The following is a 204,829-nucleotide window of genomic DNA, read 5'->3' on the forward strand; positions in this document are numbered from 1 at the left end:
GCCGGAGGTCGCGACGGTGTCGGCCGAGTAGCCGTGGCTCTGGCCGTTGCCGAGCAGGTACGACGCGGCGTTGCCGGTCACCTGCACCGGGGTGGCGAGCTGGCCCGCGACCACGTTGCCGGAGAGCGAGGAGCCGTCGCCGTTGGTGTCGACGTTCCCGGTCTCGTTGGTGCTCTGGCTGGCCGACCCACCGGTCACGCGGCCGGTGCCGCCGGCGACGCCGCCGCCGTTCCCGGCGATCTGCACGGGGAGGGCCCAGTCGAGGGCGACCGCGTTGCCCGCGAGGCTGGAGTCCTGGCCCGTCGTCGCGATGTCCTGGTTGTGGTCCCAGGTCTGCGTGTGGTCGCCGCCCTGGACGTTCGCGTCGCCGATCACGCCGACCGCGTTGTCCACGATCTGGATCGGGACGACGACGTCGCCGGTGACCTTGTTGCCCTTGAGGTTGTTGTGCCCCGGGGTGAACGCGCCCGCGCCGTCGGCCTTGGTGGCACCGCCGAGGGTGCTCTGGCTGATCGGGCTGGCTTCGTCGAGCTGCTTAGCCGCTTCGTTCGCCGCGTTGGTGACCGGCTTGGTGCTCAGCTCCGTCTGCCCGGCGGGCAGGTCCAGCTGGCCGAAGGGGGTGCCGACCGCGTTGTTGGCTTCCTGGATGGGAGCCGTGACGTTCAGGTCGAGCGGGGACGCCGGGGCGTCCGGGTTGACGTTCTCGTCGGCCGAAGCGATGCCGGTACCCAGCATCAGCAACCCACCGGTGACAAGTGCGGTCTGGAGTCCGCGCTTTGCCCACGTCTGCATGGGGTTTTTCTCCTTTATTTCGGGTTCCCTTGCGGGCTTATGGGGGTGCGCTCGTCGAATTCGAAATGGGGTCCGAGCCGCACCAAGGGGGGAAGGAACTTCGTGCGGGCGCAACAAAGCGCACCGCCGTGTCACGGGAAATCCGCGGACGCAGGAGCCGTCAGAGGAAGACGGGACCGGGCGCGTCAGCGACCCGTGAAGGGAGGTGTTCAGTCAGGAGTGACGCCGGGCTGCTCGCCCGGGGTGCGCATCGCGGTGCGCAGGCCGGCGCGGCTCATGGCCGCGACGGCGGAGTCGACGGCTTCGGTCGTCCAGAAGGGGACGCCGAAGTTGAGGCCGTCGAGGTGACCACCGGGGGCAGTGCTGCCACCCGGGGCGGTGGGGACGGACGGCGCAACCGGAAGCTGCACCGGGGCCAGCGGCGACGGCAGGTCACGGTGCCCGGTGCGGGACTCGCCCGCGGCACTGGTGACGTCGTCGTGCTGGAAACCCGTCGGCATCGCGAGCACGGCTCGCAGCGCGGCGGGGAGCTGGACGGTCGAGACGGCGACCGTGTCCGTGGCCTGGCCGACACCCGTGGTCACCGGCTCCTGCTCGACCGGGGCGAGCCCCGGGAGCGGAACCAGGTCACCGTGGGCGGCCGGGTCGAGCAGCTGCAGCACGTCGTGCGCCGGCTCGGGGGTGAAGGTCTGCTCGAGGACCTGGCGGGTGTCCTGCGGCTGGCGGACGATGTGCTCGACCGCACCGAGGGTGCGCTTCGCCGGGCTCACGACGGCGTCACCGGCGAGGTCCGAAACCGAGTCGCCGACGCGGTCGGAGACCTCGTGGCCGAGGGTGCGGGCGCACGGCTCGCTCCACGCCGTGGCGTCCTGGTGGCAGCTCGAGTCGGCGACATCGGTCGCCGCGCTCGACGCGCCGTTGTCCACGTCGCCGAGGCTGCCGGTGGCGGCCTCGGTGATCGGGGCGGTCTCGACGGTGTCCGCGGAGGCGGTCGCACCGGAGACGAGCCACGCGGCGGCGGTGCCGGCGACGGCGCCGCCGAGGACGAGCAGCGCACGCGACACGAGACGGCGAGCGCGCTTGGCACCCTGCCCCTCGTTCGTCGCGGTGTTCGCCACTCGTCGTCTCCTCGTGCTGGGTTCGTGATCGATCGGCAACATTGCGTTGCGGAAGCGACCTAACCAAATCCGGGACGCGCCGCGCACCTTTGACGCGACTTGATGCCCCCATCGTGTGAACGACACACTGTGTAGCCCGGTCTGACGGCGGGTGATCACCCCTGGCAGAGATCGGTGCCGGACGCGGCCGCGGGAAAGCGGCCGAATCGGGCGGTCCAGCCAGTACGGTGTGGCGGTGAGCCACGCGCGACGCGAAGACCCGTTCCTGCCGGAGCACGAGGACATCACGGGACTGATCCCCCGCGGGCTGCGCATCAGCGCCGCGCTCGCGTGGCGGTTCATCGTGGTGGTCGCGGCGCTGTACGCGGTGGTGTGGGTGATCGGCTACCTCTCGGTCGTCGTCATCCCGCTGTCCATCGCCCTCCTGGTTTCGGCGCTCCTCGCGCCGGCGGTGCAGAAGCTGGTGGCGGTGAAGTTCCCGCGCGGGCTGGCGACCGCGATCGTCCTCATCGCCGGGCTGGCCGTGCTGGGCGGCCTGCTGACGTTCGTCGTCACCCAGTTCTCCTCCGGCCTGCCGCAGCTGCAGCAGCAGGTGAACGCGAGCCTCGACCAGATCAAGAACTGGCTGCTCAACGGCCCGCCGCACCTGCGCCAGGAGCAGATCCAGGACTTCATCAACCAGGCGATCGGCTTCATCCAGAACAACCAGGCGTCCATCACGACGACCGCGCTGACGACGGCGAGCACGGTCGGCGAGATCCTCACCGGCTTCCTGCTGACGCTGTTCATCACGATCTTCTTCCTCAGCGGCGGCGAAGGCATCTGGACGTTCCTCGTCCGCGCGGTGCCCCGCCCGGTCCGCAACCGGGTCGACGTCGCCGGGCGCCGCGGGTTCGCGTCGCTGGTCAGCTACGTGCGGGCGACGGCCGCGGTCGCGATCGTCGACGCGGTCGGCATCGGTGTCGGCCTGTGGATCATGGGCGTGCCCCTGGTGATCCCGCTGGCGACGCTGGTCTTCATCGGCGCGTTCATCCCCATCATCGGCGCCGTCATCACCGGCGGTGTCGCCGTGCTGATCGCCCTGGTGACGAACGGGTTCATCGGCGCCGTGATCGTGCTGGCCATCGTGATCGGCGTGATGCAGCTGGAGAGCCACATCCTGCAGCCGCTGCTGCTCGGGCGAGCCGTGAAGCTGCACCCGCTGGCCGTGGTCCTGGCCATCACCGCCGGCCTGGTCGCGGGCGGGATCGCCGGCGCGCTGCTGGCCGTGCCGCTGCTGGCCGTGCTGAACGCCGGCGTCCGGTCGCTGCTGCACGAGACCAACCCGGACCCGGCCGAGGTGAACGTCCTGAAGGACCAGGCCGCGCAGCCGAACGACGCCGAACCCGGGGGCCCGAAGGCCGAAATCGCGACGGTCGGCGAGGAGGAGTCCGCCGCGTCACCGGCCGAGCCGCCGAAGCGCGACAAGCCGTGACCACCCGGCGGTCACCGGACCCGATCACGCCCATGTGGCGTGGGGTGCTGGCGTTCCGCCTGCTCACCTGGGCGTTCGCCTGCGGCACCGTGATCGTCCAAAGCGGGCACTACCAGCGGGAATGGCTCGCCTGGACGATCCTCGGCGTGATGGCCCTGTGGTCGGTGGTCAGCAGCTTCTTCTACCTGCGCGAGCGCACGCGGCCGCCGGCACTGGTCGTCTTCGACCTCGTGTTCACGACCGCGTTGCTGCTGACCTCGCCGTGGGTGCTCAGCGACGCGCAGTTCGCGTTGAACGTCCCGCTCATCACGACGGTGTGGGCGGCCGTGCCGGCGGTCGCCGCGGGCGCGCGCTTCGGTGCGAGCGGCGGGGTGCTGGCCGGGCTGGTCCTCGGCGTGGCGACCGGGCTGGCGCGGGAGAAGTTCGACCTCGACGTCGCCCGCGACGGCGTCCTGCTCGCCGCCGCCGGGCTGCTGGTCGGCATGGCGGCGACGATGGGACGGCGGTCCGCGGCGCGGCTGGAGCAGGCGCTGCGGAAGGAAGCGGCGACGGCCGAGCGGGAACGGCTGGCCCGGTCGATCCACGACAGCGTGCTGCAGGTGCTGGCCCGGGTCCGCAAGCGCGGCAACGAGGTCGGCGGGGAAGCGGCCGAGCTGGCGAAGCTGGCCGGCGAGCAGGAGATCGCGCTGCGGTCGCTGGTGACGACCGAGCCGCTGAGGTCGAACGACGGCGAAACCGCGAGCCTGCGGACCGCGCTGCAACTGCTCGCGACGTCGTCGGTGCAGGTCTCGACCCCGGCGGACGACGTCGAGCTGCCCGCGCACGTCACCGACGAACTGGTCGCCGTGACGCGCGAAGCGCTCTCGAACGTGGAGAAGCACGCGGGCCCCGACGCGCGGGCCTGGGTGCTTCTGGAAGACCTCGGTGGCGAGGTCGTGGTCAGCGTCCGCGACGACGGACCGGGCATTCCGGACGGCGTTCTCGAGCGAGCGGCCGCGGCCGGGCACCTCGGCGTGGTGGAATCCATCCGGGGGAGGGTGCGCGACCTCGGTGGGAGCGCGACCCTCGACACCGGGCCCGGCCGGGGCACGGAGTGGGAGGTCAGGGTGCCGAGCACGAGGGGTGCGAGATGAGCGACGAGCCGCGGATCTCCGTGATGGTGGTCGACGACCACCCGATCTGGCGTGACGGGGTGGCCCGCGACCTGACCGAGCACGGCTTCGACGTGCGGGCGACCGCTCCGGACGCCGGGGCGGCGCTCCGGATCGCGAAGACCGTGCTGCCGGACGTCGTGCTGATGGACCTCAACCTCGGCACGACCTCCGGCGTCGACGCCACTCGCGAGATCACGGCGGCGCTGCCGTCGACGAAGGTGCTGGTGCTGTCCGCGAGCGGCGAGCACAAGGACGTCCTCGAGGCGGTGAAGGCCGGCGCGTCCGGCTACCTGGTCAAGTCGGCGTCCGCGGCGGAGCTGGTGGACGCGGTGCGCCGGACCGCGGCCGGCGACCCCGTGTTCACCGCGGGCCTGGCCGGGCTGGTGCTCGGCGAGTACCGGCGGATGGCCGACGCGCCGGCGGAAGGCGCCGAGCCGCCCCGCCTGACCGAGCGCGAAACCGACGTCCTGCGCCTGGTCGCGAAGGGGCTGACCGCGCGGCAGATCGCCGAGCGGCTCGTGCTTTCGCACCGCACGGTCGAGAACCACGTGCAGTCGACGCTGCGGAAGCTGCAGTTGCACAACCGCGTCGAGCTGGCCCGGTACGCGATCGAGCACGGCCTCGACGAGGAGTAGCCGCTACGGCAGCACGGCGAACCCCGACCAGACGCTCGTCGGCAACGCCGCTTTGCCCAGCCGCCACCGCGGCTCGCCCGGGTGCCAGGCGGCGAGGACGCCGTCGGCCAGCACGAGGTCGCCGGCGTCGGACCAGTCGAACCCGCCGCCGCGCTTGAGGTGCTCGGTGATGAACGGCATCGCGGCGACGTGTTCCCAGCTCAGCGCGTCCGGGCGCAGCAGCCAGAGGTCCCGGGTCTGCGTGCTGGTGCCGCGGTAGGCGGGGTTGGCGAAGTCGACGGCCCAGACGCTGCCGTCCCGCGAGGGCACGACGGTGGGCGTCCTCGCGATGACCGGACGGCTGAGCTGCTGGTGGCGGTTGTCCCGCAGGTCGACGAGGGTGAGCTCGGTCAGGCCGTCGAGGAGCATCCGGTCACCGGCGACGCCGAGGATGCGCGGCGCCTGCTGGACCGTGCGGCCGCTCTCCGGGTCGATCAGCGCGTCGGTCGACTCGGCGGCGCCGGAGTTGATGGTGATCAGCAGGCCGTGCGAGGTCCCGGCCCGTACCTGGGTGTGGCAGCTGGCGGACTGGCCGTGGCCGAGCTCGCCGCCGGAGAGGGAGACGTGCTGCAGCCGGCAGGCGTCGGGGGCGTCCGGCCGGATGACCCACACGCTCTCGCCGTCGACGGCCGGGGCCACCGACCAGGCACGGCCGAGGGAGCGCGGCGGGCTCGCGGGCCCGGTGTAGACGAAGACCTCGAAGGGGTCGTCGCTGCCGGTCCCGGCCGGATAGGCGGTCAGGAGGGCGGACTTTCCGACCCGGACGACGCTGATCCCCAGGTCGCCGCCGGGGTAGCCGGGCGGCGTGGCGACGGGTCCGCGGTCGGCGTCGAAGAGGGTCGGGCCGGTGGTCGGGAGGAGGGCGGTGATGCCGATGCCGCCGGTCGTCGGCACGCCGGTGAGGCCCTCCGGCGGGGCGGACGGCGTGGTCGGCGGAGCGCTCGTGGCGCTCGGGCCCGGGGGCGGCGGCGGTGTTTCGCCGGTGCACCCGGACAGCAGAACCAGCGCCGCGCACACGGCGGCGCCGCGGAATCCGGGTCCGTTCAGGGTTTTCCCCCGATCTCCCTGGTGAAATCCGGTTCTACCATCGTGGGCATGGGCGAGGAAGAGACCACGGCGGCGGAACCGGTGACCGAAACCAAGCCGTTGGGCGAGCGCGATCTTCGGGTGTCCGACGACGAGCGCGAGCACGTCGTCGGGGTCCTGCAGAAGGCGATCGGCCGCGGGATGATCGACCTCGACGAGTTCACCGAGCGCACCGACCGCGCGCTGGCGTCGCGGACCCGCGGCGAGCTGAACGCGGTGCTGGCGGACCTCGCCGGGCTCTACCACCCGGCGGCCGCGGCCGCCGCCGCGCCGTCGTACGCGGCGCCTCCGGTCGGCTACGGCGGCAGCTACACGTCCGGACGGCGCTTCGAACTCAACGCGAAGTACTCGTCGCTGGTCCGCAGCGGGCCGTGGGTGGTGCCACCCGAGATGGTCGTGCGCAACAAGTACGGGTCGACGAAGCTCGACTTCACCGAGGCCCAGGTGCAGTCGCCGGTGGTGCACATCGAGCTGGACGCCAAGTGGGGCTCGGTCGAGGTGATCATCCCGGAGCACGCGGCGGTCGACGTCAACTCGATCACCGACGTCAAGTTCGGCTCGCTGGAGGACAAGACGCGCAGCAACGGGCACATGGGGAACCCGCGCTTCGTGCTGAGCGGCCGGGTCCACGGCGGCTCGCTGGTCATCCGGCACCCGCGGCGCGGGTTGTTCGGCTAGCCGGGGTCCCTCTGCCCCCGGCGACAAAGAAGGCCTCCCCACCCAGGCATCGGGTGGGGAGGCCTTCGTCGTTCGTCAGGCGGCCCGGAGGTTCCTCGCGACGAAGCCGACGAGCACGGCGAACGCGACGGCGGCGAGCCCGGCGACGACGTGCAGCCCGCTGGGCAGGCCGTGCGCACCGGCGACGGCGTTGCCCAGGGTCCCGACGGTCGCGATCCCGAGGGCGTAGCCGAACTCGTTGACGGTCTGGGCCAGCGACGCGGCGGCCCCGGCCTTGCGCTGCGGAACGGAGCCGACGACCAGATCGGTGCCGAGCGCGACCATCGGCCCGACCCCCAGCGACGTCACGGCGAACCCGAGCGCGGGCCACCCCGGCCCGGCCGCGGGGTCGACGACGGCGAGGATCGCCATGCCGGCCGCGGCGAGGGCGACGCCGCCGGCGATCAGGACGTTCGTCTTCACCCGGCGCGCGAGGTGGGGCGCGGCGAGGAAGCTGACGGTGGAGGCGGCCATCCCGGGCAGCAGCCCCAGCGCGGCCCCGACCGGCGAGAGGTGCTGCGCGACCTGCAGGAACTGCGCCGTGAAGAGCATCGTGGTGCCGCCGAGCATGCTGAACAGGAGCATCCCGCCGAGCGTGGTCCGGAAGGCCTGCGCGGCGAAGAGGCTGAAGTCGACCAGCGGGTCCTTCAGGGCGCGTTGCCGCTTGTAGAAGACGTACCCGACGGCCAGGCCGGTGATGAGGGAGGCGGCCGGAAGCGGGTGGACGCCGTCGCGAGCCAGCTCCTTGACGCCGTAGACGGCGGGCAGGATGGCGGCGAGCGAGAGGCCGACGCTGGGCAGGTCGAGGCGGCCGGCCTGCTCGTCGCGGTATTCGGGCAGCAGCTTCGGGCCGATGACGAGCAACAGGACCATGGCGGGAACGCCGAGGAGGAAGACCGAGCCCCACCAGAAGTGCTCGAGCAGGAAGCCGCCGACCATCGGGCCGATGATGGCGCCGACGGTGAAGCAGCCGGCCCAGATCCCGATGGCCTGGGCGCGTTGCTGCGGGTTCTTGAAGAGCGTCCCGATGAGGGAGAGGGTCGACGGAGCGAGCGTCGCCCCGGCGATCCCGAGCACGGCCCGCGCGGCGATGAGCATGCCGGCGGTGGTCGAGAAGGCCGCGGCGACGGAGGCGATCCCGAAGGCGGCGGCCCCGATGAGCAGCAGCTTCCGCCGCCCGATCCGGTCGCCGAGGGTCCCCATGGTGACCATGAACCCGGCGACCATGAAGCCGTAGGTGTCCATGATCCACAGCTGCTGGGTGCCATCGGCGTGCAACCCGGCGGCGAGCTTCGGCAGCGCGAGGACGAGGACGAAGACATCGAGCGAGACGAGCAGGGTGGGCAGGGCCAGCACGGCCAGCCCGACCCACTCCCGGCGCCCGGCCCTCGCCGTCTCGGCCGGCGCTTCGACCGGCGCTTCAGCGGTGATGGTCATGGCTGCTTCCTCTCGGCTCAGTGGTGCTCTCACCACTTCGTCGAGCGGGGGCGGCCGGAATCGACAGGTCGCTTCGATTTTGTTCGGGAAGCCGTGAAGGCCGCCCTTGTGAGGCGGCCTTCACGGTGTTGCGTCAGGTTGTCCACACCCCTCGTGCGTCGGGGACAACTCCGCGGGTTCAGGTTCGCACAGATCACCACTGTCGGTGATGGCCGATAGACTGAAAGTGGGGGGGTGTCCCTGGAGGCGGCGGATCGAGCCGAAATCCGGCGCTCGCGCAGGGGAGACGGCCACCTCCGAGCAGCCACCGCCGCCGAACCACTGGCCACCGTCGGCAGCCACCGGCCGCCGGAACGGCCGGTGCTTCGAAGCGTCTCGCGGGTGCCCGCCGCGGTCAGGGGCGAGCCGCTGCTCGCGCGTCCGCCGGGCTCGATGTCGCCAGTGCCGCCTCCGCCAGGCGCTCGCAGTCCGCGAGGGTTGCCGTCGCCAGGCTTGCGCCCACCGTGCGGATCGCCGGGGCGTTCATCGACAGGCTCGTCAGGCCCAGGCCCGCCAGGACCAGCGCCAGCCTCGGGTCCGCCGCCGCTTCGCCGCACACGCCGGCCGGCTTGCCCGTGGCCTTCGCCGCGTCGCCGATCAGCTTCAGCAGGCGCAACAGGCCCGGCTGCCACGGGTCGTTGAGCTTCGCCACCGCACCCAGCTGGCGGTCCGCCGCGAACGTGTACTGCGCCAGGTCGTTCGTCCCCACCGACACGAAGTCGACCGCTTCGAGGATCTCGCGGGCGCTCAGCGCCGCCGCCGGGATCTCGATCATCACGCCCGCCCGGGCGATGCCCGCCGCGCGGACGCGCTCGGCGAACCAGGCGGCTTCCTCGACCGTCGCGACCATGGGGGCCATCACCGAGACCTCGGCGCCGGAGTCCTCCGCGGCGCCGGCGATCGCCTCGAGCTGGCGGTCCAGCACCTCGGGACGGTCGAACGCCACGCGCAGCCCGCGGACGCCGAGTGCCGGGTTCGGCTCGGCTTCCGGGGAGAGGAACGCCAGCGGTTTGTCGGCGCCCGCGTCCAGGGTCCGCACGATCACCGGCTTGCCGCGGAACGGCGAAAGCACCGCCGTGTACGCCGCGCGCTGCTCGGCCACCGACGGTTCGTCCGAGGCGTCCAGGTAGCAGAACTCGGTGCGGAACAGGCCGACGCCTTCCGCGCCCGCGTCGGCCGCGGCCTGCGCGTCGGTCGGGGAGCCGACGTTGCCGTAGACCTTCACGCGGTGGCCGTCGGACGTCGCGCCCGTGCCGTTCCACTCGGCCAGCTGCGCCTTCGTCGCCGTCACGACCGGTGCGGACGGGTCCGCGACCTCGACCGTGCCCGCGTCGCCGTCGACCGCAAGCGCTTGCGCGTCCAAGCTCAGCAGGCCGCGCACAGCGACGACGGCCGGGATGCCCAACGCCCGCGCGAGGATCGCCGTGTGACTGGTCGGGCCGCCTTCTTCGGTGACGAGGGCGAGCACCTTCGCCGGGTCCAGGCCCGCCGTGTCGGCCGGGGCGAGGTCGCGCGCGACCAGCACGCTCGGCGACGCCAGCTCCGGCACCCCCGGCGGCGCGATGCCGAGCAGCTCGGCGACCAGGCGGTCGCGCACGTCGCGGACGTCGCGGACGCGCTCGGCCATGTACCCGCCCGCGGCGGCCAGCGCTTCGGCGAAGCCTTCGGCAGCTTGGTGGACGGCCCGCGCGGCGGGCAGCCCCTGCGTCTTGACCAGCTGTTCGGCCTGGGCCGCGAGCGCCGGATCGGCCGCCATGGCGGCGGTGGTGATGAGGATCGTCGCGGCGTCGCCGGTGGCGGTCTCGGCCTGCTTCTCGAGCCGGCCGGCGACGATCGCGGCCGCCGGCGTGATCCGGGCGGCTTCGGCGGCGGGGTCGGCCGGGGCGGGGGTGGCGGCGGGCTCGCCGAGCGGCTCCGCGACCCGGACGACGGGACCACTCGCGCGGCCCGGGCTGACGGCGACCCCGGACAGAGACTCCGCCGACGGGCGCTTTTCCGCGGAGGCGGCACCAAGCTCAGACATGGTCTAGACCATAGCTCAAGTAGGTCTGGATATCTCGTGGTGGCGGGCACAAGCCTCGCTCACGGACCTGTTCGAGCACCGGCCGGACCTCCTCGTGCCACCAGGCTTCGGCCAGCTCGCCGCGGCTGCGCACCGGCCGTCCGGCCAGCATACGGCGGAAACCCCAGGCCTCGGCCGAGTCGGCGAGCCGGAACCAGTCGGCCGGGTCGTCGAGCCACAGCCCGAGGCGGACGTCGTCCGGCAGCGGGACGCGCTCGAGGAACATCCGCTCGGCGGTCTTCGACGGCAGGTCGGCGAGCGTCAGGCAGCGCAGCGCGCAGGCGACCGTGCTGATCCAGCGGACCCGCGCGCGGATGGTCGTGGCGCCGCGGGCGCGGGCGATGGCGACGCGGTGGTGACCGTCGTCGACGAAGAACATTTCGGACAGCCGCACGAGCCGTACCGGCGGGAGGTCGGCGGAAGTCCGCGTCAGGCGGTCCCAGCGGTCGCGCAGCGCCCGGTTGCGCGGCCGGAACTCGCGGTCGAAGTCGCCGGCGCGGGCGACCGTACCGACGATGGCCGCCAGCGGGACGTCGTAGACGCCCTCGTCGACTTCGGTCTGCTTGCCGAGCGCCTTCAGCGTTTCCCCGAGCGGCATGATCGCGAGGTGGTCGGGGCGGCGCGCTTCCGCGATCGCCTTCAGCTGAGCGGCGTAGCCGCGCCACCAGGCCGAGCCGAACGAATCGCCCATGTGCGCTACAACACGGTCGCCGGGATGATCATTCCCCCAGGTCAGCGTCAGTCGGGTAGGACGGCTGCGCGCCGTGCCGCGTCACGCTGAAGGCCGCGACGCGCACCGCGCGCTTCGCCGCGGCGACGAGGTCGGCACCATCGGCGAGCGACGCCGCGAGCGCGCCCGCGAAGGCGTCCCCGGCACCGGTGGTGTCAACGGCCTCGACTTCCGGCGACCCGACCTCGGTCGTGCGGTCGTTTTCCACGACGACCGCACCGGCGGCGCCGAGCGTGACGACGGCCGCCCGCGGCCCGAGCTCCAGGAGCTTCCGAAAGTCGGCGCCGGGCCCGGTCAGCCAGGCGGCTTCGTGTTCGTTGACGAGCAGGACGTCGAGCTTGGCCAGCGTCTCCGGCGACAGCTCCGCCGCGGGCGAAAGGTTCAGCAGCACCTTGACGCCCTTTTCGGCGGCCCGCGCGACGGCGTGCTCGACGGTCGGCAGCGGCACTTCCAGCGAGGCGACCATGATCTCGACCCCGTCGAAGACAGCTTCGACGTCGCCGGGTTCGAGGCTCGAGTTGGCGCCGGGCGACACGAGGATGGCGTTCTCGCCGTCCGGGGTGACCGTGATGTAGGCGATGCCGGTCGGCCGGTCGCTGGTCCGGACCAATCCGGTGTCGACGCCGGCGGCGCGCAACGAGTCGAGCAGCAGCCGGCCGTAGGGATCGTCACCGACGGCCCCGAGCAGCGCGACATCCGCCCCGAGCCGGCCCGCCGCGACGGCGGTGTTGGCGCCCTTGCCCCCCGGCGAAAGCACGGTGTCGCCGCCCAGTACCGTCTCGCCACCGGCCGGCCGCCGGTCCACCGCGACGACGAGGTCGGCGTTGGCGGATCCCACCACGAGGACGTCGGAGTTCATCCCCGCACTTTGCCACGAAAGCCGTCCGACCAGGTCGGGAAGGGCGCGGAAGAGGAAAGTGAAGGTTTTTGTAACTTATCCGGCGCCGGGTGCGACAATCATGCGAGCAGCGGATGACCGTCACTCGATCGGGGGATGTCATTCCCCCGGCCGTCACTACGCGGACCGGTCCCGCTCTCCAGGTGCGTCACCACGCGAGACGCGGTGACGTTGCCCCGACCGGCGAGAGCCGGACAGGGCATCAGGTCGCCGGCGCCGATCACGTAGCCCCCCGAGTGATCGGCGTCGGCGGCGCCCCGCCCCCGACGGTCAACACGACTTGGCGGGGCAGCAGGATGGGCACGCACCTGGTGAACTTCCGCATCGCCGCGGGACTCAACGGCCGCGGCAGGCGGTACCAGCCATCGCTCAGGGCGAGGTTCTCGACGTCGCCGTGGCGCAGCGGGAAGTCGAGGTCGACCGGCCGGAATTCCAGGTGACCGTCGGTCAGCAGGCGCAGTTCGGCGACTTCGTGCCAGCCGAGCTCGTATTTCCGGTGGTACGTCTTCCACCGGAAACCCAGGTTCGAAAGCCGCAGGTCGGCTCGGAGCTCTCGCTTGCGGGTGTTGAACTCGAAGGCGTGGACGACGCCGCCGAGCACGATGACCGCGCCCAGCAGAATCCGGCAGACGGTGTGCAGGAAGCCGGACGGCCCGAACTCGCCTGCCACGTACGCCCCGATACCGAGCATGGCCATGGCGAAGTCGAAGAACCACACTTTCCGGCGGTCCCAGCCGTTGACGTGGATGCTCACGTGGTCCAGCTCGGGCACGGTGGCCGGCCGGGGAACGAACCCGGCGGCCGGTGCCGACCGGGGGACCGGTGCCGACCGGGGCGCGGGTTCGGGCGCCGCCGGGGTGACCGGCCGTTCGGCGATTCCGGTGTGCTTCCCGACGATCTCGCGGACGCGGCCGGCTTCGATGACCGACAGCGTGATCCCGGCTACCAGGAACGCACCTCCCGCCACCGGGGTGAGTCCTCGATGGCGCTCCACGAACCGGTCGTCGACCGGCTCGAGAACGACCCGGAAGGAGTCGTCCCGGCCCGGCTCGGCCGGAAGGGCGACGGCCGCCAGTTCGTCCCAGCGCGCCGCCCAGACGACGCCGCGGACGATGCGCGAGATCCCCGAGGCGTCGAAAACCAGTTCGTTGACGACGGGTTCGGGCAGCGAGCGGAAGACCAGGATCAGCCCGAGCAGCGCGAAACCTCCGCCGAAGACGCAGCCGGCCAATCGCGGGCTCTCCTGGGTCGCCGACAAGCCCAGCCAGACGATGCCTCCGCCGATGGCGAGGAGGATCCCCGCCTGGATCCAGTGGCGTCCGTCCGTCCGCGACACGACAACGCGGCCGGTCTCCGGCGCGGTCATTCGATCGAACCCGAAATCCGCTGCGAACCTGGCTGTTCGAACACCGGCGGCTGGACGGTCGTCTGTTTCTCCGCCGGCTCGTCGTCGCCGTTCACCCAGTCGTCGACCCCTTCGGCCTTCTTCTTCCGGGATTCCTTGCCCCACTCCTTCTTGGCGTCGTCCCAGAGGTCCTTGCGGAAGTTCTCCCCGAACTTCTCGCCGAGCTCCGTCCGGGTGTCGTTCCGGATCTCCTTGCCGAGCTCCTTGAGGTTCTCGCCGAGCGACCGGTCCGACGACACGGTGTCCTTCACCTTCTTCCGAACCGGGCGCTCCTCCCGGACCTTGTCGAGGAACGTCCGGGTGTCGCGCGGCTCGTTCTTGATCAGCCCGCCGACCTTCTTCAGCGGGCCGGGCAGGTTTTCCGCGCCGCGCTTCAGTGCGCCCTTGACCCGCCGGAAGATGTCGCCGATGCGGTGGAACAGCTCCTGCGCCTTCTTGAAGGCCTTCAGCAGCTTCTTGATCCACTCCATGCACTTGCTGCCGGTCTTGACGGCTTCGGCGGTGCCCTCGGTGGCCATGCCCGCCGGCAGCGCCGGGCCCGGGTACCGGCAAGCGATGCTGATGAGCTTGCCGACGCACTCGGAGATCAGGTCACGCACGATCGAGCGCACCACGCTCAAGATCGTTTTACAGATGTCGACCAGCTTCGAAATCGCGTTGGCCCCGGTCGCCACGCCGGCGTACGTCGCCGCGCGGTCTTCGGCGAAGGCGCGGTAGGCGTCCGCCGAGGCGCCTTCCCAAGCCGCGCTGTCCTTCTTGACGGTGTCCTGGAGGTCGGTGCTGATCTTCTCCAGCTCCTTGCCGACGTTCTCCCAGGTCCCGACCATGTTCTCCAGGGCGACCTGGTCACCGGTCAGCCAGTCGAGGGGTTCTCGCAGCCACGGAAAGAACTCCATCGCCCACCCGACCGCGGCCGAGGCGACTGTGCCGATCGGGTCCGCGACGAGTTCCGCGATGCCGCCGGCGCCGAACGCCGCGTTCACCAAGCCCTCGGTCCAGTTGCCGTCCGCGACGGCGGTACCCGCGTCCCAGAAGTCCTGGAAGAGGCCGGCGCCTTCGAACGCGCTGCGGTCCTCCGCCGCGTCCGTCTTGATCAACGGGTTGTCGGCCACAGCTCAGTCCTCCACCTTGAACAGGTCCTTGAACTCCGACTCGTCGGCTTCTTTCATCTGCTGCCAGAGCTGGATGCGGGTCGAGTGGTCGTACGACGACGTCGACGCCGATTCGATCGCGATCTCCGCCACCTGCTGGGCGATGGCGCAGATCGCCGCGAGCGGAATGCCGAGCAGGCCGAACGCTTCGGGGTGCTCGGTCGCGTGGGCGGCTTCCTTGCACTTGTCGATCCGGTCGGTGATCGCCTCGATGTTCTCGCGGTGCTTCTGCAGCTCCTGCGGGTCGACCGCGAAGCCCGGGCCGCCTGGTCCGCTCATGGTTCCCCTCCCTCGCCCGCGCTTCAGCGCAGGTAGTCGCCGTCGCTGAAGTAGTCGTCATCGCGACCGTCGTCGGACGACGGGCGCGGCGCGCGCGGCGGCTCCGGTGGCTTCGGCGGTTTCGGCGCCGGGGGCAGCTGCCGCTCCTCTTCCGGCACGAACCGGTCGCCCTCATCGCGCGGCGAAGGCGGCGCGGTGAAGCCTTCCGGTTCGGGTGGCGGGAACGCCTGCTCGAGCCGGCTGACCAGCTGGTTCATCACTTCGGGACCGACCGGGTCGGTGACGCCGGCCTGCATCGCCGCGGCAAGCTTGCTCTGGGCGGTCTTGACGGTGCCGAGGATCTCTTCGGCGAGGTCGGGTTTGTCACGCACACCCAGGCCGATCTCCAGGCCGATGAGATTGCCGGCGTGGTCGACCTTCACCCCGATCTGGCCGTCCTTGCTGCGCGCGGAAACCGAGACCGCCTCGATCTCGCCGACCATCCGCTCGGCCTTGCGCTGGGATTCGGCCATCCTGGCTTCGAAGTCCGCGATCATCTGCTCAGGGTTCGTCACGCGAACCTCCCCGTTCACGTCAGTAGCCGTACGGCGACCGAGTGTGGCACAAGGCACCGACAGTCGTGGGCGGTTCAGCGCGTTGTGACGAAGGCCCCTGCCGATTTCTCACCCGACCGCGCGTGACCTGGGTCGATTCTTGGCACGGCGAGTAACCGGTGCGGTATCGTCCGTCACGCACGAGGGGTGATCGAACGCGTGGGGAGCGTGGTTCGGTGGGGTTGTTCGGCGACATGCTCGACGCTGCCAAGCACGTCGGGTCCGGAATCGCGCACGCCGTCCAGTCGGGTGGCGAGGGGCTCGGCAAGGTACTGAGCGGCGCGGGTGTCGGCCTGCTCGCGGGCGGGCCGATCGGCGCCGTCGCGGGGGCGTACGTCGGTTCGCAGACCGGCACCGGAGCCGAGAACCCGCAGGCCGCCGGGTTGTCGCCGGGGCAGCTGGTCCAGGCCGTGCTGCACGGGCCGGGCACCGAGTCGTTGCAGAAGGTGCACCAGGCGGGCGTCGACCAGTCGACCTACCAGCGTCAGCTCGAACAGGGCACGCGTGAACTGACCTCCGGCCTCGAGTCCGCGTGGACCGGCGGAGCCTCGGACGCGGCCCGGGAACGTCTCCAGCCGCTGACCGCGTCGGCGGTGTCGGCGTCCACGACCCTGGACCGCAACTCGACGCTGTCCCAGGCGCAGATCGACCAGTTCCACCAGATGAAGAACTCGCTGCACCCGGACGTCACCGACCAGCCGCCGACGCGCAGCGCCTGGGACGTCGCGACGCCGTGGGACACCGACACCGAAGACAAGATCAACCAGTACAACCGGAAGGCCGCGGAGAACGTCGAGCGGTACACGGCGTACTCGCAGCAGTCCAGCTCGAACACCGCGGCGCGGACGATCGACTACGGCCAGCTACGCGAGTACACCGGCGGCGACTTCACAGTGCAGGACCCGAAAAAGCCCGTCGAGCCGCCACCTCGGAAGCGGACGAGCGGGGGCGGTGACGACCGGTCGATCGGTGCGCAGGTGCAGCCGCCACCGGCGGTCCACCCGCCGGTCGTCCAGCCACCGCCGCCGGGGCCGGTCACGCCGCCGGGCGTACCCACGCCGGGAGTGGATGACAGCGTTCGCGCGCAGGGTTACGTGCCGCCGTCGACGTCGTTCCCGCCGGGCTTCCAGCCACCGGGGACGGGATCGGGCGGCGGGTTCGGCCCCGGCTCGGGTCCCGGCGGCGGGTTCGGACCGGGTGGCGGCCTCGGCCCCGGCGGCTTCGGCCCCGGCGGTGGCTTCGGCCCCGGTGGCGGCGGATTCGGACCGGGCTCGTCGTCCGGCGCGGGCGGCGGGACAGGTGCCCGCGGCCCCGGCGCGTCGACCGGAGCCGGCTTGACGGGCGAAGGACGCCCGGGCGCGGCCGGCGGGATCCGCGGCGGCGCGGCGGGCAAGCCGGGCTCGCCGGGAATGGGTGGCATGGGCCAGGGCGCCAAGGGTGGTAAGGGCGAGGAGGACGCGGAGCACCAGCGCGCGTCGTACCTGGTGGAAGCCGATCCGGAAAGCATCTTCGGGGGCTCCGACGAGCGGACCGTGCCCCCGGTGATCGGGCTGTGATCTTCCTGCCCAAGGCCGCCCTGCTCACCGCGTGGGAGTGGGAGCGGCACGGCCCACCGCCCGCGGTCCTCGGCGCGGACAACCTCTGGCTCGGCGACGAGACCCGCAAGCGGCTCGACGAGAAGATCCTGGACGTCCTCGCGTCGCTCCGGCTCGCGGCGGGCGGCACGTTGACACGCGAATTCCGTGACGTCCTGCGCGTCCTGGCGAAGGGCGCCCATCAGTTCACGGCGTGGCTGGGTGACATCGCGGCCGACGAGTCGGGCACGGTCCTGGTCGCGTCCGACGGCCCGGACGCGCTCCGCTTGATTCGGAAGGGCGAGACGGTCCGGATCGACCTCGTGGAGCCGTCGCGGATCGCGGAGTCGCTGGTGGACGTGCTGCCACCGGTCCCGCCGGCGCGGATTTCCCCGGTGTCGATCCCGGAGACGCGGTTTTCGCGCGAGGAGTCGTACGACCTCGACGACCCGACGGCAGATCGCGGCGGCGACCCCCTGGTTTGGGCGCGCCGGCTGATGGCGGCCGAGCGGACGGGCGTCCACCAGTGCTACGCGGTCAACCGCGGCTCGCGCAGCGCGCCGATCACGGCGGTGGACGTCGGCGGGGTCGGGCGGGTGCTGACGTACGTGTACCCGGGGCGTGAGCGGATGGTCAGCTTTCAGCCGGGGACCCGGGGTGCGCTGACGGAAGTGCTGTACGCGACGCTGAACGGGTTAGGGGGAGGACGATGACGGGCTCGATCTTCAGCGGGATCGGCTTTTGGGCGACGGATATGCCGAGTGGCGCGTCGCGGCCGGCCGGTGGGCAGGGGTTCGCGATGAGCAGCTCGGAGATGCGGGCGATGCTCAAGAAAGCCGAGGACCAAAAGGACACCATCGTCGAGCAGATGCGAGCCGCCGAAGGGTTGAGCCAAGCGAAACCGCCGGCGGACGAGCCGGTCAGCCGGCAGGCGGTGCTCGGCCCGAACGGGGTCAACGAAGCCGGGCGCTACTACCAGGGCCATCTGCAATACCAGCTCGACTACTACAAAGAACTGATCCGGCGATTGAGTCAAGCCCTCGGCATCACCGAAGCGGCTGACCGGCAAGCTGCGGATTCGACGAAAACGATCAAGGGGTCGCTCGAATGATTCGACGAGTTCTCGTCGGTGCCACCGCGGTGGTGGTCGGCACGGCGTTGCTCACTTCATGCACGGGTGAACGGCGCACACCCGGCACCGCTTCGGCGGCGCCGGCCAGTAGCGCGGAACTGCCGAACAGCGGTGCTCCCAAGGTGACGGACCCACTGCCCGCCAAAGTGCTGGAAGGCAGTCCCTGCGATTCGGCTTTCACCGCCGACCAGCTGACCGGCTATCTCGGACAACCAGGTTCGCCGAAACCGAAGGACTCGGAGCTGGGTCCCATGTGCGACTGGGGCAGTACCTCGGGAAGCAGTGCCGGCATCCTGGTCATCTACGAGACCAAGAACGACGAAGGCATCAGCCTCGCCTACAAAAACGAGAAGCCCAAGGCCAAGCGCTGGGTCGACGACCTCGCCCCGGTCCAGGGTTACCCCGCGGTCGGCTACGTGGATGTGGGGTCGACCGACAATCGAACGTGTGTGATCGTCGTCGGCATCTCCGATGAGCTGGCGTACTCCGTCTCGCTGAGCATCGGTGACTCGGCGGTGCAGGCGGGCAAGGACGCGTGCGAACTCGGGCGCGGAGTGGCCGACACCGTGCTGACCAACCTCAAAGCGCGGTCCTGAGCTGCACCTTTTCGTTACGACGGAGATCGCGTTAATGCAAGACTTGTCGTAGTAAGCACCTAGACTGTTCGGATGAGCCACCCCACCCGGAGGGGTCGCGCGCGTGCGGCTACCGAACAGGACATTCGGCGGACCGCTCGGAAGCTGCTCGTCGAGCAGGGACCCGAGGCGGTCACCCTGCGCGCCATCGCGCGGGAGCTGGGGATCACCGCGCCCGCGCTCTACCGGTACTACGAGTCGCGGGACGACCTCGTCGGGACCCTGCGGCTGGACGTCTGCGCCGATCTGGCGGACGAGCTCGCGGAGGACATCGCCGAGCTGCCGGACGACGGGATCATGCAGCTGTTCGCCATCTGCAAGGGCTTCCGGCGGTGGGCACTCACCCACACGAAGGAATTCACGCTCGTCTTCGCGTCGCCGACCGGAGGCGTGGGGTCGACGACCGGGAGTGCGCTGAGCCGCGTCGACGAGCCGTTCGGACGGATCTTCCTGGCCGCCGCCGGGCGGGTGCTCGCGCGGACCGACATCGTGCTGCCGTCCGCCAGCGGGGTGCCCGACGAGCTGCGCGACGACCTCCAGAAGTTCCAGGAGTCGCTGGTCACCGTGCTCGCCGAATCCGACCGGCAGGTGCCGGTGGAGAAGATCGACCTCGGCGTGACGTACCTGATGATCCAGTTCTGGGCCCGGCTCTACGGGCACGTCACGCTCGAGGTCTTCGGCAACTACCCGATCCCGATGTCCAAACCGGACGTCCTGTTCGAGGCGATGCTCATCGACCTCGCCCGGGAGATCGGGCTCTACTCCGGCTAAGCCGCGTGGCCGCCGTCGGCCGAGAGGGTCGACGCCGTCACGTAGGCGCTGGCCGGCGAAGCCAGGTAAGACACCGCGGCCGCCACCTCCGACGGCGAGCCGTAGCGGTCGAACGTCGTCAACGTCCGCTGGTCCGCCGCGTAGGGACCGTCGGCCGGGTTCATGTCCGTGTCCGTCGGGCCCGGGTGGACCAGGTTGACCGTGACGCCGCGCGGGCCGAGTTCGCGTGCCAGCGCCTTGGTCAGGCCGACCATCGCCGCCTTGCTCGTCGCGTACAGGGCCATGCCCGGGCCGGGTACGCGATCGGTGACGCAGCTGCCGATCGTGATCACGCGGCCGCCGTCGCCCAGGACTCCCGCGGCCGCCTGGGTTGCGGCGAACACGCCGCGGACGTTCACCGCCAGCACGCGGTCGACGTCTTCCAACGAGGTTTCGGTGAAAGCGCCGACGAACCCGACGCCCGCGTTGTTCACCAGCACGTCGAGCTGGCCGAATTCCGCCACCGCAGCCGAAACGGCGGCCGAAACCGCGGAAGCGTCCGCCGAGTCCGCCTGGATCGCCAGCGCGCGGCGGCCGAGGTTCTTGATCTGCTCGACCACCTCGGCCGCCCGCGCGGCGTTGTTCACGTACGTCAGCGCGACGTCGGCGCCGTCCTCGGCGAGCCGCAGTGCCGTGGCCGCGCCGATGCCGCGGCTGCCGCCCGTCACCAGTGCCACCTTGCCGTCGAGGGTCATCCCCGATTCTCCTTCGATCGAACGGTTTTCCTTGACCGTTCAATCAAATCGGGGATGACCGGCGAGCACCGGCGGCTTTCCGACGGAGCGCTACAGGACGATGTTGACCAGCTTGCCCGGCACCACGATCACCTTGCGCGGGGTGCCGCCGCCGACCAGTGCCGCCACCTTTTCGTCCGCCAGCGCCGCCGCCTGGACCGCGTCCGGAGCGGCGTCGGCCGGCACCGTCACGCGGGAGCGGACCTTGCCGTTGACCTGGATCGGGTACTCGACCGAGTCCTCCACCAGGTACTTCTCGTCCACCACCGGGAAGGGGCCCTGCACCAGCGAGTCCGCGTGGCCCAGCCGGTGCCACAGCTCCTCCGCCAGGTGCGGGGCCAGCGGCGCCAGCATCAGCACCAGCGGCTCGGCCAGCTCGCGCGGCGTCGACGCGGCACCGCCGTAGACCTTGGTGACGTGGTTGTTCAGCTCGATCAGCTTCGCGCCGGCCGTGTTGAACCGCATCTCCGCGTAGTCCTCGCGAACGCCCGCGATGGTCTTGTGCAGCACCTTGCGATCCGCCTCCGAAGCGTCCTCGGTGGACACTCGCAGGTCGCCGGTGGTCTCGTCGACGACCAGGCGCCACAGCCGCTGCAGGAACCGGTGCGCGCCCACGACGTCCTTGGTCGCCCACGGGCGCGACATGGCCAGCGGGCCCATCGCCATCTCGTAGAACCGGAACGTGTCGGCGCCATAGTTCTCGGCCATCTCGTCCGGCGTGACGACGTTCTTCAGGCTCTTGCCCATCTTGCCGTACTCCTGGGTGACCTCTTCGCCGTTGAAGAAGTACTTCCCGTCGCGCTCCTCGACCTGCTCGGCCGGGACGTAGACGCCGCGGGCGTCCGTGTACGCGTACGCCTCGATGTAGCCCTGGTTGAACAGCTTCCGGTACGGCTCCTTGGACGTCACGTGGCCCAGGTCGAACAGCACCTTGTGCCAGAACCGCGAGTACAGCAGGTGCAGCACCGCGTGCTCGACGCCGCCGACGTACAGGTCGACGCCGCCGGTGTCGTCCGCGCCGTGCTCGCCCGGCCGCGGGCCCATCCAGTACGCCTCGTTTTCCGGCGCGCAGAACGTCTCGCTGTTCGTCGGGTCCACGTAGCGCAGCTGGTACCAGCAGGAACCCGCCCAGTTCGGCATCGTGTTGATGTCGCGGCGGTACTTCTTCGGGCCGTCGCCCAGGTCCAGCTCGACCTCGACCCAGTCGGTCGCGCGGGCCAGCGGGGACGACGGCATCGAGTCGCGGTCCTCCGGGTCGAACGTCACCGGCGAGTAGTCGGCGACCTCCGGCAGCTCGATCGGCAGCATCGACTCGGGGACGGCGTGCACTTCGCCGGCCTCGTCGTAGACCACCGGGAACGGCTCGCCCCAGTAGCGCTGGCGCGAGAACAGCCAGTCGCGCAGCTTGAACTGCACGGTGCCGATGCCGGCGCCCTTTTCGGTCAGCCAGTCGATGATCGTCTTCTTGGCCTCGGCCACGTCCATGCCGTCCAGGAAGCCCGAGTTGATCGCCGGGCCGTCACCGGTGAACGCCTTGCCGTCGAAGCCTTCCGACGGCTGCACGGTCCGGACGATGTCCAGCCCGAACTTCTCGGCGAACTCCCAGTCGCGGACGTCCTGGCCGGGCACGGCCATGATCGCGCCGGTGCCGTAACCCATCAGCACGTAGTCGGCGACGAAGATCGGGATCTGCTTGTCGTTCACCGGATTCGTCGCGTACGCGCCGGTGAAGACGCCGGTCTTCTCCTTGTTCTCCTGCCGGTCCAGCTCGGACTTCCGCGACGCGGCGACGCGGTACTCCTTGATGGCCTCGGCGGGCGTCGCGGCGCCACCGGTCCAGCGAGGATCGACGTCCTCAGGCCAGGCCGAAGTGACCAGCTTGTCGACCAGCGGGTGCTCCGGTGCCAGCACCATGTAGGTGGCGCCGAACAGCGTGTCCGGCCGGGTCGTGAAGACCTCGATCGCGTCTTCGCCGGACTTGAACGTGACGCGGGCGCCGTGCGAGCGGCCGATCCAGTTCCGTTGCATGGACTTGACCTTCTCCGGCCAGTCCAGCAGGTCCAGGTCGTCGACCAGGCGATCGGCGTACGCGGTGATCCGCATCATCCACTGCCGCAGGTTGCGGCGGAAGACGGGGAAGTTGCCGCGCTCGCTGCGGCCGTCGGCGGTGACCTCTTCGTTCGACAGCACGGTGCCCAGGCCCGGGCACCAGTTGACCGGCGCTTCGGAGATGTACACCAGCCGGTGGTCGTCGATCACCTGCTTCCGTTCGACGGCGGACAGCGCCGCCCAGTCACGGCCGTCCGGCGTGGGACGCGAGCCGTCCGCGAACGCGGCTTCCAGCTCGGCGATCGGCCGGGCCTTGCCGGCTTCGGTGTCGTACCAGGAGTTGAAGATCCGCAGGAAGATCCACTGCGTCCAGCGGTAGTACTCGGGGTCGATCGTGGAGATGCGACGGCGTTCGTCGTGGCCCAGGCCCAGGCGCCGGATCTGGCGCAGGTAGGTCCGGATGTTCTCCTCGGTGGTCTTGCGCGGGTGCTGCCCGGTCTGGACCGCGTACTGCTCGGCCGGCAGGCCGAACGCGTCGAAGCCCATCGTGTGCAGCACGTTGCGCCCGATCATCCGGTGGTACCGGGCGAAGACGTCGGTGCTGATGAAGCCCAGCGGGTGCCCGACGTGCAGGCCGGAGCCCGACGGGTACGGGAACATGTCCTGGACGAACAGCTTGTCGCTGGGCACCGGCTGCCCCTCGACGGCGAGCGGCCCGACGGGGTTGGGCGCGTGGAAGGTGCCCTGGTCGGCCCAGTGGTCCTGCCAGCGCTGCTCGATCTGACCCGCCAGCGCGGCCGTGTAGCGGTGCGCGGGGACGTCGGTCCCGGTCGCCTCAGTCATCGCCGTCTTCCTTCGCGTTTCGACCTACTCCAGAAACAACTCGACCCCTCAGCCACCAGGGCATGAGGGGTCGCCGCGCCGGCCGGGCCGGACCCGGTCAGCGCGGCAGGCTAAGGAGCAGCCGAGCCGTGTTCATACGTTCATCGTAACTTGCTGGTCAAAGCCGTTCCGAGGGGACCGCCAGTGCGGCGAACTGGGTGACCTGAGTGGCGGAGAAGTTGTTGTCGCTGACGATGATCAAGCTGCGGTCGCCGTTCGGCAGCTTCGGGCCCCAGGTCATGCCCTCCAGATTGTCCACAGTGGACAGGCCGAGGTCGGCGGCGTCGAAGAGGAACCGCTTCTTGACCGGCTTGACGTGCTGAGCGTCGGCCAGGGACTTGACGTTCAGGACGTTCGTCGCGCCCTTCGTGTCGATCTCGTAGACGCGCACCTTGTTGCCGACGCCGGTGACGAACGAGCGCTCCATCATCAGGAACTTCGTGGGGTCGGCCTGGTCGACGGCCAGCATCGAGGAGACGCCGGTGGTCGCGAACGCGCCGTCTGGGACCGGTGACGCGAAAATCTGCTCCTGTGGGTACGCGTACTGCGCCAGGACCGGGCCGTAGCGGCCCTGCAGGGTGATCCGCGAGAGCGCACCGGTGGTCGTCGTCGGCGCGGGACCGTCCTGCAGGAGCGGGCCTTCGACTTCGCTGGCCAGCAGCGAGCCGAAGCCGGTGAACGTGATGCCCTCGAGCACGAGGTTCTGCCGCGGACCCGCCGTCGGCGTCATCTTCTCGTTGGCGGGGATCGGCAGGTCGCGGACGTATTTCCCGTCGCGGCGCGCCTCGCGGATCGACGGGTCGATCAACGTCGTCGCCGTCCGCTCGCCCTCCTGCGACCAGTAGTAGTCGCCGGTCCACGGGTCGACGCGCAGCTCTTCGGGGTCGATCGTCTGCTCGTTCTGCGGCTTCGACGGGTCGTTCTGCGTGAGCGGCGGGTACGGCGTGCCGTCCGGGCGCAGCAGCGGCTTCGTGCTGGTGAAGGTGACCGGGCCGACGCCGTCGGCCGACACCGGGAAGGTCGCGGTGTAGAAGCGAGCGGGGTTGATCGCGGACCGGTCGTCGCAGATCAGGGCGTATCCGCCGGTCCGGGGGTCGTAGTCGATGCTGGAGAGGCCGCCGACCACCGTGCCCTGGAACAGCAGGGAGTTGGGGACGATCTGTTCGCCGAGCAGGCGGATCGGCCGCTGGTGACTCTCGGCGGCGCTCGCCGGCGCCGCGGCGACGAGTCCCCCGATCAGGGCAGCGGTCAGCACTGTGGGCAGTACGCGTGGTGACATGGCCTGTAGCACAGTCGGTCAGGGTATCCGCCAGGTTGCCAGGACGTCACGCTTATCCTTGACCTCGTGTTCGCTATCGCGCTGGTTCCGGTCGTGCTGGGTCTGCTTGTCGGCTTTGGTGGGTTCCTCGGTTTCCGCGAGCGCTTGACGCGCGAAGGCGGGACCGGCGTGCGCACGCAGGCCGCGTTGCGCAGCGAAGAAGCGTTCAGGCTGGCCAACCGCATCGCGGGGCTGCCGACCATGGCCGGTGGCGCGATCTCCGTGCTCACCGGGCTGGCCGGGCTCGCGATGCCGACGACCGCCGGCCTGGTCTCCGCCGCGCTCGCCGGCGTGCTCGCCATGCTCGTGCTGGTCATGGGCGGCGGCGTGCTCGGCAACCGGGCCGCGCTGACCGTGCCCCCGCCGGCTCCGGCCGCGCCCGCGGGCTGCACCGGCTGCGCGTGCGGCTCCGGTGGCTGCGGGGTCTTCAAGAAGGACGAGGCCTAATTCCGCTGGAGGTCGCCCGGATGGGTGGCCAGCAGGGCCAGCGGAATGCCCTGGCGCCGCAGGACCTGGCTCCACAGGTCGCCGCTCGGTGAGGCCAGGATGTCGCTCGGGAGCGCGGGGACGATGACCCAGTCGTCGCGCTCGATCTCGCCGGCGAGCTGACCGGAGTCCCAGCCCGCGTACCCGGCGAAGACGCGCACACCGCGCACCTTCGGCACGAGCACTTCGGGGTCGGTGTCCAGGTCGACCAGCGCGACCGGCCCGCGAACCGCGATGACGCCCGGCACGCTCGCCGCCGTCTCACCGGTGCGCAGTGCGGCCAGGCACAACGCGGTCTTCTTCTCGACCGGCCCGCCGACGAACACCGCCTGCGGCTCGGCGACGTGCCCGCCCCAGTTGGGCAGCACGTCGTGCACGGCGACGTCGCTCGGCCGGTTCAAGACCACGCCGAGCGTGCCTTCGTCACGGTGATCGATGACGAACACAACGGTCCGCTTGAAGTTGGGGTCGACCATCGTGGGGGCGGCGACCAGGAGCGTTCCCGGCTCAACCTCGGCGTCCGCTGACACGCGACCCATGATCTCACCTCTGGCCCGGCGAATTACTTCGGCTCGGGAACAATCGCCTCAGCAGCCTCGTTTGAAACAGTGGTCGGCGCACTCCGTGTCCCCCGGGCTCACTGAAGAACCGCCTTTGTGGAATACCGTCCGGCAGGAGCCACACTGCGCATAGCCGCCGAGAGGCGAGGCTGAGTGCGCCGGCCACCCTTGCTTGATGGCTTCGCCATCTTCGCCCCTGGCGCCCTCAGCTTGTTTTCCAGGGGGCAAGCCCCCCGGACCCCCCGTGTGCGCCGGCCACCAGACTCTTGACCCGTGCCCCACTAACGGGCCTTAGTCTGGTTCCGTGACGATCAGCACCGGTGCGGCCACCGCACGAAGAGGCCCCCGTGAGCTGCTCAAGGATCCTGACTTCCGGCGTCTGCTCTTCACCCGCTTCGCCGCCAGCTGGGGTGATGGCGTTTTCCGCGCCGGTCTTGCCGGGGCCGTGCTGTTCAACCCCGAGCGTGGTGCCGATCCGCTGGCCATTGCCGGTGGGTTCGCCGTGCTGCTGCTGCCCTACTCGGTCGTCGGGCCGTTCGCCGGTGCCCTGCTGGACCGCTGGGACCGGCGCAAGGTCCTCATCTTCGCGAACCTCCTGCGTGGGTTGGCGATCGCCTGCGCGGCCATCGCCGTCGGGTTCGGGTTCGGTGGGATCGGCCTGTTTTCGCTGGCCCTGGCCGCGGAAGGCATCTCGCGCTTCATCGGCTCCGGGCTTTCGGCGTCGCTGCCGCACGTCGTGGAGGAAGAGAGCGTCGTGACGGCGAACGCCTTCGCCACGACGCTCGGCTCCGTCGTCGCCGTCATCGGCGGCGGGTGTGCGATCGGGTTGCGGGCGCTGTTCGGCAGCAACGACCTCGGCTCGGCCGAGACGACGGCGTTCGCGGTGCTCGGCACGCTGGTCTCGGCGTTCATCGCGCGCGGCTTCACGCGCGGCGTGCTCGGGCCGACGGTGGTCGACGAGCCGCCGAACCCCGTGCTGGCCGTCGCGCGCGGGCTGGCCGACGGCGCTAAGCACGCGTGGCGCGCCCCGAGTGTCACGGCCGGCTTCATCGCGCTGTTCGCGCACCGAGCGTCGTTCGGGGTGTCGCTGCTGGTCACCGTGCTGATGATGCGGAACTACTTCACCGACCACGGGATCTTCCGCGCCGGCCTGCCCGGGCTCGGGCAGATGGCCGCGCTCGCCGGAGCCGGCATCCTGATCGCCGGGCTGCTGACGGCGCGGCTGCTCCGGAAGTTCGGCCGCCTGCGCGCGGTGCTCGGTTCGCTGCTGCTCGCCGCGATCGCGCAGTCCGCGCTGGGCCTGCCGATGGTGCTGCCGCTGGCGCTGCTCGCGTCGTTCGTCATCACCGGGGCCGGACAGGTGCTGAAGCTCTGCGTCGATTCGTCGATCCAGCTCGACGTCGCCGACGAAGCCCGCGGCCGGGTGTTCGCCCTGTACGACACGCTCTTCAACATCACGCAGGTGGCGGCGGTTTCGCTGGGCGCGCTCGTCGTGCCGGACGACGGCCGCTCGCCGGGCCTGCTCATCGCGGCGACCGTCTGCTACCTCGTCGGCGGCGCGGGGTACGCCGTGGCGCGGCGCCGGACGGTTCGGTGAGGGAAAACCACGAACCGGTCACGGTCACTGCTCCATTGGCATTAGGGTGACGGCAAGTCATTAGTAGGTTCGAGGGACACCGGGGGGGACCTGTGACCACCGCGGGCGACGACCGTGCACGGCTCGAAGCACGCAATGCCGCGATGAAGGACCAGATGGACACCCTCCTGGAGAACTTCGAGCGGCAGACCGCGCAACTGCGCGACGCCCAGACCGCGGCGGCCGAGACCACCGCGCAGGTCAGTTCCTCCGACGGCCTGGTCCGCGCCACGATCGACGCCGGCGGCACCCTCGCGAAACTCGAGTTCGCACCGAACGCGTTCGAACGCACGACGCCCGCACAGCTCGCGAACACCGTCCAGACGGTGGTGCGGCAAGGATCGCTGCAGGTCAAGCAGAAGATCGCCGACCTCATGGCGCCGATCACCGAGGGACTCCCCGACCTCGCCGACCTCGTCGAGGGCGCGCCGTCGCTGGCCGGGCTGGTGCCGCGGATCCCCGAGTTCGTCGAAGAAGAGGCTCCGGCGCCGCGACCCGCGTCCTTCGAAGAAGGCGGCTCGATCCTGCGCAACGAGGCCGTGCCGCCGCCGATGCCCGCTCCCAAGCCGGCGCCGAAGCGCGTCCGCCCGCCGCGTGACGAGGACGAGGAGCCGCCGTCGTCCTGGATGACGAGGGGCGATTGATGCCCGGAGGGGGCTCCGGGTTCACCGCGGAACCCGACGCCGTCCTGGGCGCTTCGAGCGGCCTGACCACGGCGGCGGACGGGCTCGACAGCGCGCTGAAGGCGTTGCGGGGCGCGCTCGACGCGCAGGGCGCGTGCTGGGGCGACGACGACTCCGGCAAGGAGTTCGCCAAGGACTACGTGCCCGGTTCGCAGGGCGCCGTCGAAGGCTTCGCCAACCTCGTGCAGGGGTTGCGCGGGATGCAGCAGAACGTCGCCAAGTCGATGAAGGCGCTGTCGGGCGCCGACGAAGACGTGACTTCGCAGCTCGGCAAGGGGCAATGACCCGTGGGTATGGAGATGCCCGACGCGGTCAAGTGGCTGCTGCCGATCGTCGTCGGGGAGAGCTGGCCCGAGGGCGACGAGACCAAGCTGCGCGCCCTGCGCGACGCGTGGCACACGGCGTCTTCGGCGATCGGCCCGGCATCGGAAGCGGGTAACCAGGCGGCGTCCGGCATCCGCGACAACTGGACCGGCGACGGCGCCGACGCGTTCGTGGAGCAGTGGAAGAAGTTCGTCGAGGGCGACGAGGCGTACTTCAAGCAGCTGGCCGACGCGACGAAGGCTCTCGGGGACTCGTGCGACCAGACGGCGCTGGACGTCGAGTACACGAAGTACATGATCATCATCTCGCTGATCGTGCTGGCGGCCCAGATTGCGGCGATGATCGCGGCGGCAGCGGTGACGTTCGGCGGCTCGACGGCGGGCATCGCGCCGGCCCAGGTCGCGACGCGGATGACGGTGCAGATGCTGTTCCGGCAGCTGCTCGAGAAGCTGGCGCAGCAGGGGTTCAAGCAGGTCGCGAAGGAGCTGCTGGAGAAGCTGCTGAAGCAGGGTCTCAAGAAGATCGGCATGGAGGTCCTCAAGAACGAGGCCATCAACCTGGGGATGGATGCGGGTATTCAAGGCCTGCAGATGGCGAAGGGCGACCGCAAGGACTGGGACTGGTCGAAGACTTCGGACGCGGCGATCTCCGGCGCTGTCGGTGGCGTGGTCGGGGCGGCTTCGGGGTCGATCGGGCGGGGGGCCACCGAGGGGCTTTCGCACTCGGCCGGGGGTCAGGTTGCCGACGCGGCGGTGCGGGCCGGGGCTCGGGGGGCGGTCGAGGGGGTTGCGCAGACCGTCGGACAGGCGGCGGTTACCGGGGATCTGGGGTCTTTGACGCCCGAGCAGTTGCTGACCGGGGCTTCCAGTGGGGCTGTGGGTGGGGCGGTCGGGGGCGCCAAGGAGCAGATGCACTCGGTTCATGAGGCGAACATTCCTCGGGAGCCGGGTGGGGGGCCTGGGGAGTCGCGGTCCGGCGGTGGTTCGGATCGGGAGCCGGGGGCGTCTTCGGAGTCTGAGTCGCGGGGGGATTCTTCGCGAGAGGCTGGCGGTGAGCCGGAGTCGCGGGGTGAGGAGGCTCGGCGTTCGTCGGAGCCGGAGTCGCACGGAGAAGAACCGCCGTCCGGGCCCGAATCGCGAGGGGAGAACTCTTCGCGGGAGCCTGAGTCGCGGGGGGAAGAACCTTCGCGAGGGCCGTCGTCCGAACCGGAGTCGCGTGGCGACGAGCCGCGGCGCGAGACGTCATCCGAGCCGGAGGCCCGTCGCGAACCCGAGCAACGTGCGGACACTGCGTCTGCTCGAGAGCCGGAACGCCCGTCCGCCGAGCCGCGACACACGGCCGAATCCGAGGGGCCGCGGCCGAGTGCCGATCATGTCCAGGCAGAACGTCCGCACCCTGAAGTGAGGGCGGCTGCAGACAGTCCGGTGCCTCGGCAGGTGTCGGACGGTCCCGCACCTCAGCAACAGCCCTCGGCACCTGGCCAGCCGGCGCCATCATCGGGTAGTTCGGCACCGCCGGCGGTCTCGTCGCACGGCGCGATGCCGAGTCCGGCCAGTGCACCGTCGAACGGCGGCTACGGCATGGCCCCACCGGGAGCGGGCCCGGAACCGGGCCGCCAGACCGGCGGACACCCGCAGGACAACGTCGGAGCGGCCGGCTTCACCGGCGGTGCGAACCAGCCGTTCGCGGCAGCCGATGGGGGAACGGCACCGTTCCAGAGCGGGCCATCGCCGCAGCAGGGCCCGCCCCAGGGCGGATTCACACCACCCCCACCAGTGGGAATGCCGAACGGCGGCGGTGGTCCCGGACGTACGAATGGCCCGGCCCCGATGCCCCCGCGCGGCGGTCAGCCACCGCACGAGCAGCCGCGACGGATGCCACCGCAGGACCCGCGCCGGATGCCGCCGGGTGGTCAGCCGATGCGCGGGCAACCGCCGGTGTCGTCTGGTGGGCGGCCCCCGCAAGGCGGACAACCGCAGGGCGGTCAGGCACCGGGCGGTCAGGCGCTGGGCGGGCAACCGCACGGTGGACAGCCGCATGGCGGGCACGCGCATGACGGCCAGTCGCACGGTGGGCAGCCACACGGCGGTCAAGCACAAGGTGGACACCCGTTCGGTGGGCAGCCACACGGCAATCAACCGCACGGTGGGGCACAGGGCGGCCAGCCACAGAACGGCCAATCGCACGGCGGACAACCGGGGGTTGGGCAAGTACTGGGCGGTCAGCCGCACGGTGGGCAGCCGTCGCACGGTGCCAAGCCGTCGCAGGGAGGGCAGCCGTCGCAGGGTGGCCAACCGACGCAGGGTGGGCAGCCCCCGCACAGTGCGCAGCCGCCGCAGGGTGGGTCGCCGCCGCAGGGAGGGCAGCCGACGCAGGGCGGCCAACCGTCGCCTGGTGGGCAGCCCCCTCAGAGTGGCCAACCGTCGCACGCTGCGCAGCCCCCGCATGGTGGGCAGCCGCCGCAGGGCGGGTCGCCGCAGGGTGGGCAGGCGCAGGGTGGGCAGGCGCAGGGTGGGCAGGCGGTTCACGGTGGGCAACGGCCGCCGGGAGGGCAGGGGCCGTCGGCTGGGCAGGCGCCGCGCGGTGGGCAGCCGCCGGTGGGTGGGGCTTCCTCTCACCGGGGGCAGTCGCCGCAGGGTGGGTTGCCTTCTAACGATCCGCGGCGGATGCCGCCGTGGCCGCCGGGTGGGCCGCCGCACCAGGGGGTGCCTGGTGGGCAGCGTCCCGCGGGGTACCCGAACCAGCCGCGCGGGCCGCAGGGGCCGGGTCCGCATCCGGGTGGGCGGCCGCCGATGCCGCCACCGCCGGGTGGCCGGCCGCCGCACGACCCGCGGCTGGGTCCGCCGCGCCCGGTGGGGCCGCCGCAGGTTCCGCCGCCGCGGTTCGGGCCGCCGCAGGAGCGTCTGCCTCGGGGTCCGCAGGGGCCATTCGAGCAGCCTGTCGCGAGGCCGACGGAGCCGAACGTGCCCGTGGCCGAGCACGCCCCGGTTCAGGAGCGGCCGGTCGAGCAGCAGCCACCCGCGACTGGGCAGAACCCGGACCGGCATCGGCCGACGGATCCAGCCGGCGAGCAGCGGCGAACCCCGGACGAGCGGCCGGTCGGGAACGCTGCGGACCAGCCGATCGAGCGGCAAGCACCCGCCGCCCGGCGGCCCACCGAACAAGGCGCGGACGCAACTCAGCAGACACCCACTGCGGAACGGCTGAGTGAGCAAGCGACGACCGCAGCCGAGCGGTCCGTTGGGCAAGACGCACGCGCAACCCAACAGCCCGCGCCCACTACGGAACAGCCAAGTAGGCAAGCGCCGACCGCAGCCCAGCAGCCCGGCGAGCAAGACGCACGCGCAACCCAACAGCCTGCGCCCACTGCGGAACAGCCGAGTGGACAAGCGCCGACCGCAGCCCAGCAGCCCGGCGGCCAAGACGCACACACAACCCGGCAACCGGCGCCCACTGCGGAACGGGCGGGTGAGCCCACGGTTGGACAACCACCTGCGGCCGAGCAGTCGGGCGGGCGGGATGTTTCTGCTGCCGAGCACGCCCCTCCGCACCAGCGCGGTGGGTTCGAGCAAGCACCTGAGCACGATCGGCAGCCCGCTGCCGAAGCGGCGCACCAGCGCGCGGGTGAGCAGGAACTGCCGGCGGAGCAGGAACCCGGTACCGACCCCGGTCAAGAAACAGACGGCAGCACGCCGCACACCGAAGACGACCAGTTCGCCGACGAGCCCTACCTCGACGATCCCGGCTTCCGCGCCCAGGACCCCGCCGGGATCGCGCGGATCGAGGACACCTTCATGGACTCCGGGCGGCAAAGCCCGGAGACCGGCGAGTGGCGCCACGAGCAGGTCCGCCGCGAGGCGCTCGCCCGGCGGGACCAGTTCCACCCCGGTATGTCCGACGATGGCGCCTTCGCCGTGCACGCCTACACGCGGCACGAGCTGGTCGGGCCGCTCAACCGGGCCCTTCGGCTCGGCGGCCCCGAGCTCCTCGGCCTCGCCCCTCAGGCCGGGGCGCTCGTCTCCGGGCTCAACGAACTGCCTCCGCACGTCGGCACCGTCTCCCGGCGGGTCGACTTCCACGGCGATCCCTCGCGGCTCCAGGCCTTCCTCGGGCGCTTCCACGAGGGCGCGCACATCACCGAGCCCTCCTTCCTCAGCTCGTCGAAGGTCGACTCGGCGCATCCGCGCAGCACCTTCGCCGGTGAGGTCGAGATGCGGATCGAGTCCAGGACCGGCCGCGACGTCGAGTCCATGGCCAGCATCGGGCGCGAGCGCGAGGTGCTCTTCAAGGCCGGGTCGCAGTTCGAGATCACCGGGGTCGAGATGGGGCCGGGGCATCCCCAGCACCCCGATTTCGAGAACCGCCCCGGCGCCCGGGACCAGCCGCAGTGGATCGTGCACGCCGAAGAGATCGCGCCTGGGGATCCGCGGTATCGCGGCGATACCTGGGACGCTGTCGACGAACGCCGGGCCGCCGAACGCGCCGACGAAGAGCGCTTCGAGCGGGAAGCGGCCGAGAAGGACGCGCAGTTCTACGCCGAATATCCCCACCTCAAGCCGTCCGGGGACCTGTTCAAGCTGCTCGGTGGGGACGACGACGCGCCGCCGCCGCCCGAAAAGCGGGTGCCCGCCACCACCGAGCCCGAGGGGGGCTGGTCGCGGCTCGCCGAACCGCTGACGCCGGGTGGGCCGCCGGTGCTCCACGCCGGGTCCGTCGAGACTCCGCAGCAGCACGCGCGGCTCGTCCGCGACGCCGTTCCCGAACTCGCCGCCGTCAACACCCGCAACCACTACAGCCCGGGCGAACACGGCTTCCGGACCAACGCCGCCGAGTCGATGACCGCCTTCGACCGGCGCATGAACGGCGAGGACGTCGTCGCCGGGCCGGCCCGGGGCGAGAGCCTCGGCGGGAACTGGCGCGACCGCGGCAGCTTCGACGACGTCGCGCGCGACCTGGGAGAACGTCCTGTCGGCGCGCGGACGGCCGTCTCCTTCGAGCACGCCGGCACCGAGCACTTGGTCGCCGCCGTGCGGACCGAGCACGGGATCCTGTTCGCCGATCCCGTCACCGGGCGGCTCGCCGAGCTGCCGCACGATGCCACGTCGATCCGCGAACTGCCGCTCGGCCCGCACGAGACGCCGACGATCACCGACCGGCTCAACCCCACGACCGAACGGCCGCCGCACGACGAGGGTTACCTCTTCGACGACGACCACCGCGGTACCCCGGCCGACCACGAGAGCATCCGCCGCGCGGTCGGCGACGAGCGCATCTACCAGGACATCCACGACCGCGCGCTCGCCCGGCGGGACGCCGCCGGACTGCCCCTGACCGACGAGGGCGCCGTCGCGGTGCACGGCTACACCCGCGGCGAGTACGCCTACGACGTCAACGAGGCTCTGCGCTGCGGCCCGGGCCACCCCGGCTTCGACCTCGCGCAGGCGAACGCCCGCGCCATCACCGACGGCCTCAACCAGGTCCCGCGCACGTCCGGCGAGACCATCCGCGCCTTCGACGTCCACGGCGACCCGCGGCTGGCCGAGCTCGTCGCCGGGCCGTACCGCCCGGGTGAAGTGGTCGTCGAGCCGTCGTTCTCCAGCGCGTCCATCAAGACCGGCGAGTTCTCGACCAGCAAGTTCGGCGACGACGTCGAGCTGCACGTCCGGTCGGACAACCTCCGCGACATCTCGAAGCTCGCCGAGAACCCGTCCGAGCGCGAGTCGCTGTCGCCGCCCGGCACCCAGCTGCTGGTGCACGAGCGACGGCTGGAGCTCACGCCCGAGGGCCGCCGCAAGTGGGTCATCGAGGCCGAGGAGATCGGCCCCGGCCACCCGCGCTACCTCGACCCCGAGGCCGCGCAGCGGAAGATGGCCGAGCGCCGTGCCGAGAACGACCACAATGCGGCCGAGTTCGAACGGCGCAAGCAGGCCGCGCTGATGGAACGCCTCGGCGGCTTCGGCGAGGCGGAGCCCGAGCACGTCGCGACGCCGCCGGAGCACCCCAAGGTCAGCGACGTCCTCGACACGCACGAACTTCCGCCGACGCCAGAGCCCCAGCCCGACTACGGACACCTGGCTCGGGCGACGAACCCGCCGTCCGAGCCCGCCATCCACGCCGGCGCCGCGACGCCGGCGGAGCGCGCGGCCTACGTCCAGGACCGCCACCCGCACCTGCGCGAGGTCAACCCGGGCTTCCACCAGCCGGGCGCGCTGGAAAACGGGTACCTGTCGAACTGCACCCGCGCGCCCGAGGCCTACCTGGACCGGCTGCGCGGGGGGGACATGACGGCCGAGCCGGTCCTCTTCCACGAGATGGGCACGCGCGGCACGCTCGAGCACCTGGAGGGCCGGTTCGGCGAGACGTTCTCCGAGCGCGGCAGCTACGACGACGTCATCCGCGAGATGCGGGACATGCCGCTCGACCACCACGCCGTCGTCGCGGTGAAGTACGAGGGCCCGAACGGCGTCGAGTACGGGCACGTCGCGATGGTCGTGCACACCCGCGACGGCGTCGCGTTCATCGACCCGCAGTCCGGCGACCTCATGCACCTGCCGCAGCCGCCGAAGGGCATCAAGCTGATGCACGTCGGCAGGCCGGACGAGGTGCACCTCCACCCCGAGCACGCCGGGACGACGGACCACGGCGGCTACGGCAGCGCCCCGCAGTCCCGCCTCGACGAGCTGCTCGCCCAGCCGAGGGTCGCCGAAGCGCTTGCCGACGCGACCACCGACCTCGTCGTCAAGGACCACGAGGGGAACCCGCAGAACCTCGGGCCGGTCGGCGAGTTCGTCCGGACGCGGCTGGCCGAGCACCCGGAGCTGGTCGACCTGCTCCACGACCCGGCCAACGAGTTCCTGACGCGGTCGCTGCTGCGCAAGCCGGAGACGATCGCCAGCCTGCTGGTGCACGACGAGGCCCTCCCGATCCTGGCCGACGCCGTGCACGAGGTGCACCACCCGGCCCCGGACGCGGAACCGGTGGGTCCGGACGCGGAGCCGACCCCGCTCACCCCGGACCAGGCCGAGACGTCCCACGAGGTGATCGACCAGGCGGAGGGGCACCCTCAGCAACACCGCCGGCAGGCCGAATTCGACTTGAGCAAGGCCGGGGACGAGGCTTACACGCGGCAGTACCTCGCCGAGCGCTACGCGGAAGCGGCGCGGGCCGACGCGAAGCTGAAGGAGATCCTGCCGCCGCTGGCGGCGGAAACCGGTGGCCACGCCGGGTTCCGGCCCGGACCGAAGTCCGAAGGCCGGGCGATGGACAAGATCAACACCAACTACGACGGCGACGCGTCGCGGCTGGTCGACCTCGCGGGCGCGATGATCCAGTTCGAACGCGTGCAAGACGCCTACGCCGCGTTGGCGCGGATCGCGGACCACCCGGACCTGGAGATCGTCGACTTCGACGACCGCTTCGCGAACCCCGCTCCGGCCGGTTACCGCGACCTGCAGATGAGCGTGCGCATCGACGGCCACGTCGCCGAGCTGCGCCTGCACCTCAAGGCACTGGACGACGTTTCGGCGTACGAGCACTCGCTCTACGAGGTCCGGCGCGATCTCAAGGCGCTCGCCAAGGCCGAGGGCCGGACCTACACCGCCGACGAACGAGCCCTGATCGACGGGCTGATCAAGCGCGAACGAGAGCTGTTCTGGAACGCGCTGCAGGGGAGTCTCTGATGGTTCAGACGCCGTCCTACTTCGAGTACTACGACCACCCCTACGTGGTCGACGGCACGCCCGACGGCGGGCTCACCGGCCGCATCCTCAACTGGAAGACCGGCCGGTTCGACGAAGACAACGAGCACGTCACCGACGTGCTCTTCGACCACGGACCGGACATCCGGAGCCTCGACCGCGACCGGTTCGTGCGCCGCACCGAGGAAGCGCGGCACCACTACCTCCGCGGTGACGGGCCGATCTTCGCGCTGTACCAGACCATCGACGCGATCTGGGCCGCCGTGGAAGAGGAAAGCCGCAAGATCACCAAGGAGGAGCGCGCCTTGATCGACTCGCTGTACCGGCGCACCTTCACGATGTGGGAGGACGAGTTCGCCCGCCGCGACGCCGGCGAGGCCCCGACCTTCACCTTCACCTCGACGTTGGCGCGATGATTCACGTGGAACAACGACTTTCGCCCGAAGAGCAGCGCACTGTCCTGGTGCAGCTGGGAAAGCTCGTCCGCGAGCTCCGGACCGACGCCGCCGGGCCGGCCGCCGTCGACTTCCGGCAGGTCGGGGCGCACACCGAGCTGCAGGGCCACAACGCGACGACCTCCGACGCCGTCGCCGAGCTGTTCACCGAGCTGCGCAAGGGGATGTACGCCGAGGACCGCGGCACCTGGCTGCAGGCGCGGTTCACGCTCGCCCCGGACGGCACCTTCGACTTCGACTTCGCGCTCGACGACGATCCGGTGTGGACGGACGCGCCGCCGTCGGCCGCCTACCCGGAGGAGCTGGCCGCGTTCCCGCGCGCCGAGGAGCACATCCCCGACTGGTGGCGGCTTCGCGCGCAGCTGCCGCTCGGCGTGGTATTCCGGCACGCCAAGACCGACGAAGACGTCGAACGCCCACCGCTGACCGACACCGAGGTGCCGCTCGTGCTGCAGTACCTCGAGCGGGAGGCCGTCGTCCACGAAGACGGCGACGAGCGCTTCCACACCGACGGTGCCTGGATCTGGTCGTCGTCGGTGGCCGACCAGCTGGCCGACCAGGGCATCCCGCCCGAACCGGACCTGGTCGCGCACATCCGCCGTCACCACTTCCAGCCGCCGTACGTCGAGCCGCTGGTGCGCCGGACCGCGGAGGCCGACCTGCTGGGCCGGCCGAGGCCGAAGCCGAGCCGCGCGGACGTCAAGAAGACGAGCGGTGACGTCGCCGCGGAGCTGGAGACCACGCCGGACCCGAAGCTGGGCGACGAGGAACTGCTGATCGTCCTGGTCCAGCGGCTCGGCGAGCACGGCGTCTGGCCGGAGGCGTACCGCGTCGGCGAGCGAGCCGACGGCACGTGGTGCCTCAACTTCGCTCCCGAAGGCTGGGAGGTCGCCGCGTACGCCGGCGGGGAGCCCCGCGAGCCCCAGTACTTCGAACGGCTCGAAGACGCCGCCCAGCAGCTGCTCGGCGCGTTGCTGCTGCACCCCGCCCGGATGACCGCCGGCCACGAAACCCCCTTGGAAACCGCCAAGGAGCTCGACGACTGGCCGGTCCACCCGGCTCCGGGTGAGCCTCCCCTCACCCTGCTCCGCAACAAGCGCATCACCCGGCTGGTGGCGGGTACGGTCGTTCTGCGCTTCGGCGAGGAACCCGGCAATCTCGTTCACCACGGGGAGGTACGGTTCGCCACGACGTCGCTGCCGCTGGAACGTGAGCGGGAACGGCGGAGCTACCGGCTGAGACGCCCTCTGCACGTGATCACCGGCATCACGGTTCCGTGGGCGAACCTGCCGGGTGGCGCGGTGGCCTTCGTGCTGCCGAAGACGATCGCCGAGCACGAGTCCGACGGAAGCCTGGAGAGGATCGAGTAGGTGGAAGCGGCGGAAGCGATTGCCAAGGTCGGCCAGTGGCTGCGCGCGGTGCACGGCCCGGACGTCTCCGGTCCCGCCGGGCTCCGGGTGGACACCGAGAAGGTGCTGCGCATCCCCGAGGGCTGGTCGGTGCCCTACAACACCATCGCGTTCCTCGACGAGGGCCGGCCGGAGAAGGAGATCTTCCCGCCGCCGTCGGTCGTGGTCCGCGAGCCGGACGGCGAGCTGCGGCAGGCGCACCCGCACCCCGGCGGCCTGTCCGTGCCGGTGGCGTTCCCCGGCCAGGAGAACTGGCGCGAGGTCGTCGACCCCGAGTACGTGAAGGCCGGGCTCGGTGAGCTCGGCGTGCCGCTGCAGGCGGTCGCGGGCTGGGTGAAGGTCGACGCCGAGGGCAACCAGACCGGCGAAGAGCGCGAGAACCCCGAGTACAAGGCGGGCCCGATCCGCCGCGGCTACCCGAAGCCCGAGAACACGCTCGAGACGCTGCTGTCGTTCGCCAGCGTCGGCTGGCTGACGCGGGAACTGCTGCTCATCGGCCTGATCCGGTGCGAGGTGTTCATCCCGCTCGACCTGGAGACCGGCAAGACCGACCGGTTCTACTTCGCCGAGGAGCGCAACGAGCTCAAGGTGTTCAGTTCGACCCGGAACCTGCCGTCGCGCGAGCACGGCTGGTGGAAGGTCGACGTCGCGACGCTCGCCGAGTTCGAGCACCCGCCGAACCTGGTGATCAACGGCGGTCCGACGACCATCGAGGACGTCTCCAGCGGTGAGCTCGCCGGCATCGTCCAGCGCTTCCCGCGGCACGAGCCGCGCATCGACGTGCACGGCCGCTGCCCGGAGGCCGAGGAGGACCTGATCCGCGTCGCCGCCGACACGGCGTCGCGGATGGGGCTGCCGGACCCGGTCAAGCCGCCGCTCGCCGCGGCCGAGAAGGCCCGGCGGCGCGGGTACGAGCTGACCGCCGAGGAGTGCGCGAAGACCGTGCTCGGCGAGTCGTGGCTGAAGCGGCTGCAGATGCCGGAGCCGCCGCGCAGCAAGCCCAATGACCTGCGCGCGAACGGCCTGGCGCCGACGTACGACAACGCCGGCCGCGCGACGCCGCGGCTGGACACGTTCGGCAAGTACTTCGAACGCGACCTCGACGGCTTCCGCTACGGCTGGCAGCGCGTCACGGGCGCGTACGTCGGCTTCGCGCTGGGAGAGGCCCTCGGCGCGGCCGTCGACCGGATGCCGCTGCACGACATCCACGCGAAGTTCGGCATCGAGGGCGTCGCCGACCTCATCCCGGCCTTCGACCAGGCGGGCCGGATCGGCTCGCTGACGCAGCGGCTGCTCTTCTACACCGAGGCCGTGATCCGGAGCCCGCACCGCGAGCAGCCGGAGTCCCGCGAGGCCGAGCAGCTCTTCCCCGGCGTCGTCCGCGGGGCGCTGCAGCGCTGGCTGCGGACGCAGGGCGCCCCGATGGAGAACGCGGACGGCTGGCTCGTGCAGGTCGCGGACCTGCACGCCCGCCGTGACGCCGACGACGCCGAGCTGAACTCGTACCACCAGCTCGCGACCGAAGCCGGGGGCGCGCCGCCGATGACCGGCCCGGCCGCGCTGATCCCGGCGCTGCCCGCCGCGCTGACCATGGCCGGTCCCGGCAGCGGGTTGAGCGGCGGCGCGCGCCAGGCGGTGCGCGACCTGGCCGGCGTCACCCACCCGACCGAGCCGGACCTGTCGGCCGCGACCTACCTGACCTGGCTGTTCGAGCACGCGCTGACCAAGGAGGCGTTCAGCTTCCCGATCTGGAACCTCAGCCGCGAGGTGCTCAACCCGGACAACCAGTACCAGCAGGGTCCGGAGTGGGCGGAGATCAAGGACATGGTCGCCGAGTCGGTGCCGTTCTTCGGCGAGCACGGGCTGCCCGACCTGCGGATGCCCGAGCTGATCGGCGACGGCAAGTCGACGCTCTCGGTCCTCGGACGCGCCTTCGCCGCGTTGTCCGGCTTCGAGAACTACCCGGAGCAGGCGCTGCTGCGGGCCGTCAACCACTCCGGCCGGAGCGCGCTCACCGGCGCGATCGCCGGCGCCCTGCTCGGCGCGCGCACCGGTATCCCCGGGCTGCCGCAGAAGTGGGTCGACCAGCTGGAGCTGCGCTACCTGGTCGAGAACGTCGCTTCGGACGCCTACTGGCACTTCGACCGGCACTCGGCGTTGAGCGCGCTCGGCGACGAGTGGATCGAGCGGTACCCGCGGCGCTGACGCGAGGATGGGGAGCATGGCTGAAAGCGACGACGGCTTCGTCGAGTGGCGGCCGGACGTCGATCCGGAGTTCGACGAAAAGGCGTTTCCCGACCTCGGCATCCCGGTGCGCGCCATCCGCGGGTGGGCGCAGTACACGCTGTTCGGGGAGCCGACCGGCCCACGCCGCGCGAACGAGCAGTACCGGCCGGGCCCGGTCTGGCGCGGTTTCCCGGTGCCGACGACCGACGCCGAGAAGCTGCTGGGCTACCTCGGCGCGAACTGGATCAGCCGCGCCGAGTTCGTGACGGCGCTGCTGGACTGTGAGGTGCTGGCGCCGACGCCGGACGGAGAACCGGTGGTCCGCGCGGTGCCGGACGGCCACGAAGTCATCGCCTACAGCTCGTCGGCGAAGGTGCCGGGGCGCTACCCACGCCGGTGGCGCGTGACGGTCCGCGAACTGCTGGCCGGGCGGCCGTCGACCGGGCTGACGCTCGCCCCCGGCACCGGGCTCGTCCGCAGCCTGACCGCCGCCGAGCTGGGTGACGTCGAAGCCGGCGAGCGTCGGCACGGGCTCGACGAGCCCGCGCCGGAAGCCGGGCCCGAGGTGGCCGAGGCGCTGCCCGCGCTGGTCGCGGAGTTCGGCGTCGAGCCGCCCGACCTGCTGGAACGGCACCTGCGGTACGCCGTCGACCACGCCCGCGACCACCACTTCGAGCTCGCGCCCGACGACTGCGTCCGGTACCTGCGCGGGTTCGCCTGGCAGTACCGCAACGGCGTCCGGCGGCGGGCGGGCCAGGACCCGCAGTGGCCCGCCGACCTGGGCGCGAACGGCCTGATCGGGCACGTCGACGAGGAGGCGCGCCCGCGGCCGGTGCCGTGGACGTTCGGCAAGTTCTCCGCCTTCGGCACGCCGGCCGCGCGCTTCGCGTGGCACCGGATCGTCGGCGCGTACGTCGGCTTCGCGATCGGAGACGCGCTGGGCAGTGGTGCCCCCGGCACGCTGGGCGGGCTGACGCGCCACCTGCTCTTCCACACCGACATCGTCCTGCGCGGCCTGCCGCCGGTGCCGACCGGCGAGGTGCCGGCGAACCTGCCGTTCCCGGACCCGGTCGGCTGGCTCGCGGTCGCGACGCGGCGCGCGGGTCTCGCCCCGGACGACGTCTCGACGTTGCTGGCGACGGCGCTGGCCGCGACCCCGGCGGGAGCGGTGGCCATCGACAGCGTCGACGGCGAGCAGTACGCGAAGGACGTCGCCCACGCGCTGACCGGTGGCGACCAGGAGGTGGCCGAGGGCGTCGACCTGCTGGTCGCGCTGTTCCAGGCGTTGCTCACGCGGGACACCTTCGCGCTGCCCGTCCACCTGCGGCTGCGGGAGATCGGCGGCGAACTCGCCCAGGAGACGCTCGCGCTGCGCGAAGACCGCGACGCCGACGACGTCACCCAACTCGAGAGCATCGGCGACGGCCGGAGCGTCCGGTCGGTGCTCGGCCGGGCGCTGTTCGCCGCAGCCAAGCGCGGCCACGATCCCGAAGCGGCGATCACGCTCGCCGCGCGGTCCGGCCCGGTCGCGGGCGCGATCGCCGGCGCCCTCGTCGGCGCCCGGCTGGGCGTGCCCGGCCTGCCCGCCGCGTGGGTCGCGGCGCTGCCCGACCTCGGCCTGCTCGACGACGTCGCCAGCGACGTCTTCTGGTACTTCAACCGCAACGGCCTCCAGACGGAGACCGCGGAACACCCCCGCTGGGAGCGCCGCTATCCCAGTGGCCGCTTCACGCCGAAACCGGAGGGACCGGACTTGCGCTCACGACTGCGGGGGAGCCTGCTGGCCGGCGCGATCGGCGACGCGCTGGGCGCGAAGACCGAGTTCGACTCGATCGACCGGATCCGCGAGATCGCCGGGCCGGACGGCATCACCGACTTCATCCCGGCGTACGGCGGCGTCGGCCGGATCACCGACGACACCCAGATGACGCTCTTCACGCTCGAAGCGCTCATCCGGGCGCACGCCCAGCAGCGGCGGACCGGCTCCGCGGACGTCGTGCACTCGCTGCAGCTGGCCTACCAGCGCTGGCTGCACACGCAGGGCGTCGCGTGGGACCGGGCGCGTGGGCCGCAGTCCGGCGTCGAAGCGCCCGACGGCTGGCTGGTCACCCACCAGGAGCTGTTCAGCCGGCGCGCGCCGGGGTTGACCTGCTTCGGCGAGCTGGAGGCGTACGGCCGTTCAGGCGTCCGGGGCACCATCGAACGCCCGGTGAACAACTCGAAGGGCTGCGGAGGCGTGATGCGCGCCGCGCCCATCGCGGTGTGGTCCGACGACCTCGCCGAGGTGTTCCGGCTCGGCGCCGAAAGTGCGGCGCTGACCCACGGTCACCCGAGCGGGTATTTGTCCTCGGGCTGCTTCGCGGTGCTCGTCCACGGGCTGCTGCACGGGAAACCGCTGCTCGACGCCCTCGCGGCCGCGCGGGACGAGCTCGTGAAGCACCCGGGTCACGAAGAGCAGAGCGCGGCGCTCGACGCGGCCCTGGCACTGGCGGAGCAAGGACCGCCGACGCCGGAGAAGCTGGAGTCGCTCGGGCAGGGCAACGTCGGCGAGACCGCGTTGTCGATGTCCGTGTACGTCGCGCTGACCACGACCGACGCCGACACGGCGTTGCTCGCGGCGGTCAACCACAGCGGGGACAGCGACTCGACCGGTTCGGTCTGCGGCAATCTCGTCGGCGCGATGTACGGCGAACGGACGCTGCGGCAGAGCTGGCTGGAGCAGCTGGAGCTCCGCGACGTCATCGTCGGCCTGGTGGACGACGCGATCACCGAGTTCGGCCCGGATGCGCCGGGTGACGACCGGTGGTTCGCTCGGTACCCGGTCGACTAGGTTTTCGGTGTAACTGGGGTCAGGGGAGGACAAAACGTGCGTTACCGGGTTGAGGTGGCCGAACGCCCGGACGGCCTGTACGCGACGTGGGGCGAGGGGACGTTCCGCGCGCAACGTTCGACGACCGACGGCACCGTGCTGCTGTCCGTGCTGCCGGAGGAAGAGGCACCGGAGGGCTTCGACAAGGAGTTCGAGGACCGGCCGGCGCGGGTCGTGCCGGCGAGCGAGGTGCCGGCGACGTTCACGCTGCGCACCTTCGGCGAGTACGACGGCGAAGTCTTCGAGGTCGCGCCGGGCGCGCGGCCGGAGCTGACCCTGCGCTGGGTCCGGGACGACGCCGCCCGCGCGGCACAGCTGGGCCTGACCGACTTCTCGGTCACGGTGCCGGCGAAGCAGGTCACGGCGCTGTGGCAGACGCGGCTCGACTTCACCGAGACGCCGGAGGCGCGGCCACAGCCGGGCGCCGGCGACCAGAACGCGCTGCTGCGCGCCATCGGCCGGACGCTGCTGCACACGGTGCCCGGGGGCTGGGCCCGCGTCGGCGCGCAGTTCCGGCAGGTCGGCGACTACTCCGAGATCGAGGTCCGCGCGGTCGGCGACGAGGACGGCCCGGTGTCGGTCTCGCTGCCCGCGGCGCCGCGGCTCGGCGGGCTCTTCGCCCGGCTGCGGGCCGCGATGTTCCAGCCCGAGGTGGGCACCTGGTACCAGGGCACGTTCACGCTCGACGCGGAGTCGCAGTTCGACTTCGACTTCGACGCCGACCGCGAGCCGGACTGGCGGGTGCCGCCCAACGAGGGCGGCCGCCCGTCGACCGCCGCCTACGAGCTGGAGCTGGCGAACTTCCCGCGGGCCCCGAAGCACGTCCCGGCCTGGTTGACGGCGAAGGCCGGCCTGCCGCTGGACGTCACGTTCCGGCTCGCCCGGGCCGCCGACTCGCACGCCGAGGGCGAGCGGCCGGTGGTCAACCGGCCACCGGTGCCGCCGGACCAGGTCCGCGGCGTGCTCGACTACCTGTTCCGGGCGCCGGTCGCGCTGCACCGGCCCGCGCCGCTGCCGGACATCTTCGGCGCGCCGGGCGCGAAGCCGGACGTGCCGAACGCGTTCCACACCGACGGCACCTGGATCTGGCCCGCCGCCGTGCCGCACTACCTGCGCAAGTACGGGGTGCCGCCGGAGCCGGAGCTGGTCGAGCACATCCGGGCGGCCGGGTTCCGCCCGCCGTTCGTCGGCGACCTCGTCCGCGCGACGGCGGAGGCGGAGGTCCTCGGCCAGCCGCGGCCGCCGCAGACGAGCGCCGACCTGCCGGACGAGCGCGCGCTCGTCCGGGTCGCGCGCGGTGAAGAGGTGCGGGACCTGCGCGGCGCCGAGACGCTGGAGCTGCTCCAGCAGCGGCTGGCCGAGCACGGCGTGCCGTCGGCGGCCTACCGGATCGGCGCCAAGGAAATCCCCGCCGAGGGCGTCTGGACGCTGCGGCGGGCCGAGAACGGCTGGGAGGTCTCGCGGCCGCCGTCCGACGAGCCGGTGGCGTTCGGCTCGCTCGGCGACGCGGCCCGGTTCCTCCTCGGCGTGCTGCTGATGCTGCCGCCGCGGCCGGCGGAGGAGTCCGACCTGCCCGCCGACTGGCCGATCCTGCCGATGCGCGGCGAACCGCCGTTGAACTTCTACCGCGGCAAGCGCCTGATCGTCCTCCCGCCGGGCACGGCGGTCGTCCGGTTCGGTCCCGAGACCGGCAACCTGGTGCACGCGGACGGCTCACGGTTCGTCGAGACGTCCCTGGCGTTCGAACGCGAGCGGGAGAAGCGGCTCTACCGGGTGCAGCGTTCGGTGCGGGTGCTGACCGGGGTGACGGCGCCGTGGAGCGGGATGCCGGGCGGCGCGGTCGCCTACCTGCTGCCGCGGCCGCTCGCCCAGCACGTCGAAACGGGCTCGCTCAGCAGGCAGTGATCAGGACGGCGGGCGACCACCAGTAGTCGGCGAGCGGTTCGACGACGACCTCGGTGAAGCCCGCCGTCTTCAGCTGCTCGGCCCACGCGGCGGCCGGCTGCTCCCAGTTCGTCCGCTCCTGCCCGGCGACCAGACCGAGCAGGACCGGCAGCAGGAAGCCCTGCGCGACGAGCGAGGCGTCATCGCCGTACTCGGCGACTCCGCGCTCGTAGCGCTCGATCAGCGAGCGAAGGTGCTCCGGCGAGCCTTCGGCGTACTCCGGGACGTCGAACTCGGCGAGGACCAGCGTCCCGGTGCGCGGCTGTAGCGCGCGCAGCACCTCGGCCCGCTGCTCCGGCTCGATGGACTGCAGGGCGAACGTCGACTGGACGAAGTCCCAGCCGAGGTCGTCCCGGGCCAGGAACTCCTGCGCGGTCGACTGCCAGCAGGTCGCCGACGGCACCCGTTCGTGGACGCCCTCGAGCAGGGCGGCCGACGGTTCGACGAGGTCGATCCGCGGGGGCGTGTGCGAGGCCTGCTCCAGCGCGGGCACGACCGCCAGGCCGTCGCCGCAGCCCAGGTCGAGCAGCGACTCCGGCTTCGCGTCGTCGTAGCGGGTGGCGAGGGCGGTGCTCAGCGCCCGGTACAGCCCGACGTTGCCGCCGCCGCGGATGAACGCCGTGAACGCGCTCGGCTGGTCGTACACCGAGGCCGAGCCGTCGCCGGCGAGGTAGGTGCGCAGTTCTCCGGCCAGCGACGAGCCGGCGAGACCGGCCTGGGCAGCGAGTTCGGCGGCTTGGTCGCGGTCACCGGCGCGGTAGGCGGCGAGGGCGTCGGCGAGCAGCTCGGTCGAAGTCATGAGTTCAGGAGATATCAGAACGGGACCCACAACGTCACCCGGGTGCCGCCCCCGGCGAGTCCCGATTCGACCAGCGAAGTCCCGCCGACCTCGGCCAGCCGGGCGGTGATGGACTCGCTGATGCCGAACCCGGCCGGGTGATCGGCCGCGCTGAAGCCGGAGCCGTGGTCGCGGGTGATCACCGCGATCCCGCCTTCGCGCTCCTCGACGCGCACCACGACCCGGTCGGTGCCGGAGTGCTTCATCGTGTTCCGCAGGGCCTCGCGCACGGCGTCGCGGATGGCGATCTGCCGGACCTCCGACAGCGTGTCGTCGTCCAGCTCGGCCACCACGAGCTGGGCGCGCAGCCCGTCGCGGGCCATCTCGGCGGCGAGCGCGGCGAGCTTCTCGCCCAGCGGCCGCGCGCCGGCCTCGGCCCGTTCGGACTTCGCCGTCTCGATCGTGTGCCGGATCTCCATCGCCTGGGCGCGGGCGAGCCGCTGGATCTCGACCAGCCGCTCTTCGGCGTTCGACGTCCCGGACAGCGCCATCGCCTCGAGGGTCTGCAGCACGGTGTCGTGCAGCATCCGGTGCTGCTGGGCACGCTCGGCCAGCCGGCCGTTGCGGGTGCCGTAGGCCAGCGCCAGCCGGGTGCCGAGCCCGGTCAGCACCAGCGCGGCGGCGGCCAGGAAGAGCTCGGCGAGCAGCGCCGTCGAGGTCGAGAATGCGGCTCCGACGTGGAACTCGCCGGTGTTGATCCAGTTCGCGAGCATCCGCAGCGGGAAGCTCGCGAGGCCGAACACGAGCCCGCTGGGGACCCCGAGCGCGAGCGTCAGCAGGCCGGCCTCGCCGAGGAGGTGGACGCTGCTGACCGCCAGCGCGTCGAAGTACCCCTGCGCCGGCACGGTCAGCGCGAGGACCAGTGGCGAAAGCACGGTGAAGACCAGGTCGACGGCCAGCAGCTTGCCCGCGTCCCGGCCGCGGTACGGCGCCGAGCGGAACATCCAGCGGAAGCCGATCAGGTTCACCGCGACCGAGAGCAGGGTGAACACCCCGACCGGCAGCAGCCCGGTCGACCCGTGCTGGAACGCGTAGACGCCGAACTGGCCCGGCACGGCGAGCAGCCGGAAGGCCAGCGGGATGAGCACGACGTACCGGGTGGCGCGCAGCAGCAGGCCGTCGCGCCGGCTCGGGTCGATCGGCCCGGCCATCTTCGAGATCCGCTTCAGCGCGTGGATCGGGGTCGGGTCGCCGACTTCGTCCGAGAGTTCGCTGGTGGCCGTCGCGATCGCCGGCGCGCCCTGCCGCAGCAGCGCGACGAAGAAGCTGCCCCCACGCGCCGCTTTCGGCGAGTCGGGCGCTTCGGTGGACATCGCGCAGACAACTCCCTGGTCACATCGGTGAACCGAGGTTAGGGAGTATCACCGATCCGCGCGGGTCAGGTCCAGCTTTCCACGAAATTCGCCGTCAGTTGGTCAGGAGTTTCCGATTCCCTGCTCGGCAGCCCACTTCTTCAGCTCCGCCACGGCGTCGTCGTGCTCCAGCGGGCCGCGGTCCAGGCGCAGCTCCTTGAGGAACTTCCACGCCTTGCCGACGTCCGGCCCCGGCTTGATGCCGAGCAGCTCCATGATCTGCTCGCCGTTGAGGTCCGGCCGCACGCGGTCGAGGTCCTCCTTGGCCTTGAGCGTGGCGATGCGGGCCTCGAGGTCGTCGTAGGTCGCCTGCAGCGCCGCCGCCTTCCGGCGGTTGCGCGTGGTGCAGTCGGCGCGGACGAGCTTGTGCAGCCGGGTCAGCAGCGGGCCGGCGTCGGTGACGTACCGGCGGACCGCCGAGTCCGTCCACTCACCCTTGCCGTAGCCGTGGAACCGCAGGTGGAGGAACACGAGCTGGGAGACGTCGTCGATGATCTCCTTGGAGAACTTCAGCGCCCGCAAACGTTTGCGGGCCATCCGCGCCCCGACGACTTCGTGGTGGTGGAAGCTCACGCCGCCGCCCGGCTGGAACTCGCGCGTCGCCGGCTTGCCGACGTCGTGCAGCAGCGCCGCCAGCCGCAGGATCAGGTCCGGCTCCGACGTCGGCTCGTGCGACTTCTCCAGGTCGATCGCCTGGGCGAGCACGGTCAGCGAGTGCTCGTAGACGTCCTTGTGCTGGTGGTGCTCGTCGATCGCCAGCCGCATCCCGGGCACCTCGGGCAGCACGCGGTCGCCGAGGCCGGTCTCGACCAGCAGCTCCAGCCCGGGCCGGGGGTCGTCCGCGAGCAGCAGCTTCGACAGCTCGGCCTGGACGCGCTCGGCGGTGATCCGGTCGATCTCGCCCGCCATCGACGTCATCGCGTCGACCACGCGCGGCGCGGCGGTGAAGCCGAGCTGCGCGGCGAAGCGGGCGGCCCGCAGCATCCGCAGCGGGTCGTCGGCGAACGACTCCTGCGGCGTCGCCGGCGTGTCGAGCACCTTCTCCCGCAACGCGCCCAGGCCGTCGTGCGGGTCGATGAACGTCTTCGTCGCCAGCTCGACGGCCATCGCGTTGACCGTGAAGTCGCGGCGGAGCAGGTCGCCCTCGATGCTGTCACCGAAGGTGACCTCGGGGTTGCGGCCGACGCGGTCGTAGCTGTCCGCGCGGAACGTCGTGATCTCGAGCTGCATGCCCTTCTTCGTCACGCCGACCGTGCCGAACGCGATGCCGACGTCCCAGACCGCGTCGCCCCAGTCGCTGACGATCTTCAGCACCCGGTCGGGGCGCGCGTCGGTGGTGAAGTCGAGATCGCCGGACCGCCGGCCGAGCAGCGCGTCGCGCACGCTCCCGCCCACGAGGTACAGGCGGTGCCCGGCCCGGGCGAACCTCTCGGCCAGCTCGTCCGCCAGGGGGGAGAGCCGCATCAGCTCGACCACCGCGTTCTCCTTGGCGACCACGTCGTTCACGAAAATCCCACTGGGTTCGGGTGCGATTACTACAGGCACCACCGGACAGGACACGGAGAGCCAGCCTACCGGGGCAACCGTTTGCTCTAGCATCGCAGCATGTCTGGATCAGCCGGCCGCCCCGGCGCCTCGAAGCCGCGGAGGCGGCGCAGGCGTCAACGCGGCAGGCGCCTGACCACGGTCGACGAGACGTCGGCCGGTGGCCTCGTGGTGGACGCCGAGCGCGAACAGGCGGTGCTGATCGGCCGGCTCGACCGGCACGGCAGACTGCTGTGGTCGCTGCCCAAGGGCCACATCGAGGACGGTGAGACGGTGGAACAGACGGCCGTGCGCGAGGTCAAGGAGGAAACCGGCATCTCCGCGCGCGTGCTTCGGCCACTGGGCACCATCGACTACTGGTTCGTGGCCGAGCGGCGGCGCATCCACAAGACCGTCCACCACTTCCTGCTCGAAGCGCTCGGCGGCGAGCTCTCCGACGAAGACGTCGAGGTCACCGAGGTGGCCTGGGTCCCGCTGGCCGAGCTGGAGACCAAACTCGCCTACTCCGACGAGCGGAAGCTCGTCCGGAAGGCCAGCCAGATGCTGAAGGAACTTTTCGCGCGCCCGGACGTCCACGGACGAGACGAGCACGCCCCTGAGGGAGCCCCCGAGTGAAGCGGTTCGCCGCAGCCTTCCTTTCCGTCCTCTTCCTGGCCGTCCCCGCCCTCGCCGGAGCCACGGTGGCCCAGGCGGAGGAGGGCGCCCGCCTGCGCGTCGAGCTGAACGAGCTCAACCCGCGCGTGGTCACCAACTCGACGACGACGCTGACCGTGTCCGGCACGGTGACCAACACCGGCGACCGCAAGGTCAACCGGCCGCAGGTCCGCCTGCAGGTCGGCGACCGGGTCACGACCTCGCGCGGGGTCAACGACGTGCTGTCGGGTGCCGTCATCAAGGACTCCCCGCTGACCGACTTCGCCTCGGTCGCGGACGCGCTGGAGCCCGGGCAGAGCGCGCCGCTGAACATCACGGTGAACCTGACCGGGTCGAAGGCGCTGTTCAGCCGTCCCGGCGTCTACCCGCTGCTGGTGAACGTCAACGGCACGCCGGAGTTCGGCGGGCCCGCCCGGCTGGGCGCGGTCAGCATGCTGATGCCGGTGCTGGCCGGGCCGGGCAAGCCGGCCGGGCACTCGTCGGCGGGCGCGCCGAGCATGACCCTGCTCTGGCCGCTGACCGGCAGCGTCCCGCAGGTCTACGCGGCGCCGTACGGCCGGCCGCTGGTGCTGCGCGACGACAAGCTGGCCGACGAGATCGGCCCCGAAGGCCGGCTGAACGCGCTGGTCACCGCCGCGACCACGGCCGTGCGCGGCGACTCGAACCTCGCGAAGTCGATGTGCTTCGCGCTCGACCCGGACCTGCTGGCGACCGTCGCCGCGATGGGCCGCGGCTACCAGGTGCACACCGGCAACGGGAACGTCGACGGCAAGGGCGTCCAGACCGCGAACACGTGGCTGGCCTCGCTGCGCTCCCTGCTGACCGGCCGGTGCGCGGTGGCGCTGCCCTTCGCCGACGCCGACCTCAACACCGTCTCGCGGATCCGCCCCGGCGACCCGATCCTGGTGGCCCAGGCGGCCGCGGCCGCCGCCACGATCCAGCAGCTGGCCGGCATCGCGCCGCAGACCGGCGTGCTCTGGCCGGACGGCACCCTCAACGAGGCGGTGCTGACCGCGCTGACCCAGGCCGGCGTCAAGACCGTCCTGACGGACGCGGCGAAGATCGCGCCCGCCGGCGCGGGCGGCGGGGTCACCGTGCAGGGCGGCACGGTCCGGGCCCAGCCGACCGACTCGCTGATCTCCGCGGCCATGACCGGCGTGCCGAGCGTGCCCGACTCGGTCACCGTCGCCGCGAACACCGAACCGGCGATCTCCAGCCAGAACGGCCTCGGCGCGCTCGCCTTCCGGGCCGGCCTCGGCCTGCCGGCCGGGCAGGAGCGTCCGAACCACCTCCTGGTCGCCCCGCCGCGGCGGTGGGACGCCCCGGCCGCCGAGCTCACGGCGTACCTGCAGCAGGTCGGCGACTTCCTCAACGCCGGGCTGGTCACGGCGCAGTCGCTCCCGTCGCTGCTGAACGCCGACCCGCAGGCCTCCGGCGCGGTCGGCGACGGCGGCCAGAACCCGGACGCGGCCATCGACCCCACCGTCGTCTCGACGCTGGCGAAGCTCGACGACCAGGCCACCGGGATCGCGTCCGCGATGCAGCCGGACCCGACCAAGCGGGTGAAGCCGGAGGACGTCGTCGCGCCGGTCCGGCTGGCCGAGCTGCGGGGCGCGTCCACCGGCTGGCGGGGCCTGCCCGCCGACGCGGCGACCGAGAACGCGCAGGCCGAGATCGGGGCCATCAGCGACCAGGTGAGCGTCCGGCAGCCGCAGCAGACCATCGCGCTGGCGTCCGGCAACTCGCCGCTGCCGGTGTACGTGGTGAACGACCTGCCGGTCGGGATCACCGCGCGGTTCGCGCTCAGCAACAACACCGGACTGCGCTCGGACGACCGCAAGGAGGTCGCGTTCCCCGCGGGCGGCGGCCGGCAGTACTTCCTCCCCGTGGAGGCGCTGCGGGCCGGCCGGTTCAGCGTCGATGTGTCGTTGAGCACGCCCACCGGTACCCCGCTCGGGTCATCCGCGCGCTTCGAGCTGACGTCGACGGAGTACGGCGCGATCACCATCATCGCAACCGTCGCCGCAGGTGTGGCCCTACTTCTGCTGGCCTCCCGGCGCATCTACCGGCGGGTCAAGGACGCCCGCGCGGGTCGCGACTTGGTGGACTGATCCCTCGGCCTTCGAGTGTTCCGGACGGTTCCCGATTACTCTTGGTCCGCACGTACGCGGCACCGGGCCGCGGGCACCGGACCGAGCACCGAGGATTGGGCACGCGTTGGAGAGAGAGCCGGGTTTACCACCCGAGCGTGCGAGTCGTCCTCGGCGCGAAGGCGCTCCGCCCCCGCAACGGGGTGACGGGCCCCCGCGAGCGGGGCAGCCGGTCCGCCGCCAGCCGCCAGCCCAGCAGCCGCCTCCCCCGGAGCGCGGCCGCCGCCAGCCGCCCCGCAACGGCCACACGCGCCAGATGCCGCCGCCCGAAGACGCGACGGTCCGTGACCCGCGCCCGCCCCGCGAGGACGCCCCGCCCCGCCGCCCGGCGCGTGAGGACGGACCCCGGCCCGCCCGGGACGACGCCCCGCCCCGGCGGCCCGCTCGCGACGATGCCCCGCCGAGGAGGCCGGCCCGCGAAGACGGGCCGCCGCGCCGCCCGGCCCGTGACGACGCCCCCGTCCGCGATGGCAGGCCCGTGCGCGACGACGGGCTGATCCGCGACCCGCGTCCCGTCCGCGACGGCCAGCCGGTCCGCGACGACGTCCCCCCGCACGACGCATGGCCGGTCCACGACGAGGCCCCGCCCCGCGAGCCCCGTCCGCCGCGACGCGTCCCCCCGGGCCCCCCGGGCGCGCCTCCGCAGCAACCACCGCAGGGCCCGCCGCCGCGTGGCGGACAGCCGCCCCGCGCCGCCGGTGGTCCGGCGCCCACGCGCGTCCAGCCCGTGCCGCCGGTGCCGCCGCCCCCGGGTCCGCCGGGACCGCCGTCGGCCCAGGGACGGCTGCCGCAGCCGGTCCCGCCGTCGACCCCGGCCCAGGGCAGCCCGGCTCCCGGCACACCGCCGCCCGGCATCCCGGTGCCTCCGCGCGGCCGCGGGTCGCGGCGTCCCGCGCCGGTCCGGCCGTGGCAGGAGGAGGCCCAGCGCCCGCCCGACCCGGAGGCCACGCGGTTCATCCCGCGCACCGCCGGCGTGCCGATGAACTCGCGCTGGCCGGTCGCCGACCCGGACGTCATGCGCCCGTACGACGCGCTGGCCACCCAGGTCATGCCGGCGCTCAAGACGCCGCTCGTCAAGCCGGTCGAGCCGGGCGCGGAAGCCCCGGCCAAGGCGCCGTCGCTGGCGAAGGCGTCGGGCCGGATGGCGATCGCGTCGCTGATCAGCCGGATCACCGGCTTCCTGTGGAAGCTGCTGCTGGTCGCCGCGATCGGCCAGGGCATCGCGAACGACTCGTTCAACGTCGCCAACACGATGCCGAACATCATCTTCGAGCTGCTGATGGGTGGCGTCCTCGCCAGCGTGGTGGTGCCACTGCTGGTGCGCTCCCAGGACGAGCCCGACGGCGGCGCGGCCTACACCCAGCGGCTGATCACCGTGGCGTTCTCGCTGCTGCTGGTCGGCACGGTGGTCGCGGTGCTCGCGGCCCCGGCGTTCACCAGCCTCTACGTCGACGGCTCCGGCCAGGCCAGCTCGTCGCTGACCACGGCGTTCGCCTACCTGCTGCTGCCGGAGATCTTCTTCTACGGCGTGTTCGCGCTGCTTTCGGCGGTGCTCAACGCCAAGCAGATCTTCGGCCCGACGGCGTGGGCGCCGGTGATCAACAACCTGGTCGTCATCTTCACGATCATGGTCGTCTGGGTCATGCCGGGGGACATCGACACCGCCCACCCGTCGATCACCGACCCGAAGGTGCTGACGCTCGGCATCGGCGTCACGGGCGGCATCATCGCCCAGGCCTTCCTGCTGGTGCCGCCGCTGCTGCGCTCGGGCTTCCGGTTCAAGTGGCGCTGGGGCATCGACAAGCAGATGAAGGAGTTCGGCGGGCTCGCGCTGTGGATCCTCGGCTACGTCGCGGTCAGCCAGGTGGGGTACACGATCAACACGCGCGTGCTGACCAGCGGTTCACCCGGTGGTGTGACCGCGTACAGCAACGCCTGGCTGCTCTTCCAGCTGCCGTACGGCGTCATCGGCGTCTCGCTGCTGACGGCGATCATGCCGCGGATGAGCCGCGCGGCCGCCGACGGCGACCACAAGAAGCTGATCGGCGACCTGTCGTACGCGTCCCGGATGTCGACGGTGATGCTCGTCCCGATCTCCGCCGTGATGACCGTGGTCGGCGGCTCGATCGGCATCGCGCTGTTCACCTTCGGCAAGGGCACGATCGAGACCGCCGAGCGGCTCGGCGACGCGCTCGCGATCTCGGCGTTCGCGCTGCTGCCGTACGCACTGGTCATGCTCCAGATGCGCGTCTTCTACGCGATGAAGGACGCCCGCACGCCGACGCTGATCATGATCGTGATGACGCTGGTCAAGGTGCCGCTGCTGTACCTGTGCCCGGTGCTGCTGTCGCCGGACAACGTCGTGCTCGGCGTCATGATGGTCAACGCGCTTACGTTCGTCGTCGGGGCGATCCTCGGCCAGGTGTGGCTTTGGGTGACTTTGGGCAACCTGCGGAGCAAGCGGGTGATCGGCGTGATCCTGTTCACGGTCGTCGCCAGCGGGCTCGGCGTCGGCGCGGCCTGGGTGGCCGGGCAGATCGTGCCGGACTCGTTCGGGCCGACCCTCGGCGCATGGGTCAAGCTGTTGCTGCAGGGCATCGTGGGGATCGTCGTCTCGTTCGGCGTGCTCATGGCGCTGAAGGTCGAGGAGCTGAAACCGGCGACGTCGAGGTTCACCCGGTTGATCAAGCGGGGGTAACGATTCCGGTACGGATGGCGACGACTCCCGCGTCGTATTCTGGGTAACCTTGGTGCGGGGAGCTAACGGGAGAGTGCGGGTGGACACGAGGCGGAGCGAACAGGCGGGGGGTGCGAACCACGTGGGCAAGGCCCAGGTCGGATCGCTGGCCCCCGGGCGCGTGGTCGGCGACGGCCGCTACCGCCTCCTCGCGCAGTTCGGCGTGGACGAGCGGGGTGACGCGCACCTTTGGCGTGCCCGCGACGGGCAGCTGAAGCGGGACGTCGCGCTGACCCTGCTGGTCGGCGACCCGGCCGACCCGGAAGCCGCGCGGCTCGCGCGGCGCACCCTCGAACGCGCGACGCACGCGTCCAAGTTCGGCCATGGCGGCGTCGCCCGCGTGCTCGACGTGCTCGCGCTCGGCAGCGGCATCACCTCCAGCGAAGGCCTGCTCGGCGTCGTCGTCGCGGAGTGGACCAAGGGCAGCGACCTGGTCGACCTGGTCGCGCAGCGGCCGGTGGCGCCCGCCGCGGCCGCGCGGATGGTGCAGGCGCTGGCCGAGGCCGTCGAGCAGGCCCACCAGAACGGGCTCGTCCTCGGGCTCGACCACCCCCAGCGGCTGCGGCTGACGCCGAACGGCGCGCTGAAGCTCGCGTTCCCCGGCCCGCTGCCGGAGGCGACGCTGCGCGACGACGTCAAGGCGCTCGGCGCGGTCCTCTACCTGCTGCTGACCGGCCGCTGGGCGCTGCCCGGCGGCCCGCCCGCGATCCAGCCGGCCCCGACCACGCCGCAGGGGCGGATCGTCCCGCCGCGGCAGCTCATGCCGATGGTGCCCGCCGACCTGTCGTCGCTGGCCGTCCGCACGATCGAGGACGGCGGCAACGGCGGCATCCGCACCAGCGCGGCCATCCTCCGGATGCTCGACCAGGTGGCCGAGGAAGAGGAACGCACCCAGCTGATCAAGGCCGTCGGCGGCGAGGCCGCCGACGGCGAGGGCACGGTCTGGACGACGAAGAAGCCGGTCAAGGACGTCGCGCGGCGGCGCAAGCTCGCGCTCGGCGTGACCGTCCTGGTGGTCGCGACCGTCGTCATCCTCGCCTGGGGCGGGCTGATGCTGATCAACGTCTTCCAGGGCGACTCGAAGGCGAGCGGGCCGACGATCAACGTCGCCGCGCCGCCGGCGTCGAGCCAGCCGGCCGGGCAGCCGCCCGCGCCGAGCCAGCCCGCGCCGCCGCCGTCGCCGGCCGTGGGCGCCGCGGTGAAGCCGCAGGCCGTCGCGGTCTACAACCCCGAGGGCAAGGGCGACAACACCGCGCGGGCGAAGTACGCGATCGACGACAAGCCCGAGACGCAGTGGCGCACCGAGCAGTACAAGCAGCAGTTCCCGGCCATCAAGCCGGGCGTCGGGCTGGTCGTCACCTTCAAGGACCCGATCACCCTGAGCCAGGTGAAGGTCGTGGGCGGCACGCCGGGAACGAAGGTCGAGATCCGCTCGGCGACCGAGAAGAACCCGGACTTCGCCGACACGAAGGTGGTCGGCAACGGCGACCTGAAAGACGGCGACACGACGATCCCGCTGGCTCAGCCCACCCAGGGCGAGTACTTCATCGTCTGGATCACCTCCCTGGGTGGCGAGGACGGGAAGTTCCAGACGGAAATCGCCGACCTGGCCTTCCTGCCTGCGGGGTGACGCACCCGACAGGGTCAGTAGGCTCTTGCGGGTGACAGCTGCAGCTCCCACGGATGCGGATCTGATAGCGGCTCACGCCGCGGGGGACCCTCATGCGTTCAGCGAACTCGTCCAGCGCCATCGCGACCGCATGTGGGCGGTCGCGCTGCGCACGGTCCGCGACCCGGAAGAGGCCGCCGACGCGTTGCAGGACGCGTTCATCTCGGCTTTCCGCGCCGCCGGCAAGTTCCGCGCGGAGTCGCAGGTCACGACCTGGCTGCACCGGATCGTGGTGAACGCCTGCCTCGACCGGATCCGCCGCCGCCAGGCGCGCCCGACCGTGCCGCTGCCGGAAACCGGCTTCAACGAGCCCGCCACCCCGCGCGACTCGATGGCCGAGCGCGAGACCAGCCTGCTGGTCCGCGAGGCGCTGGACCAGCTGCCCGAAGACCAGCGGGCCCCGATCCTGCTCGTCGACGTCGAGGGTTACTCAGTGGCCGAGACGGCGAAGATGCTGGGTATCGCCGAAGGCACGGTGAAGAGCCGGTGCGCCCGGGGCCGCGGAAAACTCGCGAAGGTTCTCGGACACCTGCGGAACCCCGATGCGATTGCGAACGTCCCAACTCACGAAAGCAAACGGGCCGGGCGTCAGCCGGGTAGCGGGGAGGGACGATGACGGACGAAAGCCGGGGGATCGGGGGGACCGTCGGTCCGCCCTGGTCTGTCGACGTGCTCGCCGATCTCCACGCCGGCGTCCTGGACGACACCGAGACCACGCGGCTGTGGCCGCTGGTCAACGCCGATCCCGAAGCCCGGGCGATCCTCGACGCCCTCGACGCGACGCAGGCCGACCTGGCCACGCTCGCCGACGCACCCGCCCCGCCGATGCCCGCCGAGTTCGCGGCCCGGCTCGACGCGGCGCTGGCCGCCGAAGCAGCGGCCGCCTTTCCTTCCCGCGGAGCCACGCAGGCACCGCGGGCGGCCGGGTCCGGGGACGCCCAGGTGGTGGACCTCGCGGCGGCCCGGCAGCGCCGGAACAAGCGGCTCGGCTGGGCCGCCGGCATCCTGACCGCGGCCGCGGCGGCGGTCGTCGCCGTGACGATCGCGATCCCCGGCACGTCGCAGCAGACCGGCACCCCGAACGTCGCGGCCCCGCCGCCGTCCGGTCCGTCCGTCGGCAGCGACGGCAGCGGCGCGCAGGCCCTGATCGGCAAGGCCGTCGGCGTCCGCGACTTCGGCCCGCTGCAGACCGAAGACAAGCTGGACGCGTGCATCGCGGCCGCCGGGCTGGACCCGAAGGTGCGGCCGGAGGGCATCCGCCCGGTGAACGTCGGCGGCAAGTCCGGCGTCATGATCATCCTGACCACCGGCAAGCTCGCCCAGTTCCGGCTCGTGGCCTTCGGCGCGGACTGCGGACCGGGTAATCCGGCCGTCCTGTTCGACAAGGTCGTCGGGGAGAAGTAGCGGCTGTCACCCCGGGAACACCGCCACCTACGATCGTGTTGAGCCTGGTACACGGGTCACTACGAGCGGAGGTCACGGTGGCTGCCGAAGACATCAGGAACCTGATCATCGTCGGATCGGGTCCTGCCGGATACACCGCAGCCGTTTACGCGGCGCGGGCGCAGCTCGAACCGCTGGTGTTCGAGGGGACGCAGTTCGGTGGCGCGCTGATGACGACGACCGAGGTCGAGAACTTCCCCGGGTTCCGCGACGGCATCATGGGTCCGGACCTGATGGAGGAGATGCGCAAGCAGGCCGAGCGCTTCGGCGCCGAGCTGCGCGCGGAGGACGTCGAGTCGCTGGAGCTGGCCGGGGACGTCAAGTACGTCACCGCGAACGGCAAGCGCTACGCCGCCCGCGCGGTCATCCTCGCGATGGGTGCCGCGGCGCGGTACCTGAACGTGCCGGGTGAGCAGGAGCTGCTCGGGCGCGGTGTGTCGGCGTGTGCGACCTGTGACGGCTTCTTCTTCCGCGACCACGACATCGTGGTGGCCGGCGGTGGCGACTCGGCGATGGAGGAGGCGACCTTCCTGACGAAGTTCGCGAAGTCCGTCACGGTCGTCCACCGGCGCGACGAGTTCCGCGCGTCCAAGATCATGCTCGAGCGCGCTCGCGCGAACGAGAAGATCAAGTGGAAGCTGAACACGCAGATCACCGGCGTGGTCGGCGACGGCAAGGTCGAGGGCCTGCAGCTGAAGGACACCAAGGACGGTTCGGAGTCGACGCTGGACGTGTCGGGCTTCTTCGTGGCGATCGGGCACGACCCCCGCAGCGAGCTGGTGCGCGGGCAGGTCGACCTGGACGAGGACGGTTACGTCGTCACCCAGGGCCGGACGTCGTACACGAGCCTCGACGGCGTCTTCGCGGCCGGCGACCTGGTGGACCGCACCTATCGGCAGGCGATCACCGCCTCGGGTTCCGGGTGCAGCGCCGCGATCGACGCGGAACGCTGGCTGGCGGAGCACGGCGACCCGGACGCGCACGAAGCGCCCGAGCTGGTCGGCGGCGGCTACGGCGCGAGCACCAACTGACTTTCCGGCTTTCGACCAACCTGAAGGAGAAACCATGTCCAACACCGTGAAGGTGACCGACGCGACGTTCGTCGACGAGGTCCTGACCAGCGAAAAGCCGGTTCTGGTCGACTTCTGGGCCACCTGGTGCGGGCCGTGCAAGATGGTCGCCCCGGTGCTCGAGGAGATCGCGGCCGAGAACGGCGAGAAGCTGACCATCGCCAAGATCGACATCGACGAGAACCCGAACACGCCGCGTGACTACCAGGTGATGTCCATCCCGACGCTGATCCTGTTCCAGGGCGGCAAGCCGGTGAAGCAGATCGTCGGCGCCAAGCCGAAGGCCGCGCTGCTGTCGGATCTCGCCGACGTCCTCTGAACCGAACAAGCCCGGCGGACCCGGGGCCTGCGGGAACCCTCTCGCGGCCCCGGGTCCGTCGTCGTTCGGGGGAATGCCGCCCGTGTGGGTGAATCGAGCGTGACGAGAGCCACCGAGGGTGCGCCACGATCGGGGTCTTGACGTACCTACCGGGCCTGCGCTGTCACCGAGAGTTGGCAAGGCACAATAGAGGACCTGGGCCCGTCCCAGCGAAGGTTTTCTTGCCACGCACCGAGCCTCTGTCGGTGCCTTAGGAAGAGCGAGGAGTGCATGCGGGTACTCCGCCGCGGTGACGCCGGTCCGGACGTCGCCGAGATCAGGTCCATCCTGGCCGGGATGGACCTGCTCCCGCCGGTCACCGGTACCGACGACTACGACACGTTCGACGTCTCCGTCGAGCACGCCGTCCGTGCCTTCCAGCAGCGCCGTGGGCTGATGACCGACGGCATCGTGGGTCCGGCGACCTTCCAGGCGCTCAAGGGCGCCAGCTACCACCTGGGCAGCCGCCCGCTGTCGTACATGATCGCGTCCCCGGTGCACGGCGACGACGTCTTCACCCTGCAGGAGCGGCTCACGGAGCTGGGCTTCGACGCCGGCCGCCCGGACGGCTACTTCGGCGCGGCGACCGAGCGCGCGCTCAAGACGTTCCAGCGCGACATGCGCCTGACGCCGGACGGCATGTGCGGCCCCGCGACCATCCGTGAGCTGCACCGCCTCTCCTCGCCGCGGGCCCGGGGCGGGCGCCCCGTGTTCCTGCGCGAGCAGGAGCAGGTGCGCCAGGCCGGTCCCCGGCTGCGCGGCAAGCGCATCGTGATCGACCCCGGCCACGGCGGCGACGACCTCGGCGCGGTCGCCGGCGGTCTCCGCGAGGCCGACATCGCGTGGGACCTCGCGCGCCGCCTGGAAGGCCGGATGAAGGCCACCGGCATGGAGGCGCTGATCTCCCGCGGCCCGAACCACAGCCCCACGGAGCTGGAGCGCGCGAAGTTCGCCAACGACGCGGGCGCGGACCTGTTCCTCTCGCTGCACAGCGACAAGAACCCCTCGCCGCGCGCGCAGGGTGTCGCGAGCTTCCACTTCGGCAATGGCAACGGCACCACGTCGACCGTGGGCGAGCTGCTGGCCGGCTTCATCCAGCGCGAGGTCGCGGCCCGCACGGGCCTGCAGGACAACCGCACGCACTACAAGTCGTGGGACATCTTCACCCGCACCCGCTGCCCGGCGGTCCGGGTCGAGATCGGCTACCTGACGAACCCGGACGACGCCCGCAAGCTCGGCGACCCGGCGTTCCGCGACATCGTCGCCGAGGGCATCCTGATCGCCGTCAAGCGCCTGTACCTGCTCGGCGAAGGCGACCAGCCGACGGGAACGTTCACGTTCGCCGACGTCCTGGCGCACGAGCTGGCCAAGGCCGAATAGGGCTGACCACAACCCCTAGCGGCTCCTCTTCACCTGTCCCACCACACCTGGGGACGCAGCCTCTGCGTCCCCAGGTTTTCGGGCAGTTCTCCACAGCTTGTCCACCGCTCCTATCAGCGCTCTGTGGATAACTCGGCACTTCTTCCACAGATGTGCACACACGGCGGAATCCGTCGTTCCGGACCACGGAGAGCGACGGCGCAAACGTTTGCGGTCTCGTTCGAGGGAGCGGCTCAGGCGCGGCCGAGACTCGGCTCGGCGGTGGTGATCGTCACCTGGCCGAGGAGCCGTTCCAGCGCCGCCTCGACGTCTTCCTTCCAGGTGATCGCCGAGCGCAGTTCCAGGCGCAGGCGCGGCCACTTCTGGTGGGGGCGGACGGTCTTGAAGCCGACGCTCTGCAGGAACGCCGCCGGCAGCACGCAGCTGTGCCCGCCGTCCGGGTCCGACTCTTCAGGACGCGCGTCGCCGAACGCCTCGATCGCGCGCACGCCGCGCTTCGTCAGGTCCTTCGCGACCGCCTGGACGAGCATCCGGCCGAGGCCGCCGCCGCGGAACTCCGGGAGCACCTGGAACGCGGTCAGCAGGACGGCGTCCGCGCTCGGCGGGGACGTCGGGAAGGCCAGCGACCGCGGGACGGCGTTCGGCGGGGCGTACAGCACGAACCCGACCGGCAGCGTGTCGCTGTAGACGATGCGGCCGCAGGAACCCCACTCGAGCAGGACGCTCGAGACCCAGGCTTCCTTCTCGACCTCGGTGGCGCCGAACTCCTCGGCCTGGTTCTTCAGGTGCGGGGCCAGCTCCCAGTACACGCACCTGCGGCAGCTCTTCGGCAGGTGCTCCAGGTTGTCCAGTGTGACGCCCACGACGCGACGTGACACCCGCGACCTCCCCTGACCTGCTGCTCCCGACCGGCTGCCCGGTCGTCAAGCCGCGCGGTAGAACAGCACGATCACGGGAGCCATGGTCGAGGATAGGCCGATGTGACGAGCACCGAAAGGCCAGGGGTACCGGATGGGTGCCCGGTTACACTCGACAGGATCTGCCGTGCCTTTACAAGCTGCCTGTCAACCGAGCCCCGGGTGAATCGTCGATGACCGAGAACCGCCCCAGCAAGCCGCACAGCGGCCGCCAGAACCTCGACCCGCACCTCGAGCGGTATGCCGCGCGCACCGCCGGGATGACCGCCTCGGAGATCCGGGCGCTGTTCGCGGTCGCCAGCCGGCCCGAGGTGGTCTCGCTGGCCGGCGGCATGCCGAACCTGGCCGCGCTCCCGCTCGACACGCTGTCGACGCAGGTGGCGGAGATCATCGCCGAAGACGGGCTCGTCGCCCTGCAGTACGGCTCGGCGCACGGCATCCCGGTGCTGCGCGAGCAGATCTGCGAAATCATGGCCCTGGAGGGCATCAAGGCGCACCCGGACGACGTCGTGGTGACCGTCGGCTCCCAGATGGGCCTGGACATGGTCACGCGGCTGTTCTGCGACCCGGGTGACGTCGTGATCGCCGAAGGCCCCTCGTACGTCGGTGCGCTCGGCTCGTTCGCCGCGTACCAGGCGCAGGTCGTGCACGTGGCGATGGACGAGAACGGCCTGGTGCCCGAGCTGCTGCGCGAGGCGCTCGCGCAGACGGAGAAGGCCGGCCGCCGGGTCAAGTTCCTCTACACGATCCCGAACTTCCACAACCCCGCCGGCGTCACGCTGGCCGTCGAACGCCGCGCGGAGATCCTGGAGATCTGCCGCGACCACGGCGTGCTGGTCGTCGAAGACAACCCGTACGGGTTGCTCGGCTTCGACGGCCAGACCTACCCGGCGCTGCGCTCGACCGACCCCGACAACGTCGTGTACCTCGGCTCGTTCTCGAAGACGTTCGCCTCCGGTCTGCGCGTCGGCTGGGTGCTCGCGCCGCACGCCGTGCGCGAAAAGCTCGTCCTGGCCGCGGAGTCCGCGACGCTGTGCCCGCCGACGTTCAACCAGATGATCGTGTCGCGCTACCTGGCCACGCACGACTGGAAGGGCCAGATCAAGAAGTTCCGCGAGAACTACCGCGAGCGCCGCGACGCGATCCTGTCGGCGCTGGACCAGTACCTGCCCCCGGGCTGCTCGTGGACCAAGCCGGACGGCGGGTTCTACGTCTGGGTGACGGTGCCGGAAGGTGTCGACACCAAGGCGATGCTGCCGCGCGCGGTGACCGCGAGGGTGGCGTACGCGTCCGGAACCGGCTTCTACGCCGACGGGTTCGGCAGCCGCCAGATGCGGCTGTCCTACTGCTACCCGACGCCGGAGCGGATCCGTGAGGGCGTCCGGCGGCTGGCCGCCGTGCTGGAGTCTGAAATGGACCTGGCCCGCACCTTCGGTAACGTGGGCTCGCGCCAGATCCAGGGGCCGCAGAACCCGTCCCCGGACACGGTCTAGTTCTTCTTATTTAAGGAGTTTCCACGGTGGTCGACCGTACCGTTGCCGTGCTCGCCGGCGGGCTTTCGCACGAACGCGACGTCTCGCTGAGGTCCGGGCGACGGCTCTCCGCGGCGCTGAAGTCCGAGGGCCTCGGCATCGAGGAGTGGGACACCGACGCGGGGCTGCTGGAGCGCCTGCGCACCCAGCGGCCGGACGCGGTGGTCGTCGCCCTGCACGGCGGTGAGGGCGAGAACGGCTCGGTGCAGACGGTGCTGGAGATGCTGGAGGTGCCGTTCGTCGGCACCGGCTCCCAGGGCTGCCGCCGCGCGTGGGACAAGCCGACGGCCAAGGCACTCATCGAGAACGCCGGCTTCGTGACGCCGGGCTGGGTGGTGCTGCCGCACAGCACGTTCCGCGAGCTGGGCGCCCAGGCGGTGCTCGACGCGATGGTCGAGCAGCTCGGCCTGCCGCTGATCCTCAAGCCCGACCAGGGCGGCTCGGCGCTCGGCACCCAGGTGGTCCGCGAGGCGGCGGAACTGCCGGCCGCGATGGTCGGCTGCTTCGCGTACGGCGACACGGTGCTCGCCGAGCGGTTCGTCGACGGCGTCGAGGTGGCCGTGACGGTCATCGAGGGCGAGGACGGTCCCGAGGCTCTCCCGGCGGTCGAGATCGTCCCGGAGAGCGGCGTGTACGACTACACAGCCCGCTACACCGCCGGCCTGACCGACTTCTTCACCCCGGCCCGGCTCGACGACGCCGCGGCCAAGGCGGTGGCCGAGCTCGCGGTCGCCGCGCACCGCGTGCTCGGGCTGCGGGACATCTCGCGCACCGACGCGGTCGTCACGGCGGACGGCACGGTGCACTTCCTCGAAGTGAACCCGTCGCCGGGACTCACCGAGACGTCGACGGTCCCGATGGCGATCGAAGCGGCGGGCAAGTCACTCGGCACGGTGTTCGGCGAACTGATCGGTCGCGCGATTTCTCGCTGACTCGTCTCACGCGAAAGGCCGCCTCGGAACCTCCGTGGCGGCCTTTTTCGTGTCGCGACTGATCATCACTGGATGTGAACGTCGCGACCGCGTGGAGCAATCATCACCGTGACGAAACACCCTGGGGTGATCCCTAATCGGTTTTCGGTGTCTGATTCGCCCCATTCGCGTCGATGATCGAGACGATGCGTTCGAGGTCGTCGACCGAGCCGAACTCGAGCGTGATCCGGCCCTTGCGGCGGCCGAGGTCGACCTTCACCCGGGTGTCGAACCGGTCCGAGAGGCGGTTCGCGAGCTCCTGCAACCCCGGCGCCTGGATCGGCTTGCGCGCCACGGGCTTCGGCTTGGCCGGCTTCTCGCTCTTCTTGAGCGTGACGGCTTCCTCCGTTGCCCGGACCGACATGCCCTCCGCGATGATGCGCGCGGCGAGCTCTTCCTGACTGTCGGCGTCCTCCAGCGACAGCAAAGCGCGGGCGTGGCCGGCGGACAGGACGCCCGCGGCCACCCGGCGCTGCACCGGCAGGGGGAGCTTGAGGAGCCGGATCGTGTTGGTGATGACCGGCCGGCTGCGGCCGATGCGGCTCGCCAGCTCCTCGTGCGTGACGGCGAACTCGTCGAGCAGCTGCTGGTACGCCGCCGCCTCTTCGAGCGGGTTCAGTTGGACGCGGTGGATGTTCTCCAGGAGCGCGTCGCGCAGCATCGACTCGTCGGCGGTCTGCCGGACGATCGCCGGGATCGCTTCGAGCTCCGCCTGCTGCGACGCGCGCAGCCGCCGCTCGCCCATGACGAGCTCGTACTCGTTTTCCCCTAGCTCGCGGACGACGATGGGCTGCATGAGCCCGAACTCGCGGATCGAGTGCTCGAGTTCGGAGAGCGCGTCCTCGTCGAAGACCTGCCGCGGCTGCTTCGGGTTCGGCTTGATGGAGCTGACCGGGATCTCGCGGTAGACCGCACCGGCGACCTCGCCGCCGTGGGTCTTCGCCTGACCGTTCGCCGCGAACCAGCCCTTGTCCTCGGCCGCCTTCTTCTCGGCCGCCGAGGCCGTCTCACCGGGCGCGGGCAGGGGCCCACCACCGGCGGGCCCCGTCGGGATGAGGGCGGCGAGGCCGCGGCCCAATCCTCCTCTGCGTTCGGTCATGTGGAACTACCCTTCTCCAACTGTGCGCCGTGCTCGTCCATCTGTGCACCGCGCGCGGCGATCTCCTTCGCCGCGTCGACGTAGCTCAACGCACCGCGCGAACCAGGATCGTAAGCGAGGACGGTCTGGCCGTACCCGGGCGCCTCGGAGACCTTCACGCTGCGGGGGATGACCGTCTTGAGGACCGTGTCGCCGAAGTGGTTCCGCACCTCGTTCGTCACCTGGTCGGCCAGCTTGGTCCGGCCGTCGTACATGGTGAGGAGGATCGTCGAGACGCGGAGCTCACGGTTGAGGTGCTGCTGCACGAGCTCGATGTTGCTCAGCAGCTGCCCGAGTCCTTCCAGCGCGTAGTACTCGCACTGGATCGGGATGAGCACCTCCTGCGCGGCGACCATCGCGTTGACCGTCAGCAGGCCGAGCGACGGCGGGCAGTCGATGAAGACGTAGTCGACGCCGATCTCGTCGAGGATCTCCGAGGAGATGGCCTCCTTGAGCCGGGACTCGCGGGACGCCATCGAGACGAGCTCGATCTCGGCGCCGGCGAGGTCGATCGTCGCGGGGACGCAGAACAGGTTGGGGGACTGCTCGGTCGGCTGGGCGGCGTCCGCGAGCGTCACCTCGCCGATGAGCACCTCGTAGATGGACGGCGTCCCGGACCGGTGGTCGACGTCGAGCGCGGTGCTCGCGTTGCCCTGCGGGTCGAGGTCGACGACGAGCGTCTTGAGCCCGTGGACGGCGAGTGCGGCGGCGAGGTTGACCGTGCTCGTGGTCTTGCCGACGCCGCCCTTCTGGTTGGCGACGGTCATCACCCGGCGACGGCCGGGGCGGGGAAGCGTCCTCTCGGGGTTCAGCAGGCGAGCGGCGCGGGCGGCTTCTTCGGCGATCGGGGTCCAGCCCACGTCGGGCGTGGTCTCCGTGGAGTCGGACGGCGGGGGATTCACCGGTCTCGACACCTCCTCCATATAGACGTCTGGTCGGTGGTCGAGTCGCGTCGTTTCACGTGGAACACCGCGGCCCGTTAACGCTTCCTGCTCCGCGCCTTCGGCTTGCTTGCCGTCGGGAGGCGACGGATCTTCACGACCGTGCTGGGGACCTCTAGTACTGCGGCACCGCACTCGACAATCAGTGGGTCGGCCCCGCCGGCCTTGCGGATGGCGGCGCCGTCCCGCTCGATCTCCTCCGCCGCACTGGCGCCCTTGAGGGCGACAAGGAAGCCATCGGACCGGACGAGCGGCAGACACCAGTCCGCGAGCCGGGCGAGCGGGGCGACCGCGCGAGCGGTGACGATGTCAGCGCCACCGAGCTGCTCACGCACAGGCCGCTCCTCCGCGCGTCCACGGACGACGGTGATCGGGAGTTCCAGCTTCTCGGCCACCTCGGCCAGCCAGTCCACCCGGCGGGCCATCGGTTCGAGCAAGACAATATCGAGGTCCGGCCGCGCGATCGCGAGCGGCACTCCCGGAAGCCCCGCACCCGACCCGACATCGACGACGCGGGCGCCTTCCGGCATCTGCTCACCAATGACGGCCGAGTTGAGAACGTGTCGCTCCCACAGCCGCTCGACCTCCCGCGGCCCGATCAGCCCACGCTCGACCCCATGCAGTTCCAGGAGCTCGACGTACCCGGCGGCTTGGTCCACGCGTTCACCGAACACCCGCTCCGCCGCGGCCCGCACCGCCACGGCGGCCTGATCCAAGCTCACTCCGTCTACTCCTCGTCCGCGCGTTTCACGTGAAACCGCGCTCCTGTGATTGTCCCCGATGTCGGACCGAAAACGAGCCGACAGTCCGCAGATGTGGAGAACTCCACTCGCCCGGCCGCCCGCGGGGGACGGTTCCACGTGAAACACCACGCTTGTAGTTCGCTCGAGCTGGACCTCGACACCTGCCCAGCCGGGCGGAGCGGGATTCGCTCAGCCGACTCCGACCGGAGACGGTGATCGCGGACAAGCCGGATTCGCTTCGCCGGCCCGGAGCGAGATGACCAGCTCGCCCGCCGCGTCGCCAGAGATGCCCGCCGCGGGCGGGCACCGGCCTCCGATGCTGATGTCGACGGACAGCGCAACGTGGTCGAACGCTGCTTCAGCCGTCGGGTGCCGATGGGTGATGCGGAGCGGAGACAAGCGGTCCATCGCCGCATCGGGCTCGCCTGTCAACACGCGGCGCTCGAAGTCGAGGCGTGTTGTAGCTGAGCCGAACCCGCCGCCTGTCCGGACGGGCGGCGCACCCATCAGCAACCGCGACCGAGTTCCACGTGAAACATCACCGCTGTAATTCGCTCGGCCGCGGCCGAGCGTTCCGCAACCGGATCCCGCTGAAGCCGAGCGAGCTCGCCGACACCACATCGACGAACCCCCACAAGTTCGGCATCACGCGAAGCTCGATTCCCGCCGCCTCGTGGAGCGCCAGCAGATCGCCGACCGGCTCCGGCGGACCCAGTGGCGAGACCGGAGACGTCGCCACCATCGCATGCGCATGCGAGCCGAACGACCGGAACGACGAAGCCGCGAACCGGTACGCGAACAATCGCACCGACTGCATCGCCGGGAGTCAGCCGTACTCGATCGCGTGGACCCGGGGACCGCCGAGCGACGCCCGATCCGGAGTGGTTGTCGACGGCGTCACCCAAGCCAGCGCGCGGGGGCACTGCCGCGGGAACCAGTAGTCCGGTGCCCTCGCGTGGTCGACCGCCCAGACGTACGCCTCCGGTTGCCGGGCCGTCGCGGCGACGTGGGGGACGAAGCGCGTGATCGTCGGGTCCTCCGAGAAGTGGAGAACCTCATCCGGTGCCGGACGCATGCACACAAAGAAGCGGCCCCACCTGACCGAGTCAAGTGGGGCCGCTTCTCCGAACCGAGTACTCAGGACTCCGGGAAGATCACCACGCGGCGCTTCGGGTCCTCGCCCTCGCTCTCGCTCGTGACTCCGGCGACCGTCGCCACCGCGTCGTGCACGACCTTGCGCTCGAACGGGCTCATCGGCTGCAGCCGCACCCGCTCGCCGCTCTGCAGGACCGACTCCGCCGTAGAGCGGCCGAGCTCGCGCAGCTCCTCGCGACGGTCCGCGCGCCAGCCCGCGATGTCCAGCATCAGCCGGCTTCGCGATCCCGTCTCCTGCTGGACCGCCAGCCGGGTCAGCTCCTGCAGCGCCTCGAGCACCGTGCCGCGGGGACCGACGAGCTTCTCGAGGTCCTCGCCGCCGTCGATGCTCACGATCGCGCGGCCCGCCTCGACGTCCAAGTCGATGTCGCCGTCGTAGTCGAGCAGGTCGAGCAGGCGCTCGAGGTAGTCGCCGGCGATGTCACCCTCCTGCACGAGGACGTCGTCGCCACCTCCCGCCTTCTGCTCGCCGGCCTCGTCGGAGGCGGGCTCCGGGGTCACGTCGTCCTGATCGGCGTCGATCGTGTCGATCGTCTCCGACATCATTCGTCTCCTCTCCGAACCGGTCGCGCCTTAGCGGCGCTTCCGGCCCGACTTCCTGGTCGAGTCTTTGAGAAGGCCCGGCACCCCCGTGCCGTTGTCCTTCGAGCCGTTCGAGCCGTTCTGGCCGTTCGTGTCGGCCGGTGCCGGAGCAGCTGCCTCCGCGGCCTCCGCGGGCGAGGTCTGGGCGAAGCCGTGAGCCGAGCCCGCCTTCGTGACCTTCTTCTGCGAGCCGCCCTGGGCGGGCTGGTTCTTCTTCTGCTGGACCGGCTTCTGGCCGACCTTCGGCGCGGTCGGCTTCTGCCCCGGCTTCGGGCCGAGCGACGCGCGCTTCTCCGCGGCCTCCGCCTTGCGGGCGGCCTCTTCCTTGTCGATCTTCGTGTAGACGAGACGCTGCTGCATCAGGGTCCAGCCGTTGTTCGCCAGCCAGTAGAAGAGGAGGCCGAGCGGGAACAGCGCACCGAAGACGAGCACACCGAGCGGGAAGACGTACATCGTCAGCTTGTTCATGATCGCGGTCTGCGGGGTGGCCGACGCGGCGTTCTGGCGGGCCACCGAGTGCCGCGCGGTGAGGTGCGTGGCGATCGACGCGATGATCATCAGGGGCAGCGCGACCGGGAGGACGCCCCACTGGAAGCCGACGTTCGCGGCACCACCGCTGACGACGCCGACACCGTTGTAGACGGCCTCGCCGAGGTTGACGCCGAAGAGCTTCGCGCTGACGTACGAGTGGACGTCGGCCTGGGAGAAGAAGTAGTTCTCGGTCTTCGGGCCGCCACCGGGAGGCGGCATCGTGAAGGCGCGAAGAACGTGGTTCAGGCCGATGAACACCGGGATCTGCAGCAGCATCGGCAAGCAGCTGCCGAGCGGGTTCACGCCGTGCTCGCGCTGGAGCTTCTGCATCTCCTGCGCCTGGCGCTGCCGGTCGTTGGCGTACTTCTTCTGGACCTTCTTCATCTCCGGCGCGAAGTCCTGCATCTTCTTCATCGACCGGACCTGGTTCACGAACGGCTTGAACATGATGCCGCGGACCGTGAACGTCAGGAAGATGATGCCGAGGATCCAGGAGATCGCCGTGGCTTCCCCGAAGACGAACCCGAAGACCTTGTGCCAACACCAGAGGATGAAGGACACGGGGTAGTAGATGAAATCGAGCACTGCTGCTACTCCTCGATCGGTGTTTCAGGTCTGCGGTAGCGCCACGAGAACTTCTCGGGTACCGGGTCGCGGCCGGGAGGTGTCCACGGACCGCAGCGCAGGAGCCGGCGCAGCGCGAGGTAGGAGCCGCCGGCGGCACCGTGCCGGGTCAGGGCTTCGACTGCGTACGCGCTGCAGCTCGGGTAGAACCGGCAAGCCGGCGGGAGGAAGGGCGAGATCGCCTTGCGGTAGAGCTTGATGGGGAGCAACAGGACCCAGGCGACGGGACCGGGCCGCGGGGGCGCGGTCTCCACGTCGTGGTCGTGCTCGGGAGTGGCTTGCATGCCGGTCACACCGCTGATCCGTGGTCGGGGGCCGCGTCCTCAGGACGCGTCGGGCGCGGGGCATCCCCGGCCGGACGGTGAGACGGCGATAGTCCCAGCCGACCTGACACCAGTCCAAGACGACGCAATGCGGCGTCGAGATCGGCTCCGAGCTCCGCGCTGGACGCAGTCGCGGACGGCGGCAATGCCCGTACGACCAACGCACTGCCGGCGGGCAGGGTTCCGAGCCGGGCGGAAACGAGATGACGCAACCGGCGGGTGACGCGGTGGCGGACCACCGAGTTCCCGACGGCCTTGCTCACCACAAAACCCGCCCTGGCCGCCGACGCTGTGCCATCGAACTGCACAGCGTCGGCGGCCTCGGACGGGTCCGTGGTCAGTGCGTGGACGACGAGGCGACGCCTGCCTGCCCTGGACCCGCGACGCAGAACCACGCGGAAGTCCTCACTCCGCCGCAGACGTGCGGCAGCCGGCAGCACGGCGCGCCCCGACGAGCCGGATCAGGCCGACAGCGCGGCGCGGCCCTTGCGACGGCGGCCCGCGAGGATGGCCCGGCCGGCGCGGGTCCGCATGCGCAGGCGGAACCCGTGGGTCTTCGCGCGGCGGCGGTTGTTCGGCTGGAAGGTGCGCTTACCCTTGCTCACTGCTTCTCCTGTGTGTCGCGTCGGACGCCGGGGTTTCCGCCCCGTCGTCTGGCGTGTCGTGCGGGCGCACGGCAGTCTCTGGTGTCTCCTACCAACGTGTGGCCTCGTCACGACGAGCGACGACAACGTGGGCACGCGAATAGCACCCGTCGCATACGGGAGACCTTACGAGGGTACGCACCCCCGTCGGGCGGCCGGTAAGCACCCCCTCGGCCACGGTCCGCGACGAGGTCCGCGAAGCCGAGATCATCGACGCCGCGGCACCGAATGGCAACACGCCGTACACCGTGAAATGCTTGCGACCCAGGATGCCTTGTGGCAGCGGGCGGGGCTTGTTAGCGTGCCTCTCTCGGGTCACCGGTCGAGGTGCACGAGTAGCCGGGTGGTGGAGTGCCCACCTGCGTACGACGAGCCCGCAGGTGGCGTCGCCGCGGGTCGCCGTACATTAGTGCACAGCTGTGGACAACTATGTGGATATTCGCTGTGCCGATGCACACGCTGGTCCGCGAGGGGCGCCGGACCGTGTGACCAGGGGCGTCGGCCGTCCACGCCGACGAGGGGAGGGGAGCCGAACAGGTGTCGGAGCACCAGCACAATCTGGGCGTCATCTGGGAACAGGTGGTACGCGAACTGTCCGACGGGACCCTGTCCCCCCAGCAGCGCGCGTGGATGCGCGTCACCCGCCCGATCGGCCTGCTCGACGGCACCGCGCTCCTCGCCGCCCCCAGTGACTTCGCGAAGGAAGCGATCGAACGCGGTCTCCGCGGCGCGATCACCGACGCGCTTTCCCGGCGGCTCGGCCGCGCCATCTCGCTCGCGGTGAAGGTCGACAGCACCGAGACGGTCGCCCCGGTGCCCGCCCCCCACTACGTGCCGTCACCCGGCCGGGTGGAAAACGGTGCCGTCCCGGAGCCGGCGCCCGTGCCTCGGCCGGGTCCCGGTCCGATGCTGCCGCCGCCGCGTCCCGAACCGACGCCGCCGCTGCCCCCGCACCAGTCCCTCGCGCCGAAGCACGACGACGGCGACGACACCGATGAAGAGGTCGACGAAGAGGGCGAAGCGCTCGCCGCCGTCCACGAGATCTGGCCGACGTTCTCCGGCCAGCCGATCGCCGGCCAGCCCTACACCGCGCCGGCGCAGCCGCAGACGTCGAAGACGAAGCTGAACGAGAAGTACACGTTCGACACGTTCGTCATCGGTGCGTCCAACCGCTTCGCGCACGCGGCCGCGGTCGCCGTCGCCGAAGCACCGGCCCGCGCGTACAACCCGCTGTTCATCTGGGGTGAGTCCGGGCTCGGCAAGACGCACCTGCTGCACGCGGTCGGGCACTATGCCCAGCGGCTCTTCCCGGGCATGCGCGTCCGGTACGTCTCGACCGAAGAGTTCACGAACGACTTCATCAACTCGCTGCGAGACGACCGCAAGGTCGCGTTCCAGCGGCGCTACCGCGACATCGACATCCTGCTCGTCGACGACATCCAGTTCCTGGAAGGCAAAGAAGGTACGCAGGAAGAGTTCTTCCACACCTTCAACACCCTCCACAACGCGAACAAGCAGATCGTCGTCAGCTCCGACCGCCCGCCCAAGCGCCTCGAGACGCTGGAAGACCGGCTGCGGACGCGGTTCGAGTGGGGCCTGATCACCGACATCCAGCCGCCCGAGCTCGAGACGCGCATCGCGATCCTCCGCAAGAAGGCGGCGCAGGACAGGCTGGCGGTGCCGGGCGACGTCCTGGAGTTCATCGCCTCGCGCGTCGAAGCGAACATCCGGGAGCTCGAAGGCGCGCTCATCCGCGTCACCGCGTTCGCGTCGCTGAACCAGCAGCCGGTGGACGCCGGCCTGGCGGAGATCGTGCTGCGGGACCTCATCCCCGACTCGCACGCCCCGGAGATCACGGCGCCGACCATCATGGGCGTCATCTCCGAGTTCTTCGACGTCACGCTCGACGACCTGTGCGGCCCCGGCAAGACGAAGGCGCTCGCCACAGCCCGCCAGATCGCGATGTACCTCTGCCGCGAACTGACCGACATGTCGCTGCCGAAGATCGGGCAGACGTTCGGCGGCCGCGACCACACGACCGTCATGCACGCGGACAAGAAGATCCGCAAGGAGATGGCCGAGCGCCGGCGCATCTACGACCAGGTGCAGGAGCTGACCTCGCGCATCAAGCAGCGCGCTCGCCAGTAGCACATTCCTTGTCTCGCAACGACTTCGGGGCGTCCACGCACTGTGGACGCCCCTTTGTCGTCTTTGGACTGTCCGAAGCACACGTACGCGCGCGAAGCAGCGAAGCCACCTACGCGCGCTTCGCAAACTCGCGAAAATTGTTTGTACACAAGGAAGTTTCCCCATGGTGTGGGCGGATTGCCCACAGCGTCAACGGATCTCTGATCAGCGACGACGCGGAATCCGTCCACACCCCGCCCACAGGTGATCCACAGTGAATCCACACCCTTGTCCACGCTGATTCCACAGGTTGCCCACATTCTGTGCACAGCAGGGCCCGGTCACTCGGAAGGGCGATTCGGACCGTGCTGTCCACCCCCAGATACAGCCCCGAACCTGGGGACAACCATGGGGACAACCGGGCCGATCTGTGGACGGATCGGGGGTCGCCCGAAACCATCCACGGGTGGCCCGAGTTGCCCACAGATCCACCACCACGGTTCTCCACACGCCCGCGAGTGCTCCGACCTGCGTAAACGACCTCAATCCACACAATCCACAACGCTTACTACTGCTACTGCCTTTTAGATCTCTTCTAAGAGAGAAAAGATAAAAACAGGCGGAGGACGAAGTTGGGGACAGCCGCGAGAACGTGTCGTCATGTCGACAAACCGAAGACCGGCCCGAGGTGACGCGGGCCGCCGCGACGGCCTAACGTGGACGCCTGCACCTGGTCCGTGCTCCGGCGAGTTCAAGCGGAGGGCGGACCGGCCGGAGGGGGCAGCCGGTCACTGCCCTGCCAGAGCGAGGCCTGGCCCGAGCCGACAGGGGCTCGGTCGTCGAAAGGATGCGCGCATGAAGATCCGCGTCGAGCGTGACGGGCTCGCCGACGCCGTCGCGTGGGTGGCGAGAAGCCTCCCCTCCCGGCCTCCCGTGCCGGTGCTGGGCGGTGTGCTCCTCGACGCCGGTTCCGACGGCGACACCGACGCCCTGACGGTCTCGGGCTTCGACTACGAGGTTTCCGCCACGGTCGGCGTGCCGGCGACGATCGCCGACGGCGGCCGCCTGCTGGTCTCCGGGCGCCTCCTCGCCGACATCACCAAGGCGCTGCCCGCGCAGCCGGTCGAGATCTCCGTCGACGGCGCCCGCGCCACCATCACGTGCGGCACCGCGCGGTTCTCCCTGCCGACCATGCCGGTCGAGGACTACCCGCAGCTGCCGTCGCAGCCCGCCTTCGCCGGCGAGCTCGCCGGCGACGCGTTCGGCCAGGCCGTCACCCAGGTCGTCGTCGCGTCGGGCAAGGACGACACGCTGCCGATGCTGACCGGCATGCGGCTCGAGATCTCCGGCAGCTCGCTGACCCTGGTCGCGACCGACCGGTTCCGGCTCGCCATGCGCGAGTTCACGTGGCAGCCGGCCGAGGGCCTCGCCGACGCCGCGGTGCTCGTCCCGGCGCGCACCCTCGCCGAAGCCGCCAAGACGCTCGGCGCGAGCGGTGCCACGATCCGCCTCGCGCTCGCCAGCGGTGAGGGCCTGCTCGGCCTGTCCGGCTCCGGGCGCTACACGACGACCCGCCTGCTCGACGCGGAGTTCCCGCCGTACCGCCAGTTGCTGCCCGCGTCGCACACCTCACGCGCGGTCATCGACGTGTCCGCTCTCACCGAGAGCATCAAGCGCGTTTCACTGGTGGCGGAGCGGGGGACTCAGGTACGACTGGAGTTCGGGGACAACACGCTGCGGTTGTCCGCGGGCGGCGACGACGAGGGAAGCGCCGAAGAAGAGCTCCAGGTCGAGTACGAAGGTGAGCCGGTGACGATCGCGTTCAACCCGGGTTACCTCGTCGACGGCCTCGGCGCGCTCCACAGCGACCGCGCGGAGCTGACGTTCACGACGCCGAACCGGCCCGCGCTCATCAAGCCCGCCGACCCCGAGGGCAACGTCGTCCCCGGCTACCTCTACCTCCTGATGCCGGTCCGCCTTCCCGGCTGATCCGCACACTTTCCTGAGCACGTAAGGGGATCCGATGGTTCAGCTCGGTCTGATCGGCCTGGGCAAGATGGGCTTCAACATGCGTGAACGGCTGCGCGCGGCCGGTCACGAGGTGGTCGGCTACGACCGCAACCCGGACGTCAGCGACACCACGTCGCTCGAGGACCTGGTGTCCAAACTGGACGCTCCGCGGATCGTCTGGATCATGGTCCCGGCCGGCGACCCGACGCGCCAGACCGTCACCGAGCTGAGCAACCTGCTTTCCGCGGGTGACATGGTGATCGACGGCGGCAACTCGAAGTACACCGACGACAAGCTGAACGCCGACCTGCTGGCCGCGAAGAACATCGGCTACGCCGACTGCGGTGTGTCCGGTGGCGTGTGGGGCAAGGACAACGGCTACGGCCTGATGGTCGGTGGTACCGCGGCCGACGTCGAGAAGGCCATGCCGATCTTCGACGCGCTGCGTCCGGAAGGCCCGCGCGAAGAGGGCTTCTCGCACGCGGGCGACGTCGGCGCGGGTCACTACGCGAAGATGATCCACAACGGCATCGAGTACGGCATGATGCAGGCCTTCGCGGAAGGCTTCGAGCTGCTCGAGGCCGCGAAGGTCGTCAAGGACGTGCCCGCGGTGATCAAGGGCTGGCAGCGCGGCACGGTCGTCCGGTCCTGGCTGCTCGACCTGCTCGTGCGCGCGCTCGACGAAGACCCGGAGCTGGACGACCTCGAGGGCTACGTCGAGGATTCCGGCGAAGGCCGCTGGACGCTGGAAGAAGCGATCAACAACGCGGTGCCGGCGCCGGTCATCTCGGCCGCGCTCTTCGCGCGCTTCGCTTCGCGCCAGGAGCACTCGGCCGCGATGCGCGCGGTCGCCGCACTGCGCAACCAGTTCGGCGGGCACGCCGTGAAGAAGGTCGGCGGATAAGGGCGGCCCCCGAAAGTAGACACAGTGTATCTGCGTCACCTGCAGGTCACCGACTTCCGCTCCTGGCCCCAGGCCGATCTCGCGCTGGAACCGGGGCCGACCGTGCTGGTCGGCCAGAACGGTCGCGGCAAGACCAACCTGCTCGAAGCGATCGGGTACGTCGCGACGCTGGGCTCGCACCGCGTCGCGACGGACGCGCCGCTGATCCGGCACGGCTGTGAGCGCGCGTTGGTGCGGGTCGCGGTGGTCAACGACGACCGCGAGCTGACGGTCGAGCTCGAGATCACCGCCGGCCGCGCGAACCGCGCCCGGGTCAACCGCGGTGCGGTCGGGCGGCCGCGTGACGTGCTCGGGATCCTGCGCACGGTGCTGTTCTCGCCGGAGGACCTGGCGCTCGTCCGGGGTGACCCGGGTGAGCGACGCCGGTTCCTCGACGAGCTCCTGGTGCTGCGCGCGCCGCGGTACGCGGGGGTCCGGGCCGACTACGAGAAGGTGCTGAAGCAGCGAAACGCCCTGCTCAAGACGGCCGGGAAGCGGCGTACGGGTCGCGAAGACCCGTACGCGCTGTCGACGCTGGAAGTCTGGGACGACCACCTCGCGGTGGCCGGCGCGGAGCTGCTGGCCGCGCGCCTGAACCTCGTCGCGGACCTCGGGCCGTACGCGGCCTCGGCGTACATGGGCGTCGCTCCGGACTCGCGTCCGGCGAAGATCTCGTACAAGTCTTCGCTGGGCGAGGCGCTGCCGGAGACGTACGGCGCACCGGATGGCGAGCGGGCGCAACCCGAAGTCCTGAAGGACGTCTTACTCAAGGCGCTCGGCGAGGCTCGCAAGGCCGAGCTCGAGCGCGGGATCAGCCTGGTCGGCCCGCACCGGGACGAGCTGGACCTGATCCTGGGCCAGGCGCCGGCCAAGGGCTACGCGAGCCACGGCGAGTCGTGGTCGTTCGCGCTCGCCCTCCGCTTGGGCAGCTACGAGCTGCTGCGCGCGGAGGCGGGTGAGCCGGTGCTGCTGCTCGACGACGTGTTCGCCGAGCTGGACCGCAAGCGCCGGGCCCGGCTGGCCGAGGTGGCCGCGAGCGCCGAACAGGTGCTGGTGACCGCCGCGGTCGACGAAGACGTGCCCGGCGAGCTGGCCGGATCCCGGTTCGTGGTGGCGGATGGTGAGATTTCGCGTGGCTGAACAGGGCAAAGCAGGGTCGGCAAGATCGAATCGAGCACCCCGTGTGACTGCCGACACATCAGTTACCCACCGATCTGGGGACAAACCTGTGGACAGTGTGGATAAACCCGTGCCCGGGTTATCGCCGCGCGTGACCAAAACGCCGGATCGGCCGCTTGACACCCCCCGCGCGGGGGGTAACCCACGCGGGAACCCTGCTTCGAGCACGCAGAGTGAAGACAGCGCTGCTCCGAACGGGACCACCGGCCGGGACCTCGCCCACGCCGCGCTCGAAGCGGCCAAGGCGAAGGCCAAGGAGCGAGGCACCTCGCCGGGCTATCGGCGTCGCGCCGTCGGCGGCGGGGGCCAGAACCCGCGGCGTCGCCGCTGGTCGGGGCCGGGTGCGGACCCGCGGGACCCGCAGCCGCTCGGCCGGCTCGTCTCGCGGATGGTCGCCGAGCGCGGCTGGAACGAGAGCGTCACGACCGCCCGCGTCTTCGCCCAGTGGGGCCGCCTGGTCGGCGAAGACGTCGCCGAACACGCGCAGCCGGTCGCGCTCAAGGACGGCGAGCTCACCGTCCGCGCCAGCTCCACGGCGTGGGCCACCCAGCTCCGGTTGCTGCAGGGAAAGCTGCTGGCCAAGATCGCGGCCGGGGTCGGCAACGGCGTCGTCAAGCGCATGCGGATCCAGGGTCCGACCGCTCCGAGCTGGCGGAAAGGGCCCCGTCACGTGCCGGGTCGCGGCCCGCGTGACACGTACGGCTGACCCGGCTTGCGTGATGCTCGGTTGAATGCCCCGAGAACGCATCCAGACCTCCCGAGATACGTCAAGACTCGGCTCGAACCGATTTCGTCCGTCTGTGACGCGCTCAGGGGTGTCCTTGCCGCATGCCAGCGGACACGGCCAAGTACACTGGAAGGGAGCGAGTGTCCGCTCGGGCGAGACGAGGAGAAACAACGCCGGTGACCGAGAACAAGAGCGAGTACAACGCGTCGTCGATCACGGTGCTCGAAGGCCTCGAAGCGGTCCGCAAGCGCCCCGGCATGTACATCGGTTCCACCGGTGAACGCGGGCTGCACCACCTCGTCCAGGAAGTCGTGGACAACTCCGTCGACGAGGCGATGGCCGGGTACGCCACCAAGGTCGAGGTTACCCTCCTCGCCGACGGCGGGGTGCGCGTCGTCGACGACGGCCGCGGCATCCCCGTCGACATGCACCCCAAGGAGAACAAGCCGACCATCGAGGTCGTGCTCACCCAGCTGCACGCGGGCGGCAAGTTCGACAGCGACTCCTACGCGGTGTCCGGCGGTCTGCACGGCGTCGGCATCTCCGTGGTGAACGCGCTGTCGACGAAGCTGCTCGCCGAGGTCAAGTACGGCGGCCGCAGCTGGCGCCAGCTCTACACCGACCAGATCCCGGGGCCCCTCGAGGACCTCGGCCCGGCGACCGAGACCGGGACGACGATGACGTTCTGGGCGGACGGCAGCATCTTCGAGACCACGACGTACAACTTCGAGACGATCTCGCGCCGCCTCCAGGAGATGGCGTTCCTCAACAAGGGGCTGACGCTGTCCCTGCGCGACGAGCGCGTCGCCGACGAGGAGACCGAAGCGGACGCCGAAGGCAAGGTCGCCCGCGTCAAGGAGAAGGTCTACTGCTACCCGGGCGGGCTCGAGGACTTCGTCAAGCACATCAACGGCAGCAAGGACCCGATCCACCCCAGCGTGATCTCCTTCGACGCCAAGGGCACCGGCCTCGAGGTCGAGGTCGCGATGCAGTGGAACAACGGCTTCACGCCGTCGGTCTACACGTTCGCCAACACGATCAACACCCACGAGGGCGGCACCCACGAAGAGGGCTTCCGCGCCGCGCTGACCCGCGTCGTCAACACCTACGCGCGCGACAAGAAGCTGCTCAAGGAGAAGGACACCAACCTGACCGGTGACGACGTGCGCGAGGGACTCGCCGCCATCGTCTCGATCAAGCTGGGCGAGCCGCAGTTCGAGGGCCAGACCAAGACCAAGCTGGGCAACAGCGAGGCCAAGACGTTCGTGCAGCAGCAGTCGAACGAATGGCTGGCGGACTGGTTCGAGCGCAACCCCAACGAGGCCAAGACGATCATCAACAAGTCGATCTCGTCGGCCCAGGCGCGGATGGCCGCGCGCAAGGCGCGTGACCTGGTCCGCCGCAAGGGCGCGCTGGAGATCGGCGGCCTGCCCGGCAAGCTCAAGGACTGCCGCTCGACCAACCCGGCGGAATGCGAGCTCTACATCGTCGAGGGTGACTCGGCCGGCGGCTCGGCCAAGGAAGGCCGCGACTCGATGTACCAGGCGATCCTGCCGATCCGCGGCAAGATCATCAACGTCGAGAAGGCCCGCATCGACCGCGTCCTCAAGAACACCGAGGTCCAGTCGCTGATCACCGCGCTGGGCACCGGCATCCACGACGAGTTCGACCTGTCGAAGCTGCGCTACCACAAGATCGTGCTGATGGCCGACGCCGACGTCGACGGCCAGCACATCACCACGCTGCTGCTCACCCTGCTGTTCCGCTTCATGGCGCCGCTGATCGAGCACGGCCACGTCTTCCTGTCGCGGCCGCCGCTGTACAAGATCAAGTGGCCGCGGGCGGAGCCGGAGTACGCGTACTCCGACCGCGAGCGCGACGCCGTCATCCAGGCGGGCGTCGAGGCCGGCAAGCGGCTCCCGAAGGATGACGCGATCCAGCGCTACAAGGGTCTCGGCGAGATGAACGCCGAAGAGCTGTGGGAGACCACGATGGACCCGGCGAACCGGCTGCTGGGCCAGGTCACGATGGACGACGCCGCCCAGGCGGACGAGCTGTTCTCGGTCCTGATGGGCGAGGACGTCGAGGCCCGCCGGTCGTTCATCACGCGCAACGCCAAGGACGTGCGCTTCCTGGACGTGTAGGCGTTCCCCCGCTCTTTGTCCCGCTAGGACTCTCCACTCGAGAAGGACCCCATGACGGAAACTCTGCCGCCGGCTCCGGAACACGACCGGATCGAGCCGGTCGACATCCAGCAGGAGATGCAGCGCTCCTACATCGACTACGCGATGAGCGTCATCGTGTCGCGGGCACTGCCGGACGTGCGGGACGGCCTCAAGCCGGTCGCCCGCCGGATCCTGTACTCGATGTTCGACTCCGGGTTCCGGCCGGACCGCGGGTACAACAAGTGCTCCCGCGTCGTCGGCGACGTCATGGGCAACTACCACCCGCACGGCGACTCGGCGATCTACGACGCGCTCGTCCGGCTCGCCCAGCCGTGGTCGCTGCGGTACCCGCTGATCGACGGCCAGGGCAACTTCGGCTCGTCGGGCAACGACCCCGCGGCCGCCATGCGGTACACGGAGTCCCGGCTCGCGCCGCTGGCCATGCAGATGCTGGCCGACATCGAAGAAGACACCGTCGACTTCTCCGACAACTACGACGGCCGCACGCAGGAGCCCGACGTCCTGCCGTCGCGGTTCCCGAACCTGCTGGTCAACGGTGGTTCCGGGATCGCGGTCGGGATGGCGACCAACATCCCGCCGCACAACCTGCGCGAGGTTTCCGAAGGCGTCGTCTGGGCGCTGGAGAACCCGGAGGCGACCGACGACGAGCTGCTGGCCGCGCTGCTGGTGCGGGTCAAGGGCCCGGACTTCCCGACCAGGGCGATGATCCTCGGCACGTCCGGCATCGAGGACGCCTACCGCACCGGCCGCGGCTCGATCCGGATGCGCGCGGTCGTCGAGGTCGAAGAGGACGCGAAGGGCCGCACGATCCTGGTCGTGTCCGAGCTGCCGTACCAGGTCAACCCGGACAACCTGGTCGAGAACATCGCGAACCTGGTCCGCGACGGCAAGCTCACCGGCATCGCCGACATCGCCGACGAGTCCAACAGCCGTTCGGGCATGCGGATCGTCGTCACGATCAAGCGCGACGCCGTCGCGAAGGTCGTGCTGAACAACCTCTACAAGCACACCCAGCTGCAGCAGAACTTCGGCGTCAACATGCTGGCCCTGGTCGACGGCGTGCCGCGCACGCTGCGGCTCGACCAGATCATCCGGCACTACGTGAAGCACCAGGTCGAGGTCATCGTCCGGCGGACGAAGTTCCGCCTGAAGAAGGCCGAAGAGCGGGCCCACATCCTGCGTGGGTACGTCAAGGCGCTCGACGCGCTCGACGAGGTCATCGCGCTGATCCGGCGGTCGCCGTCCGCCGACGAAGCCCGGCCGGCCCTGATGGAGCTGCTGGACGTCGACGAGATCCAGGCCACCGCGATCCTCGACATGCAGCTGCGGCGCCTCGCCGCCCTGGAGCGCCAGCGGATCATCGACCAGCTGGCCGAGATCGAGCTGGAGATCGCCGACCTCAAGGACATCCTCGAGAAGCCCGAGCGGCAGCGCGCGATCATCCGCGACGAGCTGATGGCGATCGTCGAGAAGTACGGCGACGACCGGCGCACGAAGATCATCGGCTTCAGCGGCGACGTCACCGACGAAGAGCTCATCGCGGTCGAGGACGTCGTCGTCACGATCACCCGCACGGGGTACGCCAAGCGAACGAAAACCGACCTGTACCGCTCGCAGAAGCGCGGCGGCAAGGGCGTGCAGGGCGCGACGCTGAAGCAGGACGACATCGTCCAGCACTTCTTCGTCTGCTCGACGCACGACTGGATGCTGTTCTTCACGAACAAGGGCCGCGTCTACCGGACCAAGGCGTACGAGCTGCCCGAGGCCAACCGCAACGCGCGCGGCCAGCACGTGGCGAACCTCATGGCGTTCCAGCCGGACGAGCAGATCGCCCAGGTCATCCAGATCAAGAACTACGAGGCCGCGCCGTACCTGGTGCTCGCCACCAAGCGCGGCCTGGTGAAGAAGACCAAGCTCACCGACTTCGACTCGAACCGCTCCGGCGGCCTCATCGCCATCAACCTGCGCGACGGCGACGAGCTGGTCGGTGCGGTGCTGGCGTCGGCCGAGGACGACCTGCTGCTGGTGTCCGCCGCCGGCCAGTCGATCCGCTTCCACGCGACCGACGAGGCGCTGCGGCCGATGGGCCGCCCGACGTCCGGCGTGCTAGGCATGCGGTTCAACGACGGTGACGAGCTGCTCGGCATCAGCGTGGTCAAGGAGGACAAGTTCCTGCTGGTCGCGACGGACGGCGGGTACTCCAAGCGGACGCCGATCGAGGACTACCCGGTGCAGGGCCGCGGCGGCAAGGGTGTGCTCACCATCCAGCACGACAGCAAACGTGGCAGGCTGGTGGGTGCGCTCATCGTCGACGCCGAGGACGAGCTGTACGCGATCACCTCGAGCGGCGGCGTGATCCGCACGCCGGCGGGCGACGTGCGCAAGGCAGGGCGGCAGACGAAGGGGGTCCGGCTGATGAATCTCGGCGAAGGCACCACTCTTCTCGCGGTCGCACGCAACGCGGACGAGCCCTCGGACGTCGCCAACGGTGACACCCCCGAGGATGCGCCGGCTCCGGAAGCACCTGACGCGGGTGAAGAGACGACGGCCACGCCGGAGCAGTGAAATGTGCTCTCCGACGGCGGCCCCACGGCACGGGTAAGGACTGACTCTTCGTGACACCATCCGAGAATCCCGAGGCACCGGGTTCGAACGGGACTCCGGCCAGCCCGCCCTGGCAGCGGGTCGGCAAGGACGGCGACTCCGAGGCGACGGTCAAGCTGGCCACCGACGAAGCGTTGTACAAGCCCGAGGCACCGGCCGGGGAGACGCAGCCCGTCTCCCCGGAGCCGGCCTCGGTGGTGACCGGGAGCGCGGCCCCCAGGCTGTTCGGCGACACCCCGCCGAGCGGCGAGCCGTCCGCGGCCGCCGTCCCGTCGGCGTCGTCCCAGCGAGCCCGCCCGAGCGCCCTCCGGCGCCCGGGCCGCGGCCCGCGCCGGGCGTCGCTGCAGGTGAAGCGGTTCGACCCGTGGTCGGTGCTGAAGCTGTCCCTGGTCCTGGGCGTCGCGATGTTCTTCGTCTGGCTGGTGGCGGTCGGCGTCCTGTACACGGTCCTCGACGGCATGGGCGTCTGGGACAAGCTGAACGGAACGTACTCGTCCCTGGTGGGCGGCGAGGGAGCGAACGCGTCCTCGGAACCCCTGATCAGCGCAGGCCGCGTATTCGGCATCGCCGCCATCCTCGGCGCGATCAACATCGTGCTGGTGTCGGCCCTGGCCACGGTCAGCGCGTTCATCTACAACGTGTCAGCCGACCTCGCCGGCGGCCTCGAAGTCACGCTGTCGGAACGGGAGTAACCCGGTTGCAGGGCCCCCTCGGGGGTCCTGTAAAGTTCTCCTCGTTCAAGGGCCTATAGCTCAGGCGGTTAGAGCGCTTCGCTGATAACGAAGAGGTCCCAGGTTCAAGTCCTGGTAGGCCCACGCAGGTCAAAGCCCGGTTCACCACTCTGGTGGGCCGGGCTTTTTGCTGCCTGCCTGACTAGCTGCCTGACTGACGGGCCCCGAGGCATCGTCCTGCGTCGGCCGCTGCGAGGTTCGGCGTACCAGGGTGGACACGATGCGGGCGACCTCAACTCAGCTTGAGGCGGATGTCACTACGATCGATCGGTGCCCCGCGATCCGCATGTTCACTTCCCGGCTTTCCGACATCACGAAGAAGCCCGACAGGAAGCCAACAACGCCATGATGGCGCTCCTCGTGGGTGCGCAGGTCTCCGCGCAGTTCCTCGAACTAAGCCGCGGTTCTTCCAAGCTGTTGTCGGAGATCTTTCCGGGTATCTCGCACATCAAGAGGCTTGACCTGAGGCCCGAAGCCGCGCAATCCATCCTGCGGGGGGCCGAACAACATCTGGGTGCGATGGCGGTGCCACAAGCACTTGCGATCCACGAAGGCTTCATCCTGGACTGTCTTGACCTTCTGGGCGTGCAGGCTGTTAAGGCGTTCAAGATGCACGCTGAGCTAGCGACTCGCGCGAGTAGCGCGTTCGACGCCGACTTGTTGAGCCGTTTTCACGTTCTACGTGAGATGCGGAACGCAATCATCCACCGCAGCGGAACGGCAGATCACCGGCTTATCGCCGCGATCGGCGACTTGACTCCAGCAGGCGACAGCGAGTGGAAGAAGCACGCCGGCAGATCGCCGGTCGGCATTCGCGGCGGCGACCGAGTCACCTTCATGCTCGGCGAACTCGTGTTGACCTTGGCAACGACGAAAGCCCTCGCTCGGGAGGCCAACCGGATGTTGATCAAGGCGATCCCGTCGGCTAGTTGGGCCGAGGTAATCGTCGATGATCACCTGCAGCAGACCACGAAGAAGCTGGACCCCCGCCAGCGACGCCGGGCCATCCTGGGACTCCGCCGCTTCTCATACGCGGTGACCAGCGTGAGCGATGCGGAGCTCGAAGTGGCGGCGGCCGCTCGCGGCGTCCCAATGACGTAGCAAAAAGGGCCAGCCCGTTGGGCTGGCCCTTTTCAGCAGGAAAAGAGGGGCTTTACCAAGTTAAGCTACTCCGGCGTGGCCGTGCTGGGGCTCGAACCCAGGACTTCCTGCTCCGGTTCCCACTGTAGCAGGACAATGCGCAGATGGCTTCCGAATAAACGCCGTAGTGACTCGCCATCCACTGTGACGTACGTCATACTACTTGGCTGGCGGCACGTGGCCCGGATGCCTTTCTCACCTGTCGGCGAAGATGCGATCCATCGCCTCAGCACCGTGCTGGATCACCGGCCGTATCTGATGGCGGTAGACCTTCTCCGTCACCGTGGTCCCGTTGTGGCCCACCAGCCGAGAGATCTTCTCCAACTCCATGCCGCTGTCGGAGAGGAGCGACACGAAGCTGTGGCGTAGCTCCCGCGGGGTCCAATCTGCTGGGTTCATACCGGCTTTCTTGAGCACTCGGCGGAACGCACGGCGGACGTTGGCCGCGTCCAACTCGCGACCGACCGCCGATGCGAATACCAAGTCGTTCTCCTCCCAGTTCTCCTCAGCCAGCTTGCGCGCGAACGCCTGCTTGCCCCGATGTGCTCGCAGAGCATCCACACACCGCTGAGGCAGCGCCAGCGAACGCCGCGACTTCGCCGTTTTCGTGTCTCCGCCTTCCCGCACTGACCGCCAGACCATGACGTGCGGCGGGACCGGCTGGGCCAGGTCCGGCCTTCCCGCCAGATCGGTGTGGGACCAGGTGAGAGCCCGCATCTCCTCGGTCCGAGCCCCGGTCAGCAGCGACACCACGATGTAAGCGCGCATCGAGGTGAACTCAGCGGCAGCAAGAACGGCCTCGGCCTGCTCGAACGTCAGCGACTTCGACGGCCTGCCGGCCCGCCCCTCGGGGACCTCGCACAGGAGCGCGACGTTGCGCTTGATCTTCTCCCGCTTCTGCGCCCTGGCCAGCGACCGCCGGAGCAGCGACAGTATCTCTTGCAGCGTCCGCGTTGACACCACCTTCGCCCGGCCGGCGAGCCACGTGTCGACCTCGTCCGCGGTCAGCTCCCGCGCGTTGCGTCGCCCGATCAGCGGCACGATGTGCTTGTCGGCAAGGATCGTCAGCTTTTCCACGGTCGAGGCGGACCGCCGGGGCAGGCCGTGCGCGAGGAAGTCACGCACCGCCTGAGCCACCGTGAACGAGCGGTCTTCCGGCGGAAGCCCGTCGTCGTGCTCGCGGAGCATCTCCTTGAGCTTGTCCTTCGCCTCGGTCTTCGTCTTGCCGTACGCGGAGCGGACCTTCCGCTTCCCGGCCGGCGTGTAGCCGACCGTGATCTCTGCGATCCAGCGCTGACGGCTCTCCGACCAGCGGAGGCCGCCGTCTCCGCGGCTACGCCGTTTCGTCATAGCTGACCTCCGCTTCCCTCATCAACAGCTCGACGTATTCCTGGATGGCGACGGCCGGCACGAGCCGGGCGCGGCCCTGCTTGACCGAGCGCAGCCGCCCGGAGCGGAGCTGTTCGTAGATGACTGAGCGGCTCATCGAGAGCAGGCGCATGGCTTCGGTGATCCGGTAGAGGTGCCGTTCGGGCACGGCGACCGGCATGGGTACGGCGTTCATCGGTCCCCCTCGTGGTCGTAGTCCGGCTTGGTAGGCGCGACGTCCGCGACCTCCGCGACCGGCCTGGTCAACGTGGGTGCGAGCGGCTGTTGGGTGCCGCGACCGTCCGCGACTCGGGTTGCGGAGGTTGCGGCCGAGCCCGGCGGCCCCGCGACCCCTGATGTGTTCTTGACCTGCGGGGTTGCGCTGGTCGCGGAGGTCGCGCCGGATTCGGGTGGTGGGAGGTAGCGGCTCCAGGCGTCGGCCAGGCCGCCGTCGCCGTCGATGCGGTAGCCCTTGAGCGTCTTGCCGCTGATCTTGAGGTCCTTCGGCCGGACCAAATACCGGTCGAGTTCCTTCGCGAGCCGGCGGCTGTCGAGGTGCTTGCCCTGGACGTCGGTCCACGGGCCGTCTTCGATGGCGTGCAGTTCGCGGATCAGCTCGGCGGTGACCATGCGGTCGGTGTTCTGCGCGGCGAAGATCTGCCGGATATCCGCCAGCAGCCGCACGCCGATCGAGGCCGGTTGAGCGGTCGCTTCGAGTACGAAGTGACGGCACGCCTTCCGGGCGGTCTCCGGCCAGTGCCCGCCGGCCGCGTCCGCGATCGCCAGCAGCGGCCGCCAGATCTCGGCCGCCCGGTCGCGGACGCCGTCCGGTCGTTCCGGCCGTGCGCCGCCGACCTCGTCACCGACTCGACTGACCCACTCCGCGAGCTCGGCGCGCACCGGCGCCGACTCGCGCTCGACGTCCTCTTCGATGAACTCCTCGACCACCTCGTCAAACCGGCGCTTGCGCATGTGCACGGTGATCGCCCGCGTGGTGATCGTGTCCGGCATGCCGCCGGCGATCCCGGCGAGCGCGACCGGCGCGTAGACCGGGAACCGCGTCACGTTCATGCTCTTGGCGTCCCCGACGCACCGCGTCACCGTCGCCGACCGCTTGTAGCCGGCGTTCAGCAGCGCGCGGAGGTCCTCGTTGTTCCCTCCCGTCTTCGGGTTGAAGACCGCGTCGATCTCGTCGAACAGCAGCGTCATCGGCCCGTCGGCGAGCATCCGGAAGATCGCGGCCGGCGTGATGCTGATCGTCATCTCCGGCTTGGCCACGAGATACTGCGCGACCTCCAGCACGCGCGTCTTGCCGCTCCCCGGCTCCGCCGAGTCGAGGATCAGCCTCGGCGTGACGTAGAGCCGTTCGGCCACGTGGGTGTGGGCGTACCAGAGCGCCAGCGTCGGCGCGGCGTGCTCGTTCGCGAAGGCGGAGAAACGCGACACGAACGTCACGACCGCGTCCAAGACCTCGTGACCCGGCTTCGCGAAGGCACCGACCGGTGCCGGCCCGAGCCACGTGAGGGGGTTGACCGGCGCGGCCTCCGGGAGCGACTCGCTCGGCTGGGCGCCGCCGTCCTCGGCCGGCTTGGCCGCGGTGTGGCGGCCGCGCCAGACGCGCTGGCAGTTCTCCGAGCAGAAGTCGCCGGACGGCGAGTCACCACGCGGCCGGCCGCACTGCTGACAGGAAGGCGAAGGCTCGTCGGAGATCACGAAGTCGATCACGGACAAGGTGTCATCCAATCCGGACATCAGGCAGCCACCTCCAGGCGTGCAGTCGGTTCGTCGTCGCCGCCGGCCTCGCGGTAGCGCCGCCACAGGTCGTCCAGCCGCCCGGTGTCGTCGAGCTGGTCGCGGAGGATGTCCGTCGGCGACTCGTCTTCGACGGCCTGCACCAGGCGGGCCGCGTGCTCCCCGACGGCGCGGCGGTAGGCGTTCTTCAGCACGACGGCTTTCAGCCAGGCGCCGTAGTACGGCGGCGGCAGGATCGGGCCGTCGGTGTAGGTCTCGACGATCCAGAGGCCGAGGCTGTGCAGGCGGTGCGCACCGCCGGACCGCGGTTTGGTCGCAGTCCTCTCGCGGGCGTGGTCCATCACGGCCATCGGTGTCGGTGCGTGGCCCGCGCCGGTCAGCTCAATGACCAACTGGAGAACGCGAGCGGCGATCGGCGAGCCGAAGTCGTCGGCGCGCATGCCGGCGAGCAGTCGACGGGCTCCGGTCAGCCGGACCTGCATCACGCAGCCCAGGAACTGACGCTCGGGGTCGAGCAATGTGGTCTTCATGGGGTGACCTTTCGATTGAGCTGTACGTCAGCGGCTGTTGTCGCGGCGGTCGCGGTCGCGGAGATCGCGGTACGACCGGCGAGCGCGGAGGCAGGAGTTGTAGGCACGGCGGCCGGCGCGGAGCGTGCGGCCGGTGCCGTTGCACCGGCGGCAGAGCCGGATCGCGCGGAGCAGCGGCGAGCGGAAAGCGCCGAAGCCCCGGCAGGAGCGGCACGGCTTGTACGGGTAGACCGCGCACGACCAGGAGTAGCCCAGAGTGACGATCGCGAGAATGAGTAGGAGCAGGACGGTCGGGTTGCTGAGGGGGTTCAACTGAGCCTCCGGGGCTGTTTTTGGCCGCACTCGGTCCGCGCCTCTAGGTGCTAGGGCACTGATCAGTGGTGTTGTGGTGGTCTAGGGAGGGCTCTAGGTCTAGAGGGACGAGGCTCTAGACCTAGAGCCCTGCGGGAGCTAGCCGCTCTTGCGGTTCCGATCACGCTCGGTCAGTGCGTCGGCGATCCATTCGCGCTTGACGCCCATCCGGTTGGCGCCCTTGCCGGTGTCAGCGTCGTTGCCCCACACCTGCTTGGTGGCGATCCCGAGCGGCTTCAGCGCGGTGGAGAGCTGGGTTGCTTTCGCCGCGCCGGTCGGCAGCTCCGCCCACGGGCCGTAGACCGCCGGCCGCAGCTCGGCGAGCCGGTCAACGATCCGCTCCGACCACGCCTTTTCGGCGTCCCCGATCGCGGTCAGCACGTCGGCGAGCAAGGTGCTCGTGTCCTCGTCATCTTCGGGCGTGAGGTCGAGGCCGGCGGCGTAGCCGGTCAGCCGCCCGGCCGCCAGCCGTGCGGTTCGTGCGCGGGCGGCGAGCTTCTCGGCGTCCGGGCCGTCGATGTACACGCCGCGGGTGATGCGCGGCTCGTCGCCTTCGCCGGCCAGGTACCCGATGCCCTTGTCCCGAAAGGACAGCGTGGTGGCTCGGATGCCGTTCCGGTACGACGAGGTGCCGAGAACCATGTCGTTGGCCTGCTGTCCGGTGACCTTGAGACAGAACCGCATCACCGCGTTGTCGCTGATCGCGGTCGGGATGCTCTTCGCGTCCGGCCGCTGCGTCGCGAGGATGATGACGATGCCCAGCGCCGGGCCGCGCTTCACGAGGTCGGTGCAGACCTCCTCGATCTCCGCGCCGTACTCCGGGTGCTCGAACCACTTCTGACACTCGTCGACACCGATCACGATCGGGTGCAGGCCAAGGGACTTCTTGCCAGCCAGTTCCGGCGTGACCTTGTTCTCCGGGCACAGGTCCTTCGGCAGCTCTCGGATCACCTTCGCGCGCCGCCGCAGCTCGTCGGCGAGCGCCCGGAGGTCGGCGACGGCGTACGCGATGTCCTCCGGCTCGTCGCCGGCGCGGTACCGGTGCGACACCGGCGCCAGCGGCGAGAGGTCGCCGGTTCCCTTGAGGTCGAACGAGTGCAGCTCGGCCCGCGGGTCGAGGGCGGCGATCAGCAGCAGCTCTCGCAGGGTGAACGTCTTGCCCATCCGCGGAATCGCGCCGATGACCATCGAGATGAACATCAGGGTGATGTCCACCCACCGGCCACGCTGGTCGGTGCCGAACGGCTGAGGCTTGAACAGGTCCACGGTGCCGGGCTTCCGCAGTGGCCAGGCGGCCTGTCGCGACTTGGAGAGGTCCTGGTCGCCGACCCACAGGACCATCCGCCCAGGGTGAACCTCGGCGTTGCCCTCCGGCCAGACGCAGCCGAGGGGACGGCCGAGGCCGGACGCGAGCTTCGCGCGCCGCTCGACCACTTCGGACACCGTGACTCCCGGCGGAAGGTCGACGTCGGCGCGCCAACCCGGCCCGTCGCGAGTGATCGGCGCCGTGAACCCGATCGCGTTCGGGTTCTTGGCAAGGGCCTGGTTGATGCCCGCGATGCCGAGCACCGACAGGGCCTGAACGACGTTGTCACTCGTCAGCTTCTGGACCTGAGTGGACAGGACGGCGCGAGACGACACCACCGGGTTGTCCCGGGTGGACCCGAGCTTTCCGAGCAGTCCTACCGCGATGGCGCCGCAGGCCCAGATCACCCACTCCGGCAGGACGTTCGGCAGCGTGAACACCAGGACCAGGCCGACCGTCGACACGAGACCGAGCTGAATCAGCCGGAGCACGACTCGCCGGTCACGCTGCTGGGACAGCTTCAGGTATAGGTCGGCCTTATCCGCCGTAGCCGTCTCCGAACGGGCCGGACGCCCTTCGGCGTCGGTCACGTACCGGCCGGTTGCTGCCAGCAGGAGGAGAAGGCCCCGAGGGGAGCGCACCGCGAGCCGAAGCGCGTAGAGCGGTGACCGCGCCGCGTGGTAGCCGGCCTTGTGCGCGTAGTGCTTCCCCACCCACTTCGCGGCGTCCTTCGCGTCGGCCGTCGACTTGAGGTAGCTGGGGATGATCGCCTGGCGGTTCTGCGTGCGGAGGCGGTCCAGCCACGACGAGCCGTCCGTTACCGGGCGATCCACCGGGACGGCCGGCGACTGCTCCGCGGCCTCGTCGCCGGGCTCGGCGTCGATGACGAACGGGTCGGCCTCCCCGGAAGCCGTTCCGGGGAACGCGATCACGCGGCCGCCGTTCGGTTCGTAGGTGGTGCTCATCAGTCGTTCACCTCCTGGTCGGTGGTGTCGCGTACGAGGTGTGCGAGGGCGGCGCCGCAGCCGAGGACGACCACCGGCAGGCAGGAGACGAGGGTGGTCACCGGCCAGGGGGCGCGTTCGACGTCTGCGGCGGACATCAGGTGATAGGCGACTTGGCCGACCATCCCGAGGACGAGCGAGCCCAGGGCCGACCACTTCGCAAAGCTGCGAACCCGATGGGTCCGGGTCGCCGGGGACAGCCAGACCCGCAGGGCGAATGCCGCGTAGGTCTCGACCCCGATGGGGAGTGTGATCGCCGAGTTGATCGTCAGGTGGTCCCAGATCCCGGGCAGGAGCTGGATCGGGCCGAACCCCGTCAGCCTGCCGAGACCGACCCAGCCGCTCCAGACGGCGACGAACGCCGGAAGGGCCAGGAGGAGCACCGGCCACAGCTTGATCCGCCGCACCTTCTCCGGCGTCGCGCCCGGGTCTGCGGTGACGTTGACCTGCGGCTCGGCGTCATCCGAGGCCGGTTCGTCCGAGGTCTCGGAATCCTGGTTCGGCTCTTCGACCTGGACGGTTTCCGTCACCGCGTGCAGCTTTCGCACGGGCTTAGTGTCGGCTTCCTCGTTCAGCGCGGCGAGGATGGCGCGGGCCTTCGGCGCACCCACCTTGAACTCGGTCATGATCCGGTTCCGGGAGGGGCGCTCGCCCAGGTCCGCGGCCAACTCACGGACACGGGGCAGCAGGTCGGCGACCGAAGGCGGGTACGCGCTTCGGGTGTTCGTGGGCGTGTCGAGCCCTACCATGGGTGTTCTCCTGACTGGCTTGGAAGTGGTTGGGAGAAGCCCGGTCCGGCGGGTGGTTCTTGGCGGTTCCGTGCGCCGGGCCGGGGCGGCTTCAAGCGGCCGCGCCGGGACTGTCCGACCGGCTCCGAAGGGCCGAGCTGACGTTCTGGCGGCTGATGCGCCGGACGTGTCGATGCGTCGCGGCCCGGTCCGTGCTCGGCGCCAGGCGGGTGCTCGCGGCTTCCTGGTCGTGAGCCGTGACGAAGTACTCGGCGATCATCGCGTCGATGTCCGACTCGGTCAGTCCGTCCGGGGCGTAGCTGGGCAAAGGGATGAGGTCATCCATTGGTGTGAACTCCAACGACTTGTAGGTCTCCCGCTCGGGAGCGGCCGGTGTCGGCCGGAACTCAACGTAAGTCCTGTCTATTAACTCTGTCAACTGACATGGGAGAACTGACTTAGCCAACTGACTTGGCCTACGCTGGTGGTATGGCATCCCTGAACCCGGACGACCCTCGTGCGCCGTTCTTGCAAGTAGCCGGCGGTCTCCGGGCCGCGATCCTCTCGGGGGAGTACGCCCCCGGGGCGCAGCTGCCGACCTACCAGGAATTGGCCGATTCCTGGGGGGTGGCGGTGAACACGGCCAAGAGCGCTGTCGCCCACCTCAGGGAAGAGGGCCTGGTGGTGATCCGGCACGGCAAGGGCTCGTTCGTGCGCACCCAGCCGGCCGAAGGTGACTCCGCGGCTCGCCCCGAGGCCTCGGGGGATGAGCGGGTCTGGCAGGCCATTGCCGAGATCCGGAAGCGTCTCGGCGAGATCGAGCGGAAGCTGGGGGAGAACTAGCCGAACAGGGCGCGGAGGAACGTCACGACACCGTCGATCACGGCACCGATGCCGTGCGCGGCTCCGCTGGCCCAGCTCGCCGAGTCGGTCGGGTACTTGACGATCAGCACGATGATCGCGAGTCCGACGATCAGGCCGATCGCCTTCCCGACCAGGCCGCTCCCGCTCTTCATAACCGGGAAGTTGCTCTTCGCCATCACGGTCTCCTTTCGTTCTGCGACGGGCCGGGAGGCCGATCCGGATCGGGGTTTCGATCCGGCGTTGTCGCTGATGAACTCAGGAAACCGCGCAGGGGCGGGGGTGCAGCAGTGTGCACGCGGGGGTGCATTTCTGCACGTGGGGGGTGCACGGGGGGTGCTTTAATGACCTTCGGAGGTACCGGTGGTCGACAAGGGGAAGCAGCCGAACGCACTTCTAGCTGCGGTTATGCGACAGGCGGGGGCGACTAATAAGGGCTTCGCTCGCCGTGTGCGCGAGCGCAGCCTGAGAGACGGCGGCGAGCTTGTCAGCGCGGACCACGTGTCGGTCAAGCGCTGGCTCGACGGCACGAAGCCGCACCCGCGCACCTGCCAGCTGATCGCCGGCGTTCTCGGCGAGCTGCTCGGGCGGCCTGTGGGCTTGGAAGAGATCGGCTTTGGCGGAGCGGCCGAAACCACCTCGGACGACGTCGGTCTGGAGTACCCCGAGGAAATCGCACACAGCCTGGTCGCGCTGGGGGCGATCACCGAACTCGAGTTGCGGACGCCGAAGCGGGTCGGCCCTCTGGCCGTCGTGCCGGAGGCATGGAGCGGCCTGCTCGTGCGGTGGCTGACTGACTCCGACGACGAAGGATCGCGGCCGCCATCCGAGCCGCGCTCGATCACCCTGGTGGACGTCGAGGCGGTTCGCGAGGCAACCGCGATGTTCAGCAGCTTCGACTACAAGTACGGCGGGGGCCGGCCGAAGTCGCTCGTCGCCTCGTTCCTCGACCAGGAGATCTTGCCGAACATCAAGCACGTGTCCCCGCAAGATCCAGTCGGCCGGGAGTACTTCCGGGAGGTCGCTGCCCTGACGCGGCTCGCCGGCTGGACGGCCTACGACACGGGCGCGCACGGACTCGCGCAGCGGTACCTAACGCAGGCGTTCCGCTTGGCGAAGGCGGCCGGCGACAAGGCGCTGTGCGGCCGCATCCTCGCGGGCATGTCGCACCAGGCGAACTTCCTCGGGCACTTCCAACGGGCCGTCGACCTGGCACGCGCGGCATACAAGGGGGCCAACGGCTACGCCACTCCGACGACGATGGCGCTCTTCCACGCGATGGAAGCTAGGGCGCTTGCGTCACTCGGCAGAGCAGAGGACGTCACGGCCGCCTTGCTCACGGCTGAACGATGGCACTGCCAGGGCATCCGCGAAAACGACCCGGAGTGGATTCACTACTTCGACGAAGCCGAGCTACACGCCGAGTTCGCGCACTGCTTCCGCGACATCGGGAACGCCGAGTTGGCGAACCACCACGCCGCCGCGTCCATCGCGGCTTCGGAGTCAACCTACGTCCGAAGCCTCTCGTTCTGCCGGACCGTGCTGGCCACGTCGCACCTGCAAGGCGGGAACCTCGAAGAGGCGTTGGACGTGGCCAGGTCCGTCGTCGAGACGGCGGCGAAACTGAAGTCGTTCCGCGTCATCTCGTACCTCGATGACTTCCGCGGGCGCCTGGGCGGGCATGCCGGAGACCCGCTTGTGAAGGAGTTCCTCGACTTCGCCGACATTCACCTGCCGTCAGAAAACCTTCCAGTGGCGGGGCGCCTGATCGTCGCGTAGGTCGCTGATCCGTTTCTCGACCTCGGCTTTGACCTCGGCGGACTCGTCGACGGTCTGCGAGAGCCACATGGTCATGTTCAGCTCGCGGGTAGCCCTGACCACGGGGAACCCGTCCCAGCTGATCGGATCGAACCCGTACGCCTCGGTGTACGAGTCGTACTCGGCCTCGGATGCCCAGCCGAACGCCTGGTGACGGACCGAGAGCACAGCCGCGTCCCACTCGCGTGGTCCAAAGGCGAAGTCCTCGAAGTCGATCAGGTTCAGCGTTCCGTCCGGGGCGCGCATGACGTTCCCGGGGTGCGCGTCGCCGTGCACGGGACCCGCGGGAAGCGGGAACTCAAGGGCTTGGAACTTCTCGGAAAGTTCCTCGTAACGCTCGCGCAGGAAGTCGAGGTCAGCCTCGGGAAGCTTGCCCTTCAGGGCTTGCAGCCGCGGTTCAACCTTCGGCATCGGGGAGAACGCCGGCAGGCGGAAGTCCTTCGGATGGGGGAGCGCGTGGAGGTCGTGAAGCAGCTTCCCGAACTCCGCCGGTGTGATCGGGGTGTCGTCCTCTTCGAGGCAGTTCCAGAAGGTGACGGGTAACCCGTCCTCGATGAACGGCTGTTCGGCGCCGGGTAGCGACGTGGCAGCGGGGAAGGCGTTCTCTGCGAGCCAGCCGGCGACGAGCACTTCCTTCGTCGCCGCGGGGATCGAGCGTCCGACGCGGACGACAGCTGAGCTGTCGGCTAGGCGAAAGATGGCGTTCTCCCCGAACCGGACCCGCTTCGCGCCGGCCGCGTCCAGCCCGGCGAAGGCGCACGCTGCCTCGAATACGGCTTGTGTCCGCTCTGACGTGAAGGCCTTCGTCGTGGTCATCAGACTCCTCTATCGGGGTGCCTCAGCCAGGCTAGAGCTTCGGCGGGAACGTATGCGCGGCGAATGACGCGTGGGTGGAACCCGGCCAGCGCGCCGCCTGGAGGGAGGTCAGGACGCGCCGGCCGGGAGCTGGTTAGCGCCACCCGGTGTCGGTGGCGTGGCGCTGTAGCGCCTTGGCGGTCTTTCTGTAGGCCGTCACGGTGTCTTCGTGCGTGATGAAGACGGCTCCGCGGTGGTGTGGCACGGCGACCGTGAAGGCGCCAGCACGGTTCTCGTACAGGGTGAATGGCTCGACCAGGCCGGGCGGGCACTTGGCGGCCGGCACGAGACGGACGGACATACGGGGGTGGCGCGTCAGAGCGATCACCGCGTCGAGCTGGGCGCGGAACTCATCCGTCGAGCCGAAATCGGAACGAGTAGCGGCCTCGCCGATCAGGTAGGTGCGTCGCGGCTCCGTGTCCGTCGGCGAAGTGAGCTCCTGGACCGTCCGGGCAAGCGATCGGCGGCCGACGTCAGGGCTGGGCTCGACCAGGCCAGTATCCCGCAGCGCGCGGGCGTACTCGACGGTCTGCAGCGCCTCCGGAATCAGGGTCGGCGACCACTCGAAGACGTGCGTCGACCGCTGCTCGTACGTCGTCCGTAAGAGGTCTTCGGCGCGCCCGGCGTGGTCGATGAAGTCTCGTTCGTGGGCTCGACGGGCGAGGTCGACGAGCTGATCGCACACGGCGGTCGGCGAGCGTAGGACGCCGAGGATGTGCGCCACGGTCGTGTCCGGCGGTATGCGTTTGCCGAGTTCGAAACTCGACAGCACTCCCGGGTGAAGATTGATCATGTCGGCGAGCCGGCGGAGGCCGACGCCGCTGCGGGTACGGGCGTCGCGGAGGCCGTCTGCGAGCGCGACGAGGGCAGGTCGGGGTGCAGCGTCGGTCACGGTTCAACCCGCTCCATTCAGTCGTTGAGCGTCTTCGCTCGGTACGTCCAGCAGACTCACCAGATCGACGTCGACGCCGTCTAACTCGCCGGCGCGTCGGGCCAGTGCGGCGCCGACTTGCGCCAGCTGACGGGCGAGCGTGCGCAACGCCGCCGCGTAGCGCACGTCGTTCGCCTGGAGGGTCAGCAACTCGACCGTCACGCTCCCGATCCGGGAGTTCACCTTCGAGAGGCCGGCCAGCAGTTCGCGATCACGCGCGTGCACGCGGCACCTCGATTCGCCGGTGCTCGTTCTGGCTCGCACAGACAGGGCAGATCCGGCCTGGCTTCGGGATCACCCGACCGCGGCTGACGCTCGGGCGGTCGTGTTCCAGCGGAAACGGATCGTTGATCAGGCACCAGGGCAGTAGCAGGACGAGCCGCGGGTTCGCCATCTCCGAGTGCAGGTACAGGTGAGCCCAGCCGTCGCCGCCGGTGAACTCGTGCCACTCCCAGAAATCTCGCCGAGGGTTGGCCGCATGCCTCACCGGGCGGTCTTCTAACGTCGTCATCGACGTCCCCGCTCGACCTCGAACGCCCGAAGTGCAGCGGCAGCCTGCTCCCAGTCGGCATCGGTCATGTCAGCGTGCGTCATCGGGTGCTGATTCGTGCTCCAGTCGATCTCGTTGAGCCGCTGGCCGCCGGTGTTGAACAGCGAGCCGCCGCACCAGAACGTCGGCCGGTCCTCGCGCCCGGTCGAGCCCCCGTCTTTTGCCGTCACCTGATCAACTGTCGTCGAACTTGGACACCCAAAACACAGCCGGTAACCATGATTTCGGCAGGTCAACGCGTACGAACTAGGCGTGAACGGCATAGATCAGCGGGACGTCGCTCGCCGCCGGTAGCCTCGCCTCGTGGACTTGCTCCCCTTCGACGAGTACGTGCGCTCGCTCAATCGCAAGCGCATGTCCGCCGGTGTCCTCTTCCGCGACGAGGCCGACCGGGTGCTGTTCGTCGAGCCGTCGTACAAGCCGCATTGGGACATCCCGGGCGGCGCGTGCGAGGAGGGCGAGCCGCCCTGGCGCACGGCGGCCCGGGAGGTCGCGGAAGAGGTCGGCATCGATCGGCCGCTCGGCAACCTGCTGGTGATCGACTACATCCCGGACGACTCGCGCATGCCAGAGGGGATGGCATACGTCTTCGACGGCGGCCTGGTCGCCGAAGCCGAGGTCAAGGCCTTGACGATCACGGACCCCGAGATTCTGTCGGTGGAGCTGCTGCCGCTCGACACCGCGGCATCGCGCCTGAAGCCGATCCTCGCGCGCCGGATCGCGGTTGCTCTCGACGCTGCGCGCGCCGGTGAGCTGCTGATATGTGAGGACGGTAGGCGCGTAGCGCAGTAGTCTGGTTACTGCGTGCACACAGCCGGAGGATGGATGACCGCTCACAACCCGCTCGCCGAGAACCTGACGCGTATCCGCAAAGCCCGCGACTTCTCTCAAGAGGGGCTCGCCGAGGCTGCCTCGGTCGGCGTCGACACCGTGGCGCGTATCGAGCAGGGCACTCGGACCACCAGCCGCCCGGCCACCCTGCGGAAGCTCGCGGCCGCGCTCGGCGTCTCGGTCGATGCGCTACTCGGCTCGCTGCCGGCGCCACACTCCCGCAATGTCGACATTGCTCCGCTCCGCCGAGCAATCACCGCGGACGCGTCTATCCCCGGTCTCGACGACCTGGCCGACACCCGCGAGCTGCTGCCGCTCCCGGAACTCACGGCCAGCGCACACGCGGCCTGGAGGGCGTACGTCGACGGCCGCCACACCGAATTGCTGCACGCGCTGCCGGTCGTCCTGGCCGACGCCCGTCGAGGCGTCCGCGACACCCGTGACGAGGAGCGCGCCGGCGCGCACCGTGTCCTGTCGACGGCGTATCGGCTCGGTGCCGGCATCGCGGGGCGGCTCGGCTTCGACGACCTGGCGTACACCTCCGCCGCGCGGGCGATCGAGGCCGCCGCTGAGTCGGACGCTCCAGAGGTCGAGGCCGCAATTTCGCTGCGTTACCTGGCGTGGACGTTGGTCCGCCAAGGCCGGGCGGAGGACGCGGAGCGCGTCGCTACGCAGGCGGCCGCTGCGATCGAACCGCGGATGCTTGACCGTGATCCAGTGCGCGCCGGCGTTTTCGGCAACCTGCTGTTCAACGCGGCAACTGCAGCGCTGCGCACTGGGAGCGCCAGCCGCGCCGAGGATCTCCTTGCCGCTGCTCACGCGGCTGCGATTCGTTCACGAGGCGACACGGCTTCGGAGGCCGCGATCTTCGGCCCGCGGGTCGCTGCGCTCCAGAACGTCGAGCTTGCGGCGCGGGTCGGCGACCCCGAACAGGCGCTCCGCTTGGCGGCCGCCGTGCCAGACACGACCGGCGACGTCCCGGCGTTCTGGGAGGCTGGCCACCGACTTCTCCTTGCAGCCGCAGCAGCGGACTTGCGTCATGACCGAGACGCGTTGGCTTGGCTGGCCGAGGCACGTGACTTGGCGCCTGACTGGGTGCGATATCAGCCGCTCGGCAAAACTACGATGCGTCGTCTTGTCGATCGAGCGACCCGGCGGCGAGGATCATTGTTCGCTTCCCTCGCAAATCATTATGGCGTTATCGGTGGCGATAGCCAGTAGTTCACTCTTGGACGATCCTGCATCTCCTAAATCTTCCTTACTACTTCTCGTAGTGTTGCAGGAAGCTGGTTCACTTTTATGCCGGTGCGCTCGTGTTTGCGAACCCTTCGGCCGTTCTCTAGGTTCGCAATAATAGCAAGTGTTGACTTAGTCTGTAGAACGCAGAGGTGGATGGCGCTGGCGGTCTTTGTGCCGCCTGCCGTAAAACACATTGAGTGCCCCGAATGCGCGGTAACTCGCTGCCAGTCGCGTTCGTAGTGCGATACTGTTGCGAGCTGGTTTGCGAACTCTAGAGGGGTTCGTGCGCGCTCCTTTGGGTCCAGCGAGAGACTCTTCTCGATCACGCGGCTAAGTCCAATGGATACATATGGCACCAGATCGCGCAGCTTACGTCTCTGTCTCGTGCGAATCTTTTCCCAAGTCTCGCGGTAAGGGAGTTTGGCTGAGACTGGGTAGTCGCCCGCGAGTAGGAAGAATACTGTTGCTGCAAGGGAGTAGATATCTGATGCATTAGTGCAATACGGGTTGCTCGGATCTAAAGCCTCGGGCGCGGCCGTTACTAGCGTGCCGTTAGCTGGAGTTCTCCCGTGATCGTCGATCTTGTGTGCCATGCCGAGATCAGCGAGCAACACTTTGCCGTCACTGCCGAGGTAGCAGTTATCCGGCTTAACATCGCGGTGAAGAAGTCCTGCCGAATGGACCTTTTCTAGGCCGTACCCGATGTGTTGTCCCCATTTGCATGCTTGGCGTGGATTTACGCCGAACGGACTCGCTGCCGTTGAGAGGTTTCCGCCGTGCATGACAGGTGTTGTGATGTAGCGCAAGTCGGATTCGGATACAATGTCGGCATTGTGTACCGGCAGCAAGTAGTCACTTCGGAGCTGTTCAAGTATTTGGGCTTCGTCCCATGTTGCCGGCTGCCCGTCTGTGGGGAGCAAGATCTTTAGTGCCACCTCAGTGCCCAGGTGCTCGTCGCGAGCACGGTGAACTTCTCCGCTCTTGCCCTTCCCTAGGAGGGATAAGAGTTCGTAGCGGTCGCTGACGCGGTTATCCGGCAGGATCGGGTTCGATGGGCCCACGTCTGTAGTCTATATTTAGCCGATGACAGTGATCGGCTTGTGTGTAGCGATTTCGCCCAAAGGGCCTACAGTATCTTGCGTTTTGGTATCGGGTGACCAGGCGAACCCGCTTGTTGCTGACTCGTACATCTTGAGGACGGACGCTGTCGGACAAGCTGAGCAGTTGGTACATCTCGCACAAAACCTGCGAAGTAAGATATCTGAGCTTGAGATCCATGACGCCGTAATCCGAGTGGCAGACATTAGTCCGCAAGGTAACCGGAAGGCTGCGCCGCGGACCCGGCTCATGATCGAAGGTGCGCTGATGCTGGTCTGTCGCGAGCGAGTTACGGGTTCGGTGTGCGCAAGGACCGGCAAAGAGGTAGGGGAGGTACTCGGCGTGCCAAAGGCAGAGGCCGTCGAGTCAGGTAAGCGCCTGGTGCCGCAGCATGCTGATGCAGCGATTGCCGCAGTTTCTGGTCTGCCTGCTTAGATTGGCGGCTTGCCCCGTCGTCAAGACTCCTCATGGTCAATCACTATGAGGTGGTCGATGTCCCAGGTGCGTGGGTCGGGCAGTTCCATCGTTAGTTGGTAGAGCACCACGGCGACTACTCGTTCCGCTCCAGACTGGCGCGCCCGTCGTGCTGCCCTGGCCAGGGCTGTGCCGCTCGCTACGTTGATGTCCACAATCAGGACTGAATCGGGATGCGGCTGCGTGCTCGTGTGTAAGCCGTGAGCCAGGTCGGCATGTCCGACGAGGACGGCCCCGATGATGCGCTCTGCAGCCGAGCTGGCGGCGAGTAGTGTGGCAGCGCCGTGGTTGTGTGCGATCTCGCTGACCTGCTCCGCCGCTGCGCGCAACTCGCCAGGTTCCGACAAGCGATCGACGTTGCGGTTGCCCAAGTTGATCATTTCGAGCAGGTCTGTCACGGATACTCCCCGAGTTCAAGTTCTGACAGCAACCGAGTAAGCGGGCGTTCAGCATCCAGCATGCGTGCCCTTCCGAGTAGGAAACAGGGCCAGTGGGGTGCAACTTGTTACAACGAGTTGCCAACCGATCTCAAGTTGGACCTCCTCCTGGTTCGCGGATCACCGGCAACCTTGAACACCATCGAACATGTGTTCTAGAGTAGTAGAGGTTGGGCGGACTAGGAAGTCCGGCGGCTGGCTTCGGCGGCCCAGGAGAACAGGTCATTCGGCTAACTGTGCCCGTTGTGACCGGCTGACGCATTACGGGCCGAACCGGGCAGGCTCTGACGTATGCCGACTTGCGTCGGAGGCTGGGTCAAGGCGCAGTCAGTGCCGCAATCGCGCGGCACAGGGCCTCTGTGTCGGTGATGGCCTGTCGGCACATCGCTTCGGTGATCGTCAGTCGTTGACCAGTCTTCGCCGTGCTACCGGGCACCTTGGCCAAGTACTTGGCGTCGACCAATCCATCGTTGTGGGTGAATAAGTGACGAGTGGCCCAGGCTTCCTGTAGTCGCTGCCAAGTGGGTGTGTCGATCACGCTGCGGACGTCTAAGTGCCCCGTAGCGGCGAATAGATCCGCGGTGTCATCGAGGCGTTGGAAGATGTTGCCCTTGCCCTTAACCAGTGTGGCGGCGTCAGTCACACTGGAGTGGAACACCTTCGATGTCATCGCTTCGACGACGCCAACTAAGTTCTCCAACGTGTCTACCCAGATGCGAGTGAAGACGCCCTGCTCGCGCAAACTCGCGGAGACCTCAGCCGGCAGTTGGGCCAGGCCGTCGAGTCTGGCGGTTTCGGCGGCGAGGGCGTCAAGCGCCACGACTTCGGCTGGTAGCAGGCCGCATACAGGGCAGAATCGGTGCTCGCCAAACACCGCGTAGCGAAGGGTGCAGGTAGCGCATGTGCGAACCCGAATTAGCTGTTCCTCGTTGATCTTGGGAAGCGGTTGCGGGTAGAACGGTTTGTTGCGGTGGCTGACCTCGATGCTGAAGCCAGACCGCCGTCGTGAGCGGGGCCTCGTCAACCCCCTGAAGGCGTCATTGATTGCTTCCTGGATAAGTTGCGTTCCGAGATCATCTACGGCACGCATTGCCCTGTCGAGCTGCTGCTGTGTCAGAAATTCACTGTGTTCAGTGTGATGACCGCAGTACACGCACCACAGCTCAAGGTCGTCAGGAAGCGCATCGTAATCGCTAGAGTCGACCCGGAATATCTGTGTGCAGCTCGGACACTGTCGACCAAAGAAGCCATGCTCGTCGGACGGGATAGTGATCCGCATCTCGAACACATCGTCTTGTCGGCCTACAACCTTGGCGCCCTCGGGCATCAGGTATCGATCGCTGTCCCGCATGGCACGATTGTGCTCCTTCGGTCTGACATTCCAGGCGCCACGGCGGCCGACTCGCGAGGGTGTCTGACCTCCTGGCCGCTATGGAGCGGCCGAACTGCCTGGTCGCCCGCCTACGACGGCCTGACGAACCGCCTGACAATGACCCAGTACCGCCGGAGCCTCCAGCGGACGTCCATGGACGGTCGAACCAGAGTTCACGAAGCTGTGCTTTGGTCGCGAGAGGGTGATCTTGGCCTGATAACGAAGAGGTCCCAGGTTCAAGTCCTGGTAGGCCCACAAGCAAAGCCCAGTTCGCGAGATGCGAACCGGGCTTTTTGCATGACCTGGGTGACCAACCCGGTGATCACCGCACCACGTTCTCCTGGCTGGCCGCCCACGACGCCAACAGGGCCAGGCCGTCCGCGGTCGCCGTGCCAGTGGGGGCGGTGTAGACGTTCAGGCGCAAGCCGGGTTCGGCGGGCAGCTCCATCGACTCGACGTCCAGGTCGAGCCGGCCCACCACCGGATGGTGCAGACGCTTGCGTCCGGATCGGTGGAGCCGAACGTCCTGGGACGCCCAGCGCTGACGGAACAGTTCACTGCGTGTCGACAACTCGCCGACCAGGGCGATCAGCTCCTCGTCGTGCGAATTGCGGCCGGCTTCCATGCGTAGCTTCGCGGCCATATCACCGGCGATCCGGTCGTAGTCGACGAAGAACTTTCTTGCCGCTTCGGGATCCAGATACACGAACCGCGCGGTGTTCGCCGGCCGTCGCGTGTCGGCCAGCACCGGTGAATACAGCGCGCGGGCGAGGTGGTTCGCGGCCAGCACGTCATAACGGCCGTTGCAAATCCACGCCGGTGCCTCGGTGATGGCGTCGAGCACCTGCTGAAGCGCCGGACGCAAAGTCACGGCGGGGCGCCGGCGGCGTGGACCGCCGGGCGCCCTCGACTGCCGCGCGAGGTGGAACAGGTGATCGCGCTCGGCCTCGTCGAGCTGCAAGGCGGAGGCCAACGCGTCGAGCACGCCGTCGGAGGCGCCGGCGAGGCTGCCGCGCTCCATGCGCACGTAGTAGTCGACCGAGACTCCTGCCAGGAGAGCCACCTCTTCGCGACGCAGGCCTTTGACCCGGCGGTTGCCGCCGTAGGCGGGCAGTCCGGCCCGCTCGGGCGTGATCCGCGCGCGACGGGAGGTCAGGAATTCCTTGATCTCGGTGCGCGGATCGATCGTGGCCACCTCGTCACCGTAGGCCCTGTCCGCGGGCGAAGGGAGGTACTGCGAGTACCCCACGGCCTACGTGCCTGTCGCGGTCGTGGCGATGCCGCCGTCGACCGGGATGATGGCGCCCGTGAGGTAGGACGCGGCCCGGCTGGCGAGGAACACGGCGATACCCGCCATGTCGTCGTCGCGGCCGAGCCGGCGCAGAGGGGCCTTCGCCGCGATCGTGTCGCCGATGGCATCGAGCGTGGACGCCATCATCTGCGACGGGAACGGTCCTGGGGCCACCGCGTTCACCGTGACGTGCTGTGGGCCCAGTTCCCTGGCCAGCACCCTGGTGAGCTGATGGAGCCCCGCTTTGCTGCTGGCGTACGAGTAGTTGGGCGAAGCGGCGACGTGGATGGCGGCGATACTGCCGATGTTGACGATCCGCGCGGGATCGTCGGCGGTGCCCGCCCGGCGAAGTGCGGGGAGCAACGCCTGCACCAGCCAGAACGGCGACTTGAGGTTGAGATCGATCACCGTGTCCCAGGCCTCGTCCGGGAACGTCTCCAGCGGCTCGCGCCACATCGCTCCCGCGTTGTTGACGAGGATGTCCAGACGTTCCGACTCGGCCTTGACCAGATCAGCGAGGCGCTGACACTCGTCGTGCCGGGACAGGTCGGCGGGGATTGCCCGAACGTCGCCGAATTCGGAAAGCAGCTGCTGTGCCTCCGCGCACGTGTCCGCGTTGCGTGAGCTGATGACGACGCGAGCGCCCGCCTGAAGAAGGCCGCGCGCGATCATCATCCCGATGCCCTTGGTGCCGCCAGTGACAAGTGCGTACTTCCCACTCAGATCGAAAAGGTCTGCGTGAGCGGTGAACTGGTTGTCCGCCATGGGTTTTCGTGTCTTCCTTCGAGTAGCCGGGAGCCGACTCGGACACGTTGACAGGCTTTCTGGACGTCGGGGAGATCCTGCTGATACAGGTACTGCGAAGGCCACCGTTGTCTGCTCTGGCGATGTCAGTCCTGCGGGGTCAGCAGGACGATCGGGATCTCGCGGTCCGTCTTCTGCGCGTATTCGTCGTACAGCGGGAAGATCTTCGCCATCAGGGGCCAGAGAGTGCCGCGCTCGGCCGGGGTCGCGACCCGGGCCTGGGCCGTCAGGCGGCGGGTTCCCACCTGGACTCCGACGCTCGGGTTCGCCTGGAGGTTCTTGAACCACGCCGGATCGTCGTCGGCGCCGGCCTTCGAGGCGACGACCACCAGGTCGTCGCCGGCGGTTCCGTAGATCAGGCACGTGCGGCGCGGTAGGCCCGTCTTGCGGCCGGTCGTCGCCAGGATCAGCGTGTACACGCCGTTCGATTCGTGGCTCTCGGTGCCGCCCGAGTCCAGGTACGTCCGGGTCTGCTCGGCCACCCAGTCCCACTGCGAGTCGGTGGCGCGGTCGAGGTCGTCGGCGATAGCCATGGTCGTGGTCCTTCCGGTCGTTCAGGCGAGCTTCTCGGCCAGGGCGACGATGATGCCTTCGGGGCCGCGGACGTAGGCGAGCTTGTACCCGTTTTCGTACTTCACCAGGTCGCCCATCAGTTCGGCGCCGTGGACGCGCAGGCGGGAGAGCATGCCCTCGATGTCTTCCACGGCGAACATGATGCGACGGAAGCCGAACGCGTTGACCTGCGCGTTCGGCTCAGCGGCGGTGGTGGCCGCCGGCGAGTGGAACTTCATCAGCTCGAGCCGGCCGTGGCCGTCCGGGGTCCGCACCACGGTCAGGTCGCACCGGACGCCTTCCAGCGCGACGAGCCGGTCCACGTCCGGGCCGCCGACCTCGGCCTCGCCCTCGAGCTCCAAGCCGAGGTCGAGGAAGAACGCGACGACCGCCGCCATGTCCTCGACGACGACGCCGATGTTGTCCAGCCGCTGGATCGTCATGATTTCTCCCCTGGTCACCCGGCCCTCGTGGCCGATCGTGCCCCGGGGACGGAGCCGGCGCCACGTTCTCGACATGGCCAGGGACGTCTTTTCGGGGAAGATCCGGATACAGGTCAGCCCTGCCGGGAAGAGAAGGTGCCGGCAGGGCTGAGCGGTCACGGTCGATGCGCACCACGGTCGCCTCTCGGCGAGTGGCGCTTCGCGGCTCCAGCCGGACGGAACTCCGCGAAGGCAGTTAGGTGAGGCCCGGGGGACACGGTGGGCACATCGACCAATGGGTACAACGGAACACCTCGCCCCGGTATTTCCCGCGGTGTGTGACGTGCGTTACCCGCGCGATCATGGTTCCACGTGGAACCACCGCCCCCGACGGCGTCCGGTGCCGGTGCAGTAGCATCGCGGGGTAAGGGAAGCAAGCTGAGAAGGGGGCTTCGGTGAAGAAGCTGCTGGCACTCGCGGTCATCGCGGGCGGCGTCCTGTTCGTCGTGAAGCGCAACAAGGCGGCCAAGGCCGAAGCCGACCTCTGGCGTGAGGCGACCGCGCCGGTCCCCTCGAACAACGGCACCACCCCGGCCAAGCCGGCGGGTGCGTCCCACAACTGAGTTTCCCGCGGGCGTCAGCCCGCACCCGGGGCTGTAGCTCAATTGGTAGAGCACCGCCTTTGCAAGGCGGGGGTCAGGGGTTCGATTCCCCTCAGCTCCACAGAAAACCCGGCGTAGCCTGAATTCGTGGGATGGCCGATCAAGCGCGTCGACCTCGGTGAGGTCGACTATCATCAAGCCCTGGCCGACATGCGGACCTGGGTCGGGGAACGGCAGCAGAACCTCGCCGAGGACCGCCTGTTCCTGCTCAGCCATCCGCCGATCGTCACCTACGGCGCTCGCACCGACCCCGCGGACCTGCCCGTCGATCTGCCCGCCGTCCAGGTCGATCGCGGGGGGTTCGCCACCTACCACGGGCCCGGGCAGCTCGTCGGATACCTCGTCGTCGACGTCAAGGCGCACGGGCCCGTCGACATCGTGCGGTGGCTCGAAACCGGGCTCGTCGGCGCGCTGGCGAGACTCGGCTTTCCCGCTGTCAGAAGGGAAACGCCGACGGGGCACTCGAGCCTCGCCGGCGTCTGGACACCCGATCACCGCAAGGTCGCCTCCATCGGGATGCGGATCCGCGGCGGTGTCACGAGCCACGGCTTCGCGCTCAACGTCGACCCGGACATGGCGGCCTTCCACCACTTCACCGTCTGCGGCCTCGCCGACGTCACCATGGTGTCCCTCGCCGAGCTCGCCGCCGAGCAAGGACGAGGGACACCGGCTGACGCCGAAGTGCGCGACGCCGTCTTCGAAAGCCTTACCGCAGGAAACTGATCACCGCGTCGCGGCCCGCGTGGCCGCGCTCGCGGTTCTGGATCGAATGCGATTCGCCCGGCACGATCACCAGCTCGCCCCGCGGTGCCTGCGCCGCTTCCTCCCGTGCCCACTCCAACGGCGTCGACAGGTCGCGGTCGCCGTTCAGCAGCAACACCGGCACGTTCGGCAGCCGGGACGCCGGGTTCGAACCGGGGCGCTCCGCCGGCCACGGCAGGCAACTCTGGATGAATCCCTGCTGTGTGGCCACATCCGTCGTGTACGGCCAGGTCGCCGACGCCGGCAGCGCACGCGCGGTCAACGACAGCAACGGCTGCCGCAAGCCCACCGGTGTCGCCGACGTGCCCCACGGGAAGCGCTGGTCCGCGCACAACGTCGCCGCGTGCAGGCCCGAGCTGAACGACGCCGGGTCGTCGCCACCCGACTTGTACGCCTCCAGCAGCTGGTCCAGTTGCTCCGGCGACCCCGCGCGAGCGGCGTGGAGCGCTCCGATGACGTCACCCGCGGCCGGGTCGCGGTACGTGGGGTCGACGAACTCGTACGTCACGATCAAGTCGAAGATCTTCACGCCGTCGGCCGGGCCGCGGTGCCGCACCACCCACGCGAGGTCGTCCGCCGGGTCGTAACCGCAGGCCGGGGCCGCCGAACACGCCGCGCGCAGCACGCGCGCTTCGGCCGTCAACCCGGTCAGGTAGAGGGACGCCGACGCGGAAGCGTGGTGCGGCAGCACCGAATCCAGCACGACCTTGCTGACGTTGCCCGGGTGCGCGATCGCGTACCGCGCCGCCGTGAACGAGCCGTACGAGACGCCGTCGACCACCATCTTCGGCACGCCCAGCGCCTGCCGGAGCTGGTCGAAGTCCGCGACGGTCTGGTCGGTCGAATACAGCGGCGCCGTGTCGCCGAGGATGCGCGCGCACTCGGTGACCGCGTCGCGCGTCGGCGTCGCGATGTCCGAGCTGCCCATCTGCGCCTGCAGGCCCGGGCAGTTCAGCGCGCCGGCCCCGGTGCCGCGCTGGTCGAGCATGACGAACCGGTAGTCCTTGGCCACTTCCGGCAGCCGTTGTGTGGCGATCCGCGTGATGGTGCGGACGCCGCCCTGCCCGGGCCCGCCGGTGAGGAACAGCAGCACGCCCTTCGGCGCGGACACGTTGTCGGAGGTCGCGACCGGCAGGGTGAGCGTGCCGGGCCGGCGACCCGTGTGGTCGAAGGGCACGGTCAGCGTCGAGCAGGTGAAGCCCGGCTGTTCCGGGCACGGGTGCGGGTCCGTCAGCTTCGGTCGTCCCCCAGGACGCGTGTCGGCCGCGGCCACACCCCCGAGTGCGGCAGTCATCGCCAGGACCAGCCCGGCGGTCAGCAGTTTCGAACGCATGATCCATCATTGCCCCCTGCACCCGGGCGCGGCATACCCCCGAACGGCGATACTTGCCCGCCTCGCGAGCGCCGCGCTCAGGGCTTGACGCAAGAGATCTTGGCCCGCACCGGGCCCGCCGGATTCGCTTCGCCCGCGGTGTTCGGCGCGTTGTCGCGACGGTTGCCGTCGGAGTTGGTGACGCACAGGCGGCCGTCCGGGAGCAGCACCGGGCTGGTCGGGAACTCCAGCGGCCCGCCGTTGCGCAGCTTCGACGTCGCGTCGGCCGGGTTGCGGAAGTACTCGACGACCCGGCCGTCGCGGCGGGCCAGCACGATCGCGTTGCGCTCGTTCGCCGCCGTCCAGACGTTGCCCGCGCGGTCGAGGACGATCCCGTCGGCGCCCTCCAGGTACGGGTGCTGCACGTCGACGTCGTCCAGGCACAGCGTGTCCGCCGGGAACGCGCTGTCGCAGCCGGTCGACGCGCGGGGGCGGCCGCCGCGGTCCATCGGCACGCGCCACAGCGCGCCTCGGGCCGTGTCCGCGATCAGCAGCGTGCCGTCCGCGGTGAAGGCCAGGCCGTTCGCGACGATGTGCTGCGAGCCCGCCGTGTCCGCCGCGGTCCTTCCGCTCGGCGTGATCGTGACCGAGCCGGGCGGCAGGCCCCGCACGTCCCGGCCGATTCCACCGGGGATGACGTCGCTGACCATGGGCTGCACGCGGAACTGTTCGAGCGCGACGCCGTCCGCACCCGCCCGCCAGACGCGGCCCTGGCCGGTGCCGCCGTCGGAGATCCACAGTGCGCCCGACCGGTCGAACGCCAGGCCGTTCGCGCCCGGGACGCCGCTCGCGAACACCGTCGCCGCCGGCGGGTTCGCCGCGTCCGGCACGAACGACACCACGGTGTCGGCGTTCGCGACGTACAGCCGGCCGCGGCGGTCGAACGTGAGCCCGGTGGGGTTGCACGGCGCCGGGATCGTGCCGACGACCGCCGCCGGTCCGCCGGTGGCCGCGACCCGGTAGACCGGGCAGGGATCGGCGCCGCGCGCCGGGGTGTAGAGGTTGCCGCGGCCGTCGGTGGTCAAGCCTTCGAGGCCGAGGGGTGACGCGAACACCGTCTCGAACACGGCGGGGTGCCGCGACGGCGAGACTTCACCGGCGGAAGCGCCGGACAACAGCCCCGCGGACAGCACGGCGGTCAGAGCGAGGACGACGGTTCGGCGCATGCGGGCCTCCGTTTTGTCGGATTTCCTGCCTACGCCGTGACGTCCGGGCGGTCAAGGCCAGAGACGCTCGCGGACCCAGTCACCCTCGGCCTTGCGGTACCGCAGCCGCACGTGCCGACGGTCGTGGCTCGCTTGCCAGAACTCGACCTCGTCCGGGTCGACGAGGTAGCGCGTCCACGTTTCCGGGGCCGTGTCCGGGTTTTCCGAGACCCAGCGTTCCGCTTCCGCGGCCGCCGCGTCGAGGTCCGCCGGGTCGTGCAGCACCTGGGACTGGTGCCCGATGAACGCCTCGACGCGCGAAGCCGGCGGCCGGGCCAGGAAGTCCGCCGCGGACACCTCGGGCGCCGCGGGGGAGACCGGGCCGCGCAGCCGGACCTGACGGCCGCGTCCGGGCCAGAAGAACGTCAGCGCGGCGCGGGGGTCCTTGCGCAGCTGCGACCCCTTCGGGCTTTCCGAGCTGGTCGCGACCGCCCAGCCGGCCGGGCCGACGTCCTTGAGGATCACCACCCGCGCGTCCGGCGCGCCATCGGCGTCCACTGTGGACAGTGTGACGGCGTGCGGGGCCAGCACGTGCTCGCCGGCTTCGGTCAGCCACTCGACGAAGAGCGTCTGCGGGTCCGCCGCCGCCGTTTCCGGTGTGAACACGGGAAGTTCTTCGGGGAACGAGGGCCATCCGCGCAACGCGACCATGTCAGTAACCGTACGGCTGCTGCCCCGGCGGCGGGTAGCCGGGCGCCTGCGGTCCGGCGGCCGGCGGGGGCGGCACCGGCGGCGCGGCCATCGGTGGCTGGACCTGCGCCTGCTGCCACTGCACCTGCTGATAGGCCTCGGCGGGTGGCGGGAAGCAGAACGTCAGCTTGGCGCGGATCGCGCCGTGCATCGCCGCGCCCCACATCTTCCCGCCGGTGAACGCGTACGTCTGCCCGGCCGTGAGGTCCACGGCGACCATCCGCGTCTCGCCGCCGAACTGGTTGCCCGACTTCGCCGACGCGGCCTGCGCGGCGTCCGGATACACGTGCGGCGCGACGAGCCCGGCGATGACGACCGAACCCGCGGTCCAGCCCATGGTGCCGACCATGTTGGCGCGCGCGTACTGCGTGGCACGGCCGGTGAAGTCGTACAACGCGGCGGCGCTGACCTCGGGGACGGCCGCCGCGATGACGCAGTAGTTCATCGTCGAGAGCATCACCGACTCGGCGAACAACCCGACGGGGCAGAGCGCGGGCCCGATCTGCACGGACCCGAAGTTGCCGCCGGACCGCTGGATGCGCTCGGCCACCACGCCGAGGTACTGCTCGGGGGTAAGCACGACGCCATCGTCGCACGCCCGGCTGTCACGCCGAGTTCAGCCAGCGGTTTTCACACATGCTTCATGGTTGACTGTGCGCGCTATGCGACGACTCGTACTTCTCGCGCCCGCCGTGGTGCTGCTGGCCGGCTGCGGCCCCTCCATCGTGTCCGGTACCGCGACCCCCAGCCCGCCGTCGGTGTCCGCCGGCACGGCCGCGGGGTCGGAGCTGCCACCGGATCCCGAGCCGGCCGAGACCGGTGACTGTCCGTACCTCGACAGCGAGTTCGTGGCCGACTCGAACGGGCAGCACGTGTCGAAGGTGCGGGTGTCCGCGGACAAGCCGCACCCGGCGTGCTTCTTCTACCGCCCGGACGGGAAGATCCAGCTCACCGTCCGGGTGTACGTCGGGGACGCGAAGACGGCGACCGCGCTGGTCAACAAGGTGGCGCCGGTCGATTCGTCCAACCCGGCGAGCGATCCGACCGGCTGGAAGGGCGGCTACGAATCGACCGATGACGGGGCCGTCTACGCGGTCTCGAAGGGGTCCGCGGCGGTCATCGCGACCACCAACCAGAAGCAAAGCGTAAAGGCACGCACAGTGGTCAAGAAGGCTATCGCCGCTCTGAAGCTCTAGGTAGCGGGCTCCACACGGGTGAGTGATGTTGATCTTGTATTACCCTGTGCGTCACGCGCAGGCTTCGTGGACTCGCGCACCGCAGCCATCGGGGGATCCCCACCCCCGGGGGCCGGGCACAAAATCTGCAACGACAAAGGACTAGATTCGTGGCTGACACCCTCAAGGACATCCTGCTCGACTCCGGCCGTCGTCCGGCCGTCGTGAGCGACTTCGAAACCCTCGTCGACGCCGAGGTCTCGGACAAGGGCGGCGTTTCGGGTGCCGTCGTCAAGACCGGCTTCGCCGCGGTCAAGAAGATCAAGCCGGGCATCATCCCCTCGGCCGTCGACACCCTGCTGCCGGACTTCGCCTCCGCGCTCGAGCCGTTCTACGGCGACTACCGCGCCAAGGGTGGCAACGACTTCGGCGCCTACCTGACCAGCCGCTCGGACGAGGCTTCCGACGCGCTGCTGAGCGTCACCGACTCGCGCGCCGAGCGCAGCAGCCGCGACAGCATCAAGAAGGTCTACGGCAAGCTGCGCCCGAACGGCAAGAAGAACGTCGAGGAGGCGCTGCCCCGCCTCGGCCAGCTGATCGACAAGCACGCCGCTGCCGTCTGATCGGACTCCAGGCACCACTGAAGAGGCCCCCGGGTGCACGCCCGGGGGCCTCTTCGTGTGCCGCTCAGTTCTTCTTCTCGGCGGGCGCCGGGGACGGCGCCTTGCCGTTCGCCTGCGGGCTCGGCTTCGCCGCTTCGGCGGGCTTCGGCGCGGGCGGGGTGGCCTTCGGCGGCGCGGGCGCGACCGGCGGCTCCTGCTTCGACCGGAGCACGTAGGCGGCACCGGCGCCGACCACGACCAGGCCGAGCAGCCACGGCCAGCGACGACGGCTGCGGGTGCCCTTGGCAGCAGCCTTCGCCTCGACCACGGCAGCGGCGAAGTCCTTCTTGGCGGACTTGAAGTCCTTCTTGCCGCGGCGCTTCGACTCGCCGGCCGCCTTCGCGGCCTTGATGGCGGCCTTCTTGGCCTTGCGACCCGGCTTGCGCAGCTCGGACAGGCGGGAGAGAGCCTCCTGGCGAGCGGCCTTCGAGCTCTTCTTGAGCTCCTTGCGGGTGAGCTCGGTCTTCTTCGCGAGCTGCTTCTGCGCGCGCCGGCCGTGCTTGACGCCCTCGGAGACGAGTTTGTCGGCGGTCTCGGCGGCCTGGGCTGTCGCCCGGGACATGGACTTCACCTCATCATTCGTTTTGACACTGCTCTGTTACCCGTAACCTATCGTGCCCCTTTTCGCCGCCGCCCGCTGCAGATGGCACGATGAACCTGTGAAAGCGACGCTGCACACCAACCAGGGTGACATCAACCTGAACCTCCTCCCCGACCACGCGCCGAAGACGGTCGCGAACTTCGTCGGGCTCGCGGAAGGCACCAAGGAGTACACCCAGCCGAACGCGGCGGGCACGAACTCCGGCCCCTTCTACGACGGTTCGATCTTCCACCGGGTCATCGACGGCTTCATGCTGCAGGGCGGCGACCCGACCGGCACGGGCCGCGGCGGTCCCGGCTACAAGTTCGGCGACGAGTTCCACCCGGAGCTGCAGTTCAGCAAGCCGTACCTGCTGGCCATGGCCAACGCGGGACCCGGCACGAACGGCTCGCAGTTCTTCATCACCGTCGCGCCGACGACCCACCTGAACTTCAAGCACACGATCTTCGGCGAGGTGGCCGACCAGGAGTCGCGCAACGTCGTCGACGCGATCGGCCGCACCTCGACCGGCCCGGCGGACCGTCCGCTGACCGACGTCGTCATCGAGAAGGTCACGATCGACCACGAGGGCTGAACCGGTCAGGTTTCGGTAGGTTGGTTCTCATCGTGAACCAACCGCCGAACCCCGCCGCGCAACCCCAGGCCGCCCTTCCCGGGTGCTGGTGGCACCCGAACCGCCCGACCGGGCTGAGCTGTTCCCGGTGCGGGCGTCCGGCGTGCCCGGATTGCCTCCGCGAAGCCCCCGTCGGCTTCCACTGCACCGACTGCGTCCACAGCGGCGCGCAGCAGCAGCGCCGCCAGCAACGCGGCTACCAGGAAGCCGGGTTCGGCCAGCGCACCGTCTTCGGTGCGCGGCTGTCCCAGTCGGTGCTCGTCACCCAGGCCATCCTCGCCGTGAACGTCCTGGTCTTCCTGATCACGGTCGTCCAGGCGGGCAGCCTCAACGACAACGAACTGTCATCGCTCTTCCAGTACGGCACCCTCTACGGCGACGCGACGCTCGGCCACAACGAGTGGTGGCGCGTCCTGACCAGCGGGTTCCTGCACTTCGGACCTATCCACATCGCGGTCAACATGTTCTCGCTGTGGATGATGGGCCGGTCGCTGGAGCAGGTCACCGGCCGCGGCCGGTACCTCGCGCTCTACTTCGTCTCCATGCTCGGCGCGTCGGCGGCGGTGCTGCTGTTCGGCGACCCCGCCGGGTTCCCGGGCACGGCCGGCGCGTCCGGCGCGCTGTTCGGCCTGATGGGCGCCTACGCGGTCACCGTGCTGAAGCTGCGCCTGAACCCCACCGGCCTGGTCATCACGCTCGCGCTGAACGCCTTCATCACCTTCGGCATCCCGGGCATCTCGATCTGGGCGCACGCCGGCGGCCTGGTGACGGGGGCGCTGCTCACCGTCGCGCTGCTCTACGCGCCGCAGGTCAACCAGGCGCGCTACCAAGCGATCGGCATCGCGATCATCGCCGTCGCGATCATCGGCCTGATCGTCTACAAGGGCTCGCAGTTCCCGCCCGAAACCTGCCAGTTCATCCAGTACCGGCAGGGCCCGTACTACACCTGCGGTTAGCCGCGCGCCCGCAGCGTGCTGAGCACGTCCAGGACGTCACGGGGGTCCTCGCCGAGGTCGAGCCACCCGAAGACGTACAGCTCGTCTTCGTGCTCGACCTCGAGCGTGACGCCGTCGCGGCCCAGCCGGCGGGTGGTGCGCAGCCGCGTGCGGGTCTGCGCCCAGGGCAGCCGGTGCGTGCCGCTCAGCGTCCTGGCCACCAAGCCCTCGGCGTCGGCGGCCAGCCGGGGCCGGACGAGCGTCGAGTGGGCGGCGAACGCGCCGGCGGCCAGCGTGGCCAGTGCGAACAGCACCAGGCCGCCGCGGTCGCCGGTCACCACGTCGGCCACGACACCGACCAGCAGCAGCGCGGTGACCGCCCAGGCCGATACCACAAGCGCCTGCCGCGGTGCCCACGAGGTGGGGTAGTTATCCACAGGGGTTATCCACACTGGGGATGAGTCACACCGGTGTAATTCGGCGTCAAGCCGCCATTCGGAGTAATAATCAGCGCCAGCGCATAGTCATGAGAAGACCGGCGATCATCAGCGCGAACCCGCCGGCGAAGTTCCAGTTGCCCAGGTCGGCCATCCACGAGATCTTGTCCCCGGCGATGTAGTTCACCAGCAGCCAGATCAGGCCCACGAGCATCAGCCCGAACATCGGGATCTTCCAGGCGAGACCGGTGGGACCGGCTGCCCGCACCTTCACCGGCGTGCGCCGGTCGGCAGGCGGGGTGTAAGCCGTCTTCTTGCGGACCTTGGACTTGGGCATCTGTTCCTCGCGGTGCTGTTCGGGCTGGTCGGTGGCGATGACCCGCTCGGGGTGCGCAACCAGCGCCACGTGCACACGTTAACGTAAACGACCGCAGGAAAGCAGCGGCCGGGAGTGGTTGGATTTCCCGTACCGTGACGTCGGGGTCACCAAGTGTCGGACGCGGCTTGAGAGGAGCTTGCGTGACTACGCGCGAAGGACCGGATGACGACCGGCGCAGACACCCCGGGCAACGGCCGGTTCCCCAGCGCCGTCCCGCCACGCCCCCACGCGGCCAGATGCCGCCCCGCCAGCCCCCCGGGCAGCCTCCGCGGCGCCCGCAGGGGCCGCCGCCCCGCCGCTACACCAGCCCCGCGCCGCCGCCGGGCTCGGCCGAGGAGACGGTCGTGTTCGCCCCGGTCGGCAAGGGTGGCACCGCGACCGCCGAGAAGCCGCCCCCCGCGCCGCTGGGCAAGGGTGGCGTCGCGATCCGGACCGCCGGCGAAGTCCTCATCACGCTGGGCCTGGTCGTGCTGCTGTTCATGGTCTACGAGCTGTACGTGACCGACCTGTTCTCGGCGGGCAAGCAGTCCGAGGCGAGCGACCAGCTCGACGGCGAGTGGGCGCACGACCGCACGCTGCACCCCGAGCTGATCGACGGCAAGGCGTTCGCCCGCATCCACATCCCGACGTTCGGCGTCGACTACAACTTCACGATCCAGGAGGGCACCGACGACGCCTCCCTGGAGGTCGGGCCCGGTCACTACAAGGGCACTTCGCTGCCCGGCGAGCCCGGCAACTTCGCCGTCGCCGGCCACCGCGTCGGCAAGGGCGCGCCGTTCAACGACCTGGACAACCTGTCGTCCTGTGACCAGATCGTGATCGAAACCTCGACCGACTTCTACATCTACAAGGTCCTGCCCTACGACGACGAGATCGAGAACTGGGCGGGCGGCAAGGGCGCCGACCCGAAGTGCAAGGGCGTCTCGACCCTGCGCGACCCCGGCGCCGAAGACGGCGGCGCGTACGACGAGACGTTCGGCCGCAAGGTCGTGCTGCCCAGCCAGGGCACCGCGGTGAACCCGGTCCCGTACAAGAGCGCCGAGACGCTGCCGAAGGCCCAGCAGGCCGCGCTGCTCACGCTCACCACGTGCCACCCCCAGTTCTCCGCCCAGCAACGGCTCATCATCACGTCGGTGCTGACCCAGCAGGTGCCGAAGAACCAGGTCAAGGACTACGGCGACCTGCTCTCGAAGATCGGGGAGGCCTGATGTACGCCTGGCTCTGGCGGAAGTTCCCCGGCCCGTTCGCGGTGAAGCTGACGATCGCGGTGGTCCTCGCCCTCGGCGTCGTGGCGCTGCTGATGTTCGTGGTGTTCCCGTGGCTGGAGCCGCGCCTGTGGTTCAACGAGGTCGCGGTCAACTGAGCCGGAACCCACCGGGAGCCGGGCTCGGACTCACCGTGCCGGAGGCCGTCGCGCTGGTCCGGCTGCGGCGGTCGCCGTGGGCGCTGCACAACGAGTTGTTCGTGCGGTACCTCGAGAGCGGGCTGCCGACCGCGCGCCTGCTGGTCGGGCTCGGGCCTTGAGGTTCGGGGCTTTCCTGGTCAGCGGCCGCTTCCCCGGGCAATCCGACGGCGACGTCCTCCGCCGGTCCGTCCGCGCCGCCGAGCTGGCCGAAGAGGCCGGCTTCGATGACGTCTGGTTCGCCGAACACCACTTCGTGCCGTACGGCGTGTGCCCGTCCGCCATCACGCTCGCCGCGCACGTGCTCGGCCGGACGTCGCGGATCGGGGTCGGGACCGCCGTCAGCGTCCTGTCGACCGCGCATCCCGTTGCCCTGGCCGAGCAGTGGGCGATGCTCGACGCCGTCTCCGGGGGGCGGCTGAGGCTCGGTGTCGGGCGTGGTGGGCCGTGGCAGGACCTCGAGGTCTTCGGTACCGGCCTGGACCGCTACGAGACCGGCTTCGAGGAAACCCTCGACGTCCTCCTGAACGCCACCACCGGGCGGGTGCACGCCCGGGGCCGCCACTTCGCCTTCCGCGAGGTGCCCGTCGTGCCCACTCCGGAACGGCGGCCGGACGTCGTCGTGGCTTGTGGCGGGCCCGCGTCGGACGCCGTGCGGCTGGCCGCCGAACGGAACCTGCCGATGCTGCTCGGCCTGCACGCCGACGACGAGGACAAAGCGAAAACCGTCAAGGCTTACGGGAAGCCCGCGGACCACGTCTCGACCGTGCTCTGCCAGGTGGGCGACGCCGACGTCGTGCGCCGGGCACTCCCGGCCTGGCTGAAGGATGGGCTCGGCGCGCACGTCACGCTCGACGGGCGGCCCGGGCCCGCGCGGGATCCGGGGGAGTACACCGAACGGCTCTGCGCGATCCACCCCGTCGGCGACACGGCCCACTGCGTCCGGACGCTGGAAACGAGCCTCCGGCGCACCGGCGTCTCCCACGTGCTGATGCTTGTGGAGGCGTCGGGCACGCCGGAGGGCACGTACGCGAACATCGCGCGGATCGGCACCGAGGTGCTGCCCGCGCTGCGGGCTAGCAGTCCCGCAGCTCCGGGCTCTGGTTGAGCAGCTGGCCGCGCGGCGAGACGAACGCGCGGTAGCGGTCGCCGTCCAGCTCGGAGTTCTTGAACACCGCGACCCGGTGGCAGTTCTGGAAGGCCAGCTTGACGCCGAAGTGGCGCTCGAGGCCGCCGCGGATCGCGTCCGAGGCCAGGGCTCGCAGCAGCTGGCCGCGGGCGGCTTCGCTCGGTGGCGGCGTCTCGTTGTCGGCGAAACCGTCCGCCGCGCCCTCGGCGTCGGCGATGACGCCGGTGATGACCTCCCAGGCGTACGGCAGGGATTCCTTGACGCACGTGACGAACTCGGCGTCGGAGACCTCCCCGCGCTCGGCCTTCTCCAGCAGCGCGGGTGACACGTCCAGGGACATCGAACCTCCAGTTTGAGCAGGGCCACTTCCCTGGCTACCGGCCGCGTGGCCCCGCCACAAGAGAAAACGATGATCATCACCAATATGGCGGAAGGCGGCTCACTCCCAGCGGAAGAGCTTCGCCGCCAACGCCGTTCCGATCACCGCGAAGCCGGCGAGCACGACCAGCTGCAGCGGCTGCACGCCGGCCCCGACCCAGGCGTCCTGCAGCGGCTGCGTGCCCGGCGGGACGTAGTCGCCGATCCGCCGCAGGACCTCCGGCAGCAGCGCCCGCGGCAGGTAGACGCCGCCGAAGAACATCGTCGGGATGAACGCGATCAGCGCGAACCCGCCCGCGGCCTTGGCCGTCCGGGCGACCGCCGCCGCCAGCAGGCCGAACGAAAACATCGAGACCGTGCCGAGCAGCAGCGTCACCAGGAACAGCAGCGGGTGCTTCGGCATCGGGACGTCGTAGGCCGCGTGCGCCACGCCCAGCGTCAGGCCGATGCCCGCCAGCGCGACGACGACGTGGATCAGCAGCTGCGCGCCCAGCAGGTTCGCCGGGTGCACCGGCGTCGTCGCCAGCCGGCGCAGCACGCCCTGCTCGCGGTAGGTGGCGACGGCGCCCGGGATCGACTGCAGCGCCAGCATCGCGAGACTGATGACGATCACCGACGGCACCCAGGCGTCGATGAACCGGAAGCCACCCGCCGCCGGGCTGGGCTCCGTCATCCCGGGGATGGCGCCCACCGCCAGCAGCACCGCGGCCGGCAGCAGGATGCCCGCGATGCCCATGAACGGCGTGCGGAGGAAGAGTTTCGCTTCGGTGGTGGTGATCTTGGCGAAGGTGGTCACCGGGTGCTCCTCGTGAGCGAGACGAACGCGTCGTCCAAAGTGGAGGCTCCGGCCGCGGCGCGGAGCTCGGTCGGGGTGCCGGTCGCGACCACGCGCCCGGCGTCGAAGATCGCGACGCGGTCGCAGAGCCGCTCGGCCTCGTCCATGAAGTGCGTGACCAGCAGGACGGTGACGCCGGCGGCGCGCACACCCTCGACCAGCCGCCACGTTTCGCGGCGGGCGTGCGGGTCGAGCCCGGTGGTCAGCTCGTCCAGGATGGCCAGCTCGGGGTTGCCCACCAGCGCGAGCGCGATCGACACCCGTTGCTTCTGGCCGCCGGAGAGCTTCCCGAAGCAGCTGCGCTGGTGGTCGCGCAGGTCGAGCCGGTCGAGCAGGACGTCGACGTCGGCCGGGTCCGGGTAGAAGGCCGCGAACAGCTCCAGCGCCTCCCGCACCCGCAGCTTCGCGGGCAGCCGGCTCTCCTGCAGCTGGACGCCGACCCGGCGGGTCAGCGCGGCGCGGTCGGCCGCGGGGTCGAGGCCGAGCACGGAGATCGTTCCGCCGTCGGCCTGGCGGAGGCCCTGCAGGCATTCGACCGTGGTGGTCTTCCCGGCGCCGTTCGTGCCGAGGATGCCGAAGATTTCGCCGCGCTCGACGGTGAAGGAAACGCCGTCGACCGCGACCCGGGAGCCGTAGCTCTTGCGGAGATCGGTGACTTCGATGAGGGGCATGGTGACCAAGCTACGAAGGTTCGGCGCCGCGCAGAATGACGCTGAATCCCCAGCTCAAGTAGGGTTTTGCTGACGCCGGGGTGGGGCTGGGCCCACCCCCTTCGTGGGGCTCAGGGCACTGCGCGGGAGCGGGCGGTTCGGCGAAGATCGCGGGGGAAGGAGGTGCCGGATGACGTACTTGCGTGCGCTGGGCCGGGCCTGCGCGCTGGCCGCGTTCGCCTTCCTCAGCTGGTTCGACGTGCTGGTCGAGCTGATCGCGTTCGCGCTGCTGTGCGTCGGGCTGGTCTTCTTCCTCGGCCCGGCGGTCGAATGGACGCGGCACCGGTCGGCGACCGCGCGGACACTGGCCGCGCACTGGTGCGACGTCGAGATCGCGGCGCCGTACCAGCCCGAGCCGCCGGAACCGGCGCGGGAACGCGACGGCTGGTACCGCGACGGCAACACGCTCTACAAGCGGGCGTTCTGGGTCCGCTGGCAGCACCGGCTCACGTGGGCGCTCGAGGACCCGGCGGCGGGGCGCGAGTTCACGTGGCAGCTGCTGAACCCGCTGTGCACGCTGGCGCTGCCGGTCGCCGTGCTGCTCGGTGGACCGGCGGTGCTGCGCGGCTACGGCCGGTGGACGCGCTGGTGGATCGGCGCCCGCCCGCCCGCGAAACCGCACCGCGCCTGGCTGCACCAGCACCTCGAATCGCTGGGGCACCAGTGCGGCATCCTCGCGCTTTCCCTGGTGCAGCTGGTCTTCTCGGTGTGGCAGCTGATCGTCATCGCCGGCGTCCTGCCGCTGGCGACGCCCGTCGTGCTGTGGGGCCGGACCATCACGGACACCCTGCGCCGCGAGGCCGGAAACTGGACCGGCGTGCGGATCGGAAAGCCGTACCTGCCGCCGCCCGGCCTGCCGGTGCCCCGCCCGGACGGCCTCTACCAGGTCGGCAAGCAGCTGTACGAGGAGCCGTTCTGGCCGGTCCAGCACGCGCGGCGGCGGTGGGTCCTCGGCGACCGCGCCACCTGGCGCGACTTCATCGGGAGCGGCCTGATCCCGCTGGTGTCGCTGGCGCTGACCCTGCCGGTGGTGGCGCTGCTCGGCTGGGGGGCCTTCGGCCTGCTGACGCTGTGGGTGTGGCGGCCGTTCGTGACGTCACCGGTCCGGTGGTTCCCGCTGCCCGAGGTGTCGACGCACCTCGGCGCGGCCGCGCAGACGCCGCTCGCGCTGGTGCTGCTCGCCCTCGGCCTGGCCCCGACGACGTGGCTGGCCCGGCAGCAGGCCCGGTTCGCGCGGGTCTGGCTGGGGCCGACCGAGGCGTCCCGGCTCGCCCACCGCGTCGAACGGCTGAAGCAGACGCGCACGGACGTAACGGTCACGCAGGCGGCGGAGCTGCGGCGGATCGAACGCGACCTGCACGACGGGATCCAGTCGCGGCTGGTGGCGATGGGGATGAAGCTCGGCGCGGTCGAGGCGCTGGTGGACACCGACCCGGCGGCGGCGAAGCGGCTCGCGGCCGAGCTGCGCGCGTCGTCGTCGGAGGCGCTCACCGAGCTGCGGGTGCTGATCCGCGGCATCCACCCGCCGGTGCTGTCCGAGCGCGGGCTCCTGGACGCCGTGCGCGCGCTGGCCATGGACAGCCCGCTGAAGGCGCAGGTCACGGGCTCGCTGCCGGGGCGCATCGAGGAGCCGGTGGAGGCGTGTACGTACTTCGCGGTGTCGGAGCTGCTGGGCAACGCGGCGAAGCACGGCGCGGGACGCGTGACGATCGACGTCGGGTTCGCCGACGACGAGCTGACGGTCGTGGTGACCGACGACGGCCCGGGCGGCGCTGTTCCGGCCCGCGGTTCGGGACTGCGCGGAATCGAGCGCCGGCTCGGCGGCTTCGACGGTAGGTTGACCCTGACCAGCCCGATCGGCGGGCCGACCAGGGCGACCGTGGAGATCCCGTGCCAGATCGACCCCGCACCGTTGTCGCCGAAGACCAGTACCTCCTCCGAGACGGCTTGACGCATCTCTTGGCAGCACACGGCTTCGACGTCGTCGCGGCGGTCGGCAGTGGTCCGGAACTGGCGGCGGCCCTGCGGACGCACAAACCCGATGTGTCCATTGTGGACGTCCGAATGCCCCCGACGAACACGGACGAAGGCCTGCAGGTGTCGCTGGCGGCCCGCCGGGAGTTCCCGGGGCTGCCGATCCTGGTGCTGTCCCAGCACGTCGAGCAGCTGTACGCCCGCGAGCTGCTGGCCGACGGCACGGGCGCGATCGGCTACCTGCTGAAGGACCGGGTGTTCAATGCCGACCAGTTCATCGACGCCGTCCGCCGCGTGGCCGCCGGCGGCACGGTGATGGACCCCGAGGTGATCGCGAAACTGGTGGCGGGCAACGCTTCCGACCCACTGGCGGCGTTGACGCCCCGGGAGCGCGAGGTGCTGGAGCTGATGGCGGAGGGCTGTTCGAACGCGGCGATCGCCGGACGGCTGCACTTCAGCGAAGGCGCGGTCGGCAAGCACACGGCCAACATCTTCCAGAAGCTCGGCATCTCGGCCTCGGACGACACGAACCGCCGCGTGCTCGCCGTGCTGGCGTACCTCGGTGCCGGTTAGCCGCGCGAAACCCGCGTCATCTCTTCGCGCTCGACGACCTTGATCCGCTCGCGGCCGGCCGCCAGGCCGAGCGACTTCTCGTGCGCGTCGAGCTTGCCCCAGCCTTCCCAGGTCGTGAACGGGATTCCGCGGGCCGCCAGGAAGTCGAGGATCGCGTCCGGGGACGCGTACTTCGGGGCGGAGAGGGTGTCCGCGTCCGACAGCAGGCTCGCGATCGTCTCCGCCGCGTCGCCCTTCGTGTGGCCGATGAGGCCGACCGGGCCGCGCTTGATCCAGCCGGTCACGTACACGCCCGGGAGCTGGTTCTCGTCCAGGTCCAGCACGCGGCCCGCCTGGTTCGGCACGACGCCGGCCGCGTGGTCGAACGGCAGTTCCGGCAGGTGCGACGACAGGTACCCGACCGCGCGGTACACCGCCTGGACGTCCCAGTCGTGGAACTCGCCGGTGCCGCGCACGGTCCCGTCGCCGGTCAGCTCGGTGCGCTCGGTCCGCAGGCCCACGACCCGGCCGTCCTCGCCGAGCACCTCCGACGGCGAGTGGAAGAAGTGCAGGTGCAGCCGCCGCTGCCGGGTGCCCGGCTCGCGGATCGCCCACTCCTGCAACGTCTTCACGACCATGTCGATCTGCTTCGACGCCCGCAGCGCCGCGATGCTGCCGTCGTCGAACTCGATGTCCTCCGGGGCCACGATGACCTCGACGTTCGGCGAGTGGTCCAGCTCGCGCAGCTCCAGCGGCGTGAACTTCGCCTGCGCCGGGCCGCGGCGGCCGAAGACGTGCACGTCGGTGATCGGGCTGGTGCGCAGTCCCTGGTAGACGTTCTCCGGGATGTCCGTGGTCAGCAGCTCGTCGGCCGTCTTCGCCAGGATCCGGGCGACGTCCAGCGCGACGTTGCCGACGCCGAGGACCGCGACCGAAGACGCGGTCAGCGGCCAGGTGCGCGGCACGTCCGGGTGGCCGTCGTACCAGGACACGAAGTCCGCGGCGCCGTGGCTGCCGTCCAGGTCGATGCCCGGGATGTCGAGCTCGCGGTCGGCGGACGCGCCGGTCGAGAAGATCACCGCGTCGTAGAACTCGCGCAGCTCGTCGAGCTTGATGTCGGTGCCGTAGTCGATGTTGCCCAGCAGGCGGATGTTCGGCTTGTCGAGCACCTTGTGCAGCGCCGTCACGATGCCCTTGATGCGCGGGTGGTCGGGCGCGACGCCGTAGCGGATCAGCCCGAACGGCGCGGGCATGCGTTCGAACAGGTCGATCGTGACGTCGGCGTCGGACTTGTCCAGGATGTCGGCGGCGTAGATGCCGGCAGGACCAGCGCCCACCACGGCTACACGAAGAGTTCGGCTCACACCCTCCACGGTAAGTTAGGGTCACCTAACTAGAAATGTGATTTACCGTACGGTCCACTGGTTGGGAGCCGGTAGGCTCGGCGGCATGCGCGTTCTCGTCGTCGACAACTACGACAGCTTCGTCTACAACCTGGTCCAATACCTGGCCCAGCTCGGCGCCGACTGCACGGTCTGGCGCAACGACGTCGTGGACCTCGACCGCGTGCCCGAATTCGACGCCGTGCTCGTCTCGCCCGGCCCGGGCACACCTGAACGCGCTGGTCAGAGCATGGACGTCATCCGCAAGTGCGCCGAGACCCGCACCCCGATGCTCGGGGTCTGCCTCGGCCACCAGGCGCTCGGCGTCGTCTACGGCGCGACCGTCGACCGCGCGCCCGAGCTGCTCCACGGCAAGACGAGCCAGGTCCGCCACATCGGCGTCGGCGTCCTGAAGGACCTGCCCGAGGAGTTCACGGCCACCCGGTACCACTCCTTGACCGTGGTGCCCGACACCATCCCGGCCGACGTCTTCGAGGTGACCGGCCGCACGGAGTCCGGCATCGTGATGGGCATGCGCCACCGCGAGCTGCCGCTGGAAGGCGTCCAGTTCCACCCCGAGTCGGTGCTCACCGAGGGCGGTCACCGGATGCTGGCCAACTGGATGGCCGCGGCGGGCCACCCCGTCGACCCGGCCCGCGTCGACGAGCTCGAGCGGGCGACCAAGGCGCTCCAGAAGGCCGCTGTTGCGTGATCCGGCTCGAGGGAGTCGGCAAGCGTTACGGGCGCGGTGACTTCGTCCTCCATGACGTCGACCTGAGCATCGAGCCCGGGCACGTCGTCGGCGTCCTCGGCAGCAACGGTTCCGGCAAGTCGACGCTGCTGCGGATCATGGCCGGCGTCTCGCACGCGACCACCGGCGTGGTGACGGGAAGCCCGCGGATCGGCTACCTGCCGGACCGCTTCCCGGCCGGCCAGCACATGGGCGCGCGGGCGTACCTGCGGCACATGGCGCGCATCCGCGGGCTCGCCGACCTCTCGGTGATCGACCCGCTGCTCGAGCGGCTCGCGCTGGTCGGCGGCCCGACCGCGCCGCTGCGCACGCTGTCCAAGGGCAACGCGCAGAAGGTCGGGCTCGCGCAGGCCGTGATGGTGCGGCCGGACCTGCTGATCCTCGACGAGCCGTGGTCCGGGCTCGACGTCGGGACGCACGCCATCCTCGGCGAGGTCGTCGCCGAGACGCGGGCGCGCGGCGCGAGCGTCGTGTTCACCGACCACCGGCCGCAGGTGGTGCACGACCACGCCGACGTCGTCCACCTCATGAACGAGGGCCGGCTCACGGCGGAGAGCGCCGAGCCGACGACGCGGATCGTGCTGCGCGGCCACGGGACCGAATGGGCGGACGAGCCCGGCGTGCGCCACGCGGTCGTCGAGGGTGCGCACCTCGTGCTGACGGTCGAGGTCGCGTCGGTGGACGCCGTGCTGCTGCGGGCGTTGAAGGACGGCTGGTCGGTGCGGGAGGTGGCGCCGTGCTCGCCCTGACCCGCTATTACCTGGCCCTGCTCGGCCATTCCCAGCGGTACCTGCCGGCGCTGCTGGCCTACCTCGCGCTGTGCGTGATCCTCTACGCCGACCCGCACTCGCCACCGTTGCCGCTGTTCGGCGTGAGCGCCGGCGGGCTGCTCGTCGTCGCGTGCTGGCTGACGATCGCGCTGCTCGACATCGAGGACCCGGTGCAGCGGCTGGTCACGTTGAGCCACGCGCGGCAGTGGCGGCGGATGATCACCGGCGCGATCTTCACCGTGCTGATCTTTTCGGTGGTCCTCACCGTGATCACCGAGGCGTGGTCGGCGCTCAAGTCGCTGAAGGTCCAGCCGTCGGCGCTGGGCATCGGGCTGCTCGCGCACCTCGCGTGCGCGCTGCTGGGCATCGCGATCGCGCTGCCGTGCTCGCGGCTGCTCGTGCAGCGGGTCGGCTGGACGGTGCTCGCCGCCGTGGTCACGCTGATCGTCGTGCTGCTGGCGAAGATCCCGCTGGTCCACCCGCTGCTGCACGCCCTGACCGACGAGGAACCGGTCGCCGGTCCGCTCGTCCTGGCGGTGGTGACGTCGGTGGTGGTGCTGGCCGCGAGCTTCCTCGGCGTTTCGAAGCTCGTGCAGCGGCGTTCCTGAGTGCAATTTGCCATCTTCAATTTCCGGGCCAGGGTTCCGGCGGGTGCTCGAACACGACTAAGGTTCGGGTTCTCTCCGAATCTGGGCGAAGGGAGACCGGGTGACGGCTGGGATCGTCGCGATCACCGGGCCGGACTCCGACGGTGAGCTCCGGGACCTCGCCGCCTGGCTCCGCGGGGAAGACGAGCTACGCGGCCGTGTCCAGCTGTTCGACGCCGTCGTGGTCGGCGTGACCAGCAACTCCGCCGGCGTCTTCTGCCGGTCGCTGTTCGCCTGGCTGCGGCGCCGCCGCGAAGCCCCCGTCTCCCTGAAGGTCAAGCGCTCCGGCGCGGCCGAGGAACTGGAGCTCGACTGCGGTCCCGCGAGCGACGCGGAGCAGGTTCTCGGCGCCGTCCGGGGATTTCTCGACAAAGCCTGAAAGACGAAGAAGGCCCGCACGGCGAACCGTGCGGGCCTTCTTCGTGTGCCTCGGATCAGGGGCTGCCGGTGGGAGACGTCGGGAACAGCGGGCCGTTCGAAACCCCGACCGTCACGTTCTGGTCCTTGTCGATCTGCGTACCCGGCGAGGGGCTCTGCTTGGTGATCGTGCCCTCGGGCTTGGTGCTGGTCCGGTCGGACTGCTGCTTCAGGGTTTGGGTCCAGCCCATGCTTTCCAGCTTCGCCTGCGCGTCGTCGACCGTCATGCCGATCAGGCTCGGCATCTCGATCTTGTTGTCCGGCTGGCCCGACGACACGGTCAGCGTGATCTGGCTGCCGACCGGCACCGAACCACCGACCGGGATCTGCTGGATGACCTGGTCCTTCGGCTGGTCGGACTGCTGGTCCACCCGCTTCACGGTGAACCCGAGACCGGTGAGCGTGGAGTTGGCGTCGTTGAAGGACTTGCCGATCACGCTCGGGACCTGCTTCTGCTGCTTGCCCTTGCCGACCGAGATGGACACGCTCGAGCCCTGCTGGACATCGCTGTCCGCCTGGGGGGTCTGGCTGACGACCTTGTTCACGTCGTTCGGGTCGTCGACGTTGACTTCCTGCACCGACGGGCTCAGCGTCAGGCCGGCTTCCTTCAGCTTCGCTTCGGCCTCGTCATGGGTAAGTCCCTTGAGCTCCGGCACCTTCGTCGTGCCCGGCTTCTGGCCGATCGTGAGCGTGATCTGCGCCGCCGTGGCGACCGGCGTGCCCACGCCGGGGGCGATGTCGATGACCTGGTTGATCTGGTCGGCGGTGCAGGGCACGTTGCCGTTCGCGTCCGGGATCCCGCAGGGCACCAACTTGTTCGGCGCGAAGTTGTTGAGGCCCTTCTCGCGCAGGGTGTTCTTGGCCGCCACTTCCGACTGCCCCTTGACGTCCGGGATCGCCACCGTGGTGGCTTCCTCGCCGCCGCCCTTGAAGGAACCCGACAGCCACATGATCAGCAGCACCGCGCCCAGGACGAACACCGCGGCCAGCACACCGAGGATCGTCCGGCGACGGCGCTTGGCCTTCGGGTCTTCGTCGTCCGGGGCGTCGTACTCCTCGTAGCGCTGCGGCTGCCGCCGGTCGGAGTTCATCACCTGCGTGCGCTCGTCCTCGGACATCACCATCGGCGCCGCGGGGCGCTGACCCGAGAGCGTGCGCACCAGGTCCGAGCGCATCTCCGCCGCCGACTGGTAGCGGTTCGCCGGGCCCTTGGCCAGTGCCTTCAGCACGACCGCGTCCAGCTCGGGCGCCACCGCCGGGTTCACCGACGACGGCGGGCTCGGGTCTTCCCGGACGTGCTGGTAGGCGACCGCGACCGGGGAGTCCCCGGTGAACGGCGGCTCGCCGGTGATGAGCTCGTACAACACGCACCCGGCGGCGTAGACGTCGGAACGGGCGTCGACCGACTCACCGCGGGCCTGCTCCGGCGACAGGTACTGCGCCGTGCCGATCACCGCGGCGGTCTGGGTCATGGCGGACTGGCCGTCGTGCATCGCGCGCGCGATGCCGAAGTCCATCACCTTGACCGCGCCGTTCTTCGTGATCATCACGTTGGCCGGCTTGACGTCGCGGTGCACGATGCCGTGGCGGTGCGAGAAGTCGAGCGCCGCGCAGACGTCGGCCATGACCTCCATGGCCCGCTTCTGCGACATCGGGCCCTCGGTCTTGACGATGTCGCGCAGCGTCCGGCCTTCGACGTACTCCATGACGATGTACGGCAGCGGGCCGAACTCGGCGTTCGCCTCACCCGTGTCGTAGACCGCGACGATCGCCGGGTGGTTCAGCGCGGCGGCGTTCTGCGCCTCACGGCGGAAACGCTCCAGGAACTGCGGATCCCTGGCGAGGTCGGCACGGAGGATCTTGATCGCGACTTCGCGGCCCAGTCGCACGTCGTGGCCGTGATGGACCTCGGACATGCCTCCGTAGCCGAGCGTTTCGCCCAGCTCGTACCGGTTGGAGAGCAGTCTGGGTGTGCTCATCTCTGGGTGCCGTTCCATTCCGTCCAAGGTGCGGTCATGATGCCTTGCTGGCCATCGTCGGTCGTTCCGGAAGTGTCCGCCGGGTAAGCGCTCGAAGCGGGCGGCGCCTCCGCGGGCGGCTGTCTGCCCGGGACCACCTGGCTCGACGTCTGGCCGGTGTGCGGTGGCGAGCCCGAGCTGCCGATCATCTTGGCCACCAGGACGATGCCCGCCACCAGGACAACGAGCAGGATGGCGGCGAGGAGCGCCCACCAGCCCCACTGGGTCTTCTTCCGGGGCACCGGCACCATTGCCGGACGCATGACGGGCCGTGACGGCGGGCCGATGGCGACCATCGGGTTCACCGCCGGCGACGGCGGACCGACCGGCATGTGCTGCTGCTGCGGCGGAACCGGCTGGGAAATCGGCTGCTGCGGTTGCTGGACCGGCTGTTGCTGCTGCGGCGGTTGCTGCACCGGCTGCTGGCCGGTCGCGTACGCGGCGTTGACCAGCCCGGACGGCGTCGGCAGCGGCAGCCCGGCGCGGACCGCGGCGACGGCGGCCGCGAACTCGCCGCCGTTGTTGTAGCGCTGCCGCGGGTCCTTGACCAGTGTCGCCTCGATCACCGCGCGCGCGGCGGGCGGGACGTCCGGCGGCAGCGGCGGCGCGATGTCGCGGATGTGCATCATCGCGACCGTCACAGCGTTTTCGGACAGGAACGGCCGGTGCCCGGCGAGGCATTCGTAGCCGCACACCGCCAGCGAGTAGACGTCGGACGCCGGCTCGGCCGGGTGCCCGAGCGCCTGCTCCGGCGCGATGTAGTGCGCGGTGCCCATGACCATGCCGGAGCGGGTGACCGGGGCGGCGTCGGCGGCCTTGGCGACGCCGAAGTCGGTGATCTTTACCTGGCCCGCCGACGTCACCAGGATGTTGCCCGGCTTGACGTCGCGGTGGACGAGGCCCTGCTCGTGCGCGGCCTGCAGCGCGTTGCCCGCCTGCTCGAGCATGTCGAGCGTGAACTCCGCCGACAGCCGCCCGTGCTTGGCCAGCAACCCGGCCAGCGGGTCGCCATCGACGAGCTCCATCACCAGGTACGCGATCGAGAGGTCACCGTCGAAGATGGTCTCGCCGTAGTCGTGCACCGCGGCGATGCCGGGGTGGTTCAGGGACGCCGTCATCCGCGCTTCGGTGCGGAAGCGGTGGAGGAACTCGGCGTCGCCGGAGAGTTCGGCCTTGAGGATCTTGACGGCCACGGTCCGGTCCAGCCGGGTGTCGCTGGCCTGCCAGACCTCGCCCATCCCGCCGACGGCGATCCGGCTCGTCAGCTTGTAGCGGTCGGCCAGGAGCTGACCGGAGGACAGCATGCGCTATCCACCCCCGAGCTTCGCGTTGATGGCCGCGCGGCCGATTTCCGAGGCGACCTTGCCGCCCGTCGCGGCCAGTCCGCGGTCGCCGCCGTTCTCGACGATCACGGCGACCGCGATCTGCGGGTCGTTCGCCGGGGCGAAGGCGGTGTACCACGCGTGCGGGGCGGTGTTCTTCGAGTCCGTGCCGTGCTCGGCGGTGCCGGTCTTGGACGCGATCTGGATGTCCGGGCGCTTGCCGCCGCCCCCGGTGAAGCCCTCGGAAGCGATCATCATGTCCTTGAGGATCGCGGCGTTCGACGACGAGAGTGCCGCCGTGCCGGTGAGCTCGGTGGGACTGTAGTCCTCGATGGTCGACAGGTCCGGCGCGAGTACCGACTGCACCAGCTGCGGCTTCATCGCCATCCCGCCGTTGGCCACGGTGGCCGCGAGCAGGCAGTCCTGCAGCGGGGTCAGCCGGACGTCGCGCTGGCCGATGCCGCTCTGGTAGAGCGCGCCCTGTGAGTCGAGCGGGCCGACCGTCGACGCGGCGACCTTCATCGGCACGGTCAGGTCGGTCTGCCCGATGCCGAAGTTCGCCGCCGTCTTCTTCAGCTTGTCCGCGCCGAGCTGGCCGGCGAACTCCGCGAACGGGACGTTGCAGGAGTGCGCGAGAGCGTCCTTGAACGTGTTGCCCGGGCAGGCCGCGCCCGCGTAGTTCTCCAGCGTCACGCTCGTGCCGGGCAGCTTCGTGTTCGGCGCCGGGTTGACCGGGGTGTCCGGGCCCTTGCCGTCTTCGAGCACGGCCGCCGCGGTGACGAGCTTCATCGTCGAACCCGGCGGGTAGGTCTCCGAGATCGCCCGGTTCAGCATCGGGTTGTCCGGGTCCTTGACGTAGGAGTTCCAGGCGTCGGTCTGCGCCTTCGACGTGTGCGAAGCCAGCTTGTTCGGGTCGTACGACGGTGTCGAGACCATCGCCAGGATCCGGCCGGTCTTGGGCTCCATCGCGACGACGGCGCCGGTGTAGCCCTTCTGCGTCATCAGGTCGTAGGCGGCTTTCTGCACGGCCGGGTCGATGGTCAGCCGGACGTTGCCGCCGCTGGGGTCGCGGCCGGTGACCATGTCCGACAGCCGGCGCACGAACAGCCGCGGGTCCGAACCGTTCAGCACGTCGTCCTCGGAGCGCTCGAGGCCGCCGGAGCCGTAGTTGATCGAGTAGTAGCCGGTGACCGGTGCGTACATCGGGCCGTCGACGTAGGACCGGGTGTACTTGTACTTGTCGTTCGACGGGTCGACCTTCGCCAGCACCTCGCCGTTCGCCTGCGACACGATCTGGCCGCGGCGGCGGGCGAACTCGTCGTAGAGCACGCGTGCGTTGCGGGAGTCGGTGCGGTAGTCGTCGGCCTTCACGACCTGGATGTAGGTGGCGTTGGCCAGCAACAGGACGACCATGACGAGCATCGCCATGCCGACCTTGCGCAGTGGGGTGTTCATGCCTGCTGGCCCCCGTCTGCCGGCGGTCGCTGGACGAGCACAGTGTGCGCCTCGGCGATCGGCGCCTGCGGCTGGGCCTGTGGCTTCGGACGGGAAGCGGGCCGCCGGGCGGCATCGGAGACCCGGAGCAGCAGCGCGACGAGGATGTAGTTCGCCAGCAGCGACGAACCACCCTTCGACAGGAAGGGAGCGGTGATACCGGTCTCCGGGATGAGTTTCGTGACCCCGCCGACGACGACGAAGATCTGCATGACCATGGTGAACGCCAGCCCGCCGCCGAGCAGCTTGCCGAACGTGTCCCGCACCGCGAGCGCGCTCCGCATGCCGCGCATCGCGACCAGCAGGTACAGCATCAGGACGGCGGCGAGGCCGATGAAGCCGAGCTCTTCGCCGATCGCGGCGGTGATGAAGTCGGTGTTGGCCTCCGGGACCATGTCCGGGCGGCCGGCGCCGAGCCCGGTGCCGCCGATGCCGCCGGTGCCGAGCCCGAACAGGCCCTGCGCGATCTGGTAGCCGCCGCCGAGCTTGTCGTAGGTGGCCAGCGGGTCCAGCCAGTTGGCGACGCGCTGCTGGACGTGCGTGAAGAGGTTGTAGGCGATCAGGCAGCCACCGACGAAGAAGCTGAGGCCGAGGACGACCCAGATGATCCGCTCGGTCGCGACGTACAGCATCATCAGGATGACGCTGAAGAACAGCAGCGACGTGCCGAGGTCCTTCTCGAACACCAGGATGCCGATGCAGGCGACCGCGGCGATGAGGATCGGGCCCAGGTCACGGGCGCGCGGCAGCTCGACGCCGAGGAACTTCTTGCCCGCCACCATGAACAGGTCGCGCTTCGACACCAGGAACGAGGCGAAGAAGATCATCAGCAGGATCTTCGCGAACTCGCCCGGCTGGATCGAGAACCCGGGCAGCTTCAGCCAGACCTTGGCGCCGTTGACCTCCGACAGGCTCGACGGCAGCAGCGCCGGCAGGGCCAGCGCCACGATCCCGACCAGGCCAGCGGTGTAGCCGTAGCGGGTCAGCGTGCGGTGGTCGGTCACGAAGACCAGCACGGCGACGAAGAACGCCAGCGAGATGACCGTGAACAGCACCTGCGCGGTGACGGCGGGGGTGTAGTCCTTGCCGTTCTGCGCGGCCCGTTCCGCCAGCGCCAGGTCGATCCGGTGGATCATCACCAGGCCGATGCCGTTCAGCAGCGCGACGCAGGGGAGCAGCACCGGATCCGCGTACGGCGCCCACTTGCGCACCGCCAGGTGCGCCGCGGCGAAGATCGCGAGGTAAGCGAGGCCCAGCCAGACGATCGACCAGGTGAGCTGCTGCTCCTGGTTCGCCTCGACCAGCACCAACGCGATGGTGACGATGAACGCGGCGAACCCCAGCAGCACCAGCTCGGTGTTGCGGCGGGTCGGGACGTCGCGCGGTGGGTTCGTCTGGAACTGCGCGGCGAGCGGCTCGGCGGCGCGCGCGGCGGGCTGGCTCATCAGTTACCGCCTCCCGTCGTCGGTGCCGTCGAACTCGGCGTCGAGCAGTCCCTCCCCGCTGGCTGGTTCGCCGACGACGGAGCAGTCGAGCCGGCCGGTGCCGACGGGGTGGACGTCGGCGTGACCGTGGGGGTCGGCGTCGAGGACGGCTGACCGCCCGCCGGCGCGCAGTTGTTCAGGCGCTTGTGGAGCTGCAGGAAGTCGTCGATGTACTTCCGCGCGTCGTCGAGGCTGTCCTTCTTGACGCCGTTCTGCACCGCCAGCCGCGCGTCTTCCTGGAGCTGGTCGATGCGCAGCTTGTCCGTGCACACCTGGTTGGGCGGGCACGAGCCCTGCTCGTAGGTGTGCAGGTCGATGCCGAGGATGCTGCCCGGAACGCCGCGGTAGATCACGACCTCCTGGTCCGCACCTTCGCCGACATAGTACTGACTCAGGACGAAGTACCGGGTCGCGATGGCGGCCGCGGCGAGCACGATGAGGACCACCAGCGCACCGGCGAGCCAGCGGAACCGCTTCCGGCGCTTGGCCTTCGGATCCACGCTCGGCTGCGGCAGCTCGGGCCGCGGCTGCGGCGACGGCTGCGTCAGCGCCCTGGCCCGGGCCGCGGGCGAATCGCCCTGGTGCAGCTCGTCGCTGCCGTCCCCGGCGGCGCCGCCCACGATGGGCGCGTCCTCGCCGAAGTCGACGTCGACGACGTCGGCGATGATCACCGTGACGTTGTCGGTGCCGCCGCCCTTGAGCGCCAGCTCGATCATCCGGTCCGCGCACTGCTGCGGGTCCGGGATCTGCACGGCTTCGGTCAGCGTCTCGTCGCTGACCATGCCGGACAGGCCGTCCGAGCAGATCAGGTACCGGTCGCCGGAGCGGGCTTCGCGCACGGTCAAGCTCGGCTCGACCTCGTGCCCGGTGAGCGCCTTCAGCAGCAGCGACCGCTGAGGGTGCACCGCCGCCTCTTCGGGCGTGATCCGGCCTTGTTCGAGCAGTTCGTTGACGAAGCTGTCGTCGCGCGTGATCTGCGCGAACTGACCACCTCGCAACAGGTAGGCGCGCGAGTCGCCGACGTGGACCAGGCCCAGCCGGGTCCCGGCGAACAGGACGGCGGTGAGCGTGGTGCCCATGCCGTCCAGGTCGGGGTCCTGCGAGACGAGCTCGGCGATGGCGGCATTGCCGTTCGCCACCGCCTCTCGCAGCTGGGCGAGCAGGTCGTCGCGGGGTTCGTCGTCGTCGAGGGGGGCGAGCGAGGCGATGACGACCTTGCTGGCCACCTCACCCGCCGCATGGCCACCCATACCGTCGGCGAGCGCGAGCAGGCGAGGGCCGGCGTACACGGAGTCCTGGTTGCTCGAACGCACCAGGCCCCGGTCGCTGCGGGCTGCGTAGCGGAGGACGAGAGTCATGGGCGAAGCTCGATCACCGTCTTGCCGATCCGGATGGGGACTCCGAGCGGGACCCGGAGGGGTGCAGTGACCTTAGCCCGGTCGAGATACGTCCCGTTCGTCGAGCCCAGATCTTCCACGTACCAGTCCTCACCGCGTTGGGCGATCCGGGCGTGCCGGGTCGACGCGTAGTCGTCGTCGAGCACCAACGTGGAGTCGTCGGCACGGCCGATGAGGATCGGCCGCCCGTCGAGCGCGATGCGGGTTCCGGCCAGCGCGCCGTGGGTCACCAGCAGCTGCTGCGGCGACTTGCTGTTGCGCGGCTTCTTCTCTTTCTTGCGTCCGAAGGTCGGCACCTGGACGCGCATACCCGAAGCCGCGTAGAGGTCCGAGCGGACGACTCTGAGCGCGGCGAGCACGAAGAGCCAGAGCAGCACGAGGAAGCCCACCCTGGTGAGTTGTACGACCAGCTCTGGCACTTGGTGTGTCCGCTCCCGACTCGTCCGTGCAGCCGCGACGCGGGTACGCCGCGGTCCCCCCGCACGTCAATTCTGCGGGAACAGTATTCCGTGCCCCCAGTCAGCCCTGCGTACGGAACACGAGTGAGGAGTGCCCCACCCGGATGACGTCGCCGTCCGCGAGCTGCCAGGTCTGGACCGGAGTGCCGTTCACGGTCGTTCCGTTGGTCGAGCCGATGTCGGCGAGCGTCGCGCTCTGGCCGTCCCAGGTGATCTCCAGGTGCCGGCGCGAGACGCCGGTGTCCGGGAGGCGGAAGTCGGCGTCCTGGCCGCGACCCACGACGTTCCCGCCCTGCTTGAGCGAGTACGTCCGGTTCGAGCCGTCGTCGAGCTGCAGGCTCGCCGCGAGCTGCCGGCCGGGCGCGGGCGGGGCGTAGCCACCCTGCTGCTGGCCGTACGGGTCGCCGGCGGGCTGGCCGTACGCCTGCTGCTGGCCGTACTGGTCGTAGCCGCCCTGCTGCTGGCCGCCGTACTGGTCGTACCCGGGCTGCTGCTGGCCGGCGTACTGGTCGTACCCGCCCTGCTGGTAGCCGCCCTGGTCGTAGCCACCTTGCTGGGGCTGGGCGTAGCCGCCCTGGTCGTAGCCACCGCCCTGGGGCTGGGCGTAGCCGCCCTGTTCGTAGCCGCCCTGCTGGGGCTGGGCGTAACCACCCTGGTCGTAACCACCCTGCTGCTGGGCGTAACCCTGGTCGTAGGCCCCACCCTGCTGCGGCTGGCCGTACTGGTCGTAGCCGCCCTGCTGCTGCTGGCCATAACCCTGGTCGTACCCGGGCTGCTGGCCACCCTGCTGTCCGTAGCCGTATTGGCCCTGCTGGCCGTACGGGTCACCCTGGTCGTATTGGCCGTAGCCGGGGGGCTGGCTCATTGCTGGGTCTCCTGCGTTGCTGGGTCGTGCCGACCGCGGTGAACCGGCGCCTGAGGGGCGGGCGTCGGGATCGACGGACGAACGGGTCTTGAACTGTCCAGTATGCAGCGCCTCGTTGCGCTCGAGTGATACGACGACGTCACCATAGGTGTCCAGGCCCTCGGCGGCGAGGTGTTCCGCCACCGCCTTGGCCAGCACCTGGGTGACCCGTTGCTCGTCACCGGCCATGCGCTCGTGGTCAGCTGCCCCCAGGGACACGATGTAGTGATTGGGGGCGAGCTGTCGACCGCCTGCCAGCTCACGAACGTTCTCCTCACTCTCCCGTTCCAGGGCGATCGCCACTTCCTGCGTGACGACGTTGCCACCGAACATGCGCGCGAAAGTGTTCCCCACCAGGTTCTCGAGGCGTCTGTCAAAACGCTCGACGCGGCTCACCGGGGAAAACCTCCTCACACGTGTGCTTCCGCTATCGATCCTATCCGGGTGAGCCCGCCTCGACACGGCCCCCGGTGAAACCCGTTCAAACGACCTGCTAGTCTTCTCTTCGCTGTCAGAGAGAAGCACTCGGGCGAGTGGCGGAATGGCAGACGCGCACGGTTCAGGTCCGTGTGTCCGAAAGGACGTGAGGGTTCAACTCCCTCCTCGCCCACGCTGTTCAAGGCCCCGGTCGCTAGCGCGACCGGGGCCTTTCCCGTTGTCCTTGTTTCTCCCGGGGGCCGAGCCCCCGGACCCCCACGGTGCCTCGTCTCACCTTCCAGCGTGGTCGGGTCTGGTGGGGAATATCACCCGTTTGGCTCTGCGTGGTGTTCGCTCACGGCGGAGTTCGGGGTGTATCAGGACGTTGTTTTGGTGATCCAGGGTGCCAGGATGTCGGCTCGGCTCGTTGTTTCGACGCCCGCGTGGGGGCAGCCCGGGCCGGTCGCCTCCAGCGCGACCAGTTCGGTTCCGGTGAAGTACGGGGCTCCCGAGTCGTACGTGCAAGCGCTCGTGGTGATCTCCGGGGCCGCGCCGCGGACGCCCAGGGTGGTCGGGTCCACCTTCGCCACCGCCACCGTGCCCTGCTGCATGCGGGCTGCCGGCTTGGGGTTCGTGCCCGTCAGGCTGCCCCAGCCCGCCAGGGTCAGCTGCTGCCCGACCGTCGGGACGGCGTGGTTCACCGTCAGGGGCTGGACCGTGGTCACCGGGGTGTCGAGCTTGATCAGGGCCACGTCGCTCTCTTTGGCCTGGACCACCTCGGTCACCTTGCGGGCCACCCCGGATTCCGTGGCTTCGTCGACCAGGCCCAGCGTCGCCGTCGTGGGGTACGGGGTCTTGCCGGAGACGCGGTTGCGGTTCGCGTCGTGGAAGCAGTGGCCGGTCGTCAGGATCCAGGCCGGGGCGATCAGGGCGCCCGTGCAGTAGCTGCCGTACGTCGAGCCGTCGGGGCGCGGGATCTTCGTCATCGCGAGCTTCGCGACGAACCCGAACCGGCCCGGCGGGACGTCCGAGCCGTGGGCGACCCCTGGCGCGGCCAAGGCGGCAGGGGTGGCGGTGATGGTCAGGACAACAGCGGCGAGCAGAGCGCGCAGGCGCATCTTTCCCCTTCGTCGAGTCGGTGATCGACGTTCGACGTTAGGGCCGCCGCCGGGCCCGGGGAATTCCCTGGCCGGGCGTCACCCGACAGCGCGGCCGGGTGACGCCCGAACGGAGGTCAGCCGACGTGCGAAGCGATCCAGTCCGCGACGACGTCCACCCGGGAAGTGGTTTCGAGCTGGTTGTGCGGGCAGTCCGGCCCGGTCGACTCGACGGACACCAGCTGCCCGCCGGACCCGCCCGCGACGAAGTACGGCGCACCCGAGTCGTACACGCAGGCACTGGTGGTCGTCGTCGGGGCGACACCCCGCACGCCGAGCGTCGAGGCGGCGACCTGCCCGACCGTGACGGTGCCCTGCTGCAGCTTCGTCGACGGCGTCGGATTGGTCGCGGTGAGACTGCCCCAGCCGGCAAGCGTCAGCGACTGGCCCACCGACGGCGTGACCCGGTTGACCGTCAGCGGCGTGATGCCGGTGACGTCCGCGTCGAGCGTCGCGATCGCGATGTCGTTGGCACTCGCCTGGTACACCGTGACGACGTTGCGCGTCACGCCCGGCGTGCTCTGGTCGACCGTGCCGAGCAGCACCGAAGTCGGGTACGGCACCGGCCCGGAGACGCGGTTGCGGTTGGCGTCGTGGAAGCAGTGGCCCGCGGTGATGATCCACTTCGCGGCGATCAGCGCACCGGAGCACGCGCTGTTGTACTTCGTGCCGTCGGGCTTCGGGATGTTCGTCATCGTCAGCTTCGCGGCGAACTGGAACGTCCCGGCCGGGACGTCGGAGCCGTTGGCCACGGCCGAAGCCGGTCCCGCGGTGGCGAGACCGGCGGCCAGCGTCAAAAGGGCAGCAGAGAACACAGCGCGGACGCGCATCGGTGGATCCCCCTTGTCCTGCACCGGCGGTCGAAGGCCGGTGATCACTTTCGAGGGTAGCCGCGGTCCACGAGCCGGAAAGGCGCTGCTTGGAGCAAAAAACCGGCCCCAGCGCGTGCGCCGAGACCGGTTTGCCGGGTATGCGTCAGTTAACGCCGACCAGGTCGACGACGAAGATGAGGGTCTCGCCCGGCTTGATGACGCCGCCCGCGCCGCGGTCGCCGTAGCCCAGGTGGGGCGGGATGACGAGCTTGCGGCGGCCGCCGATCTTCATGCCCGCGACGCCCTGGTCCCAGCCGGAGATGACCTGGCCGGCGCCGAGGCCGAAGCGCAGCGGCTCGCCGCGGTTCCAGGACGCGTCGAACTCTTCGCCCGTCGAGTGCGAGACGCCGACGTAGTGCACGGTGACGGCCTTGCCGGGCGTGGCCTCCGCGCCGTCACCGACCGTGATGTCGGTGATCTCGAGGTCGGCCGGAGGGTTGCCCTCGGGGCGGTCGATCTGGGGCTTTTCCAAGGTCATGGCACTCACCGTACCCACGCGCGCGAGGCTGCGCCGAACGGACTACGTCCAAGGGCTGAAAAACGCGAAAAGTCTTCACACTTGTCCTACTGGTGGGTAGCGTGCGCTTCGTCACTCTCCTTGACCGAGGGAGCCCTGATGCGACGCGGCATCCGCACCTTGACCTTGACGGCTTTGGCGGGCTTGGTCGCCGGGCTCACCCAGGTCGCTGTCACCGCTCCGGCCGCCGAAGCGGCCGCCGCGCCCAACGACTACTGCGGCGGGCAGTGCAGCGACATCCTGCCGCCCGGCGAAAACGGCAGCGCCACCCTCGCGGAGATCCTGGCGCACAAGGTGCTCGGCACCCGGCCGGCGCACGCGGCCGACCAGCTCGGCAAGTACTCCTCGCTGGCCGGCGGCTACCAGACGCTGACCACCGGGGCGATCAACCAGTACTTCAACGACTCGTCGTTCGGCGTCGCCGCCGACCAGGTCGCCAGCACGATCCAGCCGCGCTCCGACGTGACGATCGTGCGCGACAAGGCCCTCGGCGTCCCGCACATCACCGGCACCACGCGGGCCGGGACCGAGTTCGGCGCCGGCTACGCGGCCGGGCAGGACCGGCTGTGGCTGATGGACGTCCTGCGCCACGCCGCCCGCGGCCAGGTGACGTCGTTCGCCGGCGGCGCCCAGGCCAACCGCGAGCTGGAGCAGAGCTTCTTCGCGAACGCGCCCTACACCGAAGCCGAACTGCAGAAGCAGATCGACAACGTCGCCGCGAGCGGCCCGCGTGGCGCACAGGGCCTCGCCGACGCGCAGGCGTACGTCGACGGGATCAACAAGTACATCACCGACTCCCACAACGGCCGCTACTTCCCGGGCGAGTACGTCCTCACCGGGCACGTCGACGCGATCACCAACGCCGGCACCATCGACCCGTTCAAGCTGACCGACCTGGTCGCGCTCGCCTCGCTGGTCGGGGCCGAGTTCGGCGCCGGCGGCGGTGGCGAGGTGCAGAACGCCGTCGCGAAGCTGGCGCTGCAGGAGCAGTACGGCGCCGTGCAGGGCGAGAAGGTCTGGCAGAGCCTGCGGTCCGAGGACGACCCCGAGGCCGTCAAGACGCTGCACGACGGGCAGACGTTCCCGTACGGCAAGACCCCGGCCAACCCGGTCGGGCAGGCCCTGCCGGACAAGGGGTCGGTGACCCCGCAGCAGCTGGTGTTCGACCAGACCGGCTCGGCGTCGACCGCGACGCCGTCCACTGTGGACGTCCCGGCCCCGGCCGCGCAGGAGCCCGCCCGCGGCATGTTCGAAAACGGCGTGCTGCCGGGCGACATGCTGACCGACAAGCACGGCATGTCGAACGCGCTGGTCGTGTCCGGCTCGAAGACCGCCAGCGGCCACCCGGTCGCCGTATTCGGCCCGCAGACCGGGTACTTCGCCCCGCAGCTGCTCCTGCTGCAGGAGCTGCAGGGCCCGGGCATCAGCGCCCGCGGCGCGGCCTTCGCCGGGCTGAGCATGTACGTGCTGCTGGGCCGCGGCCAGGACTACTCGTGGAGCGCGACGACGTCGGCGCAGGACATCATCGACACCTACGCGCTCACCCTGTGCGACCCGAGCGGCAAGGCGCCGACGAAGGACTCGAACTACTACACCTACCAGGGCCAGTGCGTGCCGATGGACACCGTGGAGGTCAAGGACTCCTGGAGCCCGACGGTCGCCGACGGCACCGCGGCCGGCTCGTACACCCTGCGGGCCTACCGCACGAAGTACGGCCCGGTGGCCAGCCGGGCGACGGTCGGCGGCAAGCCCGTGGCGTACGCGCAGCTGCGGTCCTCGCTCTTCCACGAGGCCGACTCGCTGATCGGCTTCCAGGAGCTGAACGACCCGGGCTTCGTCAAGTCCGCGGCGGACTTCCAGAAGGCCGCGGCCGACATCAACTTCACGTTCAACTGGTTCTACGCCGACTCGAAGGACATCGCGTACTTCAACTCCGGCGCGAACCCGGCCCGGCAGTCCAATGTGGACCCGAACATGCCGGTGTGGGGTGACCAGGGGCACGACTGGACCGGCTGGAACCCGAACGGCAACGTCGCGAACTACACCCCGGCGTCGCAGCACCCGCAGTCGGTCAACCAGGACTACTACGTCAGCTGGAACAACGCGCAGGCCAACGGCTACGCGGCGGCGGGCGCGGACAAGTCCGCCGTGCACCGCGTCGACCTGCTCGACTCGCGCGTCAAGAAGCTGATCTCCAGCGGCACCAAGGTCACCCGGGTCAACCTGACCCAGGCGATGGAGGACGCCGCGCTGTCCGACCTGCGTGCCGAGCGCGTCCTGCCGCTGCTGCTGCAGGTGCTCGACAAGACGCCGACCACCGGTGCGGCGGCCGACGCCGAAGCGAAGCTCAAGACGTGGCTCACGCACGGTCAGCAGCGCAAGGAGACTTCGGCGGGCAGCAAGGCCTACACCGACGCCGACGCGATCCGGATCTTCGACGCGTGGTGGCCGCTGCTGGTCCAGGCGGAGTTCAAGCCGAGCATGGGCGACAACGCCTACAACGCGATGACGGGCGTGCTGGGCATCAACGAAAGCCCGTCCGGCTTCCAGAACGGCAACGGCCAGCACACCGGCCAGCCGCACAAGGGCTCGTCGTTCCAGTTCGGCTGGTGGGGTTACGTCAGCAAGGACATCCGGCAGGTGCTCGGCCAGCCGGTGGCCGGCCCGCTGGCCAGCACGTTCTGCGGCGGCGGCAACGTCACCACGTGCCGCCAGGCGCTCGTCGACTCGCTGACCACCGCCGCGGGCCAGGCCGCGAACACCGTCTACCCCGGTGACGCGAACTGCTCTGCGGGCGACCAGTGGTGTGCCGACACGATCGTGCACAACCCGCTGGGCGGCATCACGCAGGACAAGATCAGCTGGCAGAACCGCCCGACGTTCCAGCAGGTCGTCGAGTACACCGCGCACCGCGGCGACAACATCGCGAACCTCGCACCGGGCAAGACGGTCAGCGCCACCAGCGCCGAGACCGGCTTCTACCCGTCCCCGGCGGCGAACGCGATCGACGGGAACGCCTCGACCCGCTGGGCCAGCGACTGGAGCGACGACCAGGCGATCACCGTCGACCTCGGTTCGGTGCAGCAGGTCTCTCGGGTCGGGCTCAGCTGGGAATCCGCCTACGGCAAGAGCTACAAGATCCAGACCTCACCGGATGCGGTGAACTGGACGGACGCGGCGGTCGTCACGGACGGGGACGGCGGGCAGGACAACTTGTCCTTCGCGCCGGCCCAGGCCAGGTTCGTGAAGCTGCAAGGCGTCCAACGCGGGACGAAGTACGGGTACTCGCTCTACGAGTTCGAGGTCTTCGCCCACTGAAGGAGCCAGGCCGGCTCGCCCCCGGACGCGGGGGCGGGCCGGCCGTCTTCGTCACAGTGACCGGGGCATGACCTGCGGATACCGTGATCGCATGGACGACTGGACGCCCCGCACCAAGGCCATCGCCGCCGGCCGGCCGCACGGCCCCGGCGAGCCGCTGAACACCCCGCTCGTCGCCACCAGCACCTACCGGGCCGGGGGCGATGCCGTCTACGCGCGCGGCGACGGGACGCCGACCTGGCACGCGCTCGAAGAAGCCGTCGGGGCGCTCGAAGGCGGCCACGCGACGGCGTTCGCGTCCGGCGTCGCGACGCTGTCCGCCGTGCTGGACCTGCTGCCGGTCGGGTCGCGGGTGGTGGTGCCGACGTTCAGCTACGCCGTGACGCGCGGGGTGCTCGCGCACGCGCAGAAGCTCGGCAAGCTCGCCGTCACCGAGCTCGAGCCGACCGACACCGCGGCGTGGGTCGCCGAGGCCGCGACGTCCGACCTGGTCTGGCTCGAGTCGCCGACCAACCCGACGCTCGACGTGATGGACATCGAGACCATCGCCGCCGCCGCGCGCGGCCGGGTCGTCGTCGACAACACCTTCGCGACGCCGTTGCAGCAGCGGCCGCTCGAGCTGGGCGCCGATGTCGTCGTGCACAGCGCGACCAAGCTGATCGGCGGGCACAGCGACCTGCTGCTGGGCATCACCGTCGCCAAGGATCCCGAGGTCGCTGCCGAGCTGAAGGGCGCGCGGACCCGCGTCGGCTCGACGCCGGGCGCGCTCGAAGCCTGGCTCGCGCTGCGCGGCCTGCGGACCATGCCGGTCCGGCTGGCCGAGCAGTCCCGCACCGCCGCGCTGCTGGCGTCGCGCCTCGACGAGCACCCCGCGGTGACGCGGGTGCGCTACCCGGGCTTCGGGATGATGGTCGCCTTCGAGCTGGACGGCGCCGAGGCCGCCGACCGCTTCTGCGCGTCGACCCGGCTGATCGTCCCGGCGACGAGCCTCGGCGGCGTCGAAAGCCTGGTCGAACGGCGGGCGTGGCTCCCGGGCGAGGAGCGCGTGCCGGCCGGGTTGATCCGGTTCAGCGTCGGCCTGGAAGACCCTGACGACCTGTGGCGGGACCTGAACAGCGCGTTAGCGGAGTAACGCGGGTCGACAAATCGTCGATAGTCGCGGCATCGCAGGTCACCGCTGTTGGGAGTCATCGTGGGTAGAACGCTGAGCCGCGTCGCCGGGGTCGTTTTCGCGGGTGCGCTGGTCACCTTCGCCGCCACGCCGGCCGCACTGGCGCAGGAGACGGACACCACCGCGCCGTCGACGACGGAGACGACGACCGCCACCTCCGAGACGACGGCTCCGTCCACAACGGAGACCACCACTGCATCGTCCACCCCGGTCACGACCACCGGGACGACCGCGTCGGACCCGACGACCGAGGTCACGAAGACCACCACCCCGGAGACGACGACCTCGACGTCGACGCCGCCGGAGGACAACTTCCCGGACAACACCGGGCACGGCTTCGTCGGCGTCGGCGGCGAAGGCGTGCTGGTCATCAACTGCGCGGCCGGCCACGTCGGCAACGTGTCGACCCAGTACCTGAGCGTCACCGGCGGCCCGGACCAGGACGAGTCCGACGGCCGAATCTGGAACTACACCGTGCGCGTCACCGAACTGCCGGCCGGCACGACCACCGGCAAGTTCAGCTGGACCTGCGACGGCGTCGAGGGCGAAGGAATCGTCGACTTCGAGCAGCCGGAGGTGCCGCCGACCAGCACCAGCGGCACGCCGACCAGCACCACGGTCCCGTCGAGCACCGCGCCGGTCACCACGGCGACCTCCACCACGACCGCGACGACGACCACCACCGCGGCCGGCAACGCCGCTCCGAAGGCCCAGGTCAAGGTCGCGCCCAAGGGCGGGGTCGAGACGGGCTTCGGCGGAACAGCCAGGTGACGCTCCGCCGGGCGGGCGCGGCCGTCGCGCTCGTCCTGACGCTGGCCGCGTGCAGCACCCCGGCGCCTCCCCGTGCGGCGCCAGCTCCCGTTCCCGCCTCGGTGCCGGTGACCGCGCCGTTCAAGGGACTCCGGCCGACCTCGGTGAAGATCCCCAAGATCGGCGCCGAGTCCAGCCTGCTCGCCGTCGCGGTCAAGACCGACGGCTCGATCTCCGTCCCGTCGGTGCACCAGCCGATGCAGGCCGCCTGGTACAAGCTGTCGCCGGTGCCCGGGGACGTCGGCCCGGCGATCGTGCTCGGGCACGTCGACGGCGACAAGAAGCCCGGCATCTTCTACAAGCTCAAGGACCTCGTGCCCGGCGACGAGGTCGACATCGACCGCAGCGACGGCAAGAAGCTGAAGTTCGTCGTCGACCGCGTCACGCAGGTTCCGAAGGACACGTTCCCGAAGGAAGCCGTCTACGGCAACAGCGACAAGCCCGAGCTGCGCCTGATCACCTGCGGTGGCGCGTTCGACCACGCCGAGCACAGTTACCAGGACAACATCGTCGTCTACGCGAACCTAGCCAACGCCTGAGCCGGGGTACGGGAACTCCGGCATCGACGTCGAGTCCGGGCACACCCAGCGCCGCATGCCGGCGTCGCAGACCGCATAGCCCCAGTTGATCAGGTTGTCCTGCGTCCGCTCGGACATCCTGGTCAGCCGCGTCTTCGTCTCGGCCAGCTCGCGGGTCCGTCCGATGGGCGCCGGCAGCGCGTCCGGCAGCTCGAAGTGCGTGATGTCGCTGTAGGTCGCCCAGTACGTGCCGGCGAACTGCTTGTCCTCGTAGGACTTCAGCAGCGAGCCGGTGCGCAGCTCGCGGACCTGGTTGTCCATCACGGTCAGCACGCGGAACAGCTGCATCGGCCAGTTGTGCTTCGGCCGCTCCTCGTGCTTCATCTTCTTGCCGGCGTCGCTGACGAGGACGGTCGCGCGCTGGTTCTCGATCGGGTCGAGGCCGAGGTTGTCGTACACGCCGGCGTCGCTGAGCACGATCTTGCGGTCCGGCCGGTGCGGATCCGGGATCACGACCGGCGAAAGCAGCGGCGGGAAGGCCGACGACGCGGCCACCGCCGTCGCCAGCGGGACCTGGCCGTGCGGGCCGGGCTGCCGGAAGAACCACCACAGCGAGCCGTCCTGCAGGCTGGTCGCGGTGAACACGAAGTTCGGCCCGGCCGGGTCGAGGTCCGCGAGGCGGCAGTCGCCGAAGAGGTGCTTCGCGTAGCGGCGGGCCAGTTCTTCGCCGGCACTGCGCCACGGCATCACCATGGCCTTCAGCGTCACCGGGACGTCGAGGTTGGTGCGCGCCAGTTTCCGCAGTGGCTGCACGACTTCCTTGCCGAAGTTCTCCGCGATGCCGTCGTCGCCGAAGTACAGCTTGTGCCACGCGTGCGCGAGCACCCCGGCCGCGATCGAACCGCCGGACACGCTGGAGACGGTGGTCAGCTTGGGCAGCCAGCCGAGTTCGTTGAGCCGCCAGAGCGCGCCGGCGTGGAAGAGCATCGCGCGATAACCGCCGCCGGACAGCGCGAGCCCGACCCCGTCTCGTTTCGTACCGGCCATTCCGCGCAGTCTAGGACCGCAGCAACGGCGCGAGCAGCGGCCGTTGTGCGGCAGGCACGTGTTCGGCGTAGTTGTCGTACAACGCCTGTTTGGCCAGGTGGGCCGCACCGGCGCCGTCGGCCGCGCGGATCGCGCCGAGCACCTCGGCGTGGTGGGCGAGCCAGGCACGCATCAGCGACGTCCGGTTGCTGGCGTGCTCCAGCTTGTCCTCGATCAGCTCCAGCACGACTCCGCGAACGACTTCTTCGCTGACCACCAGCAGGGGATTGCGCGAGATCCGCGCGATGACTTCGTGGAACGCGACGTCGGCGCGGCTGAACTCGGCATAGCCGTGCGAGACGCCTTCGCGCATCGCTTGCAGCGCCGTGTCGAGGCCGGCCAGGTCGTCGTCGGTGCGCAGCTCGGCGGCGAGCAGGTGGGCCGAGCCGTCGAGGATCATCCGGAACTGCAGCAGCTCGGCGAGCCCGACGTGCTCGGCGCGCGCGAGCCGGTGCATCGAGCGGTGCAACGCGGCGGGGGACGCGGCCAGCACCTCGGGCCCGCGCGGGTCGCCGGGGCGCGACCGGATCATTTCGGCGGCCTGCAGAACGCGCAGGGCTTCCCGGACCGTCGAGCGGCCGACGCCGAACTGGATCATCAGCTCGCGCTCGCTCGGCAGGCGTTCCCCCGGCTTGAGCGCGCCGCTGACCACGGCCTGCTCGATCTGCTCGACGACCCGCTCGTACGCGCGGACCGGAGCCACCGGTTCGAACCGCATCCCTTGACCTCGACGTCCGTCGCGTGCAGGCTACTGGTCAGACCAGTGTACTAACTTTTTCGGGGGTCCGGGTGGCGGAGCCCCCGGCCCGGGGCGAAGTCCCGGTTGTTACAGCCCTGGAGGCCGAATGAAAGCCCGACTTCACGTGTTGGCAGCGGTGCTGCTGCTCGTGGTGTCCGGTTGCTCGGCCGGCTCTTCGGCGAGTGTTTCCGCTGGTCCGGACACGCTTTCGGTGGGCTTCACGGCGGAGCCGGCGAACTTCGACTTCACCAAGACCGACGGTGCCGCGATCCCGCAGGCGTTGCTCTACAACGTCTACGAAGGCCTGGTGAAGCTCGACGCGCAGGGCAAGGTCGTGCCGCTGCTCGCGAAGTCGTGGACGATCAGCCCGGACCGGAAGACCTACGACTTCCTGCTGCGGCCGGGCGTGAAGTTCAGCAACGGCGCGCCGTTCACCGCCGAGGACGTCAAGTTCTCGCTGCTGCGCGTGAAGACCGCCTGGACGATCTCGATCAAGTCCACGATGGACGTCGTCGACCACGTCGACGTCGTCGCGCCGGACCACGCGCGGGTCGTGCTGTCGAAGCCGTCCAACGGCTGGCTGTTCAGCCTCACCAGCCGGCTCGGCGCGATGTTCAGCCCGACGGGTGTGGCGGACCTGGCGAACAAGCCGGTCGGGACCGGGCCGTACGTCGTGGCCGCTCGCAAGCGCGGCGACTCCGTGGTGCTGAAGGCGAATCCCGCGTACTGGGGCCGGGAACCGGCGTATCGGACAGTTGTGCTGAAGTACATCAAGGACCCGACCGCGCTCAACAACGCGCTTTACAGCAACGGCATCGACGTCATCTCGGCGATCACCGCGCCGGACTCGATCCCGCAGTTCCAGGCGGACGACCGGTTCCAGGTCGTCCAGGGCACGTCGAACAGCGAGGTCACGCTCGCGATGAACAACGCGCGGGCGCCGCTGAACGACGTCCGCGTGCGCCAGGCGCTGACGTACGCGATCGACCGGAAGGCGTTGCTGGACACGGCGTGGGCGGGCCGCGGGACGTTGATCGGCAGCATGGTCCCGCCGACCGATCCCTGGTACGAGGACCTTTCCGGGGTCTATCCGTTCGATCCGGCGAAGGCGGAGGCGCTGCTGACCGAGGCGGGCGCGACGAACCTGAACCTGCGGCTGCGGATCCCGAACCTGCCGTACGCGGTGTCGGCCGCGCAGGTCGTCCAGTCGCAGCTGGCCGACGTCGGCGTGCGGACGTCGATCGAGCCGCTCGACTTCCCGGCGGTGTGGCTGAAGCAGGTGTTCACCGATCACGACTACGACCTGTCGATCATCCAGCACGTCGAGGCCCGTGACATCACGACGTTCGGGAAGCCGAAGTACTACTGGGGTTACGACAGCAAGCGCGTCCAGCAGCTGCTCGCCGAGGCCGACAGCGGGACGCCGGAGCAGCAGGTCGCGGACATGAAGCAGGTGGCGCGGCAGCTCAACACCGACGCCGCCGCGGACTGGCTGTTCCTCTTCCCCAACGTCATCGTCGCGAAGGCCAAGGTCGGCGGGTTCGTCCAGAACCAGGTCAGCGAGTCCTTCGACCTCACCGGACTGGCACCGCGATGACGGCCAGGGTGCTGCGCCGGGTGGCGATCTTCGTGGTCAGCTTGCTGGTCGCGTCGATCATCGTGTTCCTGTTCATGGCCGTCCTGCCGGGCGATCCGGCGCAGGTCGCGCTCGGCGTCAACGCGACGCCGGAGCTGCTGGCCAAGACCCGCGCCGAGTTCGGCATCGACCGCCCGCTGGTCACGCAGTACTTCGACTGGATCGGTGGGGTGCTGCACGGCGACTTCGGCCGTTCGTACGTCACCCGGGACGCCATCGGCCCGCAGCTGCTCGACCGTCTCGGCGTCACGCTCTGGCTGGTCGGCGCGGGGATGCTGGTGGCGCTGGTGATCGCGATCCCGGCGGGCACGTTCGCCGCGGTGAAGCACCGGAAAGCGGCCGGCGCGGGCGTTTCCGGGCTGTCGCAGATCGGCGTCGCGATCCCCGCGTTCCTCGCCGGGATCATCCTCGTGCAGATCTTCGCCGTGCAGCTGCGCTGGCTGCCGTCGGGCGGGTGGACGCCGCCGGACCAGGACTTCGGCGAGTTCTTCCGCGGGCTGATCCTCCCGGCGTTGTCGCTGGGCCTGGTGCAGGGCGCGGTGCTCACGCGGTACGTGCGGTCGGCGGTGCTGGACACGCTGGGCCAGGACTACCTGCGCACCGCGCGGTCGAAGGGGCTCCGGCCCGGGCAGGCGCTGGTGCGTCACGGCTTGCGGAACGCGTCGGTGCCCGTGGTGACCGTGCTCGGTCTCCAGCTGGCGACGCTGCTGATCGGAGCGGTCGTCGTCGAGCGCGTGTTCGTGCTGCCCGGTCTGGGCTCGATGCTGCTGGACGCCGTCTCGTCGCGTGACTTGCTGACCGTGCAGGGGATCGTGCTCGTGCTGGTCGTCGGCGTGCTGCTGGTCAACTTCGTCGTCGACGTCCTCTACACCGTGCTCGACCCGCGATTGCGAGGTTCGTGATGCGCAATCTGGTCATCGGCGGGGTGCTCGTCGGCCTGGTGGTGCTGGCCGCGGTGCTGTCGTTCTTCTGGACGCCGTTCGACCCGGTGAAGGTCGACGCGGCGCACCGGCTGCTGGGCTTCGGCGGCTCGAACCTCTTCGGCACGGACAAGTTCGGGCGGGACCTGCTCAGCCAGATCATGGTCGGCGCGCGGACCACGCTGTACGTCGGTGTGGTCGCCGTCGGAATCGCGGCGGTCATCGGTACGCCGCTGGGGATCCTCGCGGGAATGTCCCCGCGGTGGCTCGCCGAGTTCGTCATGCGCGTCAACGATCTCGTGCTGGCGTTCCCGGCGCTGCTGCTGGCGATCATGTTCGGCGCGGTGTTCGGGGCGGACACGCTGACCGCGATGGTCGCGATCGGCATCGCGACCATCCCGTCGTTCGCGCGGATCGCCCGGTCCGGCACGCTGCAGGTGATGAGCACCGAGTTCGTGCTCGCCGCGCGCGCCGGCGGCCGGTCGCGGCTGACCATCGCCGCGCGGCACGTGCTGCCGAACATCTCGGGACTGCTGATCGTGCAGGCGTCGGTGTCGTTCGCGATCGCCGTGCTCGCCGAAGCGGCGTTGTCGTTCCTCGGCTTCGGCACGCGGCCGCCGACGCCGTCGTGGGGCCGGATGCTGCAGGAGTCCCAAGAACTTCTGACGATCCAGCCGCGGCTGGCGCTGGTGCCGGGCATCGCGATCGCGGTGGCCGTGCTCGGCTTCAACCTCCTCGGCGACGGCCTGCGCGACCGCCTGGACCCCCGATTGGCGGCGAAGGTATGACGTTCTCGGTGTCGGGTCTCACCGTTTCTTCGCTCGTTCGCGACGTCTCCTTCGAGATCGGCGCCGGTGAGCGCGTCGGCCTGATCGGGGAGTCCGGGTCGGGGAAGTCGTTGACGGCGTTGTCGATCATGGGCTTGCTGCCCGAGGAGCTGCGCCCGTCGGGCTCGATCCGGCTCGGCGGCCGCGAGTTGCTCGGAATGTCCGAAAAGGACCTGTCCCGGCTGCGCGGCGACGAGCTGGCCATGGTGTTCCAGGAGCCGATGACGGCGTTGAACCCGGCCATGCGCGTCGGCCGCCAGGTCACCGAGCCCGGCCGGATCCATGGCCGCCGCCACCGCGCCGAAGACCTGCTCGCCTCGGTGGGCCTGGCCGGCACGGCCCGCGCGTACCCGCACCAGCTGTCCGGCGGCCAGCGGCAGCGGGTCGTCCTCGCGATGGCGCTGGCCAACGAGCCGTCGCTGCTGATCTGCGACGAGCCGACGACCGCCCTCGACGTCACCGTGCAGGCCCAGATCCTGTCGCTCATCAAGACGTCGTTGCCCGCCGAGAGCGCGTTGCTGTTCATCACGCACGACCTCGCGGTGGTCGCGTCGGTGTGCGAGCGCGTGCTCGTGATGCTGGACGGCGAGATCGTCGAAGCGGGCTCGACGCGCGAAGTACTGACATCGCCGAAGCACGAGTACACGCGCAAGCTCCTGGACGCCTCGGACCTGGAGGCCCGGCGATGACGATCATCGAAGTCCGCGACCTCGAACGCCGCTACGTCCGGCGGGACGTCCACGCGCTGCGCGGCGTCAGCTTCGACGTCGAGGCGGGGCAGCGGTTCGGCATCGTCGGCGAGTCCGGCTCGGGCAAGTCGACGCTGGTCCGGCTGCTGGCCGCGCTCGACAAGCCGACCGCCGGCACGGTGTCCTTCCAAGGTCGCCGGATCGACAACCTGCCGGAACGCCGCCTGGGCTTCCTGCGGTCGGAGCTGCAGATCGTCTTCCAGGATCCGATGGGTTCGCTCGACCCGCGGATGCGCGTGCGGGACATCATCTCCGAGCCACTGGGACACCGGGAGCCGGATCGGGTGGCCGAGCTGCTCGCGGCGGTCGGTCTGCCCGCCGACGCCGCCCAGCGATACCCGCACCAGTTCTCCGGCGGTCAGCGGCAGCGGATCTCGATCGCCCGCGCGCTGGCGCCGAACCCGAGCGTGCTGATCGCCGACGAGCCGGTCAGCGCGCTCGACGTCTCCGTGCGGGGCCAGATCCTCGACCTGCTCGCGTCGCTGGTGGAGCAGTTCGCGCTGACGCTGATCTTCGTGTCGCACGACCTCGGCGTCGTCCGGCACGTGTGCGACCGGGTCGCGGTGATGCGCCGCGGCGAGATCGTCGAGCTGGGTGACGTGGCGCAGGTCTACGACGCGCCGCAGCACGAGTACACCCGGGAACTGCTGGCCGCCGCGCCGAACCTGCGCGCGGAACTGGCCCGGCTGAGCGGAGGTGACGATGACTGAGTACCCGGACGGCCTGCCGGTCGGCGCGGGCTGGATGTCCACTGTGGACGTCGGAGAAATCGTTTTCCCCTACGACGGGAGCGTCGTCGGCACCGCACCCGTCGGGACGCCGGAGCTGGCTCGACGCGCGGTCGACGAGGCTGTCGCCGTCGCGCGCGAAGTGGCTTCGCTGCCTTCGCGGACTCGTCGCACGCTGCTCAACGACGTCGCTGCGGCTTTGGCTGAGCGCCGTGCGGAGTTCGAGAACCTGCTCGTCCTCGAGACCGGCAAGCCGCTGGTCGACTGCCGCGTCGAGGTCGCGCGCACGATCGTCACGTGGGAAGCCGCCGCCGAGGAGGTCTCCCGGCTGCACGGCGAGACCGTGCCGCTGGACCTCCTGCCTTCCGGCGACGGCCTGGTCGGGTTCTGGAAGCGCAAGCCGATCGGGGTCGTCGTCGGCATCGCGGGCTTCAACTACCCGCTGCTGCTGGCGTCGCACAAGATCGCGCCCGCCATCGCCGCGGGCTGCCCGGTGATCGTCAAGCCGGCGCCGCAGACCCCGCTGGCCACGCTCTGGCTGGTGCACCTGGTCCGGCAGCTCGCGCCGCTTCCGGCGATGGTCCAGCTGGTCACCGGGGACGCGTCCGTCGGCGCGGCGCTGACGACCGACCGCCGGATCGGCGCGGTGTCCTTCACCGGCTCGGCCGCGGTCGGCCACCGCATCGCGCGGGACGCCGCCCCGACGAAGACGCTGCTGGAACTGGGTTCGAACGCGGCTTTGGTCGTCGCGGACGATGCCGACCTGGACGCCGCGGCCGACGCCGTGCTGCGCGGCGGGTTCTACGCGTCCGGCCAGGCGTGCATTTCGGTGCAGCGGGTGCTGGTCGTCGCGTCGGTCGCTTCGGCGTTCACCGAACGGCTGCTGGCCCGCCTCGACGAGGTCGTCGTCGGCGATCCTCGCGACGAGAAGACCCGGGTGTCCGCGCTGATCGACCCCGCGTCCACCGACCGCGTCGCCGCGTGGATCGAGAAGTCCGGCGCTCGCCAGGTCGGCGGTGGCGTCGACGGCACCGTGCTGCGGCCGACCGTCCTGCTCGACGTCCCGGACGGTGTCGAGGCCTGGGACGAGGAGATCTTCGGCCCGGTCGTCTGCGTGCGCACGGTGTCCGATGTGGACGAAGCGTTCGCCGCGGTGAACGCCTCCCGCTACGGCCTCCACGCCAGCGTCTACAGCAAGTCCCTGAACACGGCGTTCCGGGCTTTGGACGAGCTGGAGGTCGGCGGCGTCATCGTCAACGAGGTGCCCGGCTTCCGCTCGGACACCATGCCGTACGGCGGCGTGAAGGACTCCGGCATCGGCCGGGAGGGGCCGCGGTTCGCCGTCGAGGAGCTGACCGTGACGAGGATGGCGGTGCTGCGCCCGTGAGCTACGAAAACCTGTTCCGCCTGGACGGCCGGCGGGCCGTCGTGCTGGGCGCCGGCGGCATCGGCCGCGAAGCCGCGCGAGCCCTGGCCGCGCACGGCGCCGACGTCGTGTGCGCGGACCGGGACGTCGAGGCCGCGCGCGAGGCCGGCGTCGGCGAGGCGTACGAGATCGACCTCCTGGCGCCCGGCGCGATCGACCGCGCGGCGACGGACCTCGGCCCGCAGGACATCGTCGTGCTGACCGCCGCGACCAACGTCCGCAAACGTTTGCTGGACTACACGCGGGAGGAGTTCGACCGCGTCATCGCGCTGAACCTGGGCGTCAGCTTCGAGGTCGTCCGCGTCTTCGGCGCCGACATGGTCGCGCGGGGGCGGGGGAGCATCATCGGCTTCTCGTCGATCCGCGGGACGACCGTCGAGCCCGGTCAGGGCCCCTACGCGGCGACGAAAGCCGGGCTCGTCCAGCTGTTCCGGACGGCCGCGGCGGAGTTCGGCCCGGCCGGGGTGCGGGTCAACGCGATCGCCCCCGGCGTCGTCGAGACCCCGCTGACCGCGCAGATCAAGGCGAACCCCGAGTGGTACGACGCGTACGCGACGAAGGGCGCGTTGGGGCGCTGGGCGCGTCCGGACGAGTTGGCCGGCGCCGTCGTGTACCTCGCTTCGGACGCTTCGTCGTTCGTGACCGGCTCCGTGCTCGCGGTCGACGGCGGCTGGACCGCCGTCGACGGCCGCTTCGAACCGCCCGCCTCCTGAGGAGCGTCCATGCCCGAGTTGCCCGACCTGACCGCCGTCGAGCTCGTCGCGCAGTACCGCGCGAAGACGCTCTCGCCAGTAGAGGTGACCGAAGCCGTCATCGCGCGCATCGAGGCGCGAGAGCCTGAGTTGCACGCGTTGTACGCGTACGACCCTTCGGGCGCTCTCGAAGACGCGAAGGCGTCCGAAGCGCGCTGGGCGTCCGACGAGCCGCTGGGCCCGATCGACGGCGTCCCGCTGACGCTCAAGGAGAACATCGCGACCCGCGGCACGCCGGTACCGCTGGGCACGGCGGCCACCGCGCTGGTCCCGGCCGCCGAGGACGCGCCGGCGGCCGCACGCGTCCGCGAGTCCGGCGGTGTCCTGCTGGCCAAGACGACCATGCCGGACTACGGGATGCTGACGTCCGGCTTGTCGAGCTTCCACGAGACGGCGCGGAACCCGTGGCGGACGTCGGCGTCGCCGGGCGGGTCGAGCGCGGGTGCGGGCGCGGCGGGCGCCGCGGGCTACGGACCGCTGCACGTCGGCACCGACATCGGCGGCTCGATCCGGCTGCCCGCGGGCTGGTGCGGCCTGGTCGGGCTGAAGCCGAGCTTCGGCCGCGTGCCGGTCGACCCGCCGTTCCTCGGGCGCGTCGCCGGCCCGATGACCCGCACGGTCGCCGACACGGCGTTGCTGATGAGCGTGCTGTCCGCGCCCGACGCGCGCGACCACCTCAGCCTGCCGCCGCACGACTTCGACTGGTCCTCGCTGGACTCCTCGGTGGCGGGCCTGCGCGTCGGCCTGCACCTCGACCCCGGCGTCGGCCTCCCCGTCGACCCGGCGACCCGCGACGCCGTCACCGCGGCGGCCCGGGCGTTCGAAGCCGCGGGTGCGCTCGTCGAGCCGGTCGGGCCGTTCCTCACGCGCGAGATGCTCAGCGGCCTCGACGTCTTCTGGCGCACGCGCGCCTGGTCGGACATGGCGGCGCTGCCGCCGGAGCGGCGCGCGAAGGTCCTGCCGTACATCGCCGACTGGGCCGCGGGCGGCGCGGAGCTGTCCGGGGTGGACGTCTACCGCGGCTTCGCCCAGATCGACGCGATCAGCGTGGCCGCCCTGCGCGCGACGTCGGCGTACGACATCGTCCTGTCGCCGACGTGCCCGGTCGCGGCGCCGCCCGCGGAGTGGGCGTCCCCGACGAACGACCCGGCGAGACCGTTCGAGCACATCGCGTTCACGGTGCCGTACAACATGTCCGGCCAGCCGTCGGTGTCGGTGAACTGCGGGTACACCGACGACGGCCGTCCGATCGGCCTCCAGCTGACCGGCCGACGCTTCGACGACCTGGGCGTCCTGCGCGCGGCTGCCGCGTACGAAGGCCTTCGCGAGCCGCAGCGCCCCTGGCCGATCGGATAGGGAAGAAGTTCCGGTCCTGCGGCGAAGTGGTGGTGAAGCTGCCGCCGAAGGGGAGGAACCGCATGACAGAGGCAACCCCGGTGACCGGCGTCGAGCCGTTCACCGAGGTGCACGACCGGTACTTCCCGGCCGTCTACCGGTACGTGGCGGGACGGCTCGGCGCCCAGACCGCGGAGGACGTCGCCGCCGAGACGTTCCTCGTCGCCTACGACCGGCGGAAGACGTTCGACGCCGGCCGCGGCGAGGTGCGGGCGTGGCTGTTCGGCATCGCGACGAACCTCGTGTCGCGCCACCGCCGCAAGGAAGCCCGCCACTACCGCGCGCTCGCGCGGATCGAGGTGCCCCGGCCCGTCGAGGGGCACGAAAACCGCGTCGTCATGAGCGGGCAGCTGGGAAAAGCGTTGTCCCGGCTGACGTCGGGCGAACGTGACGTCCTGCTGCTCGTGGCCCTCGCCGACCTCGGTTACGCGGAAGTCGCCGAGGCCCTCGGCATCTCCCCGGGCACGGTCGGCTCCCGGCTGACGCGCGCCCGCAAGAAGCTCGCCCCCGTTCTCTCCCCGGAGGCCACCGATGAATGACCTCGAAACCCTGCGCACGACCCTCCTGCCGGACGAACCCACTCAGGACGTCGTCGACCGCAGCCGCCACCGGCTGCAGAACCACCTGCTCGGCGGCCGCCGCAAGCGCGTGCGTCCGCTGGCGATCGGCGCCGGTCTCGTCGCCGCGGCGGCGGCGGTCGCGGTCGTCGTGGCGACCCTGCCCGGCACCCCGCCTCCCCAGGCGCCGCCTCCCCAGGCGGTGGCACCGGTCTACCTGGGGCCGCAGGTCCTGCTGGCGGCGGCCACGGTCGCCGAGCGAACCCAGGTCGGCACCGGCAAGTACTGGCACACGACCACGAAGGTGGGCAAGCAGACGTGGGAGTACTGGACCACCACCGACGGGCAGGAGTGGTACCGCGATGAGAACCACAACGGCAAACTCAGGCTCCTGCCCCGCGCCCGGCCCATCCGGATCAACGGCGACGACGACGTCACCCTCAGCACGATCTTGACGCTGCCCCCGGACCCGGCGGCCCTGCGGAACTGGCTCGTGGACGGGCTCACGCGGAACCACTACCCGGCGGGCCAGCTGGACATGGCGGTGCTCCAGTCCCTGATCGACCTGGTCTCCGTCGTGCCGTCGCCCCCGGCGGTCCGGGCGGCGGCCTTCCGCGCGATCGCCGCGTACCCGGGCGTGCGCCCGCTGGACGACCGGAGCGTGCGGCTGCCGGGTGGCGGCCGTCTCGTCGTCGACCCGAAGACCGGCCAGGTGGACGGGTCGTCGGTGTTCATCGGCCCGGACGGCAAACCGGTCACGAACGGGAACGGCGACACCTTCGCGGTCAGTGGCGAATGGACGGACGACCTGCCGAAGTGACCCGTCGGGCCGGGGCCGTCAGCTCTTGACGGCCTCGGCCAGCGCCAGCACCCGCCGGGCGTTGTCGACGTGCAGGTTTTCGATCATCCGGCCGTCCACAGTGACCACGCCACGGCCTTCCTTCTGCGCCGCTTCGAAGGCCTCGATGATCCGGCGCGACCGGTCGACCTCCTCTTCGGACGGCGCGAAGATCCGGTTGCACGGCTCGACCTGGCCGGGGTGGATGAGCGTCTTGCCGTCGAAGCCGTACTGGCGGCCCTGCTGGCACTCCGCCTCGAACCCTTCGAGGTCCTTCACGTCGTTGTAGACGCCGTCGAGGATCACCTTGCCGGTCGCGCGTGCGGCGAGCAGGCACAGCGAAAGCCCGCCGAGCAGCGGCCCGCGGCCCGGGACGAACTCGGCGTGCAGCTCCTTGGCCAGGTCGTTCGTGCCCATCACCAGCACGGTCAGCCGCTCCGACGCCGCCGCGATCTCCTCCGCGTGCAGCATCGCGACCGGCGTCTCGACCATCGCCCAGATCTTCGTGTGCGCCGGCGCTCCGCCGAGCTCCAGCGCCCGCTCGATGTTGTGCACCTCGGCCGCCGAGTTCACCTTCGGCACGACCACCGCGGCGGGTCCGGCCGACGCGGCCGCGCGCAGGTCGGCGTCGTGCCACTCGGTGTCGAGCCCGTTGACGCGGATCGTCACCTCGCGCGAACCGTAGTTGCCCACCGCGGCGCACACGCGTTCGCGCGCGGCTTCCTTCGCGTCCGGCGCGACGGCGTCCTCGAGGTCGAGGATCAGCGCGTCGGCGGGGATCGTCTTGGCCTTCTCCAGCGCGCGTTCGTTCGCGCCGGGCATGTAGAGAACAGAGCGTCTCGGCTTCAGCTCGGTCATCCGAGGGCCTCCTTGGTGGCGGCGTCGTAGGCCGCCGCGAGTTCGGGGTCGTCCGCCGCGAGGGCGTCGGCCAGTTCGGCGACCACGCGGCACTGCTTCACCGACGCGTCGTCCTGCATCTTCCCGTCGATCATCACGGCGCCGGTGCCGTCGCCCATTTCCGCGATGACGCGCCGCGCCCAGGCCACATCGGACGGTGCGGGCGAGAACACCTTCTTCGCGATGTCGATCTGCACCGGGTGCAGGCTCCACGCGCCGACGCAGCCGAGCAGGAACGCGTTGCGGAACTGGTCCTCGCACGCGACGACGTCGCGGATGTCCCCGAACGGCCCGTAGTACGGCAGGATCCCGTGCATCGCGCAGGCGTCCACCATCCGCGCGACCGTGTAGTGCCAGAGGTCCTGCTGGTAGGTCGTCCGGCCTTCGGTCAGGTCGTCGCCGGTCGGGTCGGTGCGCACCAGGTAGCCGGGGTGGCCGCCGCCGACGCGCGTCGTCTTCATCCGCCGGCTCGCGGCCAGGTCGGCCGGGCCGAGCGAGATGCCCTGCATGCGCGGGCTCGCGCCGGCGATCTCCTCGACGTTGGCCACCCCGCTCGCCGTCTCGAGGATCGCGTGCACCAGCAACGGCTTCGTCAGGCCGGCGCGTGCTTCGAGCTGGGCCAGCAGCCGGTCGACGTAGTGGATGTCCTGCGCGCCCTCGACCTTCGGCACCATGATCACGTCGAGCTTGTCGCCGATCTCGGTGACGAGCGTCACCAGGTCGTCGAGCACCCACGGCGAATCCAGGCTGTTGACGCGGGTCCACAGCTGCGTCTTGCCGAAGTCGTTGGCCTTGGCGATGGCGACGAGCCCGGCGCGCGCGGCCTCCTTGCGGTCGGCGCGCACGGCGTCCTCGAGGTTCCCGAGCAGGACGTCGACCTTCTTCGCGATGTCCGGCACCTTCGCCGCCATCTTCTCGTTGCCCGGGTCGAAGAAGTGGATCATCCGGGACGGCGTCACCGGGATCTCCCGCACGGGGGCGGGCGCGCCCAGGGCGAGCGGGGCGAAGAAGTCCTTCGGGGAGCGCATCGGTCCTCCACAGCGACGACTAAGTAACTGGCGGGTAACTTTAGTCGCGGGCGCGCGACAGCGCTGCGGTGCAAGTCACCGCCGTGTGGGTGACACCGGACAACCGCAGCTCAGGCGCCTGCGTCCACTGTGGATTTTCCCGGGTTTGCGCCGAACGGGCTAGTCGGGTGTCCAAGGCGAATCCTGCCGCCGGTAGTCGGGCGCGGGCGGACGGTAGTGCCACTCACCTCGCGATCACTCGGTTGGCCGCACCGTTCGACCGAAGTCGGATGACCGCCTACCGACCGGTCATCGACCGCTGGGCGCCGCCGATCGCAGCCACTCGCACTACCCGGCGACGCCGCGCCGCCACGCTGTTAGACAGATTGAGTGCCGGTTTTCACCGGTCACGAAGCGGTGCAGGTTAGAAGGAGGCGGACTCGTGGCGGCTACACCTCAGAACACCGAGCGCTCGACGGTCGCCGGTGGCGCGAAGCGCAGCCGGTCGATGCCGAGCCGGGTGGTGCCGCCGATCGAGCTCCCCTCGAGCGTCGACGAACTCGCCCGCGCCGCCGCCGCCCAGCTGGGCTGGAACGGCATCGTCCTCCCCGAGACCACGATCCTCGGCCGCAAGGTCTGCGTGGTCGCCAAGCTTCGCACCGACGTGCACGCCGAACGCATCGCGATGGGTGCCGGCCCGGTGGCCGACCGTGCCACCGTCGACACCTGGACCTGGCCGGAGCTGGCCGGAACCGCCCCCGCCCCGGCCGCCGAGATCGTCGGCGTCCTGGCCGTCGCGCGCCACTGGCGCACCGCGATGGCCTCCGCGGTTCCGTTCGCCCGCTACGGCGAGGCCGCGATGGTGCTCCCGTCGCCGGCCGTCCTCACCGAGGACTACGTCGGCAACTGCCTGCCGCGGGCTCGCGCGTACGGCCTCGGGATCGTCACCGCCGACCCGAACTCGGTCGTCGACCTCGACCTCGAGGGCCGCACCGAGCGCGTCGTGCTGGCCGAGGACCCGGTCTCCCGCCTGGTGAACGAGCTCGTCTACGACCACCTGCTGCGCACCGCCGAAGCCCCCGCTTCGCTCGACTGACGGTCGCGCCCGATCCGCACTAGGGTCGGACTCATGCGAGTCGTCATAGCTGGTGGACACGGTCAGATCGCGTTGCGTCTCGAGCGGCTGCTCGCCGCGCGCGGTGACGAAGGGGTCGGGATCATCCGGAATCCCGCCCACACGGCGGACCTCGAAGCCGCCGGCGCCCAGGCCGTCGTGCTCGACCTGGAGAAATCCGATGTGGACACCGTCGCCGAGGTGCTGAAGGGTGCCGACGCCGCGGTGTTCGCCGCGGGCGCCGGCCCGGGCAGCGGGCCCGCGCGCAAGGCCACTGTGGACCACGGCGCCGCGGCCCTGTTCGCCGACGCGGCCGTGCAGGCCGGCGTGCGGCGGCACATCCAGATCGGCTCCATGGGCGCCGACAACCCGGAGAACCCCGACGTCACCGAGGATTTCCGGGTCTACCTGCGCGCCAAGCGCGCGGCCGAGGACGACCTGAAGGCCCGCGACCTCGACTGGACCATCCTCCGGCCGGGCGCGCTGACCAACGACCCCGGCACCGGCCTGGTCCTGCTGGCCGACAAGACCGGCCGCGGCTCGGTCCCGCGTGACGACGTCGCCGCAGTGATCGTCGCGTTGCTCGACGCTCCCGCGAGCGTGCGACGCACCTTGGAGCTGATTTCGGGCGAAACCACGATCGACGAGGCGATTTCCGCACTGTGAACGAGGAATCCAGAGAGATCGCCGTCTTCAGCGGCAGCGCGCACCCCGAGCTGGCCGAAGAGATCTGCGAGCACCTCGGAGTCCCGCTGCGGCCCGTCGAGATCGAGCGGTTCGCGAACGACTGCCTCGGCGTCCAGCTGCAGGCGAACTGCCGCGAGCGGGACGTCTTCATCATCCAGCCGCTGGTGCGCCCGGTGCAGGAGCACCTCGTCGAGCTGCTGCTGATGCTCGACGCGGCGCGCGGCGCGTCGGCGTCGCGGATCACCGCCGTGATGCCGCACTACTCGTACGCGCGCTCGGACAAGAAGGACGCGCCGCGGATCTCGATCGGCGGCAGGCTGGTCGCCGACCTGCTGGTGGCGGCCGGCGCGAACCGCGTACTCGCGATGACCCTGCATTCGCCGCAGGTCCACGGCTTCTTCAGCGTCCCGGTCGACCACCTGCACGCGCTGCAGGAGCTGGCCAAGCACTTCCGCCAGTACGACCTCTCCCGCACCACTGTCGTCTCGCCCGACCTGGGCAACGCGAAGGAGGCGTCGCACTTCGCGCGGCTCCTCGGCGTCCAGGTCGCGGCCGGGGCGAAGGAGCGCTTCCCGGACGACCGCGTCCAGATCACATCGGTGATCGGCGAGATCACCGGCCGCGACGTGATCGTCCTCGACGACGAGATCGCCAAGGGCAGCACGGTCCTCGAACTGCTCGACCGGCTCGCCGAGCTGAAGCCGCGCTCGATCCGCGTCGCCTGCACCCACGGTCTCTTCGCGTCGAAGGCCATCGAGCGCATCGGCGACCGGCCGGAGGTGCTGGAGATCGTCTGCACCAACACGGTCCCGGTGCCCGAAGAGGAGCGCACCGAGAAGCTGAAGATCCTCTCGATCGCGCCGGCCATGGCCGAGGCGATCCGCCGGATCCACAACGGCGAATCGGTGTCGGCGCTCTTCTAGGCCGGCCCGAGCACCCGGTCCAGATAGGTGTTCGTGAAGACGCCGTTCGGGTCGGTTTCCTTGCGCACGCGCAGGAAGTCGTCGAAGTGCGGGTAGCGCGAGCGGAGGACGCCCGCGTCGAGGTCGTGCATCTTGCCCCAGTGCGGGCGGCCGCCGACCGCGCCGGCGATCTTCTCGAACGCGCTGAAGTACTCGCGGTACGGCATGCCGGTGAACTGGTGGATGGCGATGTAGGCGGAGTCGCGGCCCTGCGCCGTCGACAGCCAGATGTCGTCGGCGGCGGCGACCCGGACCTCGACCGGGAACATCACCGGATTCTTCAGCGTCGGCACTACCGCCCGTAGCTCGGCGAGCACGTCGAGCACTGATTCACGTGGAACAGCGTATTCCGTTTCGGTGAAACGGACGTTGCGCGCGGTGACAAAAACGCGGTGGGAGAGATCGCTGTACTCGCGCGCCGAGAGCATGTTCGACGCGAAGCTGTTCAGCGAACGCACGAGCCGCGGCATCAGCCGGCCCGTCCGGCAGAGGCCGCCGAACGCGACGTTCTCCATGATCTGGTAGTCGACGAACTCGCGGACCTTGCTCAGCGGCTCCGCCGTCTCGCAGCGGTTGTTGCGCTTGACCAGCGCGTTCTTGCCGTAGGGGAACCAGTAGAACTCGAAGTGCTCGTTCTGGTCGGCGAAGTCGTGGAAGCCCTCGAGGACCTGCTCCAACGGCTCGGGCCGTTCCTGCGCGCGCAGGACGAACGACGGCTCGCAGTTCAGCGTCACCGTCGTGATCACGCCGAGGGCGCCGAGGCCGACGCGGGCGGCGGCGAAGAGGTCGGGTTTTTCTTCCGCCGAACAGGTGACGACCGAGCCGTCCGCGAGGACGAGTTCGAGCGCGGCGATCTGGGTGGCGATGCCGCCGAGGCGCGCGCCGGTGCCGTGGGTGCCGGTGGAGATCGCGCCGGCGATCGTCTGCGCGTCGATGTCGCCGAGGTTGGTCATGGCCAGCCCGAGCACGTCGAGGTCGGCGTTGAGCTGCTTGATCGTGGTGCCCGAGCGGACGGTGACCTGCCGCGTTTCGAGGTCGACGCGCTCGATGCCGGTCCAGTGGCGCAGGTCGAGGGCGTCGGAGTCGGCGACGGCGATGGCGGTGAACGAGTGTCCGCTGCCCCAGGGGCGCACGGTCCGGCCGGCCGCGGCGATGCTCGCGACGGTCGCCGCGATCTCCGCCGCACTGCGCGGCTGGTGAACGTGCTGCGGCGAGGCGGACGCCGTGCCCGCCCAGTTGGTCCACCGGGTCATGCGCGCACCCTCCATCGTTCGAGTGCCCGAAACAGTATGTGAACAGTATTCGCGTTTCAAGCCTTCGTGTCGTACTTTAGACCTCGTGACCAGTGCGACGGAGTACGACTTGGCGACCAAGGACCTCGATCCACCCTTGGCCGTGGTCGACTTGGCAGCCTTCGACGCGAACGCCGGCGACCTCCACCGCCGCGCCGCGGGCAAGCCGATCCGCGTCGTCTCGAAGTCGGTTCGCTGCCGGGCGTTGCTGGAGCGCGTGCTCGCGATGCCGGGCTTCGAGGGCCTGATGTGCTACTCGCTGGCGGAAGCGATCTGGCACGTCGGGCAGGGCACGACGGACAACGTCGTCGTCGCCTACCCGACGGCCGACCACGAGGCGCTGCGCCGCCTGGCCGCGTCCGACCGAGCTCGCGCGTCGATCACGATCATGGTCGACTCGGCCGCGCACCTGGACCTGGTGGACGCGGCGCTCGGCCACGGTCACCCGGAGATCCGGGTGTGCCTGGAGCTGGACGCGTCGTGGCGCCCGCTGCCGGGAGTCCACGTCGGCACCCGCCGTTCCCCGATTTTCACGCCGAAGCAGGCAACGGCGTTCGCCCGCCAGATCGTGGCGCGACCGGGATTCCGCCTCGTCGGCGTCATGGCGTACGAAGGCCAGATCGCCGGCCTCGGCGACAAGGCGGGCGCACGCCTGAACCAGCTGGTGATCGGCTGGATGCAGCGCCGATCGGCGGCGGAGCTGAACCGGCGTCGCGGCGAGGTGGTCCGCGCGGTCGAGGCGGTGACCCCGCTGGAGTTCGTGAACGGCGGAGGCACGGGCAGCATCGAGTCGACGGGCGCGGACGCGGTGGTCACGGAGATCGCGGCGGGCTCAGGCCTGATCGGCCCGACGTTGTTCGACGGCTACACGAAGTTCACGCCCCGCCCGGCAGCGCTGTTCGCGTTGCCGGTGGTCCGCCGCCCGACGCGCAAGATCGCCACGCTGTATTCGGGCGGCTACATCGCTTCGGGGCCAACAGGTCCATCACGCCAGCCGACGCCGTACCTCCCGACGGGCCTGAAGTTCCTCGGCTTCGAGGGAGCGGGCGAGGTCCAGACCCCGGTGACCGGCCGAGCGGCCCGCACCCTGAGCCTGGGCGACCGGGTATGGCTCCGGCACGCCAAGGCGGGCGAGCTGGCCGAGCGTTTCACCCACTACCACCTGGTGATGGGCGACCGAGTGGAGCGCACGGTCCCGACGTACCGAGGCGAGCACCAGAACTTCGGCTGACGTCCCTCGGCTCAGCTCGCCGCCGCACCGAGCTGGGCACCACGTCCGTACGGCAGAACACCGGCTTCGCGGGCGAACCTTGTGCGAAGTTCGTCGGTGTCCCAGCCCCCGGACGGGCGAATTCCGGCGGGCTGGGACAACGCAGTCTGCTGCGGCCCTACCGGGGTCCAGCCGCAGCCCGCCCTACCGGGACAACTACCAGTTGTCCACAGCTGTGCATACCTGTGGACAACTTCTGTGGACAGCTACGACTGCTCCCCGAACCGGGCCGCCAAATAGCCCTTCACCACGTACTTCGCCTCGGCGACGATCTTCTCGTCCCCGCTCGGCTCCTTCCGGAACGCCAGCTTCAGCAGCGCGTCGGCCACCTCGTTGGCGATCCCGATCGCGAAGCGCAGGTCCTCCACCGGCCGGTCCACCTGCGTGGACACCAGGTCCGTCAGGGAGTCGACGATCACCGCGTTGTTGTCGCGCGTCTCGTCCAGCAGCTGGCGGTCGATGATGTCGCCGAAGTGGACCTTCGAGAAGCCCGGCACCGACCGGTGCATCTCCAGGTAGATGTCGAGGATCGAGTCCACGACGTCCCACCAGTGCTCGGGTCCGAGCTGCTTGAGCCGCTCGTTCACCGCGCCGACGAACCTCTCCAGGTTGCGGGCGGTAAGCGCTTGCACGACCGCGCGCTTGTCCGGGAAGAACTGGTACAGCGAACCGACCGCCACGCCCGCTCGTTTGGCGATCAGGGTCGTCGTCAGTGCGTCGTAGCCGAGCTCGTCGATCAGCGCCGCGCTCGCGTCGAGCATCTGCTCGACCCGCTTCGCGCTTCGCTGCTGGACCGGCTGACGGCGCAAGGGGGTGGCTTCTGCCGGCACCTTCGCGGCCTGGATGTCGGACACGGCACTCCTCCTCGTCTGATCTGGGACTTTATCGTGCCGACGGGCTTCCCCACGGACGAGTGAAGACCTAGTATATGAGAACTTTTCATGTTCACCCGGACGGGTGGCCTGACGAAGGGGTCAGCACCAGTGCAGAACCCGATCTTCCCGCCCGGCTTCCTCTGGGGTGTCTCGACTTCGGCGTTCCAGATCGAGGGCGCCACCAGCGAAGGTGGGCGCGGACCGTCCATCTGGGACACGTTCACCGCGACCGAGGGCAAGATCGCCCGCGGTGAACAAGCAAACGTAGCCGCCGACCACTACCACCGCTACCCCGAAGACATCGCGCTGATGGCGGAGCTCGGCGTCGGCGCCTACCGGATGTCCATCGCCTGGCCCCGCATCCAGCCCGAGGGCAAAGGTGCGCCCAACCCCGAAGGGCTCGGCTTCTACGACAAGCTCATCGACGCCGTCTGCGAAGCCGGGATCGCCCCCGCCGTCACGCTTTACCATTGGGACACCCCCCAAGCGATCGAAGACGACGGCGGCTGGCTCTCCCGCACGACCGCTGAGCGCTTCGCCGAATACGCTCACATCCTCGGAGATCGCTTCGCCGACCGGGTGAAGCTGTGGATTCCGCTCAACGAGCCGATGGTGATGTCCATTTTCGGCTACGGCATCGGCGAGTACGCGCCCGGCCAGACGCTCCTGCTCGACGCCATCCCGACCGCGCACCACCAGAACCTCGCGCACGGCCTCGCCGTCCAGGCCCTCCGCGCGGCCGGCGCGACCGAGGTCGGCACCGCCAACAACCACTCGCCGATCTGGCCGTCCGACGACTCTCCCGAAGACGAAGCAGCCGCGGAGTGGCTCGACGCGCTGCTCAACCGGCTCTACGCCGACCCCGTGCTGCTCGGCACCTATCCCGAACAGCTCCACGAGCACCTGCCCGCCGGGTTCGCCGACGACCTGCCGACCATCGCGCAGCCGCTCGACTTCTACGGCGTCAACTACTACGAGCCGCAGGGGGTCGCGAAGCCCAGTCCGGGCAACCCGCTGCCCTTCGACCTTCGCCCGGTCGAGGGATATCCGATGACGACCAACGACTCGCCGATCGTCCCGCACGCCCTGCGCGAGCTGCTGCTCGACTTCCACCGCCGCTACCGCGACAAGCTGCCGCCCATCCAGATCACCGAAAACGGCTGCAGCTTCGCCGACGTCGTCGCCGAGGACGGCGGTGTCCACGACCCCGAGCGCATCGACTTCCTGCACAGCCACCTCGTCGCGCTGCGCGAGGCGATGGACGCCGGTGTCGACGTCCGGGGTTACTTCTGCTGGTCCCTGATGGACAATTTCGAGTGGTCCAAGGGCTACGCGCCACGTTTCGGCCTGGTGCACGTCGACTACGAAACCCTGCGGCGCACGCCGAAGGACTCGTTCCACTGGTACCGGAAGCTGGTGCGGGATGAGCAGTGAAACGACCGAGACGACCGGTCTGCCGGAAGCCCTCGCCGAACCCGTGGTGCGGGTGCGGCCCGGCTGGATGAGTTTGCTGTTCTTCGCGAACATCGCGCTCTGGCTGGGGATCTACGCGCCGATCCAGGTGCTGCTGCCGCAGCAGGCCGAGCTGCTCGACCAGGTGAACAAGGAGTTCGTGCTCGGGCTGGTGATGGGCGTCGGCGCGATCGTGGCGCTGGTCGTCAACCCGGCCGTCGGGCTGCTGTCCGACCGGACGACCTCGCGCTTCGGCCGCCGCCACCCGTGGACGGTCATCGGTGCCGCCGTCGCGGCCGTCGGGCTGCTGGTGCTGGCGTTCGCGCCGGACGTCGCGCTCCTGATCGTCGGCTGGTGCCTCGTGCAGGCCGGGCTCAACGGCATGCTCGCCACGCTCATGTCCGCCATCGCCGACCGCGTCCCGGTCGGCCAGCGCGCGCAGGTCGGCGGGCTCGTCGGCATCGCGCAGATGCTCGGCACGGTGCTGGGCGCGGTCGTGGTCGTCGTGATGCTCGGCATCGCCGGGATTCCGCTGGCGTACGCGGTCTGCGCGGTGATCGTCGTCGTGGGCGCCGCGTTCTTCGTGCTGCGGACCCCGGACGCGCGCCTGCCGGTCGAGTACCGGCCGTCGTCCCAGGCCGGCGAGGTCCTGCGCAACCTGTGGGTCTCCCCGCGGCGGCACCCGGACTTCGCGTGGGCGTGGTCGTGCCACTTCATGATCAACCTCGGCAACGCGTTCGGGACGCTCTACCTGCTGTTCTTCCTCAAGGACGCGGTGCACTACGAGGACCCCGACACGGGCCTGCTCATCATGATGGGGCTCTACGGCGTCGCGCTCGTCATCGGTGCCGTGCTCGCCGGCCACTTCTCGGACAAGTCCGGACGGCGTAAGCCATACGTCCTTGCGGCGTCCGGTGTGATGGCGTTGGCCGCTTTGCTGCTGGTGATCTGGCAGAGCTGGCCGGTCGCGCTCGCGGCGTCCCCGCTGCTCGGGGTCGGTTTCGGTGCGTACATGGCGGTCGCGCTCGCGATGCTGACGCAGGTGCTCCCGACGGCGCAGGACCGGGCGAAGGACCTGGGTGTCATCAACATCGCGAACTCGCTGCCGCAGGTGGTCGCTCCGCTGCTGACGCCGCTGGTGCTCGCCTACCTGGGCGGGTATCCGGGGCTCTTCGCCGCTTCGGCCGTCGCGACGCTCTTGGCCGCGGCGCTCGTCTTGCGGGTGAAGGCCGTTCGCTGAAAGAAGTGGAACCGCGGGCCGGTGCCGGTCGGGGGAGGGGAGTGCAACGGCACCGGCCCGCGGAATTCAGGGGCCGCTCACAGGCGGGTCACGTCGAGGCGAACCAGTGGTCCAGGCCTCTTCGATGATCAATCTAGCGGGGGATTACCGCCTGGGCTAGGCCTAACGCGTATTTTTTTCGATTAATCGCGGTGGGGACCGGGTGGGGCGGCCGAGGACTGGTTCGCGCTGCTCGGGGGTGCGGGCGAAACAGTCCCCGGCCGGGGCGAGAGCAGGCGCGGGTCCGATGGGGCGATCGGTCGGCCGCGCTCGCCGGATCAGGGGCGGCACAACGGCGTCCGGGTCCGCCACCGCGGGAGGTGGCGACGGCCCGGGTCCGTCAGGCCGTGACCGCTCGGCGCGGGTTCACCAGCGCGTGGCGCCCGGTGGTCTCGGCCGCGGTGGGTGCCGGGGCCGGACGGCCCTGCGCCGGGACCGGGCTCTGGCGGCGGTTGTCCGCCGAGGACGGCTGCGGCGCCAGACCGCCCGCCACCAGGTGTTCGTGCGCGACCTGCCAGACCGAGCACGGCGCCTTGCAGCGGTGCCACCGGGTCGAGCAGGTGGGGCAGTCGCCGCGCTCGTCGGGCTCGTGCATCTTCAGCATCGCGCGCCACGCCTCCGTCAAGCGGGGGAGTTCGGAGCGCGCGACCGAGACGAGCGACTGGGCGTCGGCGCGGTTCGCCAGGTCGGTCAGCATGTCGAGGCGCTCCCAGACCGCATTGCGGAGGACCTGCCCGAGTACCTGATCCATGATCAGCTCACCGTTACCTTTCCGCCATCTTGGCGGCTTCGTTGAGCGCGGCGCGCAGCTGTCCGAGCTGGCCGGACGTCAACCGCGCGGTCTCGCCGGGGGGCGAGACCAGTACCACCTGGTTGTCCTCGACGAACACCGTCACCGCGCGCTCGCGGCTGATGAGGTCGCCGCACTGCACGCGCCACACCAGCTGACCGCCTTCGTAGTGCCGGACGTTCGCGGTGCGGGGGTCCACCGCGGCAGCGGGGGTGACCGGGCGGACGGCGGAGAGAGGAGAGACCACCGGCCGAACGGCGCGGGTCGCCGTGCCGGCATGTCCCCCTGCGAACGAGTCCACGAACTCCACGCCCTTCTCCGCTCTGTCGTGCCTCCGTCGGAACCCTCGGGCTCCGAAGATGCCTTCTGCAACATCGCCTTGTCATAAACCCTGCGGTTTTCGTAGCTCTCCGTGATCGCTACCGGTGTCCGGGCGGTGACGGAGATCTGACAACTACAGTGAGGTGCAACCGGCTGCGATAGAAGGTCGAAATGGCGTCATAGCGGTGACCGGACCGGGTTCCACGGTAAGCGGTCAACGGACTTCGCCCGGACCGATCAGGGCACCAGTTCGGCTGTTCACACGGTTTCGCCAGTTTGCTTACGCTGTTTCACAGACGCCCGACCGGACAGTGGAGGGGGCGCGATGGACGCCAGTAACGGTGGCAGTGCCGAAGCCCGGCAGAGCCACGCAGTTCCCGCTGACGCGTGGGAGCAGCCGGAGATGAGAGCGGCTCTCGCGTCCCGCGAGATCAGCGCCGTCTACCGGCTCCTGCGCAAGCACGGTGTCTCGCAGCGCCAGATCGCCGCGATGACCGGCCAGTCCCAGTCCGAGGTGTCGGAGATCCTCAAGGGTCGCCAGGTCATGGCCTACGACGTCCTCACGCGGATCGCCGACGGCCTGGGTGTCCCCCGTGGATACATGGGCCTCGCCTACGACGAGGCCACGGCGATACGCGTCGTCGGCTCCGCCGACGGCCAGCAGGCTGAGGAGGACGAGTCCGTGAAGCGACGGAGGTTCCTCGCGCACGCCGCCCAGGTCACGATGGGTGCGGCGGTGTTCGGTCCGGAATCCGGCACGTGGTCGGCGGGGCCGGCCAGGACACCGGCGCCCGGGCGCATCGGCATGACCGACGTGCGCCAGGTGGAGGCCGCGACGCGCGCCCTCCGGGCGCTCGACTACCAGTACGGCGGCGGTTTCTGCCGTGACGCCGTGGTCGCGCAGCTGTCCTGGGGACAGCAGATGCTCGAGGCGCACGGCACGGACATCGTCAAGAACCGGCTGTACGTGGCGCTCGCCGACCTGCACTCGCTGGCCGGCTGGACGTCCTTCGACACCGGTCTGATGGACTCCGCCCGCGGCCACTTCGCGAACGCGCTGGACCTGGCCAAGCAGGGCGAGAACCACCCGCTGGTGGCCAACGTGCTGTACCGCATGGGCCGCGTCTACCTGCACCAGGACGCCCCGAACGACGCGCTGAAGCTGTTCCAGCTGGGCCAGATCGCCGCGCAGGAATCCGGCTCCGAGCTGGCGGTCTCCGTGCTCTGCGCGAACGAGGCCTGGGCCTACGCGATGATGGGCAACGAGGAGCAGGCGGTGAAGCTGCTCGGCCGGAGCAAGGACGAGTTCGAGCGCGCCAACCTGGCCGAAGCCGAGTCGTGGGTGAAGTTCTTCACCGAGACCGACGTCTACGCCATGGTCGGCACCGTCCACACGGTGCTCGCGCAGCAGAACTCCGAGCACACGAAGTACGCCATCCCGGCGCTGACCAGGGCCGTCGAGTCCTACGACGACGAGATGGCCCGCTCCAAGACGTTCATGCTGAGCGCACTGGCCACCAACCACCTGCTGGACGGCGACCTCGACCACGGCGCCAAGGTCGGCGGCAAGGCCATCGACTGCGCCGAGGGCATCAAGTCCGAGCGGGTCAAGGACCGCATGCGGCCCCTGCAGGACGAGGCCGAGCGACGCCGCAACAACGCCGACGCCCGTGACCTCGCCGACCGGCTCAACGCTTTCTACGCCGCATAGCGTCGAAGGCGCCGGCGTCTTGGACGGCCGGTTCACCTCCGGCAAGTTGCGTGGCGTACTGGCCGAGACGTGCGCCCTGCTGGGTTTCGACCCGGCGGGCGCACGGCTGCTGCGGTTTACCAACAACGCGGTGTACGCGCTGGTCACCGCACCTTTCGTGATCCGGATCGTCGGTTCCACCCGGCTCCGGCACCGCGTCGAAACCGTGGTCCGCGTGGCCCGGCACTTCGAGCTTCACGACGTCCCCGCCATCCGGCTGCTCGACACCGTCGAGCAGCCGCTGCCGGTCGGCGGGCACCTGGTGACCGTGTGGCACCAGGTGCCGAGCATCGGCCGTCCGGCGACGTCCACCGACCTGGCCCGGCTGCTGCGCCGGGTGCACGCGCTGCCCGCGCCCGACGGTCTCGCCGAATGGGCGCCGTTCGCCGCGGTGCGGGCCCGGGTGTCCGACGCCGAAGAGCTCACCGCCGGCGATCGCGCGTTCCTGCTCGAGCGCTGCGCCGAGCTCGAGTCCGCGCTGGCCGAGCTGGAGTTTCCGCTGCCCAGGGGCCTGGTTCACGGCGACGCGTACCCGGGCAACGTCATCCCCGGTCCGGACGGTCCGGTGCTCTGCGACTTCGACTCGTCGTGCGTCGGCCCGCCGGAGTGGGACCTGACGCCGCTGGCGGTCGGCCGTGAGCGGTTCGGCGACCCGCCGGTGCGCTACCGGACGTTCGCCGCGGCGTACGGCTTCGACGTAACGTCGTGGTCCGGGTTCGCCGTGCTCCGGGCGATCCGCGAGCTGAAGCTGACGACGAGCGTGCTGCCGATCCTGCGCAGCCGGCCGCAGGTGCGGCCCGAGCTCCACCGCCGGTTGGACGACCTCCGGAGCGGCCGGACGGACACGCGCTGGACGCGTTACCGCTGAGCCGGATCTGTCACTTCGTGTGACCGGCGCCACAATCTGCACGTGCATTCGACGACGGCAAATGACCGTTCGTCGCTTCCGAAATGGGCTCGTCTCTGGGTAGAAAGTTCGGTCCGACGGGTCGCCCCCAATGGTCTACCCCTCATCCCAATGCGCAAGTTGCAGCTACTCGCCGTGACCTGGGACCGCCCTACCAGCGGGGAAGGGCTTTCAGGACGCGACGACCGGCGCCCGCGTCAGCGCCACGGCGAAGCCGAACGCCAATCCCATGACGGTCAGCTCGAGCGTCGCCCACGCGGCGAGGGCCGTCCGGTTGTGCCGGACGATCTGCGGCATCAGCCGGAAGCGGGTGTACGCGCCGAGCAGCGCGATGACGCCGGTGCAGAGGAACTTCAGGAGGAAGAGCTGCCCGTACGGCGTCGTGAAGAGGGCCGCCCAGAACCCGATGGTCGGGTTGAGCGAGATCTCGACCAGCCCGTTGAACAGCCCGGTCGCCGCGGAAAGGACCAGGCAGAGCGTCGCGAGCTTCGAGAACCGGGGCAGCGCGTGCGCCAGGAGTCTCCGGTTCGCGACGAGGAGCACGGTCATCGCGCCGAGGCCGCCGGTCCAGGCGACGGCACTCATGACGTGCAGCTCCATCGAGATCATCGTGTAGTCGTGGTAGTTCCAGTTCGACGCGTGCCCGGTGACCGGCAGCGGCAGCAGCGCGAACAGGCCGAGCCCGACGCGGACCTCGGCGGGCACCTTCTCGCCGAAGCGCAGCGCCAGCGCACCGATCCCGGCGTGGACGAGCGCGAGCGCCGCGACGATGACGAGCGCCTTGCCCGCGCCGACGTTCGCGATGTAGTCGCCGAGGTCGCCCGGCGAGAGCGTCGACGAGCCGGGCTTGTACTCCGCGGTCTGCAGGATCAGCGCGACGACGGCGGCCGTCGCCCAGACCAGCGCGGCCGCGACGCCGGCCGGCCGGGCCAGCCGCATGATCGGCTCGGTCAGCTTCGGCCGGTCGTAACCGGCGAGCACCGACAGCAGCGCCAGGCCGATGGTCGTGACCGCGGCGAGGTCGAGCAAGACCCGCACGACCGGGATGCCGGCCGAGACCACCGCGTCGGGTTCCACGACACCGGGGACCGGGGTGGTGGACATGAGCGCGACGCCGATGAGGGCGCCGAGCAGCCCCGCCGTCACGACGCAGAGCAGCGTCGAATAGCGGGGTTTCGCGGTGGTCTCGGCCTGGGTCATCAGTTCTTCTCTTCCACCGACCGGCCCGAGCGCAGGGCCACCGTGAGCCCGATCGCCAGCAGCACGACGGCGCCGGCGATCCAGACCCAGATCGGCACCCCGGTCGAGCCCGGCTGCGGCGCGGCCGACGACGAGCTTCCCGGCGACTTCGCCGCGTCGACGGTCGCCGGCGTGCCGGTGCCCGCCGCGGTGAGGGTGAAGGTGAGCTCACCGGTCACCGGGTGGCCGTCCGCGGAGAGCACCCGGTAGCCGATGGTGTACTTCCCGGCCGGGCCGAGCGGCCGCAGGGGCGCGGTGAGGACGTTGTTCACCACGCTGATCGGTCCCTCGGCCCACTGGCCGCCGCCGGGTCCGGTCACCGCGATCTGGTTGACGTCGGCGCCCTGCACGTACTGGTCGAAAGTCAGGCTGACCTTCTGCGGACCGGCGGCGACGGACGAGCCGTTCGCCGGGTCCGAGGAGATCAGCACGTTGTGCGCCAGCGCCGGGGTGGCCGTGCCGAGCACGGCCACCACCGTCAACGCCAGCGCGACGAGCGCCTTCCGCATCTAGCTGTTGCCTCCCGGCTTCGCGGTGGCCTTGCGGGCCCGGATGGTCGCGCCGGCTCCGACGCCGAGGCCGATGGCCCCGACGAGCAGGCCGGCCCCGCCGAGCCAGCGGGCCGTGTTGTCCGAGGTCGCCGCGGCGGCTTCAGTGTGCTCCCCGTTGGTGGACGCGGTGTTAGCGCCCATTGCGGCGTGGTCGCCGTCGCCCTCGGCCTTCGCGGCCAGCTTGACGGCCGGCGCCGGGTGCTCCGGCTCCTCGCCGCCCGCCGGGGTCGGCTGGTTCCAGTCGACGACCTTGCCATCACTGTAGGTCTGGTGGGCCGGGAACTCGACCTCGTCCACGTTGGTCGGCAGCGGGCCGAAGCTCACCGAGAATTCCTGGTAGTCGGTGGCTTTCAGCTCGTTGCCCGGCTGCGCGGTCCACGTCACCGCCGTGACGGCCTCGGTGATCTGCGTGCCGTTGTCCTTGGTGATCGGGGTGGGCAGCTTGGACTTGGTCACCTCGGCGGTCCAGCCGGGCAGCGGCTTGGTCCGCACGCTGCCGATGCCGTAGTCGGCCTTGAAGTCGACGGCCACCTTGGTGGTCATGGTGGTCGGTTCCTCGCTCGGCACGCGGAACACGATCGCCGCGTACCCGCCCTTCGTCGGCTGCGGGCCGTAGACGTTGGCGGTGACGTGCGCGGAGGCGACGCCCGTGCCGAGGAGACCGGCGACACCGATGGTGGCGGCGAGGAAACCGGCGCGCTTGAAGACGTGCTGGGACATGGGTTCACTCCTGATGAACGCAAAGATCGGGACAGCTCGGTTCGGGGACCGGGCTGCTGTGGGGGTCGAGCTGGGTTCAGGAGTGGACGGGTGGGCCGCGCCGCCCGCGGATCCGGCGCAGGTCGACGCCGACGAGGTGGCCCGGCGCGTCGACGCGCACCGGGACGAGCGCGGGGGCCGCCGGGATCGGCAGCGGGGTGAGCAGCCGCGGCAGAAACGCGCGCAGCACGGCCAGGACCGTCAGCAGCGTCGCGTCCGCGCGGGCGAGCAGGAGTGCGGTCAGCACGGTCGCGACGGCGTGCGCGGTGACCATGCCGAGCCCCGTGCTGCCGGGCATCGCGCCCATGTCGTGACCGGCGTGACCGTCGTGGCCGGCGAGCGTGGTGAGCAGCAGGTGCATAACGAGCTGGGCGGCACCGAGCAGGGTGAGCGTGGCGACCGCCCCGCGCGCCTTGCGGGCCAGCGCGGTCGCGGTCCAGCCGAAGAGGCCGGCGAGCAGCACGGTCATCGCCGGGTCGGGCAGGCCGCCGTCGGCGAGCCAGTGGGCGGTCACGGAAAGCGCCGCGGCGCACACGGCGAGCAACACACCGCGGGTAGCACCGAGCACGGCGGGACGCCGTGCCGGAACGCTCATGAGGAGCAGCCTAAGGGACCTGTTCCCGCGTGAACGTGTGATCCCGTGAACTGAGCACACACCGAGTTCACGGACCACGCCACGCCGTGGTTCAGGTCATTTCTTGCCGATCACGTCCGGAAAGGCCAAGGTGGGCGGAACCGGTGGGCCGAAACGGGGGTTTGGCCCGGCCTCGCGCTGGGTACTGAGCCGTCGGTCAGGAACTAGCCCGATCGGGTGAAGGCCTGCACAAAGGCGGGAGAGCGGACACGGATGAACCTCTTCGACTACATCTCCGACCGGGCGAGCAAGCTCTGGCTGGAGGCTTACCTGCACACCAGCATGGTGGTGCAGTGCACCATCCTCGCGGCGGTCCTCGGCGTGCTGATCGGGGTCGCGGTGTACCGCAGCCCGATCGGTTCGGCGGTGGCCACGGCGCTTGCGAGCACGATCCTGACGGTCCCGTCGTTCGCCCTCCTGGGCCTGCTGATCCCGATCTCGGGGCTCGGCCCGACCACGGCCGTCATCGCGCTGGTGCTCTACGGCCTCCTGCCGATCGTCCGGAACACCATCGTGGGGCTCGACGGCGTCGACCCGGCGATCACCGATGCCGCGCGCGGCATCGGCATGAGCCGTTTCGGCGTGCTCACCCGCGTCGAGCTGCGGCTCGCCTGGCCGGCGATCCTCACCGGCATGCGGGTGGCCACGCAGATGCTGATGGGCATCGCGGTGATCGCCGCCTACGCGAAGGGCCCCGGCTTCGGCGCCGAAGTCTTCTCCGGGCTCACGAACGCGGGGAGCACGAACTCCCTGAACCAAGCCGTCACGGGCACGGTCGGGGTCGTCATCCTCGCCCTGATCCTCGACGGCATCTACGTCCTGATCAAGCGCTTCACCATTTCTAGGGGTGTCCGTGGCTGAGAACGAGGAAGTCTCCGGCGTCGAGATCGAGCTGGAGCACGTGACCAAGCGGTACCCCGGCACCCGCGAAGCGGCGGTCGACGACTTCTCCATGGTCGTGCCCGCCGGCAAGATCGTGGTCTTCGTCGGCCCGTCGGGCTGCGGCAAGACGACGACGATGCGGATGATCAACCGGCTGGTCCAGCCGACCTCCGGCAAGATCACCATCGGTGGTGAGGACGCGCTGAGCCTCGACGTCGACACCCTGCGCCGCCGGATCGGCTACGCGATCCAGCAGGCCGGGCTGTTCCCGCACTTCACCGTCGCGCAGAACATCGGCGTGGTGCCCGGCCTGCTCGGCTGGGACAAGAAGAAGGTCAACGACCGGGTCGAGGAGATGATGGACCTGGTCGGGCTCGACCCGGCCGACTTCCGCGACCGCTTCCCGCGCCAGCTCTCCGGCGGCCAGCAGCAGCGCGTCGGCGTCGCCCGGGCGCTCGCCGCGGACCCGCCGGTCCTGCTGATGGACGAGCCGTTCGGCGCGGTCGACCCGATCACCCGCGGCAACCTGCAGGACGAGCTGCTGCGGCTGCAGAGCGAGCTGAAGAAGACGATCGTGTTCGTCACGCACGACTTCGACGAGGCCGTGAAGCTCGGCGACAAGATCGCGGTGCTCGGCAACCAGTCGTCGATCATGCAGTACGACACGCCCGAGGCGATCCTGGCCAACCCGGCGAACGACACGGTCGCCGGCTTCGTCGGCGCGGGCGCGTCGCTCAAGCAGCTGACGCTGCTGCGGGTCCGGGACGTCGAGCTGGCGCAGGACGCGCTGACCGCGTCGGTCGACGACGACCCGGCCGAGCTCCGCAAGAAGCTCGAAGACCAGCGCAAGCACTTCGCGCTGGTCTTGGACGCGCGCCGCCGTCCGACGCGCTGGGTGCACTCGCGCGACCTGAAGCCGGGGGTGTCGCTGGCCAACGCCGGCAAGCCGCTGCGGGACATCGTCAGCCTGCAGTCGACCCTGCAGGACGCGCTGGAGGCGATGCTCGCCGAAGGCGGCTCGGTGCCGGTGACCGGCGCGCGCGGCGAGTACGCGGGCACCATCCAGCTGGACACCGTGATCGCGACCATCCAGCAGCTGCGCGAGGAGCACACGAACGGCGAGGAGGTGTCCGCATGACGGCTGCCGTCGATACCGGTTTCAGCACCGAATCCGGCTCCAAGCGCGCGGAACGCGTCCGGCTGTTCGCCCAGCCCGCCGTGGTGCTGGTGATCGTCGCCGTCACGCTGATCTGGGTGTTCTCCAGCGGGCTGAACGCGACCGAGAAGGAGACGCTCAACGCGTCTTCGCTGTTCACGGCGCTCGGGGACCACGTGCTGATGACGCTCGTGGTGACCGCGATCGTCGTGCTGGTCGCCGTGCCGCTCGGCGTGATCGTGACGCGGCCGTGGGCGCGCTTCCTCGCGCCGGTCTTCCTGGCGATCGCGAACATCGGCCAGGCGGCGCCCGCGCTCGGCGTGCTGGTGCTGTGGTTCATCGTCACCGGCTCGGTCGGCGGGCTGTGGGTGGCGGCGCTGCCGCTGGCCTTCTACTCGCTGCTGCCGGTGCTGCGGAACACGATGGTCGGCATCCAGCAGGTCGACGAGTCGCTGATCGACGCCGGCCGCGGCATCGGGATGTCGGCGACGGCGGTGCTGTGGCGGGTCGAGCTGCCGCTGGCCGTCCCGCTGATCCTGGCCGGCCTGCGCACGTCGCTCGTCCTGGCGGTGGGCACGGCGACGTTCGGCATGTTCGTCAACGCCGGCGGGTTCGGGCTCCTGATCGACACCGGCTACAAGCTGAACCTGACCTCGGTGCTGGTGACCGGCTCGGTGCTGGCCGTCGCGCTGGCGCTGCTGGTCGACTGGCTGGGCGCGGTCGCCGAACAGTTCTTCGGACCGAAGGGGCTGCGATGAAACTCCGGCGCATGACGGCCGTCCTCGGCGTGGCCGTGCTGGGCGCGACGCTCTCGGCGTGCGGCCTCACCGTCAACCAAGCCGTTCCCTACGACATCCAGCCGGGCACGATCCAGCCGATCCCGTCCCTGCAGGGCCTGAAGGTGACGGTGGGGTCGAAGGACTTCACCGAGAACATCATCCTGGCCTACATGTCCGAGATGGCGCTGTCCGCGGCGGGCGCGGACGTCGTCGACCTGTCGGACATCAAGGGGTCCAACTCGTCGCGGCAGGCGCTGCTGTCGGGCCAGACCGACGTCACGTGGGAGTACACCGGCACCGGCTGGATCAACTACCAGGGCAACGAGCTCCCGGTGCCCGGCGGCGAGAAGGCCCAGTACGAAGCGACGGCCAAGGCGGACGAAGAGAAGTTCGGCGTCAGCTGGCTGAACTACTCGCCGCTCAACGACCAGTACGCGTTCGCCGTCACCGAGGAGTACGGCGCGAAGAACAACCTGAAGACGACGTCCGACCTCGCGGCGTTCCTCAAGCAGAAGCCGGACCAGAACGTGTTCTGCCTGGAGACGGAGTTCACCAGCCGCCAGGACGGGTTCCCGGCCGCGGTGAAGGCCTACGGCTTCCAGAGCCCGAAGATCGAGAACTTCGGCATCGGCACGATCTACTCGGCGGTCGCGAGCGGCACCTGCCCGGTGGGCGAGGTGTTCACCACCGACGGCCGGATCTCCGGGCTGAACCTGCGGGTGCTCGAGGACGACAAGAAGGCGTTCCCGCAGTACAACGCGGTCCCGACGCTGCGCACGGAGTACCTCAAGGCGCACCCGGACATCCGCGGCCCGCTCGAGAAGATCGCCGCGGCGCTCGACAACGAGCAGATGGTCCAGCTGTGCAAGCAGGTCGACGTCGACGGCCAGGACGCGGGCAAGGTCGCCCACGAGTGGATGGTCAAGAAGGGCTTCGTGAAGTAGCTCGCCGCGAAACGACCCCCGGTGCGCGCACCGGGGGCCGTTTCCGTGTCAGGGTCAGATCCCCAGCCGGTGCAGCAGGTTGCCTTCCAGCCGCTCCAGCTCGCCGTGCACCGCGCGGTGCACGGACTTGCGCCGTGCCGCCGGCATCCGCTCCGCCGCCCGCACCGACGCCGACAGCTGCTCCAGCGTGTTCAGCGAGTCCTTCGCGAACTCCTGGTCGGCCTTCGACGCCTTCTCGGACTTCTGGAGATCGCGGCAGCCTTCGGCGACCCCCGCGATGCGGGCGTGCAGCGCCGCGCCGCGGCCGGTGTACTCACCCAGCTTGTCGACCGAAACCCCGAGCTTGCGTGCCTGGTAGCGGTCGTACAGCTCCCGCGCGCTGCCCGCCGCGCGCACCGCGAACGGCGCGACCACCGGGATCACGACCGGGCCGAGCACCTTCGCCACCGCGATCGCGTTCTTCGCCTTCTTGGGGGTGAACCTGGCATCACCCTCGACCTTGGCCTTGCGCGCCATGGCACCTCCAACGACGTGTCGAGGTCGAACTTACTGGTCGCCCGGGTGGCGGGCATGTCGGCTCGGCGGTGGGAATCTAGAGTGATCTCCATGAAGGGCGAGGTGGTACTCGACGCGGGAGCGGTCAGCCGCTGCCGCCGGCGTGTGCACCTGGAGCACGACCCCACGATGCGCGAGGTACCGCTTTCCCCGCCGGACCCCACCGCGCAGCAGCGGATCGACGACGCGACCGCCCACCGCGAGGACATCGTCACCCGGCTGATGGCGGCCAACCCCGGCAGCTGGGTGAAGGTCCCCCGCGATCTCCCGGCCCACGAGCGCGTCGAGCTCACCGAACAGGCCTTCGCGGCCGAAGCCCGCTACATCTGGGGCGCGCTGCTGCCGGTCGACCCGGCCGGGCACCGGCGCGGCGGCATCGACCTGCTCGTCCGCACCGGCCGCGGGTACGTCCCGGTGCTCGTCGTCCGCCACCGGATCTCCGACCGCGGAACCGGCGCCATCGTCACGGACCTGACGGACCTCGACCCGGCGCACCGCGCGGCCGACGAGAGCCGCAAGGTCCGGTCGCAGCCGCGTGACCAGCTGCGGCTCGTGCACATCCGCCGCATGCTGCAGACGCTCGGGCAGGCCGACGAGAGCCTCACCCTCGGCGGCGTCATCGGCCTCGACGCCGACGTCGTCGTCTGGCACGACCTCACCGCGGGCACCTGGCCGGGCGGGCGCAGCGCGCTCACCGAGTACCAGGTCCGGTTCGCCGACCGGCTCGCGATCGCCAGCGCGGCCGCGAACGGCGAGGAGCCGCTGGCCGAGCCGTCGCGCGTGCTGGAGTGCCGCCGCTGCCCGTGGTGGCCGACGTGCGAGAAGGTGCTCACCGAGACCCGCGACGTCAGCCTCGTCGTCCGGGGCGAGGACGCGGTGGAGCTGCGCCGCGCCGGCGTGTCCACTGTGGACAAGCTGGCCGCGCTCGACCCCACCGGCGACGCGCCGGAGATCAACTGGACCGGCGTGACGTTCCCGGACGCCGTCGTGCTCGCCCGCGCGTGGCTGGCGGACCTGACGCTGGTGCGCCGCGTCGACCGCGTCGAGGTACCGCGCGCCGACGTCGAGGTCGACGTCGACATGGAGAGCTTCGGCGACGCCGGCGCGTACCTCTGGGGCTGCCTGCTGACCGGCGCCGACATCGGGATTTCGCCGGGCTACCGGGCCTTCGCGACCTGGGATCCGCTGCCCACCGAAGACGAAGCCCGGTCTTTCGCAGAGTTCTGGGCCTGGCTCACCGACGTCCGCGAGCGCACCGACGCGGCCGGTCTGACGTTCCGCGCATACTGCTACAACGCGCTCGCCGAGAACCGCTGGCTTTTCGGCTCGGTCGAGCGCTTCGGCGACCACCCGGGCATCCCCGCGAAGAAGGAAATCCAGTCCTTTGTGGACTCGGATGAGTGGGTCGACCTCTTCCGCAGCGTCACCGACCAGTTCCTGTGCTCCCAGGGCAAGGGCCTGAAGGTGATCGCCCCGGTGGCCGGCTTCGCCTGGCGCGACCCGGAAGCGGGCGGCGAGGCGTCGATGCGCTGGTACCGCGACGCGGTCGGCATGGACGGCGAGGTACCCGACGCCGAGCAGCGCGAGCGGCTGCTGCGCTACAACGAGGACGACGTCCTGGCGACGCACGCGCTGCGGGAGTGGATCGACGCCCGGGCGCAGGCCGAAGTCCCGTACATGTTCGATCTCTGATTAGTTCATCGACTAAGACACTTGCCTGCTGGCACGTCTTGCGTATACTCGTCTACGAGTAATCGTGAACGAGGAGCCGGTTTGAAGAAGCGGAAGGTCGGCAGCATGCTCGGCCTCGCCGTGCTGTCCGTCGCGCTGGAACGCGCGATGCACCCGTACGAAATGGCGGCCGTGCTCAAGGAGCGCGGCAAGGACGCCGACATGCCGATCAAGTGGGGCTCGCTCTACACGGTCGTCGCAAACCTGGAGAAGCACGGCTTCCTGGAGGCCGTGGAGAGCGTGAAGGACGGCGGGCGGCCCGAACGGACCGTCTACCGGATCACCCCGGCCGGGCGCGAGGAGTTCGAGGACTGGGTCCGCGAGCTGGTCGGCACGCTCGACCGGGAGCCGCCGCGGTTCAAGGCGGGGCTGTCGATGCTGGGCGTGCTCGGCCCGGACCAGACGATCAGCCGGCTGCGGGAGCGGCTGGCGCAGCTCGACGAACGAGCCGAGGCGCACCGGGCGCAGCTCGAGCAGCTGCGCCCGCTGATGCCGCGGTTGTTCCTGATCGAGGCCGAATACGACCTCGCGATGACGGAAGCCGAGGGGCGCTGGGTGCGCGGCTTCCTCGAAGAACTGACCACCGGCGCCTTGCCCGGCATCGACGCCTGGCGGCGCTACCACGAAACCGGCGAATTCCCGGACGACCTGGGGGAGTTCGTGGAGAGGTAGGAACCGATGGAGACGACCCGCAAGCACAAGGTGCCCGAAATGGAGGGCTTCCAGGCCCGCTGGTACGCCAAGAACCGCGGCACCGAGGCGCAGCTCGCGCAGTACCGCCGCCAAGCGGCCGAGGTGACGGCGGGGCTGCCCGACGGCGCCGAGGTCCTGGAGGTGGCTCCCGGGCCGGGCTTCTTCGCCGTCGAGCTGGCGAAGCGCGGCTTCCGAGTCACCGGGCTGGACATCAGCCACACGATGGTCGAGATCGCCCGGGAAAACGGCGCGGGCCTGGAGATCGACTTCCGGCAGGGCGACATCACGCACGCGCCGTTCGCCGACGAGTCGTTCGACTTCCTGGTCTGCCAGGCCGCGTTCAAGAACTTCCGGCAGCCGGTGGCGGCGCTGAACGAGATGCACCGGGTGCTGCGCCCGGGCGGGTTCGCGGTGATCCACGACCTGAACCACGAGGCCACGGGCGCGGACATCGACCGCGAGGTAGCCGGGATGAACGTCGGTGCGGTCGCCGGGTTCACCGTCCGGCAGACGCTCGGGTGGCTGCGGCGCCGGGCGTTCACGCGGGAGCAGTTCGAGGCGTTGGCCACCGAAAGCGCTTTCGGTGGCTGCTCGGTGACGACCGACGGCATCGGCCTGGAGGTCCGCCTGACCCGCTGACCGCGACCGCCGGGGCACCTGGGGGTGCCCCGGCGGGAAGCGTCAGCGCGGGGCCATCCGCAGCGAGCCGTCCATGCGGACGACCTCGCCGTTCAGGTAGTCGTGGTCGATGAGCGACAGCGCGAGCTGCGCGTACTCGTCCGGCCGCGCGAGGCGCTTCGGGAACGGGATGCCGGCGGCGAGCGTCGCGCGGAACTCGTCGCTGACCGTCGCGAGCATCGGGGTGTCGACGATGCCCGGTGCGATCGTCAGCACGCGGATGCCGTGCGAGGCCAGGTCGCGGGCCGCGGGCAGCGTCATGCCGACGACCCCGCCCTTGGACGACGAGTACGCGACCTGCCCGATCTGGCCGTCGAAGGCCGCGATCGACGCGGTGTTGATGATGACGCCGCGAGCGTTGTCCTCGAGCGGCTCGGTCTTCGCGATCGCTTCGGATGCGACCGTCAGCACGTTGAACGTGCCGATCAGGTTGATCTGGATGACCTTCGCGTACAGCGCGAGGTCGTGCCGGCCCTTCTTGGACAGGATCCGCGCGGACGGCCCGATGCCGGCGCAGTTCACCACCGTCCGCAGCGGGACACCCGAGCCCGACGCGGTCGCGACGGCCGCCTCGACCTGCTCGACGTCGGTCACGTCGGCCTCGACGTAGGTGATGCCGTCGACCTGCTCGGCCTTCTCGATGGACGACGCCAGGTCGAGCGCGAACACCCGCGCGCCCTTGGCCGCGAGGGCCTTCGCCGTCGCCCCGCCGAGGCCGGACGCGCCCCCGGTGACGAGCGCCGCGGTGTCGGTGATCTGCATCTGTGCGGTTCCCTTCGCTGCTCTGACTCGGGACCCAGGTTAACGCTCGTTCGCACGGGTGGTTCGTGTCTTCGCTCACCGCTTTCGGGTACGACCGGTTCCGTTAGCGTCGTGGTCAACTCCGGCTGTCACCTTCAGCACCATGACGCCAGCTCGGATCGTGGTGGTAGGTACCGGTTACGTCGGCTTGACCACGGGGGCCTGCCTGGCCAGTCTCGGGCATTCCGTCACCTGCGTGGACGTCGACCGCGCGAAGGTGTCCCGGCTGAGCGCGGGGCGCGTCGACATCCTCGAACCGGGCCTGACCGACCTGGTCGCCCGCGGGATCTCGACCGGCCGCCTCCAGTTCGTGGTCGGCGCGCGCGACGCGGTCCGCGACGCCCAGGCGGTGTTCCTCTGCGTGCCGACGCCGATGGGGGCGGGCGGCTCCGCGGACCTGCGCGCGGTCGAGGCGGTGGCCGCCGAGATCGGGGACGTCCTGCCCGCCGGCTGCGCGCTGGTCACCAAGTCGACGGTGCCGGTCGGCACGTCGAAGCGGATCGAGGAGATGCTCGGCCGCGCGGACGTCCCGGTGGTGTCGAACCCCGAGTTCCTCCGCGAGGGCACCGCCGTCGCGGACTTCCTGGGCCCGGACCGGATCGTCGTCGGTTCGGACGACCGCGCCGCCGCCCAGTGGGTCGGCGACCTGTACGCCGAGCTGGACGCGCCACTGGTCGTCGCCGACGCGGCCAGCGCGGAGCTCGTGAAGTACGCCGCGAACTGCTACCTCGCGCTGAAGCTCTCGTACGTCAACTCGATCGCCGAGCTGTGCGAACGGCTCGGGGCGGACATCAACCTCGTCACCGAGGGCATGGGCCACGACCGGCGGATCGGCCGGACGTTCCTCAAGCCCGGCCCGGGCTGGGGTGGCTCGTGCCTGCCGAAGGACACGAGTGCGCTGGTCAAGGTGGCCGAGTCGGTCAACTACGACTTCAAGATGCTGACCTCGGCGATCGACGAGAACATCGCCCAGCGCGACCGGATCGTCGCCAAGATCGCCGGCGCGGTCGGCGGCACGCTGGCCGGCGCGCGGATCGGCGTCCTGGGCCTGGCGTTCAAGGCGGGCACGAACGACCTGCGCGACTCGCCCGCGCTCGCCGTGGCCTCGGTGCTGGGCGCGCTCGGCGCCGAGCTGACCGCCTACGACCCGGCCATCGACGGCGGGATCGACGGGATGACCGTCGTCGACGACGCCTACCAGGTGGCGAAGGACGCGGACGTCGTCGTCGTGCTGACCGAGTGGGCCGAGTTCAAGCACCTCGACTGGGCGGCGATGGCCCAGCTCATGGACGGCATCGACGTCGTCGACACGCGCAACCTGCTCGACCCGCGGGTGATCGTCGACGCGGGGCTGTCGTGGCAGGGCGTCGGGCGGCCGCGGGCGGCGGCGCGAATCAAGGTTTCGTGAGGACCTGATCTTGGTTAGGCTGGCCGCACGGCATCGCGTGTCGGTCACCGGCTGGGTGAGGCATGGAGGTGGCGGGAGTGCCCGTGGAGGCATTTCACCGTGTCAGTTTCCGTATCCGTTGAATTGAACCATTTGATCGTCCCGTCCCGGAACAACCGGGAATCCGCCGAATTCCTGGCGAACCTGCTCGGCCTCGAAGTCGGGGAGGAATGGGGTCCGTTCATCCCCGTCGAGACGCGCAACGGCGTCCGGCTGGACTTCGCGACCGTCCCCGAAGAGGACCTTCGCCTGCAGCATTACTGCTTCCTGGTCCCGGAGGACGACTTCGACGCCGTCTTCGCGAGGCTCGTCGAAACCGGCGTGACGTACCACGCCGACCCGATGGGAAAGCAGCTCGGCGAAATCAACCACAACCACGGTGGCCGTGGCGTCTACTTCCTCGATCCCGGCGGGAACGGGATGGAAGTCATCACGCAGCCGTACGAGCCGGAACGGCGTCGGCCGGCGTCTTGGTAAACGCTGTCTGGTAAAAGTTCCTTAGCAATGCGTACTATCGGGGCATGTTCACTACGAGGCCCGAGCTGGCCGGCACCTTCGGGATGGTGGCATCGACGCACTGGCTGGCTTCGGCCACCGGGATGGCGGTGCTGGAAGGCGGCGGCAACGCGTTCGACGCGGCGGTCGCGGCCGGGTTCGTCCTGCAGGTCGCCGAGCCGCACCTCTGCGGGCCGGCCGGGCAGGTACCAGGCCTCTTCGTGACGGCGGACGACCCGACCCCGCGGGCGCTGGCCGGTCAAGGCCCGTCGCCCGCGGGGGCCACGCCCGAGCATTTCGCCTCGCTGGGGCTGGACCTCATCCCGGGCAGCGGCCTGCTCCCGGCGACCGTCCCGGGCGCCTGGGACGGGTGGCTCCTGCTGCTCCGCGACTACGGCACGAAGTCGCTTCGCGAGGTCCTGACGTACGCGATCGGCTACGCGCGCGACGGCGTCCCGCTGGTGTCGCGGGTCAGCGACACGATCAGCGCCGTCTCGCAGCTGTTCACCGAGCACTGGCCGACGTCCGCGGCGCTCTGGATGCCGGACGGCAAGCCGGCTTCGGGCGTGCACCGGAACCCGGTCCTGGCGGACACGTGGGAGCGTCTGCTGCGCGAGGCGGAGTCCGTGTCGGGGCGGGAAGCGCAGATTGACGCGGGACGTCGTGCCTGGTCACAGGGTTTTGTCGCCGAAGAGATCGAGAAGTTCAGCCGGACCGCGTTCCGCGACGACTCCGGCCGCGACCACGCGGGCCTGCTGACCGGCGACGACCTGGCGTCGTGGTCGGCGTCGTACGAGGAACCGGCCTCGGTGGACGTCGGCGACTGGCGCCTGGTCAAGATGGGCGGCTGGACGCAGGGTCCGGCGCTGCTGCAGCAGGCGCTGCTGATGCACGGCTTCCGCGACGAGCTGTCCTATGTGGACGGCGTGCCCTCGGAGCGCACGGTCCACCTGGCGACCGAGGCGGCGAAGCTGGCCTTCGCGGACCGCGAGGCGTGGTACGGCGACACCGAAGTGCCGCTGGACGTGCTGCTTTCCGCGTCGTACACGGACTCCCGGCGGGCCCTGATCACCGACACGGCGTCCGCCGAGCTTCGTCCCGGCGACGCTCGCGGCCCCGCCCGGCTCCCGGCGATCCTGGACTCGTTGCAGGGCATGCAGGCCGAAGGCGGCGCGACGGGTGAGCCGACGGTGGGCCCCCAAGGCCGGACCCGCGGCGACACGGTCCACCTCGACGTCGTCGACGCGGCGGGCAACCTGGTGTCGCTGACGCCGTCGGGCGGCTGGCTGCAGTCGAGCCCGGCGATCCCGTCGCTGGGCTTCTGCCTCGATTCGCGCGGGCAGATGTTCTGGCTGGAGCAGGGCCTGCCGAACTCCCTGGCGCCCCGCAAGCGCCCCCGCATCACGTTGTCGCCATCACTGGCCCTGCACGACGGAGTCCCGACGCTGGCATTCGGCACCCCGGGCGGCGACCAGCAGGACCAGTGGCAGCTGTGCTTCTGGCTGGCCCACGTGTACGGCGGCCTGAACCTCCAGGAGTCGATCGACTCACCGGCCTGGCACACGACGGCGTTCCCGAGTTCGTTCTACCCGCGTTCGTGGAACCCGCGCGAGCTGGTGGTGGAATCCCGGCTGGGAGCGTCCACTTTGGACGCATTGCGCAAGCGCGGCCACTCCCTGGTGGACGCGGGCGACTGGGCCTTGGGCCGCCTCTCAGCGGTCTCGAAGTCCGACGGTCTCCTCCGAGCGGCGGCCAACGCCCGGGGCATGCAGGGCTACGCGGCCGGGCGTTAGAGCGCGAGCGAGGCCCAGCCGCCGCCCTCGGCGAGCAGCGTCCGCAGGCCCTGGGCGAGGGTCGGCGAGACGGCTGCCCGCACTGCTCTTGTCAAGCGCAGTTGCGCCGGGACAGCCGAGTTATCCACATCCACTCCGGCTATCCACAGATTTGCCGCACCACTGCTTTCCGCCCCCACCGCCGATACGCTGGAAGCGGGGCCGGTCCCCCGGAGAGGGTGGGGGCTGGGCAGGTGACCCAGACAGGCCCTCGGCGGGGGTGCCGTCCCAGTCCGGCCGGGGCCAAGCGCTCGACCCGAGTTCGAGCCACAACCGCCATCCCGCGGTCAGCTCGTCGTGGTCACGCGGCACCCATTGCCCGGCCATGCTTCGAGTGTGCGCCCGTGAGCACGGCCCGGCGGATGGGATTCCTCACTTCGCCGGCTGCTGCCAGAGCCAGAACTCGATGCCCTGGTTGTCGGTGCAGTCGGCCGTCAGCCCGTACGGGTGGTTCTCCACTTCGCCCGCCTGGCCGCCCTGCTCGCGAACCCGCGCGAGCGCCGCGGACAAATCGTCCACCGCGAACATCAGCTTCCAGCCGACCTGGCGGCCCGGGCCGCCCCACAAGCCGCCCGGCTGGCCGTCGCCCTCGATGTTCCAGGCGCCCTCGACCGAACCCTGGGTGAACTGCCAGCCCAGCACCGCGCCGTAGAACGTCTTCGCGGGCTCGTCGGCCGGGACCTGGAACGTGAAGTACATGGCCTCGCCCTGCTTCGGGGAGGGGGCGGGCTTGGGTGCGGCCTGCGAGACCAGCCAGCGCTGGCCGAACGGGTCGCGGAACGAGCCGCCCCGGCCGTACGGCGAGTCGCTCACCGGGCGGATCAGCGTCGCGCCCAGCTCCAGCGCCCGGTTCACGCTGACGTCCGCGTCCGGCACCTCCACCCGCACCGATGCGCCCCCCTGCTGCGGCGCGACGTGCCCGATCTCCGGGTACTCCTCGGCGAGCATCAGCACCGCGTCGCCGATGGCCAGCTCGGCGTGCCCGATGCGGCCGTCGTCCATGAGGATCGGCTCGCCGCGGCGGGTCGCGCCGAAGACGTCGACGTAGAAGTCGAGCGCGGCTCGCGCGTCGGACACGGCGAGGTAGGGCGTCAGCGAGCGCAGTTCGGCGTCGGTCGCCGGTGCTTCGGTCGTGGTCGTCATATCGGCTCCGTTCAAGATGACGCGACGCAGGTTGTCGCGCAGTTCGGCGGCGAAGTCCGGGTCGGGACCGACCCGCTCGGAGGGCCGGCGAAGCGCGTCGAAAGGCTCAGGCATCGCGACCCTCCTTCTCCTCGTAGGCGCGCCGGAACGCGGCACGGGCCCGCACGAGCAACGCCTCGGTGGCGTGCACGCTGCGCCCCAGGTGGCCGGCGACCTCGGGCACACCGAGGCCGTCGACGTACCGCAGGGTCAGGGCCGCGCGGTGGTGCGACCCGAGGGATTCGAGCACCTGTCTCGCGCGCAGGGCGTCGAGCTGCTCGTCCCACGGGTCCTCGACGTCCGGTGCACCGTCGTGCACCAGCCGCAGCCCGCGTTCCTCACGTTCTTTGCGCCGCCAGTGGTCGGCGAGCTTGTGCCGGGCGACGCCGATCAGCCACCCGGTGCTCACTGGAGGTGCGTACTCCTTGCGACAGGCGGCGACCGCCCCGAGGAAGGTCTCGGAAGTGAGTTCCTCGGCGAGCGTGCGGTCACCGCACCGGGACAGCAGGTACCCGTAGACCTCCGGCAGGGCCGTCTCGTACAGCCCGAGCAGCGCGAAGGCCGGGTCCGGTCGTACCCGAGGTTCCGTCACACCCTCATAGTCGTCCGGCGCGCGACTTTTCCGACGGGTGAACTTGGCCTTTTTTCGGCGGCCAGCTCACCCGGATGGTGACGACGTGGTCCCGCCGCCCGGGAAACAACCGGTAGACGCTCACGACGAAGGTCCCGGGCTTCGCGCGCTTGCGGGACAGGTAGTCGTGCGCGCAGGCGGTCCCGTACCGGACGGTCCACCCCTGGTAGCGCTCGCTGCGGTGCTCGAGGACGAACCCCATGTCATCGACGAGCTCGGTGTATTCGTGCACCCTGCGCTCGCCGGCTTCGCGCCGGTACTCGAGCTCGTGGGGGTAGCCGTACCTGTCCATGACCTGCAGGTTCTCGACGCAAGTCAGCGCGACGCGGCCCGCACACGGGAATCCCACATCGGCACACCCGGCCTACGATTCGTGGTTGATCGACAGCGAGGGGTGACCACCATGGATCGGCCGACCAAGCCGAACTACCGACGGCGCCAGCTCGGCCGCACCCTGCGCAAGCTACGCGAGGCGGCGGGGCTGAGCCAAGAGGAAGCGGGCCGCCCGCTGCGGTTCTCCACGTCGAAGATGAGCCGGATCGAGCAGGGCTACATCCCGGGCTACAACGACTTCCTGGCGCTGCTCGACCGCTACGGCATCATCAGCTCGGACTACGGCGAGTACGTGCGGATGTTCGACTACGCCAAGGAAAAGGGCTGGTGGCACGCCTTCGGCTTGAGCGATCGCGGTTTCGTGAGCGTGGAAGCCGAAGCCTCCTGGATCTGCAACTACCAGCTCGGTTTCGTGCCCGGCCTGCTGCAGACCGAGGAGTACATGCGCGCAACCTTCGCCGGTGCCCGCGACCCCGTGGAAGGTGAGCTGCTCGAGAACCAGGTGCGGGTCCGGCTGCGCCGCCAGAATCGCCTGACCGAGGCGCCGGTGCTGAACCTGCACACGGTGGTTGACGAGTTCGCCCTCCGCCGCGAGCCATGCGACGCAGCGCAGCTGCGTCGCATGCTCGCGGCGGGCGAGCTGCCGAACGTCGAGATCCAAGTGCTGCCGCAGACGGTCGGCTCGCACGATGGTCTCTACAGCAACTTCATCCTCGCGGGCTTTCCCGACCGGGCGGAGCCCGACTTGGCTTATCTCTCTTACGGTTTCGGCTCGCTTCAGATCGAGAAGGAGGCGGAAGTTCGCGCTGCTAGGCTGACTTTCGACCATCTCGCCGATCGCGCCCTGGATCACGAGGACTCGCGCAAGCTCATCGCGAGGATGATCGCCGAGGTGTGATCCGAGCGGAGGCAATCATCGTGAACTGGCGTAAGAGCAGCTACAGCGGCGGCGGTGTCAACGATGACTGCGTGGAGGTGGCGTTCATCGGTAAAGCCGTAGCCGCTCGGGACTCGAAAGCCCCCACGGCCGGGGCACTCGAAGTGCCGCCGGCCGCGTGGTCCGCCTTCCTCTCCACCGTCACACCCGGGGGTCCGGCAACCGCCGCGCGGTGATCGCGACCACCACCGCCAGCAGCGCCACCACCCCGATCACCCACGCGAACGCGTCCCGGCTGCCCAGCGAGCCCGACAGCTCCGCGTACAAGCTCCCCAGCACCGCCACTCCCAGCGCCAGCGACGTCTGCTGGTTCGTCGTCATCACCCCGGAACCCACGCCGGCCAGGTCCGTCGGCACGTGGGACAGCACGATCCGGAACAACGTCGTCGACGCCAGGCCGTTGCCCACGCCGATCGCCACCATCGCCGGGGCCAAGTCGAGAATGGTCACGTTCGGCCAGGCCGCCAGCGTCGTGCACAGCAGCGCCACCATGCCGAGCACCACGATGGCTCCGCCGGCCGGCACGACCTTCTGCCCGTAGCGCGCCACCAGGCGGCTGCTCAGCATCGACACCGTGAAGTACGCGACCGCCGTCGGGGTCAGCGCGGCGCCCGCACCGAGCGGGCCGAAGTGCAGACCCTCCTGCAACGTCATCGCGAACACGAACATGAACGAGCCGAACGCGACGAAGAACGGCACCGCCACCATCAACCCGCTCCGCACGCTCGGCAGCCGCATCACCGACGGCGGCAGCAGCGGCGTGCCACCCCTGCGCTCCAGACGTCGCTCGACGTGCACCAGAGCCGCGGCCGAGAACGGCGACAGCGCCAGCAGCACGATCGACCACGCCGGCCAGCCCAGCGCGCGGCCCTCCATCAGCGGGACCAGCAACGACAGCAGAGTGGTCGCCAGCAACAGCGTCCCCAGCCGGTCGATGCCCAGCGGGTTGTGCGCGCGGCTTTCCGGCAGCCGCCGGGCCATCACCAGCACCACCAGCCCGATCGGCACGTTCACCAGGAAGATCGGCCGCCAGCCCGTCCCGAAGACGTCCGCCGCCACCAGGGCGCCGCCCAGCAGCTGGCCGACGACCGTCGACAAACCGCCCGTCGCGCCGAAGAGCCCCAACGCGCGTGAACGCTCTTCGCCGGACGTCGTCGCCTGGATGATCGAGAGCACCTGCGGCAGCAGCAACGCCGACGCCGCCCCCTGCGCGGCGCGGGCGATCACCAGCGTGGTCGCCGTCGGGGCGATTCCGCAGGCCAGGGACGTCAGCGTGAACAGCCACAGGCCCACGAAGAACAGCCGCCGCCTGCCGAACGAGTCGCCGAGGCGGCCGCCGACCACCAGCAGGACCGCGTACGCGATGCCGTACGCCGCCACCACCAGCTCGAGCGTCGCGGTGGACGCGTGGAGGTCGGCATCGATCGTCGGCAGCGCGACGTTGACGATGAAGAAGTCGATGATGGGCAGTGCCGCCCCCAGCAGCACCGTGACCAGGCCGGCGGGGGTCAGTCCCGGCCTGGCCGGAGCGCCGGAGGTCATCGGCGCGAGTTCTGTCGTGGTCATGGGTACTACGATCGCCCCGGATTTAAACTGGTACCAGTTGTCGTTTATCCAGGTATCACGACTACCTGGTACCAGGTCCGGAGACGTGCGATCCTGGCACCATGACCACCGCCGTCGAATCCGACCTCCGCCGCCAGGAGCTGGCGAGGTTCCTGCGCAGCCGTCGCGAGCGGATCACGCCCGAGCAGGTCGGGCTCCCGCTGCACGGCCGCCGGCGCACGCCGGGGCTGCGCCGCGAAGAGGTCGCGCAGCTCGCCGGCGTCGGGGTCACCTGGTACACGTGGCTGGAGCAGGGCCGCGACATCAACGCGTCCGAGCAGGTGCTGCAGGCGATCGCCCGCACGCTGCGGCTCGACCCGCACGAGCACACGCACCTCTTCCGCCTGGCCGGGGCGCCCGAGCCGGAGAACGAGAAGGACTGCCAGGTCATCTCGCCGCAGCTGGAACTGATGCTGAAGAAGCTCGAGCCGTACCCGGTCGCGGTGCGCAACGCCCGCTGTGACCTGCTCGGCTACAACCGCGGCTACAGCTGGCTGATGGGCGACGTCGACGGGATCCCGTTCGAGGACCGCAACACCCTGGTCCAGTGCCTGCTCAACCCGGAGTGGCGCAAGCGGATGCTCGACTGGGACACGAACATCCCGCGCGTGATCGCGTCCTTCCGCGCGGCGATGGCCGAGCACGTCGCCGAGCCGGCGTGGAAGAACCTGGTCAAGCGCCTCAAGGCGGAGTCGCCGTTGTTCGCCGAGCTCTGGCCGCACCACGACGTCAACTCCGAGCCGATCCGCACCAAGCGGTACATGCACCCGGACGTCGGGCTGCTGCAGTTCAACTTCACCTACCTCTACTCGGGCCGCCGCTCGGAGATCACGGTGTCGACCTACACCCCGGCCGACGAGGAAACGGCGGCGAAGCTGCCCCTCGTGTTCGACTGACGACGTACGCCGGGAGCGCGCTCCGAGACGGACGCGCCACCGCGCCGCGCCCGGTAGGTTTCGCGGCATGAGAAGGCCGCCGTGGGCAGGACGCGTGGCGCGCACCGTCGTCGTTCTGGTCTTCGTGCTCGGGGCGACCAGCGCGTCTTCGCGGTGGCAGCCCGGGGCGACACCGCTGACCCCACCCGCCGCCGCGTGGCTGGCCGCGACCGTCCTGACGCTGCTGTTCGTCCCCCGCTTCCCGCTGACGCTCTTCCTGGTCGCGTCCGCGTCCGCGTTCGGCTACTACTCCTCCGGGCTGCCCGGCGGACCGGTCATCCTGGTGCCGACCGTCGCGTTGTTCGTGCTGACCCGGCAACGCGGACCGCTCACCGCGGGCATCACCGGGAGCTGCGCGCTCGCCGCCGCATACGTCTGGCACGTCGTCGTGACGAGGTCGTTCACGCTGGAAGCGGGGGCCGCGTTCCTCGTCGTCTGGCTGACCGCCGTCATCGGGGTCGGGACCGCCGTCCGCTACCAGCTCGACGCGCTCGCCGCGCGCCGCGGGCAGGCCGACGAGCACCGGCACCGGCTCGCCGAGCAGGAACGGCTGCGGATCGCCCGCGAGGTGCACGACGTCGTCGCGCACAGCCTCGCCATGATCAACGTCCAGGCGGGCGTCGCCGCGCACGTCGCCGACCGGCGGCCCGAGCAGGCGAAGGAGGCGCTGCTCAACATCAAGGCGGCCAGCGCGTCCGCGCTCAAGGACCTGCGCGCGACCCTGTCAGTGCTGCGCTCGGGCGAGGACAAGGCGCCCGCACCGAGCCTCGCCCAGGCCGCCGAACTGCTGGCACACGCCCGCGACGCCGGGCTCACGGTCGACGTCCACGGCGAGCCCGGCGACCTCCCGGCCCCGGTCGACGCGGCCGCCTACCGGATCCTGCAGGAGTCGCTGACGAACGTCGTCCGGCACGCCGACCAGCCGGAACACGTCGACGTCCGGTTCGAACGCCGAAACGGGACCTTCACCCTGAGGGTGCGCGACGACGGCCGCGGCACCACCCCGCCGACGCCGGGCCACGGCCTGCGGGGCATGAGCGAACGCGCCGCCGCGCTCGGCGGGCGGTGCACCGCCGGGCCGGTCGACGGCGGTTTCGAAGTGTGCGTCGAGCTACCGATCGAGGGAGAAGCATGATCCGCGTCCTGCTGGCCGACGACCAGGTCCTGGTCCGCGCCGGGTTCCGCGTGCTGCTGGAGACCGAGGACGGCTTCGAGGTGTGCGGCGAGGCGGGCGACGGTGAGCAGGCGGTCGCCGGCGCGATCGAACACCGGCCGGACATCGTGGTGATGGACATCCGGATGCCGGGCGTCGACGGTCTCGAAGCCACCCGCCGGATCACCGCGAACCCCGACCTCGCCGGAACGAAGGTGCTGGTCCTGACCACTTTCGACGTCGACGAGTACGTCTACGAAGCGCTGCGTTCGGGCGCCAGCGGGTTCCTGCTCAAGGACACCGAGCCGGTCGAGCTGCTGCGCGCGCTGCGGGTGGTGGCGGACGGCGAGGCGCTGCTGGCGCCGACGGTCACGCGGCGGCTGATCCAGGAGTTCGTCGGCCGCCCGGAGAACCGGCGCATCGACACGAGCGCGGTCCGCGAGATCACCGACCGTGAGCGCGAGGTGCTGGGCCTGGTGGCGGGCGGCATGTCGAACGACGAGATCGCGGCCCACCTGGTGATCTCCACGGCGACGGCGCGCACCCACGTCAGCCGCATCATGACGAAGATCGGCGCCCGCGACCGGGCGCAGCTGGTGGTGCTGGCCTACGAATCGGGGCTGGTCACCCCGCGTCACTCCGCCTGACCCGGCGCACGACGCGGAACGCCCGGAACAGGAACACCACCGCGAGGGCGGCGACCAGGCAGATCCAGATCATGTCGCCTCCTTCCCACGGCCGATGCTCTGCTTACAGGGCGTTCGGGAGTGGGACGGCGTTCACCGACACGGCGGAAGTCACACCTTCGGGCTACTCGGAGACCTTCTGCAGCCAGATGTTCCCGCCGGAGTTGCCGGCCAGCTCGGGGACCCGGCCCTCCAGCAGTTCACGGTGGTGGGCCCACATGAACTGCTGGTACCAGCGGACCTCGAAGCGCCGGTTGTACATCAGGAACGCCCGGAGCAGGTAGTCCTCCTGCCACGCGCGCCCTTCGACCAGCCAGTCCATCGGGTACTCGAACGGGAAGAAGACGTCGTGGACGTGCACCCACACGCCGTCGTTGAGCCGGGGGAGCACCTCGAAGAACAGGTAGTTGACGTCGGAGCCCGCCTTGACCACGTGGGTCGAGTCGATGAACAGCACGTCGCCGGCCTGCAGCTGCGCGAACGTCTCCAGCGGGACGTCCTGCACCGCCTGGCCGAGCACCGTGACGCGCTCCTCGTCACCCGGGCGGAACAGGCTTTCCAGCAGTTGCGGGTACGGCTCGATGCAGGTCAGCTCCAGCTCGGGGAGCCAGCCGTCGGCCGTGTCGAGCGTCATCGCCGTCGAGTAGCCCGAGCCGACCTCGATCATCCGCTTCGGACGCAGGTGCCGGAGCATCGTGTGCAGGATGATCGCGTCCGACCACGAGTACGCCGTGTTCTCGTAGAAGTACCGGTGCTTGTCGGTGCGCTCGGCGGTGAACGGGAGGTCGGCGGCGAGGTCCGCGAGCGTGCCGAACAGCTCGACCTGCTCGGCTTCCCGCAGGTCGATCGCCGGCGGGCGGGCGGTGATGTCGAACATCGCCGCAGCTCGGTTCCCGATCTCCTCCTTTGAGGCGAACGGCGAGTAGAAGTGCCCGGGCGGCACCCACGTGCGGTACTGCTCCTCGAACGCCTGCTTCTCCTCGACGACCTCGGCGTGGCGCGCGAGCAGCTCGTCGTGGTGGTTCATCAGGCTGTCGTAGCGCGCGGACAGCTGGTCGAGGCGCGCCGTCAGCCTGCTCTCGCGGACTTCGAGGTCGTCGTACGACTTCCGGGCGACGGCGTAGCGCTTGACCAGCTGGCGGAGCCGCTTCTCGAGCTGCATCTCAGTTGTTCGTGCGTTCGGTCGGCGGCGCCTTCTGGACCTGCGCCGACAGCAGCGTCTTGAACGAGCTGAGCGTCGCGTCCTTGTCCTTGCCGTACGCGTCGACGATGATCACCCGGCCGTACAGGACGTACACCGCGCGGTAGACCGTCTGGTCACCGCCGTCCGGGGCGGCGAACACCGGCACACCGTGCAGTGACAGGTCGCGGCTGGCGGTCAGGCCGCCTTCCTGCTGCGCGTTCGCGTACTCCTGGACCACCGGCCCGGTGGACTGCTTGTCCGGCATTTCGAGCGCGTAGAGGCCGAGCGTGACGTCGCCGTCGGTCGTGGTCTTGAGCAGACCCTCGGTCATCCCGCCCTGCTTGAGCCGCTCGGTCACGGTGGCCGGCAGGAACTTCGCCGACTCGAGCTTCGCGATGTCGAACGTGCCCCCGCCGGCGCGGGTCTTGCCGGCCGGCGTCACCAGGGCCGAAGAGTTGTCGCTCGGCTCGGACTTCGCCGCGGGCGGCTCCGGCAGCGGCTTGGTGGTCGGCGCCGGTGGCGGCTGCTGCTGGCTGGAGCTCTGGGCCACCGGGGTGCTGCCGCCGTTGTCCTTGATGAACAGCGCCCAGACGCCGAACCCGAGGCCGGCCAGCACGACCAGCCCGATCGCGGCGAACGCGATCTTCTTGCCCTTGCCGGACGACGGCTGGGTCTGGAACGTCTCGGGGCCCTGGCTGATCCAGCCCGCGTTGCCGGTGTTCTGCGGGCCCATCGGCGGGAAGTCCGAGCCGCCCCACGGCGGGCTGACGTCCTGCGGGGCCGCGCCCCACGGCTGCTGCTGTTGCTGCTGCCCCGGCTGGGGGAACCCGCCGGCGGGCGAAGGCTGGTTGTAGTTCGGCTGCATCGGCTGCGGGAACCCGCCCGAGGGCGAGTTCGGGTGCTGCTGCTGCCACGGCTGCACGACCTGGGTGCGCTCGCCGCCGCCCGCGTCGGCGTTGGACACGACCTGCGTGGCGTCCGCCGAACCCCCCGGGTCGGCGTTGGGCTGCTGCTGCGCCGGCGGTGACACCGGCGTGATGATCTGGGTCTCCGCGGCGGTCGACGGCTGCTGCTGCGACGGGCTGTCGTTGGCCGTGACGGCCATGCTCAGCACGCGATCACGCCGGGTCCGGTACTCGTCCGCGGTCAGGCTCCCCGCTGCGAGCTCCTCGTCCAGCCTGCGCAGCTCTTCCTGCCAGGTCACCCCGGTACCCCCTTCGGGTAGGTCTCGTCCCGAAACCATGCGAACGTGCGGGTGCGCGGCCGAATCCCTCCTGGCCGCACGCAGCCATTGTGCACGGGTGCCCTCACCCGTTGGCGGCCACCACCCCGTCGTTACCGACGTGAGTCGCTGGGCCGCCGGCGAGGTCAGCGCGGGTGCCGGGCGAGTGCGTTCGCCAGCTCGCCGATCGTCTGGTCGCGCAGCAGCGACGACGAGCCGCCGGTGACGCTGCGCTCGACGAATTCGAAGGTGACGACGTCCCGGTCGGCGAACATCTGGGCCAGCTGGTCGACGTTGCTCTCCGCCACGGTGTCGCCGTGCACGATGGTGACGTCTTGGCAGGTCGCGGCCAGGTACGGCGTCGCGAACTGGGTGAAGGAGTCGGCCACGATCCCGACCTTGGGGGCGATCGAACCGACCGGCGCCGCGCCGTCCGGCTGCGTCAGGTGCAGTGGCGACCGGAAGTCGCTGGCGATGTAGCGGGTGCGGTCCGCGCCCCCGTCGGTGCTGAGGCTGTACGTCGGCAGCTGCCGCTGCTCGGTGCGGCCGAGCACGCGGGCCAGGTCCGCCGGCCACGGCCGGACGCCGTCGGGCGCGGCGCGCCAGTTCGTCGTGCTGCCGGGCGTGATCGCCTGGCCCAGCGCGTAGGTCAGGACCAGCCCGCCGTCGTAGGACCAGTGCGTGTCGTTCGGGTCGTAGAGCGGCCGGCCGAGCCGCTGCTTGGCGTCGGCGAGCGCGGGGCGCAGGTCCAGCGCGCCGGTTTCGCGCGGCACCCGGTTCCAGAAGTCGGTGGTCCTGGCCTGGGCGCAGGACTTGCCGACGTAGTCGTCCGGCAGGTGGCTCGGCTCTTCGGTGTACTTGTCCGGCGCGAAGACCAGCACGAACTTGCGTCCGGAGCTCTCGACCGCCCCGCGCAGCCGCTGCAGCGCGGAGACGACGTGGTCGACGTCCATCACCGGCCGGCACTTCGCGTTGACGTCCTCGCCGAGGTACAGCCAGCCGTCCTTGCCCGGGATCACCTGCGGGTAGACGTACCCGGGGACGTCGCCGGTGCCCGCGGGGTGCTGGCCCTGGTCGATGCCGACGGTGTCGTGGTTGGTGCCCTGCCCGGAGCCGGGCGGGTCGCCGAAGAAGCCGGTGCCGATGCCGTCCGCGGCCTGCACGCCGGCCTGCCGCAACGGCAGGTGGTCGGTGGCCCAGCCGGTCAGCCCGGTGAAGAACCCCCAGCCGTCGGAGAGGCTGGGGAACGGCCGCAGCGGCCGGTTCTCGAACGCCGTCGGCTGCACGCCCACGACCCACAGCAGCACCGGCGCCATGAAGAAGACGATCGCGCACGTCAACGCCGTGCGCTGCCGGCTGCTGTGCCGCGGGCGGTAGAGGTTGTGCTCCTTCGGGAGCCAGGACTCCGGCGTCAGCGGCAGTTTCCCGGTGGCGGGTGACTGCGGACGGAGTCGGGACGGCACGCCCGTATCCTAGCGCCGGGCCGGAACCGGACGAGCCGGAACCGGGGATGCGGGGAATGGCGATGAGCGACCGGGGACCCGGCTACGAGCAGCGCTTGGCGCGCGAGCGCGAGACGTTCGCCGGTCAGGTCGAGGTGCACGGCAACCTGCCGCCGTCGGCGCACCACTGGTCCGAGCGGCACACGCGGCCGAAGCTCGAAGCACTCGGCGTCGCGAGCATCGACCAGCTGATCACCGGCGAAATCGGCCGGCGGGCGGAGCAGCTCGACCGGGACGTCGTCGTGCTCTCGCTCGGCAGCGGCAACGGCGACCAGGAGCTCGGCTGGCTGCGCGCGCTGGCCGAAGCCGGCCGGTCCAACGTGCGGCTTCGGCTGCTGGAGCTGAATCCCGACATGCAGGCGCGCGCGGAAGCCTCGGCGCGGGAGCTGGGCGTCGCCGACCGGGTCGAGCTGCTCACCGCCGACTTCAACACCTGGCGCGCCGACACCGCCCACGACGTCGTCGTCGGTTATCAGGCGCTGCACCACGTCCTCGACCTGGAACACCTCTACGGCCAGATCCGCGCCGGGCTCGACCCCGGCGGCGTCCTCGTCGTGCACGACATGATCGGGCGCAACGGCCACCGCCGCTGGCCGGAGGCGCTGGAGGTCATCGACCGGATCTGGGCGACGCTGCCGCCGCGGCTGCGCCGCAACGCGATGACCGGCGCGGTCGACGAGCAGTTCGTCGACATCGACTGCGCGGCCGACGGCTTCGAGGGCATCCGGGCCCAGGACGTGCTCCCGGTGCTGCTCGACCACCTGCACCCGAGCCTGTTCTTCCCCTACGGCAACGTGATCGACCCGTTCGTCGACCGGATCTACGGCCCGGGCTTCGACCTCGCCGAGCCCGCCGACGTGCGGCTGCTCGACCACCTCGGAACCCTCGACGACACCCTCGTCGACCTCGGCGTCGTCAGCCCGACGCACCTCATCGGCCTCTTCCACCCCACCGAGCAGCCCCTGCGGGTGCACGGCTCCCGGACGCCGGAGCGGTCCGTGCGCGACACGAGCGTCGTCGACCCGGCCGGGCGCGTTTCGTTCCGGCCCGGCGGCACCACCGGGGACCGGCTGGTGCGCGGAGCCGGCGTCGTGACCGGCCGGATGAACGGCGTCGCCCACGACGACTGGGCCGCGCCGTCGGTCGAGTTCCCGCTCCTCACCACGGCGGCGGTCGGAGCGCTCGAGCTGCGCACCTTCGTCCCGGACGACTCGGCCGACCACGGCAGCGTGACGATCGCGGTCGACGGCGTGCCGGTCGCGAAGGCGGACGTCGGACCGGGACTGCGCGAGCAGGTGGTGCCGGTCGCGATCGACGCGCACCGGCAGGTCCGGCTCTCGTTCGACGCCGACTGGTCGATCACGGCGGGTTCCGGCGCCGACCGGCGGACGCTGGCCTACATCCTGGTCGGGCTGCGCGTCCTCGAAAGGTGAGGCCCGGTCCCGCGCCCCTGTTCGGACGGCTACTGTGCCGATAGTTACCAATCCGACCACAGCCACGGCCGAATCGGTCAGTGGCAACAGTTACCCGCCGCTCGCGGGTCGGCCTGCTTTTGGCCGGATTGGTAACCTGCCCGCCATGGGCAAGGGGACGAACGGCGAGCGGCTGATCGAGTGGACCGGCGAGCGGTGCGTGCCGTGGACCGAAGACCTCCAGGTCATCTACGAGCACTACCACCGCTACGCGTTCGCGGCCCGGTTCGTCGAGGGCAAGCGCGTCCTCGACCTGGCCAGCGGTGAGGGCTACGGCAGTGCGCTGATGGCCAGGTCGGCCGCCGCCGTCGTCGGCCTCGAGCTGGACCCGGTCACCGTCGAGCACGCCAGGAAGAACTACCCGGGCGTCCGCTTCGAGACCGGTTCGATCACCGACCCCGCGGCGCTCGACGGCGAGAAGTTCGATGTCATCACCTGCTTCGAGGCGATCGAGCACGTCGACGAGCAGGACCGGCTGATGGAGCTGGTCCGCAACCGGCTCACGCCGTCCGGGATCTTCCTGTGCAGCACGCCGGACGTCGAGGTCTACTCCCACGACCACGGCAACGAAAACCCCTACCACGTGCACGAGCTGACCGGGCCGGCCTTCCGGTCGCTGCTCGCGGAGAGCTTCGAGCACGTCGTGGTGCTCCGCCAGAACGTCGCCGTCGGCTCGCTGATCCACGACGACGGCGCGGGCGCGGGTGCCGAAGTGCTCACCCTGCGGACGGACGACGCCGACGGCTGGGTCGTCGAGCCGGGAGCCCCGCACACCTACTTCATCTCCGTCGCGTCGGCCGAGCCGGTCGAGGTCCTCGCGACGTCCGCGATGCTCGACCCGAAGCTGACGCTCGTCGCGCGCGCCGCGGCCGAGGCCGGGCGGCTGCACGCCGAATTGGCTCGCACCGAGGCCGAGCGCGAGCGGGCCGCGGCCGCCGAAACCCGCCTGACCGCCGAGCTGGCCGACGCCACCGCCACCGGACGGCAGGCCGCCGCCGAGCGCGACGAGGCGCTCGGCCAGGCCGAGCGCGCCCGCGAAGACCGGCGCCGCGCGGCCGAAGAGCTGAACCTCCTCAAGCGCAAGTCCGGCTACGACACCGAACGCCTCGCGTGGCTGGCGGGCAACAACACCGGGCTCGCCGACACGATCGGCCGGCTCGCCGCCGAGAACGAGAAGCTCCGCGCGGAGACGTCGGCGCTCGCGCAGCGGCTGATCGGCAAGTACCGCGGGTCGATCGAGAAGTTCGCCCCGCGCGGCACGCGCCGGCGTGACCTCTACGAGACGGCGCTCGGACGTCAGGCGGGCGCGGCTCCGGCCACGCCGCCGGTGCCGGGGCCGGTCGCGGTCACCACCAGCGACCAGCCGATCGTCAGCGTCGTCATCCCGGTCTACGGCAACTGGGGGTACACCCGGACCTGCCTCGACTCGATCCAGCGGCACCTGCCCGCGACGCCGTTCGAGGTGATCGTCGTCGACGACGCCTCCCGCGACGACTCGGCCGACCGGGTCGCCGGCTGCGCCGGGGTCCGGCTGGTGCGCGCGCCGAAGAACCTCGGGTTCGTCGGCGCCTGCAACCTCGGCGCCGAGAACGCGCGCGGCGACTTCATCTTCTTCCTCAACAACGACACCGAAGTCCGGCCGGGCTGGCTCGACGAGCTGGTCGCCGTGGTCGAGTCCCGGCCCGACGTCGGGCTCGTCGGCTCGAAGCTGGTGTACCCGGACGGCCGCCTCCAGGAGTGCGGCGGCATCATCTGGGCCGACGGCACCGGCTGGAACTACGGCAGGCTGCAGTCGCCCGACGCCCCGTGGTTCCACGCCCTGCGCGACGTCGACTACTGCTCGGGCGCGGCCATCCTGGTCCGCCGCGAGCTGTTCGAGCGCATCGGCGGCTTCGACAAGCGCTTCGCGCCCGCGTACTACGAGGACACCGACCTCGCCTTCGCCGTCCGTGCGAACGGGTACCGCACGATGGTCCAGCCCGCGTCGGTCGTCGTGCACCACGAAGGCATCACCAACGGCACGGACGTCTCCTCCGGCGTGAAGCGCCACCAGGAGCTCAACCGCGGCGTCTTCGTCGACAAGTGGAGCGTCCAGCTGCGCGACCACTTCCCCGAGGCGAGCCCGCGCGCGGTCTGGGCCGGGCGGCAGCGCACCAAGGACGGCCACCGCGGCGGCACCGTGCTCGTCGCCGACCACCAGGTGCCGATGCCGGACAAGGATTCCGGCTCGGTGCGGATGTTCCGCATCCTCGAGCTGCTCGTCGGCCTCGGCCACCGGGTCGTGTTCATGCCGCTCAACAACGCACTCCCCGAGCCGTACGCGGACGCGTTGTACCGCGCGGGCGTCACGGTGGTGACCGGGCTCGGCGAGCAGCAGGAGTTCCTGCGCGACGCCGGCGCCGACCTCCGGCTGGCGGTGCTGTCGCGGCCCCACGTCGCGTGGCAGCTGCTGGAGCAGGTCCGCGAGCACGCCCCGGACTGCGTCATCGCCTACGACACCGTCGACCTCCACTTCGTCCGGCTCAACCGGCAGGCCGACCTGGCCGCGCAGCTCGGCGAAACCCGGGAGGAGCTGACGCTGCGGCGGCGGGCCGAAGTGCTGCGCGAGTCCGAGCTCGGCCTCACCCGCGCCACCGACGTCACGTTCACCGTGTCCGATGTGGAGCGTGCGCTGCTGCGGGAGCTCGTGCCCTCGGCGCGCGTCGAGGTGCTGTCCAACGTGCACCACGCCGACGCCGTGCCCGCCGTCCCGGACGGCCGCTCGGGCGTGCTCTTCGTCGGCAGCTTCGACCACCTGCCCAACCGGGACGCGGCGCGCTGGCTGGCCACCGAGATCATGCCGCTCGTGCGGCGACGGCGGCCGGACGCGGTGGCGCAGATCGTCGGCAGCAACCCGCCGCAGGAGATGTTCGACCTCGCCGGCGAAGGCGTCGTCATCCGCGGCTGGGTCCCGGACCTCGACAGCGCTTACCGGGAGACCCGGGTCGTCGTCGCACCGCTGCGCTTCGGCGCCGGGGTGAAGGGGAAGCTGGGGGAGAGCCTCGGTTACGGCGTGCCGGCGGTCGTCACGCCGCTGGCCGCCGAGGGCATGCACCTGACCCACGGCCGCGACGTCCTCGTCGGCGGCACGGCCGAGGAGATCGCCGAGGAGATCGTCACCCTGATCGAGGACGACAAGCTGTGGCAACGGCTGTCCGAAGAGGGCAAGACCGTGGTGGACCGCCTCTTCGGCGCCGACGTCGCCCGCGGCACGCTGGCGGGGCTCCTCGACCAGGCTTGATCAGCTCGGTGGCAGCGCTTTCTGGAACACCGCGAGAGCGTTGTCCAGGCTGGTCTTCAGCTCGGTCTTGTCCTTGTCGAACGGCTGCGACGCCCATACGACGAGGGCGACCTTGCCCGAGGTGTACCAGGTCCCGTTCATCCGCCGGTCGCCGTTGCGGCCGGTGACGACCTTCGGGTCGGCCGCGAGCGGGACGAACCCGCCGGCGTCGGCGGCCGCGCGCAGGTAGTCGATGACGGCCTTCGCGTCGTCCGGCGACGTGGTGGGCAGCGCGAACGCGAGGTACCCCGTGTCCCCGGTGGCCGAACCGCGGTAGACGAACTGCGTGATGCCGTGCTGCGAGAAGACCTGCGCGCTCTCCTTGGGGTAGAGGTTCAGGTCCAGACCCTTGGCGAGCGACATCGTCGAGCTCTCCGGGTACTGCTTGCCGGGCAGCGGCGGAACCTGGTCCTCCAGCTGCGGCTGGGCCGCGGCGGCCGGGGGCTGCGGCACGAACGTCGAGAGCGGGCTCGGCTTCGGGTCGTCCTGCCCGAGCCACATCGTCGCGCCGACGATCATGCCGAGCACCACCAGGACGCCGAGCGCGACGAACGGCCAGGTGCGCCCGGAAGACGAGCCGTCACCGCCGAAACGGTGCTTCCCCGGCGGTTCTTCCGGTCCGGTTTCCCGCGGCGGCGGCACGTGGGCTTCGCCCCGGGGCGGGGTGATCGGCGGGAACCGGCTGCCCGGCTGGTGGGCGGCCGGCCCGTCGATGCGCAGGTAGCGGGTCGGGACGATGTCGGCCGGGCTCGGCGCCGTGGTCATGTGGTCCGGGATGGCCGGCACCGGGCTCGCGTTCACCGTCGCCGGGAGCCCGGTGCGCTGCCAGGGCGGGTGGGGCTTCTGGTGCGGCACCGCGGGCCGCGGCGACTCCATGCGCTGCGGGGGCGGCCCGGGGTGGCTCGCCGGGTTGGCGCTCCGCCAGGTGTCACCCGGACGGCGCAACGGGGAAGGGACGGGTGAGGGCACGGTCGAACCGGAGGCCTGCGCGAGCAGCTCGTCGCGTTGTTTGCGGTGTTCAGCAGGCTCGATGCGGCCTTCGGCAAGCTCCGAGTCGAGACGGCGAAGCTCTTCCTGCCAGCTCATCCTTGGGACCCCCATCCACCATTCGGGGCATCAGTCTGGCACGTGGGGCCGACCTGCGAGGTTGCGGTTCGAGGTTGATCGGCAACCTAGCGCAAGTCCGCTCTTTGCGGGAGTCCCCGCCTTCCGTCACCTTCTCGGACGCCGAAACTGTCGTACATATGTTCTAAAATAGGCGTTGTCCAGGGGAGATGCCACCCGTGCGCGGGTGGCGTGACGGAGGAAGGCAGGGCCATGGCCTACATCACCCTGTCCACGTTCGTGGGCTACAGCGCGAGTAACGGTCCGTCGCGGTCGTCGTTCGTCCGGCGGCAGCGCCGGCAGTACGAAGACCCGGCACGGGCGGCGTTCAACTACTACCGGCGAGCGGCGAACGCCGTGCGGTCCGGGCGGGCGGCGGGGCAGGACGCGACGGCGTTGCGCGCCCTCGTCAACGCCGCCGACGACCGGACGAAACCGCACTACGCCGCGATCGCCGAGGGCTGGCTGCGGTACCTCGGCCGGAAGTCGCCGCGGCTGGTCGAGGTCGGGCGCGGCCGCTGCTCGATCGGCGACCTCGAGATCGGCGTCAGCCCGCAGCTCGGGCTCCGCAAGAGCGACGGCCGCCGCTACGCGACTTGGCTCTACTTCAAGGAGGAACCGCTGACGAGGGATTCGGCGAAGCTGGCGCTGTGGGTACTGGAACAGGCGATGCCGGACGTCCTGCCGGGCGGGCACGCGCTGGTGATCGACGTCCGCCGGAGCAAGGAGTTCCAGCTGTCCGCCCGTGACCGCGAACGGTTGCAGCCCTGGGCCCGCAGCGAGGCTTCGGCGTTCCTCACCCTCTGGGACGCCGCCTGAGCCGGGGGAGGCGCCGGAGCCGTCCGGCGCCTCCCCCGAGCAGCCGGTGCCGGGTTATGCCGTCGTCCGGAGCACTTCGGCCACCAGCTCCGGCCGCGTGACGAACGGGTGGTGCGCCACGGGCAGCTCGACGACGTCGGTCGCGCGCCGGGCTTGGTCCCGTTGCTGCTCCGGCAGCGTCGCGCGGTCGTCGGCGCAGACGAGGTAGGTCGACGGGATTTCGCGCCACGCGGCGGCCGTCGCCGGCTGACCGAACACCGCCTCGTTCTGGGGTGTGAGCCGCGCCGCGGCGCCGGCGTATTCGGCGTCGTCGAAGTCCTGGGCGAACAGCGGCCGCACCAGCTCCTCCCGGACGCTCGCGGTGCCGTCGCCGTGGCTGACGTGCCGGGGCGGCGGCTCGGCGCCGCCGAAGTCCGCGAGGGCCTCGCCGACGTCCGGCAGGAACGACGTCACGTAGACGAGCCGGTGGACCGCGGGGTGGTTCCCGGCCTGTGTGATCACCATCCCGCCGTACGAATGCCCGACGAGCAGAGCGGGCTCGTCGGAGGCGTCGAGCAGGGCGCGGACGGCCGCGGCGTCGTCGTGGAGATCGCCGCGCGGTTCGCCCTCGCAGCTCGGCAGCACCGCCGCTGAGCTGCGCAGACCGTGCCGGGCGAGTACGTCCGCCGTCGGCCGCCACCACCAGGCGCCGTCCCGGACGAACGCACCGTGGACGAAGAGGACTCGCATGGTGACAATCTGACAGAACCCACCCGGTCGAGTGAGACAGTTCGCGAGGAGCGAATGAGGACTGGACAAACCGGAGGACGAACACGAAGCTTTCGCGTGTTCTTTCGTGCCTGGCCAAGTCAGAGGTCGTAACAAGTGAATGCTGCCTGGGAAGCCGTCTCCCGCGTCGCCGACGAGCCCGCCTGGTACTGGGTGTACGACAAGCTGGGGTTCTTGCCGAGCACCTACGCGCACGCGTGGCCGGGCTTCCGCGAGCCGTCGCCGTCGCGGACCTGGGACCTCTCGCCCGGCGACCTGGACCGCGCCTCGGCCGAGTTCCGCCTCGGCCCGTACGCGGTCGACGAGCACCAGGTCTCGGCGATCGCGCTGGCGGCGTTCCGCGAGGTCTGCGGCCCCGACGACTGGATGTGGGCGCTGCACTGGCAGCACCAGTCCTACCGCGTCCGCCCGCACCTGATGACCCCGGGCGCGCGCTGGCCGGTGCCGGTGTTCCCGCGGGCGGACTACCACCTGTTCTTGTCTTCGGACTTTTCCTTCGGCACGCTCGGCCACCCTTGGGAGCGCACGCTTTGCGTGTTCGGCGAGAAGCTGGTGCCGGCGTTCGAGCGGCACGGCGAAGGGGCGCTCGCGAACGTCCTGCGCCGCGACGGGAAGCCGTCCGCGCTGGCCCGCTGAGCTCGCGGTTGATCTCTTGCTACCGTTCTGCGGGTGTTCGAATATCACGGCTGGGTGACCATCCAGGCGACCGCGAGCGGCGATGACGACGCGGCGCTCCTGGAGCGCCTGGTCGACCGCGTGCATCGCGCGATCCGCGACGCGGGCGACTTCGACCTCGTCGACCTCCGCTGGAGCGCGGGCATGCCGATGCTCCACTTCGCGGGCTTCGACAAGCACGGCGGCCGCCTGGCGCCGGAGCTCCTCGAGCTGTTCACCAGGGCGGGCGAGCTGGCCCCGGGCTCGTACGGGCTGCTGCACGTCTGGGACGACCAGGACCCCGAGCACGACAACGAGTTCCGCGTGTACCGCATGGCCCGCGGCCAGGTGACGGAACGCGAAGACCCCCACCTGACCCCGGTGGCCCCGACGGTCCTGGACGTCTACGAGCTGTAGCCACTTCGCAACCGCGGCTGAGTAGTACTGCTCAAGACACCCGCGGGCCCTGGCGAGACCGTGGTCACATGACCAAATCCGGAACCACGTCCCCCACCACGACGGCTTTCTACATCCAGGCGGCGATCTCGTTCGGCCTGGCGCTGTCAGCGGTCATCGGCGGGATCGCGTACCTGCCGGTCGACGGCTGGATCCGCGGTTTCCTCGCCCTCGGCGCGCTCTACCTGGTCACCTCCACGTTCACGCTCGCCAAGTGCGTGCGCGACAGACAGGAGGAGACCTCAGTGGTCTCCCGCGTCGACCAGGCCCGCCTGGACAAGCTCCTAGCCGAGCACGACCCGTTCAAGACCCACGCGGTGTAAACGCCAGAAGCATCACCCGAAAAGGTGACATCGCGGCCAACGCGGCCAGCGCCAGACTGTGGCCCGGGACGCGCCATAGTCTGGCGACCGCACCGTGGGGGGTCCGGGGGCTCGGCCCCCGGGTGAAATGGCGAAGGGACCGAGGTCGACGCATTACGTCGACACACGGCCCCTGTCCCTGAGCGGATGACGGGATTCGAACCCGCGACCCTCACCTTGGCAAGGTGATGCGATGGGTCGTGTCCCGTGGAGTCATCGAGTTTGGG

General features: G+C 70.2%; 193 protein-coding genes, 3 tRNA genes and 2 pseudogenes. 105 read left to right on the plus strand and 93 right to left on the minus strand.

What is annotated here, in order from left to right; translation table 11 throughout:
* Both ABZ342_RS09370 and ABZ342_RS09375 read right to left on the minus strand, forming a co-directional pair.
* Positions 1-792, minus strand: a pseudogene (locus ABZ342_RS09370) (PE-PGRS family protein); the annotation flags it as partial.
* Between the two features lie 209 nt (positions 793-1,001).
* A complete protein-coding gene (locus tag ABZ342_RS09375; RefSeq protein ID WP_360470666.1) occupies positions 1,002-1,910 on the minus strand; it encodes a hypothetical protein in 909 nt (302 codons plus the stop codon).
* Between the two features lie 235 nt (positions 1,911-2,145).
* Between ABZ342_RS09375 and ABZ342_RS09380 the strand changes: the two genes are divergently transcribed.
* Genes ABZ342_RS09380 through ABZ342_RS09390 form a run of 3 tightly spaced genes read left to right on the plus strand, consistent with a single transcriptional unit; the run spans position 2,146 to position 5,173 of the window.
* Positions 2,146-3,384 carry an AI-2E family transporter gene (locus ABZ342_RS09380; RefSeq protein ID WP_360470668.1) on the plus strand — a complete coding sequence of 413 codons (1,239 nt, stop codon included), beginning with the start codon at positions 2,146-2,148 and terminating at the stop codon, positions 3,382-3,384.
* Positions 3,385-3,416: 32 nt separating this feature from the next.
* Positions 3,417-4,517, plus strand: a complete 1,101-nt coding sequence (locus tag ABZ342_RS09385) for a DUF5931 domain-containing protein (protein WP_360470671.1) — start codon at positions 3,417-3,419, stop codon at positions 4,515-4,517.
* On the plus strand, positions 4,514-5,173 hold the full coding sequence (locus ABZ342_RS09390) for a response regulator transcription factor (protein ID WP_360470674.1): 660 nt from the start codon (positions 4,514-4,516) through the stop codon (positions 5,171-5,173). Before ABZ342_RS09385 ends, ABZ342_RS09390 begins: the two co-directional genes overlap by 4 nt.
* A gap of 3 nt (positions 5,174-5,176) precedes the next feature.
* On the opposite strand, the gene ABZ342_RS09395 is transcribed toward ABZ342_RS09390, so the two are convergent.
* The gene (locus ABZ342_RS09395; RefSeq protein ID WP_360470676.1) at positions 5,177-6,229 is read right to left on the minus strand and encodes a hypothetical protein; all 1,053 of its coding nucleotides are present in this window, start codon (positions 6,227-6,229) and stop codon (positions 5,177-5,179) included.
* A gap of 78 nt (positions 6,230-6,307) precedes the next feature.
* On the opposite strand from ABZ342_RS09395, the gene ABZ342_RS09400 reads away from it, so the two are divergent.
* Positions 6,308-6,976 (plus strand): DUF1707 domain-containing protein, encoded by a 669-nt coding sequence (locus ABZ342_RS09400; protein WP_360470678.1) that lies wholly within the window; start codon positions 6,308-6,310, stop codon positions 6,974-6,976.
* 75 nt (positions 6,977-7,051) lie between these two features.
* Here ABZ342_RS09400 and ABZ342_RS09405 read toward each other — a convergent pair whose 3' ends face one another.
* The 8 genes from ABZ342_RS09405 to ABZ342_RS09440 all read right to left on the minus strand — a co-directional run bounded on the left by ABZ342_RS09405 (position 7,052) and on the right by ABZ342_RS09440 (position 15,570).
* On the minus strand, positions 7,052-8,452 hold the full coding sequence (locus ABZ342_RS09405) for an MFS transporter (RefSeq protein ID WP_360470681.1): 1,401 nt from the start codon (positions 8,450-8,452) through the stop codon (positions 7,052-7,054).
* Positions 8,453-8,846: 394 nt separating this feature from the next.
* Positions 8,847-10,514, minus strand: coding sequence for a phosphoenolpyruvate--protein phosphotransferase (gene ptsP, locus ABZ342_RS09410; RefSeq protein ID WP_360470684.1), 1,668 nt, complete (start codon positions 10,512-10,514; stop codon positions 8,847-8,849).
* The gene (locus ABZ342_RS09415; RefSeq protein WP_360470687.1) at positions 10,507-11,244 is read right to left on the minus strand and encodes a hypothetical protein; all 738 of its coding nucleotides are present in this window, start codon (positions 11,242-11,244) and stop codon (positions 10,507-10,509) included. Before ABZ342_RS09415 ends, ptsP begins: the two co-directional genes overlap by 8 nt.
* 28 nt (positions 11,245-11,272) lie before the next feature.
* Positions 11,273-12,142: a ribokinase gene (locus ABZ342_RS09420; RefSeq protein WP_360470689.1), complete on the minus strand. Its 870-nt coding sequence runs from the start codon at positions 12,140-12,142 to the stop codon at positions 11,273-11,275.
* 259 nt (positions 12,143-12,401) lie between these two features.
* Complete coding sequence (locus tag ABZ342_RS09425; RefSeq protein ID WP_360470692.1) at positions 12,402-13,547, minus strand: hypothetical protein; 1,146 nt, start codon at positions 13,545-13,547, stop codon at positions 12,402-12,404.
* On the minus strand, positions 13,544-14,698 hold the full coding sequence (locus ABZ342_RS09430) for a hypothetical protein (protein ID WP_360470694.1): 1,155 nt from the start codon (positions 14,696-14,698) through the stop codon (positions 13,544-13,546). The genes ABZ342_RS09425 and ABZ342_RS09430 overlap by 4 nt, the downstream gene beginning before the upstream one ends.
* 3 nt (positions 14,699-14,701) lie before the next feature.
* Positions 14,702-15,016, minus strand: a complete 315-nt coding sequence (locus ABZ342_RS09435; RefSeq protein WP_155548262.1) for a hypothetical protein — start codon at positions 15,014-15,016, stop codon at positions 14,702-14,704.
* Positions 15,017-15,039: 23 nt separating this feature from the next.
* Complete coding sequence (locus ABZ342_RS09440) at positions 15,040-15,570, minus strand: YbaB/EbfC family nucleoid-associated protein (RefSeq protein ID WP_360470697.1); 531 nt, start codon at positions 15,568-15,570, stop codon at positions 15,040-15,042.
* A 215-nt stretch (positions 15,571-15,785) separates the two neighbouring features.
* On the opposite strand from ABZ342_RS09440, the gene ABZ342_RS09445 reads away from it, so the two are divergent.
* From ABZ342_RS09445 to ABZ342_RS09465, 5 genes are all read left to right on the plus strand, one after another.
* The gene (locus ABZ342_RS09445; protein ID WP_360470700.1) at positions 15,786-17,165 is read left to right on the plus strand and encodes a hypothetical protein; all 1,380 of its coding nucleotides are present in this window, start codon (positions 15,786-15,788) and stop codon (positions 17,163-17,165) included.
* Positions 17,162-17,896: an ESX secretion-associated protein EspG gene (locus ABZ342_RS09450; RefSeq protein WP_360470703.1), complete on the plus strand. Its 735-nt coding sequence runs from the start codon at positions 17,162-17,164 to the stop codon at positions 17,894-17,896. Before ABZ342_RS09445 ends, ABZ342_RS09450 begins: the two co-directional genes overlap by 4 nt.
* Entirely contained in the window at positions 17,893-18,294 is a 402-nt protein-coding gene (locus ABZ342_RS09455) for a hypothetical protein (protein WP_360470705.1), read from the plus strand. Before ABZ342_RS09450 ends, ABZ342_RS09455 begins: the two co-directional genes overlap by 4 nt.
* A complete protein-coding gene (locus ABZ342_RS09460) occupies positions 18,291-18,911 on the plus strand; it encodes a DUF3558 domain-containing protein (RefSeq protein ID WP_360470707.1) in 621 nt (206 codons plus the stop codon). The genes ABZ342_RS09455 and ABZ342_RS09460 overlap by 4 nt, the downstream gene beginning before the upstream one ends.
* 72 nt (positions 18,912-18,983) lie before the next feature.
* Entirely contained in the window at positions 18,984-19,721 is a 738-nt protein-coding gene (locus ABZ342_RS09465; protein WP_155548268.1) for a TetR/AcrR family transcriptional regulator, read from the plus strand.
* On the opposite strand, the gene ABZ342_RS09470 is transcribed toward ABZ342_RS09465, so the two are convergent.
* The 3 genes from ABZ342_RS09470 to ABZ342_RS09480 form a co-directional block, all read right to left on the minus strand.
* Positions 19,718-20,455 carry an SDR family oxidoreductase gene (locus ABZ342_RS09470; protein ID WP_360470710.1) on the minus strand — a complete coding sequence of 246 codons (738 nt, stop codon included), beginning with the start codon at positions 20,453-20,455 and terminating at the stop codon, positions 19,718-19,720. The two genes, ABZ342_RS09465 and ABZ342_RS09470, sit on opposite strands and share 4 nt — an antisense overlap.
* Before the next feature lie 90 nt (positions 20,456-20,545).
* Complete coding sequence (gene leuS / locus ABZ342_RS09475) at positions 20,546-23,386, minus strand: leucine--tRNA ligase (protein WP_360470713.1); 2,841 nt, start codon at positions 23,384-23,386, stop codon at positions 20,546-20,548.
* Between the two features lie 157 nt (positions 23,387-23,543).
* Entirely contained in the window at positions 23,544-24,704 is a 1,161-nt protein-coding gene (locus tag ABZ342_RS09480; protein ID WP_360470716.1) for an esterase-like activity of phytase family protein, read from the minus strand.
* 66 nt (positions 24,705-24,770) lie between these two features.
* Between ABZ342_RS09480 and ABZ342_RS09485 the strand changes: the two genes are divergently transcribed.
* Complete coding sequence (locus ABZ342_RS09485) at positions 24,771-25,190, plus strand: SdpI family protein (protein ID WP_360470719.1); 420 nt, start codon at positions 24,771-24,773, stop codon at positions 25,188-25,190.
* Here the strand turns inward: ABZ342_RS09485 and ABZ342_RS09490 are convergent.
* On the minus strand, positions 25,187-25,768 hold the full coding sequence (locus tag ABZ342_RS09490; RefSeq protein WP_360470721.1) for a YqgE/AlgH family protein: 582 nt from the start codon (positions 25,766-25,768) through the stop codon (positions 25,187-25,189). The genes ABZ342_RS09485 and ABZ342_RS09490 overlap by 4 nt on opposite strands.
* 325 nt (positions 25,769-26,093) lie before the next feature.
* Between ABZ342_RS09490 and ABZ342_RS09495 the strand changes: the two genes are divergently transcribed.
* The 9 genes from ABZ342_RS09495 (at position 26,094) to ABZ342_RS09535 (ending at position 44,993) form a co-directional block, all read left to right on the plus strand.
* Positions 26,094-27,386 (plus strand): MFS transporter, encoded by a 1,293-nt coding sequence (locus ABZ342_RS09495; protein WP_196425810.1) that lies wholly within the window; start codon positions 26,094-26,096, stop codon positions 27,384-27,386.
* 143 nt (positions 27,387-27,529) lie between these two features.
* A complete protein-coding gene (locus ABZ342_RS09500; protein WP_360470724.1) occupies positions 27,530-28,069 on the plus strand; it encodes a YbaB/EbfC family nucleoid-associated protein in 540 nt (179 codons plus the stop codon).
* Entirely contained in the window at positions 28,069-28,392 is a 324-nt protein-coding gene (locus ABZ342_RS09505; RefSeq protein WP_155548274.1) for a WXG100 family type VII secretion target, read from the plus strand. Before ABZ342_RS09500 ends, ABZ342_RS09505 begins: the two co-directional genes overlap by 1 nt.
* Before the next feature lie 3,834 nt (positions 28,393-32,226).
* Entirely contained in the window at positions 32,227-36,111 is a 3,885-nt protein-coding gene (locus ABZ342_RS09510; protein ID WP_360470727.1) for a toxin glutamine deamidase domain-containing protein, read from the plus strand.
* Positions 36,111-36,545, plus strand: coding sequence for a hypothetical protein (locus ABZ342_RS09515; protein WP_360470730.1), 435 nt, complete (start codon positions 36,111-36,113; stop codon positions 36,543-36,545). The genes ABZ342_RS09510 and ABZ342_RS09515 overlap by 1 nt, the downstream gene beginning before the upstream one ends.
* Positions 36,542-37,954 (plus strand): TNT domain-containing protein, encoded by a 1,413-nt coding sequence (locus ABZ342_RS09520; RefSeq protein ID WP_360470733.1) that lies wholly within the window; start codon positions 36,542-36,544, stop codon positions 37,952-37,954. Before ABZ342_RS09515 ends, ABZ342_RS09520 begins: the two co-directional genes overlap by 4 nt.
* Positions 37,955-40,198, plus strand: a complete 2,244-nt coding sequence (locus ABZ342_RS09525) for an ADP-ribosylglycohydrolase family protein (protein ID WP_360470736.1) — start codon at positions 37,955-37,957, stop codon at positions 40,196-40,198.
* Between the two features lie 16 nt (positions 40,199-40,214).
* Entirely contained in the window at positions 40,215-43,049 is a 2,835-nt protein-coding gene (locus ABZ342_RS09530; protein WP_360470739.1) for an ADP-ribosylglycohydrolase family protein, read from the plus strand.
* 36 nt (positions 43,050-43,085) lie between these two features.
* On the plus strand, positions 43,086-44,993 hold the full coding sequence (locus tag ABZ342_RS09535; RefSeq protein WP_360470742.1) for a TNT domain-containing protein: 1,908 nt from the start codon (positions 43,086-43,088) through the stop codon (positions 44,991-44,993).
* Here ABZ342_RS09535 and ABZ342_RS09540 read toward each other — a convergent pair.
* From ABZ342_RS09540 to ABZ342_RS09550, 3 genes are all read right to left on the minus strand, one after another.
* Positions 44,980-45,831 (minus strand): class I SAM-dependent methyltransferase, encoded by an 852-nt coding sequence (locus ABZ342_RS09540; RefSeq protein WP_360470745.1) that lies wholly within the window; start codon positions 45,829-45,831, stop codon positions 44,980-44,982. The two genes, ABZ342_RS09535 and ABZ342_RS09540, sit on opposite strands and share 14 nt — an antisense overlap.
* 14 nt (positions 45,832-45,845) lie before the next feature.
* Positions 45,846-47,183 (minus strand): ATP-binding protein, encoded by a 1,338-nt coding sequence (locus tag ABZ342_RS09545; RefSeq protein ID WP_360470747.1) that lies wholly within the window; start codon positions 47,181-47,183, stop codon positions 45,846-45,848.
* A gap of 102 nt (positions 47,184-47,285) precedes the next feature.
* A complete protein-coding gene (locus ABZ342_RS09550; protein WP_360470749.1) occupies positions 47,286-48,728 on the minus strand; it encodes a CCA tRNA nucleotidyltransferase in 1,443 nt (480 codons plus the stop codon).
* 99 nt (positions 48,729-48,827) lie between these two features.
* Between ABZ342_RS09550 and ABZ342_RS09555 the strand changes: the two genes are divergently transcribed.
* The 9 genes from ABZ342_RS09555 (at position 48,828) to ABZ342_RS09595 (ending at position 60,228) form a co-directional block, all read left to right on the plus strand.
* Entirely contained in the window at positions 48,828-49,382 is a 555-nt protein-coding gene (locus ABZ342_RS09555; protein ID WP_196425812.1) for an NUDIX hydrolase, read from the plus strand.
* Positions 49,379-51,532, plus strand: coding sequence for a DUF6049 family protein (locus ABZ342_RS09560; protein WP_360470752.1), 2,154 nt, complete (start codon positions 49,379-49,381; stop codon positions 51,530-51,532). Before ABZ342_RS09555 ends, ABZ342_RS09560 begins: the two co-directional genes overlap by 4 nt.
* A 775-nt stretch (positions 51,533-52,307) precedes the next feature.
* The gene (gene murJ, locus ABZ342_RS09565; protein ID WP_360471056.1) at positions 52,308-54,269 is read left to right on the plus strand and encodes a murein biosynthesis integral membrane protein MurJ; all 1,962 of its coding nucleotides are present in this window, start codon (positions 52,308-52,310) and stop codon (positions 54,267-54,269) included.
* Between the two features lie 121 nt (positions 54,270-54,390).
* A complete protein-coding gene (locus ABZ342_RS09570) occupies positions 54,391-55,938 on the plus strand; it encodes a protein kinase family protein (RefSeq protein WP_360470755.1) in 1,548 nt (515 codons plus the stop codon).
* Between the two features lie 31 nt (positions 55,939-55,969).
* Positions 55,970-56,593, plus strand: coding sequence for an RNA polymerase sigma factor SigM (gene sigM / locus ABZ342_RS09575; RefSeq protein ID WP_155548287.1), 624 nt, complete (start codon positions 55,970-55,972; stop codon positions 56,591-56,593).
* On the plus strand, positions 56,590-57,381 hold the full coding sequence (locus ABZ342_RS09580) for a hypothetical protein (RefSeq protein WP_360470758.1): 792 nt from the start codon (positions 56,590-56,592) through the stop codon (positions 57,379-57,381). Before sigM ends, ABZ342_RS09580 begins: the two co-directional genes overlap by 4 nt.
* Before the next feature lie 77 nt (positions 57,382-57,458).
* Positions 57,459-58,451 (plus strand): thioredoxin-disulfide reductase, encoded by a 993-nt coding sequence (trxB, locus tag ABZ342_RS09585; protein WP_360470761.1) that lies wholly within the window; start codon positions 57,459-57,461, stop codon positions 58,449-58,451.
* A 34-nt stretch (positions 58,452-58,485) separates the two neighbouring features.
* Positions 58,486-58,809 (plus strand): thioredoxin, encoded by a 324-nt coding sequence (gene trxA, locus ABZ342_RS09590; RefSeq protein ID WP_020642536.1) that lies wholly within the window; start codon positions 58,486-58,488, stop codon positions 58,807-58,809.
* Between the two features lie 270 nt (positions 58,810-59,079).
* Positions 59,080-60,228, plus strand: coding sequence for an N-acetylmuramoyl-L-alanine amidase (locus tag ABZ342_RS09595; RefSeq protein ID WP_155548290.1), 1,149 nt, complete (start codon positions 59,080-59,082; stop codon positions 60,226-60,228).
* A 233-nt stretch (positions 60,229-60,461) separates the two neighbouring features.
* Here the strand turns inward: ABZ342_RS09595 and ABZ342_RS09600 are convergent, their stop codons facing one another.
* A complete protein-coding gene (locus ABZ342_RS09600) occupies positions 60,462-61,106 on the minus strand; it encodes a GNAT family N-acetyltransferase (protein ID WP_284743442.1) in 645 nt (214 codons plus the stop codon).
* A 212-nt stretch (positions 61,107-61,318) separates the two neighbouring features.
* Between ABZ342_RS09600 and ABZ342_RS09605 the strand changes: the two genes are divergently transcribed.
* Both ABZ342_RS09605 and ABZ342_RS09610 read left to right on the plus strand, forming a co-directional pair.
* Entirely contained in the window at positions 61,319-62,638 is a 1,320-nt protein-coding gene (locus ABZ342_RS09605) for a PLP-dependent aminotransferase family protein (protein ID WP_360470765.1), read from the plus strand.
* A gap of 26 nt (positions 62,639-62,664) precedes the next feature.
* Positions 62,665-63,609 (plus strand): D-alanine--D-alanine ligase, encoded by a 945-nt coding sequence (locus tag ABZ342_RS09610; protein ID WP_155548293.1) that lies wholly within the window; start codon positions 62,665-62,667, stop codon positions 63,607-63,609.
* A 133-nt stretch (positions 63,610-63,742) separates the two neighbouring features.
* Here ABZ342_RS09610 and ABZ342_RS09615 read toward each other — a convergent pair whose 3' ends face one another.
* From ABZ342_RS09615 to rpmH, 9 genes and pseudogenes are all read right to left on the minus strand, one after another.
* The gene (locus tag ABZ342_RS09615; RefSeq protein WP_155548294.1) at positions 63,743-64,747 is read right to left on the minus strand and encodes a ParB/RepB/Spo0J family partition protein; all 1,005 of its coding nucleotides are present in this window, start codon (positions 64,745-64,747) and stop codon (positions 63,743-63,745) included.
* Positions 64,744-65,709: a ParA family protein gene (locus ABZ342_RS09620; protein ID WP_230863036.1), complete on the minus strand. Its 966-nt coding sequence runs from the start codon at positions 65,707-65,709 to the stop codon at positions 64,744-64,746. Before ABZ342_RS09620 ends, ABZ342_RS09615 begins: the two co-directional genes overlap by 4 nt.
* A gap of 56 nt (positions 65,710-65,765) precedes the next feature.
* Positions 65,766-66,449: a 16S rRNA (guanine(527)-N(7))-methyltransferase RsmG gene (rsmG, locus tag ABZ342_RS09625; RefSeq protein ID WP_360470769.1), complete on the minus strand. Its 684-nt coding sequence runs from the start codon at positions 66,447-66,449 to the stop codon at positions 65,766-65,768.
* A 559-nt stretch (positions 66,450-67,008) separates the two neighbouring features.
* Positions 67,009-67,545, minus strand: a pseudogene (locus ABZ342_RS09630) (DUF6886 family protein).
* A gap of 62 nt (positions 67,546-67,607) precedes the next feature.
* Positions 67,608-68,168: a R3H domain-containing nucleic acid-binding protein gene (locus ABZ342_RS09635; RefSeq protein WP_360470771.1), complete on the minus strand. Its 561-nt coding sequence runs from the start codon at positions 68,166-68,168 to the stop codon at positions 67,608-67,610.
* A gap of 30 nt (positions 68,169-68,198) precedes the next feature.
* Complete coding sequence (gene yidC / locus ABZ342_RS09640; RefSeq protein ID WP_360470774.1) at positions 68,199-69,323, minus strand: membrane protein insertase YidC; 1,125 nt, start codon at positions 69,321-69,323, stop codon at positions 68,199-68,201.
* 5 nt (positions 69,324-69,328) lie between these two features.
* Entirely contained in the window at positions 69,329-69,646 is a 318-nt protein-coding gene (yidD, locus tag ABZ342_RS09645; RefSeq protein WP_155548300.1) for a membrane protein insertion efficiency factor YidD, read from the minus strand.
* Between the two features lie 5 nt (positions 69,647-69,651).
* Entirely contained in the window at positions 69,652-70,125 is a 474-nt protein-coding gene (gene rnpA, locus ABZ342_RS09650; RefSeq protein ID WP_360470777.1) for a ribonuclease P protein component, read from the minus strand.
* A 21-nt stretch (positions 70,126-70,146) separates the two neighbouring features.
* Positions 70,147-70,290, minus strand: a complete 144-nt coding sequence (gene rpmH / locus ABZ342_RS09655) for a 50S ribosomal protein L34 (protein ID WP_003082934.1) — start codon at positions 70,288-70,290, stop codon at positions 70,147-70,149.
* A 576-nt stretch (positions 70,291-70,866) separates the two neighbouring features.
* On the opposite strand from rpmH, the gene dnaA reads away from it, so the two are divergent.
* The 10 genes from dnaA to ABZ342_RS09705 all read left to right on the plus strand — a co-directional run bounded on the left by dnaA (position 70,867) and on the right by ABZ342_RS09705 (position 83,937).
* Positions 70,867-72,477: a chromosomal replication initiator protein DnaA gene (gene dnaA, locus ABZ342_RS09660; RefSeq protein ID WP_155548302.1), complete on the plus strand. Its 1,611-nt coding sequence runs from the start codon at positions 70,867-70,869 to the stop codon at positions 72,475-72,477.
* An 834-nt stretch (positions 72,478-73,311) separates the two neighbouring features.
* Positions 73,312-74,445 carry a DNA polymerase III subunit beta gene (gene dnaN / locus ABZ342_RS09665; RefSeq protein WP_155548303.1) on the plus strand — a complete coding sequence of 378 codons (1,134 nt, stop codon included), beginning with the start codon at positions 73,312-73,314 and terminating at the stop codon, positions 74,443-74,445.
* A 34-nt stretch (positions 74,446-74,479) separates the two neighbouring features.
* Positions 74,480-75,370, plus strand: coding sequence for a phosphogluconate dehydrogenase (NAD(+)-dependent, decarboxylating) (gene gnd / locus ABZ342_RS09670; protein WP_155548304.1), 891 nt, complete (start codon positions 74,480-74,482; stop codon positions 75,368-75,370).
* 24 nt (positions 75,371-75,394) lie between these two features.
* Positions 75,395-76,549: a DNA replication/repair protein RecF gene (recF, locus tag ABZ342_RS09675; RefSeq protein ID WP_360470781.1), complete on the plus strand. Its 1,155-nt coding sequence runs from the start codon at positions 75,395-75,397 to the stop codon at positions 76,547-76,549.
* A gap of 130 nt (positions 76,550-76,679) precedes the next feature.
* Positions 76,680-77,294, plus strand: coding sequence for a DciA family protein (locus tag ABZ342_RS09680; RefSeq protein WP_360470784.1), 615 nt, complete (start codon positions 76,680-76,682; stop codon positions 77,292-77,294).
* 197 nt (positions 77,295-77,491) lie between these two features.
* On the plus strand, positions 77,492-79,459 hold the full coding sequence (gene gyrB, locus ABZ342_RS09685) for a DNA topoisomerase (ATP-hydrolyzing) subunit B (protein ID WP_360470787.1): 1,968 nt from the start codon (positions 77,492-77,494) through the stop codon (positions 79,457-79,459).
* Between the two features lie 51 nt (positions 79,460-79,510).
* The gene (gene gyrA, locus ABZ342_RS09690; RefSeq protein WP_155548308.1) at positions 79,511-82,066 is read left to right on the plus strand and encodes a DNA gyrase subunit A; all 2,556 of its coding nucleotides are present in this window, start codon (positions 79,511-79,513) and stop codon (positions 82,064-82,066) included.
* Positions 82,067-82,116: 50 nt separating this feature from the next.
* Positions 82,117-82,797, plus strand: coding sequence for a DUF3566 domain-containing protein (locus ABZ342_RS09695; protein WP_155548309.1), 681 nt, complete (start codon positions 82,117-82,119; stop codon positions 82,795-82,797).
* A gap of 49 nt (positions 82,798-82,846) precedes the next feature.
* Positions 82,847-82,920, plus strand: a tRNA-Ile gene (locus ABZ342_RS09700).
* A gap of 186 nt (positions 82,921-83,106) precedes the next feature.
* On the plus strand, positions 83,107-83,937 hold the full coding sequence (locus ABZ342_RS09705) for a hypothetical protein (RefSeq protein WP_360470791.1): 831 nt from the start codon (positions 83,107-83,109) through the stop codon (positions 83,935-83,937).
* A 234-nt stretch (positions 83,938-84,171) separates the two neighbouring features.
* Here the strand turns inward: ABZ342_RS09705 and ABZ342_RS09710 are convergent, their stop codons facing one another.
* From ABZ342_RS09710 to ABZ342_RS09745, 8 genes are all read right to left on the minus strand, one after another.
* Positions 84,172-85,164 carry a site-specific integrase gene (locus ABZ342_RS09710; protein ID WP_360470794.1) on the minus strand — a complete coding sequence of 331 codons (993 nt, stop codon included), beginning with the start codon at positions 85,162-85,164 and terminating at the stop codon, positions 84,172-84,174.
* Between the two features lie 145 nt (positions 85,165-85,309).
* A complete protein-coding gene (locus ABZ342_RS09715) occupies positions 85,310-85,540 on the minus strand; it encodes a helix-turn-helix domain-containing protein (protein ID WP_360283349.1) in 231 nt (76 codons plus the stop codon).
* Entirely contained in the window at positions 85,537-87,096 is a 1,560-nt protein-coding gene (locus tag ABZ342_RS09720; RefSeq protein WP_360470797.1) for a DUF3631 domain-containing protein, read from the minus strand. The genes ABZ342_RS09715 and ABZ342_RS09720 overlap by 4 nt, the downstream gene beginning before the upstream one ends.
* Positions 87,096-87,626: a hypothetical protein gene (locus ABZ342_RS09725; protein WP_360470800.1), complete on the minus strand. Its 531-nt coding sequence runs from the start codon at positions 87,624-87,626 to the stop codon at positions 87,096-87,098. Before ABZ342_RS09725 ends, ABZ342_RS09720 begins: the two co-directional genes overlap by 1 nt.
* A gap of 27 nt (positions 87,627-87,653) precedes the next feature.
* The gene (locus ABZ342_RS09730) at positions 87,654-87,938 is read right to left on the minus strand and encodes a hypothetical protein (RefSeq protein ID WP_360470802.1); all 285 of its coding nucleotides are present in this window, start codon (positions 87,936-87,938) and stop codon (positions 87,654-87,656) included.
* Positions 87,939-88,076: 138 nt separating this feature from the next.
* Positions 88,077-90,248 (minus strand): cell division protein FtsK, encoded by a 2,172-nt coding sequence (locus ABZ342_RS09735; protein WP_360470805.1) that lies wholly within the window; start codon positions 90,246-90,248, stop codon positions 88,077-88,079.
* Positions 90,248-91,036 (minus strand): ABC transporter permease, encoded by a 789-nt coding sequence (locus tag ABZ342_RS09740; RefSeq protein ID WP_360470807.1) that lies wholly within the window; start codon positions 91,034-91,036, stop codon positions 90,248-90,250. The genes ABZ342_RS09735 and ABZ342_RS09740 overlap by 1 nt, the downstream gene beginning before the upstream one ends.
* Positions 91,037-91,127: 91 nt before the next feature.
* Positions 91,128-91,361 carry a hypothetical protein gene (locus tag ABZ342_RS09745; protein ID WP_360470810.1) on the minus strand — a complete coding sequence of 78 codons (234 nt, stop codon included), beginning with the start codon at positions 91,359-91,361 and terminating at the stop codon, positions 91,128-91,130.
* 143 nt (positions 91,362-91,504) lie between these two features.
* Here ABZ342_RS09745 and ABZ342_RS09750 point away from each other — a divergent pair, with 143 nt between their 5' ends.
* Positions 91,505-91,858: a winged helix-turn-helix domain-containing protein gene (locus ABZ342_RS09750; protein WP_360470813.1), complete on the plus strand. Its 354-nt coding sequence runs from the start codon at positions 91,505-91,507 to the stop codon at positions 91,856-91,858.
* On the opposite strand, the gene ABZ342_RS09755 is transcribed toward ABZ342_RS09750, so the two are convergent.
* Positions 91,855-92,055, minus strand: a complete 201-nt coding sequence (locus tag ABZ342_RS09755; RefSeq protein ID WP_360470815.1) for a hypothetical protein — start codon at positions 92,053-92,055, stop codon at positions 91,855-91,857. The two genes, ABZ342_RS09750 and ABZ342_RS09755, sit on opposite strands and share 4 nt — an antisense overlap.
* Positions 92,056-92,326: 271 nt before the next feature.
* On the opposite strand from ABZ342_RS09755, the gene ABZ342_RS09760 reads away from it, so the two are divergent.
* On the plus strand, positions 92,327-93,655 hold the full coding sequence (locus ABZ342_RS09760) for a hypothetical protein (protein ID WP_360470818.1): 1,329 nt from the start codon (positions 92,327-92,329) through the stop codon (positions 93,653-93,655).
* On the opposite strand, the gene ABZ342_RS09765 is transcribed toward ABZ342_RS09760, so the two are convergent.
* The 5 genes from ABZ342_RS09765 to ABZ342_RS09785 form a co-directional block, all read right to left on the minus strand.
* The gene (locus ABZ342_RS09765) at positions 93,614-94,510 is read right to left on the minus strand and encodes a phosphotransferase (RefSeq protein WP_360470821.1); all 897 of its coding nucleotides are present in this window, start codon (positions 94,508-94,510) and stop codon (positions 93,614-93,616) included. The genes ABZ342_RS09760 and ABZ342_RS09765 overlap by 42 nt on opposite strands.
* Positions 94,511-94,643: 133 nt before the next feature.
* A complete protein-coding gene (locus tag ABZ342_RS09770; RefSeq protein ID WP_360470824.1) occupies positions 94,644-95,441 on the minus strand; it encodes a helix-turn-helix transcriptional regulator in 798 nt (265 codons plus the stop codon).
* 3 nt (positions 95,442-95,444) lie between these two features.
* Positions 95,445-95,705, minus strand: a complete 261-nt coding sequence (locus ABZ342_RS09775; RefSeq protein ID WP_360470827.1) for a hypothetical protein — start codon at positions 95,703-95,705, stop codon at positions 95,445-95,447.
* Positions 95,692-95,991, minus strand: coding sequence for a hypothetical protein (locus ABZ342_RS09780; protein ID WP_360470829.1), 300 nt, complete (start codon positions 95,989-95,991; stop codon positions 95,692-95,694). Before ABZ342_RS09780 ends, ABZ342_RS09775 begins: the two co-directional genes overlap by 14 nt.
* Complete coding sequence (locus tag ABZ342_RS09785) at positions 95,988-96,200, minus strand: hypothetical protein (RefSeq protein WP_360470832.1); 213 nt, start codon at positions 96,198-96,200, stop codon at positions 95,988-95,990. Before ABZ342_RS09785 ends, ABZ342_RS09780 begins: the two co-directional genes overlap by 4 nt.
* Before the next feature lie 133 nt (positions 96,201-96,333).
* Between ABZ342_RS09785 and ABZ342_RS09790 the strand changes: the two genes are divergently transcribed.
* Together ABZ342_RS09790 and ABZ342_RS09795 are read left to right on the plus strand one after the other, a co-directional pair.
* Complete coding sequence (locus tag ABZ342_RS09790) at positions 96,334-96,822, plus strand: NUDIX hydrolase (RefSeq protein ID WP_360470835.1); 489 nt, start codon at positions 96,334-96,336, stop codon at positions 96,820-96,822.
* Positions 96,823-96,855: 33 nt separating this feature from the next.
* Positions 96,856-98,082, plus strand: a complete 1,227-nt coding sequence (locus ABZ342_RS09795) for a helix-turn-helix domain-containing protein (RefSeq protein WP_360470838.1) — start codon at positions 96,856-96,858, stop codon at positions 98,080-98,082.
* A 26-nt stretch (positions 98,083-98,108) separates the two neighbouring features.
* On the opposite strand, the gene ABZ342_RS09800 is transcribed toward ABZ342_RS09795, so the two are convergent.
* From ABZ342_RS09800 to ABZ342_RS09830, 7 genes are all read right to left on the minus strand, one after another.
* The gene (locus ABZ342_RS09800; RefSeq protein WP_360470841.1) at positions 98,109-99,161 is read right to left on the minus strand and encodes a serine/threonine-protein kinase; all 1,053 of its coding nucleotides are present in this window, start codon (positions 99,159-99,161) and stop codon (positions 98,109-98,111) included.
* Between the two features lie 492 nt (positions 99,162-99,653).
* On the minus strand, positions 99,654-100,070 hold the full coding sequence (locus ABZ342_RS09805; RefSeq protein ID WP_360470843.1) for a hypothetical protein: 417 nt from the start codon (positions 100,068-100,070) through the stop codon (positions 99,654-99,656).
* 355 nt (positions 100,071-100,425) lie between these two features.
* Entirely contained in the window at positions 100,426-101,460 is a 1,035-nt protein-coding gene (locus ABZ342_RS09810) for a hypothetical protein (RefSeq protein WP_360470845.1), read from the minus strand.
* 343 nt (positions 101,461-101,803) lie between these two features.
* Entirely contained in the window at positions 101,804-102,676 is an 873-nt protein-coding gene (locus tag ABZ342_RS09815) for a helix-turn-helix transcriptional regulator (RefSeq protein WP_360470847.1), read from the minus strand.
* Between the two features lie 57 nt (positions 102,677-102,733).
* On the minus strand, positions 102,734-103,537 hold the full coding sequence (locus tag ABZ342_RS09820; RefSeq protein WP_360470850.1) for an SDR family oxidoreductase: 804 nt from the start codon (positions 103,535-103,537) through the stop codon (positions 102,734-102,736).
* Between the two features lie 125 nt (positions 103,538-103,662).
* Positions 103,663-104,109: a nitroreductase family deazaflavin-dependent oxidoreductase gene (locus tag ABZ342_RS09825; RefSeq protein ID WP_360470852.1), complete on the minus strand. Its 447-nt coding sequence runs from the start codon at positions 104,107-104,109 to the stop codon at positions 103,663-103,665.
* Positions 104,110-104,130: 21 nt separating this feature from the next.
* Complete coding sequence (locus ABZ342_RS09830; RefSeq protein ID WP_360470855.1) at positions 104,131-104,571, minus strand: VOC family protein; 441 nt, start codon at positions 104,569-104,571, stop codon at positions 104,131-104,133.
* Between the two features lie 434 nt (positions 104,572-105,005).
* Here ABZ342_RS09830 and ABZ342_RS09835 point away from each other — a divergent pair, with 434 nt between their 5' ends.
* From ABZ342_RS09835 to lipB, 3 genes are all read left to right on the plus strand, one after another.
* Positions 105,006-105,173, plus strand: coding sequence for a DLW-39 family protein (locus ABZ342_RS09835; protein WP_086679331.1), 168 nt, complete (start codon positions 105,006-105,008; stop codon positions 105,171-105,173).
* A gap of 27 nt (positions 105,174-105,200) precedes the next feature.
* Positions 105,201-105,273: transfer RNA gene (locus ABZ342_RS09840), tRNA-Ala, on the plus strand.
* Between the two features lie 26 nt (positions 105,274-105,299).
* Positions 105,300-105,935: a lipoyl(octanoyl) transferase LipB gene (gene lipB / locus ABZ342_RS09845; protein ID WP_360470859.1), complete on the plus strand. Its 636-nt coding sequence runs from the start codon at positions 105,300-105,302 to the stop codon at positions 105,933-105,935.
* Here the strand turns inward: lipB and ABZ342_RS09850 are convergent.
* The 4 genes from ABZ342_RS09850 to ABZ342_RS09865 all read right to left on the minus strand — a co-directional run bounded on the left by ABZ342_RS09850 (position 105,919) and on the right by ABZ342_RS09865 (position 109,821).
* A complete protein-coding gene (locus ABZ342_RS09850) occupies positions 105,919-107,307 on the minus strand; it encodes an alpha/beta fold hydrolase (protein WP_360470862.1) in 1,389 nt (462 codons plus the stop codon). The genes lipB and ABZ342_RS09850 overlap by 17 nt on opposite strands.
* A gap of 77 nt (positions 107,308-107,384) precedes the next feature.
* On the minus strand, positions 107,385-108,512 hold the full coding sequence (locus ABZ342_RS09855) for an SMP-30/gluconolactonase/LRE family protein (protein WP_360470865.1): 1,128 nt from the start codon (positions 108,510-108,512) through the stop codon (positions 107,385-107,387).
* A gap of 51 nt (positions 108,513-108,563) precedes the next feature.
* Positions 108,564-109,202, minus strand: a complete 639-nt coding sequence (locus ABZ342_RS09860) for a pyridoxal 5'-phosphate synthase (RefSeq protein ID WP_360470868.1) — start codon at positions 109,200-109,202, stop codon at positions 108,564-108,566.
* 1 nt (position 109,203) lies between these two features.
* Positions 109,204-109,821: a hypothetical protein gene (locus tag ABZ342_RS09865; protein ID WP_155548318.1), complete on the minus strand. Its 618-nt coding sequence runs from the start codon at positions 109,819-109,821 to the stop codon at positions 109,204-109,206.
* Between the two features lie 82 nt (positions 109,822-109,903).
* Here ABZ342_RS09865 and ABZ342_RS09870 point away from each other — a divergent pair, with 82 nt between their 5' ends.
* A complete protein-coding gene (locus tag ABZ342_RS09870; RefSeq protein ID WP_196425814.1) occupies positions 109,904-110,437 on the plus strand; it encodes a DUF2020 domain-containing protein in 534 nt (177 codons plus the stop codon).
* A gap of 149 nt (positions 110,438-110,586) precedes the next feature.
* The gene (locus ABZ342_RS09875; protein WP_155548319.1) at positions 110,587-111,039 is read left to right on the plus strand and encodes a hypothetical protein; all 453 of its coding nucleotides are present in this window, start codon (positions 110,587-110,589) and stop codon (positions 111,037-111,039) included.
* A gap of 64 nt (positions 111,040-111,103) precedes the next feature.
* On the opposite strand, the gene ABZ342_RS09880 is transcribed toward ABZ342_RS09875, so the two are convergent.
* The gene (locus ABZ342_RS09880; RefSeq protein ID WP_155548320.1) at positions 111,104-111,640 is read right to left on the minus strand and encodes a hypothetical protein; all 537 of its coding nucleotides are present in this window, start codon (positions 111,638-111,640) and stop codon (positions 111,104-111,106) included.
* A gap of 97 nt (positions 111,641-111,737) precedes the next feature.
* Between ABZ342_RS09880 and ABZ342_RS09885 the strand changes: the two genes are divergently transcribed.
* Both ABZ342_RS09885 and ABZ342_RS09890 read left to right on the plus strand, forming a co-directional pair.
* Positions 111,738-112,253 carry a peptidylprolyl isomerase gene (locus ABZ342_RS09885; protein WP_155548321.1) on the plus strand — a complete coding sequence of 172 codons (516 nt, stop codon included), beginning with the start codon at positions 111,738-111,740 and terminating at the stop codon, positions 112,251-112,253.
* Positions 112,254-112,285: 32 nt separating this feature from the next.
* A complete protein-coding gene (locus ABZ342_RS09890) occupies positions 112,286-113,248 on the plus strand; it encodes a rhomboid family intramembrane serine protease (RefSeq protein WP_360470873.1) in 963 nt (320 codons plus the stop codon).
* Here ABZ342_RS09890 and ABZ342_RS09895 read toward each other — a convergent pair.
* Both ABZ342_RS09895 and crgA read right to left on the minus strand, forming a co-directional pair.
* Positions 113,245-113,664 carry a PH domain-containing protein gene (locus ABZ342_RS09895; RefSeq protein WP_360470876.1) on the minus strand — a complete coding sequence of 140 codons (420 nt, stop codon included), beginning with the start codon at positions 113,662-113,664 and terminating at the stop codon, positions 113,245-113,247. The genes ABZ342_RS09890 and ABZ342_RS09895 overlap by 4 nt on opposite strands.
* Positions 113,665-113,734: 70 nt before the next feature.
* Positions 113,735-114,001, minus strand: coding sequence for a cell division protein CrgA (crgA, locus tag ABZ342_RS09900; RefSeq protein WP_155548322.1), 267 nt, complete (start codon positions 113,999-114,001; stop codon positions 113,735-113,737).
* Between the two features lie 278 nt (positions 114,002-114,279).
* Here crgA and ABZ342_RS09905 point away from each other — a divergent pair, with 278 nt between their 5' ends.
* The 4 genes from ABZ342_RS09905 to ABZ342_RS09920 are packed head-to-tail and all read left to right on the plus strand — an operon-like array spanning position 114,280 to position 116,553.
* Entirely contained in the window at positions 114,280-115,251 is a 972-nt protein-coding gene (locus ABZ342_RS09905) for a class E sortase (protein ID WP_155549397.1), read from the plus strand.
* Entirely contained in the window at positions 115,251-115,406 is a 156-nt protein-coding gene (locus tag ABZ342_RS09910; RefSeq protein WP_086675995.1) for a hypothetical protein, read from the plus strand. Before ABZ342_RS09905 ends, ABZ342_RS09910 begins: the two co-directional genes overlap by 1 nt.
* A gap of 35 nt (positions 115,407-115,441) precedes the next feature.
* Complete coding sequence (locus tag ABZ342_RS09915; RefSeq protein ID WP_360470879.1) at positions 115,442-115,567, plus strand: hypothetical protein; 126 nt, start codon at positions 115,442-115,444, stop codon at positions 115,565-115,567.
* Positions 115,564-116,553, plus strand: a complete 990-nt coding sequence (locus tag ABZ342_RS09920; protein ID WP_360470882.1) for an LLM class flavin-dependent oxidoreductase — start codon at positions 115,564-115,566, stop codon at positions 116,551-116,553. The genes ABZ342_RS09915 and ABZ342_RS09920 overlap by 4 nt, the downstream gene beginning before the upstream one ends.
* On the opposite strand, the gene ABZ342_RS09925 is transcribed toward ABZ342_RS09920, so the two are convergent.
* The 3 genes from ABZ342_RS09925 to ABZ342_RS09935 form a co-directional block, all read right to left on the minus strand.
* On the minus strand, positions 116,522-116,914 hold the full coding sequence (locus ABZ342_RS09925; protein ID WP_323325327.1) for an SCO5389 family protein: 393 nt from the start codon (positions 116,912-116,914) through the stop codon (positions 116,522-116,524). The genes ABZ342_RS09920 and ABZ342_RS09925 overlap by 32 nt on opposite strands.
* A 99-nt stretch (positions 116,915-117,013) precedes the next feature.
* On the minus strand, positions 117,014-117,748 hold the full coding sequence (locus ABZ342_RS09930; RefSeq protein ID WP_360470886.1) for an ABC transporter permease: 735 nt from the start codon (positions 117,746-117,748) through the stop codon (positions 117,014-117,016).
* Positions 117,745-118,458 carry an ABC transporter ATP-binding protein gene (locus tag ABZ342_RS09935; RefSeq protein ID WP_360470889.1) on the minus strand — a complete coding sequence of 238 codons (714 nt, stop codon included), beginning with the start codon at positions 118,456-118,458 and terminating at the stop codon, positions 117,745-117,747. Before ABZ342_RS09935 ends, ABZ342_RS09930 begins: the two co-directional genes overlap by 4 nt.
* A gap of 169 nt (positions 118,459-118,627) precedes the next feature.
* Here ABZ342_RS09935 and ABZ342_RS09940 point away from each other — a divergent pair, with 169 nt between their 5' ends.
* On the plus strand, positions 118,628-120,448 hold the full coding sequence (locus ABZ342_RS09940) for a histidine kinase (RefSeq protein WP_360470891.1): 1,821 nt from the start codon (positions 118,628-118,630) through the stop codon (positions 120,446-120,448).
* Positions 120,388-121,044, plus strand: a complete 657-nt coding sequence (locus ABZ342_RS09945) for a response regulator transcription factor (RefSeq protein ID WP_155548329.1) — start codon at positions 120,388-120,390, stop codon at positions 121,042-121,044. The genes ABZ342_RS09940 and ABZ342_RS09945 overlap by 61 nt, the downstream gene beginning before the upstream one ends.
* On the opposite strand, the gene ABZ342_RS09950 is transcribed toward ABZ342_RS09945, so the two are convergent.
* Entirely contained in the window at positions 121,041-122,360 is a 1,320-nt protein-coding gene (locus ABZ342_RS09950) for an FAD-dependent oxidoreductase (protein ID WP_360470894.1), read from the minus strand. The two genes, ABZ342_RS09945 and ABZ342_RS09950, sit on opposite strands and share 4 nt — an antisense overlap.
* A gap of 112 nt (positions 122,361-122,472) precedes the next feature.
* Here ABZ342_RS09950 and ABZ342_RS09955 point away from each other — a divergent pair, with 112 nt between their 5' ends.
* From ABZ342_RS09955 to ABZ342_RS09970, 4 genes are all read left to right on the plus strand, one after another.
* Positions 122,473-123,117, plus strand: coding sequence for an aminodeoxychorismate/anthranilate synthase component II (locus ABZ342_RS09955; RefSeq protein WP_360470897.1), 645 nt, complete (start codon positions 122,473-122,475; stop codon positions 123,115-123,117).
* Complete coding sequence (locus ABZ342_RS09960) at positions 123,114-123,905, plus strand: ATP-binding cassette domain-containing protein (protein WP_360470900.1); 792 nt, start codon at positions 123,114-123,116, stop codon at positions 123,903-123,905. The genes ABZ342_RS09955 and ABZ342_RS09960 overlap by 4 nt, the downstream gene beginning before the upstream one ends.
* Positions 123,893-124,534 (plus strand): hypothetical protein, encoded by a 642-nt coding sequence (locus tag ABZ342_RS09965; protein WP_360470903.1) that lies wholly within the window; start codon positions 123,893-123,895, stop codon positions 124,532-124,534. The genes ABZ342_RS09960 and ABZ342_RS09965 overlap by 13 nt, the downstream gene beginning before the upstream one ends.
* 100 nt (positions 124,535-124,634) lie before the next feature.
* Positions 124,635-124,952 carry a hypothetical protein gene (locus ABZ342_RS09970; protein WP_155548333.1) on the plus strand — a complete coding sequence of 106 codons (318 nt, stop codon included), beginning with the start codon at positions 124,635-124,637 and terminating at the stop codon, positions 124,950-124,952.
* 55 nt (positions 124,953-125,007) lie between these two features.
* Here ABZ342_RS09970 and pknB read toward each other — a convergent pair whose 3' ends face one another.
* The 7 genes from pknB to ABZ342_RS10005 form a co-directional block, all read right to left on the minus strand.
* Entirely contained in the window at positions 125,008-126,969 is a 1,962-nt protein-coding gene (gene pknB, locus ABZ342_RS09975; protein ID WP_360470905.1) for a Stk1 family PASTA domain-containing Ser/Thr kinase, read from the minus strand.
* Complete coding sequence (locus ABZ342_RS09980; protein WP_155548335.1) at positions 126,966-128,312, minus strand: serine/threonine-protein kinase; 1,347 nt, start codon at positions 128,310-128,312, stop codon at positions 126,966-126,968. The genes pknB and ABZ342_RS09980 overlap by 4 nt, the downstream gene beginning before the upstream one ends.
* A gap of 3 nt (positions 128,313-128,315) precedes the next feature.
* Positions 128,316-129,785 (minus strand): penicillin-binding protein 2, encoded by a 1,470-nt coding sequence (locus tag ABZ342_RS09985; protein ID WP_360470909.1) that lies wholly within the window; start codon positions 129,783-129,785, stop codon positions 128,316-128,318.
* Positions 129,782-131,269 (minus strand): FtsW/RodA/SpoVE family cell cycle protein, encoded by a 1,488-nt coding sequence (locus ABZ342_RS09990; RefSeq protein ID WP_155548337.1) that lies wholly within the window; start codon positions 131,267-131,269, stop codon positions 129,782-129,784. Before ABZ342_RS09990 ends, ABZ342_RS09985 begins: the two co-directional genes overlap by 4 nt.
* The gene (locus ABZ342_RS09995) at positions 131,269-132,666 is read right to left on the minus strand and encodes a PP2C family serine/threonine-protein phosphatase (protein WP_360470912.1); all 1,398 of its coding nucleotides are present in this window, start codon (positions 132,664-132,666) and stop codon (positions 131,269-131,271) included. The genes ABZ342_RS09990 and ABZ342_RS09995 overlap by 1 nt, the downstream gene beginning before the upstream one ends.
* A complete protein-coding gene (locus tag ABZ342_RS10000; RefSeq protein ID WP_155548339.1) occupies positions 132,663-133,124 on the minus strand; it encodes an FHA domain-containing protein in 462 nt (153 codons plus the stop codon). Before ABZ342_RS10000 ends, ABZ342_RS09995 begins: the two co-directional genes overlap by 4 nt.
* Positions 133,125-133,224: 100 nt before the next feature.
* Positions 133,225-134,463, minus strand: a complete 1,239-nt coding sequence (locus ABZ342_RS10005) for a DUF3662 and FHA domain-containing protein (RefSeq protein WP_360470915.1) — start codon at positions 134,461-134,463, stop codon at positions 133,225-133,227.
* 131 nt (positions 134,464-134,594) lie between these two features.
* Here ABZ342_RS10005 and ABZ342_RS10010 point away from each other — a divergent pair.
* Positions 134,595-134,677, plus strand: a tRNA-Leu gene (locus ABZ342_RS10010).
* Positions 134,678-134,861: 184 nt separating this feature from the next.
* Here the strand turns inward: ABZ342_RS10010 and ABZ342_RS10015 are convergent.
* The 3 genes from ABZ342_RS10015 to ABZ342_RS10025 all read right to left on the minus strand — a co-directional run bounded on the left by ABZ342_RS10015 (position 134,862) and on the right by ABZ342_RS10025 (position 136,991).
* A complete protein-coding gene (locus ABZ342_RS10015) occupies positions 134,862-135,602 on the minus strand; it encodes a trypsin-like serine protease (RefSeq protein ID WP_360470918.1) in 741 nt (246 codons plus the stop codon).
* Positions 135,603-135,718: 116 nt separating this feature from the next.
* On the minus strand, positions 135,719-136,471 hold the full coding sequence (locus ABZ342_RS10020; RefSeq protein ID WP_360470921.1) for a trypsin-like serine protease: 753 nt from the start codon (positions 136,469-136,471) through the stop codon (positions 135,719-135,721).
* A 145-nt stretch (positions 136,472-136,616) separates the two neighbouring features.
* A complete protein-coding gene (locus tag ABZ342_RS10025; protein WP_155548343.1) occupies positions 136,617-136,991 on the minus strand; it encodes an FKBP-type peptidyl-prolyl cis-trans isomerase in 375 nt (124 codons plus the stop codon).
* A gap of 138 nt (positions 136,992-137,129) precedes the next feature.
* Between ABZ342_RS10025 and ABZ342_RS10030 the strand changes: the two genes are divergently transcribed.
* The 4 genes from ABZ342_RS10030 (at position 137,130) to ABZ342_RS10045 (ending at position 142,868) form a co-directional block, all read left to right on the plus strand.
* Positions 137,130-140,348: a penicillin acylase family protein gene (locus tag ABZ342_RS10030; RefSeq protein ID WP_360470923.1), complete on the plus strand. Its 3,219-nt coding sequence runs from the start codon at positions 137,130-137,132 to the stop codon at positions 140,346-140,348.
* 91 nt (positions 140,349-140,439) lie between these two features.
* Positions 140,440-141,480, plus strand: coding sequence for a PLP-dependent transferase (locus ABZ342_RS10035; protein WP_360470926.1), 1,041 nt, complete (start codon positions 140,440-140,442; stop codon positions 141,478-141,480).
* A gap of 60 nt (positions 141,481-141,540) precedes the next feature.
* Entirely contained in the window at positions 141,541-142,290 is a 750-nt protein-coding gene (locus tag ABZ342_RS10040; RefSeq protein WP_360470928.1) for a hypothetical protein, read from the plus strand.
* The gene (locus tag ABZ342_RS10045; RefSeq protein WP_360470931.1) at positions 142,287-142,868 is read left to right on the plus strand and encodes a class F sortase; all 582 of its coding nucleotides are present in this window, start codon (positions 142,287-142,289) and stop codon (positions 142,866-142,868) included. Before ABZ342_RS10040 ends, ABZ342_RS10045 begins: the two co-directional genes overlap by 4 nt.
* Here the strand turns inward: ABZ342_RS10045 and ABZ342_RS10050 are convergent.
* Positions 142,854-143,894, minus strand: a complete 1,041-nt coding sequence (locus tag ABZ342_RS10050) for a patatin-like phospholipase family protein (protein WP_360470933.1) — start codon at positions 143,892-143,894, stop codon at positions 142,854-142,856. The genes ABZ342_RS10045 and ABZ342_RS10050 overlap by 15 nt on opposite strands.
* 10 nt (positions 143,895-143,904) lie before the next feature.
* Entirely contained in the window at positions 143,905-144,651 is a 747-nt protein-coding gene (locus tag ABZ342_RS10055; protein ID WP_360470936.1) for a GntR family transcriptional regulator, read from the minus strand.
* Positions 144,652-144,778: 127 nt separating this feature from the next.
* Between ABZ342_RS10055 and ABZ342_RS10060 the strand changes: the two genes are divergently transcribed.
* From ABZ342_RS10060 to ABZ342_RS10105, 10 genes are all read left to right on the plus strand, one after another.
* Positions 144,779-146,269 (plus strand): ABC transporter substrate-binding protein, encoded by a 1,491-nt coding sequence (locus tag ABZ342_RS10060; protein ID WP_360470939.1) that lies wholly within the window; start codon positions 144,779-144,781, stop codon positions 146,267-146,269.
* Positions 146,266-147,210, plus strand: a complete 945-nt coding sequence (locus tag ABZ342_RS10065) for an ABC transporter permease (protein WP_360470941.1) — start codon at positions 146,266-146,268, stop codon at positions 147,208-147,210. Before ABZ342_RS10060 ends, ABZ342_RS10065 begins: the two co-directional genes overlap by 4 nt.
* Positions 147,210-148,016 carry an ABC transporter permease gene (locus ABZ342_RS10070; RefSeq protein WP_360470942.1) on the plus strand — a complete coding sequence of 269 codons (807 nt, stop codon included), beginning with the start codon at positions 147,210-147,212 and terminating at the stop codon, positions 148,014-148,016. The genes ABZ342_RS10065 and ABZ342_RS10070 overlap by 1 nt, the downstream gene beginning before the upstream one ends.
* Positions 148,013-148,744, plus strand: a complete 732-nt coding sequence (locus ABZ342_RS10075; protein ID WP_360470944.1) for an ABC transporter ATP-binding protein — start codon at positions 148,013-148,015, stop codon at positions 148,742-148,744. The genes ABZ342_RS10070 and ABZ342_RS10075 overlap by 4 nt, the downstream gene beginning before the upstream one ends.
* Entirely contained in the window at positions 148,741-149,514 is a 774-nt protein-coding gene (locus tag ABZ342_RS10080) for an ATP-binding cassette domain-containing protein (RefSeq protein ID WP_360470946.1), read from the plus strand. The genes ABZ342_RS10075 and ABZ342_RS10080 overlap by 4 nt, the downstream gene beginning before the upstream one ends.
* Positions 149,507-150,919, plus strand: a complete 1,413-nt coding sequence (locus tag ABZ342_RS10085) for an aldehyde dehydrogenase family protein (protein ID WP_360470949.1) — start codon at positions 149,507-149,509, stop codon at positions 150,917-150,919. Before ABZ342_RS10080 ends, ABZ342_RS10085 begins: the two co-directional genes overlap by 8 nt.
* Entirely contained in the window at positions 150,916-151,671 is a 756-nt protein-coding gene (locus tag ABZ342_RS10090) for an SDR family oxidoreductase (protein ID WP_155548354.1), read from the plus strand. The genes ABZ342_RS10085 and ABZ342_RS10090 overlap by 4 nt, the downstream gene beginning before the upstream one ends.
* Before the next feature lie 9 nt (positions 151,672-151,680).
* A complete protein-coding gene (locus ABZ342_RS10095) occupies positions 151,681-153,066 on the plus strand; it encodes an amidase (RefSeq protein ID WP_360470952.1) in 1,386 nt (461 codons plus the stop codon).
* Between the two features lie 62 nt (positions 153,067-153,128).
* Positions 153,129-153,644: a sigma-70 family RNA polymerase sigma factor gene (locus ABZ342_RS10100; protein ID WP_360470955.1), complete on the plus strand. Its 516-nt coding sequence runs from the start codon at positions 153,129-153,131 to the stop codon at positions 153,642-153,644.
* Positions 153,637-154,482, plus strand: coding sequence for a CU044_5270 family protein (locus ABZ342_RS10105; RefSeq protein ID WP_360470958.1), 846 nt, complete (start codon positions 153,637-153,639; stop codon positions 154,480-154,482). Before ABZ342_RS10100 ends, ABZ342_RS10105 begins: the two co-directional genes overlap by 8 nt.
* An 18-nt stretch (positions 154,483-154,500) precedes the next feature.
* Here ABZ342_RS10105 and ABZ342_RS10110 read toward each other — a convergent pair whose 3' ends face one another.
* Positions 154,501-155,358, minus strand: coding sequence for a CoA ester lyase (locus ABZ342_RS10110; protein ID WP_360470961.1), 858 nt, complete (start codon positions 155,356-155,358; stop codon positions 154,501-154,503).
* Positions 155,355-156,425, minus strand: a complete 1,071-nt coding sequence (locus ABZ342_RS10115; RefSeq protein ID WP_360470964.1) for a CoA ester lyase — start codon at positions 156,423-156,425, stop codon at positions 155,355-155,357. Before ABZ342_RS10115 ends, ABZ342_RS10110 begins: the two co-directional genes overlap by 4 nt.
* A 421-nt stretch (positions 156,426-156,846) precedes the next feature.
* On the opposite strand from ABZ342_RS10115, the gene ABZ342_RS10120 reads away from it, so the two are divergent.
* The 3 genes from ABZ342_RS10120 to ABZ342_RS10130 are packed head-to-tail and all read left to right on the plus strand — an operon-like array spanning position 156,847 to position 159,128.
* Positions 156,847-157,500, plus strand: a complete 654-nt coding sequence (locus tag ABZ342_RS10120) for a hypothetical protein (protein ID WP_155548360.1) — start codon at positions 156,847-156,849, stop codon at positions 157,498-157,500.
* A 33-nt stretch (positions 157,501-157,533) separates the two neighbouring features.
* Entirely contained in the window at positions 157,534-158,184 is a 651-nt protein-coding gene (locus ABZ342_RS10125; protein ID WP_360470966.1) for an NAD(P)H-binding protein, read from the plus strand.
* On the plus strand, positions 158,181-159,128 hold the full coding sequence (locus tag ABZ342_RS10130; protein ID WP_155548362.1) for a ribose-phosphate pyrophosphokinase: 948 nt from the start codon (positions 158,181-158,183) through the stop codon (positions 159,126-159,128). Before ABZ342_RS10125 ends, ABZ342_RS10130 begins: the two co-directional genes overlap by 4 nt.
* Here ABZ342_RS10130 and ABZ342_RS10135 read toward each other — a convergent pair.
* Entirely contained in the window at positions 159,125-160,420 is a 1,296-nt protein-coding gene (locus tag ABZ342_RS10135; protein ID WP_360470969.1) for a D-arabinono-1,4-lactone oxidase, read from the minus strand. The two genes, ABZ342_RS10130 and ABZ342_RS10135, sit on opposite strands and share 4 nt — an antisense overlap.
* 85 nt (positions 160,421-160,505) lie before the next feature.
* Between ABZ342_RS10135 and ABZ342_RS10140 the strand changes: the two genes are divergently transcribed.
* Positions 160,506-161,690: an amino acid deaminase/aldolase gene (locus ABZ342_RS10140; RefSeq protein ID WP_360470972.1), complete on the plus strand. Its 1,185-nt coding sequence runs from the start codon at positions 160,506-160,508 to the stop codon at positions 161,688-161,690.
* A gap of 245 nt (positions 161,691-161,935) precedes the next feature.
* Here the strand turns inward: ABZ342_RS10140 and ABZ342_RS10145 are convergent, their stop codons facing one another.
* Positions 161,936-162,583 carry a TetR family transcriptional regulator gene (locus ABZ342_RS10145; RefSeq protein WP_155548365.1) on the minus strand — a complete coding sequence of 216 codons (648 nt, stop codon included), beginning with the start codon at positions 162,581-162,583 and terminating at the stop codon, positions 161,936-161,938.
* Positions 162,584-162,712: 129 nt separating this feature from the next.
* Here ABZ342_RS10145 and ABZ342_RS10150 point away from each other — a divergent pair, with 129 nt between their 5' ends.
* Entirely contained in the window at positions 162,713-164,038 is a 1,326-nt protein-coding gene (locus ABZ342_RS10150; protein ID WP_155548366.1) for a GH1 family beta-glucosidase, read from the plus strand.
* Entirely contained in the window at positions 164,028-165,296 is a 1,269-nt protein-coding gene (locus tag ABZ342_RS10155; RefSeq protein WP_360470976.1) for an MFS transporter, read from the plus strand. Before ABZ342_RS10150 ends, ABZ342_RS10155 begins: the two co-directional genes overlap by 11 nt.
* Before the next feature lie 379 nt (positions 165,297-165,675).
* On the opposite strand, the gene ABZ342_RS10160 is transcribed toward ABZ342_RS10155, so the two are convergent.
* The gene (locus ABZ342_RS10160; RefSeq protein ID WP_360470979.1) at positions 165,676-166,086 is read right to left on the minus strand and encodes a hypothetical protein; all 411 of its coding nucleotides are present in this window, start codon (positions 166,084-166,086) and stop codon (positions 165,676-165,678) included.
* Between the two features lie 13 nt (positions 166,087-166,099).
* Complete coding sequence (locus ABZ342_RS10165; protein WP_155548369.1) at positions 166,100-166,435, minus strand: hypothetical protein; 336 nt, start codon at positions 166,433-166,435, stop codon at positions 166,100-166,102.
* Positions 166,436-166,771: 336 nt separating this feature from the next.
* Here ABZ342_RS10165 and ABZ342_RS10170 point away from each other — a divergent pair, with 336 nt between their 5' ends.
* Positions 166,772-168,157 carry a helix-turn-helix transcriptional regulator gene (locus tag ABZ342_RS10170; RefSeq protein WP_155548370.1) on the plus strand — a complete coding sequence of 462 codons (1,386 nt, stop codon included), beginning with the start codon at positions 166,772-166,774 and terminating at the stop codon, positions 168,155-168,157.
* 19 nt (positions 168,158-168,176) lie between these two features.
* Entirely contained in the window at positions 168,177-169,064 is an 888-nt protein-coding gene (locus ABZ342_RS10175; protein ID WP_360470983.1) for an aminoglycoside phosphotransferase family protein, read from the plus strand.
* A 210-nt stretch (positions 169,065-169,274) separates the two neighbouring features.
* On the opposite strand, the gene ABZ342_RS10180 is transcribed toward ABZ342_RS10175, so the two are convergent.
* From ABZ342_RS10180 to ABZ342_RS10195, 4 genes are all read right to left on the minus strand, one after another.
* Positions 169,275-170,303, minus strand: coding sequence for a CopD family protein (locus ABZ342_RS10180; protein ID WP_360470986.1), 1,029 nt, complete (start codon positions 170,301-170,303; stop codon positions 169,275-169,277).
* Positions 170,303-170,851, minus strand: a complete 549-nt coding sequence (locus tag ABZ342_RS10185) for a copper resistance CopC family protein (protein WP_360470988.1) — start codon at positions 170,849-170,851, stop codon at positions 170,303-170,305. The genes ABZ342_RS10180 and ABZ342_RS10185 overlap by 1 nt, the downstream gene beginning before the upstream one ends.
* On the minus strand, positions 170,852-171,613 hold the full coding sequence (locus ABZ342_RS10190; protein WP_360470991.1) for a YcnI family protein: 762 nt from the start codon (positions 171,611-171,613) through the stop codon (positions 170,852-170,854).
* A gap of 76 nt (positions 171,614-171,689) precedes the next feature.
* A complete protein-coding gene (locus tag ABZ342_RS10195) occupies positions 171,690-172,196 on the minus strand; it encodes a hypothetical protein (RefSeq protein ID WP_360471060.1) in 507 nt (168 codons plus the stop codon).
* Between the two features lie 303 nt (positions 172,197-172,499).
* Between ABZ342_RS10195 and ABZ342_RS10200 the strand changes: the two genes are divergently transcribed.
* From ABZ342_RS10200 to ABZ342_RS10215, 4 genes are read left to right on the plus strand one after another with little or no spacing between them, the layout of a single operon-like run.
* The gene (locus tag ABZ342_RS10200) at positions 172,500-173,147 is read left to right on the plus strand and encodes an ABC transporter permease (RefSeq protein WP_155548374.1); all 648 of its coding nucleotides are present in this window, start codon (positions 172,500-172,502) and stop codon (positions 173,145-173,147) included.
* Positions 173,140-174,306 carry an ATP-binding cassette domain-containing protein gene (locus ABZ342_RS10205; protein ID WP_360470994.1) on the plus strand — a complete coding sequence of 389 codons (1,167 nt, stop codon included), beginning with the start codon at positions 173,140-173,142 and terminating at the stop codon, positions 174,304-174,306. The genes ABZ342_RS10200 and ABZ342_RS10205 overlap by 8 nt, the downstream gene beginning before the upstream one ends.
* Entirely contained in the window at positions 174,303-175,082 is a 780-nt protein-coding gene (locus ABZ342_RS10210) for an ABC transporter permease (protein ID WP_360470996.1), read from the plus strand. Before ABZ342_RS10205 ends, ABZ342_RS10210 begins: the two co-directional genes overlap by 4 nt.
* Positions 175,079-176,047 carry a glycine betaine ABC transporter substrate-binding protein gene (locus tag ABZ342_RS10215; RefSeq protein ID WP_360470998.1) on the plus strand — a complete coding sequence of 323 codons (969 nt, stop codon included), beginning with the start codon at positions 175,079-175,081 and terminating at the stop codon, positions 176,045-176,047. The genes ABZ342_RS10210 and ABZ342_RS10215 overlap by 4 nt, the downstream gene beginning before the upstream one ends.
* 54 nt (positions 176,048-176,101) lie before the next feature.
* Here ABZ342_RS10215 and ABZ342_RS10220 read toward each other — a convergent pair whose 3' ends face one another.
* Positions 176,102-176,563 carry a DUF6474 family protein gene (locus tag ABZ342_RS10220; RefSeq protein ID WP_360471001.1) on the minus strand — a complete coding sequence of 154 codons (462 nt, stop codon included), beginning with the start codon at positions 176,561-176,563 and terminating at the stop codon, positions 176,102-176,104.
* 90 nt (positions 176,564-176,653) lie between these two features.
* Between ABZ342_RS10220 and ABZ342_RS10225 the strand changes: the two genes are divergently transcribed.
* The 3 genes from ABZ342_RS10225 to ABZ342_RS10235 all read left to right on the plus strand — a co-directional run bounded on the left by ABZ342_RS10225 (position 176,654) and on the right by ABZ342_RS10235 (position 179,665).
* Complete coding sequence (locus ABZ342_RS10225) at positions 176,654-178,294, plus strand: TM0106 family RecB-like putative nuclease (protein WP_360471004.1); 1,641 nt, start codon at positions 176,654-176,656, stop codon at positions 178,292-178,294.
* 81 nt (positions 178,295-178,375) lie between these two features.
* Entirely contained in the window at positions 178,376-179,005 is a 630-nt protein-coding gene (locus ABZ342_RS10230) for a PadR family transcriptional regulator (RefSeq protein WP_360471007.1), read from the plus strand.
* Between the two features lie 6 nt (positions 179,006-179,011).
* Positions 179,012-179,665: a class I SAM-dependent methyltransferase gene (locus ABZ342_RS10235; protein ID WP_360471009.1), complete on the plus strand. Its 654-nt coding sequence runs from the start codon at positions 179,012-179,014 to the stop codon at positions 179,663-179,665.
* A gap of 42 nt (positions 179,666-179,707) precedes the next feature.
* Here ABZ342_RS10235 and ABZ342_RS10240 read toward each other — a convergent pair whose 3' ends face one another.
* Entirely contained in the window at positions 179,708-180,466 is a 759-nt protein-coding gene (locus ABZ342_RS10240; protein WP_155548382.1) for an SDR family NAD(P)-dependent oxidoreductase, read from the minus strand.
* A 142-nt stretch (positions 180,467-180,608) separates the two neighbouring features.
* Between ABZ342_RS10240 and ABZ342_RS10245 the strand changes: the two genes are divergently transcribed.
* From ABZ342_RS10245 to ABZ342_RS10255, 3 genes are all read left to right on the plus strand, one after another.
* Positions 180,609-181,913, plus strand: a complete 1,305-nt coding sequence (locus tag ABZ342_RS10245) for a UDP-glucose/GDP-mannose dehydrogenase family protein (RefSeq protein ID WP_360471012.1) — start codon at positions 180,609-180,611, stop codon at positions 181,911-181,913.
* A gap of 132 nt (positions 181,914-182,045) precedes the next feature.
* Positions 182,046-182,429, plus strand: coding sequence for a VOC family protein (locus ABZ342_RS10250; protein WP_360471014.1), 384 nt, complete (start codon positions 182,046-182,048; stop codon positions 182,427-182,429).
* A 44-nt stretch (positions 182,430-182,473) separates the two neighbouring features.
* Positions 182,474-184,240, plus strand: a complete 1,767-nt coding sequence (locus ABZ342_RS10255) for a gamma-glutamyltransferase (protein ID WP_360471017.1) — start codon at positions 182,474-182,476, stop codon at positions 184,238-184,240.
* 411 nt (positions 184,241-184,651) lie between these two features.
* Here the strand turns inward: ABZ342_RS10255 and ABZ342_RS10260 are convergent, their stop codons facing one another.
* Genes ABZ342_RS10260 through ABZ342_RS10270 form a run of 3 tightly spaced genes read right to left on the minus strand, consistent with a single transcriptional unit; the run spans position 184,652 to position 186,384 of the window.
* The gene (locus tag ABZ342_RS10260; RefSeq protein WP_360471020.1) at positions 184,652-185,536 is read right to left on the minus strand and encodes a VOC family protein; all 885 of its coding nucleotides are present in this window, start codon (positions 185,534-185,536) and stop codon (positions 184,652-184,654) included.
* Positions 185,529-186,053 carry a sigma-70 family RNA polymerase sigma factor gene (locus ABZ342_RS10265; RefSeq protein ID WP_155548387.1) on the minus strand — a complete coding sequence of 175 codons (525 nt, stop codon included), beginning with the start codon at positions 186,051-186,053 and terminating at the stop codon, positions 185,529-185,531. The genes ABZ342_RS10260 and ABZ342_RS10265 overlap by 8 nt, the downstream gene beginning before the upstream one ends.
* Positions 186,054-186,057: 4 nt before the next feature.
* Entirely contained in the window at positions 186,058-186,384 is a 327-nt protein-coding gene (locus ABZ342_RS10270; RefSeq protein WP_360471023.1) for a hypothetical protein, read from the minus strand.
* 111 nt (positions 186,385-186,495) lie between these two features.
* On the opposite strand from ABZ342_RS10270, the gene ABZ342_RS10275 reads away from it, so the two are divergent.
* Positions 186,496-187,323 carry a helix-turn-helix transcriptional regulator gene (locus ABZ342_RS10275; protein ID WP_360471026.1) on the plus strand — a complete coding sequence of 276 codons (828 nt, stop codon included), beginning with the start codon at positions 186,496-186,498 and terminating at the stop codon, positions 187,321-187,323.
* Positions 187,324-187,343: 20 nt separating this feature from the next.
* Positions 187,344-187,538: a DUF397 domain-containing protein gene (locus ABZ342_RS10280; RefSeq protein ID WP_360471029.1), complete on the plus strand. Its 195-nt coding sequence runs from the start codon at positions 187,344-187,346 to the stop codon at positions 187,536-187,538.
* On the opposite strand, the gene ABZ342_RS10285 is transcribed toward ABZ342_RS10280, so the two are convergent.
* A complete protein-coding gene (locus ABZ342_RS10285) occupies positions 187,504-188,928 on the minus strand; it encodes an MFS transporter (RefSeq protein WP_360471031.1) in 1,425 nt (474 codons plus the stop codon). The genes ABZ342_RS10280 and ABZ342_RS10285 overlap by 35 nt on opposite strands.
* A 101-nt stretch (positions 188,929-189,029) precedes the next feature.
* Here ABZ342_RS10285 and ABZ342_RS10290 point away from each other — a divergent pair, with 101 nt between their 5' ends.
* The 3 genes from ABZ342_RS10290 (at position 189,030) to ABZ342_RS10300 (ending at position 191,702) form a co-directional block, all read left to right on the plus strand.
* Positions 189,030-189,863 (plus strand): helix-turn-helix transcriptional regulator, encoded by an 834-nt coding sequence (locus ABZ342_RS10290; RefSeq protein WP_155548392.1) that lies wholly within the window; start codon positions 189,030-189,032, stop codon positions 189,861-189,863.
* Positions 189,864-189,930: 67 nt separating this feature from the next.
* A complete protein-coding gene (locus ABZ342_RS10295; RefSeq protein WP_360471034.1) occupies positions 189,931-191,037 on the plus strand; it encodes a sensor histidine kinase in 1,107 nt (368 codons plus the stop codon).
* Positions 191,034-191,702, plus strand: a complete 669-nt coding sequence (locus ABZ342_RS10300; RefSeq protein ID WP_155548393.1) for a response regulator transcription factor — start codon at positions 191,034-191,036, stop codon at positions 191,700-191,702. The genes ABZ342_RS10295 and ABZ342_RS10300 overlap by 4 nt, the downstream gene beginning before the upstream one ends.
* Before the next feature lie 163 nt (positions 191,703-191,865).
* Here the strand turns inward: ABZ342_RS10300 and ABZ342_RS10305 are convergent, their stop codons facing one another.
* From ABZ342_RS10305 to ABZ342_RS10315, 3 genes are all read right to left on the minus strand, one after another.
* Complete coding sequence (locus tag ABZ342_RS10305; RefSeq protein ID WP_360471037.1) at positions 191,866-192,903, minus strand: class I SAM-dependent methyltransferase; 1,038 nt, start codon at positions 192,901-192,903, stop codon at positions 191,866-191,868.
* 1 nt (position 192,904) lies between these two features.
* On the minus strand, positions 192,905-194,128 hold the full coding sequence (locus tag ABZ342_RS10310) for a DUF1707 domain-containing protein (RefSeq protein ID WP_155548395.1): 1,224 nt from the start codon (positions 194,126-194,128) through the stop codon (positions 192,905-192,907).
* Positions 194,129-194,292: 164 nt separating this feature from the next.
* Positions 194,293-195,609, minus strand: coding sequence for a hypothetical protein (locus tag ABZ342_RS10315; RefSeq protein WP_230863039.1), 1,317 nt, complete (start codon positions 195,607-195,609; stop codon positions 194,293-194,295).
* Between the two features lie 62 nt (positions 195,610-195,671).
* Between ABZ342_RS10315 and ABZ342_RS10320 the strand changes: the two genes are divergently transcribed.
* Positions 195,672-197,081: a class I SAM-dependent methyltransferase gene (locus ABZ342_RS10320; RefSeq protein ID WP_360471040.1), complete on the plus strand. Its 1,410-nt coding sequence runs from the start codon at positions 195,672-195,674 to the stop codon at positions 197,079-197,081.
* A 145-nt stretch (positions 197,082-197,226) separates the two neighbouring features.
* Complete coding sequence (locus tag ABZ342_RS10325) at positions 197,227-200,400, plus strand: glycosyltransferase (protein WP_360471042.1); 3,174 nt, start codon at positions 197,227-197,229, stop codon at positions 200,398-200,400.
* Here the strand turns inward: ABZ342_RS10325 and ABZ342_RS10330 are convergent, their stop codons facing one another.
* Positions 200,401-201,525, minus strand: a complete 1,125-nt coding sequence (locus ABZ342_RS10330; protein WP_360471044.1) for a hypothetical protein — start codon at positions 201,523-201,525, stop codon at positions 200,401-200,403.
* Between the two features lie 231 nt (positions 201,526-201,756).
* On the opposite strand from ABZ342_RS10330, the gene ABZ342_RS10335 reads away from it, so the two are divergent.
* Positions 201,757-202,362 carry a hypothetical protein gene (locus tag ABZ342_RS10335; RefSeq protein ID WP_360471046.1) on the plus strand — a complete coding sequence of 202 codons (606 nt, stop codon included), beginning with the start codon at positions 201,757-201,759 and terminating at the stop codon, positions 202,360-202,362.
* A gap of 54 nt (positions 202,363-202,416) precedes the next feature.
* On the opposite strand, the gene ABZ342_RS10340 is transcribed toward ABZ342_RS10335, so the two are convergent.
* Complete coding sequence (locus tag ABZ342_RS10340; RefSeq protein ID WP_360471049.1) at positions 202,417-203,091, minus strand: alpha/beta hydrolase; 675 nt, start codon at positions 203,089-203,091, stop codon at positions 202,417-202,419.
* A 135-nt stretch (positions 203,092-203,226) separates the two neighbouring features.
* Between ABZ342_RS10340 and ABZ342_RS10345 the strand changes: the two genes are divergently transcribed.
* From ABZ342_RS10345 to ABZ342_RS10355, 3 genes are all read left to right on the plus strand, one after another.
* The gene (locus ABZ342_RS10345) at positions 203,227-203,766 is read left to right on the plus strand and encodes a DUF2716 domain-containing protein (RefSeq protein WP_360471051.1); all 540 of its coding nucleotides are present in this window, start codon (positions 203,227-203,229) and stop codon (positions 203,764-203,766) included.
* A 33-nt stretch (positions 203,767-203,799) separates the two neighbouring features.
* Entirely contained in the window at positions 203,800-204,201 is a 402-nt protein-coding gene (locus ABZ342_RS10350) for an immunity 7 family protein (protein ID WP_155548401.1), read from the plus strand.
* A 68-nt stretch (positions 204,202-204,269) separates the two neighbouring features.
* Positions 204,270-204,563 carry a YiaA/YiaB family inner membrane protein gene (locus tag ABZ342_RS10355; protein WP_360471054.1) on the plus strand — a complete coding sequence of 98 codons (294 nt, stop codon included), beginning with the start codon at positions 204,270-204,272 and terminating at the stop codon, positions 204,561-204,563.
* Positions 204,564-204,829 lie beyond the last annotated feature (266 nt).

Source organism: Amycolatopsis sp. NPDC005961 (genome assembly GCF_040629235.1).
Classification (GTDB): Bacteria; Actinomycetota; Actinomycetes; order Mycobacteriales; family Pseudonocardiaceae; genus Amycolatopsis; species Amycolatopsis camponoti.

What these genes read in the sequence shown, in the direction of transcription:
- ABZ342_RS09385 (WP_360470671.1), top strand. Translation starts at nt 3,417, where the DNA reads ATGTGGCGTGGGGTGCTGGCGTTCCGCCTGCTCACCTGGGCGTTCGCC.
- ABZ342_RS09390 (WP_360470674.1), top strand. Translation starts at nt 4,514, where the DNA reads ATGAGCGACGAGCCGCGGATCTCCGTGATGGTGGTCGACGACCACCCG.
- ABZ342_RS09400 (WP_360470678.1), top strand. Translation starts at nt 6,308, where the DNA reads ATGGGCGAGGAAGAGACCACGGCGGCGGAACCGGTGACCGAAACCAAG.
- ABZ342_RS09405 (WP_360470681.1), bottom strand. Translation starts at nt 8,452, where the DNA reads ATGACCATCACCGCTGAAGCGCCGGTCGAAGCGCCGGCCGAGACGGCG.
- ptsP (WP_360470684.1), bottom strand. Translation starts at nt 10,514, where the DNA reads ATGTCTGAGCTTGGTGCCGCCTCCGCGGAAAAGCGCCCGTCGGCGGAG.
- ABZ342_RS09415 (WP_360470687.1), bottom strand. Translation starts at nt 11,244, where the DNA reads ATGGGCGATTCGTTCGGCTCGGCCTGGTGGCGCGGCTACGCCGCTCAG.
- ABZ342_RS09420 (WP_360470689.1), bottom strand. Translation starts at nt 12,142, where the DNA reads ATGAACTCCGACGTCCTCGTGGTGGGATCCGCCAACGCCGACCTCGTC.
- ABZ342_RS09425 (WP_360470692.1), bottom strand. Translation starts at nt 13,547, where the DNA reads ATGACCGCGCCGGAGACCGGCCGCGTTGTCGTGTCGCGGACGGACGGA.
- ABZ342_RS09435 (WP_155548262.1), bottom strand. Translation starts at nt 15,016, where the DNA reads ATGAGCGGACCAGGCGGCCCGGGCTTCGCGGTCGACCCGCAGGAGCTG.
- ABZ342_RS09455 (WP_360470705.1), top strand. Translation starts at nt 17,893, where the DNA reads ATGACGGGCTCGATCTTCAGCGGGATCGGCTTTTGGGCGACGGATATG.
- ABZ342_RS09460 (WP_360470707.1), top strand. Translation starts at nt 18,291, where the DNA reads ATGATTCGACGAGTTCTCGTCGGTGCCACCGCGGTGGTGGTCGGCACG.
- ABZ342_RS09465 (WP_155548268.1), top strand. Translation starts at nt 18,984, where the DNA reads ATGAGCCACCCCACCCGGAGGGGTCGCGCGCGTGCGGCTACCGAACAG.
- ABZ342_RS09470 (WP_360470710.1), bottom strand. Translation starts at nt 20,455, where the DNA reads ATGACCCTCGACGGCAAGGTGGCACTGGTGACGGGCGGCAGCCGCGGC.
- leuS (WP_360470713.1), bottom strand. Translation starts at nt 23,386, where the DNA reads ATGACTGAGGCGACCGGGACCGACGTCCCCGCGCACCGCTACACGGCC.
- ABZ342_RS09480 (WP_360470716.1), bottom strand. Translation starts at nt 24,704, where the DNA reads ATGTCACCACGCGTACTGCCCACAGTGCTGACCGCTGCCCTGATCGGG.
- ABZ342_RS09490 (WP_360470721.1), bottom strand. Translation starts at nt 25,768, where the DNA reads ATGGGTCGCGTGTCAGCGGACGCCGAGGTTGAGCCGGGAACGCTCCTG.
- ABZ342_RS09500 (WP_360470724.1), top strand. Translation starts at nt 27,530, where the DNA reads ATGAAGGACCAGATGGACACCCTCCTGGAGAACTTCGAGCGGCAGACC.
- ABZ342_RS09505 (WP_155548274.1), top strand. Translation starts at nt 28,069, where the DNA reads ATGCCCGGAGGGGGCTCCGGGTTCACCGCGGAACCCGACGCCGTCCTG.
- ABZ342_RS09510 (WP_360470727.1), top strand. Translation starts at nt 32,227, where the DNA reads ATGGACTCCGGGCGGCAAAGCCCGGAGACCGGCGAGTGGCGCCACGAG.
- ABZ342_RS09515 (WP_360470730.1), top strand. Translation starts at nt 36,111, where the DNA reads ATGGTTCAGACGCCGTCCTACTTCGAGTACTACGACCACCCCTACGTG.
- ABZ342_RS09520 (WP_360470733.1), top strand. Translation starts at nt 36,542, where the DNA reads ATGATTCACGTGGAACAACGACTTTCGCCCGAAGAGCAGCGCACTGTC.
- ABZ342_RS09530 (WP_360470739.1), top strand. Translation starts at nt 40,215, where the DNA reads ATGGCTGAAAGCGACGACGGCTTCGTCGAGTGGCGGCCGGACGTCGAT.
- ABZ342_RS09540 (WP_360470745.1), bottom strand. Translation starts at nt 45,831, where the DNA reads ATGACTTCGACCGAGCTGCTCGCCGACGCCCTCGCCGCCTACCGCGCC.
- ABZ342_RS09545 (WP_360470747.1), bottom strand. Translation starts at nt 47,183, where the DNA reads ATGTCCACCGAAGCGCCCGACTCGCCGAAAGCGGCGCGTGGGGGCAGC.
- ABZ342_RS09555 (WP_196425812.1), top strand. Translation starts at nt 48,828, where the DNA reads ATGTCTGGATCAGCCGGCCGCCCCGGCGCCTCGAAGCCGCGGAGGCGG.
- ABZ342_RS09580 (WP_360470758.1), top strand. Translation starts at nt 56,590, where the DNA reads ATGACGGACGAAAGCCGGGGGATCGGGGGGACCGTCGGTCCGCCCTGG.
- trxA (WP_020642536.1), top strand. Translation starts at nt 58,486, where the DNA reads ATGTCCAACACCGTGAAGGTGACCGACGCGACGTTCGTCGACGAGGTC.
- ABZ342_RS09595 (WP_155548290.1), top strand. Translation starts at nt 59,080, where the DNA reads ATGCGGGTACTCCGCCGCGGTGACGCCGGTCCGGACGTCGCCGAGATC.
- ABZ342_RS09605 (WP_360470765.1), top strand. Translation starts at nt 61,319, where the DNA reads ATGACCGAGAACCGCCCCAGCAAGCCGCACAGCGGCCGCCAGAACCTC.
- ABZ342_RS09615 (WP_155548294.1), bottom strand. Translation starts at nt 64,747, where the DNA reads ATGACCGAACGCAGAGGAGGATTGGGCCGCGGCCTCGCCGCCCTCATC.
- ABZ342_RS09620 (WP_230863036.1), bottom strand. Translation starts at nt 65,709, where the DNA reads ATGGAGGAGGTGTCGAGACCGGTGAATCCCCCGCCGTCCGACTCCACG.
- ABZ342_RS09635 (WP_360470771.1), bottom strand. Translation starts at nt 68,168, where the DNA reads ATGTCGGAGACGATCGACACGATCGACGCCGATCAGGACGACGTGACC.
- yidD (WP_155548300.1), bottom strand. Translation starts at nt 69,646, where the DNA reads ATGCAAGCCACTCCCGAGCACGACCACGACGTGGAGACCGCGCCCCCG.
- dnaN (WP_155548303.1), top strand. Translation starts at nt 73,312, where the DNA reads ATGAAGATCCGCGTCGAGCGTGACGGGCTCGCCGACGCCGTCGCGTGG.
- gnd (WP_155548304.1), top strand. Translation starts at nt 74,480, where the DNA reads ATGGTTCAGCTCGGTCTGATCGGCCTGGGCAAGATGGGCTTCAACATG.
- gyrA (WP_155548308.1), top strand. Translation starts at nt 79,511, where the DNA reads ATGACGGAAACTCTGCCGCCGGCTCCGGAACACGACCGGATCGAGCCG.
- ABZ342_RS09710 (WP_360470794.1), bottom strand. Translation starts at nt 85,164, where the DNA reads ATGCTCCGCGAGCACGACGACGGGCTTCCGCCGGAAGACCGCTCGTTC.
- ABZ342_RS09715 (WP_360283349.1), bottom strand. Translation starts at nt 85,540, where the DNA reads ATGAACGCCGTACCCATGCCGGTCGCCGTGCCCGAACGGCACCTCTAC.
- ABZ342_RS09720 (WP_360470797.1), bottom strand. Translation starts at nt 87,096, where the DNA reads ATGTCCGGATTGGATGACACCTTGTCCGTGATCGACTTCGTGATCTCC.
- ABZ342_RS09725 (WP_360470800.1), bottom strand. Translation starts at nt 87,626, where the DNA reads ATGAAGACCACATTGCTCGACCCCGAGCGTCAGTTCCTGGGCTGCGTG.
- ABZ342_RS09735 (WP_360470805.1), bottom strand. Translation starts at nt 90,248, where the DNA reads ATGAGCACCACCTACGAACCGAACGGCGGCCGCGTGATCGCGTTCCCC.
- ABZ342_RS09740 (WP_360470807.1), bottom strand. Translation starts at nt 91,036, where the DNA reads ATGGTAGGGCTCGACACGCCCACGAACACCCGAAGCGCGTACCCGCCT.
- ABZ342_RS09745 (WP_360470810.1), bottom strand. Translation starts at nt 91,361, where the DNA reads ATGGATGACCTCATCCCTTTGCCCAGCTACGCCCCGGACGGACTGACC.
- ABZ342_RS09750 (WP_360470813.1), top strand. Translation starts at nt 91,505, where the DNA reads ATGGCATCCCTGAACCCGGACGACCCTCGTGCGCCGTTCTTGCAAGTA.
- ABZ342_RS09755 (WP_360470815.1), bottom strand. Translation starts at nt 92,055, where the DNA reads ATGGCGAAGAGCAACTTCCCGGTTATGAAGAGCGGGAGCGGCCTGGTC.
- ABZ342_RS09765 (WP_360470821.1), bottom strand. Translation starts at nt 94,510, where the DNA reads ATGACCACGACGAAGGCCTTCACGTCAGAGCGGACACAAGCCGTATTC.
- ABZ342_RS09780 (WP_360470829.1), bottom strand. Translation starts at nt 95,991, where the DNA reads ATGACGACGTTAGAAGACCGCCCGGTGAGGCATGCGGCCAACCCTCGG.
- ABZ342_RS09795 (WP_360470838.1), top strand. Translation starts at nt 96,856, where the DNA reads ATGACCGCTCACAACCCGCTCGCCGAGAACCTGACGCGTATCCGCAAA.
- ABZ342_RS09810 (WP_360470845.1), bottom strand. Translation starts at nt 101,460, where the DNA reads ATGCGGGACAGCGATCGATACCTGATGCCCGAGGGCGCCAAGGTTGTA.
- ABZ342_RS09820 (WP_360470850.1), bottom strand. Translation starts at nt 103,537, where the DNA reads ATGGCGGACAACCAGTTCACCGCTCACGCAGACCTTTTCGATCTGAGT.
- ABZ342_RS09825 (WP_360470852.1), bottom strand. Translation starts at nt 104,109, where the DNA reads ATGGCTATCGCCGACGACCTCGACCGCGCCACCGACTCGCAGTGGGAC.
- ABZ342_RS09830 (WP_360470855.1), bottom strand. Translation starts at nt 104,571, where the DNA reads ATGACGATCCAGCGGCTGGACAACATCGGCGTCGTCGTCGAGGACATG.
- ABZ342_RS09850 (WP_360470862.1), bottom strand. Translation starts at nt 107,307, where the DNA reads ATGCGTTCGAAACTGCTGACCGCCGGGCTGGTCCTGGCGATGACTGCC.
- ABZ342_RS09855 (WP_360470865.1), bottom strand. Translation starts at nt 108,512, where the DNA reads ATGCGCCGAACCGTCGTCCTCGCTCTGACCGCCGTGCTGTCCGCGGGG.
- ABZ342_RS09860 (WP_360470868.1), bottom strand. Translation starts at nt 109,202, where the DNA reads ATGGTCGCGTTGCGCGGATGGCCCTCGTTCCCCGAAGAACTTCCCGTG.
- ABZ342_RS09870 (WP_196425814.1), top strand. Translation starts at nt 109,904, where the DNA reads ATGCGACGACTCGTACTTCTCGCGCCCGCCGTGGTGCTGCTGGCCGGC.
- ABZ342_RS09880 (WP_155548320.1), bottom strand. Translation starts at nt 111,640, where the DNA reads ATGTCCCGGGCGACAGCCCAGGCCGCCGAGACCGCCGACAAACTCGTC.
- crgA (WP_155548322.1), bottom strand. Translation starts at nt 114,001, where the DNA reads ATGCCCAAGTCCAAGGTCCGCAAGAAGACGGCTTACACCCCGCCTGCC.
- ABZ342_RS09905 (WP_155549397.1), top strand. Translation starts at nt 114,280, where the DNA reads ATGCCGCCCCGCCAGCCCCCCGGGCAGCCTCCGCGGCGCCCGCAGGGG.
- ABZ342_RS09910 (WP_086675995.1), top strand. Translation starts at nt 115,251, where the DNA reads ATGTACGCCTGGCTCTGGCGGAAGTTCCCCGGCCCGTTCGCGGTGAAG.
- ABZ342_RS09925 (WP_323325327.1), bottom strand. Translation starts at nt 116,914, where the DNA reads ATGTCCCTGGACGTGTCACCCGCGCTGCTGGAGAAGGCCGAGCGCGGG.
- ABZ342_RS09935 (WP_360470889.1), bottom strand. Translation starts at nt 118,458, where the DNA reads ATGCCCCTCATCGAAGTCACCGATCTCCGCAAGAGCTACGGCTCCCGG.
- ABZ342_RS09940 (WP_360470891.1), top strand. Translation starts at nt 118,628, where the DNA reads ATGACGTACTTGCGTGCGCTGGGCCGGGCCTGCGCGCTGGCCGCGTTC.
- ABZ342_RS09955 (WP_360470897.1), top strand. Translation starts at nt 122,473, where the DNA reads ATGCGCGTTCTCGTCGTCGACAACTACGACAGCTTCGTCTACAACCTG.
- pknB (WP_360470905.1), bottom strand. Translation starts at nt 126,969, where the DNA reads ATGAGCACACCCAGACTGCTCTCCAACCGGTACGAGCTGGGCGAAACG.
- ABZ342_RS09980 (WP_155548335.1), bottom strand. Translation starts at nt 128,312, where the DNA reads ATGCTGTCCTCCGGTCAGCTCCTGGCCGACCGCTACAAGCTGACGAGC.
- ABZ342_RS09985 (WP_360470909.1), bottom strand. Translation starts at nt 129,785, where the DNA reads ATGAACACCCCACTGCGCAAGGTCGGCATGGCGATGCTCGTCATGGTC.
- ABZ342_RS09990 (WP_155548337.1), bottom strand. Translation starts at nt 131,269, where the DNA reads ATGAGCCAGCCCGCCGCGCGCGCCGCCGAGCCGCTCGCCGCGCAGTTC.
- ABZ342_RS09995 (WP_360470912.1), bottom strand. Translation starts at nt 132,666, where the DNA reads ATGACTCTCGTCCTCCGCTACGCAGCCCGCAGCGACCGGGGCCTGGTG.
- ABZ342_RS10015 (WP_360470918.1), bottom strand. Translation starts at nt 135,602, where the DNA reads ATGCGCCTGCGCGCTCTGCTCGCCGCTGTTGTCCTGACCATCACCGCC.
- ABZ342_RS10020 (WP_360470921.1), bottom strand. Translation starts at nt 136,471, where the DNA reads ATGCGCGTCCGCGCTGTGTTCTCTGCTGCCCTTTTGACGCTGGCCGCC.
- ABZ342_RS10025 (WP_155548343.1), bottom strand. Translation starts at nt 136,991, where the DNA reads ATGACCTTGGAAAAGCCCCAGATCGACCGCCCCGAGGGCAACCCTCCG.
- ABZ342_RS10030 (WP_360470923.1), top strand. Translation starts at nt 137,130, where the DNA reads ATGCGACGCGGCATCCGCACCTTGACCTTGACGGCTTTGGCGGGCTTG.
- ABZ342_RS10035 (WP_360470926.1), top strand. Translation starts at nt 140,440, where the DNA reads ATGGACGACTGGACGCCCCGCACCAAGGCCATCGCCGCCGGCCGGCCG.
- ABZ342_RS10050 (WP_360470933.1), bottom strand. Translation starts at nt 143,894, where the DNA reads ATGGCCGGTACGAAACGAGACGGGGTCGGGCTCGCGCTGTCCGGCGGC.
- ABZ342_RS10055 (WP_360470936.1), bottom strand. Translation starts at nt 144,651, where the DNA reads ATGCGGTTCGAACCGGTGGCTCCGGTCCGCGCGTACGAGCGGGTCGTC.
- ABZ342_RS10060 (WP_360470939.1), top strand. Translation starts at nt 144,779, where the DNA reads ATGAAAGCCCGACTTCACGTGTTGGCAGCGGTGCTGCTGCTCGTGGTG.
- ABZ342_RS10065 (WP_360470941.1), top strand. Translation starts at nt 146,266, where the DNA reads ATGACGGCCAGGGTGCTGCGCCGGGTGGCGATCTTCGTGGTCAGCTTG.
- ABZ342_RS10070 (WP_360470942.1), top strand. Translation starts at nt 147,210, where the DNA reads ATGCGCAATCTGGTCATCGGCGGGGTGCTCGTCGGCCTGGTGGTGCTG.
- ABZ342_RS10075 (WP_360470944.1), top strand. Translation starts at nt 148,013, where the DNA reads ATGACGTTCTCGGTGTCGGGTCTCACCGTTTCTTCGCTCGTTCGCGAC.
- ABZ342_RS10080 (WP_360470946.1), top strand. Translation starts at nt 148,741, where the DNA reads ATGACGATCATCGAAGTCCGCGACCTCGAACGCCGCTACGTCCGGCGG.
- ABZ342_RS10085 (WP_360470949.1), top strand. Translation starts at nt 149,507, where the DNA reads ATGACTGAGTACCCGGACGGCCTGCCGGTCGGCGCGGGCTGGATGTCC.
- ABZ342_RS10095 (WP_360470952.1), top strand. Translation starts at nt 151,681, where the DNA reads ATGCCCGAGTTGCCCGACCTGACCGCCGTCGAGCTCGTCGCGCAGTAC.
- ABZ342_RS10100 (WP_360470955.1), top strand. Translation starts at nt 153,129, where the DNA reads ATGACAGAGGCAACCCCGGTGACCGGCGTCGAGCCGTTCACCGAGGTG.
- ABZ342_RS10105 (WP_360470958.1), top strand. Translation starts at nt 153,637, where the DNA reads ATGAATGACCTCGAAACCCTGCGCACGACCCTCCTGCCGGACGAACCC.
- ABZ342_RS10110 (WP_360470961.1), bottom strand. Translation starts at nt 155,358, where the DNA reads ATGACCGAGCTGAAGCCGAGACGCTCTGTTCTCTACATGCCCGGCGCG.
- ABZ342_RS10115 (WP_360470964.1), bottom strand. Translation starts at nt 156,425, where the DNA reads ATGCGCTCCCCGAAGGACTTCTTCGCCCCGCTCGCCCTGGGCGCGCCC.
- ABZ342_RS10125 (WP_360470966.1), top strand. Translation starts at nt 157,534, where the DNA reads ATGCGAGTCGTCATAGCTGGTGGACACGGTCAGATCGCGTTGCGTCTC.
- ABZ342_RS10135 (WP_360470969.1), bottom strand. Translation starts at nt 160,420, where the DNA reads ATGACCCGGTGGACCAACTGGGCGGGCACGGCGTCCGCCTCGCCGCAG.
- ABZ342_RS10155 (WP_360470976.1), top strand. Translation starts at nt 164,028, where the DNA reads ATGAGCAGTGAAACGACCGAGACGACCGGTCTGCCGGAAGCCCTCGCC.
- ABZ342_RS10160 (WP_360470979.1), bottom strand. Translation starts at nt 166,086, where the DNA reads ATGGATCAGGTACTCGGGCAGGTCCTCCGCAATGCGGTCTGGGAGCGC.
- ABZ342_RS10170 (WP_155548370.1), top strand. Translation starts at nt 166,772, where the DNA reads ATGGACGCCAGTAACGGTGGCAGTGCCGAAGCCCGGCAGAGCCACGCA.
- ABZ342_RS10180 (WP_360470986.1), bottom strand. Translation starts at nt 170,303, where the DNA reads ATGACCCAGGCCGAGACCACCGCGAAACCCCGCTATTCGACGCTGCTC.
- ABZ342_RS10185 (WP_360470988.1), bottom strand. Translation starts at nt 170,851, where the DNA reads ATGCGGAAGGCGCTCGTCGCGCTGGCGTTGACGGTGGTGGCCGTGCTC.
- ABZ342_RS10190 (WP_360470991.1), bottom strand. Translation starts at nt 171,613, where the DNA reads ATGTCCCAGCACGTCTTCAAGCGCGCCGGTTTCCTCGCCGCCACCATC.
- ABZ342_RS10200 (WP_155548374.1), top strand. Translation starts at nt 172,500, where the DNA reads ATGAACCTCTTCGACTACATCTCCGACCGGGCGAGCAAGCTCTGGCTG.
- ABZ342_RS10210 (WP_360470996.1), top strand. Translation starts at nt 174,303, where the DNA reads ATGACGGCTGCCGTCGATACCGGTTTCAGCACCGAATCCGGCTCCAAG.
- ABZ342_RS10215 (WP_360470998.1), top strand. Translation starts at nt 175,079, where the DNA reads ATGAAACTCCGGCGCATGACGGCCGTCCTCGGCGTGGCCGTGCTGGGC.
- ABZ342_RS10220 (WP_360471001.1), bottom strand. Translation starts at nt 176,563, where the DNA reads ATGGCGCGCAAGGCCAAGGTCGAGGGTGATGCCAGGTTCACCCCCAAG.
- ABZ342_RS10225 (WP_360471004.1), top strand. Translation starts at nt 176,654, where the DNA reads ATGAAGGGCGAGGTGGTACTCGACGCGGGAGCGGTCAGCCGCTGCCGC.
- ABZ342_RS10235 (WP_360471009.1), top strand. Translation starts at nt 179,012, where the DNA reads ATGGAGACGACCCGCAAGCACAAGGTGCCCGAAATGGAGGGCTTCCAG.
- ABZ342_RS10240 (WP_155548382.1), bottom strand. Translation starts at nt 180,466, where the DNA reads ATGCAGATCACCGACACCGCGGCGCTCGTCACCGGGGGCGCGTCCGGC.
- ABZ342_RS10245 (WP_360471012.1), top strand. Translation starts at nt 180,609, where the DNA reads ATGACGCCAGCTCGGATCGTGGTGGTAGGTACCGGTTACGTCGGCTTG.
- ABZ342_RS10255 (WP_360471017.1), top strand. Translation starts at nt 182,474, where the DNA reads ATGTTCACTACGAGGCCCGAGCTGGCCGGCACCTTCGGGATGGTGGCA.
- ABZ342_RS10260 (WP_360471020.1), bottom strand. Translation starts at nt 185,536, where the DNA reads ATGCCTGAGCCTTTCGACGCGCTTCGCCGGCCCTCCGAGCGGGTCGGT.
- ABZ342_RS10270 (WP_360471023.1), bottom strand. Translation starts at nt 186,384, where the DNA reads ATGGACAGGTACGGCTACCCCCACGAGCTCGAGTACCGGCGCGAAGCC.
- ABZ342_RS10275 (WP_360471026.1), top strand. Translation starts at nt 186,496, where the DNA reads ATGGATCGGCCGACCAAGCCGAACTACCGACGGCGCCAGCTCGGCCGC.
- ABZ342_RS10285 (WP_360471031.1), bottom strand. Translation starts at nt 188,928, where the DNA reads ATGACCACGACAGAACTCGCGCCGATGACCTCCGGCGCTCCGGCCAGG.
- ABZ342_RS10290 (WP_155548392.1), top strand. Translation starts at nt 189,030, where the DNA reads ATGACCACCGCCGTCGAATCCGACCTCCGCCGCCAGGAGCTGGCGAGG.
- ABZ342_RS10295 (WP_360471034.1), top strand. Translation starts at nt 189,931, where the DNA reads ATGAGAAGGCCGCCGTGGGCAGGACGCGTGGCGCGCACCGTCGTCGTT.
- ABZ342_RS10300 (WP_155548393.1), top strand. Translation starts at nt 191,034, where the DNA reads ATGATCCGCGTCCTGCTGGCCGACGACCAGGTCCTGGTCCGCGCCGGG.
- ABZ342_RS10305 (WP_360471037.1), bottom strand. Translation starts at nt 192,903, where the DNA reads ATGCAGCTCGAGAAGCGGCTCCGCCAGCTGGTCAAGCGCTACGCCGTC.
- ABZ342_RS10320 (WP_360471040.1), top strand. Translation starts at nt 195,672, where the DNA reads ATGAGCGACCGGGGACCCGGCTACGAGCAGCGCTTGGCGCGCGAGCGC.
- ABZ342_RS10325 (WP_360471042.1), top strand. Translation starts at nt 197,227, where the DNA reads ATGGGCAAGGGGACGAACGGCGAGCGGCTGATCGAGTGGACCGGCGAG.
- ABZ342_RS10330 (WP_360471044.1), bottom strand. Translation starts at nt 201,525, where the DNA reads ATGAGCTGGCAGGAAGAGCTTCGCCGTCTCGACTCGGAGCTTGCCGAA.
- ABZ342_RS10335 (WP_360471046.1), top strand. Translation starts at nt 201,757, where the DNA reads ATGGCCTACATCACCCTGTCCACGTTCGTGGGCTACAGCGCGAGTAAC.
- ABZ342_RS10340 (WP_360471049.1), bottom strand. Translation starts at nt 203,091, where the DNA reads ATGCGAGTCCTCTTCGTCCACGGTGCGTTCGTCCGGGACGGCGCCTGG.
- ABZ342_RS10355 (WP_360471054.1), top strand. Translation starts at nt 204,270, where the DNA reads ATGACCAAATCCGGAACCACGTCCCCCACCACGACGGCTTTCTACATC.